This window comes from Sphingomonas sp. DC1600-2 (assembly GCF_049897605.1).
Taxonomy (GTDB): domain Bacteria; phylum Pseudomonadota; class Alphaproteobacteria; order Sphingomonadales; family Sphingomonadaceae; genus Sphingomonas.
This window is the reverse complement of sequence record NZ_JAFCWO010000002.1, coordinates 208,915-433,857: the sequence shown is the minus strand read 5'-3', so window position 1 is coordinate 433,857 and position 224,943 is coordinate 208,915. Positions and strand designations below refer to the sequence as shown.

At 64.7% G+C, this 224,943-nt stretch carries 219 protein-coding genes, 3 tRNA genes, 1 pseudogene and 2 riboswitches (2 of these 225 cut by a window edge); of the genes and pseudogenes, 126 read left to right on the top strand and 97 right to left on the bottom strand.

The window, feature by feature from the left end; translation table 11 throughout:
• Both ACP7BL_RS05565 and ACP7BL_RS05560 read left to right on the top strand, forming a co-directional pair.
• Window positions 1–503: the 3' end of an NAD(P)/FAD-dependent oxidoreductase gene (locus ACP7BL_RS05565; protein WP_426257817.1), read on the top strand. Its footprint begins 592 nt before the window's first position; 503 of the gene's 1,095 nt are visible here — the last part of the coding sequence; its start codon lies off the left edge, out of view; its stop codon occupies window positions 501–503.
• A 50-nt stretch (window positions 504–553) separates the two neighbouring features.
• Window positions 554–727 (top strand): YegP family protein, encoded by a 174-nt coding sequence (locus tag ACP7BL_RS05560; RefSeq protein ID WP_010403777.1) that lies wholly within the window; start codon window positions 554–556, stop codon window positions 725–727.
• Here the strand turns inward: ACP7BL_RS05560 and rnhA are convergent.
• Genes rnhA through ispH form a run of 3 tightly spaced genes read right to left on the bottom strand, consistent with a single transcriptional unit; the run spans window position 724 to window position 3,104 of the window.
• Window positions 724–1,188 carry a ribonuclease HI gene (rnhA, locus tag ACP7BL_RS05555; RefSeq protein WP_341203099.1) on the bottom strand — a complete coding sequence of 155 codons (465 nt, stop codon included), beginning with the start codon at window positions 1,186–1,188 and terminating at the stop codon, window positions 724–726. The genes ACP7BL_RS05560 and rnhA overlap by 4 nt on opposite strands.
• Entirely contained in the window at window positions 1,185–2,144 is a 960-nt protein-coding gene (gene thrB, locus ACP7BL_RS05550) for a homoserine kinase (protein WP_426257816.1), read from the bottom strand. The genes rnhA and thrB overlap by 4 nt, the downstream gene beginning before the upstream one ends.
• 3 nt (window positions 2,145–2,147) lie before the next feature.
• Window positions 2,148–3,104 carry a 4-hydroxy-3-methylbut-2-enyl diphosphate reductase gene (gene ispH, locus ACP7BL_RS05545; protein WP_033964957.1) on the bottom strand — a complete coding sequence of 319 codons (957 nt, stop codon included), beginning with the start codon at window positions 3,102–3,104 and terminating at the stop codon, window positions 2,148–2,150.
• Window positions 3,105–3,224: 120 nt separating this feature from the next.
• On the opposite strand from ispH, the gene ACP7BL_RS05540 reads away from it, so the two are divergent.
• The 7 genes from ACP7BL_RS05540 (at window position 3,225) to ACP7BL_RS05510 (ending at window position 9,952) form a co-directional block, all read left to right on the top strand.
• Window positions 3,225–3,881 carry a hypothetical protein gene (locus ACP7BL_RS05540; RefSeq protein ID WP_081988715.1) on the top strand — a complete coding sequence of 219 codons (657 nt, stop codon included), beginning with the start codon at window positions 3,225–3,227 and terminating at the stop codon, window positions 3,879–3,881.
• 84 nt (window positions 3,882–3,965) lie between these two features.
• Window positions 3,966–4,069: riboswitch (glycine riboswitch) on the top strand.
• Window positions 4,070–4,179, top strand: a riboswitch (glycine riboswitch).
• Window positions 4,180–4,235: 56 nt separating this feature from the next.
• Window positions 4,236–5,396 (top strand): glycine cleavage system aminomethyltransferase GcvT, encoded by a 1,161-nt coding sequence (gene gcvT / locus ACP7BL_RS05535; RefSeq protein WP_426257815.1) that lies wholly within the window; start codon window positions 4,236–4,238, stop codon window positions 5,394–5,396.
• Complete coding sequence (gene gcvH, locus ACP7BL_RS05530; RefSeq protein WP_339472536.1) at window positions 5,396–5,767, top strand: glycine cleavage system protein GcvH; 372 nt, start codon at window positions 5,396–5,398, stop codon at window positions 5,765–5,767. Before gcvT ends, gcvH begins: the two co-directional genes overlap by 1 nt.
• 117 nt (window positions 5,768–5,884) lie before the next feature.
• A complete protein-coding gene (gene gcvPA, locus ACP7BL_RS05525; protein ID WP_426257814.1) occupies window positions 5,885–7,243 on the top strand; it encodes an aminomethyl-transferring glycine dehydrogenase subunit GcvPA in 1,359 nt (452 codons plus the stop codon).
• The gene (gcvPB, locus tag ACP7BL_RS05520) at window positions 7,240–8,811 is read left to right on the top strand and encodes an aminomethyl-transferring glycine dehydrogenase subunit GcvPB (protein ID WP_426257813.1); all 1,572 of its coding nucleotides are present in this window, start codon (window positions 7,240–7,242) and stop codon (window positions 8,809–8,811) included. Before gcvPA ends, gcvPB begins: the two co-directional genes overlap by 4 nt.
• A 14-nt stretch (window positions 8,812–8,825) precedes the next feature.
• Window positions 8,826–9,329: a DUF1453 domain-containing protein gene (locus tag ACP7BL_RS05515; protein WP_426257812.1), complete on the top strand. Its 504-nt coding sequence runs from the start codon at window positions 8,826–8,828 to the stop codon at window positions 9,327–9,329.
• A 17-nt stretch (window positions 9,330–9,346) separates the two neighbouring features.
• A complete protein-coding gene (locus tag ACP7BL_RS05510) occupies window positions 9,347–9,952 on the top strand; it encodes a DUF938 domain-containing protein (protein ID WP_426257941.1) in 606 nt (201 codons plus the stop codon).
• Here the strand turns inward: ACP7BL_RS05510 and ACP7BL_RS05505 are convergent.
• Entirely contained in the window at window positions 9,949–10,914 is a 966-nt protein-coding gene (locus ACP7BL_RS05505) for a DMT family transporter (protein WP_426257811.1), read from the bottom strand. The genes ACP7BL_RS05510 and ACP7BL_RS05505 overlap by 4 nt on opposite strands.
• A 68-nt stretch (window positions 10,915–10,982) precedes the next feature.
• On the opposite strand from ACP7BL_RS05505, the gene ACP7BL_RS05500 reads away from it, so the two are divergent.
• The gene (locus ACP7BL_RS05500; RefSeq protein WP_426257940.1) at window positions 10,983–12,515 is read left to right on the top strand and encodes an aminoacyl--tRNA ligase-related protein; all 1,533 of its coding nucleotides are present in this window, start codon (window positions 10,983–10,985) and stop codon (window positions 12,513–12,515) included.
• Window positions 12,516–12,523: 8 nt separating this feature from the next.
• Window positions 12,524–13,192, top strand: coding sequence for a hypothetical protein (locus ACP7BL_RS05495; protein WP_426257810.1), 669 nt, complete (start codon window positions 12,524–12,526; stop codon window positions 13,190–13,192).
• Here ACP7BL_RS05495 and ACP7BL_RS05490 read toward each other — a convergent pair.
• The 3 genes from ACP7BL_RS05490 to glpD form a co-directional block, all read right to left on the bottom strand.
• Entirely contained in the window at window positions 13,167–14,111 is a 945-nt protein-coding gene (locus ACP7BL_RS05490; protein ID WP_426257809.1) for a rhodanese-related sulfurtransferase, read from the bottom strand. The genes ACP7BL_RS05495 and ACP7BL_RS05490 overlap by 26 nt on opposite strands.
• 39 nt (window positions 14,112–14,150) lie before the next feature.
• Entirely contained in the window at window positions 14,151–15,215 is a 1,065-nt protein-coding gene (locus ACP7BL_RS05485; protein ID WP_126847109.1) for an NAD(P)-dependent alcohol dehydrogenase, read from the bottom strand.
• A 63-nt stretch (window positions 15,216–15,278) separates the two neighbouring features.
• Window positions 15,279–16,781: a glycerol-3-phosphate dehydrogenase gene (glpD, locus tag ACP7BL_RS05480; protein WP_426257808.1), complete on the bottom strand. Its 1,503-nt coding sequence runs from the start codon at window positions 16,779–16,781 to the stop codon at window positions 15,279–15,281.
• Between the two features lie 118 nt (window positions 16,782–16,899).
• Between glpD and ACP7BL_RS05475 the strand changes: the two genes are divergently transcribed.
• Window positions 16,900–17,748, top strand: coding sequence for a hypothetical protein (locus tag ACP7BL_RS05475; protein ID WP_426257807.1), 849 nt, complete (start codon window positions 16,900–16,902; stop codon window positions 17,746–17,748).
• A gap of 92 nt (window positions 17,749–17,840) precedes the next feature.
• On the opposite strand, the gene ACP7BL_RS05470 is transcribed toward ACP7BL_RS05475, so the two are convergent.
• Complete coding sequence (locus tag ACP7BL_RS05470) at window positions 17,841–19,067, bottom strand: erythromycin esterase family protein (protein WP_426257806.1); 1,227 nt, start codon at window positions 19,065–19,067, stop codon at window positions 17,841–17,843.
• A 292-nt stretch (window positions 19,068–19,359) separates the two neighbouring features.
• Here ACP7BL_RS05470 and rpsL point away from each other — a divergent pair, with 292 nt between their 5' ends.
• The 34 genes and pseudogenes from rpsL (at window position 19,360) to ACP7BL_RS05300 (ending at window position 43,575) form a co-directional block, all read left to right on the top strand.
• Window positions 19,360–19,731: a 30S ribosomal protein S12 gene (gene rpsL / locus ACP7BL_RS05465; RefSeq protein WP_010185487.1), complete on the top strand. Its 372-nt coding sequence runs from the start codon at window positions 19,360–19,362 to the stop codon at window positions 19,729–19,731.
• Between the two features lie 55 nt (window positions 19,732–19,786).
• Window positions 19,787–20,257: a 30S ribosomal protein S7 gene (gene rpsG / locus ACP7BL_RS05460; protein WP_426257805.1), complete on the top strand. Its 471-nt coding sequence runs from the start codon at window positions 19,787–19,789 to the stop codon at window positions 20,255–20,257.
• Window positions 20,258–20,435: 178 nt separating this feature from the next.
• Window positions 20,436–22,511, top strand: coding sequence for an elongation factor G (gene fusA, locus ACP7BL_RS05455; RefSeq protein WP_033964941.1), 2,076 nt, complete (start codon window positions 20,436–20,438; stop codon window positions 22,509–22,511).
• 106 nt (window positions 22,512–22,617) lie between these two features.
• Window positions 22,618–23,808, top strand: a complete 1,191-nt coding sequence (gene tuf, locus ACP7BL_RS05450) for an elongation factor Tu (RefSeq protein WP_033964937.1) — start codon at window positions 22,618–22,620, stop codon at window positions 23,806–23,808.
• Window positions 23,809–23,958: 150 nt separating this feature from the next.
• Window positions 23,959–24,267: a 30S ribosomal protein S10 gene (gene rpsJ / locus ACP7BL_RS05445; protein WP_007406109.1), complete on the top strand. Its 309-nt coding sequence runs from the start codon at window positions 23,959–23,961 to the stop codon at window positions 24,265–24,267.
• Between the two features lie 214 nt (window positions 24,268–24,481).
• Window positions 24,482–25,237, top strand: a complete 756-nt coding sequence (rplC, locus tag ACP7BL_RS05440; RefSeq protein ID WP_010403739.1) for a 50S ribosomal protein L3 — start codon at window positions 24,482–24,484, stop codon at window positions 25,235–25,237.
• 2 nt (window positions 25,238–25,239) lie between these two features.
• The gene (gene rplD / locus ACP7BL_RS05435; protein ID WP_033964934.1) at window positions 25,240–25,866 is read left to right on the top strand and encodes a 50S ribosomal protein L4; all 627 of its coding nucleotides are present in this window, start codon (window positions 25,240–25,242) and stop codon (window positions 25,864–25,866) included.
• Entirely contained in the window at window positions 25,859–26,170 is a 312-nt protein-coding gene (locus ACP7BL_RS05430) for a 50S ribosomal protein L23 (protein ID WP_010403734.1), read from the top strand. Before rplD ends, ACP7BL_RS05430 begins: the two co-directional genes overlap by 8 nt.
• A gap of 4 nt (window positions 26,171–26,174) precedes the next feature.
• Window positions 26,175–27,026, top strand: coding sequence for a 50S ribosomal protein L2 (gene rplB, locus ACP7BL_RS05425; RefSeq protein WP_010403733.1), 852 nt, complete (start codon window positions 26,175–26,177; stop codon window positions 27,024–27,026).
• Window positions 27,027–27,029: 3 nt separating this feature from the next.
• The gene (rpsS, locus tag ACP7BL_RS05420) at window positions 27,030–27,305 is read left to right on the top strand and encodes a 30S ribosomal protein S19 (RefSeq protein ID WP_010164582.1); all 276 of its coding nucleotides are present in this window, start codon (window positions 27,030–27,032) and stop codon (window positions 27,303–27,305) included.
• Entirely contained in the window at window positions 27,305–27,682 is a 378-nt protein-coding gene (rplV, locus tag ACP7BL_RS05415) for a 50S ribosomal protein L22 (protein ID WP_010403732.1), read from the top strand. The genes rpsS and rplV overlap by 1 nt, the downstream gene beginning before the upstream one ends.
• Entirely contained in the window at window positions 27,682–28,383 is a 702-nt protein-coding gene (gene rpsC / locus ACP7BL_RS05410; protein WP_010403730.1) for a 30S ribosomal protein S3, read from the top strand. The genes rplV and rpsC overlap by 1 nt, the downstream gene beginning before the upstream one ends.
• Window positions 28,384–28,393: 10 nt before the next feature.
• A complete protein-coding gene (gene rplP / locus ACP7BL_RS05405; protein WP_010164579.1) occupies window positions 28,394–28,828 on the top strand; it encodes a 50S ribosomal protein L16 in 435 nt (144 codons plus the stop codon).
• A gap of 1 nt (window position 28,829) precedes the next feature.
• On the top strand, window positions 28,830–29,048 hold the full coding sequence (gene rpmC / locus ACP7BL_RS05400; RefSeq protein ID WP_010403727.1) for a 50S ribosomal protein L29: 219 nt from the start codon (window positions 28,830–28,832) through the stop codon (window positions 29,046–29,048).
• A 10-nt stretch (window positions 29,049–29,058) separates the two neighbouring features.
• Window positions 29,059–29,331, top strand: coding sequence for a 30S ribosomal protein S17 (gene rpsQ / locus ACP7BL_RS05395; RefSeq protein WP_010403725.1), 273 nt, complete (start codon window positions 29,059–29,061; stop codon window positions 29,329–29,331).
• An 82-nt stretch (window positions 29,332–29,413) separates the two neighbouring features.
• Window positions 29,414–29,782: a 50S ribosomal protein L14 gene (gene rplN, locus ACP7BL_RS05390; protein ID WP_010403723.1), complete on the top strand. Its 369-nt coding sequence runs from the start codon at window positions 29,414–29,416 to the stop codon at window positions 29,780–29,782.
• Window positions 29,782–30,099: a 50S ribosomal protein L24 gene (gene rplX / locus ACP7BL_RS05385; protein WP_033964933.1), complete on the top strand. Its 318-nt coding sequence runs from the start codon at window positions 29,782–29,784 to the stop codon at window positions 30,097–30,099. Before rplN ends, rplX begins: the two co-directional genes overlap by 1 nt.
• Window positions 30,092–30,679 carry a 50S ribosomal protein L5 gene (gene rplE, locus ACP7BL_RS05380; RefSeq protein ID WP_010403719.1) on the top strand — a complete coding sequence of 196 codons (588 nt, stop codon included), beginning with the start codon at window positions 30,092–30,094 and terminating at the stop codon, window positions 30,677–30,679. Before rplX ends, rplE begins: the two co-directional genes overlap by 8 nt.
• A gap of 1 nt (window position 30,680) precedes the next feature.
• Window positions 30,681–30,986, top strand: coding sequence for a 30S ribosomal protein S14 (rpsN, locus tag ACP7BL_RS05375; RefSeq protein WP_033964931.1), 306 nt, complete (start codon window positions 30,681–30,683; stop codon window positions 30,984–30,986).
• 10 nt (window positions 30,987–30,996) lie between these two features.
• Window positions 30,997–31,392 carry a 30S ribosomal protein S8 gene (rpsH, locus tag ACP7BL_RS05370; protein ID WP_033964930.1) on the top strand — a complete coding sequence of 132 codons (396 nt, stop codon included), beginning with the start codon at window positions 30,997–30,999 and terminating at the stop codon, window positions 31,390–31,392.
• Window positions 31,392–31,925, top strand: a complete 534-nt coding sequence (gene rplF, locus ACP7BL_RS05365; RefSeq protein ID WP_010403714.1) for a 50S ribosomal protein L6 — start codon at window positions 31,392–31,394, stop codon at window positions 31,923–31,925. The genes rpsH and rplF overlap by 1 nt, the downstream gene beginning before the upstream one ends.
• Entirely contained in the window at window positions 31,925–32,284 is a 360-nt protein-coding gene (gene rplR / locus ACP7BL_RS05360) for a 50S ribosomal protein L18 (protein WP_033964929.1), read from the top strand. Before rplF ends, rplR begins: the two co-directional genes overlap by 1 nt.
• Before the next feature lie 2 nt (window positions 32,285–32,286).
• Window positions 32,287–33,006, top strand: a complete 720-nt coding sequence (gene rpsE, locus ACP7BL_RS05355; protein ID WP_010403712.1) for a 30S ribosomal protein S5 — start codon at window positions 32,287–32,289, stop codon at window positions 33,004–33,006.
• A gap of 6 nt (window positions 33,007–33,012) precedes the next feature.
• Complete coding sequence (rpmD, locus tag ACP7BL_RS05350; RefSeq protein ID WP_010403711.1) at window positions 33,013–33,189, top strand: 50S ribosomal protein L30; 177 nt, start codon at window positions 33,013–33,015, stop codon at window positions 33,187–33,189.
• Window positions 33,190–33,307: 118 nt separating this feature from the next.
• Window positions 33,308–33,850, top strand: coding sequence for a 50S ribosomal protein L15 (gene rplO / locus ACP7BL_RS05345; RefSeq protein ID WP_033964928.1), 543 nt, complete (start codon window positions 33,308–33,310; stop codon window positions 33,848–33,850).
• A 314-nt stretch (window positions 33,851–34,164) separates the two neighbouring features.
• A complete protein-coding gene (gene secY / locus ACP7BL_RS05340) occupies window positions 34,165–35,517 on the top strand; it encodes a preprotein translocase subunit SecY (RefSeq protein WP_033964927.1) in 1,353 nt (450 codons plus the stop codon).
• A 40-nt stretch (window positions 35,518–35,557) separates the two neighbouring features.
• Window positions 35,558–36,208, top strand: coding sequence for an adenylate kinase (locus ACP7BL_RS05335; protein WP_426257804.1), 651 nt, complete (start codon window positions 35,558–35,560; stop codon window positions 36,206–36,208).
• A 261-nt stretch (window positions 36,209–36,469) separates the two neighbouring features.
• Window positions 36,470–37,162, top strand: a complete 693-nt coding sequence (locus ACP7BL_RS05330; RefSeq protein WP_126847128.1) for a response regulator transcription factor — start codon at window positions 36,470–36,472, stop codon at window positions 37,160–37,162.
• Window positions 37,163–37,257: 95 nt separating this feature from the next.
• Window positions 37,258–38,541, top strand: coding sequence for a HAMP domain-containing sensor histidine kinase (locus tag ACP7BL_RS05325; RefSeq protein WP_260591530.1), 1,284 nt, complete (start codon window positions 37,258–37,260; stop codon window positions 38,539–38,541).
• Window positions 38,542–38,707: 166 nt separating this feature from the next.
• Window positions 38,708–39,076 carry a 30S ribosomal protein S13 gene (gene rpsM / locus ACP7BL_RS05320; protein ID WP_033964976.1) on the top strand — a complete coding sequence of 123 codons (369 nt, stop codon included), beginning with the start codon at window positions 38,708–38,710 and terminating at the stop codon, window positions 39,074–39,076.
• Window positions 39,077–39,131: 55 nt separating this feature from the next.
• Window positions 39,132–39,521, top strand: coding sequence for a 30S ribosomal protein S11 (rpsK, locus tag ACP7BL_RS05315; protein ID WP_010164557.1), 390 nt, complete (start codon window positions 39,132–39,134; stop codon window positions 39,519–39,521).
• A 95-nt stretch (window positions 39,522–39,616) separates the two neighbouring features.
• Complete coding sequence (locus ACP7BL_RS05310) at window positions 39,617–40,684, top strand: DNA-directed RNA polymerase subunit alpha (RefSeq protein ID WP_426257803.1); 1,068 nt, start codon at window positions 39,617–39,619, stop codon at window positions 40,682–40,684.
• A gap of 170 nt (window positions 40,685–40,854) precedes the next feature.
• The gene (gene rplQ / locus ACP7BL_RS05305; protein ID WP_126847133.1) at window positions 40,855–41,277 is read left to right on the top strand and encodes a 50S ribosomal protein L17; all 423 of its coding nucleotides are present in this window, start codon (window positions 40,855–40,857) and stop codon (window positions 41,275–41,277) included.
• A 172-nt stretch (window positions 41,278–41,449) separates the two neighbouring features.
• Window positions 41,450–43,575: pseudogene (locus tag ACP7BL_RS05300) on the top strand (prolyl oligopeptidase family serine peptidase).
• Window positions 43,576–43,600: 25 nt separating this feature from the next.
• Here the strand turns inward: ACP7BL_RS05300 and ACP7BL_RS05295 are convergent.
• A complete protein-coding gene (locus ACP7BL_RS05295; RefSeq protein WP_426257802.1) occupies window positions 43,601–44,680 on the bottom strand; it encodes a 50S ribosomal protein L11 methyltransferase in 1,080 nt (359 codons plus the stop codon).
• A gap of 49 nt (window positions 44,681–44,729) precedes the next feature.
• Here ACP7BL_RS05295 and guaA point away from each other — a divergent pair, with 49 nt between their 5' ends.
• Window positions 44,730–46,286 carry a glutamine-hydrolyzing GMP synthase gene (gene guaA, locus ACP7BL_RS05290; protein ID WP_033964921.1) on the top strand — a complete coding sequence of 519 codons (1,557 nt, stop codon included), beginning with the start codon at window positions 44,730–44,732 and terminating at the stop codon, window positions 46,284–46,286.
• An 85-nt stretch (window positions 46,287–46,371) separates the two neighbouring features.
• Here the strand turns inward: guaA and ACP7BL_RS05285 are convergent, their stop codons facing one another.
• The 14 genes from ACP7BL_RS05285 to ACP7BL_RS05220 all read right to left on the bottom strand — a co-directional run bounded on the left by ACP7BL_RS05285 (window position 46,372) and on the right by ACP7BL_RS05220 (window position 59,822).
• Window positions 46,372–47,643 (bottom strand): MFS transporter, encoded by a 1,272-nt coding sequence (locus ACP7BL_RS05285; RefSeq protein ID WP_426257801.1) that lies wholly within the window; start codon window positions 47,641–47,643, stop codon window positions 46,372–46,374.
• Window positions 47,640–47,969, bottom strand: coding sequence for a hypothetical protein (locus ACP7BL_RS05280; RefSeq protein ID WP_033964664.1), 330 nt, complete (start codon window positions 47,967–47,969; stop codon window positions 47,640–47,642). Before ACP7BL_RS05280 ends, ACP7BL_RS05285 begins: the two co-directional genes overlap by 4 nt.
• Entirely contained in the window at window positions 47,969–48,532 is a 564-nt protein-coding gene (locus ACP7BL_RS05275; protein WP_033964655.1) for an isochorismatase family protein, read from the bottom strand. Before ACP7BL_RS05275 ends, ACP7BL_RS05280 begins: the two co-directional genes overlap by 1 nt.
• A 24-nt stretch (window positions 48,533–48,556) precedes the next feature.
• Entirely contained in the window at window positions 48,557–49,009 is a 453-nt protein-coding gene (locus tag ACP7BL_RS05270; RefSeq protein WP_033964654.1) for a MarR family winged helix-turn-helix transcriptional regulator, read from the bottom strand.
• Window positions 49,010–49,187: 178 nt separating this feature from the next.
• The gene (locus tag ACP7BL_RS05265) at window positions 49,188–49,796 is read right to left on the bottom strand and encodes a helix-turn-helix domain-containing protein (protein ID WP_033964653.1); all 609 of its coding nucleotides are present in this window, start codon (window positions 49,794–49,796) and stop codon (window positions 49,188–49,190) included.
• Window positions 49,797–49,887: 91 nt separating this feature from the next.
• Entirely contained in the window at window positions 49,888–50,550 is a 663-nt protein-coding gene (locus ACP7BL_RS05260) for a response regulator transcription factor (protein WP_171010545.1), read from the bottom strand.
• A gap of 46 nt (window positions 50,551–50,596) precedes the next feature.
• Window positions 50,597–51,199, bottom strand: a complete 603-nt coding sequence (locus tag ACP7BL_RS05255; RefSeq protein WP_052192307.1) for a M17 family peptidase N-terminal domain-containing protein — start codon at window positions 51,197–51,199, stop codon at window positions 50,597–50,599.
• Between the two features lie 214 nt (window positions 51,200–51,413).
• A complete protein-coding gene (locus ACP7BL_RS05250; RefSeq protein ID WP_137902917.1) occupies window positions 51,414–54,464 on the bottom strand; it encodes a sensor histidine kinase in 3,051 nt (1,016 codons plus the stop codon).
• A gap of 151 nt (window positions 54,465–54,615) precedes the next feature.
• Window positions 54,616–55,452 carry an alpha/beta fold hydrolase gene (locus ACP7BL_RS05245; RefSeq protein WP_033964651.1) on the bottom strand — a complete coding sequence of 279 codons (837 nt, stop codon included), beginning with the start codon at window positions 55,450–55,452 and terminating at the stop codon, window positions 54,616–54,618.
• A gap of 96 nt (window positions 55,453–55,548) precedes the next feature.
• A complete protein-coding gene (locus ACP7BL_RS05240; RefSeq protein ID WP_126848711.1) occupies window positions 55,549–56,517 on the bottom strand; it encodes an MBL fold metallo-hydrolase in 969 nt (322 codons plus the stop codon).
• Window positions 56,518–56,620: 103 nt separating this feature from the next.
• Window positions 56,621–56,776 carry a hypothetical protein gene (locus ACP7BL_RS05235; RefSeq protein ID WP_426257800.1) on the bottom strand — a complete coding sequence of 52 codons (156 nt, stop codon included), beginning with the start codon at window positions 56,774–56,776 and terminating at the stop codon, window positions 56,621–56,623.
• Window positions 56,777–56,807: 31 nt separating this feature from the next.
• The gene (locus ACP7BL_RS05230; RefSeq protein ID WP_426257799.1) at window positions 56,808–58,073 is read right to left on the bottom strand and encodes an adenosylmethionine--8-amino-7-oxononanoate transaminase; all 1,266 of its coding nucleotides are present in this window, start codon (window positions 58,071–58,073) and stop codon (window positions 56,808–56,810) included.
• Window positions 58,070–58,699, bottom strand: a complete 630-nt coding sequence (gene bioD, locus ACP7BL_RS05225; protein ID WP_426257798.1) for a dethiobiotin synthase — start codon at window positions 58,697–58,699, stop codon at window positions 58,070–58,072. The genes ACP7BL_RS05230 and bioD overlap by 4 nt, the downstream gene beginning before the upstream one ends.
• Window positions 58,689–59,822 (bottom strand): 8-amino-7-oxononanoate synthase, encoded by a 1,134-nt coding sequence (locus tag ACP7BL_RS05220; protein ID WP_426257797.1) that lies wholly within the window; start codon window positions 59,820–59,822, stop codon window positions 58,689–58,691. Before ACP7BL_RS05220 ends, bioD begins: the two co-directional genes overlap by 11 nt.
• Before the next feature lie 271 nt (window positions 59,823–60,093).
• On the opposite strand from ACP7BL_RS05220, the gene ACP7BL_RS05215 reads away from it, so the two are divergent.
• Both ACP7BL_RS05215 and ACP7BL_RS05210 read left to right on the top strand, forming a co-directional pair.
• On the top strand, window positions 60,094–60,528 hold the full coding sequence (locus tag ACP7BL_RS05215; protein WP_426257796.1) for a hypothetical protein: 435 nt from the start codon (window positions 60,094–60,096) through the stop codon (window positions 60,526–60,528).
• Window positions 60,528–61,355, top strand: coding sequence for a hypothetical protein (locus ACP7BL_RS05210; RefSeq protein WP_426257795.1), 828 nt, complete (start codon window positions 60,528–60,530; stop codon window positions 61,353–61,355). The genes ACP7BL_RS05215 and ACP7BL_RS05210 overlap by 1 nt, the downstream gene beginning before the upstream one ends.
• Before the next feature lie 411 nt (window positions 61,356–61,766).
• Here the strand turns inward: ACP7BL_RS05210 and ACP7BL_RS05205 are convergent, their stop codons facing one another.
• Window positions 61,767–63,083 carry an AAA-associated domain-containing protein gene (locus tag ACP7BL_RS05205; protein WP_137902922.1) on the bottom strand — a complete coding sequence of 439 codons (1,317 nt, stop codon included), beginning with the start codon at window positions 63,081–63,083 and terminating at the stop codon, window positions 61,767–61,769.
• Between the two features lie 31 nt (window positions 63,084–63,114).
• Window positions 63,115–64,854 (bottom strand): ABC transporter permease, encoded by a 1,740-nt coding sequence (locus ACP7BL_RS05200; protein WP_426257939.1) that lies wholly within the window; start codon window positions 64,852–64,854, stop codon window positions 63,115–63,117.
• A gap of 304 nt (window positions 64,855–65,158) precedes the next feature.
• Here ACP7BL_RS05200 and ACP7BL_RS05195 point away from each other — a divergent pair, with 304 nt between their 5' ends.
• From ACP7BL_RS05195 to ACP7BL_RS05170, 6 genes are all read left to right on the top strand, one after another.
• Window positions 65,159–65,653, top strand: a complete 495-nt coding sequence (locus ACP7BL_RS05195; protein WP_426257794.1) for an SAM-dependent methyltransferase — start codon at window positions 65,159–65,161, stop codon at window positions 65,651–65,653.
• Window positions 65,650–65,910 carry a hypothetical protein gene (locus ACP7BL_RS05190; RefSeq protein WP_126848704.1) on the top strand — a complete coding sequence of 87 codons (261 nt, stop codon included), beginning with the start codon at window positions 65,650–65,652 and terminating at the stop codon, window positions 65,908–65,910. The genes ACP7BL_RS05195 and ACP7BL_RS05190 overlap by 4 nt, the downstream gene beginning before the upstream one ends.
• A gap of 86 nt (window positions 65,911–65,996) precedes the next feature.
• A complete protein-coding gene (locus ACP7BL_RS05185; RefSeq protein WP_426257793.1) occupies window positions 65,997–67,478 on the top strand; it encodes a TolC family protein in 1,482 nt (493 codons plus the stop codon).
• Entirely contained in the window at window positions 67,475–68,485 is a 1,011-nt protein-coding gene (locus ACP7BL_RS05180) for an HlyD family secretion protein (protein WP_052192489.1), read from the top strand. The genes ACP7BL_RS05185 and ACP7BL_RS05180 overlap by 4 nt, the downstream gene beginning before the upstream one ends.
• On the top strand, window positions 68,482–69,618 hold the full coding sequence (locus tag ACP7BL_RS05175) for an ABC transporter permease (RefSeq protein ID WP_426257792.1): 1,137 nt from the start codon (window positions 68,482–68,484) through the stop codon (window positions 69,616–69,618). The genes ACP7BL_RS05180 and ACP7BL_RS05175 overlap by 4 nt, the downstream gene beginning before the upstream one ends.
• The gene (locus ACP7BL_RS05170; protein WP_126848700.1) at window positions 69,615–70,730 is read left to right on the top strand and encodes an ABC transporter permease; all 1,116 of its coding nucleotides are present in this window, start codon (window positions 69,615–69,617) and stop codon (window positions 70,728–70,730) included. The genes ACP7BL_RS05175 and ACP7BL_RS05170 overlap by 4 nt, the downstream gene beginning before the upstream one ends.
• A 42-nt stretch (window positions 70,731–70,772) precedes the next feature.
• Here ACP7BL_RS05170 and ACP7BL_RS05165 read toward each other — a convergent pair whose 3' ends face one another.
• Window positions 70,773–71,033, bottom strand: a complete 261-nt coding sequence (locus tag ACP7BL_RS05165; RefSeq protein ID WP_426257791.1) for a hypothetical protein — start codon at window positions 71,031–71,033, stop codon at window positions 70,773–70,775.
• A gap of 530 nt (window positions 71,034–71,563) precedes the next feature.
• On the opposite strand from ACP7BL_RS05165, the gene ACP7BL_RS05160 reads away from it, so the two are divergent.
• The 6 genes from ACP7BL_RS05160 to ACP7BL_RS05135 all read left to right on the top strand — a co-directional run bounded on the left by ACP7BL_RS05160 (window position 71,564) and on the right by ACP7BL_RS05135 (window position 77,900).
• Window positions 71,564–72,382, top strand: coding sequence for a lectin OAA family protein (locus ACP7BL_RS05160; protein ID WP_137902926.1), 819 nt, complete (start codon window positions 71,564–71,566; stop codon window positions 72,380–72,382).
• A 198-nt stretch (window positions 72,383–72,580) separates the two neighbouring features.
• A complete protein-coding gene (locus tag ACP7BL_RS05155) occupies window positions 72,581–73,294 on the top strand; it encodes a response regulator (RefSeq protein WP_033966545.1) in 714 nt (237 codons plus the stop codon).
• Window positions 73,291–74,595 (top strand): ATP-binding protein, encoded by a 1,305-nt coding sequence (locus tag ACP7BL_RS05150; RefSeq protein WP_033966547.1) that lies wholly within the window; start codon window positions 73,291–73,293, stop codon window positions 74,593–74,595. The genes ACP7BL_RS05155 and ACP7BL_RS05150 overlap by 4 nt, the downstream gene beginning before the upstream one ends.
• A gap of 107 nt (window positions 74,596–74,702) precedes the next feature.
• Window positions 74,703–75,398 (top strand): carbonic anhydrase, encoded by a 696-nt coding sequence (locus tag ACP7BL_RS05145; RefSeq protein WP_010403597.1) that lies wholly within the window; start codon window positions 74,703–74,705, stop codon window positions 75,396–75,398.
• A complete protein-coding gene (locus tag ACP7BL_RS05140) occupies window positions 75,395–76,912 on the top strand; it encodes a SulP family inorganic anion transporter (RefSeq protein WP_426257790.1) in 1,518 nt (505 codons plus the stop codon). The genes ACP7BL_RS05145 and ACP7BL_RS05140 overlap by 4 nt, the downstream gene beginning before the upstream one ends.
• A 166-nt stretch (window positions 76,913–77,078) precedes the next feature.
• A complete protein-coding gene (locus ACP7BL_RS05135; protein ID WP_137902927.1) occupies window positions 77,079–77,900 on the top strand; it encodes a TorF family putative porin in 822 nt (273 codons plus the stop codon).
• A 47-nt stretch (window positions 77,901–77,947) separates the two neighbouring features.
• Here the strand turns inward: ACP7BL_RS05135 and ACP7BL_RS05130 are convergent, their stop codons facing one another.
• Window positions 77,948–78,646, bottom strand: a complete 699-nt coding sequence (locus tag ACP7BL_RS05130; protein WP_033966568.1) for a pirin family protein — start codon at window positions 78,644–78,646, stop codon at window positions 77,948–77,950.
• A 127-nt stretch (window positions 78,647–78,773) separates the two neighbouring features.
• Here ACP7BL_RS05130 and ACP7BL_RS05125 point away from each other — a divergent pair, with 127 nt between their 5' ends.
• Window positions 78,774–79,703, top strand: coding sequence for a LysR family transcriptional regulator (locus ACP7BL_RS05125; protein WP_126848695.1), 930 nt, complete (start codon window positions 78,774–78,776; stop codon window positions 79,701–79,703).
• 7 nt (window positions 79,704–79,710) lie between these two features.
• Here ACP7BL_RS05125 and ACP7BL_RS05120 read toward each other — a convergent pair whose 3' ends face one another.
• The 9 genes from ACP7BL_RS05120 to ACP7BL_RS05080 form a co-directional block, all read right to left on the bottom strand.
• On the bottom strand, window positions 79,711–80,412 hold the full coding sequence (locus tag ACP7BL_RS05120; RefSeq protein ID WP_426257789.1) for a YoaK family protein: 702 nt from the start codon (window positions 80,410–80,412) through the stop codon (window positions 79,711–79,713).
• Between the two features lie 12 nt (window positions 80,413–80,424).
• Window positions 80,425–81,825 (bottom strand): alginate export family protein, encoded by a 1,401-nt coding sequence (locus ACP7BL_RS05115; protein ID WP_426257788.1) that lies wholly within the window; start codon window positions 81,823–81,825, stop codon window positions 80,425–80,427.
• 1 nt (window position 81,826) lies between these two features.
• Window positions 81,827–82,243 carry a DoxX family protein gene (locus ACP7BL_RS05110; RefSeq protein ID WP_426257787.1) on the bottom strand — a complete coding sequence of 139 codons (417 nt, stop codon included), beginning with the start codon at window positions 82,241–82,243 and terminating at the stop codon, window positions 81,827–81,829.
• Window positions 82,240–83,136 carry a glyoxalase gene (locus ACP7BL_RS05105; protein ID WP_426257786.1) on the bottom strand — a complete coding sequence of 299 codons (897 nt, stop codon included), beginning with the start codon at window positions 83,134–83,136 and terminating at the stop codon, window positions 82,240–82,242. Before ACP7BL_RS05105 ends, ACP7BL_RS05110 begins: the two co-directional genes overlap by 4 nt.
• 23 nt (window positions 83,137–83,159) lie before the next feature.
• Window positions 83,160–85,094 (bottom strand): amidohydrolase, encoded by a 1,935-nt coding sequence (locus ACP7BL_RS05100; protein ID WP_426257785.1) that lies wholly within the window; start codon window positions 85,092–85,094, stop codon window positions 83,160–83,162.
• The gene (locus ACP7BL_RS05095) at window positions 85,091–85,339 is read right to left on the bottom strand and encodes a XapX domain-containing protein (protein ID WP_033966553.1); all 249 of its coding nucleotides are present in this window, start codon (window positions 85,337–85,339) and stop codon (window positions 85,091–85,093) included. The genes ACP7BL_RS05100 and ACP7BL_RS05095 overlap by 4 nt, the downstream gene beginning before the upstream one ends.
• Window positions 85,340–85,421: 82 nt before the next feature.
• Window positions 85,422–86,084: a hydrolase gene (locus ACP7BL_RS05090; protein ID WP_033966554.1), complete on the bottom strand. Its 663-nt coding sequence runs from the start codon at window positions 86,082–86,084 to the stop codon at window positions 85,422–85,424.
• Window positions 86,085–86,098: 14 nt separating this feature from the next.
• A complete protein-coding gene (locus tag ACP7BL_RS05085) occupies window positions 86,099–86,494 on the bottom strand; it encodes an OsmC family protein (protein WP_033966555.1) in 396 nt (131 codons plus the stop codon).
• A 12-nt stretch (window positions 86,495–86,506) separates the two neighbouring features.
• Window positions 86,507–86,779, bottom strand: coding sequence for a hypothetical protein (locus tag ACP7BL_RS05080; protein WP_033966557.1), 273 nt, complete (start codon window positions 86,777–86,779; stop codon window positions 86,507–86,509).
• Window positions 86,780–87,088: 309 nt separating this feature from the next.
• On the opposite strand from ACP7BL_RS05080, the gene ACP7BL_RS05075 reads away from it, so the two are divergent.
• The 6 genes from ACP7BL_RS05075 to ACP7BL_RS05050 all read left to right on the top strand — a co-directional run bounded on the left by ACP7BL_RS05075 (window position 87,089) and on the right by ACP7BL_RS05050 (window position 91,161).
• A complete protein-coding gene (locus ACP7BL_RS05075; RefSeq protein WP_033966559.1) occupies window positions 87,089–87,508 on the top strand; it encodes a DoxX family protein in 420 nt (139 codons plus the stop codon).
• Between the two features lie 129 nt (window positions 87,509–87,637).
• Window positions 87,638–87,772, top strand: a complete 135-nt coding sequence (locus tag ACP7BL_RS05070; RefSeq protein ID WP_260591593.1) for a hypothetical protein — start codon at window positions 87,638–87,640, stop codon at window positions 87,770–87,772.
• An 8-nt stretch (window positions 87,773–87,780) separates the two neighbouring features.
• Complete coding sequence (locus ACP7BL_RS05065) at window positions 87,781–88,368, top strand: NADPH-dependent FMN reductase (protein ID WP_126848689.1); 588 nt, start codon at window positions 87,781–87,783, stop codon at window positions 88,366–88,368.
• 140 nt (window positions 88,369–88,508) lie between these two features.
• A complete protein-coding gene (locus ACP7BL_RS05060) occupies window positions 88,509–89,411 on the top strand; it encodes an ABC transporter substrate-binding protein (protein WP_426257784.1) in 903 nt (300 codons plus the stop codon).
• Window positions 89,408–90,391 (top strand): FecCD family ABC transporter permease, encoded by a 984-nt coding sequence (locus ACP7BL_RS05055; protein WP_426257783.1) that lies wholly within the window; start codon window positions 89,408–89,410, stop codon window positions 90,389–90,391. Before ACP7BL_RS05060 ends, ACP7BL_RS05055 begins: the two co-directional genes overlap by 4 nt.
• Window positions 90,388–91,161 (top strand): ABC transporter ATP-binding protein, encoded by a 774-nt coding sequence (locus ACP7BL_RS05050; RefSeq protein ID WP_426257782.1) that lies wholly within the window; start codon window positions 90,388–90,390, stop codon window positions 91,159–91,161. Before ACP7BL_RS05055 ends, ACP7BL_RS05050 begins: the two co-directional genes overlap by 4 nt.
• A 73-nt stretch (window positions 91,162–91,234) precedes the next feature.
• Here the strand turns inward: ACP7BL_RS05050 and ACP7BL_RS05045 are convergent, their stop codons facing one another.
• Entirely contained in the window at window positions 91,235–91,777 is a 543-nt protein-coding gene (locus ACP7BL_RS05045; protein ID WP_137902932.1) for a hypothetical protein, read from the bottom strand.
• Window positions 91,778–91,858: 81 nt separating this feature from the next.
• Between ACP7BL_RS05045 and ACP7BL_RS05040 the strand changes: the two genes are divergently transcribed.
• The 4 genes from ACP7BL_RS05040 (at window position 91,859) to ACP7BL_RS05025 (ending at window position 93,964) form a co-directional block, all read left to right on the top strand.
• A complete protein-coding gene (locus ACP7BL_RS05040) occupies window positions 91,859–92,290 on the top strand; it encodes a GNAT family acetyltransferase (protein ID WP_426257781.1) in 432 nt (143 codons plus the stop codon).
• Between the two features lie 125 nt (window positions 92,291–92,415).
• Window positions 92,416–92,772 carry a hypothetical protein gene (locus ACP7BL_RS05035; protein ID WP_426257780.1) on the top strand — a complete coding sequence of 119 codons (357 nt, stop codon included), beginning with the start codon at window positions 92,416–92,418 and terminating at the stop codon, window positions 92,770–92,772.
• A gap of 535 nt (window positions 92,773–93,307) precedes the next feature.
• Window positions 93,308–93,670: an arsenate reductase gene (locus ACP7BL_RS05030; protein ID WP_426257779.1), complete on the top strand. Its 363-nt coding sequence runs from the start codon at window positions 93,308–93,310 to the stop codon at window positions 93,668–93,670.
• A 12-nt stretch (window positions 93,671–93,682) separates the two neighbouring features.
• Complete coding sequence (locus ACP7BL_RS05025; protein ID WP_126848683.1) at window positions 93,683–93,964, top strand: DUF427 domain-containing protein; 282 nt, start codon at window positions 93,683–93,685, stop codon at window positions 93,962–93,964.
• A 6-nt stretch (window positions 93,965–93,970) separates the two neighbouring features.
• On the opposite strand, the gene ACP7BL_RS05020 is transcribed toward ACP7BL_RS05025, so the two are convergent.
• Window positions 93,971–94,183, bottom strand: coding sequence for a helix-turn-helix transcriptional regulator (locus ACP7BL_RS05020; RefSeq protein ID WP_126848682.1), 213 nt, complete (start codon window positions 94,181–94,183; stop codon window positions 93,971–93,973).
• A complete protein-coding gene (locus tag ACP7BL_RS05015; RefSeq protein WP_426257778.1) occupies window positions 94,176–94,604 on the bottom strand; it encodes a DUF2178 domain-containing protein in 429 nt (142 codons plus the stop codon). The genes ACP7BL_RS05020 and ACP7BL_RS05015 overlap by 8 nt, the downstream gene beginning before the upstream one ends.
• A gap of 228 nt (window positions 94,605–94,832) precedes the next feature.
• On the opposite strand from ACP7BL_RS05015, the gene panB reads away from it, so the two are divergent.
• From panB to ACP7BL_RS05000, 3 genes are all read left to right on the top strand, one after another.
• Window positions 94,833–95,693, top strand: a complete 861-nt coding sequence (gene panB / locus ACP7BL_RS05010; RefSeq protein ID WP_426257777.1) for a 3-methyl-2-oxobutanoate hydroxymethyltransferase — start codon at window positions 94,833–94,835, stop codon at window positions 95,691–95,693.
• A 107-nt stretch (window positions 95,694–95,800) separates the two neighbouring features.
• Window positions 95,801–96,496 carry a tetratricopeptide repeat protein gene (locus ACP7BL_RS05005; RefSeq protein WP_426257938.1) on the top strand — a complete coding sequence of 232 codons (696 nt, stop codon included), beginning with the start codon at window positions 95,801–95,803 and terminating at the stop codon, window positions 96,494–96,496.
• Window positions 96,493–97,860 (top strand): PQQ-like beta-propeller repeat protein, encoded by a 1,368-nt coding sequence (locus tag ACP7BL_RS05000; protein ID WP_137902935.1) that lies wholly within the window; start codon window positions 96,493–96,495, stop codon window positions 97,858–97,860. Before ACP7BL_RS05005 ends, ACP7BL_RS05000 begins: the two co-directional genes overlap by 4 nt.
• Before the next feature lie 48 nt (window positions 97,861–97,908).
• On the opposite strand, the gene ACP7BL_RS04995 is transcribed toward ACP7BL_RS05000, so the two are convergent.
• The 4 genes from ACP7BL_RS04995 to ACP7BL_RS04980 form a co-directional block, all read right to left on the bottom strand.
• Window positions 97,909–98,460 (bottom strand): hypothetical protein, encoded by a 552-nt coding sequence (locus ACP7BL_RS04995; protein WP_033965337.1) that lies wholly within the window; start codon window positions 98,458–98,460, stop codon window positions 97,909–97,911.
• 213 nt (window positions 98,461–98,673) lie between these two features.
• The gene (locus ACP7BL_RS04990; protein WP_426257776.1) at window positions 98,674–98,979 is read right to left on the bottom strand and encodes a hypothetical protein; all 306 of its coding nucleotides are present in this window, start codon (window positions 98,977–98,979) and stop codon (window positions 98,674–98,676) included.
• Between the two features lie 56 nt (window positions 98,980–99,035).
• Window positions 99,036–99,815 (bottom strand): transglutaminase-like domain-containing protein, encoded by a 780-nt coding sequence (locus tag ACP7BL_RS04985; RefSeq protein WP_171010549.1) that lies wholly within the window; start codon window positions 99,813–99,815, stop codon window positions 99,036–99,038.
• Between the two features lie 87 nt (window positions 99,816–99,902).
• Window positions 99,903–100,646, bottom strand: a complete 744-nt coding sequence (locus tag ACP7BL_RS04980) for a Bax inhibitor-1/YccA family protein (RefSeq protein WP_033965334.1) — start codon at window positions 100,644–100,646, stop codon at window positions 99,903–99,905.
• A 222-nt stretch (window positions 100,647–100,868) separates the two neighbouring features.
• Here ACP7BL_RS04980 and ACP7BL_RS04975 point away from each other — a divergent pair, with 222 nt between their 5' ends.
• Window positions 100,869–102,431 (top strand): MFS transporter, encoded by a 1,563-nt coding sequence (locus ACP7BL_RS04975; RefSeq protein ID WP_426257775.1) that lies wholly within the window; start codon window positions 100,869–100,871, stop codon window positions 102,429–102,431.
• A gap of 7 nt (window positions 102,432–102,438) precedes the next feature.
• Here the strand turns inward: ACP7BL_RS04975 and ACP7BL_RS04970 are convergent, their stop codons facing one another.
• The 3 genes from ACP7BL_RS04970 to ACP7BL_RS04960 form a co-directional block, all read right to left on the bottom strand.
• A complete protein-coding gene (locus ACP7BL_RS04970) occupies window positions 102,439–102,978 on the bottom strand; it encodes a superoxide dismutase family protein (protein ID WP_033965330.1) in 540 nt (179 codons plus the stop codon).
• Window positions 102,979–103,069: 91 nt separating this feature from the next.
• On the bottom strand, window positions 103,070–104,449 hold the full coding sequence (locus ACP7BL_RS04965; protein ID WP_033965329.1) for a DUF1501 domain-containing protein: 1,380 nt from the start codon (window positions 104,447–104,449) through the stop codon (window positions 103,070–103,072).
• A gap of 10 nt (window positions 104,450–104,459) precedes the next feature.
• The gene (locus ACP7BL_RS04960; RefSeq protein WP_341203190.1) at window positions 104,460–106,199 is read right to left on the bottom strand and encodes a DUF1800 domain-containing protein; all 1,740 of its coding nucleotides are present in this window, start codon (window positions 106,197–106,199) and stop codon (window positions 104,460–104,462) included.
• Between the two features lie 327 nt (window positions 106,200–106,526).
• On the opposite strand from ACP7BL_RS04960, the gene acnA reads away from it, so the two are divergent.
• The 5 genes from acnA to ACP7BL_RS04935 all read left to right on the top strand — a co-directional run bounded on the left by acnA (window position 106,527) and on the right by ACP7BL_RS04935 (window position 113,849).
• Entirely contained in the window at window positions 106,527–109,199 is a 2,673-nt protein-coding gene (acnA, locus tag ACP7BL_RS04955; protein WP_426257774.1) for an aconitate hydratase AcnA, read from the top strand.
• A gap of 13 nt (window positions 109,200–109,212) precedes the next feature.
• The gene (locus ACP7BL_RS04950) at window positions 109,213–109,482 is read left to right on the top strand and encodes a CBU_0592 family membrane protein (RefSeq protein ID WP_033965071.1); all 270 of its coding nucleotides are present in this window, start codon (window positions 109,213–109,215) and stop codon (window positions 109,480–109,482) included.
• Window positions 109,483–109,758: 276 nt separating this feature from the next.
• Window positions 109,759–111,144: a helix-turn-helix domain-containing protein gene (locus tag ACP7BL_RS04945; protein WP_126848672.1), complete on the top strand. Its 1,386-nt coding sequence runs from the start codon at window positions 109,759–109,761 to the stop codon at window positions 111,142–111,144.
• Between the two features lie 9 nt (window positions 111,145–111,153).
• Complete coding sequence (locus tag ACP7BL_RS04940) at window positions 111,154–112,113, top strand: hypothetical protein (protein WP_033965074.1); 960 nt, start codon at window positions 111,154–111,156, stop codon at window positions 112,111–112,113.
• Window positions 112,114–112,253: 140 nt separating this feature from the next.
• Window positions 112,254–113,849, top strand: coding sequence for an isocitrate lyase (locus ACP7BL_RS04935; RefSeq protein WP_033965089.1), 1,596 nt, complete (start codon window positions 112,254–112,256; stop codon window positions 113,847–113,849).
• Between the two features lie 217 nt (window positions 113,850–114,066).
• Here ACP7BL_RS04935 and ACP7BL_RS04930 read toward each other — a convergent pair whose 3' ends face one another.
• Genes ACP7BL_RS04930 through ACP7BL_RS04920 form a run of 3 tightly spaced genes read right to left on the bottom strand, consistent with a single transcriptional unit; the run spans window position 114,067 to window position 115,498 of the window.
• Complete coding sequence (locus ACP7BL_RS04930) at window positions 114,067–115,017, bottom strand: aldo/keto reductase (RefSeq protein ID WP_426257773.1); 951 nt, start codon at window positions 115,015–115,017, stop codon at window positions 114,067–114,069.
• 2 nt (window positions 115,018–115,019) lie between these two features.
• The gene (locus tag ACP7BL_RS04925) at window positions 115,020–115,217 is read right to left on the bottom strand and encodes a hypothetical protein (protein ID WP_033965078.1); all 198 of its coding nucleotides are present in this window, start codon (window positions 115,215–115,217) and stop codon (window positions 115,020–115,022) included.
• Entirely contained in the window at window positions 115,217–115,498 is a 282-nt protein-coding gene (locus ACP7BL_RS04920) for a hypothetical protein (RefSeq protein WP_426257772.1), read from the bottom strand. The genes ACP7BL_RS04925 and ACP7BL_RS04920 overlap by 1 nt, the downstream gene beginning before the upstream one ends.
• Before the next feature lie 200 nt (window positions 115,499–115,698).
• On the opposite strand from ACP7BL_RS04920, the gene ACP7BL_RS04915 reads away from it, so the two are divergent.
• The 4 genes from ACP7BL_RS04915 to ACP7BL_RS04900 all read left to right on the top strand — a co-directional run bounded on the left by ACP7BL_RS04915 (window position 115,699) and on the right by ACP7BL_RS04900 (window position 121,681).
• Entirely contained in the window at window positions 115,699–116,679 is a 981-nt protein-coding gene (locus tag ACP7BL_RS04915; RefSeq protein WP_426257937.1) for an ArsR/SmtB family transcription factor, read from the top strand.
• The gene (gene metF, locus ACP7BL_RS04910) at window positions 116,676–117,614 is read left to right on the top strand and encodes a methylenetetrahydrofolate reductase [NAD(P)H] (RefSeq protein WP_033965083.1); all 939 of its coding nucleotides are present in this window, start codon (window positions 116,676–116,678) and stop codon (window positions 117,612–117,614) included. Before ACP7BL_RS04915 ends, metF begins: the two co-directional genes overlap by 4 nt.
• A gap of 111 nt (window positions 117,615–117,725) precedes the next feature.
• Complete coding sequence (locus tag ACP7BL_RS04905) at window positions 117,726–118,772, top strand: homocysteine S-methyltransferase family protein (RefSeq protein ID WP_426257771.1); 1,047 nt, start codon at window positions 117,726–117,728, stop codon at window positions 118,770–118,772.
• Window positions 118,773–118,921: 149 nt separating this feature from the next.
• Entirely contained in the window at window positions 118,922–121,681 is a 2,760-nt protein-coding gene (locus ACP7BL_RS04900; RefSeq protein ID WP_426257770.1) for a vitamin B12 dependent-methionine synthase activation domain-containing protein, read from the top strand.
• A gap of 1 nt (window position 121,682) precedes the next feature.
• Here the strand turns inward: ACP7BL_RS04900 and ACP7BL_RS04895 are convergent, their stop codons facing one another.
• Window positions 121,683–122,987, bottom strand: coding sequence for a cytochrome P450 (locus ACP7BL_RS04895; protein ID WP_126848667.1), 1,305 nt, complete (start codon window positions 122,985–122,987; stop codon window positions 121,683–121,685).
• 139 nt (window positions 122,988–123,126) lie between these two features.
• Between ACP7BL_RS04895 and ACP7BL_RS04890 the strand changes: the two genes are divergently transcribed.
• Entirely contained in the window at window positions 123,127–124,059 is a 933-nt protein-coding gene (locus ACP7BL_RS04890; protein WP_126848666.1) for a right-handed parallel beta-helix repeat-containing protein, read from the top strand.
• Here ACP7BL_RS04890 and ACP7BL_RS04885 read toward each other — a convergent pair.
• Both ACP7BL_RS04885 and ACP7BL_RS04880 read right to left on the bottom strand, forming a co-directional pair.
• Entirely contained in the window at window positions 124,056–125,039 is a 984-nt protein-coding gene (locus ACP7BL_RS04885; protein WP_426257769.1) for a phytanoyl-CoA dioxygenase family protein, read from the bottom strand. The genes ACP7BL_RS04890 and ACP7BL_RS04885 overlap by 4 nt on opposite strands.
• The gene (locus ACP7BL_RS04880; protein ID WP_426257768.1) at window positions 125,039–126,688 is read right to left on the bottom strand and encodes an alkaline phosphatase family protein; all 1,650 of its coding nucleotides are present in this window, start codon (window positions 126,686–126,688) and stop codon (window positions 125,039–125,041) included. Before ACP7BL_RS04880 ends, ACP7BL_RS04885 begins: the two co-directional genes overlap by 1 nt.
• Window positions 126,689–126,764: 76 nt before the next feature.
• On the opposite strand from ACP7BL_RS04880, the gene ACP7BL_RS04875 reads away from it, so the two are divergent.
• Both ACP7BL_RS04875 and ACP7BL_RS04870 read left to right on the top strand, forming a co-directional pair.
• Window positions 126,765–128,831: a protein-disulfide reductase DsbD family protein gene (locus tag ACP7BL_RS04875; RefSeq protein WP_426257936.1), complete on the top strand. Its 2,067-nt coding sequence runs from the start codon at window positions 126,765–126,767 to the stop codon at window positions 128,829–128,831.
• 202 nt (window positions 128,832–129,033) lie between these two features.
• Window positions 129,034–129,330, top strand: coding sequence for a hypothetical protein (locus ACP7BL_RS04870; RefSeq protein WP_426257767.1), 297 nt, complete (start codon window positions 129,034–129,036; stop codon window positions 129,328–129,330).
• Here ACP7BL_RS04870 and ACP7BL_RS04865 read toward each other — a convergent pair.
• Window positions 129,307–129,819 (bottom strand): hypothetical protein, encoded by a 513-nt coding sequence (locus ACP7BL_RS04865; protein ID WP_137902942.1) that lies wholly within the window; start codon window positions 129,817–129,819, stop codon window positions 129,307–129,309. The genes ACP7BL_RS04870 and ACP7BL_RS04865 overlap by 24 nt on opposite strands.
• A 178-nt stretch (window positions 129,820–129,997) precedes the next feature.
• Between ACP7BL_RS04865 and ACP7BL_RS04860 the strand changes: the two genes are divergently transcribed.
• Genes ACP7BL_RS04860 through ACP7BL_RS04850 form a run of 3 tightly spaced genes read left to right on the top strand, consistent with a single transcriptional unit; the run spans window position 129,998 to window position 133,273 of the window.
• Entirely contained in the window at window positions 129,998–131,476 is a 1,479-nt protein-coding gene (locus ACP7BL_RS04860; RefSeq protein WP_033963966.1) for a circularly permuted type 2 ATP-grasp protein, read from the top strand.
• Window positions 131,477–131,516: 40 nt separating this feature from the next.
• A complete protein-coding gene (locus tag ACP7BL_RS04855; RefSeq protein WP_033963965.1) occupies window positions 131,517–132,467 on the top strand; it encodes an alpha-E domain-containing protein in 951 nt (316 codons plus the stop codon).
• Complete coding sequence (locus ACP7BL_RS04850; protein WP_033963964.1) at window positions 132,467–133,273, top strand: transglutaminase family protein; 807 nt, start codon at window positions 132,467–132,469, stop codon at window positions 133,271–133,273. The genes ACP7BL_RS04855 and ACP7BL_RS04850 overlap by 1 nt, the downstream gene beginning before the upstream one ends.
• Before the next feature lie 23 nt (window positions 133,274–133,296).
• Here the strand turns inward: ACP7BL_RS04850 and ACP7BL_RS04845 are convergent, their stop codons facing one another.
• Together ACP7BL_RS04845 and ACP7BL_RS04840 are read right to left on the bottom strand one after the other, a co-directional pair.
• Window positions 133,297–134,097, bottom strand: a complete 801-nt coding sequence (locus ACP7BL_RS04845) for an arginyltransferase (protein WP_033963963.1) — start codon at window positions 134,095–134,097, stop codon at window positions 133,297–133,299.
• 218 nt (window positions 134,098–134,315) lie between these two features.
• Window positions 134,316–135,554, bottom strand: coding sequence for a threonine ammonia-lyase (locus tag ACP7BL_RS04840; protein ID WP_033963962.1), 1,239 nt, complete (start codon window positions 135,552–135,554; stop codon window positions 134,316–134,318).
• A gap of 155 nt (window positions 135,555–135,709) precedes the next feature.
• Between ACP7BL_RS04840 and ACP7BL_RS04835 the strand changes: the two genes are divergently transcribed.
• Window positions 135,710–137,371 carry an amidohydrolase gene (locus ACP7BL_RS04835; protein ID WP_426257766.1) on the top strand — a complete coding sequence of 554 codons (1,662 nt, stop codon included), beginning with the start codon at window positions 135,710–135,712 and terminating at the stop codon, window positions 137,369–137,371.
• A 1,121-nt stretch (window positions 137,372–138,492) separates the two neighbouring features.
• On the opposite strand, the gene ctrA is transcribed toward ACP7BL_RS04835, so the two are convergent.
• On the bottom strand, window positions 138,493–139,197 hold the full coding sequence (gene ctrA / locus ACP7BL_RS04830; protein ID WP_033963959.1) for a response regulator transcription factor CtrA: 705 nt from the start codon (window positions 139,195–139,197) through the stop codon (window positions 138,493–138,495).
• Between the two features lie 138 nt (window positions 139,198–139,335).
• Window positions 139,336–140,247, bottom strand: a complete 912-nt coding sequence (locus ACP7BL_RS04825; protein WP_033963958.1) for a LysR family transcriptional regulator — start codon at window positions 140,245–140,247, stop codon at window positions 139,336–139,338.
• Between the two features lie 130 nt (window positions 140,248–140,377).
• Between ACP7BL_RS04825 and ACP7BL_RS04820 the strand changes: the two genes are divergently transcribed.
• Window positions 140,378–141,076: a pirin family protein gene (locus ACP7BL_RS04820; protein WP_126849114.1), complete on the top strand. Its 699-nt coding sequence runs from the start codon at window positions 140,378–140,380 to the stop codon at window positions 141,074–141,076.
• 63 nt (window positions 141,077–141,139) lie between these two features.
• Window positions 141,140–141,742: an NAD(P)H:quinone oxidoreductase gene (gene wrbA, locus ACP7BL_RS04815; RefSeq protein ID WP_126849115.1), complete on the top strand. Its 603-nt coding sequence runs from the start codon at window positions 141,140–141,142 to the stop codon at window positions 141,740–141,742.
• Here the strand turns inward: wrbA and ACP7BL_RS04810 are convergent.
• The gene (locus ACP7BL_RS04810) at window positions 141,732–142,511 is read right to left on the bottom strand and encodes a M15 family metallopeptidase (RefSeq protein ID WP_426257765.1); all 780 of its coding nucleotides are present in this window, start codon (window positions 142,509–142,511) and stop codon (window positions 141,732–141,734) included. The two genes, wrbA and ACP7BL_RS04810, sit on opposite strands and share 11 nt — an antisense overlap.
• A gap of 92 nt (window positions 142,512–142,603) precedes the next feature.
• Between ACP7BL_RS04810 and ACP7BL_RS04805 the strand changes: the two genes are divergently transcribed.
• On the top strand, window positions 142,604–143,266 hold the full coding sequence (locus ACP7BL_RS04805; protein WP_426257764.1) for an RluA family pseudouridine synthase: 663 nt from the start codon (window positions 142,604–142,606) through the stop codon (window positions 143,264–143,266).
• Between the two features lie 79 nt (window positions 143,267–143,345).
• Here the strand turns inward: ACP7BL_RS04805 and ACP7BL_RS04800 are convergent, their stop codons facing one another.
• The 8 genes from ACP7BL_RS04800 to ACP7BL_RS04765 all read right to left on the bottom strand — a co-directional run bounded on the left by ACP7BL_RS04800 (window position 143,346) and on the right by ACP7BL_RS04765 (window position 152,092).
• Complete coding sequence (locus ACP7BL_RS04800; RefSeq protein ID WP_426257763.1) at window positions 143,346–144,743, bottom strand: efflux transporter outer membrane subunit; 1,398 nt, start codon at window positions 144,741–144,743, stop codon at window positions 143,346–143,348.
• Between the two features lie 11 nt (window positions 144,744–144,754).
• Entirely contained in the window at window positions 144,755–147,898 is a 3,144-nt protein-coding gene (locus ACP7BL_RS04795; RefSeq protein ID WP_209515309.1) for an efflux RND transporter permease subunit, read from the bottom strand.
• Window positions 147,895–148,947 carry an efflux RND transporter periplasmic adaptor subunit gene (locus tag ACP7BL_RS04790; RefSeq protein WP_171010472.1) on the bottom strand — a complete coding sequence of 351 codons (1,053 nt, stop codon included), beginning with the start codon at window positions 148,945–148,947 and terminating at the stop codon, window positions 147,895–147,897. Before ACP7BL_RS04790 ends, ACP7BL_RS04795 begins: the two co-directional genes overlap by 4 nt.
• 299 nt (window positions 148,948–149,246) lie before the next feature.
• Window positions 149,247–149,322, bottom strand: a tRNA-Thr gene (locus tag ACP7BL_RS04785).
• A 19-nt stretch (window positions 149,323–149,341) separates the two neighbouring features.
• Window positions 149,342–150,202 carry a hypothetical protein gene (locus ACP7BL_RS04780; protein ID WP_426257762.1) on the bottom strand — a complete coding sequence of 287 codons (861 nt, stop codon included), beginning with the start codon at window positions 150,200–150,202 and terminating at the stop codon, window positions 149,342–149,344.
• Window positions 150,199–150,543 carry an MmcQ/YjbR family DNA-binding protein gene (locus ACP7BL_RS04775; protein WP_426257761.1) on the bottom strand — a complete coding sequence of 115 codons (345 nt, stop codon included), beginning with the start codon at window positions 150,541–150,543 and terminating at the stop codon, window positions 150,199–150,201. Before ACP7BL_RS04775 ends, ACP7BL_RS04780 begins: the two co-directional genes overlap by 4 nt.
• The gene (locus ACP7BL_RS04770; RefSeq protein ID WP_426257760.1) at window positions 150,540–151,850 is read right to left on the bottom strand and encodes a replication-associated recombination protein A; all 1,311 of its coding nucleotides are present in this window, start codon (window positions 151,848–151,850) and stop codon (window positions 150,540–150,542) included. Before ACP7BL_RS04770 ends, ACP7BL_RS04775 begins: the two co-directional genes overlap by 4 nt.
• Window positions 151,850–152,092: a hypothetical protein gene (locus tag ACP7BL_RS04765; protein WP_426257948.1), complete on the bottom strand. Its 243-nt coding sequence runs from the start codon at window positions 152,090–152,092 to the stop codon at window positions 151,850–151,852. The genes ACP7BL_RS04770 and ACP7BL_RS04765 overlap by 1 nt, the downstream gene beginning before the upstream one ends.
• Between ACP7BL_RS04765 and ACP7BL_RS04760 the strand changes: the two genes are divergently transcribed.
• Window positions 152,030–152,596, top strand: coding sequence for a PadR family transcriptional regulator (locus tag ACP7BL_RS04760; RefSeq protein WP_426257935.1), 567 nt, complete (start codon window positions 152,030–152,032; stop codon window positions 152,594–152,596). The genes ACP7BL_RS04765 and ACP7BL_RS04760 overlap by 63 nt on opposite strands.
• An 86-nt stretch (window positions 152,597–152,682) precedes the next feature.
• Window positions 152,683–152,997 carry a DUF2218 domain-containing protein gene (locus ACP7BL_RS04755; protein ID WP_426257759.1) on the top strand — a complete coding sequence of 105 codons (315 nt, stop codon included), beginning with the start codon at window positions 152,683–152,685 and terminating at the stop codon, window positions 152,995–152,997.
• Between the two features lie 9 nt (window positions 152,998–153,006).
• Here the strand turns inward: ACP7BL_RS04755 and ACP7BL_RS04750 are convergent, their stop codons facing one another.
• A complete protein-coding gene (locus ACP7BL_RS04750) occupies window positions 153,007–154,155 on the bottom strand; it encodes a glycosyltransferase family 4 protein (RefSeq protein WP_010403467.1) in 1,149 nt (382 codons plus the stop codon).
• Between the two features lie 66 nt (window positions 154,156–154,221).
• Here ACP7BL_RS04750 and ACP7BL_RS04745 point away from each other — a divergent pair, with 66 nt between their 5' ends.
• Window positions 154,222–154,926, top strand: a complete 705-nt coding sequence (locus ACP7BL_RS04745) for a glutathione binding-like protein (protein ID WP_426257758.1) — start codon at window positions 154,222–154,224, stop codon at window positions 154,924–154,926.
• On the opposite strand, the gene ACP7BL_RS04740 is transcribed toward ACP7BL_RS04745, so the two are convergent.
• On the bottom strand, window positions 154,927–155,475 hold the full coding sequence (locus ACP7BL_RS04740) for a hypothetical protein (RefSeq protein WP_209515303.1): 549 nt from the start codon (window positions 155,473–155,475) through the stop codon (window positions 154,927–154,929).
• A gap of 173 nt (window positions 155,476–155,648) precedes the next feature.
• On the opposite strand from ACP7BL_RS04740, the gene radA reads away from it, so the two are divergent.
• The 6 genes from radA (at window position 155,649) to ACP7BL_RS04710 (ending at window position 162,103) form a co-directional block, all read left to right on the top strand.
• The gene (gene radA / locus ACP7BL_RS04735; protein ID WP_209515300.1) at window positions 155,649–157,019 is read left to right on the top strand and encodes a DNA repair protein RadA; all 1,371 of its coding nucleotides are present in this window, start codon (window positions 155,649–155,651) and stop codon (window positions 157,017–157,019) included.
• Between the two features lie 272 nt (window positions 157,020–157,291).
• A complete protein-coding gene (locus ACP7BL_RS04730; RefSeq protein ID WP_033963942.1) occupies window positions 157,292–157,849 on the top strand; it encodes a CvpA family protein in 558 nt (185 codons plus the stop codon).
• Window positions 157,850–157,937: 88 nt separating this feature from the next.
• Window positions 157,938–158,372, top strand: coding sequence for an iron-sulfur cluster assembly scaffold protein (locus ACP7BL_RS04725; protein ID WP_033963975.1), 435 nt, complete (start codon window positions 157,938–157,940; stop codon window positions 158,370–158,372).
• Window positions 158,369–160,126, top strand: coding sequence for a cation:proton antiporter (locus ACP7BL_RS04720; RefSeq protein ID WP_126849128.1), 1,758 nt, complete (start codon window positions 158,369–158,371; stop codon window positions 160,124–160,126). Before ACP7BL_RS04725 ends, ACP7BL_RS04720 begins: the two co-directional genes overlap by 4 nt.
• Complete coding sequence (locus ACP7BL_RS04715) at window positions 160,123–160,458, top strand: DUF423 domain-containing protein (protein WP_426257757.1); 336 nt, start codon at window positions 160,123–160,125, stop codon at window positions 160,456–160,458. Before ACP7BL_RS04720 ends, ACP7BL_RS04715 begins: the two co-directional genes overlap by 4 nt.
• A gap of 394 nt (window positions 160,459–160,852) precedes the next feature.
• Window positions 160,853–162,103, top strand: a complete 1,251-nt coding sequence (locus ACP7BL_RS04710; RefSeq protein ID WP_426257756.1) for an MFS transporter — start codon at window positions 160,853–160,855, stop codon at window positions 162,101–162,103.
• On the opposite strand, the gene ACP7BL_RS04705 is transcribed toward ACP7BL_RS04710, so the two are convergent.
• From ACP7BL_RS04705 to ACP7BL_RS04695, 3 genes are read right to left on the bottom strand one after another with little or no spacing between them, the layout of a single operon-like run.
• Window positions 162,090–162,242, bottom strand: a complete 153-nt coding sequence (locus ACP7BL_RS04705) for a DUF2256 domain-containing protein (RefSeq protein ID WP_426257755.1) — start codon at window positions 162,240–162,242, stop codon at window positions 162,090–162,092. The two genes, ACP7BL_RS04710 and ACP7BL_RS04705, sit on opposite strands and share 14 nt — an antisense overlap.
• Window positions 162,243–163,340 carry a 3-dehydroquinate synthase gene (gene aroB, locus ACP7BL_RS04700; protein WP_426257754.1) on the bottom strand — a complete coding sequence of 366 codons (1,098 nt, stop codon included), beginning with the start codon at window positions 163,338–163,340 and terminating at the stop codon, window positions 162,243–162,245.
• On the bottom strand, window positions 163,337–163,891 hold the full coding sequence (locus ACP7BL_RS04695; RefSeq protein ID WP_052192154.1) for a shikimate kinase: 555 nt from the start codon (window positions 163,889–163,891) through the stop codon (window positions 163,337–163,339). The genes aroB and ACP7BL_RS04695 overlap by 4 nt, the downstream gene beginning before the upstream one ends.
• 87 nt (window positions 163,892–163,978) lie before the next feature.
• Here ACP7BL_RS04695 and ACP7BL_RS04690 point away from each other — a divergent pair, with 87 nt between their 5' ends.
• The 4 genes from ACP7BL_RS04690 to ACP7BL_RS04675 are packed head-to-tail and all read left to right on the top strand — an operon-like array spanning window position 163,979 to window position 167,866.
• On the top strand, window positions 163,979–164,116 hold the full coding sequence (locus ACP7BL_RS04690) for a hypothetical protein (RefSeq protein ID WP_171010473.1): 138 nt from the start codon (window positions 163,979–163,981) through the stop codon (window positions 164,114–164,116).
• 4 nt (window positions 164,117–164,120) lie between these two features.
• Window positions 164,121–165,962 (top strand): hypothetical protein, encoded by a 1,842-nt coding sequence (locus tag ACP7BL_RS04685; RefSeq protein WP_126849134.1) that lies wholly within the window; start codon window positions 164,121–164,123, stop codon window positions 165,960–165,962.
• On the top strand, window positions 165,959–166,906 hold the full coding sequence (locus tag ACP7BL_RS04680; RefSeq protein ID WP_426257753.1) for a tyrosine-type recombinase/integrase: 948 nt from the start codon (window positions 165,959–165,961) through the stop codon (window positions 166,904–166,906). Before ACP7BL_RS04685 ends, ACP7BL_RS04680 begins: the two co-directional genes overlap by 4 nt.
• A 12-nt stretch (window positions 166,907–166,918) precedes the next feature.
• A complete protein-coding gene (locus ACP7BL_RS04675; RefSeq protein WP_033963936.1) occupies window positions 166,919–167,866 on the top strand; it encodes an acetyl-CoA carboxylase carboxyltransferase subunit alpha in 948 nt (315 codons plus the stop codon).
• A 110-nt stretch (window positions 167,867–167,976) separates the two neighbouring features.
• Here the strand turns inward: ACP7BL_RS04675 and ACP7BL_RS04670 are convergent, their stop codons facing one another.
• On the bottom strand, window positions 167,977–168,144 hold the full coding sequence (locus tag ACP7BL_RS04670; protein WP_010403444.1) for a Flp family type IVb pilin: 168 nt from the start codon (window positions 168,142–168,144) through the stop codon (window positions 167,977–167,979).
• 130 nt (window positions 168,145–168,274) lie between these two features.
• Window positions 168,275–168,460, bottom strand: coding sequence for a Flp family type IVb pilin (locus ACP7BL_RS04665; protein WP_033963935.1), 186 nt, complete (start codon window positions 168,458–168,460; stop codon window positions 168,275–168,277).
• 100 nt (window positions 168,461–168,560) lie between these two features.
• On the opposite strand from ACP7BL_RS04665, the gene ACP7BL_RS04660 reads away from it, so the two are divergent.
• Window positions 168,561–168,959, top strand: coding sequence for a (deoxy)nucleoside triphosphate pyrophosphohydrolase (locus tag ACP7BL_RS04660; protein ID WP_126849144.1), 399 nt, complete (start codon window positions 168,561–168,563; stop codon window positions 168,957–168,959).
• Here the strand turns inward: ACP7BL_RS04660 and ACP7BL_RS04655 are convergent.
• The 4 genes from ACP7BL_RS04655 to ACP7BL_RS04640 form a co-directional block, all read right to left on the bottom strand.
• Entirely contained in the window at window positions 168,945–170,294 is a 1,350-nt protein-coding gene (locus tag ACP7BL_RS04655) for a PepSY-associated TM helix domain-containing protein (RefSeq protein WP_426257752.1), read from the bottom strand. The genes ACP7BL_RS04660 and ACP7BL_RS04655 overlap by 15 nt on opposite strands.
• 10 nt (window positions 170,295–170,304) lie before the next feature.
• Window positions 170,305–172,668, bottom strand: a complete 2,364-nt coding sequence (locus tag ACP7BL_RS04650; RefSeq protein ID WP_426257751.1) for a TonB-dependent receptor family protein — start codon at window positions 172,666–172,668, stop codon at window positions 170,305–170,307.
• Between the two features lie 100 nt (window positions 172,669–172,768).
• On the bottom strand, window positions 172,769–173,182 hold the full coding sequence (locus ACP7BL_RS04645) for a DUF2946 family protein (protein ID WP_033963932.1): 414 nt from the start codon (window positions 173,180–173,182) through the stop codon (window positions 172,769–172,771).
• 114 nt (window positions 173,183–173,296) lie between these two features.
• Window positions 173,297–173,370 (bottom strand) — tRNA-Cys (locus ACP7BL_RS04640).
• A 175-nt stretch (window positions 173,371–173,545) separates the two neighbouring features.
• Between ACP7BL_RS04640 and ACP7BL_RS04635 the strand changes: the two genes are divergently transcribed.
• Genes ACP7BL_RS04635 through ACP7BL_RS04620 form a run of 4 tightly spaced genes read left to right on the top strand, consistent with a single transcriptional unit; the run spans window position 173,546 to window position 178,471 of the window.
• Window positions 173,546–174,211: a protein-L-isoaspartate O-methyltransferase family protein gene (locus tag ACP7BL_RS04635; protein WP_426257750.1), complete on the top strand. Its 666-nt coding sequence runs from the start codon at window positions 173,546–173,548 to the stop codon at window positions 174,209–174,211.
• A gap of 20 nt (window positions 174,212–174,231) precedes the next feature.
• Window positions 174,232–175,743 (top strand): TolC family outer membrane protein, encoded by a 1,512-nt coding sequence (locus ACP7BL_RS04630; RefSeq protein ID WP_426257749.1) that lies wholly within the window; start codon window positions 174,232–174,234, stop codon window positions 175,741–175,743.
• A 33-nt stretch (window positions 175,744–175,776) separates the two neighbouring features.
• A complete protein-coding gene (locus ACP7BL_RS04625; RefSeq protein WP_249340817.1) occupies window positions 175,777–176,334 on the top strand; it encodes a DUF2497 domain-containing protein in 558 nt (185 codons plus the stop codon).
• Between the two features lie 52 nt (window positions 176,335–176,386).
• Complete coding sequence (locus ACP7BL_RS04620) at window positions 176,387–178,471, top strand: prolyl oligopeptidase family serine peptidase (RefSeq protein WP_426257748.1); 2,085 nt, start codon at window positions 176,387–176,389, stop codon at window positions 178,469–178,471.
• An 81-nt stretch (window positions 178,472–178,552) separates the two neighbouring features.
• Here ACP7BL_RS04620 and ACP7BL_RS04615 read toward each other — a convergent pair whose 3' ends face one another.
• Complete coding sequence (locus ACP7BL_RS04615) at window positions 178,553–179,155, bottom strand: alpha/beta hydrolase (RefSeq protein ID WP_426257747.1); 603 nt, start codon at window positions 179,153–179,155, stop codon at window positions 178,553–178,555.
• 319 nt (window positions 179,156–179,474) lie between these two features.
• On the opposite strand from ACP7BL_RS04615, the gene ACP7BL_RS04610 reads away from it, so the two are divergent.
• The gene (locus ACP7BL_RS04610) at window positions 179,475–180,824 is read left to right on the top strand and encodes an FAD/NAD(P)-binding protein (protein WP_426257746.1); all 1,350 of its coding nucleotides are present in this window, start codon (window positions 179,475–179,477) and stop codon (window positions 180,822–180,824) included.
• A 22-nt stretch (window positions 180,825–180,846) separates the two neighbouring features.
• Here the strand turns inward: ACP7BL_RS04610 and ACP7BL_RS04605 are convergent, their stop codons facing one another.
• Together ACP7BL_RS04605 and epsC are read right to left on the bottom strand one after the other, a co-directional pair.
• Window positions 180,847–181,596, bottom strand: coding sequence for a gamma-glutamyl-gamma-aminobutyrate hydrolase family protein (locus ACP7BL_RS04605; RefSeq protein ID WP_341203225.1), 750 nt, complete (start codon window positions 181,594–181,596; stop codon window positions 180,847–180,849).
• On the bottom strand, window positions 181,593–182,561 hold the full coding sequence (epsC, locus tag ACP7BL_RS04600; RefSeq protein WP_126849142.1) for a serine O-acetyltransferase EpsC: 969 nt from the start codon (window positions 182,559–182,561) through the stop codon (window positions 181,593–181,595). The genes ACP7BL_RS04605 and epsC overlap by 4 nt, the downstream gene beginning before the upstream one ends.
• 263 nt (window positions 182,562–182,824) lie before the next feature.
• Here epsC and ACP7BL_RS04595 point away from each other — a divergent pair, with 263 nt between their 5' ends.
• The 3 genes from ACP7BL_RS04595 to ACP7BL_RS04585 all read left to right on the top strand — a co-directional run bounded on the left by ACP7BL_RS04595 (window position 182,825) and on the right by ACP7BL_RS04585 (window position 188,946).
• Complete coding sequence (locus tag ACP7BL_RS04595; RefSeq protein ID WP_426257745.1) at window positions 182,825–187,057, top strand: trifunctional serine/threonine-protein kinase/ATP-binding protein/sensor histidine kinase; 4,233 nt, start codon at window positions 182,825–182,827, stop codon at window positions 187,055–187,057.
• Between the two features lie 261 nt (window positions 187,058–187,318).
• Window positions 187,319–188,218 carry a helix-turn-helix domain-containing protein gene (locus ACP7BL_RS04590; RefSeq protein WP_426257744.1) on the top strand — a complete coding sequence of 300 codons (900 nt, stop codon included), beginning with the start codon at window positions 187,319–187,321 and terminating at the stop codon, window positions 188,216–188,218.
• Entirely contained in the window at window positions 188,215–188,946 is a 732-nt protein-coding gene (locus tag ACP7BL_RS04585) for a DUF1223 domain-containing protein (protein ID WP_426257743.1), read from the top strand. The genes ACP7BL_RS04590 and ACP7BL_RS04585 overlap by 4 nt, the downstream gene beginning before the upstream one ends.
• Here the strand turns inward: ACP7BL_RS04585 and ACP7BL_RS04580 are convergent.
• The 3 genes from ACP7BL_RS04580 to ACP7BL_RS04570 form a co-directional block, all read right to left on the bottom strand.
• Window positions 188,941–190,125 carry an endo-1,4-beta-xylanase gene (locus ACP7BL_RS04580; protein ID WP_426257742.1) on the bottom strand — a complete coding sequence of 395 codons (1,185 nt, stop codon included), beginning with the start codon at window positions 190,123–190,125 and terminating at the stop codon, window positions 188,941–188,943. The genes ACP7BL_RS04585 and ACP7BL_RS04580 overlap by 6 nt on opposite strands.
• 78 nt (window positions 190,126–190,203) lie before the next feature.
• Window positions 190,204–191,847, bottom strand: coding sequence for a glycoside hydrolase family 43 protein (locus tag ACP7BL_RS04575; RefSeq protein WP_426257934.1), 1,644 nt, complete (start codon window positions 191,845–191,847; stop codon window positions 190,204–190,206).
• A 166-nt stretch (window positions 191,848–192,013) separates the two neighbouring features.
• Window positions 192,014–192,658, bottom strand: a complete 645-nt coding sequence (locus ACP7BL_RS04570; protein WP_426257741.1) for a DsbA family oxidoreductase — start codon at window positions 192,656–192,658, stop codon at window positions 192,014–192,016.
• A 148-nt stretch (window positions 192,659–192,806) separates the two neighbouring features.
• Between ACP7BL_RS04570 and ACP7BL_RS04565 the strand changes: the two genes are divergently transcribed.
• The 3 genes from ACP7BL_RS04565 to ACP7BL_RS04555 are packed head-to-tail and all read left to right on the top strand — an operon-like array spanning window position 192,807 to window position 193,946.
• Complete coding sequence (locus ACP7BL_RS04565; protein WP_033965139.1) at window positions 192,807–193,232, top strand: Ohr family peroxiredoxin; 426 nt, start codon at window positions 192,807–192,809, stop codon at window positions 193,230–193,232.
• Window positions 193,233–193,249: 17 nt separating this feature from the next.
• Window positions 193,250–193,711, top strand: a complete 462-nt coding sequence (locus tag ACP7BL_RS04560; protein WP_033965141.1) for a MarR family winged helix-turn-helix transcriptional regulator — start codon at window positions 193,250–193,252, stop codon at window positions 193,709–193,711.
• A gap of 37 nt (window positions 193,712–193,748) precedes the next feature.
• The gene (locus ACP7BL_RS04555; protein WP_033965143.1) at window positions 193,749–193,946 is read left to right on the top strand and encodes a hypothetical protein; all 198 of its coding nucleotides are present in this window, start codon (window positions 193,749–193,751) and stop codon (window positions 193,944–193,946) included.
• Between the two features lie 80 nt (window positions 193,947–194,026).
• Here ACP7BL_RS04555 and ACP7BL_RS04550 read toward each other — a convergent pair whose 3' ends face one another.
• The 9 genes from ACP7BL_RS04550 to ACP7BL_RS04510 form a co-directional block, all read right to left on the bottom strand.
• Complete coding sequence (locus ACP7BL_RS04550; RefSeq protein ID WP_341203234.1) at window positions 194,027–196,504, bottom strand: TonB-dependent receptor; 2,478 nt, start codon at window positions 196,502–196,504, stop codon at window positions 194,027–194,029.
• 291 nt (window positions 196,505–196,795) lie between these two features.
• Complete coding sequence (locus ACP7BL_RS04545) at window positions 196,796–198,766, bottom strand: beta-L-arabinofuranosidase domain-containing protein (protein ID WP_426257740.1); 1,971 nt, start codon at window positions 198,764–198,766, stop codon at window positions 196,796–196,798.
• A gap of 170 nt (window positions 198,767–198,936) precedes the next feature.
• Window positions 198,937–199,992 (bottom strand): PLP-dependent cysteine synthase family protein, encoded by a 1,056-nt coding sequence (locus ACP7BL_RS04540; RefSeq protein ID WP_033965145.1) that lies wholly within the window; start codon window positions 199,990–199,992, stop codon window positions 198,937–198,939.
• Complete coding sequence (locus tag ACP7BL_RS04535) at window positions 199,989–202,532, bottom strand: prolyl oligopeptidase family serine peptidase (protein ID WP_426257739.1); 2,544 nt, start codon at window positions 202,530–202,532, stop codon at window positions 199,989–199,991. The genes ACP7BL_RS04540 and ACP7BL_RS04535 overlap by 4 nt, the downstream gene beginning before the upstream one ends.
• Window positions 202,529–202,852, bottom strand: coding sequence for a thioredoxin family protein (locus ACP7BL_RS04530; RefSeq protein ID WP_033965147.1), 324 nt, complete (start codon window positions 202,850–202,852; stop codon window positions 202,529–202,531). The genes ACP7BL_RS04535 and ACP7BL_RS04530 overlap by 4 nt, the downstream gene beginning before the upstream one ends.
• On the bottom strand, window positions 202,849–204,645 hold the full coding sequence (locus ACP7BL_RS04525; protein WP_426257738.1) for an ABC transporter ATP-binding protein/permease: 1,797 nt from the start codon (window positions 204,643–204,645) through the stop codon (window positions 202,849–202,851). Before ACP7BL_RS04525 ends, ACP7BL_RS04530 begins: the two co-directional genes overlap by 4 nt.
• On the bottom strand, window positions 204,645–207,860 hold the full coding sequence (locus ACP7BL_RS04520) for a TonB-dependent receptor (protein WP_426257737.1): 3,216 nt from the start codon (window positions 207,858–207,860) through the stop codon (window positions 204,645–204,647). Before ACP7BL_RS04520 ends, ACP7BL_RS04525 begins: the two co-directional genes overlap by 1 nt.
• Window positions 207,861–207,961: 101 nt before the next feature.
• The gene (locus ACP7BL_RS04515) at window positions 207,962–208,969 is read right to left on the bottom strand and encodes a FecR family protein (RefSeq protein ID WP_426257736.1); all 1,008 of its coding nucleotides are present in this window, start codon (window positions 208,967–208,969) and stop codon (window positions 207,962–207,964) included.
• Complete coding sequence (locus ACP7BL_RS04510; protein ID WP_052192357.1) at window positions 208,962–209,507, bottom strand: RNA polymerase sigma factor; 546 nt, start codon at window positions 209,505–209,507, stop codon at window positions 208,962–208,964. The genes ACP7BL_RS04515 and ACP7BL_RS04510 overlap by 8 nt, the downstream gene beginning before the upstream one ends.
• A 615-nt stretch (window positions 209,508–210,122) precedes the next feature.
• Between ACP7BL_RS04510 and ACP7BL_RS04505 the strand changes: the two genes are divergently transcribed.
• The 5 genes from ACP7BL_RS04505 to ACP7BL_RS04485 are packed head-to-tail and all read left to right on the top strand — an operon-like array spanning window position 210,123 to window position 220,481.
• A complete protein-coding gene (locus ACP7BL_RS04505; protein ID WP_033965154.1) occupies window positions 210,123–211,232 on the top strand; it encodes a hypothetical protein in 1,110 nt (369 codons plus the stop codon).
• A gap of 2 nt (window positions 211,233–211,234) precedes the next feature.
• Window positions 211,235–214,879 (top strand): S8 family serine peptidase, encoded by a 3,645-nt coding sequence (locus tag ACP7BL_RS04500; protein WP_426257735.1) that lies wholly within the window; start codon window positions 211,235–211,237, stop codon window positions 214,877–214,879.
• A gap of 4 nt (window positions 214,880–214,883) precedes the next feature.
• The gene (locus ACP7BL_RS04495; RefSeq protein ID WP_426257734.1) at window positions 214,884–216,266 is read left to right on the top strand and encodes a hypothetical protein; all 1,383 of its coding nucleotides are present in this window, start codon (window positions 214,884–214,886) and stop codon (window positions 216,264–216,266) included.
• The gene (locus ACP7BL_RS04490) at window positions 216,263–216,703 is read left to right on the top strand and encodes a hypothetical protein (RefSeq protein WP_033965170.1); all 441 of its coding nucleotides are present in this window, start codon (window positions 216,263–216,265) and stop codon (window positions 216,701–216,703) included. Before ACP7BL_RS04495 ends, ACP7BL_RS04490 begins: the two co-directional genes overlap by 4 nt.
• A gap of 1 nt (window position 216,704) precedes the next feature.
• Window positions 216,705–220,481 carry an SIR2 family protein gene (locus tag ACP7BL_RS04485; protein WP_426257733.1) on the top strand — a complete coding sequence of 1,259 codons (3,777 nt, stop codon included), beginning with the start codon at window positions 216,705–216,707 and terminating at the stop codon, window positions 220,479–220,481.
• A 103-nt stretch (window positions 220,482–220,584) separates the two neighbouring features.
• On the opposite strand, the gene ACP7BL_RS04480 is transcribed toward ACP7BL_RS04485, so the two are convergent.
• On the bottom strand, window positions 220,585–221,094 hold the full coding sequence (locus tag ACP7BL_RS04480; RefSeq protein ID WP_426257732.1) for a c-type cytochrome: 510 nt from the start codon (window positions 221,092–221,094) through the stop codon (window positions 220,585–220,587).
• A gap of 246 nt (window positions 221,095–221,340) precedes the next feature.
• On the opposite strand from ACP7BL_RS04480, the gene ACP7BL_RS04475 reads away from it, so the two are divergent.
• Entirely contained in the window at window positions 221,341–221,835 is a 495-nt protein-coding gene (locus tag ACP7BL_RS04475; protein WP_426257731.1) for a flavodoxin family protein, read from the top strand.
• A 257-nt stretch (window positions 221,836–222,092) separates the two neighbouring features.
• Here ACP7BL_RS04475 and ACP7BL_RS04470 read toward each other — a convergent pair whose 3' ends face one another.
• From ACP7BL_RS04470 to mrdA, 4 genes are all read right to left on the bottom strand, one after another.
• Window positions 222,093–222,341 (bottom strand): hypothetical protein, encoded by a 249-nt coding sequence (locus ACP7BL_RS04470; RefSeq protein WP_426257730.1) that lies wholly within the window; start codon window positions 222,339–222,341, stop codon window positions 222,093–222,095.
• Between the two features lie 301 nt (window positions 222,342–222,642).
• Window positions 222,643–222,718 (bottom strand) — tRNA-Lys (locus ACP7BL_RS04465).
• A 109-nt stretch (window positions 222,719–222,827) separates the two neighbouring features.
• Complete coding sequence (gene rodA, locus ACP7BL_RS04460; RefSeq protein WP_426257729.1) at window positions 222,828–223,943, bottom strand: rod shape-determining protein RodA; 1,116 nt, start codon at window positions 223,941–223,943, stop codon at window positions 222,828–222,830.
• Window positions 223,940–224,943 carry the final stretch of a penicillin-binding protein 2 gene (gene mrdA, locus ACP7BL_RS04455; RefSeq protein WP_426257728.1) on the bottom strand. The gene runs 1,102 nt beyond the window's last position, so 1,004 of the gene's 2,106 nt are visible here — the last part of the coding sequence; the start codon falls outside the window, past its right edge — the gene reads right to left on this strand; its stop codon occupies window positions 223,940–223,942. The genes rodA and mrdA overlap by 4 nt, the downstream gene beginning before the upstream one ends.

Here is a 224,943-nt window from a genome sequence, read left to right as displayed (position 1 = left end):
TGGCCGGGGTCGCGCCGATCGGTATCGCCGCCTATCGTCGCACCGTTGTGCAACTGGCGACCAGTCCGGCGGCCCCCGATTCGCTGCCGCATATCGCGGATATTTCGGGCCAATTCTATTTCAAGCCCGAGGCCGGGGGGCGGCTGTGGCTCAGCCCGCACGATGAGACTCCGGCGACGCCCGGCGATGTCCAGCCCGAGGAAATCGACGTTGCGATCGCGATCGACCGGTTCGAACACGTCGTCGATTGGCAGATAACGCGCGTTGAACGGCGTTGGGCGGGCCTGCGCACCTTCGCGCCGGATCGCTTGCCGGTTTATGGCTTTGCCCCCGATGCTTCGGGCTTCTTCTGGTGCGCCGGGCAGGGCGGTTTCGGCATTCAGACCGCGCCGGCTGCGGCGGCGTTGGCCGCGTCGCTTCTGCTGGGTCGCGCGCCCGATCCGAGCGTTGCCGCGATCGACCCGACCCGTTATGCGCCGGGCCGCTTCGCGGTGCTGGCGTAACGATATCGCCGTCGCTATCGTTGCCGCACCGACAAACTGGGGAGGTTTCGATGGCACACAAGTTCGTGATCGAGCAGAACAAGGCGGGCGAATATGTCGCCAAGTTCAAATACAACAGCGAACTGATCTGGTGGACCGAGGGCTATTCGAGCAAGGCCGGGGCCAAGAATGCGATTGAATCGGTGCTGAAGAACGGTCCGGGCGCGCCTGTCGAAGAGGCTTAAGCGCGCCTGCCAGCGGCCATCGCGGCATCGCTCGCCAGCCGGTCTGCGCGTTCGTTGTCGGGGTGGCCGGCATGGCCTTTGACCCAGGTCCATTCGACGCGATGCGGTTTCGCCGCGTCGAGCAACGCCTGCCAGAGATCGGCATTCTTCACCGGCTGGCGCGCGGCGGTCTTCCAGCCGTTCTTTTGCCAGCCTTTGATCCACTTGGTCAGCCCGTCCATCACATAGCGACTGTCGGTCGAGAGCATGACATGGCAGGGGCGTTTCAGCGCGTTCAGCCCCTCGATCGCCGCCATCAATTCCATGCGATTGTTGGTGGTCAGCGCTTCACCGCCCGACAGCTCTTTCTCGGTGCCGCCTGCGCGAATCAGCGCGCCCCAGCCACCCGGGCCGGGATTGCCCTTGCAGGCACCATCGGTGGCGATTTCGACTTTGGTAAGCTCTTTTACGGTCGCGGTCATCGCGTCCGCTTAACCAGCTCCGGCGCATAATGCGAGAGTCGCCGGACATAAGCGAGCGGGTCTTTGCGCGTGACCAGCGCATCGGCGGGGGTGTTGAGCCAATCCCACGCGCGCGACAGTGCGAAGCGGATGCAGGCCCCGCTGGCCAGCGTCGGGAACGCCGCTCGCTCGACCGATGACAACGGAAAGCGCTGCGCGTAGCCAGCGATCAGCGCATCGCCGATGGCGGAGTCATACTGCGCGCCGCTGGCATCGAACGCCCAGGCGCTGTGCATGATCGCCAGATCGTACACACGCAGGTCGGTACAGGCGAAATAGAAATCGATCAGCCCGGATACGGCGTCACCGCGCATCAGCACATTGTCGGGGAAGAGGTCGGCATGGATCGTCACCGTGTCGAGCGTCGCCTGCGGCCATGCATCGACGACCCGATCGATCGCAAAGCCGAGATCGTCATACAGGCCGGGCGCGATGGTATCGAGACTGCGCCCGCAGCGCTCGAACAAGGGGGCCCAGGTCTCGACCCCCATCGAATTGGCGCGTGTCTCGGGAAAATCGGCCAAGGCGGCGTGCATATCCGCCATCGCCACACCCGCAGCGCGCGCCTGTGCTGCGGTCGGATGCGATACCGACACGCCGGACAGAAACTTGATGAGGCAGGCGGGACGACCCTCCAGCGTCTGAATCGCGGTGCCGTCGCGGTCCTTGATCGCCGGGGGCACCGGGTTGCCGCGCGCTGCGAGATGATCGAGCAGCGCCATGAAATAAGGCAGGTCGCCGCCCTCGACGCGCTTTTCATACAGCGTCAGGATGAAGCGGCCGGCGGTCGTATCGACCAGGTAGTTGGTGTTCTCGACCCCCTCGGCGATTCCCTTGGCGGACACCAACTCGCCGACGTCGTAGCGCGCGAGGAAACCGGCCAGGACCTCGGCCGATACAGGCGTATACACGGCCATCGCTCAGGCCGTTGCTTCAAGCCCGCGGGGCAGCTTGAACGAGACCGTCTCGCGCTTCGTTTCCACTTCGCGCTCGGTTACCGTAAACCGTTCAGCCAGCCGATCGACCAGTTCGCGCACCAGCACCTCCGGTGCGGATGCTCCGGCCGTAATGCCCAGTCTACTAATGCCGTCGACGAAGCTCCAGTCGAGGTCCGCCGCACGCTGAATCAGGCGAGCAGGGGTACCTTCGCGCTCGGCGACTTCGACCAGACGCACCGAGTTTGAAGAGTTCGGCGCGCCAATCACCAACATCGCATCGCACGCATGGGCAATCGCCTTGACTGCGCCCTGGCGGTTGGCGGTGGCGTAGCAAATGTCCTCGCCGCGCGGCCCCTGAATCGAGGGGAAACGCCGTTGCAGCGTGGCGACCACATCGGCGGTGTCATCCATCGACAAGGTCGTCTGGGTCAGGAAGGCGAGGTTGTCGGGGTCAGCGGGCGTATAGCCTTCGGCATCCGCCACGGTTTCGACCAGCGACATCGCGCCTTCGGGCACCTGGCCGAACGTTCCGATCACTTCGGGATGTCCGGCATGGCCGATGAACACGATGTGCCGCCCGAGCTGGACCATGCGCTCAGCCTGGCGGTGAACCTTGGACACCAGCGGGCAGGTCGCGTCGAAAAAGGCGAGGCCGCGTTCGGCCGCTTTGTTCGGCACGGCCTTGGGGACGCCATGCGCGGAGAAGACGACGGGAACGCCGTCGGGCACCTCATCCAATTCCTCAACAAACACCGCGCCTTTGTCGCGCAGCATGTCGACGACGAAGCGATTGTGGACGATTTCGTGCCGAACATAGACGGGTGCGCCATATTTGGCGATCGCCAGTTCCACGATCTGAATGGCACGGTCGACCCCGGCGCAGAAGCCGCGCGGCGCGGCGATGATGAGCTCGAGTTTTGGCTTTGAAGCGGTGAACATCTCGCAGCAAGCCTACGCGATTGCTTGCGCGGGCGATAGCCGGTTCCTATGGTGCGCTCGCGCCTGCGCGATAAATCCTAAAGCAGGCGATCCCTTTTGCATGATAAGGTGCGTGACCCCGTGACATTCCGGAAATCAGCCATCGCCGCCCTCTCACTTCCCGTGTTCGCGGCGGTTTTGCTCGGCGGATGTCGGCACACGGGCGAGCTGGACGAGACAGGCGGCATCACCGCGGTCCGCACGGCGTGCCCAAGCGTGGCGGTCCCGGCCGGCACCGGCGACATTACGCTGTTCGATCCCGCGACCAGCCATGATGCCACCGCGCTCGACCTTACGGCGGTGTTGACCAACGTTCGCTCGACCTGCACCGATGCGGGCGACGACATTCTCACTACATTGACCTTCTCGGTCGAAGGGCGGCGGCTGCGGACCGATGGTGCCCGCGACGTGACCTTGCCCTATTTCGTCACCGTCGTGCAGGGCGGCAGCGCCGTCGTTGCCAAGCGCCTTGGACATGTCACGCTGCATTTCGAGGCGGGCCAGCCGCGCGCGTCGGTGCAGGGAACCGGCACCGCGACCGTGTCGCGCGCCGCCGCTACGCTGCCTGACGATGTCCGCAAAAAGCTGCTCGAAAAGCGCAAGGCGGGCGGCGAGGATGCCGCGGTCGATCCGTTGACGCGTCCGGAAGTTCGCCAGGCGGTGCTGCGCGCTACCTTCGAGGCATTGGTTGGCTTCCAGCTCACCAGCGACCAGCTGAAATATAACGCCACACGCTGATTGTTGACGCGGTTGTGGCAAAGGGTCGTTGACTCGCTTGCTGCGCCGCGTCAAACCGAAGGCGTCGATCGCGGGCAACCGGGATAGGCACGCGCGGGAGAGCGTCCCGGATGCCGTTTGCGGCATTCTGGACCGCCGAAGGAGCAACCGCCCCGGAATCTCTCAGGCAACCGGACCGCGCGGGCTAGTCGACACTCTGGAAAGCGCACCCGCCTTGGGCGGTGTGCCACCGAAGGGGTAAGCTTGCGGCATCTGCCGCAAGTCAAAGCTCTCAGGTATCCGTGACAGAGGGGGCGGCGGATCATGGACGCTACGGCGTCATGCTGCGCCGTAGACCTCGCACGGAAGGCCTTTATGAGCGACGCTGAAATTCCCGACGAAATCGCGATCGAGACCTTGCCGCTCGACGCCTGGCATCGCGCCCGTGGCGGGCGGATGGTGCCCTTCGCCGGTTACGAGATGCCGGTGCAATATGAAGGCATCATGGCCGAGCATCTGTGGGTGCGCGAATCGGCTGGCCTGTTCGATGTCAGCCATATGGGGCAATTGCTGTTCCGCTCCGATGAAGGGGCCGATTTGGTCGCCGCCCTCGAAGCCGTGCTGCCCGCCGACATTGCTGGCCTCGGCGAGGGCAAGCAGCGCTATTCGCTGCTGCTGGCCGAAGATGGCGGCATCCTCGACGATTTGATGGTCACGCGCCTGCCCGACGCCAATCCGTTCGACATTCAGGGCTTTTACATGGTCGTCAACGGCGCGACCAAGATCGACGATATCGCGCATCTGCTCGAATATCTGCCCGACGACATCGCACTCAACCACATGGAAGATCAGGCACTGCTAGCGTTGCAGGGGCCCAAGGCGGTCGATGCACTGGCGCGGCTGGTGCCGGGTGTCGAAGCGCTGGTGTTCATGACGGCGGGGGCGTTCGAGTGGAATGGCGTTCCTCTGTGGATCAGCCGTTCGGGCTATACCGGCGAGGATGGCTTCGAGATTTCGGTGCCTGCCGAGAATGTCGAGGCACTGGCTGATGCGCTGACCGCCGAGCCTGAGGTAAAGCCGATCGGCCTTGGCGCGCGCGATTCGCTACGGCTTGAGGCCGGCTTGCCGCTTTACGGCCATGATCTCGACCCCGAAACGACGCCAATCCAGGCGGATCTCGGCTTTGCGCTATCGAAGCGCCGCCGCGAGGCGGGCGACTTCATGGGCGCAGCACGCATCCTGGCCGAGCGTGAAAACGGCGCGATCGTCAAGCGCGTCGGGCTGATGGTTGGCGGCCGCCAGCCGGTGCGCGAAGGCGCGGCGGTGCTTGATGCGCAAGGTTCCGAGGTCGGACGCGTCACCTCGGGCGGATTCGCGCCGAGCGTCGGTGCGCCGATCGCAATGGCTTATGTGCCGACCGCGCTTGCGATTTCCGGTACGACCATTCAACTCGCGCAGCGCGGCAAGGTCCATCAGGCGACCGTAACCGCGATGCCGTTTATTCCCCACCGCTACGTCCGCACAGGAGGCAAGTGATGAGCCGTTATTTTACCGAAGATCATGAATGGGTTGATGTCGATGGCGACATCGGCATCGTTGGCATTACCGAATATGCGCAGAGCCAGCTCGGCGACATCGTGTTCGTCGACGTGCCCGAAGAGGGCAAGGAACTGGCCAAGGGCGACGAAGCCGCGGTCGTCGAATCGGTCAAGGCTGCGTCGGACGTCTATTCGCCGGTGTCCGGCACGGTGATCGACGGCAACGCCGCGCTCGCCGACACGCCCGGCCTCGTCAATGAGGATCCCGAAGGCGATGGCTGGTTCTTCAAGCTGACGCTGAGCGACGCCGATGAGCTGAACGAGCTGATGGATGAAGTCGCCTATCAGGCGTTCGTCTCGAAGCTCTGATCTCCTTCTCCCCTCCCGCTGTGCGGGAGGGGCTGGGGGAGGGCGTTTTGCTCACCGCCAAGCTTTGTCATTCCCTCCCCCAACCCCTCCCGCACGCGGGAGGGGGGAGATTTTGAAATGCGTTACCTACCCCTGACCCAGTTCGATCGCGAGGCGATGCTCGGCGTGATCGGTGCCGCTTCGATCGACGATCTGTTCGTCGACGTGCCCGAAGCCGCCCGGCTCGACGGCCCGATCCACGATCTGCCGATGCACGCCAGCGAAATGGCGGTCGAGCGCCATATGAGCGCGCTGGCCCGCAAGAATCTGACGGCGGGGGAAGCGCCCTTTTTCCTTGGCTGCGGTGCCTATCGCCACCATGTGCCCGCCTCGGTCGATCATTTGATCCAGCGCGGCGAGTTCCTGACGGCCTATACCCCGTATCAGCCCGAAATCGCGCAGGGCACGCTGCAGATGCTGTTCGAGTTCCAGACGCAAGTCGCGCGGCTGCTCGGCACCGATGTCGCCAACGCCTCGATGTATGACGGCTCGACCGCCTGCTGGGAAGCAATCGGCATGGCGCGCCGCATCACCAAGCGCGGCAAGGCGATCCTGTCCTCTGGCCTGCACCCGCATTATGTCTCGGTCGCCAAGACGATGGCGAAGTTCACCGGCGACGTGCTCGAAACCGCGACGCCGACCCTGAGCGCAGACACCGATCTGGAAACGCTGATCGCGGCGATCGACAAGGATACGTCGTGCGTCGTCGTGCAATATCCCGACATTCTCGGCCGCATCGCCGACCTCACGCCGCTTGCGGACGCCTGCCACGCCAATAAGGCGCTGCTGATTGCGGTGGTGACCGAGCCGGTTGCGCTGGGTGCGATCAAGTCGCCCGGTGAGATGGACGCAGACATCGTCGTCGGCGAAGGCCAGTCGCTCGGCGTCGGCCTGCAGTTCGGCGGCCCCTATGTCGGCCTGTTCGGCTGCAAGGAAAAATACGTCCGCCAGATGCCGGGCCGCCTCTGCGGTGAGACGCTGGATGCCGATGGCCGCCGCGGTTTCGTGCTGACGCTGTCGACGCGCGAGCAGCATATCCGCCGCGAAAAGGCGACGTCGAACATCTGCACCAATAGCGGCCTGTGTGCGCTGGCTTTCTCGATTCATATGACGCTGCTGGGCGAAAAGGGCCTGCGCACGCTGGCCCAGATCAACCATCACGGCGCGGCTTCGGCGGCGGCACGGCTGGCGCAGGTGCCAGGGGTCGAATTGGTAACGACCACCTTCTTCAACGAATTCACGCTGAAGCTGCCGCAAGAAGCGCGGCCGGTTGTGCGCGCCCTGGCCGAACGCGGTATCCTGGCGGGCGTATCGCTCGGGCGGCTCTATCCGGGTGAGGCGAGCCTCGCCAACGGGCTGGTCGTCGCAGTGACCGAGACGACCTCGGCAGAAGATGTAGAAACGCTGGCCGCCGCGCTTGAGGAGATTCTGGCATGAGCATCAATGCAAGCGGATGGCGCCCCGAAGCGCCCGTCGCCGGTGGCAAAGCCTCACCGACCGTCACCGGAAACAAGGGCCTTATGCTCGAAGAAGCGCTGATCTTCGAGATCGGCGATTCGGAGACGACCGGCGTCGATTTCGCATCTTCGGGTGGCACGGTTGACGGCTTGGGCGCGCTCGCCCGCACCGCGCCGATCGGCCTTCCCGGCCTGTCGGAACCGGAAGCGGTGCGCCACTACACGCGCCTCAGCCGCCAGAATTATGGCATCGACCTCGGCTTCTTCCCGCTCGGATCGTGCACGATGAAGCACAATCCGCGCCTTAACGAGAAGATGGCGCGGCTGCCCGGTTTCGCCGACATCCATCCGCTCCAGCCGGTCGATACCGTGCAGGGCGCGCTCGGCGTCATCAACGAACTGGCAGTGTGGCTGATCAAGCTGACCGGCATGTACGGTGTCGCGATGAGCCCCAAGGCGGGCGCGCATGGCGAATTGTGCGGCATCCTGTGCATCAAGGCGGCGCTGGAAGCGCGCGGCGAGGGCCACCGCAAGGTCGTGCTCGTGCCCGAGAGCGCGCATGGCACCAACCCCGCTACCGCAGCGTTTGCGGGCTTCACCGTCGAGGACATTCCCGCCACCGCTGAGGGCCGCGTCGATACCGCAGCGCTCAAGGCCCGGCTCGGGCCGGACGTGGCGGCGGTGATGATCACCAACCCCAACACCTGCGGCCTGTTCGAGCGCGACATGAAGGCGATCTCGGACGCGGTCCATGCGGTCGGCGCCTATGTCTATTGCGACGGCGCCAATTTCAACGCGATCGTCGGCCGCGTGCGCCCGGGCGACCTCGGCATCGATGCGATGCACATCAATCTGCACAAGACCTTCTCCACCCCGCATGGCGGCGGCGGTCCCGGCTCCGGCCCGGTCGTGCTGTCGGAAGCGCTCGCGCCGTTCGGTCCCTTGCCCTTCACCGCACGCTATGAAGATGGCCATATCGCGCTGATCGAGGAAGAAACGGCGGGGGACGAACACCCGCACACCTTCGGCCGCATGACGGCATTCCACGGCCAGATGGGCATGTTCACCCGCGCGCTGACCTATATCCTCAGCCACGGCGCGGACGGCCTGCGCCAGGTGTCGGAAGACGCCGTGCTCAACGCCAATTACATCCTGCGCAGCCTGGAAAAGACGCTCGACGCGCCGTTCGCCGGGTCGGGGCCGTGCATGCACGAGGCGTTGTTCTCGGATAATGGCCTGGCCGACGGCTTCTCGACGATCGACATCGCCAAGGGGCTGATCGACGAGGGCTTCCACCCGATGACGATGTACTTCCCGCTCGTCGTCCACGGCGCGATGCTGATCGAGCCGACCGAGACCGAATCGAAGGCCGCGCTCGACCAGTTCATCGCCGCTTTGCGCTCGGTCGCCGAACGCGCCAAAGCGGGCGATATCAGCCTCAAGAGCGCACCGCATTTCGCGCCGCGCAGCCGCCTCGATGAAACACTGGCGGCACGCAAGCCAGTGCTGGTATGGAAGGACCCGGGTCTGGCCCAAGCGGCCGAATAACAAGGGGGAAATTCATGCCGGTCCACGCTGCGCCGCCGGGGATTTTGCAATATGCGATCCCGATTGTGATCTTCCTCGTCGTGTTCGCGCTGCGGGCCCGACGGTTGACCAGGCTGAGGCCGCTCAAGATCGAGCAGTTGTGGATTGTACCCGCGATCTACGCGGCTGTCGTTGCCGTCATCTTCTATCGCAGCCCGCCTACGCTGGCGGGCTGGGCGATAGCGGCTGCCGCGTTGGCGATCGGTGCGGCGCTCGGTTGGCAGCGCGGCAAGACGATGCAAATCCACGTCGACCCCGAAACCCATGAACTGCGCCAGCGCGCCTCGCTCTGGGCGCTGGCCTTCATCGTGGTGCTGATCGCGATCAAATCGATCGCGCAGGCGGAAGGGGCGGCGTTGCACTTCAACGTGGACGTGCTGATCGATACGCTGGCGGCGCTGTCGCTGGGGATCTTCGCGGTGCAGCGGTTGGAGATGTATCTGCGGGCCACGCGATTGCTCGCGGCCGCGCGCGCTTGAGCGCCGCGGAGCCCTGGATTCCAGGCGAGGCAGGGAGTGAAGATCGGCGGCACGCACCCGCAACGCTGCGGAACCGCATGGCGATTGCCGACGTGCTGCGCGAAACACTCCCGTCTGCTGGTCTGGTGCTGGAAATCGCGAGCGGATCGGGCGAGCATGCCGCGTATTTCGCCCAGGAATTTCCCGCGCTTGACTGGCAGCCGAGCGACCCGGACCCGGATGCGCGCCGCTCGATCGGTGCGTGGTGCGAGGGGATCGCCAATGTCCTTCCACCGCTCGATCTCGACGCGGCCGCAGGCACTTGGCCGGTCGCCGGTGCCGACGCGGTGCTCTGCGTCAACATGGTCCATATCAGCCCGTGGGACGCGACGCTCGGTTTGCTCGCGGGGGCGGCGAAGCTCCTGCCGCCGGATGCACCGTTGATCCTGTATGGCCCGTTTCTGCAAGCGGGCGTCCCGACTGCACCGAGCAACCTCGCGTTCGACGAATCGCTGCGTGCGCGCGACTCGCGCTGGGGGTTGCGTTCCGTTGAGGCAGTAACGGCTGCGGCGACATCCTTCTCGCTCGACCAATGCCTCGCAATGCCTGCCAACAACCTGCTATTGGTGTTTTGTCGCCGTTAGGGGCTTACGGCTTCGGTCACGGGGCGTTGCCGGACCTGCTCCCGCCAGACAATGTAGAGCCCGCTCGCCACGATGATCGGCGCGCCGAGGACAGTGCCCCAGCCGGGTAACGTGCCGAACAGCAGCCAGCCATAAAGCGTGCCCCAGAACAGGCTCGAATAATCCATCGGGATCACGGTCGAGACCGGCGCGTGGCGCACTGCTGCGGTCAACGCCAGTTGCGCGAGCCCGCCAATCAGGCCGACGCCCACCAGAATTGCCCAGGTCAAGGCATCGTGCTGCTGAAGGTTGAGCGCATAGGCGATGCCGAGCGGCGGGATCGACAGCGCCGAAAACCAGAAGACCGTCGTCAGCGCGCTTTCGGTGCGCCCGATCTGGCGCAGCAGGATCGCGATCAATGCCACGAACATCGCCGCGACAAGGCCGACCGCCGCGCCGCCTAATGGCAACGCGCCGGTCCCCGGTTGGGTGACGATCAACACGCCGATAAAGCCGACAATGACGGCGGCCCAGCGGTGGATGCCGACCTGTTCGCCGAGGATGAGGGCCCCCAGCAGCGTGCCGAAGATCGGTACGGTAAACTGCAAGGTGGTCGCGTCTGCCAACGGCAACAGCAACACCGCGCCGAAAGTGGTCACCATGCCGATCAGGCCAACGGCGGTGCGCCGGACATGTGCGCCGAATCGCTGGGTCCGGAGCGACGAAAGGCCGGGACCGGTCACCACGATTCCCAAAATCAGCATCGCCGCGAAGGCCTGACGGAAGAACATCGTCTCGGCGAGGTTCGCCCCACGATTTTCCGCGAGTTTGATCAGCGCGCTCATCGTCGCCAGGCCAGCGACGGCGAGCAGGCGCAGGGCGAGCCCCAGCATGACGCGGTCGGGGGTATAGTGCGGTGCCGTTTCGACGGAGGGTAGGGCGGGGGCGTCGATCGAGTGTCTCCAGAGTATGCATTGGTCCATGACGCCGCGCGTCGCGCGATACAAGCGCGGGGGTGACGCGCGCGTTGCCAGTCGCTATCCGCACCGGCATGATCAAACGCGCACTCCCCGTCACCCGTGAGGCCGATTTCTCGGCCTGGTATCAATCCGTCATTGCAGAAGCCGATCTTGCCGAGGAATCGGGCGTGCGCGGCTGCATGGTGATCCGGCCCTGGGGATACGGCATTTGGGAGCGGATCCAGCGGCTGCTCGATGACCGGATCAAGGCGACGGGCCATGAGAATTGCTATTTCCCGCTGTTCATCCCGCTCTCCTATTTCGAGAAAGAAGCCGAGCATGTCGAAGGCTTCGCCAAGGAAATGGCGGTCGTCACGCATCATCGGCTGAAGGCGGACGGCAAAGGCGGGCTGATCCCCGATCCCGAGGCCAAGCTCGAAGAACCCCTCGTCGTCCGCCCGACCTCGGAGATGGTGATTGGGGCCGCCTTTGCCCGGTGGGTGCAGTCCTGGCGCGATTTGCCGGTGCTGATCAACCAATGGGCGAACGTCGTCCGCTGGGAAATGCGCACGCGCATGTTCCTGCGCACCAGCGAGTTTCTGTGGCAGGAGGGGCATACCGCGCACGCTTCGGCCGAGGAAGCACGCGAGGAAACGCTCAAGATGCTCGAGGTCTATCGTTCGTTTTCCGAGGATTGCCTCGCGCTGCCGGTGGTCGCGGGCGAGAAGCCCGAGAACGAACGCTTTCCCGGTGCCGTCGCGACCTACAGCATCGAAGCGATGATGCAGGACGGCAAGGCGCTGCAGGCCGGCACCAGCCATTTCCTGGGCACCAATTTCGCGAGCGCGCAGAACATCCGCTTTCAGAACGACCAGGGCGAATTCGTCCTTGCCAATACGACGAGCTGGGGCGTGTCGACGCGGATGATCGGCGGTGTCATCATGGTTCACGGCGATGACGACGGCCTGCGCGTGCCGCCGCGCATTGCGCCGTGGCAGATCGTGATCGTGCCGATGTTGCGCGATCAGCCCGAGGACGCCGCGATCGTCGACTATTGCAAGGCGTTGCAGGCTGAGTTGGCCAATCAATCGGCACTGCGCGAGCCAGTGCGCGCATTGCTCGATCTCAAATTCGGCAAGGCCGCGACCAAGCGCTGGGGCTGGGTGAAGAAGGGCGCGCCGATCGTGATCGAGGTTGGCGGGCGCGATGTCGCGGGCGGCAACGTCTCGGTGATCCGGCGCGATCGGTTGTACCGCGAAGATGGCAAGCTCGACAGCGCGGTGGTGGCGCGGGGCGATTTCGTCGGCCAGGCGACGGGGTTGCTGGAGGAAATCCAGGCCGGACTGCACGCAGAAGCGCGCGCCCGGCTGGAGGCAAATATCGTCGCCGCCGCCGATTTCGCCGCGATTGAAACCCATTTTGCCGATGGCGCGAAGAATCCGGGCTGGCTCGAAGTCCAATGGTCCCGGCCGACCGGAGCCACGCTGGATGCGGTGGTCGAGCGCCTCAAGGCGCTTAAGCTCACCATCCGCAACGCACCGATGCAACAGGCCGCACCGGACGGGGCCTGCGTGTTCACCGGAAATCCGGCGGTTGAACGCGTGCTAATCGGGCGCGCTTACTGAGCGGGGGCATGATGGACGTTCACGGCAGCTATGCGCGCGATGGCTATGCACTGATCAAAGGCCTGCTGCCGCGCGACGTCGCGACGGCGTTCCTGCGGCAAATGAAGGCCGATCTTGCGCAGGGTGGGGCTCCGATCGAGCGCCACACTCGCGCGTCGCCGCTGCTGAAAGGCGATGCGGTCGAGGTTTATGGCTATCATTACCCGCCCATGCTGGGGATGCTGTGGGGGCTCACGCCGACGGTCCGCGCGCTGACGGGTCGCGATTTGCTGCCGACCTATGATTATTTCCGGATCTACCGCGAAGGCGATATCCTGCGCGTGCATAGTGATCGGCAGGCGTGCGAGCACAGCCTGTCGCTGACGCTCGATTATAGCGACGGCGTGCCGTGGGATCTGGAGGTCGGCACCGACCGGCTCGATGGCCCGAGTGCGGCGGTTGGACCCGACTTTGGCGGCAAGCGCTATGTCTCGCTGACGATGGAGCCGGGCGACGCGGTGCTCTATCGCGGCGTCGAGCATCGGCACGGGCGGATGACGCCCAATGCCAATGGCTGGTCGGCGCATCTCTTCCTGCACTGGGTTGAGCGCAACGGCCCCTATGCGAGCTTTGCGTTCGACGGGAACGCCGACACCACAAAGCCGGTGAATTTCAACTTTTCGCAAGATCGGGCGTGAAGCGCGCGCCGACATGTGCCTCGCCGCGCGCCTCGGCGAGTTTTACCTGGCGGTGGCGCTCGGCATAGCTCGCGCGCGCCTGCGCATCGCGGGTGGCGTGGCAAGCGGGGCAGGCGACGCCTTCCTCATACAGCGGTGAGGCGCGGTCGGCGGGGCTGACCGGCATACGGCAGGCGCGGCACAGTTCATGGGTGCCGAGCGCGAGGCCGTGGCCGACCGCAACGCGCTCATCGAACACGAAGCATTCGCCGTGCCAGCGGCTTTCGGTTTCTGGCACCTCTTCGAGATATTTCAGGATGCCGCCTTCGAGATGGAAGACGTCGTCCAGCCCCTCGGCCTTGAGGAAAGCGGTCGATTTCTCACAGCGGATGCCGCCGGTGCAGAACATCGCGACCTTCTTGCCCTCCAACTCCGTGCGGTGGTCGCGCACCCAGGCGGGAAAGTCGCGGAAGCTCTCGGTCGCCGGGTCGATCGCGCGGGCGAAGGTGCCGACCTTCACCTCATAGGCATTGCGCGTGTCGATCACGATTGTGTCGGGATCGTCGATCAGCGCATTCCAGTCGGCGGGTTTCACATAATGACCGACACCTTGCAGCGGATCGATATCGGGCTCCCCCATCGTCACGATCTCGCGCTTGAGACGGACCTTGAGGCGATGGAACGGCATCGTCGCGGCATGGCTGTATTTGACCACGATGCCTGAGCAGTCGGGCAGGGTGCGGATGTGCGCAATGACAGCGGCGATGCCCGCGTCCGACCCGGCGATCGTACCGTTAATGCCCTCGCGCGCGAGCAGCAGAGTGCCCTTGATACCCTGCGCTTCGCAGAGCGCCAGCAGCGGCGCGCGGATGGCGGCGGGATCGGGGAAGCGGGCGAAGCGATAGAGCGCGGCGACTGTGATGGGGGCAGGGTGAACCATAAGGCAAAGCGCTGTAGGCTTCCCCGACCCCCGAGGCAATTACGCCTGCTTCAGCGACTGCATGTCGATGACGAAGCGGTATTTCACGTCGCTCTTCACCATCCGGTCATAAGCGGCGTCGATATCCTGGATGCGGATCATCTCGATATCGGCGGTCAGGCCATGTTCGCGGCAGAAATCGAGCATGTCCTGGGTCTCCTTGATCCCGCCGATCAACGATCCGGCAAGCGCGCGGCGTTTGAACACGAGATGGCCGACATCGGGCGCGGGATGCGGCGATTCGGGCACGCCGACCAGCGTCATCGTCCCGTCGCGCTTGAGCAGCGCGAGGAACGGGTTGAGATCGTGCGCGGCAGCAACGGTGTTGAGGATGAAGTCGAAGCTGTTGACATGGGCGGCCATCGCTTCCGAGTCCTTGGACACGATCAGGTCGGTCGCGCCGAGCCGCTTGGCATCGTCGCGCTTGCTGGGGGAGGTGCTGAACACATAGACCTCGGCCCCCATCGCGGCGGCGATCTTGACGCCCATATGGCCGAGCCCGCCCAGCCCAACCACGCCGACCTTCTGCCCCGGCCCGACTTTCCAGTGGTGCAGCGGCGAATAGGTGGTGATCCCGGCGCACAGCAACGGCGCGACGGCGGCGAGATCGGCCTCGTCATGCGTCACCTTCAGCACGAAATCCTGCTTCACCACGATATGGTCGGAATAGCCGCCCATGGTGTGGCCGCCCATCACCGGATCGGGCCCGTTATAGGTGCCGACAAAGCCGGTCGTCTCGCAATATTGCTCCTCGCCGTCGGTGCAGGACGGGCAGTGGCCGCAGCTGTCGACCATGCAGCCGACCCCGGCGATGTCGCCGACCGCGAATTTGGTGACGTTGCTGCCGACCGCAGTAACGCGACCGACGATCTCATGCCCCGGCACGCATGGGTATAGCGTGCCGCCCCATTCGCCGCGCACGGTGTGCAGGTCGGAATGGCAGACGCCGCAGAACAGGATGTCGATCGCTACGTCGTCGGGCTGAGGATCGCGGCGTTCGAACGAGAAGGGCGCGAGCGGCGCGTCGGCGGCATGCGCGGCAAAGGCGTGGGTGGTGGTGGTCATGCGAAATCCTTTCGCCGCCGCTACGCGCGGGCACGGAGCGGCTGTGCTTGGATGGTGGTGTGACTAGGCTGCGGTAACTCGCCCGTGATCGACATCGTTCCCGCCTGCGGTCGGGAAAGTTTCCGTCCACCAGCGCTCGACCTGCGTGCGCTCGGCCGCGCTCAGATGCAGCCCCAATTTGGTGCGGCGGAGCAGGACGTCGTCGGTGCTGCGCGCCCATTCGCGATCGTGCAGCCAGCGCGCCTCGAGCTCGGTCAAGCCCCCGCCGAGATCTGCTCCGAGCGCGGCTTCATTGTCGATGCCGTCGAGCATTTCTGCGAGGCGCGAGCCGTAAGCATGCGCCATGCGCTCCGACTGCGCATCGCCCAGAAAAGGCCACCGCGCGCGGACCTGGGCCAGGAACTGCGCAAAGTCCGGAATCGCGCCGCCGGGAAACACCCGCGCCCGCGTAACCGGATGCGCGGTGAAGCCCATCGGGCCCGACAGCTTGCCCAACGCCTCTTCGGCGAGATGCCGCGCCGTCGTGATCTTGCCGCCGAAGATGGAGAGCAAGGTCGGGCCGTTGGTGTCGAGCTCCAGCACGTAATCGCGCGTCACCGCCTTGGCTTCGCTCGCACCATCGTCATAGAGCGGGCGCACGCCCGACCAGGTCGAGGTGACGTCGGCGGGGCTGATCTGCCGGACGAAATGGCGGTTCACTGCCTCGCAGAGATAAGCGATTTCGCCCGCGTCGATCTGCGCGTCTTCGGGGGCATCGACCGGAATGTCGGTGGTGCCGATCTCGGTAAAGGCCCCCTGATAGGGGATGGCGAAGACGATGCGGCCATCGGGCTGCTGCAGGATATAGGCGTGGTCGCCCTCGAACAGGCGCGGCACGACGATGTGGCTGCCCTTGACCAGCCGCACGCCCGAGGCGGCGTTGACGCCGAGTCGGCCGAGCAACTGATGCACCCACGGCCCGGCGGCATTGACCAGCGCGCGGGCGGTGACGGTGCGTCCATCGGACAGCGTCGCACGCCAGACATCGCCCTCGCGCCGCGCCGACTCGAGCGCGGTGCCGACCGCAATTTCGGCCCCGTTGGCGGCGGCATCGACCGCGTTGAGCACGGTCAGCCGCGAATCATCGACGAACGCGTCCGAATAGACGAAGCCCTTGCCCGCACCCTTGAGCGGCGCGGTGAAGGCGGTGTCGCTCCGCCGCAGCCCGCGCGAGAGCGCCAGCGTCATCTTGCCGCCCAGAAAATCATAGAGATAGAGGCCGAGCCGTACCATCCACCACGGCCGCAGCGCATTTTCGTGCGGCAGGACGAAGCGCAGCGGATGGATGATGTGCGGCGCGGCCTTCACCAGCCGCTCGCGCTCGCGCAGCGCCTCGGCGACGAGCTTGAACTCATAATATTCGAGATAGCGCAGGCCGCCATGGATCAGCTTGGTCGAGGCCGAGGAGGTGTGCGCAGCGAGATCGTCGCGCTCGACCAGGAGGACCTTGAGGCCAAGCAGGCTGGCCTCGCGCGCGATCGCACAGCCGTTGATACCGCCGCCGACGATGAGGAGATCGTATGTCACCGCTGTCCTGTATCGCACTCGTGCGGCGGATGCGACTGCGGTTTGCGGGAGCCGCGATGCTGACACAATTGCAGGTCTAATTCTGTGGTAACGTTCCAGCTCTTCGAAGGGGCCGACGATGCGAGTAGTGTCTCTTTCGCTTATTTGGCTCGCCGCACTAAGCCCGGTTGCGGCGAGCGCCACGATCGACTCAAGCGCAGCAGCGACCGCACCGGCATCGCACGATATGTGCACGACGCCTGCGGGATGGGCAAAGCCGTTTACCCATGTCTACCACCTGCGAAATGGAGCCAAGCTCGTCTTTGTCGGGGTGGAGCATACCGACGATATCACAGACGAGACGCACCGGCAGATCAAGGCGGCGGTCGAGCACTACAGGCCAGGGTTCGTCTTGGTCGAGGGCGTGTCTTCGGCCAAAAGCGGGTTCGACTGGTATCTGAAGGATATCGCCAACCTTGCACGGCATCGAACGGACGGCGGTGCTGCATCGGAGAATCTGTACGCCGTAAAGCTGGCGCTGGACAGCGGTGCACACTTCTCCGGCTGGGATTTCAGCCCGGATCAGGATTATAAGGTCCTCGTCGAAGATAAGGTCGCCATCGCCGATGCGCTCGGCGCGCATTTGTTACGGTCGAAGGTAAACCCTTTTGACCGCGAGAGCGCCGCAAGCTCGGTGGAGCGGCAAGTGCGCTACGCGGCCACGGTCGCGCCGGTTGCGAGCTTTGATTATGCGGCGTGGTACCGCCAGGCCTATGGCGAGCAATACGATCCGGCAAATGGCACGCCGTGCGGGAAGGGCATCGGCAGTCGGGTGGTAAAGGATCTCAGCTATCGCCGAAACCTCAACCTCACGAGCCTGATCGAGGCGCACGCGCAGCCCGGCCAAACCCTGCTTGTCGAAGCTGGAGCAAACCACTGGCTCGCGCTGAAGGATTGGCTTGCGACCCGATCATTGGCTTCGAGCTGAGTGGTCTCGGTAGCGGGCTCGCATTTGGTCGTTTGAACGGAAGCTAGCGCTCGGAAAATCTATAGATCTTGAACCAGTCCGACCTGCCCACCCTAAGGCGCGGGATAGACGCGGCTACTGTGCGGCGGATGCTCCTCGGCAAAGACAACGAGTCCGTCGTAAATGTCTGCCCAGCGTGCTGATTGATAGGTGTGATAGTCGGGCGCGGCGGGCGCGATGTCTCGGGCGCGCAAGGTTGCGCTGTTGAGATAGGCGGTCTGATGGTCGCCTGGTGCTGCCAGCTCCAGCGCACCTGGCGGCGGTGCCGGGACTGGTCGGTTTTCCTTGCGGCTCCAGCGATACGATCCGCCCCGCGCTGAAAAAGCGAGCGCGAAGGCGCGGCTCGCATACGCTTGATGGAGGAGCGTTCCGAAGGTGGGGGCACCGTTTAGATCGGGGCGGATCGCCGGGCTCTTTGCGGCATGGAAGCTGTGCGTCCAGACGATGATGCGGGTGCGTTTGGGCAGGTTGGCGGAAAAGCGAGCGAACGCGTAATACATCGCCCGATCCCGATCCTTCGCATAGTCCTCGGATGACAGGCGATCGCGCGCGAGTTGACGATCGATGCCGTCGAGCATTTGGATCCGCTCGGCCGTTTCTCCCTCGGCAAGGTTCTGCTTGGAGAGCGCGCTGCGCATATCCATGGCACATGCATCGATGCGGTTCTTAAAGTCTGGAGAATTTGGATGGTCATCATCAAAGGCGAGGTACGTGCGTCGATGGAAAGCCTCGACACAGGCCGTCCTGCGATCCACCGGTAACCCTTGGGTCAGCAGCGCCGCCATCGTCTCGTTCGCGAACGGCTGCTCAAAACCGCCCAATTGGTCGTCCATCCCGCCAAGCGTGATCCGGCCAGCCATCGCCTCGGTGTACAGGAAATGCGTCAGCGGCTTGATCTCGGCCTCGAACTTCCAGAGTCCGCCGACCGCGTTGCCGACCATCGCTTCGGTCGCCCGGCCATCGCGCCTCGCGCGGTTGAAACCCAGGAACTCGTAGAGGCTGCCCTCGAACACGACGGCGCGAAATCCGCATTGTGTGACCAGTCGTTCGACGAGCGCCACCTTGAAGGCTTCGGTATGCCCATCTGCGTGCGTGGCTTCCCCCAGAACCGCGACGTCGCGATGACAGAGATCTCGCATCACCGCATGCATTGCCGGTCGGTCGGTGCGCTCGACCGGCGCAAGTGCGGACGCAAACGCAGCGGGTGTGACAGAGGGGGCGAGCACGAGCAGCGTCACGAACGCCAGCATTGCCAAATGCGTCCGGCGCAGCCACCGCATCGCCATTCTCCCAAAGATGCGGAGAGGCTAGGGTCAGAGCGGGCGATTGTCGACAGTGCGCGCTGGTGCGCCGCTCACCGCGAGCGACTCAGTTGACCCCGCCCCCAAGGCGCTGTATGCGCACCTCCGCTTGACCGGGGCTTGCTCCGGGACAGTGCTTGAACATTGCTGGATGCATTCCAGGGCCCAGGGGGTGGTTTCACGCCCAATGGCCCTTTTTGTATTCCCCATTTTGTTCGGGGGGGCGTGATGGCTCCAGCAAAGTAACCAACAGTCAAGGTGAAGAGATTCAATGCCGACGATCAACCAGTTGGTCCGCAAGGGCCGCGATCCGCAGAAGGCCAAGTCCAAGGTCCCTGCAATGGAGCAGAACCCGCAGAAGCGCGGCGTTTGCACCCGCGTCTACACGACGACCCCGAAGAAGCCGAACTCCGCATTGCGCAAGGTCGCCAAGGTCCGCCTGACCAACAGCCGCGAAGTCATCAGCTACATCCCCGGTGAGGGCCACAACCTGCAGGAGCACTCGGTCGTGCTGATCCGCGGCGGTCGCGTTCGCGATCTTCCCGGTGTGCGCTACCACGTTCTGCGCGGCGTGCTCGATACACAGGGTGTGAAGGATCGTCGCCAGTCGCGTTCCAAGTACGGCGCCAAGCGTCCGAAGTAAGCCGGTCGGCCTATAGCCGATCCCAGATGGCTGAAGTTTAGAAGGAAAAATTGAAATGGCACGTCGTCGTCGCCCAGAAAAGCGTATCATCCTCCCCGATCCTAAGTACGGTGATGAGGTCCTCTCGAAGTTCATGAATTCGGTGATGCTTGACGGCAAGAAGTCCGTCGCGGAACTGATCGTGTACGGCGCGATGGAAACCGTCGAAGCCCGTGCGAAGAAGGATCCCGTCGCGGTTTTCCATGACGCGCTCACCAACGTGAAGCCCGGCATCGAAGTCCGCAGCCGCCGCGTCGGCGGTGCGACCTATCAGGTCCCGGTCGAAGTGCGCCCCGAGCGCGCCCAGGCCCTGGCGATCCGCTGGCTGATCGCCGCTGCGCGTTCGCGCAGCGAAAACACCATGTCGGCACGCCTGTCGGGCGAGCTGATGGATGCCGCGAACAACCGTGGCAATGCCGTGAAGAAGCGCGAAGACACGCACCGGATGGCGGAAGCCAACCGCGCCTTCTCGCATTATCGCTGGTAAAGACTATATGAGGGCGAAGGGATATACCTTCGCCCTCATTACCGTTCGCCCTGAGCTTGTCGAAGGGCTGCACTTCCTCGGAAGATAGGGCAGGGCCTTCGAAGGCTTGGCCCGAACGGTGTTGAGAGTGCACCTTTCAGAATTTTGACTGCCGCACAGGCACCAGGAGTGACGTATCATGGCCCGCAGCCATCCGTTGAACATGTACCGCAATATCGGCATCATGGCGCATATCGACGCCGGTAAGACGACGACGACCGAGCGTATCCTGTATTACACCGGCAAGTCCTACAAGATCGGCGAAGTGCATGAAGGCACCGCGACGATGGATTGGATGGAGCAGGAGCAGGAGCGCGGGATCACGATCACGTCGGCTGCTACGACGTGCTTCTGGAACGACCATCGCATCAACATCATCGACACCCCCGGCCACGTCGACTTCACGATTGAAGTCGAGCGTTCGCTGCGCGTGCTCGATGGCGCGGTTGCGTGCTTCGACGGCGTTGCCGGTGTTGAGCCGCAGTCGGAGACGGTGTGGCGCCAGGCGGACAAGTACAAGGTTCCGCGGATGTGCTTTGTCAACAAGCTCGACCGTACCGGTGCCTCGTTCGACCGTTGCGTGGAGATGATCAAGGATCGTCTCGGCGCGCGTCCGGCGGTGCTGTATCTCCCGATCGGCCTTGAGAGCGATTTCAAGGGTCTGGTCGACCTGGTCGAGAACCGCGCGATCATCTGGCTCGAAGAGTCGCTGGGCGCGAAGTTCGAATATCAGGACATTCCCGCCGACATGGCTGACGCTGCCGCGACCGCGCGCAGCGAGCTGATCGAAATGGCCGTCGAGCAAGACGACGACCTGATGGAAGCGTATCTCGAAGGCACCGAGCCGACGACCGAGCAGCTTAAGGCGCTGATCCGCAAGGGCACGCTCAGCTTCTCGTTCGTGCCCGTGCTGTGCGGCTCGGCGTTCAAGAACAAGGGCGTGCAGCCCTTGCTCGACGCCGTGGTCGATTACCTGCCGAGCCCGCTCGACGTTCCTGCCATCCAGGGCCTCAAGCTCGACGGCGAGACCCCCGATTCGCGTCCGGCCGACGACAATGCGCCGTTCTCGGCGCTGGCGTTCAAGATCATGAACGATCCGTTCGTGGGTACGCTGACCTTCGCCCGCATCTATTCGGGCAAGTTGGAGACCGCGTCGCAGGTCACCAACTCGGTCAAGGACAAGAAGGAAAAGGTTGGCCGCATGCTGCTGATGCATGCGAACGACCGTGAGGACATTCAGGTGGCCTATGCCGGCGACATCGTCGCTCTGGCGGGGCTGAAGGACACGACCACCGGGGACACGCTCTGCGCCTCCAACGCGCCGATCATCCTCGAGCGGATGGAATTCCCCGAGCCCGTGATCGAGCTGTCGGTGGAGCCGAAGACCAAGGCCGACCAGGAAAAGATGGGCATCGCGCTCAATCGCCTGTCGCGCGAGGATCCTTCGTTCCGCGTGTCGTCGGATGCCGAGAGCGGCCAGACCATCATCAAGGGCATGGGCGAGCTCCATCTCGAAATCCTGGTCGACCGCATGAAGCGTGAGTTCAAGGTCGAGGCGAATGTCGGTGCGCCGCAGGTGGCGTATCGCGAGTATCTCGCAAAGCCGGTCGAGCTGACCTACACCCACAAGAAGCAGTCGGGTGGTTCGGGCCAGTTCGCAGAAGTTCGCGTCAAGCTGACGCCGGGCGAGCGTGGTTCGGGTTTCGTGTTCATCGATTCGGTGAAGGGCGGCAACGTCCCGAAGGAATATATTCCTTCGGTCGAAAAGGGCATGCGCGAGACCGCCGAGACCGGATCGCTGATCGGCTTCCCGATCATCGACTTCTCGGTGGAGCTGACCGACGGCAAGTATCACGACGTCGACTCGAGCGCGCTGGCGTTCGAAATCTGCGCCCGTGGTTGCATGCGTGAAGCCGCGCAGAAGGCGGGTATCAAGCTGCTTGAGCCGATCATGAAGGTCGAGGTCGTGACCCCGGAAGATTATCTGGGTGACGTTATCGGCGACATGAACAGCCGTCGTGGCCAGATCCAGGGCACCGACAGCCGCGGCAATGCGCAGACGGTCGAGGCGATGGTGCCGCTGGCCAACATGTTCGGCTACGTCAACCAGCTGCGGTCGTTCACGCAGGGGCGCGCGCAGTACAGCATGCAGTTCTCGCATTATGACGAAGTCCCCGCCAACGTTGCCGACGAAGTTAAGGCGAAGCTGGCGTAAGGCACCCCGCCCGGTGCTAGGGCTGGCGTAACCTGAAAACTCCCGCTATGGGGCCCCCTTCGCGTGGCGCTGTGGCGAACCGAAAACGATCAATAAGGTAGGAAAAATGGCAAAAGCAAAGTTTGAGCGGACCAAGCCGCACCTCAACATCGGCACGATCGGCCACGTCGATCACGGCAAGACCTCGCTCACGGCTGCGATCACCAAGGTGCTCGCGGAAACCGGCGGTGCGACGTTCACCAGCTATGCCAACATCGACAAGGCTCCCGAGGAGCGCGAGCGCGGCATCACCATCTCGACCGCACACGTCGAGTATGAGACGACCGAGCGTCACTATGCGCACGTCGATTGCCCGGGCCACGCCGACTATGTGAAGAACATGATCACCGGTGCGGCGCAGATGGACGGCGCGATCCTCGTCGTTTCGGCGACCGACGGCCCGATGCCGCAGACCCGCGAGCACATCCTGCTCGCCCGCCAGGTCGGCGTGCCGACGATGGTCGTGTTCATGAACAAGGTCGATCTGGTCGACGATCCCGAGATCCTCGAGCTGGTCGAGCTGGAAATCCGCGAACTGCTCTCGTCGTATGATTTCGACGGCGACAACATCCCGGTCATCCAGGGTTCGGCCGTTTGCGCGCTCGAAGACAAGCAGCCCGAGATCGGCCATGACGCCGTCCTCAAGCTGATGCAGGCTGTCGACACGTACCTGCCGCAGCCCGAGCGTCCGCTCGACAAGCCGTTCATGATGCCGATCGAAGACGTGTTCTCGATCTCGGGTCGTGGTACGGTTGTCACCGGCCGCGTCGAGACCGGCGTCGTCAAGGTTGGCGAAGAAGTCGAGATCGTCGGCATCAACGACACCCGCAAGACCACCGTCACGGGCGTCGAAATGTTCCGCAAGCTGCTCGACCAGGGCCAGGCAGGCGACAACATCGGCGCGCTGATCCGCGGCGTTGGCCGTGAAGAAGTCGAGCGTGGTCAGGTGCTCTGCAAGCCCGGCTCGATCAAGCCGCACACCGACTTCCAGTCGGAAGTGTACGTGCTGTCGAAGGACGAAGGTGGCCGTCACACGCCGTTCTTCGCCAACTATCGTCCGCAGTTCTACTTCCGCACCACGGACGTCACCGGCACCGTCGAGCTGCCTGAGGGCACCGAAATGGTTATGCCTGGCGACAACATCGCGCTCGGCGTCAAGCTGATCGCACCGATCGCTATGGACGTTGGCCAGCGCTTCACGATCCGCGAAGGCGGCCGTACCGTTGGTTCGGGCATCGTCTCGGGCATCTCGGCCTAAGCGTTACAAGAAAAGTACAGCCCGCACCTCCAAAGGGAGGTGCGGGCTGTTGCTATTTTATGGAGGCCGCTGTAGTGGCCCGCCTCCAGTTTTGGTTTTGAACAGCAAGAGCCCCGCTACGGGGCCCGCTCTTTCGCATCGGTAGGGACTATGGACAGCAATATCCGCATCCGCCTCAAGGCGTTCGATCATCGCGTGCTCGATCAGGCGACCGGCGACATCGCCGACACCGCGCGCCGCACCGGCGCTCTCATCCGTGGTCCCATTCCGTTGCCGACGCGCATCGAGAAGTTCACCGTGAACCGCGGTCCGCACATCGACAAGAAGTCGCGCGAGCAGTTCGAAGTCCGCACCTACAAGCGCATGCTCGACATCGTGCAGCCGACCCCGCAGACGGTCGACGCGCTTATGAAGCTCGACCTCGCCGCAGGCGTTGACGTCGAGATCAAGCTGGCCTAAAGGCCGCTCTTCCGAGAGATTCGGCCCCGGATTCGGGGCCAAATAGACGGGATACCGCCGGGCTTGCCCGGGTCTGCGTCCCCCGACACGCTCCACCGCCAACGCGGGGAGCACCAGCCCGGGTCGGGGCCGCAGTATAAAATAAAGTTTGGGCTGAGTACGCACCCTTCGGAATGGTCCGAGGGGTGCCTCTGCATTGAATGGAGCATTGATCATGCGCACTGGCGTGATCGCGAAAAAGATGGGGATGACCCGCTGGTTCCAGGACGATGGGCGCCATGTGCCCGTGACCGTTCTGGCGCTGGAAAATCTGCAAGTTGTGGCCGTTCGCGAGGCCGATCGTGATGGGTATGTCGCAGTCCAGTTGGGCGCGGGTACCGCAAAAGCAAAGAACGTTGCCAAGCCGCAGCGTGGCCATTTCGGCAAGGCCGAAGTTGAGCCCAAGGCGAAGCTCGCCGAATTCCGCGTGAGCGAAGATGCGCTGCTCGAAGTCGGCGCGACCATCTCGGCCGACCATTATGTCGCTGGCCAGATCGTCGATATCCAGGGCGTGACCCAGGGTAAGGGCTTCCAGGGCGGTATGAAGCGTTGGGGCTTCGGCGGTCTGCGCGCAACGCACGGCGTTTCGGTCTCGCACCGCTCGCTGGGTTCGACCGGTCAGCGCCAGGATCCGGGCAAGGTCTTCAAGAACAAGAAGATGGCCGGGCACATGGGCGACAAGAACCGCACCCAGCAAAATCTCGAAATCGTTTCGACCGACGTCGAGCGTGGCCTCATCTTCGTCAAGGGCTCGGTCCCTGGCTCGAAGGGTGGCTGGTTGCTCGTCAAGGATTCGGTGAAGGTCGCGCGTCACGCTGATGCGCCGTATCCCGCCGGCCTGAAGCAGGTCGCCAACAACAACGACACCGCTCCCGCCGAGACGCCTGCTGACGTCGCGACCGTGGACGCGACCGACGGCCAGGAGGGCTGAACATGAAGGTCAAGGTTCAATCCTTCGCCGACACCGCAGGCGCGGACATCGAGCTCAACGACGAGGTCTTCGGCCTCGATCCGCGCGCCGACATCCTGCACCGCGTTGTCACCTGGCAGCTCGAAAAGCGTCGCGCGACCGCAAGCGGCACGCGTGAGCGTGCTGACGTTGCTCGCACCGGTAAGAAGTTCGGTCGCCAGAAGGGCGGCGGTACGGCGCGTCACGGCGATCGCCGCGCTCCGATCTTCGTCGGCGGTGGTAAGGCGCACGGTCAGCGGACCCGCGACTTCAACCCCGGCCTGAACAAGAAGGTTCGCGCGCTCGGTCTGAAGATGGCGCTGTCGAGCCACGCTCAGGCAGGCACGCTGGTTGTCATGGACAGCCTGACGGTCGCCGAGAGCAAGACCAAGACGCTGATCGCGGATTGGGCAAAGCTCGGCACGGGCAAGACCGCGCTCGTCATTGACGGCGCAGCGGTCGAGACCAGCTTCGCGCTGGCAGCGGGCAACCTGCACACGATCAACGTGATGCCGGCGGCTGGTGCCAACGTCTATGACATCCTTAAGCACGACACGCTGGTCCTGACCCGCGCTGCCGTCGAAATGCTGGAGGCGCGCTTCAATGGCTAAGCAGAAAGCCGCGATCGACGCGCGTCATTATGACGTGATCGTCGCACCGCACATCACCGAAAAGGCCACTTTGCTCAGCGAGCATAACGCGGTCGTCTTCAAGGTCACCAACGACGCGACCAAGCCGCAGATCAAGGCTGCAGTCGAGGCGCTGTTCGACGTGACCGTCCTGGGCGTGAACACGATCGTCCAGAAGGGCAAGACCAAGAAGTGGAAGGGCGCGCCCTACACCCGCTCCGACATCAAGAAGGCGATCGTGACGTTGAAGGACGGCCAGTCCATCGACGTGACGACGGGGATCTGATCCGATGGCATTGAAGCATTATAATCCGACCAGCCCGGCACGACGCGGACTCATCCTCGTCGACCGTTCCGGCCTGCACAAGGGCGGCCCCGTCAAGGCGCTGACCGAAGGCAAGCGCAAGACCGGTGGGCGCAACAACAAGGGCCATGTGACCTCGCGCGGCATCGCCGGCGGCCACAAGCAGCGCTACCGCATCATCGACTTCAAGCGCCGTAACTGGGGCGTCGATGGCGTGGTCGAGCGGATCGAATATGATCCCAACCGCACCGCCTTCATCGCGCTGATCAATTATGGTCAGACCGCCGATGGCAAGGAAAACGTCGCGTACATCATTGCGCCGCAGCGCCTCGCGGTTGGCGACAAGGTGATCGCGGACAAGAAGACCGACGTGAAGCCGGGCAACGCGATGGAACTGGGCCAGATGCCGGTTGGCACGATCGTCCACAACGTCGAGATGAAGCCGGGCAAGGGCGGTCAGCTCGCACGGTCGGCCGGCACCTATGTGCAGGTCGTCGGTCGCGACAAGGGCATGGTCATGGTCCGCCTCAACTCGGGCGAGCAGCGTTACATCCACGCCAATTGCATGGCGACGGTTGGCGCGGTTTCGAACCCCGACAACGGCAACACCAACCTCGCCAAGGCGGGTCGCAATCGCTGGTTGGGCATCCGCCCGCTGACGCGCGGCGTCGCCAAGAACCCGGTCGACCATCCGCACGGCGGTGGTGAAGGCCGGACCTCGGGCGGCCGTCATCCGGTTACCCCGTGGGGCAAGCCGACCAAGGGTGCGCGCACCCGTCATAACAAGGCGACGGACAAGATGATTATCCGCAGCCGTCACGCCAAGAAGAAGGGCTAAACGATGGCTCGTTCCGTCTGGAAGGGTCCGTTCGTGGACCTTCACCTGCTGAAGAAGGCAGAAACCGCGCAGGAAACCAACGCGCGTGGTGCGATCAAGACATGGTCGCGCCGCTCGACGATCCTGCCGCAGTTCGTTGGCCTGACCTTCAGCGTCTATAACGGCCGCAAGTTCGTGCCGGTTTCTGTCAACGAGGACATGGTGGGCATGAAGCTCGGCGAGTTCGCGCCGACGCGCTATTTCCCCGGCCATGCCGCGGACAAGAAGGGCAAGCGCTAATGGCTAAGGCAAAAGCTCCCCGCCGCGTGGCGGATAACGAGGCGCTGTCGGTCGGCACGCAGATCCGTGGTTCCGCGCAGAAGCTCGGCCTCGTTGCGGCATTGATCCGCGGCAAGAAGGTCGGCGATGCGATGAACATCCTGCAGTTCTCGACCAAGGGCATGGCGGTTGACGCGCGCAAGGTGCTGGCTTCGGCCATCGCCAACGCCGAGAACAACCACAATCTCGACGTCGACTCGCTCGTCGTCGCAGAGGCTTCGGTTGGCAAGTCGATCGTGATGAAGCGCTTCGCGACCCGCGGTCGTGGCAAGTCGACGCGCATCCTCAAGCCGTTCAGCCGTCTGCGCATCGTCGTGCGCGAGCAGGAAGAAGCATAATGGGTCAGAAATCGAACCCGATCGGTCTGCGCCTGCAGATCAACCGCACCTGGGATAGCCGCTGGTATGCCGAGGGCGCCGATTACGGCCGTCTTCTGCTCGAAGATCTCAAGATGCGTGCGTACATCCTGAAGACGCTGCCGCAGGCTGCGATCTCCAAGGTGGTCATCGATCGTCCGGCCAAGCTGTGCCGCGTTTCGATCTTCGCTGCCCGTCCCGGTGTCATCATCGGCAAGAAGGGTGCGGACATCGAAAAGCTGCGCCGTACGCTCGGCAAGATGACGACGTCCGACGTCAGCCTGAACATCGTCGAAATCCGCAAGCCGGAAGTCGACAGCAAGCTGGTTGCACAGGGCATCGCCGATCAGCTCGAGCGTCGTATCGCTTTCCGCCGCGCCATGAAGCGTGCGGTGCAGTCGGCGATGCGTCTGGGCGCCGAGGGCATCCGGATCAACTGCGGTGGCCGTCTTGGCGGCGCCGAGATCGCACGTTCGGAATGGTATCGCGAAGGTCGCGTGCCGCTCCACACGCTGCGCGCGAACGTTGATTACGCTGAAGCGACTGCACACACCGCTTACGGCGTGTGCGGCGTGAAGGTCTGGATCTTCAAGGGCGAAATCCTGGGTCATGACCCGATGGCGACCGACCGGCTGATGATGGAAGCGCAGACTTCCGGCGTCCGGCCTGATCCGCGCCGCTAAGGAATAGATCATGCTGCAACCGAAAAAGACCAAGTTCCGCAAGGCCTTCAAGGGCCGCATCCATGGCGACGCCAAGGGTGGCACCACGCTCAACTTCGGGTCGTACGGCCTGAAGGCGATGGAGCCGGATCGTCTCACCGCACGCCAGATCGAGGCGGCTCGCCGCGCGATCACGCGTCACATCAAGCGCCAGGGCCGTTTGTGGATCCGCGTTTTCCCGGACGTTCCCGTCTCGGGCAAGCCCGCCGAAGTCCGCATGGGTAAGGGCAAGGGTTCGCCGGAATATTGGGCAGCCCGCGTCAAGCCCGGCCGTATCCTGTTCGAACTGGACGGCGTTCCGGGCGACATCGCGGCCATGGCGTTCAGCCGTGCAGCGATGAAGCTGCCGATCAAGGTGAAGGTCGTTGCCCGTCTCGGCGACACCTCGCATCTGGGAGTTGCATAACATGGCGAAGATCGACACGCGTCGCTCCGACCTCAAGGCGAAGACCGAGGACCAGCTGGGCGAAGAGCTCGGCAACCTGAAGCGCGAGGCGTTCAACCTCCGTTTCCAGGCCGCGACCAACCAGCTCGAAAAGCCGAGCCGGGTCAAGGAAGTCCGTCGCGACATCGCTCGCATCAAGACCCTGCAGTCCGCGCGTTCGCGCGACACTGCGGCAAAGTAAGGATTTAGACATGCCAAAGCGCGTGCTGACGGGGCTGATCGTCTCCGACAAGGGCGACAAGACGGTGGTCGTGAACGTGGAGCGTAAGGTTAAGCACGCGCTCTATGGCAAGATCATCCGCCGTACGAAGAAGTATCATGCCCATGACGAGGGCAATGAGTTCAAGCAGGGTGAGACCGTGCGGATCGAAGAGACCGCGCCGATTTCCAAGCTGAAGACCTGGAAGGTGATCGATCGGGTCAACACCCACGCGACGCCGGACCGGGTCGACGTCGACGCATAAGAGCGGTGCCGCGTTCGCGCGGCTCCATTGATCGAGGCGGGGTCCGGTCGGTATCGGCCCCAGATGAGAAGGAAGCGGATCTATGATCCAGATGCAATCCAATCTCGAGGTCGCTGACAATAGCGGCGCGAAGCGGGTTATGTGCATCAAGGTGCTTGGCGGGTCCAAGCGTCGTGTTGCAGGCGTTGGCGACATCATCGTCGTCAGCGTGAAGGAGGCCGCACCGCGCGGCCGCGTGAAGAAGGGCGACGTGCACCGTGCCGTCATCGTGCGTACGGCGAAGGACATTCGCCGCGCCGATGGGTCGGTGATCCGCTTCGATTCGAACGCAGCCGTGCTGGTCAACAAGAACGAGGAGCCGATCGGCACCCGTATCTTTGGCCCAGTGGTTCGCGAACTGCGCGGCAAGAAGCACATGAAGATCATCAGTCTCGCGCCGGAGGTGCTGTAATGGCGACCGCAAAGATCAAGAAGGGCGACCGCGTCATCGTTCTGTCCGGCAAGGACAAGGGCAAGACCGGTGAAGTCACGCTGGCACTTCCGAAGGACGGCAAGGTCGTCGTTTCGGGCGTCAACGTTGCCGTTCGCCACGTAAAGCCGAGCCAGGGTGACCCGCAGGGTGGCCTGAAGCGCGCCGAAGCGCCGCTGCACGTCTCCAAGGTCGCCCACGTGACCGCCGACGGCAAGCCCACGCGCGTTCGTTTCGAGACCCAGGACGGCAAGAAAGTCCGTGTTGCGGTCAAGACCGGAGACAAGATCGATGGCTGATGCAGCTTACAAGCCCCGGATGAAGGGCATCTATGACGACAAGATCGTCAAGGCGATGACCGAAAAGTTCGGCTACAAGAACGCCATGGAAGTTCCGCGCATCGACAAGATCGTGCTGAACATGGGCGTTGGCGAAGCCACGCAGGACAAGAAGAAGGTCGACCAGGCCTTTGGCGAAATGGAATTGATCGCAGGGCAGAAGCCCGTCGTGACCAAGGCCAAGAAGTCGATTGCACAGTTCAAGCTGCGCGAAGGCATGCCGATCGGCGTGAAGGTTACCCTTCGCCGTGAGCGCATGTACGAATTCCTGGACCGTTTCATCACGATCGCGCTTCCCCGCGTTCGCGATTTCCGCGGGCTCAACCCCAAGTCGTTCGACGGACGCGGCAACTATGCCTGCGGCCTGAAGGAACAGCTGGTGTTCCCGGAAATCAGCTATGACCGGATCGACAAGATCCGCGGCCTGGACGTGATCGTGGCGACCACGGCGAAGACCGACGAGGAAGCGCGCGAGCTGCTCCGTCTGTTCGGTTTCCCGTTCCCGATCGAAGACGCTGACACCGAAAAGAAGGCGGCATAAGATGGCGAAGGTAAGTTCTGTCAACAAGAACGAGCGTCGCAAGATGCTGGTCAAGAAGTACGCCCCGAAGTACGCGGCGCTGAAGGCGATTGCCGCCGACACGACGCTCAGCGACGGCGAGCGGATCGAAGCCCGTCTCAAGATGGCTGAGATCCCCCGCAACGGGAACCCGACGCGCATCCGCAACCGCTGCGAGCTGACCGGTCGTCCGCGCGCATATTATCGCAAGTTCCGCCTCTGCCGTATTCAGCTGCGCGATCTGGCCAACAAGGGCCTGATCCCGGGCGTTACGAAGTCGAGCTGGTAAGGATCAACAGATGGCATTGACCGATCCCCTGGGTGATATGCTCACCCGCATCCGCAACGGCCAGCGCGCGCGCAAGGACTCCGTCCTGACGCCGGGCTCCAAGCTGCGGGCCCGCGTGCTCGACGTGCTCCAGCGCGAGGGCTACATTCGTGGCTACACCGAAGAGCAGATGGGCCCTGCGGCCGGCATCCGCATCGAGCTGAAGTATTTCGAGGGCCAGCCCGCGATCAAGCACGTCGCTCGCGTGTCCAAGCCTGGCCGTCGCGTCTATTCGGCTTCGACCGAACTGCCGCGGGTCATGAATGGCCTTGGCATCACGATCGTCTCCACGCCTCGCGGCGTTCTGTCCGACGCCGAAGCGCGCGAACAGAATGTCGGCGGCGAAGTCCTCGCGGAGGTGTTCTGATGAGCCGCATCGGTAAAAAGCCGGTCACGATCCCGAGCGGCGTGACCGCGACGATCGAAGGCCAGCAGCTCAGCGTGAAGGGCCCCAAGGGCACCCTCGCCATGCCGCTGCGCGAAGAGATCAGCTATGTGCTTGAAGATGGCGGCATCGCCGTCAACCCGGCCAATGAGACCAAGCGCGCTCGCGCATTTTGGGGCATGCAGCGCACGCTGGTGCAGAACCTCATCACCGGCGTGTCGGACGGCTTCACCAAGAAGCTGCTGATCAACGGCGTGGGCTACCGCGCTGCGGTTCAGGGCAAGACGCTGAACCTCAAGCTCGGCTACAGCCACGACGTCAACATCGACGTGCCGGAAGGGATCGAAGTCAAGACCCCGGACAACACGACGGTCGAGATTTCGGGTTCCGACAAGCAGAAGGTCGGCCAGCTGGCCGCTGAAATCCGTCGCTGGCGCAAGCCCGAGCCGTATAAGGGCAAGGGCATCAAGTACGACGGCGAGTTCATCTTCCGCAAGGAAGGGAAGAAGAAGTAATGTCGACCAAGGGTATGTCTCTCTTCGAGAAGCGGCGCCGCCGCAACCGCACCGCGCTCCGCGCGCGTGGATCGGGCCGTCCGCGGCTGTCGATCCATCGCTCGGGCCGCCACATCTATGCGCAGATTATCGACGACGCGCAGGGCGTGACGATCGCAGCTGCTTCGACGCTGGAAAAGGACGTGCGCGACACGTCCGGCGCCAACATCGACGCAGCAGTGGCCGTCGGCACCCGCATCGCCGAGGCCAGCAAGGCGGCGGGCGTGACGCAGGTCGTGTTCGATCGCGGTGGCTTCCTGTTCCACGGTCGCGTCAAGGCGTTGGCGACTGCCGCGCGTGAAGCCGGATTGGAGTTCTAATTATGGCTGACGACAACATTCCAACCGAAGCTACGGCAGCTCCCGAAGGCGCAGCCGCTCCCGACGCCCGCGGTCCCCGCGGCGGTCGTGGTCGCGGTGGCCCCGGCGGCGGTGGCCAGAATCGTGGCGGCCGTGACAACCGTGGCGGTCGCGACAATCGCGGTCGTGGCGGCCCCGGTGCCGATGATGGCGGCGAAGAGCTGATCGAGAAGCTGGTTCACATCAACCGCGTCTCGAAGACGGTCAAGGGCGGTAAGCGCTTCGGCTTCGCAGCTTTGGTCGTCGTGGGCGACGGCAAGGGCCGTGTCGGCTTCGGTCATGGCAAGGCACGCGAAGTGCCCGAAGCCATTTCCAAGGCGACGGCTGCTGCCAAGAAGGCAATGGTCCGCGTTCCGCTGAAGGAAGGCCGCACGCTGCATCATGACGGTAACGGTCACTTCGGTGCCGGTCTCGTCACGCTGCGCTCGGCACCGCAGGGAACGGGCATCATCGCCGGTGGCCCGATGCGCGCCGTGTTCGAATCGCTCGGCGTTGCCGACGTGGTGACCAAGTCGGTCGGTACGTCCAACCCGTACAACATGATCCGTGCGACCTTCGAGGCGCTGACCAGCCAGGTGAGCCCGAAGTCGGTTGCGCAGCGTCGTGGCAAGAAGATCGCCGATCTGCTCGGCCGTGGCGGTGCGGAAGCGCCCCAGGCTGAAGCCGAAGCGATCGTGGAGTAAAGACCCATGGCAACCATCAAGATCACGCAGACCGGTTCGCCGATCCGCCGCGAGAAGGACCAGCGCGCAACGCTGATCGGTCTCGGCCTCAACAAGATGCACCGCACGCGCGAGCTGCAGGACACGCCCGAAGTTCGTGGCATGATCCGCAAGGTCGCGCACATGGTGAAGATCGAGGCGTAAACTTCTTCTCCCTCTCCCCACAGGGGAGAGGGAGAAGAAGTAGACAAATCCGGGGCAGGGGGCTAACGGCCCCCTTCCTCATTTATCCAGCGCGTCAAAAGCGAAAGCGAGTGCACACATGAAACTTAATGATATCCGTGACAACGCCGGTGCGCGTAAGTCGAAAATGCGTGTCGGCCGTGGTATCGGTTCCGGCAAGGGCAAGACCGCAGGCCGCGGCCAGAAGGGCCAGAAGAGCCGCGAGGGCGTTTCCATCGCCGGTTTCGAAGGCGGCCAGATGCCGCTGCACATGCGGTTGCCGAAGCGTGGCTTCAACAACATCTTCGCCAAGGATTATGCTGAGGTGAACCTCGGCGCGATCCAGGTCGCGGTTGACGCGGGCAAGATCGAAGCCGGTGCGAGCCTCGACCATGACGCGCTGAAGGCCGCTGGCCTGGCACGCGGTGGCAAGGACGGCGTCCGTCTGCTCGGCAAGGGCGAACTGACCACCAAGCTGTCGTTCACGGTTGCCGGCGCGTCCAAGGGCGCGATCGAAGCGGTCGAGAAGGCCGGTGGTTCGGTCGACGTGATCCACGTCGTTCCTGCCGCTGAAAAGGCTGCCGCCAAGAAGGGCGTCAAGTATCGCGAGCGCAAGGCGCACAAGGAATCGTTTAAGGCGTAAGCCGGACGATCTGATACTCTTTGTCCCGAACAGCGACCCCGCTGTTCGGGACAAATCGTTTAAGGGATCCCGGCTTCTAGACGCGCTCTGTCGCTCCCTCCGTTCGTTTCGAGCGAAGTCGAGAAACAGGTATCAGGCGCTGCGCGGGGTTTCTCGACTAGGCTCGAAACGAACGGATAGGGGTAGGTTAGCGCGATCTCTTCGCGCAACCCATTAGACAAGCCCGCTTGGGCCCCTATATGAGCGGCGGGGCGGTAAAACGTTTCCCGCCCTTTTTGTTTCCGCCGCTACTGCATCCAGGACGATAGACGCACATGGCATCCGCAGCCGACCAGATGGCTTCCAGCATCAGCCTGTCGAAATTCGCACAGGCGACCGACCTCAAGAAGCGGCTGTGGTTTACCATCGGCGCTTTGATCGTTTTCCGCCTGCTCAGCTATGTGCCGCTGCCGGGGATCGATCCGACTGCGCTGACCGAACTGGCCAGCCGTACCAGCGGTGGCGTGCTCGATTTCTTCAACGCGTTCTCGGGCGGTTCGCTCAAGCGCGCCAGCTTGATCGCTTTGGGCGTCACACCCTACATCACCGCCTCGATCGTAGTGCAGCTCGCGACCTCGCTGTCGCCGACGCTCGCCGCGATCAAGAAGGAAGGCGAGAGCGGGCGCAAGCGGCTCAACCAATATACGCGCTACGGCACCGTCGCGCTGACCATCATCCAGGGCTATTTCCTGACGCTCGGCTTTGAGAGCCAGGGCGTCGTCGTGAACCCCGGCCCGATGTTCATCATCGGCTCGATCGTCAGCCTAGTCGGCGGCACCATGTTCCTGATGTGGATCGGTGAGCAGATCACCAGCCGCGGCATCGGCAACGGCATGTCGCTGATCATCATGGCCGGTATCGTCGCGAACTTGCCGACGACGCTCTACACGCTGGCCGAGGGCGGCCGCGCGGGCAACCTCGATGGGTTCAAGATCCTCGGCATCATCGTCGCGGTGGCGGGCCTGATCCTGTTCATCTGCTTCATGGAGCGCGCGCAGCGCCGCATCCTGATCCAATATCCCAAGCGGCAGACGCAGCGCGGCATGCAGGCCGATCGCAGCCATTTGCCGCTCAAGATCAACACGGCAGGCGTGATCCCGCCGATTTTCGCCTCGTCGCTGCTGCTGATGCCGCTGACGGTGATGCAGCTTGCGGGCAAACAGCCGACGGGCGGCAAGGAAACCTGGTGGGGCGATGTCGTCATCGGGCTCAACCAATATCTGCAGCATGGGTCGCTGGTGTACATGCTGCTCTACGGCGCGGGCATCGTCTTCTTCTCGTTCTTCTACACCGCCGTGGTGTTCAACCCGGAAGAGACCGCCGACAATCTCAAGCGCTATGGCGGCTTCATCCCCGGCATCCGCCCGGGCAAGAACACCGAGGCGTATTTCGACTATGTGCTGACGCGTATCACCGTGATCGGTGCCGGGTATCTGGCGATCATCTGCCTGTTGCCGGAATATCTGGTGTCGGCGCTGTCGATTCCCTTCTACCTTGGTGGCACTAGCTTGCTGATCGTGGTCAACGTAACAATGGATACGGTGACGCAGATTCAGAGCCATTTGCTTGCGCATCAATATGGCGATCTGATCAAGAAGGCGAAGCTGAAGGGCGGGCGTCTCCGCTAAAAGCGGGACGCGAGTCGCCACGGCGATTGGGGAGAGCGTATTGAACATCATCCTGTTGGGGCCGCCGGGAGCCGGCAAGGGCACCCAGGCCAGCCATCTCGAGGCGGATCGCGGTATGATCCAGCTTTCGACCGGCGACATGCTGCGCGCCGCGCGCAAGGCCGACACGCCGCTCGGCCATCAGGTTGCGGCGGTGATGGATTCGGGCGCGCTCGTATCCGACGAGATCGTTTCCGCGTTGATCGATGACAAGCTTGGCACGCTCTCGCCCGAGCAAGGCACGATCTTCGACGGATATCCGCGGACCGCGGCCCAGGTCGAATCGCTCGATACGATCCTTGCCCAGCATGGCCGCAAGCTCGACACCGTGATCGAACTCGACGTGAACGAGGACGCGCTCGTCGCGCGCATCGTCGGTCGCTATACCTGCGCCACCTGTGGTGCGGGCTATCACGACAGCTTCAAGCAGCCCAAGGTGGCGGGGATCTGCGACGTATGCGGCGGGCATGAATTCAAGCGCCGACCCGACGATAATGAGGAAACCGTGCGCACGCGCATGGCCGAATATCGCGCCAAGACCGAGCCGATCATCCCGATCTACCAGGCGCGCGGGTTGCTCGCGCGGGTCGATGGCATGGGCGACATTGCCGATGTTACGGGCGCAATCGAGGCGATTCTCGACGCTGGCTGATCGGTTGGCTCAAAAGGCAATGCGGGCTCACGCTGGCGGTTCGTGAGGCGTTTCTCGTTCGAATGACACTTTCGTCACCTCAGCGTCATCGCGGTGGACGCGCGCTCGGCGCATAACCGTGTCAGGCCATGCACGCTGGCCGGAAATGTATTCACGAGATCGACACTCGCACTCCCGGGAGTGTCGTTGGCCGGCGGAAGGCATGCTTTCCGTCGGCCTCATTTCATTCTAGGCACGAGGAAACCGCCCGGAATGCCGCCTGTGACCCGCAAGATTCTGATCGTCGAGGATGATAGCTCCACATCCGCCTATCTCGCCAAGGGCTTGAGCGAGGCGGGTTTTGCGGTCGAATCCTGCTCGGATGGGCGCGACGGATTGTTTCTGGCGAGCGAAGGCATTTTCGATCTCATCATCGCCGATCGCATGTTGCCGGGGCTGAACGGCATTGCGATGCTCGGCGCGATTCGCGCGGCCGGGGTGCGTACGCCGACCTTGATTCTCTCGGCGCTGGGCACCGTCGACGACCGGATCGACGGATTGAACGCCGGGGCGGACGATTATCTGGTCAAGCCGTTCTCCTTTGCCGAACTGACCGCGCGCATCGACGCGATCTTCCGCCGCGTCGATCGCGGCGTAGGGGAGGGGCAGGCGACGCGATTGTCGGTCGGCGATCTGGAGATCGACTTGCTCGCACGCACCGTCGCGCGCGCGGGGCGGCCAATTCAGCTTGGCGCGCGCGAATTCAATCTCCTCGAATATCTCGCGCGCCATGCCGGGCAGGTTGTCACGCGCACGATGATGTTGGAGAAGATCTGGAACTATCATTTCGATCCCGGATCGAACGTGGTCGATGTGCATATCGGGCGGTTGCGTCGCAAGCTCGAGGAGGGCTTCGCCGCGCCGATCCTGCACACCGTGCGTGGGGCCGGGTATCGGCTCTCGGTCGAGCCATAGCCATTTCCCTGTCGTCCCGCCTGTCGGTAACCGCGCGTATTGCGCTGCTGGCGATCCTGCTGGGACTGACGTCCAACGTCGTACTGGTCGCGTTCGTGTGGAAGCTCGTCCGCGACGAGGCGATTGACGAGTTGCGACGCGATACCGTCGAGCAATCGGAGGGGCTGGCGGCGATTTATCGCGCGGGCGGCCTGGCTGCGCTGGCGCGTACCATCGATGAGGGGCGCGCAACCGGGGATCGCTCGCGCATCGTCACGGTAATCGCCGCCGACGGGCGACGCGTCGCCGGCCTCGGCCCGGCGATCGTCGGCAGCGGCGCACTGGCACCGACGGTGTTCCGCATCGGCCGTATGGGGGATTCGAGTCCGTGGCTGGAACGCGAGGCCGGTTATGCGGTGCGCCAGATTGGCCCGTATCGCTTGGTCAGCGGGCGCTTGCTCGATGACTGGGAGCAGGAGCAGCGCGGGATCGAACGCGCGCTCGCCGCAGCGATGCTCCTGTCGCTGGCGCTTGGCATTGGCGGTGGCCTGATCGTCACGCGCTATGTCGGGCGGCGGCTCGACCGGGTTGCCGACGTGATCGAGGGGGTGGCCAGCGGCGACCTGTCGCGGCGCGTGGTGAACAGTGCCGCCGGACACGCGGGTGGCGGGGATGCCTTCGACCGGCTGGCGACGCGGCTCAATGCGATGCTCGACAAGACCGAAAGGCTGATGACCGAATTGCGCATCGTGACCGATGGCCTGGCGCATGACTTGCGCTCTCCGCTCGCCAGGTTGCGGGCAAAAGCCGAGGTCGCCGTGTTGCAGGCCGATCCGGCGCAGCGCGAGGCGGCGATGGGCGGGCTGCTGATCGAGACCGATCTGGTGATGCGGATACTGTCGACGATGATCGAAATCACGCGCGCCGAATCGGTCCCGCGCGATCGCCTTGCGCCGATCGACCCGGCCGCGTTGATGGAAGAGATTGTCGACCTCTACGGGCCGGTGGTCGAGGATGCCGGGATGCGGTTCGAGGTCGCGATCGACGCGCATCCGCCGCACATTGTGCTCCACCGCGAGTTGATGACCCAAGCGATTGCCAATTTGATCGACAATGCGCTGCGCCATGCCGCACAGGGCGAAGAGATTCAGCTCGGGCTGGTGATCGGCCCGGACGAGGCGCGCTTTCAGGTTGCCGATCGCGGCCCAGGCATTGCCGAGGCCGACCGTGCGCAGGCGCTGCGGCGGTTCGGGCGGCTGGATGTCGCGCGCAGCGTGCCGGGGGCGGGGCTCGGCATGGCGCTGGTCGAGGCGGTCGCGCGGCTGCATGGCGGGCGTCTGGAACTGGGCGACCACGCGCCCGGCCTGATCGTGGCGATCGTCATCCCACTGACGGCGTGATCGGGCGCTTGACAGCAGGTGAGTCGGGTCTTAACGCACTTCCATTCCGAAACACCGGTCTCCGGCGGCGCATGTTTGCGCTCGCCGGTGTCGTGCGTTACGGTAGGCAACGCGATGAGATGGGGTCCGCAGCCATGCGCACCCTGTGGAGCAGGAGAACAAGTTCATGGCACGTATCGCCGGGGTCAACATCCCGACCAACAAGCGCGTTGTTATTGCGCTCACCTACATTCACGGCATTGGCGACACCAAGGCCAAGGAAATCGTCACCAAGCTCGGCATCCCGCTGACCGCGCGCGTGCAGGACCTGACCGACCAGGAAGTCCTCCACATCCGCGAGACCATCGACGCCGACTATACCGTCGAGGGTGATCTTCGTCGCCAGGTTGCGATGAACATCAAGCGCCTGATGGATCTGGCCTGCTATCGCGGCCTGCGTCATCGCAAGGGCCTGCCGGTTCGTGGCCAGCGTACGCATACCAATGCGCGCACTCGCAAGGGCAAGGCCAAGCCGATCGCCGGTAAGAAGAAGTGAGCTTGAGCCGCGGGTGACCGCGGCTCGCTCCTCGACGAAGGATTAGGGACAGACAATGGCACGTGAACCACAGCGCATTAAGCGCCGCGAACGCAAGAACATCACCTCGGGCGTTGCCCATGTGAACGCAAGCTTCAACAACACGATGATCACGATCACCGATGCCCAGGGCAACGCGATCAGCTGGTCGTCGGCAGGGGCGATGGGCTTCAAGGGCTCGCGCAAGTCGACGCCGTACGCCGCGCAGGTCGCAGCGGAAGACGCCGGCAAGAAGGCCGCCGAACATGGCGTCCGCACGCTCGAAGTCGAAGTGAAGGGCCCCGGTTCGGGCCGTGAGTCGGCGCTGCGCGCATTGCAGGCCGTCGGCTTCCAGATCACTTCGATCCGCGACGTGACCTCGATCCCGCACAACGGCGTCCGCCCGTCGAAGCGCCGTCGCGTCTGACTTCGTCTCGACCGTGCGCGGTTGATCGCGCTGCACGGTTCGATTCATATATGGCCGGGATTGCCCCATTCCGGCCCAAAACCAAGGGATAGCCTATGTCCGTCAATGCAAAGAACTGGCAGGAATTGAAGAAGCCGTCCGGCCTCGAAAAGAAGCCCGGCGGAGACGGCAAGCGCAAGGCGACCTTCATCGCCGAGCCGCTGGAGCGTGGCTTCGGCCTGACGCTGGGCAACGCGCTGCGTCGCGTGCTGCTGTCCTCGCTGCAGGGTGCGGCCGTCACCTCGATCAAGATCGAGAACGTTCTGCATGAATTCTCCTCGCTCGCGGGCGTTCGCGAGGACGTAACCGACATCGTGCTGAACGTGAAGCAAATCGCGCTGCGCATGCAGGGCGAGGGACCGAAGCGGCTTCAGCTTTCGGCAACGGGCCCTGGCCCGGTCAAGGCGGGCGACATTGCGGTTTCGGGCGACATCGAAGTGATGAACCCGCAGCTGGTGCTGTGCCACCTCGACGATGGCGCGACGCTGAACATGGAACTGACCGCCGATGTCGGTAAGGGCTATGTCGCAGCGGTTGCCAACCGTCCGGCCGATGCGCCGATCGGCCTGATCCCGGTCGATGCGCTGTATTCGCCGGTCAAGCAGGTCAGCTACAAGGTCGAGAACACCCGCGTCGGGCAGGAACTCGATTATGACAAGCTGACGCTGACGGTCGAGACCGACGGCACGATCAGCCCTGAGGACGCGGTTGGCTATGCCGGTCGCATTCTGCAGGACCAGCTGGCTTTGTTCGTGCACTTCGACGATTCGTCGGTCACGCGCGCAGCCCCGATCGGCCATGCTGCCCCGGCGGCGACCGGTGGCGAAGTCGCTGGCGACACGCAGCAGATCAACCGCTACCTGCTCAAGAAGGTCGACGAGCTCGAACTGTCGGTGCGCTCGGCCAACTGCCTCAAGAACGACAACATCATCTATATCGGCGATCTGGTCCAGAAGACCGAAGCCGAGATGCTGCGCACGCCGAACTTCGGCCGCAAGTCGCTCAACGAGATCAAGGAAGTGCTCTCCTCGATGGGGCTGCGCCTCGGCATGGAAATCCCGGGCTGGCCGCCTGAGAACATCGAAGAGATGGCCAAGAAGCTTGAACAAGAGATTATGGGCTAAGGCACGTCGCCCCGGCGCAGGCCGGGGCCGCCTCGCGCAAGTGCGGAGCGAGTGCCCCATAACCAAACGGCCCCGGCCCTAGCCGGGGTGACGGTCATTTCGGTGGGCGAACCGTCCCCACCTGGTCTGGGGTACCTCACACGGCCCCATAACGAACGAAGGAAAATACCATGCGTCATCGCGTAGGCGGTCGTAAACTGCAGCGTACCTCGGCACATCGCATCGCGTTGTTCCGCAACATGTCCGCTGCCCTCATCAAGCACGAGCAGATCACCACCACCGTCGCCAAGGCGAAGGAACTGCGTCCTTACGTCGAGAAGCTGATCACGCTGGCGAAGAAGGGTGGCCTGTCCAACCGTCGCCTTGCGCACGCCCGGCTGCTTGACGATGCGCAGCTGGTCAAGCTGTTCGACGTTCTGGCATCGCGCTATGCCGATCGCAACGGCGGCTACACCCGCATCATCAAGGCCGGCATCCGCTTGTCGGACGCATCGCCGATGGCGATCATCGAATTCGTCGACCGCGACGTCAGCGCCAAGGGCCAGGATTCGGGTCCGGTGCTGAACGACGGCGAGTATGACGAGGCGGCGTGAGCTTAGCGTAGCTAAGCACCGCTTTTCGCCTCGTCCGGCCGACGGCGCATAAAGCGCCGTTCGACGGCGTGGCTTCGCCACGACGCGGATGTAGCGGGTGATGCGATCAAGAGATTGAGAAAGGAGCCCCACTCGGTAGAGTGTGGCTCCTTTTTTCGTTTTGGAGCCCTACATGCGCTTGACCCTGCCGCTGATTGCTCTCGTTCTCGCGGCTCCCGCGCAACTACAGGCTCAAAGCATGCATTATCCCGAAACCCGCCGCGTCACCCAAGTCGACGAACAGTTCGGCGTGAAGGTCGCCGATCCCTATCGCTGGCTTGAAAACGATGTGCGCACCGATGCCGAGGTCGCGAAGTGGGTGGCGGACGAGAATGCCGTCACCAACGCCTATCTGGCGACGCTGCCCGGCCGCGACATCTTTGCGGCGCGGTTGAAGACGTTGCTCGATTATGAGCGTTTTGGTGTGCCGTTCAAAAAGGGCGGCCACTATTTCTACACCCACAATAGCGGCCTGCAGAACCAAGCGGTACTGTATGTGCGCGACAGCGTCGATGGCGCGGGGCGGGTGTTGATCGACCCCAATGGCTGGTCGAAGGACGGCGCGACCGCGCTCGCCGAGTGGAGCCCATCGGAGGACGGCAAGAAGCTCGCTTATGCGGTGCAGGATGGCGGCACCGACTGGCGCACGGTCAAGGTGCTCGACGTGGCCAGCGGCGCGGTTTCGGACACGATCGAGTGGGTGAAGTTTCGGGCCTCGCCTGGGCGAAGGATGGCTCGGGCTTCTATTATTCGCGCTTCGCAGCGCCCGCCGCCGGGGCGAAGTTCCAGGCGCTGAACGAGAACCAGCAAATCTATTTCCACAAGCTCGGCACCGCGCAGGCGGCCGACCCGCTGATCTACGCCACGCCCGAGAGCCCCAAGCTCGGCCACACCGCGCAAGTGACCGATGACGGCAAATGGCTGGTCATCACGACGCATGAAGGCACCGACAACCGCTATCAGATCACTGTGATCGACCTGACCGCGCCCAAGCCCGTGCCGCGCACGATCTTCAAGGGGCTGGACTATGAGTGGAGCCTGGTCGGCAATGTCGGCGGTAACTTTTATTGGGTGACCAACAAGAATGCGCCGCGCGGCCGGATCGTCGCGACCAATCTTTACGCGCGCTCGGCCGAAGTACCCGAGCAGGAACTCGTGGCGCAGGGCAAGGATGTGCTCGCCGGTGCCTCGCTTGTCGGTGGTAAGTTGCTGGTGTCCTACCTCGCCGACGTGAAGAGCGAGATCCGCCGCTACACGCTGGACGGCAAGCCCGATGGCGTAGTGCCGCTGCCCGGCATCGGCGCGGCCGGGGGCTTTGGCGGCGAGGAGGGCGATCCCGAGACCTTCTTTGCCTTCACCAGCTTCGCCACGCCGACGACGATCTATCGCTATGACGTGACCACCGGGCAGGCGACGCCATGGGCCGCGCCGAAGGTGGCGTTCGATCCGGCGCGTTACTCGGTCGAACAGCGTTTCTATGCGTCCAAGGATGGCACGCAGGTGCCGATGTTCGTCGTCCGCCGCAAGGATGTCACCGGACCCGCCCCGACCTTGCTCTATGCCTATGGCGGCTTCAACATTTCGGTGACGCCGACTTTCTCGGCGACGCGGTTGGCGTGGCTGGAGCAGGGCGGGGTGCTGGCGGTCGCCAACATTCGCGGCGGCGGCGAATATGGCAAGGCGTGGCACGATGGCGGTCGCCTGGCCAACAAGCAGAATGTGTTCGACGATTTCATCGCCGCGGGCGAATATCTGAAGGCGCAAGGCATAACCGGCAAGGACCAGCTCGCCATTCAGGGCGGATCGAATGGCGGCTTGCTGGTGGGCGCGGTGACCAATCAGCGCCCCGACCTTTTCGCGGCGGCGTTGCCCGCAGTAGGCGTGATGGACATGCTGCGCTTCGACCGCTTCACCGCCGGGCGCTATTGGGTCGATGACTATGGCTATCCGTCGAAGGAAGCCGATTTCAAGACGCTCTACGCCTATTCGCCCTATCACAATATCCGCGCGGGCAAGGCGTACCCGGCGATCCTGGCCGAGACCGCCGATACCGACGACCGCGTCGTGCCGGGGCATACCTTCAAATATACCGCGATGCTGCAATCGCTCGACCTGGGGCCGAAGCCACGGCTGGTGCGGATCGAGACGCGCGCAGGCCATGGCTCGGGCAAGCCGACCGACAAGGTGATCGCCGAAACCGCCGACGCCTGGGCGTTCGCGGCGAAGTGGACGGGGCTGACGGTCAAGCCGGTCGAGTAAGCCGCGCGGCAGGGTGGGGGGAGGCTTACCCCTCCCGCCACACCAGCAATTGGTTGCCGTCATGCACCCCGGCGATCCGCACCGGGGTGCCCGCTGGAAGATCGAGCGGCGTGTCGAACGGATAGAATTGCGCACCCCAATGCGATTTGGCGGCGGGGCCCGGGCGGTTCTCATAGGTGCCCTCGGCGTCGAGATCGAGCCGGATCCACTGCACGATCCCGCAGACGGGCGTGCCGTCGCTGACCAGCGTCGTTTCGGCACGGTGCGGCTCGCGCGCGGCCTTGCCGGTGAAATCGAACGCCAACAAGGCGGCGGGCGCGCTGTGTAGTGAGAGCGTCGCGTCGCTGACTGCGACGTTGCGCGGCACCTGCGCCAGCGTGTTGAACCCGTCGAGATCGAACCCGGCGACCTCCGCCATGTGGGTTTGAGCCGCTCCGCTCCAATTGGCCAACGCGACCATCACTGCGCCGCCCTGTGGGATCATCTGCCCGCCGGGGGCCAGCAACCGCGATGCCGCATCCGCCAGCGTGTTCAGCACACCTTCGGCGAGCAGGTTGTTCGAGACGATTTCGGACACGATCACATCGGCGCGGCCCTCGAGATCGGATTCGAGATCAAGTTCGGTCGAATTGCCGGTGACGACGCGAATACGGTCGGCATAGCCATTGGCGGCGACGATGCGCGTCGCGGAATCGGCGATTGCGGGGTTTTCCTCGCACGCAACAACGCGCCCCGCGCCGGCGCGCGCGGCCATCATCGACAGCAGGCCGCTGCCTGCGCCGATATCGAGCACATGTGTGCCCGGCGTCACCGCTCGCCGGATTGCGGCATCGAAAGCGGCGTTGCGCGGTTCGTCGCGCAGCATATTGAAATGCCAGCGCGGCACGCTTTGCCCAATCAATTGCTGAGTGCGCGCGGCGACCTCCCCGTCATCGGGGGCGAGCGCGCGCGCTTCGGTCGCCAGCGGAAAAACCCGGCCGCGCAGTCCGATCTTCGACGCGAGCCCGGCGAGCCCCGCCAGTTTGCGGCCATCTCTCCCCGCCGCTTCGACCATTGGCTCGAAGCCAGCGCGGGCGACCGCTTTCATATCCCGCTTGTCGTTCATATGGCCCCCAAAGCTCTTCCCCCACAGCGCGTATCTGCTATCTGGCCGCATGACCCATCAGACCGACTCCATCCTCATCGTCGATTTCGGCAGCCAGGTAACGCAATTGATCGCGCGGCGCGTGCGTGAGGCTGGCGTCTACAGCGAGATCGCTCCCTTCACCACCGCCGATGCGGCCTTCGCCCGGATGAGCCCCAAAGGCGTGATCCTCTCGGGCAGCCCGGCTTCGGTTCTGGAGGAAGGATCGCCGCGTATCCCGCAGGCGATTCTCGATAGCGGCGTGCCGATCATGGGCATTTGCTATGGCCAGCAAGTGCTGATGCACCAGTTGGGCGGCAGCGTGACGCTCGGCGAAAGTGGCGAGTTCGGTCATGCCGTAATCGAAGTGACCGACCATTGCGCGCTGTTCGACGGCGTGTGGCAGCCGGGCGAAAAGCACACTGTGTGGATGAGCCATGGCGACAAGGTGACCGCGCTCGCCCCCGGCTTCCGCCCGGTCGCGGTCAGCCCCGGTTCGCCGATCGCGGTCGTCGCGGACGAAGCGCGCAAATATTACGCCACGCAATTCCACATGGAAGTGGCGCACACGCCCGATGGCGCCAAGCTGATCGCCAATTTCGCGCGGCACGTCTGCGGCCTGACCGGTGACTGGACGATGGCCGAATTCCGCGCCGCCAAGATCGCCGAGATCCGCGCGCAGGTGGGCAAGGGCCGGGTGATTTGCGGCCTGTCCGGCGGGGTCGACAGTGCGGTGGCGGCGGTGCTGATCCATGAAGCGATTGGCGCACAACTCACCTGCGTGTTCGTCGATCACGGCCTGATGCGCAGCGGCGAGGCCGAGCAAGTCGTCTCGCTGTTCCGCAACCATTACAACATCCCGCTGGTGCATGTGGATGCCGAGGCGACCTTCCTCGAAGGGCTGGCGGGCGTCACCGATCCCGAGGCCAAGCGCAAGTTTATCGGCGCGGCGTTCATCGATATCTTCGAGGCCGAGGCGAAAAAGGTGGGCGGGGCCGATTTCCTCGCGCAGGGCACGCTCTACCCCGATGTGATCGAAAGCGTGAGCTTCACCGGCGGCCCATCGGTGACGATCAAGAGCCACCACAATGTCGGCGGCCTGCCCGCGCGGATGAACATGCAACTGGTCGAGCCGCTGCGCGAACTGTTCAAGGACGAAGTTCGTGCGCTGGGGCGTGAGCTTGGGCTGACCGAGGCGTTCGTTGGGCGGCATCCGTTCCCTGGGCCGGGCCTTGCCATCCGCATTCCGGGCGAAGTGACCAAGGAGCGCTGCGACATCCTGCGCAAGGCCGATGCGATCTATCTCGAGGAGATTCGCGCGGCGGGGCTGTACGACACGATTTGGCAGGCGTTCGCGGTGCTGCTGCCGGTGCGCAGCGTCGGCGTGATGGGCGACGGGCGCACCTATGACAATGTGCTGGCGCTGCGCGCCGTCACCTCGACCGACGGCATGACCGCCGAGGCTTTCCAGTTCCCGGGTGACTTCCTGCCGCGCGTGGCGACGCGGATCGTCAACGAGGTCAAGGGCATCAACCGCGTTACCTATGACTATACGAGCAAGCCGCCCGGCACGATCGAGTGGGAATGACGCGCGGAGCCCGGCGGCAGCATCGGGGGTGACCGGTTGCTTGCGCGCTGGACAAGCGCGCCAAAGGCGGCCGTGCCGTTCAGCATTATGCGGCTGATGCTTCCGACGATCCTTCCGGAAGCGACGGTGGAGATCGCCCCGCTGGGGTTCGGCCGTTCGCCAGAAACAGCATTGCAACGATCACGGCGGCGAGGCCGGAGGCCGCGCCGACGCCCAGTGCCCAGCGCGGGCCGAGATGGTCCGCGACCCATCCCACGATCGGCGCACCGATCGGCGTTCCACCCAAGGCGACACCAACCCGCAGCGCCATGACGCGCCCCCGCATGGTTGGCTCGGTCGACAATTGCATCAGGCTGTTGCTGGTGTTGGTGAAGGTCAGGGCGGCGGCACCCGTCACCGCCAAAGCAGCGGCAAAGAGCCAATAGGTCGGCGCGATCGCGGCCAGGGCGCATCCCACCGCGAAGACGGCTGCGCCCGCCAGCAGCGCGGTGAAGCCCGGACGCTGCCGCCCGGCACTGAGCAATGCGCCTGCAACGGTCCCGATCGCCATGATCGAGGACAACAGGCCGTAGGCGCGCGCATCGGCGTGGAACACGCCGACGGCCATGGTGGAGATGAAGATGGGAAAGTTCAGGCCGAACGTCCCGATCAGCAGCAGCATCAACAGCATCGCCCTGAGATCGCGGCGCGCCTGGACATAGCGAAGGCCCTGGACAAAGCTTCCGCTTACTCGTGTTGCCCGAGGTCGCACATGCAGCTCGGCCGTGCGCAGGCCAGCGAGCGAGATCAGCACCGCGACGAAAGACGCGCCGTTTAACAGGAAGGCCCAACCGGTTCCGACGGCTGCGATGACGATGCCCGATATCGCCGGACCGATCATGCGGGCGGCGTTGAACGCGGTCGAGTTCAGCGCAACCGCGTTGGCGAGATGCGTATCCCCCACCAGTTGCGCGACGAAAACCTGTCGCACCGGTGCGTCGAACGCGGCCGCGCAGCCGAACGCGAAGGCAAACACATAGACGTGCCACAGTTGGACGGCACCGCTGACGGTGAGTATGCCGAGCGCCAGGGCCAGACTGCCCATCGTTGCCTGTGTGACGATCAGCAACGTGCGCTGGTCGAGGTGATCGGCAGCCGAGCCGGTCCAGGGGAGCAAAAGGAACTGCGGCGCGAACTGGAGCGCCATCACGATGCCGACTGCGGCGGCGCTGTGATGCGTGAGGATGGTCAGCACCAGCCAGTCCTGTGCAGTGCGTTGCACCCACGTGCCGACATTGGAAACGAAAGACCCGGTGATCCAGACGCGGTAGTTGAAGGTGCCGAGCGATCGGAAGACCTGGGTTCCGGGCGCGCTCATGGCTGCTCCGGCGCGTTGCCTCCGTGGAAGCGGCCGAAGTGCCACGCGCAGAACAAGCCGAGCGCCAGCATTCCGAGGCCAAAGGCGGTCACCTGGAGTGTGTCACGCAGGTCGAAGGTGCCGACCCGGCATACCAGCAGATAGGACAGGACCAGATTGGCAAAGCCCCACAGCAAATTCACAGTAGAGGAGGACAGCCCTTCGCCTCGCGGCGTGGCGAACGGGCTCTGGAACGGCCGCCCGGTGACGCCGCTCACCCAATGCGGGACCGCGTTCGCCAGAAAGGCACCGCCGAAGAAGTAGGACAGGAGGTGAAGCCATGTCATCAGGAGCACCTTTCCAGGTGAGAGAGGATGTCATCGGTGCACCCCGTCTCGCCCAACCGGGGAAACACATTGCGGATGCTGTAATCGTGGGCCTCGGGGCGGGTGTCGCTCATCGCGTCGATGGCGAGCGTGACGTTAAAGCCGTTCTCATACGCTTGGCGCGCCGTGGCCTCGACGCCGGTGGCGGTGGCAATGCCGCAGATGACGACCTGTGTAACGCCCAGCGCCTTCAGTCGCTGGTCCAGATCGGTACCGGCGAAGGCACCCCAGCTCTGTTTGGTGACGAGGATATCGCTCGGCTGGAGACCGAGTTCGGGGACAAGGTCGGCGAAATCGGCCGGCAATGCGCTCATGTCGCGCTGCGGCCGCTCGGTTCGTCCCGGTGCCCCGCCGGTGACGTTGACCAGCACCACCGGCAATCCGCGCGCGCGGAATGCCTCGATCAACGCACGGCTGCGGTCGATGACCTGCTCGATCGAATGGACGACAGGGTAGGTGACGATGCCCTTCTGCAAATCGACGACGATCAAAGCAGTCTTCGGGTCGAGCGTGGTCAGTGCCATGGGTATCCCTTTGCGAATGCCTGTTCAGTCATCGACGAGGCGCTGGAGCAGGGCGATGGCTGCCGCCAGTTGGCCCTGTTCTTGCGGGGAAAGCCGCGCCTCGATGGTGTGGAACAACCAGTCCTGCCGTGCCGCGCGACCCGCAGCGACCCATTGCCGACAGGCGTCGGTCAGCGACAGCAGCGTTTGCCGTCCATCGCGTGGGTCCTGCGCGCCTTGTACCAGACCAGCCTCTTCCAGCGCGGCAATGACCGCCCCCATTGACTGCGGTCGCATCCCTTCCGCTCGTGCAAGGTGCGATGTCGTGGCGGGCCCATCCTTCTCGATACGAAGCAGCACGGCGGTTTGCGATGGGGTCAGGTCGCCGACATTCGATTGTTCGCGCAGCCGACGTTTGAGCTTTCCCATCAACCCGCGAATATCGTGCGCCAGTTGCGTTGCCTGGGCGATGTCGGAATCGGGTATCGGTGCTGACATATCGGTGCCCGTAGATATCTGAAGTTAAACTGTAAAGATAAACTTCAAAGATCGGGATTTCGTCACATCTGACGGGGCGCGGGCGGGTAAAGGCCCGGGAACCATCTGCTTTTAAAATCCTTGCGCGCGGAGCCGGTCTCGCGACGGGGCTGTGGCGGCTTTTAGGCCTTATCCTGAATCAGGCAGCAGCGGCGTTGAGCTCACCCCGTTCGAACATGTGGGCCCAGGTGCGCCGCCACGAAAGCGGCGTGTCGCCGACCATGCGCCGGAACAGGCGGGTAAGATGCGCCTGGTCGGTGAGCCCGCAGGTGCAGGCGATGTGACTCAAGGATTCCTTGGTGGTGAGCATGAGCGTTTGGGCGCGCCGAATGCGGCGGCGTATCAGAAAGGCGTGTGGGGTCTCGCCCACGGTGACCTTGAAGGCGCGGCAAAAGTGGCCGGTGCTGAGGCGCACGACCGCAGCCAAGCCGTCCAGCACGATGGTGTCGCCAAGGCGCTCCTCGACATAGTCGCTTACGCGCTGCAACTGCCAGGGGGCGAGACCGCCCCGCGTGATGGAGCTGGCATTGGCTTCGACGGGAAGCGCGGGGACGAGAAGATCCTCGATCGGCCGCGGTTCGCCGTTGCCAAGCACCAGCGCCAGTCGATCCAGATAGCGGCGCGCTGCGTGCGGATCATGTTCGATGGTACGGCGCGCGTAATCGATCAGTTCGGCGGGGTTGGAAGACCAAAGTCCGCCTGTGCAAGCACCGGAAGGCTCATGGCTTCGAGGGTCGCTAAGCAGCATGGGGGCAGCGTAAGCCGCTGGCGCGAGAGTGATAATCCCTAAGGGGTAGCCAGAATGCCCCCCTTTCGGGTGGGGCCGGGTTACGCTTGCGCTACAGGTCGATCAGGCCACGTTTGGCGGCGATCGTTACGGCGTGGGTGCGATCAGATGCGCCCAGTTTCGCGAAGATCGCCTTCATATGCGCTTTGATGGTGTCTTCGGATACGCCGAGTTTGGCCGCGATCTGCTTGTTGGAATTGCCCTGGGCGGCAAGCGAAAGAACGCTGATTTCGCGTTCGCTTGGGGCGTCCGCGACCAGGTGGAGCGCGATGTCGGTGGCGACATCGGCGTCGAGATGCTTGCCGCCGGCATGAACCGACCGGATTGCCTGCAGCAATTCCTTGCGCAAGCTGTTCTTCAGCAGATACCCCGCCGCCCCGGCGCGCAGGGCGCGCAGCGCATGGGCGTCGCCGGAATAGGTGGTCAGTACGATGATGCGCGCCTTGGGTGAGCGTTCCCGGATCGCGGCGATCGCCTGGTCGCCGCTCAGACCCGGTAGTTGCAAGTCCATCAAGACGATGTCCGGCAGCAATTCGCGATATCGAACAACCGCGTCGGCACCGCTATCGGCCTCGCCCACCACCCGCATGTCGGCTTGCGTCTCGACGACCGCACGCACGCCTTCGCGCAGGAACGGGTGGTCGTCGACGACGAGAATACGGATCGGCGAGGAGAGCGGCAGACAAACGGTTCCGGGGTGAGGAGGCGAGCGCATGATCGGCGCTCTTGTCCCGTTGTTCAAGGGGCTTGCCGAAGCGGCATCAGGCCCGGGCAAGGTCGGCATAAGCGCGCACGAATGCAGCATGGGTGGCGGTCAGGTGCGCGGCCCCGGTGCAGAAGATCCACAGCTTGAGATCGAAACGGACCGGATAGGCGTTCAGCGCGGCCAGCAGGCCTCTGAGCATCGCCATCGCCACTCCGGCGGAGTCGACGACCGCAATACCGCTATCGAGCAAGCTCGGTGCAAACGATGCGGATACGGCACCCCGTCGCAGCGCTTCACTCGTCGCTGCGCTCATCGCCGTTTCCAGAACGGCGGGCGACCATGATTCGGGATCGCCCATGCCGACAAGCAGAATGGTGGAGGCGGCTACGGGCAAGCGCGGCGTCGAAAGCGCCAGGATCTCGCCAGGGGCGGCGCTGAACACGCCATCGCCGCGCAACCGCATCACCGCACCGCCGACAGCCTTGTCGAGGTGGCGCAGGCCGCCGACCGCGCCATCTGGCGACAACTCGTGCGTGAACACCCCAGCTGCGGCCAAATCGACTGCGGCGGTGACGGCATCGGTCGGCGCGACGGCAATGCCAACCCCCGCCCATTCGCCGATCGGCATCGCGTCGTTCGAGGATGTCGGGTCGTCCATATAGGAAACTCACGCGATCGGGAAAGGTTCTGGAGGTGGGGCTACCGGTAAGCGAACAAGGCCCGGTGCGGCGGAGAATGGGTGCGCAACAGCCGAATAGCTTGTACAAAAATGCGGTGTTTTGGCGTTATCGTGCGTAGTGCCGTGCGGCGAAGGTCAAGGAAATAGTCTGTTTCTTCCGTGCGATGGCGTGATGGCGCCCGGCAGCGATGCTTTACGAATGGCGTTCCCGGCGGAAGGACCCGCGCAGGCGCAGGATCCAGGCAACCACCGCATTGGTCGCCCTTTGGATGACCGAGCGGGGCCGGGCATAAGCGATCCGCCCCGGAACGGTGACGACCACCTCGGCCCCGCCACTTTCGAGATTGGACAGGGTCAGCACGGCGGCCAGCTTGTCGGCGCGCTCGCGCATGCCAGGCAGGCCGAAATGGCCCGGTTTCGCGCCCTGGGCGAGGATCCTGTCGCTAAAGCCACAGCCATTGTCGCGAATGGACAGGCGCAATACCCACCGCGCGAAGTCGAGCGAAACGATCGCCTGGGTTGCTTGCGAATGCCACAGCGTGTTGGTGAGGGCTTCGCGCGCGATCGCCGCCAGCTCATCGATGATCGGGTCGCAGAGTTTGCGGGGCAGGCCATGCTCGATAATTTCGATCGAAAGACCATCGCCGATCTGACAGGCCATTGCGTGCAGCGCCGCCTGCAGCGTAGCGCTGCTCTCCGTCCGTAAGTTGAGCACGCGATCGCGCCCTTCCAGCAAGACGTCGTCGCCCCGTTCCAGGGCCGACTCAAGCATGCGGTGCGCGCGACTACCCGGTGCCATTATGTTGCCGACGGCCTGGAACCGCAGCATCATCGCTTGCATGCCTTGCAGCAGCGTGTCGTGCAACTCGCGCGCGATCCGTTCGCGCTCGGTGACCTGCGCCGCGATCAGTCTGCGCGTGCGATCCTCGATCGCCCGTTTGCGGATGCGGTACAGCGCGGCAAGCAGCAGCAACGCGGTGGCTGCTACCGCCAGTCGGAAGAGCCACGTCTGGTAAAAGGTGGGCGCTACCGTCAGCTCGATCGAGGCTCCGCGCTGGTTCCAGACTCCGTCGGCATTGGCGGCGATCACTTGAAAGGTCCAATGCCCCGGCGCGACATTGGTGTACGTTGCCTGGCGCCGCGAGCCGGGATCGACCCAATCCTCATCGACGCCCGTCAAGCGGTAGCGAAATTGCACGCGATCCGGATCGAGCAGGCTGAGCGCGGCATAATCGATTTGCACGCGCCGCGTGCCGGCTGGGATCGCAATCTGTGCCGCGGGCGCAACCTCCTTGCCATCGGCAGTGACCGAGCGGATCAGCACTGGCGGGGGGGCAGCATTGGGTTCCAGGCGACCGGGGTCGATCCAGGCAATGCCGTGGCTGGCAGCAAGCCAGATCCGTCCATCTCCGCTGCGAATTGCGGTCGAGTAGCTTGCATCCTGCTGCGCGGCCCCCGGTACGCCGTCCGCCATTGTAAACAGGCGGTAGGCCAATGGACGTCCGTTGGACAGCGCGCTGGTGAGCGCCGCTTGCGTCGTTTGCAGAACGCCGCGCAGCCCGCTGATCCACACGATATCCCGCGCGCCGCGCGCTATGCCGGTGATGCCGACGAGCACGGGAAAGCGATCCGATGTCAAACTGCGAAACCGGTCGCCACTCCCGATGGCGAGGCCGCTGTCGCCCCCGACGAGCACCGGCCCCTGGCCCGTATCGCTTGGCACGACGATGTTGACCCTGCCGATATTGACGTCTGCTGCAATCGGTTTGCACACCGCGCCTACGCACCCGATCAGGCGGTCATCGGCGTAGAACCAACGGCCGACCGGTCCGATGAACGGGATTTCGAGCCTGCGGTCGACCGTCGGAACACCTGTGATGGGGAGCATCCGCCATCCACCCCGGTAGGGTTGCAGCACGCCTTGCCCGCGCACGGCGATCGTCGGGGTCCCGTGGCCGTCACGCGACCACGTCAACACCTTGCCGGGGAGCGCAGGCAAACCCAGCGTGACCAATCGATTGCGTTGCAAGCCGAAAAGCCTGCCGCGTTGTTCGACGATCAGCCGATTGCCATCGGCAGCGATCATTGCCGGGCCGAAGGCCAGGTGCAACACGGGATGGAGCGAGCCATCGCTTGCGGCGCGCGACAGCGTTTGCGTGCGGGTGACGACATAGATCGTCCCATCGGCCAGCGCGGTCTGCAGATAGGCTTTGTAAGGGGAGGGGCCAAAGGCATCGGCTCGCACCACGCGCGCGCGCCGAAAGCGGTCCAGTCCGAGATTGGTGCCGACCCAGATCGCGCCCTCGCGATCCTCAAACAGCGGGACCGCGGCATTGGCGCTCAGGCCCTGCCGATCTTCCCAATGTTCGACGCGGGCGGATGTGCCGACGGCAGGGGGCAGCAGGCGGCTGACACCGCCATTCCCGCCCGTCCACCAGATCGCGCCTTGGTGATCGATCAGGGCGCGTTTGATGCCGGGCGTGCCTTGCGGCAGCGAGAGCGGTTCCAGCCCGGGCAGCGGCTCTCGATCGAATGGCTTGCCAAGGCGCGACACGCCAGCCCGGGCGAGGGCGACACCGCCATTGTGCGTTCCGACCAGACTGTCGCCCGGTCGGGCCCATGCTACGGGGGTAAGGGCACGCTCACCGGGTTGGAGACGCAGGATTTGTCGGTCGGTGGTCGCCCAGATCGTGCCGTCTTGCGCCGCGACCACGCTGCCAAGCTTGCCGGGGACAATCCGGCGGTCGGCGGGAATCCAGTGCCACCGCGCACCGTCGAAGCGCGCAAGGTGCCGGGGGCCGCGCCAGAAGGCCGCCCAAATCGTCCCATCGGGACCGCGTATCAAACGGTCGACCGAGTCATTGGCCGCACCGAAGCGGGTTAGCGTTCCGTCCCGTAGACGAGCGATTTGGCCATTGTAGAAACCAAGCCACAGGTCGCCGTCTGGAGTAGCCAGCAAGGCGGTGATGTTGCGGCTGGGCAGCTTGCCGACGCGCGGACGGATTTCCTCGAAGCGGATCCCGTCGAATCGATAGAGGCCGCCGCCGGTGCCTAGCCACAGGAAACCGTCCGCCGTCTGTGCGATCGCCCAGATATCGGGCGGTGCGCCATCCTCGATTGTCCAGCTGCTGTGATGGAATTGTTCGGGCGCTCGACTTGGCCCCTGCGCGGCGACCGGCGGGAACCATGGTAGCACCAACGCCATGAGCGCCGCGAGCAACAGGACGCGGACGCGGCCGCTCATGGGCAAGGGGATGCTGTTCGGGTCACGGTGTCTGTCACGGCCGTCGCGATGCCCGATCCGTTACGCTCCCGCAATAGCGCGGCCGGAGCGCGGGTGGACGATCGTCGATCGCTGGTCGTCGATCGTCCACCCGTGTGATCAACCCAGGAGCTCAGGCGCGCACGAAGGCGAGCAGATCGGGGTTGATGACATCGGCATGGGTGGTCAGCATCCCATGCGGATAGCCCTCATAGATCTTCAGCGTGCCGTTTTGCAGCAGCTTCACCTGCAGCAGCGCGGCATCGGTATAGGGCACGACCTGATCGTCATCGCCCTGCAGCACCAGCGTGGGGACGGTGATCGCCTTCAGGTCTTCGGTCTGGTCGGTTTCGGAAAAGGCCTTGATGCCTTCATAATGGGCTTGCGCGCTGCCCATCATGCCCTGCCGCCACCAATTGTCGATCACGGCCTGGATCGTCGTTTCGTGATCGCGATTGAAGCCGTAAAATGGCCCCGCCGCGACATCGTGGAAGAAGGCTGCGCGATTGGCGGCAAGCGCGCTGCGGAAGCTGTCGAACACCTCGATCGGCGTGCCGCCGGGATTGGCGTCGGTCTTCAGCATCAGCGGAGGGACTGCGCTGACCAGCACGGCCTTGGCGACGCGGCCCTGCGGCTGGCCGAACTTCGCGACATAGCGCGCGACTTCGCCGCCGCCGGTCGAATGGCCGATATGCACCGCATTTTTCAGATCGAGATGCTCGACGACGGCGGAGGCGTCGGCGGCATAATGGTCCATGTCATGACCACCGACCGACTGCTCGGATCGGCCATGCCCGCGACGGTCATGCGCGACCACCCGGTAGCCATTGGCCAGGAAGAACAGCATTTGCGCGTCCCAATCGTCCGACGACAGCGGCCAGCCGTGGTGGAAAACGATCGGCTGGGCATCCTTGGGGCCCCAGTCCTTATAATAGATCTGGGTGCCGTCTGCGCTGGTTACATAGGCCATGATAGTCTCCGTTGGTGGGGCGAGATGGTGGCTCTCCGGAGGTTGCCACCATGCTGCGCCGGGAAAATGCGATCGGCCGGTGCCGCGGCGTTCCGACTATTGCGCGCTGGCGGGGGGCGTGGCCGGAACGGGCGTCCATTGCCAGTCCTGCGCCGACTTGCTGAGCGTCCCGATGCCAGGGAATTGCAGGTGTGCCGCCGCGATCAGATAGTGGCGCTTCGCTGCGTCGGCCATGATCGTGGCGCGCGAGCGGGAGGCGTCGGCCTGCGACAGGTCGAACTTGATGGTCACCGCAGGGTCCTTCAACTGCACTACCGCCACGTGCATCACGTCGCCCCAGATGAGCAGCGTCTTGCCGTCGCTCTCGACGCGGTAACCGGTGTGTCCCGCCGTGTGCCCGGGCAGCGACACCGCCGTCACACCGGTATCGATCGTCTCGCCCGCCCGGAACGGCTTGACGCGGCCTGCTGCGCTATAGGGCGCGAGCGAAGCGGCTGCCGCGTCGAAGGACGATTGGACCGAACCGTCGACCTTGGTCAGGTTACCCTTGTCGAGCCAGAAGTCGTATTCCGATTGCGCCATGCGGATCGTCGCATTGGGGAAGACGCGCGCGCCGCCGACCGCGAGGCCGCCGACATGGTCGGGATGCAAGTGCGTGATCAGCACTTCGTCAATATCCTCGGGCTTGTAGCCGGCCGCCTTCAGCGCGGTGATCGCGCGCCCCAGCGAAGGGCCGAAATAGCTGCCGCTGCCGCTATCGACGAGAATACGGCGCGACCCCGTGTCGATCAGATAGGCGTTGACCGAGGTCGTCTGGAGGGTGGGCGCGTTGGCGGCTGCCAGGATCGTCTTCACTTCGCCCGGCGTCCGCTCGACCAGCAATTGATCGGTGGGCAGGGCGATCGTGCCGTCGGACAGCGCGACAATGGTGAAATGGCCGAGCTTCATCTTGTAGAAATCGGCCGGAGTGGAGGCCGCCGTGGGGGCTGCGCTCTGGGCGTAAGCGACCGGTGCGACGGCCAGGCTGGCGATCACTGCGGCAGACTTCAAAAAGCGAACGGTCATGGCGTTTCATCCGATTTGCTTGATCCGGCAGGTGGATCACCGGTCGAGATTAGAAGATCGGCTTTGGCATGCCCAGCATCAAGGCGCGGACCGGCGGGATGGATCAGCTCGCGGCTGCGGTTGCCGCAACGGCGTCGGCCAGCAGCGGCGGCATCGGGCTTTGCGGAATTGCGGCGTTCATCGCGCGGGCTCCTGACAGAAACGGTCTGCGCCTGATGCGCGCGATGTCCGCGCGCATATTGGCGATTCCCAACGTCATTTGACGCTTCCTGCCCTAACGGATCGAGGGCCTATCTGGGGTGAGCCGTCGCTTTCGCCGCGTCCGCTATCCCCGCATATATCCGGTCGAGATCGGCGTCTTCGATGCAATAAGGCGGCATCACATAGACCGTATTGCCGAGTGGGCGCAGCAACAGGTCGCGCTCGCGAAAATGCGCAAGCAGGGCGGGGGCGCGGTGCGAGAGATAGCCTGCATCCTCACGATCTTCGATATCCACCGCCGCGATCGTGCCGAGCGCGCGCGGGTTGGCAAAGCCGGGGTGTGTGGCGAGGGCGTCAAGCCGCTGGCGTTGCCGCGTGGCGAGTGCGGCGATGCGGTCGCGCACGGGTTCCTCGCGCCAGATGGCGAGGTTGGCGTTGGCGGCGGCGCAGGCGATCGGGTTGGCGGTGTAGCTGGACGAATGGAAGAACATGCGCGCGCGGTCCTGCGAGAGATGCGCTTCGTAGACGCCCTCGCTCGCCATCGTCACCGCCAGCGGCACCGCGCCGCCGGTCAGGCCCTTGGACAGGCAGAGGATGTCGGGGACGACACCCGCTTGCTCGCACGCCAGCAGCGTGCCGGTGCGGCCCCAGCCGGTCATCACTTCATCGGCGATGAACAAAACGCCGTGGCGCGTGCAGATCGCGCGCATCTCGGCCAGCACCCAGGCGGGGTAGAACAGCATCCCGCCTGCGCCCAGCACCAGCGGCTCGACAATGAACGCGGCGGGGGCGGCGCGGCACGCGGCCTCCAGCGCATCGAGCGTGGCTTGTTCATGCCCGGCGGCGGGGTAGGGGATGGGGCCGACATCGAACAGCAAAGGCGTATAGGGCGCGTTGAACACGCCGCGCGCGCCGACCGACATCGCGCCGATCGTGTCGCCGTGATAGCTATGTTCCATCACCAGGATGCGGTGGCGGGCTTCGCCACGATTGGCCCAGAAGCCGAGCGCCATCTTCAGCGCGACCTCTACACTGGTCGAGCCCGAATCCGAGAAGAAGATGCGGGTGAGCGCGGGCGGCATGATTTCCAGCAGCCCGCGCGCGAGCGTTTCGGCGGGTTGGTGGGTCCAGCCGGCAAAGATGATCTGGTCGAGCTTGCCCGCTTGCTCGGCGATCGCGGCCATGATGCGCGGGTGGCAATGGCCGTGCGTCGTCACCCACCAGGAGGAAATGCCGTCGATGATGCGGCGGCCGTCCTGGGTGAACAGCGCCGCGCCTTCGCCGTGCGTGACGAGCGGGATCGGCTCGCCCAGACCGTGCTGGGTGAAGGGGTGCCAGATCGGGGAGGTGGTCATTGGAAATCGGCCACGTTGAAATGCGCGGCAAAGGCAGCGGCCAGCGTGGTCGCATTGAGCGGATCGAGCCGGGGCAATCGGCCCAGCCGCTTCACCCCGCCCAGTTGCACGATGGTCGCTTCGCTATCGGCATTCTCGTCGCCGATGAAGGCGATGCCGAGGATGGGCACGCCGCGCTGGCGCAGCGCTTCGATCGACAACAGGCTGTGGTTGATCGTGCCGAGCGTGGTGCGCGCGACCAGCACCACCGGGCAGCCCCAGCGCGCGAATAAATCGGCAAAGACCAGATCGCGCGTCACCGGCACCATCACGCCGCCGGCACCCTCCACCACCAACGGGCCGTTGACCTCGGGCGGGGTCAGAAGCAGCGGGTCGATCGTCACGCCGTCAATCTCGGCGGCGCGGTGGGGGGAGCAGGGGGTGGCGAGGCGATAGGCCTCGGGCAGGATGTGCGACGCGGGCACGCCCGACAGCGTGGCGACGCTGTCGCGGTCAGCGCTGGGGTCGAGCCCGGCCTGCACTGGCTTCCAATAGTGGGCGTTCAGCGCGGCCGTCAGCGCGGCGGCGAACACGGTCTTGCCGACATCGGTGTCGGTGCCGGTGATGACGAGGGTTTCAGGGTTCACGTGCGCGCAACTCCAACAGCGTCTCCGCCAGCGCGGCAATCTCCGCTTCGCCGACGTTGAGGGTGAGCGACACGCGCAGCCGCGCGGTGCCGGGCGGCACTGTCGGCGGGCGGATGCCGCGAATATCGAAACCGGCGGCCTGCAGCGCCGCCGCCAGCCGCATGGTGGGGGCGTCCTCGCCGATGATGAGCGGCAGGATCTGCGATCCGGTCGGGGTGACGCCGCAGGGCGCGAGCGTGCGCTCGGCAAAGGCGGTGAGCGCGCTCAGCCGGTCGCGGCGTTCGGGTTCGTCGGCGAGGATGCGCAGGCTTTCGCGCACTGCGCTTGCCATCAGCGGGGAGGGCGCGGTCGAGAAGATGAAGGCGCGCCCGCGATTGACCAGAAAATCGCGCATCGTGCGCGGGCCGCACAGCAAGGCGCCCTCACAGCCCAAAGCCTTGCCGCAGGTGCGCAAGGTGATGACGTTCTCGGCCCCCTCCAGATCGGCGGCGAGGCCGCGCCCGTCGGGGCCGAACACGCCGGTCGCGTGCGCTTCGTCGATCAGCAGCATCGCCGCGTGCCGCGCCGCCACCGCTGCGAGATCGGCGAGCGGGGCACGGTCGCCATCCATGCTGTAGAGGCTTTCGACCGCGATCCATGCGCGACCCGTGCCGCCGCGCCGCCGCCAGTCGGCAATCGCCTGATCGACCGCGGTCGCGTCATTATGCGGCGTCGCCACGCTTTCGGCGCGGGCGAGGCGCATGCCTTCATGCGCGCTGGCATGGATCAGCGCATCATGGACGATCAGGTCGCCGCGCTGCGGCAGTGTGGACAGCAAGGCGGCATTGGCGGCATAGCCGCTGGAGAAGAACAGCGCCGCTTCGCTGCCGAAAAAGGCGGCGGCTTCGGCTTCGAGCGCTTCATGCTCGGGATCGTTGCCGCGCAGCAGCCGCGACCCGCCCGACCCGATCGCAACGCCGCGCGCCAGCGCCGCCGCCACCGCGTTGCGTAAGCGCTGCGCACGGGCGAGGCCGAGATAGTCGTTGGACGAGAAATCCAGCCCGGTGCGCGGTTGCAGGCGGCGGAGCCGCGCGGCGGAGTCGAGCGCCTTCAGGTCGTTCAGATGCGGTTCGAGGAGGGTCATGGGGGGCGCTATAGCGAAGCTGCGGGCGGACGCACGAGCTTGCGTGGGGGATTTTGTTGGTGGGGTGGGGCGTAGCTTCCCTCGCTGACGGCGGCGGTGCGACTATTAAATCTACCGCGAGTTGAACATTCCTGCAGGTGCCAGTCCCCGATCAATGATAGCTCCGGAAGGGGCCGGACGTTTTGGTGATCGCCAAAACGCTGCTCGCCCTTGGCATTTACCGGCCACCGAGTAGTATGTGCGCTTTCCGACAAGGAACACCTGATCCAAGATGGCCGGCGACATACACGATCTCGACAGTTTTAAGGCGTTCCTGCGCGATCGCGCCCGAGAAACTTGGGATGAACGCCAGATTCCCTATTACCTCAGCATGGTAGCGACCGATCTAAAGCGACTGGGGAAAGGCTATCACGAGTTCACTGGACCGCTCAGACTTGCGCAATGGGCCGCGAGGGAAGAGATTCCCGGTACGAAACTGGCGACGCATCCGACCATCAAGGCGAAGGTCGGGTTTTTGCCTGAGCATATTGAGTTCGACTTCGGGAATCCTCCTGCGCCTTCTCAGTCGATCACGAAAGCGCGAGCGGTCTCGAAGCGGGGCGAGGCACTGGTCAAGTTCGTGGAAACGCTCGCCGGGATGCCTGAGACGGCGATGGCCGAGTTCACCATCCCAGCCAAGGTGTTAGTCAGTCTCCTTAACGACTGATGCCCCTCATCATCGCCTTCGTCACGGGCGCCGCGGCGGTCCTCAAGACGGTTTCCGAGAAGAGAGCGGCGCTCCTGCCAAATGAGGTTCGCGCTAACGGTTTTGCTGGTCTGGACGGAGTTGAGCCGGTTGTCACCGCCTTCGATACGAATCGAAGCAAGAGCGTTAGCGATCTGCTCGATTGGCTGGATTGGGATGAGGCGTCCGGCGTTGTACTGCTGACCGACGACAGCCTGCCGGATTTGGTCGCAATCCTCGGCGACCAATTCAGCGTTCACCGATTCACGCCGCCCGCCTATCACGCGAAGACGGCCAACCAACTCACCGCGACGATCGCGAGATGCTTGCGGGCCTATAAATATCTTGCCACGCGCTTCGCCGACGGCAAATATCAGCAGATTTTTCGCCTACCGCTACGCAACTTCGACGCACCTGAAATCGCGCGGATGCAGGAGCAGTGCCGTGACATGACTCAGCGAAACTATGGGCGCGAGATTGATGCCCTCCTGCGCGATATGCGAAAACGGCAGTTACCTAAACGGGCCTCCGACTATGAAGATCTGTATTATATCGACGATAGCGGGAAGCATTTCCAGTTCGGGCCGGAGCATCATGCGCAGGCCGATACGGCAATGCCGCCGCACAACGTGTTATGCATCATAGCCAACTGTCTACGCTTTGGCCGAAAGTTCGACGGTACCACTCACTACAATGTGAGCAAAGCGAATAAGGCTTCTATGAAGGGTGACTACCCTGACTGTCATGGAGCGATGAAACGGCACAAGAAGCATACGCACATCAATATGTTCACTAACGACTTCTTCTAAGATATGCATCGGGAAGTACCGTGTAGCTTCCCTAGATGCTCCTTAGAGACACTCTCACCGAAAGCGGTCTGGGTGGATCAAGGACTAACCTGCTATTTCGACCCATCCGTACGATCGCGCGGTGCTTTCAGGCTCTAGGCTCTCAAAGCACATGTAGGCTCGTCAGGTGCCATGTAGATAGGCGGACAGCCAGACAGAGTCAATCGATAGCGGGTCGACCTAGTAGGCGAGGTAGCCGCCGCTTGGCTCGATCCAGTTTTGCGCGAATGGCGGGTTTTGGCAGGGGTCGCCGTTCACAGCTTCACTGGCGAACGGCACATCTTGGTCGCTAGCCGTAAGTGCGATCCGCCTGACCGGGCAGTCCCGGACACGCACCTCTGACGAGCCCCACCCGCACCCCACTCCACACCCCTACACCGCGTCATCCAGCGAGAAGCGGTCGTCATCCTCGTCATAGGCGAAGACTTCGGCATAGCGGCCCCACAGGGTGACCGTGCGCAGCGTTTCCTCGGCATAATCGGGCGACATATGGTCTTCGAGTTCGTCGCGGAAGCGGCGGGCGGGGGCGGCGTGGCCGGCGCGTTCGTCGAGGATGCGCTTGATGTGCTGCGCGAGCGGAACGTGCGCGAGCAGGGCTTGGGCGAACAGCGCTTTGCGCGTGTCGACATCGGCCTCGGCATAGCGGCGGGCCGAGGGGGTGAGCTGGATGTTCGCGCCCTGCAATTCGGCGAAGCGCAGCAATTGCAGCGTTTCCGCCATCGGGAACAGATCGTCGATTTCGAGCTGAAGCTGGTCGGCGAGATCGGCCATCGCCGCGCGGCCGTTGAACGGGCTGGCATCGACTTCCTCGATCAGACCGGCGAGCGAGTTGGTCGAGACGCGCGGCAGCACCATCTGGATGCCGGTGCCGGGGAACACGCCGTCGCGCGCCGGTTCGGGCGCGGCGCGCGCGGTCATGCGCGCATAAATGTCGTCGACCAGCGCGCGGAACGGCGGGTCGAGCCGGTCGCGCGGTTGCGGCAGATCGACCTTGATCTCGGCGGCGACGCGGCCGGGGTTGGACGAGAATACGAGGATGCGGTCGCACATCAGCACGGCTTCCTCGATATTGTGCGTCACGATCAGGATCGACTTGATCGGCATCCGCCCTTCCGCCCACAGATCGAGCAGATCGGTGCGCAGCGTCTCGGCGGTGAGCACGTCGAGCGCGGAGAAGGGCTCGTCCATCAGCAGCAGCGAGGGGTTGACGACGATCGCGCGGGCGAGGCCGACGCGCTGGCGCATGCCGCCCGACAATTCCTTGGGGTAGGCGTTTTCGAAGCCGTCCAGCCCGATCAAATCGATCGCGGCGAGTGCGCGGGTGCGGCGTTCCTCGGCGGGGACGCGCTGTGCCTCCAGCCCCAGCTCCACATTCTGCAGCACCGTCAGCCAGGGGAAGAGCGCGAAGGTCTGGAACACCATGCTGACGCTGGGCGCGGCGCCGTTTTCGTCGGGCACGAAATCGATCGCGCCTTCGTCGGGTTCGATCAGCCCGGCGATCGAGCGCAGCAGCGTCGATTTGCCCGAGCCCGAGCGGCCGAGCAGCCCGACCACTTCATTTTCGCGCAGCGTCAGGTCGACATCGTCGAGCACGAGCAGCCCGCCGCTGCCGGCCTTACCGTAGCGGTGCGTGAGGTGTTCGACTTTCAGCAGCGTGTTTGCGGTGGCGGTGCGGGCGAGGGTGGCCATGGTCCGGGTCCAGTCTCTTGAAGGTCGAAGGTCAGGCGAGGCGCAGGCGGCGGTCGGCATAAGCGTAAAGCGGCCGCCACAGGAAGCGGTTGAAGCCGATCACGAAGATCGACATCACCGCGATGCCGAGCGTCACGCGCGGGAAATCCCCGGCGGTGGTGGCCTTGGCGATATAGCTGCCAAGGCCATGCGCCTCGAGCCGCTCGCTGCCCCAGGACACCGCCTCGGCGACGATGCTGGCGTTCCACGATCCGCCCGATGCGGTGAGCGCGCCGGTGACATAATAAGGGAAGATGCCGGGGATGGCGAGCGTGCGCCACCATTGCCAGCTGCGCACGCGGAACATGCCCGCCGCCTCGCGCAGATCGTTGGGGATGGCGCTCGCGCCCGCGATGACGTTGAACAATATGTACCACTGCGTGCCCAGCACCATCAGCGGCGACAGCCAGATGTCGATGTTCAGATGCCAATGCACGATCGCGATGACGGCGAAGGGGAACAGCACGTTGGCGGGGAAGGCGGCGAGGAATTGCGCGACCGGCTGCAACCGCTCGGCCCAGCGCGGGCGCAGGCCGATCCACACGCCGATCGGCACCCACACCAGGCTGGCGAGCGCGATCAGCACCAGCACGCGCGCCATGGTGATGAGGCCGAGGCCGAAGGCGGTGAACGCATCGTGCCAGGCGAGGTGACCGGCGACATAGCCGATCACCAGCCAGGCGGCGGCGAGCAAGGCCGCGGTGACCAGCGCCAGCCACAGGATCTGGCCGAGCGGGCTGCGCGTTTCGCGGCGCTGCGCGTGCTCGGCGCGGGCCGGGCGGCGGTCGATCGCCATCAGCAAGCGGCCGAGCGCGGTGAAGGGGGCGAACAGCACCGGCAGCAGCTTGGTGCGGCGGAACAGGTCATAGGCCCAGCTTTGCGGGCCATCCTGCGAGGCGGTCTGTTCGAAGCGGAAGCGATCGGCCCAGGCGACGACGGGGCGGAAGACGAGCTGATCGTAGAGCAGGATCACCACCGCCATCGCCGCGACCGCCCAGCCAACCGCGCGGAAATCCTGCCGGTCGATTGCGAGCGCCAGCCACGATCCGATGCCGGGCAGCATGATCCGGGTATTGCCGACGCTGATCGCCTCGGACGCGACGACGAAGAACCAGCCGCCCGACATCGACATCATCGCGTTCCACACCAAGGACGGCGTGGCGAAGGGCAGTTCGAGGCGGATGAAGCGCCGCCACGGCGACAGCGCGAAACCGCGCGAGACTTCCTCCAGGTCGCTCGGCACCGAGCGCAGCGACTGGTAGAAGCTGAACGCCATGTTCCACGCCTGGCTGGTGAAGATGGCGAAGATTGCCGCCAGTTCGACGCCCAATTGCTGGCCGGGGAAGAGGCCCATGAAGAAGGTGACGGTGAAGGTCAGGAAGCCGAGGATCGGCACCGATTGCAGGATGTCGAGCGCAGGCACGATGACCATCTCGGCGCGCTTGCTCTTGGCGGCGAGGGTGGCGACGACGAAGGTGAAGACGAGCGATGCCGCAAGCGCTGCAAACATGCGCAGCGTGGTGCGGAGAGCATAAGCGGGCAGGTTCCACGGATCGAGCGCGACCGGATCGAGCCGGAGTTGCGACAGCGGTTGCGCCACGCCCTCCGCGCCGCGCACGATGAGCACGCCGAGCCCGGCGAGCAGCAGGAAAGCGATGGCGTCGGCCCAGCTCGGCGTCGTGACGCGCCAGAAGCGCGAAAAGGGCCGCACACCCCGGGCAATCTGGGGCATCTCACGCATTGTCTCACCTCACACGGGCGGCCGTCGACGGCCACCCGGGGCGAGACTGATCGGATCAGGCTCGGCCGAGCGCCCCCGACGGCGCATATTGTCGACTACTGTCGCTTGGCATTTGCTTGTTTGATCCTGAGTGTCGGCGATTCGGCCGACGTCGGGCGATTGCTCCCGCACTGCAGCATTGTCAATCGCGGGCGGCGCGGGGGCTTTCGATCGCTGCGCTTTATGGATTCTTCACGGAAATGGGGCGCGATCGCCGGGGACTTTTTACGGCGTGGGGGCGCATTCCGCTGCCACCATGACCCACCTTCCCGAACATAGCATTGGCGGCCCCCGGCGGCGTTTGCGGACCCAGCCGCGTCGCGCGGCCGCAGCCCCCCGCTTGCGCTGCCGCGATGCGCGCTGGCCCGCAGTTGCTGCGGCCTTGTCGGCCTTGCGGGCGACCAAACGCTGCAGTGTGCGCATCATCGATACCGATTGCGGCACGGGTACGCTGCTGCTGTGCGCGGCGCGGCATGCGCGGATGCTGGGCTTCACGGCGATCGAGGTGCTGGGCATCGATGACGCCGAGGCGCTGGTCGAGCGCGCGCGCGTCGCGGCAAACGGGGTGCGCGATCCGGCGATCGGGCTGACCTTCGAGACGCGCGATCTGGCGAGCGCGCTTGGCGACGAGGCCGATTTCCCCGCCGACATCGTGCTTTGGCACGGCGCGGCGGGGTGCAGTTGCGATGCCGTGCATGCGGTGGAATGCGCCGGGCGCACGCTGATCGCCGAACCGGCGGTAGCGGCATGACGCAGCGGGATCTGGCGTGGCGCGGGGTCGGGGCGGTCGCCTTCCTGTTCGCCGCTGGCATTGGGCTCGCCGATCGGTTGGATGGCGGCAGTCTGCTCGCTTTGCCGGCCTTTGGGCTGGCGCTGATCGGGCTGGTGCTGATCGTGCAGGGCAAGCGCGTCGCTGCCTCCGTGCGGGTGGAGCGCAGCCGCCACCGCGCGCTGGTCGCGGCGATCCGCGCGCAGCGGGCGCGACGGTCGGGCGGGGCGAGGCGCTGACATAAGGCCTTGGCTTTTAGACATGGCGTCGCCTTTGGCGCGTTGGTATGCGCTACCCTCGACCAATGGCTTCGGGGGCAGGGCGCATGGCAGGAATCGGGCGATGGCCGATCGCGGTTGCGCTGATATCGGCTGGTGCGTCGGGTGCTTCCGCGCAGACCGCGCTCAGCTTCGATGCGGCGCAGGCGCGCTATGATCGCAGCTCGCACACCATCAGCGCCGCCGATCACGGTGTCGAGGCGGCGCGCGCGGCGGCGGATGCGGTGCGCACGCTGCACCGGCCGATCGTCACCGCATCGGTGCAATATCTCGAATATCAAAAGAGCCTGTCGGTCGATGTGAGCGGCCCCAAGGCGACGACGCTGGGCAACACGCAGACGTTCCTGGCGGCGCTGCCCGCGAGCGTGCCGCCCGCTTACCAGCAGATCGCCGCCGACATTAGCGGGCGGCTGTCGCAGGCGCTGCCGGGGCTGTTCAACGCGATCCCCGACCAGCTCAGCTATCGCTTCCGCGACGATGTGCTGCGCCCGACGGTGCAGGGGGCGTTGCCGCTCTATACCGGCGGCGCGATCCCGGCGATCCAGCGCGCGGCGCAAGGCGGGGTGGCGATGGCGGAGGGGCGGCGCGCGCAGGCGCTCAACCTCGCGCGGATCGACCTGATCCGCGCCTATTTCGGGCAACAGGCGGCCGCCGGGCTGCTCGAGTCCGCGCGGCGCAGCCGTGATGCGCTCGACGCGGTGCTGTCGGATTCACGCAAGCTGGAGGCGGCGGGGGTGATCCCGCACGCGCGCACGCTGGAAGTGGAGGTGGCGCGCGACACCGCCGAGCGCGTCTATCAGCGCGCCGATCTGTCCTATGCCAGCGCGCGCGACGATCTGGCGCGGCTGCTCGATCTGGAGACGGGCGTCGCGCCGACCACGGCGCTGTTCGTGCAGACGCGTCCGCTTGCGCCGGCACAGGCGTTCCTGGGCAATGAAGGCAATGTGCCGGAGGCGCGCACCGCCGATGGCGGGCGGCAAGTCGCCGATGCGGGGGTCGCGCTGGCGCGCTCGCAGCGGTTGCCGCAGGCTTATGCCTTTGGCGAATATAATTTCAACCAATCCAACGCCTTGCCGATCGAACCCGATTGGACGGTCGGGGTTGGCGTGCGCTATACGATCCTCTCCAATATCGGGCGCAAGCATAGCGAGGACGCCGCGCGCGCCACCGCCGCCGCCGCCGCCGACACTGCGGCTGAAGCGCGCAAGACTGCCACCGGCGCGACGATGCGCGCCTACAATCTGGTCGAGGCGGCGCGGCGGTCGTTCGTGCTGCTCGACAGCAGCATCACCGCCGCGCGCGAGAATCTGCGGGTGCAGACGGTCGCGTTTCGCGAGGGCGAGGGGACGGCGACGCCGGTGATCGCGGCGCAGGCGGCGCTGGATGCGGCCGAGGCGCAGCGCATTTCGGTGGCGTATGAATATGATCTGGCGCTGGCCGGGCTGCTGGCATCGTCCGGGCGGCTGGATGAATTTAGCGGCTATCTCGCGCGCGCCGACCAGCGCCTTGTCTATGGAGCCGGGCAATGACCGATACCGCATCCGAAACCCCCGCCCCAAGCCGCCGCGCGCGCATCCTGCTCTATGTCGGGCTGGCGCTGGTCGCGGTGATCGTCGCGGTCGGGCTGTTCCTTGCCAGCCGCCCGGCACCGGAACAGATTCAGGGCATGGTCGAGGCGGACAGCGTGAATGTCGCGACCAAGACGCTGGCGCGGGTCGACCGGCTGTTGGTCGACGAGGGCGCGCGCGTTGCGGCGGGGCAAGTGCTGGCGACGCTGTCGAGCCCCGAACTCGGCAATGCCGAACGCCAGGCGCAAGGCGCGCTCGATACGGCGCGGGCGTTGCAAGCGGTGGCGCAAGCGGGCGCAAGGAGCGAGGATGTCGGGTCGCTGCGCGCGATCTGGCAATCGGCTCAGGCTGCCGCGAACCTTGCCGCCACTTCCAGCAAGCGCGCCGATACGCTCTATGCCGAGGGCGTGATCGCCGCGCAGCGCCGTGACGAGGCGCATGCCGCGCGCGACAGCAGCATGCGCTCGGCCGAGGCGGCGCGGCTGCAATATGAGAAGGCGCTGGCGGGCACGCGCAGCGAGGACAAGCAAGCCGCCGCCGCGCAAGTGCGCATCGCCGAGGCGGGCCTTTCGACCGCGCAGACGCTGGTGGCGGAGACGAAGCTGGTATCGCCGATCGGGGGCGAAGTGGCGCGCAAGCTGTTGCAACCGGGCGAGATCGTCAGCCCGATCCTGCCGGCCTATCAGGTCACCGATATCGACCATCCCTGGGTCGCGATTACGGTGCGCGAGAGCCAATATGGTGGGCTGGCCGTGGGGCGGGTGCTGACGGGGCATGTCCCCGCGCTCAACCGCGATGTACGTTTCCGCGTCGCCTATATCGCGCCCGAGGCCGAATTCGCCACGATCCGCGCGACGCGCCAGTCGAGCGGCTATGACGTGCGCTCCTTTTCGGTGAAGCTGCGCCCGGCCGAGCGCGTGCCGGGGCTGCGGCCGGGGATGAGCGTGCTGTTCGACTGGCCGCGATGAGCGGGCTGCGCCGCGCGCTAGGGGCCGAGCTGGCGCATTTGGCGCGCGATCGCTTCGATCTGGCGCTGCTAACGCTGCTGCCGTTGCTGTTCCTGCTCGTCATGGGCGGGATGCTGTTTGCGGGCGTGCCGCAGGGGCTGGGCGTGCGCATCGTCGACCAGGACCACAGCGCCGTGTCGCGCGCGGTGATCCGCGCGATCGCGGCGTCGGATACGGTGCGTGTGGCCGGTGTCGGCAGCGATCTGGCCGAGGCGTTCGCGGCGGTGCGGCGCGAACAGGCGGTGGCGGTGGTGGTGCTGCCCGCCGGGCTGGGTGATGGCCGCGCCCGCGCCGCGCCGCGCTCGGTCGAGATCTTCTACCAGACGGCGTTTCTGTCGACCGGCGCGCTCGCCTCCACGCGGTTGCAATTGGCGGTCACCGCCGAACTGGCGCGTCATGCGCTTGCGCAGTCCGGTTTGAGTGGGGCCGCCTTGCTCCACGCGCCGCCGCCGGGGGTTGAGGTGACCGTGCTCGGCAATCCCGGCGCGAGCCTGGAATGGTATCTCGGGCTGCTGATCGGCCCGGCGCTGCTGCATCTGCTGATCGCGGTGACGACGGCGGCATCGCTGGGGCGGGAATTGGAGGACGGATCGCTGGCCGTGTGGGCGCGGCGGGTCGGCAGTCCTGCGGCGGCGCTGGTCGGGCGTTTCCTGCCGCATGTCGTGATCGGCACGCTGTGGCTGTGCCTGTGGCTGTTGTGGCTGACGCTGGGGCAGGGGTATCGCTTCGGCGGCGAGATCGTCTTGGTGGCGGTTGGCGGAGTGCTGCTGTTCACCGCCACCGCCGCGATGTCGGCGCTATTGATCGCGCTGACGGGCGAAGTCGCGACGAGCCTGTCGGCGAGTGTGATCTATGCTGGATCGGCGCTGGCCTATTCGGGCGCGTCGTTGCCGCTCAACGGCGGTATTCTGTTCGCGCGGGTGTGGAGCAGCGTGCTGCCGCTGACGCACTATGTGGCGCTGGAGATGGATCAGACGATCGGGGTTAGCCTCGCGACCTGGGGTCGGCAGGCGGCGGTGCTGGCGCTGGTGCCGCTGGTCGCGGGCGGCGCGGCGCTGCTGGTGATCCGCCGGCAAATGCGGCGCGCGGCATGAGCTTTCGCCAGGCTTTCGAAGGCGCACTGCTGGAGATCCTGCGCACGCGCGATCTGGTCGCGGTCGCCGTGATCTCGGTGCTGTTCTACGCCTTTTACTATCCTGCGCCTTATGCCCATCAGGTGGTCGAGCGGTTGCCGATCGTGGTGGTCGATGCCGATCATAGCGCGCTGTCGCGCGCGATCGTGCGTCAGCTCGACGCCGCGCCCGAGGTAACGATTGCCGAGGAAGCGCCCGACATGGCGACCGCCACGGCGCTGGTGCGGGCGCGTAAGGTGGAGGGCGTGTTGCTGCTGCCGCGCGGGCTGGCGAGCGGGCTGATGCAGGCGCGGCCCGGCACCGGCATCGCCTTGTGGCTGAACGGCGCGTATTTGCTGCGCGCCGAGGCGGTGGGCAAGAGTATCGCCGGTGCGATCACCGCGACTGTGCAGCAGCGCCTTGCCGGGGTGCCGCAAATCCAGGCCTTGTCGAACGTGTCGGTCGTCACCCGGCCGTTGTTCAACACCACCGAAGGCTATCGCGACTATGTCTTTCCAGCGGTCGCCAATGTCATCCTCGAACAGACGCTGCTGTTCGCGGTGGCGCGGCTGATTGCCGAGCGGCGGCGCAAGGGACTTTGGGTGCCGGGCGCGCGCGCTTTCGCCGGGGTGTGGGCGGGCTGCGCCACCATCGGGACGCTGGCGGGCGGGCTGTATTTCGGGCTGGTATTCTGGCTGCAGGATATCCCCCATGGCGGGAATATCCCGGCGCTGGTGTTGGTGGTGCCGCTGTTTGCGGCCACGGTGGCGGCGCTCGGGATGCTGGTCGGCAGCCTGGTGCGCAACGGCGACGATGCGCTGAAGTTGCTGATCCCGACCTCGATCCCGTTTGTGTTCCTGTCGGGCTTCGCCTGGCCGCTGGTGGCGATGCCGTTATGGGTGCAGGCGCTGGCGTGGACGATCCCGGTGACGCCCGCGACCCATCTGTTCGTGCCGCTCAACCAGATGGGTGCGACGCTTGGCGAAGTGTCGGGTGCGCTGGCGGTGCTGGCGGCGCAACTGGCGTGCTTCGGTGCGCTGGCGGCGCTGCGGCTGGCGAGACACGCAAAGGTTGGGGGCGGTGCGGCGGTTTGATCTTGCGAGGCGAACCAGCCGCACCGTCGTTCCGGCACAGTCTCAAAGGGGCGCGGCGGTGCGTTGCGGATCCGCGATGTGAACGCCGTCCTTCGCCCAGTTGGCGCGGGTGCGGCACGGGTCGGGCGGCGTGCCCGGGCGTGGATCGGCGGGCGACGCATCGGCGAAGAAGCGAATGCAATAGACATCTCGGTCCGCTTTATAGGTTACCCGGTAGGTTTCGGTGATGGTGCTTCGGCGTGGCGCAGAGTGCGGTGACGCGGCGACGGCGGCGAGTGCGATCAGGTGGGCGGTCAGGCTCATGGCGGATCTCCAAGCGGCCGGGGCATGGATTTGCCGCCGCCCGCTTCGGAGTCCATGCGAGAAGTGTGCCATATGACCAACACACTAGATTGCGTGACGGCCGTGGCCGTTTGCGAGGGTGTGGCGTGGTCCACTTTCCCGATCTTTGGTTCGGGACGCCAATGTGTAGAGGGAGCGTACCCCGAGAGGATCGCGCAGTCGGGGGTGTCGGCGCGGATGCGGGGCCGACCATTTAATGGACAATCAGCGGCGGCGAGACTGGTCGCGGCCCGGCGTCGTCGCATCGCTCTGACGCAATAGCCCGTCAATAAGATCGCCTATAGATCGGACAATATACTTGAGCGAAATACGAATATGCTGTAATTAATACGTGCTTGATCGACTCGTGATATCGGCAGGCCAGTCCGCTTCAAATAGAGTATATTTGATATCCCACGGCTATCGCATAGCCCGTGGCGTTAACGCGTGACCTTTTTAAAAAAGCGATAAAAATCGGTTTTAATCCGTAACCCTAGGAAAGGATGTCGACTATGACCGTCTACAATATCCAAAATCAGTGGGGCGGTTCGTCCGCACCGTGGCACGACGGTGGGGTGCTCAACATCGGAAACCGCGCAGACCAATTGCCCACCGCACTCCATATTCAATCCGGCGATGGCGGACTGAGCTTCACCGGTACGATGACGTATCAGGGTGAGGGGCCGATCGGCCTGCGCGCAACGCGCGTGACCGAAAATTGCTACCAGGCCGAAAACCAATGGGGTGGCAACGACGCCCCGTGGCACGATGCGGGCCTGTTCCTGCTCGGCGCGCGCGATGGCCAGAATGCGGTGGCGTTCGACCTGACGTCCAAGGACGGTCAGACGGTGACGGGCACGATGACCTATGCGGGTGAAGGCCCGATCGGCGTCAAGGGCACCAAATCTCCCGGTCTCGCCTTCAACGCCACCAATCAATGGGGCGGCAGCGGGGCTCCGTGGCATCAGGGCGGCCAGTGGGTGATCGGGTGTCGGCCGGACCAGCCAGTGGTTGGCCTCGAAGTGTCGAGCCACGACAATGGCAAGACGCTGACGGGTACGATGACCTATAAGGGCGAAGGTCCGATCGGCTTCCGCGGCACGCGCACGATGGCCAACACCTACAGCGTGGTGAACCAATGGGGCGGCAACGACGCACCCTGGCATCCGGGTGGTGAATGGGTGCTCGGCTGCCGCGGCAAGCAGGGCGTCGTCGCGATCAGCGCCAAGGGCGACGGTGCGAACCTGAACGGCACGATGATGTATGCCGGGGAAGGTCCGATCGGTCTCGCGCTGGTGCCGAGCGTCGCCAAGGTCCACGCCACGGCGTGAAGGTGACGGCCGCTCCCCGGCACAACCGGGGGGCGGCATGTCGTGGGTGCGATCGCAATCGTGCCGGGTCTTGGCTGTTGTGTGACGAAATGTTGCTGGGGATCGGGGTAGGATCGCTCGGGCCGCTGTGTGCGTTGACGCTGCTGAAGCGCGTCCCTACCGAAACGGACACATGAAACCTTGCCTGACCCCACGCCGATGACGACTGCCCCCACTATCGTCCTGGTCGAGGACGACCCCGCGCTACGCACGCTGACCACGCGGGCGTTGCAGGAGCATGGCTATACCGTCCGCCCTGCCGCCTCCGCGCCCGAAATGTGGCTGGCGATGGACGCCGGGCCGGTCGATCTGGTGCTGCTCGACATCATGTTGCCGGGCACTGACGGTATCGAGCTGTGCCGGCGCTTGCGGCAGAAGAGCAATGTGCCGATCATCTTTATCAGTGCCCGCGCGAGCGAAACCGATCGTGTCGTCGGACTGGAACTGGGGGCGGACGATTATCTCGCCAAGCCGTTCGGCACGCGCGAACTGACCGCGCGCATCCGCGCCGTGCTGCGCCGGACCGAGGCCCCGCGCGACACGCAGGATCGCGAGGAAGGCGTGCGCCGCTTCGACGGCTGGACGGTCAGCTTGCCGCGCCGCGAATTGCAGGCACCGAGCGGCGCGGTGGTCGATCTGACCGGGGCGGAGTTCGATCTGCTGGTCAGCCTGCTCGACCATGCCGGCCGCGTGATCGCGCGCGAACGGCTGATCGAACTGTCGCGCACGCGCATGGGGGACAGCACCGATCGCAGCGTCGACGTGCTGGTCAGCCGCTTGCGCCGCAAGCTGACGACCGAGGGCAGCGCGCCGCCGATCGTGACGGTGCGCGGGGTCGGCTATATGTTCAACACCACGGTCGAGCGTTCTTGAGGCGTTTCGTGCATCCCTCGCTCGGGCTGATCGGGCGGGTCGTGGCGATCCTGCTGCTCGCGATGCTCGTCGAATTTACCATGAATGCCGTGCTGTACGAGCGCGCCAGCCAGTTTTCGGTGCGCGACGATGTCGGGCGGCGGCTGGCCGAACATCTGGTGATCGCGCGGCGGCTTACGATGGATACGCCAGTGGCCGAGCGCCCGGCGATGGCGCGGCGCCTGTCGACCCCGCATTACACCATGGCATGGAGCGCCACCGCGCCCGCGCCGACCGACCCCGCGCTTACCCAGATGCGCGCGCGCGTGCTCAGCTGGGAACCGGTGCTGCGCTCGGGCGATTTGCGGCTCCACCTCGATACGATCGGTGAGGATGCCTATGTCGCGGGGGCGAGTGCGCTGCCCGATGGGAGCTGGCTGCACTTCCGCACGGTTGAGCCGATCGACAGCCTGGACGAATCGTATAGTCGCATCCTGATCGCCTTCGCCATCGCGGGCGGCGTGATGGTGCTTGGCGGTGCGCTGATCGGGCGGACGCTGCGCCCGATGCGGCAATTGGCGGATGCGGCGGACCGCTTCGGCACCGCCGAGCCGCGGCCCTTGGTCGAGGAGGGGCCGGGCGAGGTGCGCCGCGTCATCACCGCGTTCAACCGAATGCAGGCGCGCATCCAGCAACTGATCGCCGATCGGACCCAGGCGCTGGCGGCGGTGGGGCATGATATCCGCACCCCGCTGGCGCGGCTGCGGTTGCGCGCGGAGGGCGTCTCGGTCGAGCCGCTCCGCGACGAAATTTTGGGCGACGTGGCCGAGATGGATGCCATGGTCGCATCGCTGCTTGCCTTTCTCGGTGGCGAGGATGACCCCGAAAAACCCGTGCTGGCCGATCTCGCCGTATTGTGCGCGACGCTGGCCGACGATGCTGCGGATCACGGGCGCGAGGTGCATTATGTCGGCCCATCGCATCTCGAGCATCGCTTCCGCCCGCTCGGTATGAAGCGCGCGCTGACCAATCTGGTCGAGAACGGCCTGCACCACGGATCGGTGGTGACGATCGCGCTCTCCGCCACTGCGCGTGACGTAATTTTGCGGGTCGAGGATGACGGGCCGGGTATTCCGGAAGACGCCTTGCAGAGCGTGCTGGAGCCGTTCGTCCGGCTCGATACCGCGCGTCGGCGCGATACGCTGGGGCTGGGGCTGGGGCTGGCGATCGTGGTGCGACTGGTCGACCTGGAAGGCGGCGCGCTACGCCTCACCAATCTGCCCGAAGGCGGCCTGCGTGCGGAAATCCGCCTGCCACGTTGATCGGAAACGCTTCCTTACAAAAGTGCCGCGTTGCAGCAAAACGCAGTTCGTATCTGATCCTGTGAAGCCCGCGCAGCCCCCGCGCGGTGCAAGCAGGAGCCAGGTTCATGAACGAGCTGATCGGTCGCGTCTTCGACTTTCAGAAGTCGGTGTTCCCCAATCAGAGCGCGCTCTACGCGAACCTCGCCGTCAACGGCCAGCGGCCAAAAGCGCTGATCGTGTCGTGCGCGGATTCGCGCGTGGTGCCCGAGGAAATTCTGCAGGCCGCCCCCGGCGATCTGTTCGTCTGCCGTAATGCCGGCAATATCGTTCCCCCGTTCAGCAACGCCAATGGCGGTGTGACCTCGACGGTTGAATATGCCGTCATGGCGCTGGGGGTGCGCGACATCATCGTCTGCGGTCATTCCGACTGCGGCGCGATGAAGGCGTTGATGAACCCGTCGTCGCTGGAAACCATGCCCAATGTGGCGGCGTGGTTGCGCCATAGCCATGCGGCGCATTCGGTGGTGAGCGATGCCTATCCCGATCTTGACGGCCACGATCAGGTGCGCGCGGCGGCGCTGGAAAACGTCGTGGTGCAGATCGCGCATCTGCGCACGCATCCGGCGGTCGCCTCGGGCATCGCGCGCGGCGAGCTGGCGCTGCACGGCTGGTTCTTCGACATTCATCAGGGTGCGGTGTTCGCGCTCGATGGCGGCACGGGCCGCTTCGAGCAGATCCGCGACGATCGCCCGATGCCGGTCGCCTTGCCCGCGCAGCAGCGCCTTGCTTCGGGCGTATCCTATCTGGAGGCGGCTGAATGAGCTTCGCCGGTTTCAAATTGCCGATGCTGGCAGTAGCTTCGCGGGATTTTACCGCGTCGATCGTCGTGTTTCTGGTGGCGATGCCCTTGTGCATGGGCATCGCCATCGCGTCTGGTGTGCCGCCTGAAAAAGGCCTGATCACCGGCATCATCGGCGGCATCGTCGTGGGGGCGCTCGCCGGTTCCCCCTTGCAGGTCAGCGGCCCCGCCGCTGGCCTTGCCGTCGTCGTGTTCGAGCTGGTGCGCGACAAGGGCCTGTCGGCGCTGGGACCGATCCTGATTCTCGCCGGGCTGATCCAGCTGATCGCCGGCATCCTTAAGGTCGGCGGCTGGTTCCGTGCGATCTCGCCCGCCGTCGTCCACGGTATGCTCGCCGGGATCGGCGTGCTGATCGTCGTCGGCCAGTTCCACGTGCTGTTCGATGCGCGGCCCTTGCCGAGCGGCATCCAGAATCTGCTCGCCATTCCCGGCCGTTTGTTCGGGTTGTCGGCGACCAACGTCTCGGGCGTCGAACAGGCGTTCATGATCGGCCTGTTGACGATCGCGGCGATGCTGGGCTGGGAACGCTTCCGCCCGGCTGCGCTGAAGCAAGTGCCAGCAGCGCTCGTCGGCGTTATGGTCGGCACGCTGACCGCGTTCAGCCTCGGCCTCACGATCGACCGCGTCGATGTGCCGCAATCGATCGTCGCCGCCGTCGCGCTCCCCGCGCCGGACTTCCTGGCCCAGTGGATCGACCCGTCGATCATCGTCGCAGCGCTTGCCATCGCCTTCATCGCCAGCGCGGAGACGCTGCTGTCGGCGGCGGCGGTCGACCGGATGCACAATGGCGTGCGCACCGATTACAATAAGGAACTGCGCGCGCAGGGCATCGGCAATTTGCTGTGCGGCGTGGCGGGCGCCTTGCCGATGACCGGCGTGATCGTGCGCAGCTCGGCCAACGTGCAGGCGGGCGCGACGACGCGGCTCTCGACGATGCTGCACGGAATCTGGATTCTGGGCTTCGTCGCGTTGCTGCCGTGGCTGCTGCGCGAAATCCCGATGGCGGCGCTGGGCGCGATCCTGGTGGTGACCGGGGTTCGGTTGGTCAGTCTCGCGCACGTCCGTCACCTGTTCCACAGCTATGGCGTGTTGCCAGCGCTGATCTGGGCGGTGACGCTCGTGGTGGTGGTGGCGGAAGATTTGTTGACCGGCGTGCTGGTCGGCATCGCGCTCTCGCTGCTCGAACTGGTGCCGCATGTGCGTCGCCTGGGCCTGAAGGTCGAAATGCCCGATGAGACGCAAGGGCGCTGCATGGCGCTGGCGGGCAGCGCGACCTTCGTGACCTTGCCCAAATTGTCGGACACGCTGGATGCACTGCCGATGGATGGGCCGACGTGCCTCGACGTGTCGCGGCTGACCAAGGTCGATCATACCTGCGCCGAATTGCTCAAGGAATGGCTCGCGCGGCGGCGTGCGGCCGGGCATCCGGTCGAATTGACCGGTGCGTCCTACAAGCTCGCCACGATGACCGCGTAGCAAGCAACGCTTCGTTACAAAGCGGCAAGATCGCGGCACCACCGCGACGCTACACCAGAACTCCCGAGGTCGACCGCTCCCCATCGCATCCCCCAATCCGGCGATGAGAGGAGCGGCGGCACCGGACCGCAGGCGGGAACCCACCACCACTTCAAAGGGGGATCCCATGTATCGATTCACGTTCGCCGCCGCGCTCGCGCTGATCGCCAGCCCCGCCGTCGCGCAGGACACGGGCGGAGACACCGCACCGCCACCGCCGTTCAAGGTATCGGGCAGCGTCGCGCTCGTCTCCGACTATCGCTTCCGGGGCGTGTCCCAATCCGACAAACAGATCGCGCTGCAGGGCGGCATCACCGTCACCCACGAAAGTGGCCTCTACGCCAGCACCTGGGCCTCGAACCTTGCCGGCTGGGGCACCTTTGGCGGTGCCAATCTCGAGCTCGATCTGGTCGGCGGCTATAAGCGCCCGCTCGCTGGCGGCACGATCGATGTCGGGCTGACCTGGTACATGTATCCCGGAGGTGCCGCTCTCACCGATTTCGCCGAACCCTATGTCAAAGTGAGCGGCACGCTTGGTCCGGCGACCTTGCTGGCGGGTGTCGCCTATGCGCCAAAGCAAAAGGCGCTGGGCAATTTCTCCAACACGGCCGAAAGCCGCGGGCAGTCCCAGGACAATCTCTATCTGTGGGGCGATGGCAGCGCGGGCATTCCCGGCACGCCCGTCACCGCCAAGGCACATATCGGTTATTCCAAGGGCAATCCCGGGCTGGGGCCGAACGGCACCAGCGTGGCACCGACGGGGAGCTATTGGGACTGGCTGCTGGGGGTCGATTATGTTGTCGGCCCGGTGACGCTGGGCGTCGCTTATGTCGACACCGACATCAGCCGCGCGAAATCGGCCTATCTCCTGCCGAACTTCTCCTCGACCAAGAACGGATCGTCGATCGCGGGCAGCAAGGTGGTGTTCAGCGTTTCCGCCGCCTTCTAACGACGGATTATGGCCGCCGGGGCAGGAACCCCGGCGGCCAATATGGTTCAGGCAGCGTCGACCAGCACGATCTCGCTATCCTCGATCGCGGTTACCCGCAGCACCGCTTCATCGCGGATCGCCGCACCGTCGCGGGCGTTGACGCGCACGCCGTCAATCTCGATCGCGCCCGTCGCGGGGACGAGATAGCCGCGCCGATCCTTGCCGAGCGGATATTCGGCGGTCTCGCCCGCCTTGAGCGTGGCACCGACAACGCGGGCGTCGGTGCGGATCGGCAGCGCATCGCCATCCTCGGCAAAGCCGCTCGCCAGCACCACGAACTGTCCGGCGCGATCGCCCTTGGGGAAGGGGCGGGCACCCCAGCTTGGCTTCTCGCCACCGCGCGTCGGCTGGATCCAGATCTGGAAGATCCTGGTGGTGATATCCTCCTTATTATATTCGGAATGGGTGATGCCCGTGCCGGCACTCATCACCTGGACATCGCCCGCCTCGGTGCGGCCGAGATTGCCGAGATTGTCCTGGTGCGTGATCGCGCCTTCGCGGACATAGGTGATGATCTCCATGTCGCGATGCGGATGCGGCGGGAAGCCGGTCTGCGGGGCGATCGTGTCGTCATTCCACACCCGCAAATTGCCCCAATTGGTGCGCGCCGGGTCGTAGTAATTGGCGAAGGAGAAATGGTGCTTGGCATCGAGCCAACCGTGATTGGCACCGCCGAGGCTGGCATAAGGGCGAAGGTCGATCATGGCGCAAACTCCTGTGCTGCGGTGGACTGGCAGGGTGCCGGTCCGTCCGTCGATGACAGGGATATAGAGCGGCTCGACTTCGCTGCTCAGTCGGATAAAGTGCATCGAAACGTTCGAGAAAGTTGATATGCACAATCCCGGTACGCCAACCCTGGACCAGCTCCGCGTGTTTCTGGCCGTGGTCGATACCGGCAGTTTTGCCGCTGCCGGGCGCAAGCTCAACCGCGCGGTGTCGGTCATCAGCTACGGCATCGCCAATCTCGAGGCGCAATTGGGCGTGCTGCTGTTCGACCGGGAAGGCACGCGCAAGCCGAAGTTGACCGAGGCCGGGCGCGCGGTGCTGGCCGAGGTGCGCAGCGTGGCGCAGGGCATCGACGGTCTTCGCGCCAAGGTGAAGGGGCTGCTCGACGGGCTGGAGGCCGAGGTGCATCTGGCGGTGGACGTGATGCTGCCCGCGCAGCGGCTGGGCAAGGTGTTGCGCGCCTTCGCTGCCGCTTACCCCACGGTCACGCTGCGCTTGCATGTCGAGGCATTGGGAGCAGTGGTCGCTTTGGTGCAAGATGGGGAAGCGGTGGTCGGCATCTCCGGGCCGCTGGCGGCGGGGCGTGTGGGGATCGAAGCGGTGACGGCGGGATCGGTGCAGATGGTGCCGGTCGCCGCGCCCGACCATCCGCTCGCGCGGATGACGCCGATTCTGCCCGGCGCAGGGCGCGATTTCGTGCAACTCGTGCTCACCGATCGCTCGCCCTTGACCGAGGGGCGCGACTTTGCGGTGATGAGCCCGCGCACCTGGCGGCTGGCCGATCTCGGCGCGAAACATGAATTGCTGCGCGAGGGGATCGGCTGGGGCAACATGCCGCTGCCGCTGATCGCGGGCGATCTGGTCGCGGGGACGCTGGTGCGGCTGGCCATGCCCGAACAGCCGGGCGGGATCTATCGCTTTTCCGGCATCTGGCGGCGTGACGTGCCGCCCGGCCCGGCGGCATCCTGGCTGCTCGACCAGTTCGTCGCGCAGGGCCGCGAGGATGCCGAGCTTCCGGGCGTTCCCGACGTGTGAGCGTGGCTCACGCTCCCAGCGGCTTGCCCGCATCGGGATGCAGCGTGCAGGCGATCGTCCCGCCCAGGATCAGCGCCCCGGCCACTGCGAGCGGCACAGCCAGCCCGTATCGCACCAGCACCGCACCGAGCGCAGCGCCCAGCAAGATCGCCACCACCGCCGCGATTCGCCGCGCCCAATTGGGGTTGCTGCCGCCCGCCAGCGTCGAATCGGCGGCGAGGCCGGTGATCGTGAGCGTCAGCACCGTGGTCGTCAGGTCGGGCACCTTCAATTGGCGGATCGTGGCGTTGCGGTAGCCCATTGCGACCGCCGTCAGCGCGATGATCGCAAACAACTGCCATTCGGGCGTCAGCGTCGCCGGATCGAAGCCGAGGGCGATGATCGCCGCAGCCCACAGCAAAACCGCCTCGATGAGCGCCGACCAGAGCAACCAGTGACGCAGCGGGCGGTTGGTGTGGAAGCGCCCGGTGCGCCCGGCGAGGAACGCGCCGAGCATGAAGGTGGCGATCGCGATCAGATAGGGCGCGACGGTGAAACCGGGCGTGCCCACAGCGGCGAAGCCGAGAAAGACGATGTTCCCGGTCATGTTCGCGGTGAACACCTTGCCCAGCCCGAGCACGCTGGTCGCATCGACCAGGCCGGTGGTGAAGGAGAGCAACAGCAGCAGCGGCGGCAACAGAGCGGGTTGGGGAGGCGTGGGGGTGGCCATTGTCATCATCCTTCAGAAACGGAAGTCGCTTTCAAGACCCAGCATCGTGATCGTCCGCGCGGGGCCTGTCTCGCGGATGAAGGTGCCGGGCGCGAAGGCGGAGAGCGAGGCGGAAAAGCTCAGCTCGCGCGTCGCCTGCCATGCAACCGTCGCTTCGATCTCCTTGCCGATGAAGCGCGCGCGCGACGTGCCCGGCGCGCGGATCAGCCGACCGGGAATATCATACACCCCATCCGCCAGCGAGGCACGCCAATAGGCCATGCCGGCTAGGCTCGCCGTGACACCGTTGCCAAATGTGCCGGACACTTGCGGGTTGAGGTTGATCAGATTGTACGGTCCGACCGGGGACAGCTCGCCGAAATATTTGCCCTTGGGGAAGAGCGCGTTGAAGGTGCCCAGGTGGTGGTCATTGGGGTTGCCGTCGCCGCTTGCATAATCGAGGCGCACTTGCAGATCGGGGGCGAAGCGGATCTTGGGGAAGTGCCGCCCGACCTCGCTGCCAAGCGTCCACGCGCCGATCGAGCCATCGGCGAAGCGGCCGAATTGCGCCACGCCCTCGACATTCCAATGCCAGGTGGTGACATCGCCGAACCAGCGCGCACCGATGCTGTGACGCAGCTCGCGCGCCGTCTGCCCGGCGAAGCTCGCCTGCGTGTTGCGATAGCCCAAATAGTAGAGATCGACCCCGCTGCGTGGGCGTTTGACCGAGCCATAGGCCCCCCACAGCGCGCGAGTGCGGGAACGACGATCGTCGAAGCTGCCGAGTCCCGGCTCGACCGGGCGCACCGCGATCAGGCTGAGCGTCGCGCCGCCAAGCGAGGCAAGTCCGCGAAATCCATCAAAGGCGAGCGGGACATTGGGGCCGTAGCGCGTGCCGACCATCCGCTCGGTGCCGAGCGAGAGCATCTGTCGCCCCGCGCGCAGTGTGAGACCGGTCGCATCCGGGTCGCCGGTATGCGCCTCGCCCAGCCGCACGTCGACAAAGCCCTGCAGCAGATCGGTGCGGGTCTGGTCGATCGGCGAATTGCTCGGGCGTACGCCAATCGCATAGGCAGCGATCGGCTCGAGGAAAGCGCGAACCCGCCCGACATGCAGATCGGCATAAGGCATGGCGCGCAACCACAGATAACTGTCATTCGGGGCCGGGGCACCGCCCCAGAGGTTGTTGTGATAAGTCTCGTTGCGCAACCGCAACTCGAGCCCGGTCGAGGCGTAGCTGTCGGTGCCGAGCGGGATATAGTTGAACTGTTCGGTCCAATGCCCTGTCCGTTGGGCGGGGTCGGCGAGCGTGGACCAATCCTCGTCATAGCGTGTCGTGGTCAGCGTCGGCGGTTTCCAGGCGTCGCTCGATTGCGCCGCCGCCGGGCTGACGGTGACGAGCGCGAACGTGGCCAGGAAACCGGCGCGGCGCACCTCAGCGCCGCCGCGCCGCGACCATCGCCACCATAACGAACGCGGCGACCAGGCCGAGATGCTCAAAAAAGTCGTTGGTCGCGATGAAGCGCGCTTGCCCCTGCATCGCCCAGAACGGGCTGGCGATGAAGGCGGTGAGCAAGGTGAACACGCCCAGCGCCCCGGCCGCGAGCCAGACGAAGCGCCCCCACAGGATCAGCACCGATCCGACCAGTTCGACCAGCAGCGTCAGCGCCGCGGTCAGTTCGGGCGGATGCACGCCGAAATGCACCTGCTCCGCCACCGCCGACGGCCAATCCCCCAGCTTGGCGACGCCGCCGATGAGATAGGCGCTGAGCAACGCCAGCCGGACGAAGAACCAGGTCGGTGGCCAATCGAGGATTGCGGTGACGAAGCGTGGGGTGTCGTGCCCGGTCATCGCGCGGTCTGGCTGTGGATTTCGGCGATATAGCCGCCGGGGAAGCGCACGATCGCCGACTGGCGATCGGCTTCGGCATGCGCCGGGACCAGCGTCTCGACGCCCGCCGCCTGCGCCCTGGCGAGCGTGGCGGAAAGATCGGCGACGGCATAGCCAGTCATGTCGCGGCCATAGGGCCAGGGCAATTGGCCGTTCGAGACCATCACCGTCATGTCGCCATAGCCCGAGGTCAGGCGAATGCGGCGATAGGCAGCGCCCGGCTGGCCGATCTCGACGCCGGGCGCGGCCTTCTCGTCGGACACCGTCCGCGCGTGGGCGAAGCGGGTCCAGCTTTTGACGAAGGCATCGGCACGGTCGGCGGTGAGATAGACGCGGTTTTCGGGCAGGGTCGCGAGCGTGGGGTAATTGGGCTTGGTGGTGTGCCAATAGAGCTGCATGTTCACGCCGCCCGGCCATTGCACGACGGCATCGCGCCCGATCGGATCGGGGAAGGTGGTGATCAGCCGCGCCGCACCCGATGCCACGGCCGCATTGACCGCCGCATCCATGTCGCTGACCAGATAGCCGTTGCGCTCGACCCCGAACGGGTAAGGGATGGGGGTGGTGAAGCCGAACACCGACACCGACCCCGCCTTGGTCAGCACCAGTTGCGACCAGGTCATGCTCGTCGTCGGGGTGACTTGAAACGCGCCTTTCTTGGTCGCCGTGCCGCCGAAGGTCGCGATCAGGCTGGTGACGAAGCGGTCGAAATCCTCGGGCGCGACATAGACGTGCGTGGTGTCATATTGCGGGCCGACGGCATAATCGGCGGTGACGGCTTCGCGGGCCAGCGCAGGGGCGATCGGCGCGGTGCCGAGCATCAGCGCGGCGAGGAAGAGCGGCAGGCGTTTCATGGCGTGTCTCCGTGAGGAAAGCATCAGACGGCCCAGCAGCCGCAGCCGAACGCGCCCCAGAAGGTCTGGACGTCGGCGGTGGGGGCGCTGGTGGCGAGGGCTGCGGCATGGTCATGGCCGTGGACCGCGCAGCCGCTTGCGCAGCCGCAGGCGCTGGCTAGCTTGGCGGCGGTGTCGGGGGTGCGGTGATAGCCGCCAAAGGTCGCGACCGGGGACCAATCGGGCATCGGTCGCGGCAGCGCGGGCGCGAGCGGCGCATAGTCGCCCTCGCCATAGACCACCGCGCCGCCGAGCACGGTGAGCACCGAGCGCAGATGCGGGATTTCGCTTTCGGCGACGCTGAAATAATCGGCCGACAGCACCGCGAGATCGGCAAGCTGGCCGACCTTGATCTGCCCCTTTTTGCCGACTTCGTTCGAGAACCAGGTGTTCTCATGCGTCCACAGCCGCAGCGCCTTTTCGCGGCTCAGGCGGTTGACGCCGGGATAGAGGCCGAGGCCGCCGACGGTCTTGCCCGTCACCAGCCAGTTGAGCGACACCCACGGATTGTAGCTGGCGACGCGCGTCGCATCGGTGCCCGCGCCGACCGGCAATCCGGCGGCCATCATCTTGGCGATTGGCGGGGTGCGCTCGGCGGCCTTTGCGCCATAGCGTTCGACGAAATATTCGCCCTGATAGGCCATGCGATGCTGGATCGCGATGCCACCGCCGAGGGCTGCGATGCGGTCGATATTGCGGTCGCTGATCGTCTCGCAATGGTCGAAGAACCAGTTGATCCCGGTGAAGGGAATGTCGCGCGCGACCTTCTCATACACATCGAGCGCACGGCCGATCGTCTGGTCATAAGTGGCGTGCAGCCGCCACGGCCATTTATGTTCGGCGAGCAAGCGGATGACGGGTTCGAGGTCGCCCTCCATGTTTGCCGGCATGTCGGGGCGTTCGACCCGGAAATCCTCGAAATCGGCGGCGGAATAGACGAGCATTTCGCCCGCGCCATTGTGGCGATAGCTGTCGTCGCCCTGGCCGGGCGTCACTTGCTTCACCCAGCCGCTGAAATCGGCCAGCTCTTCCTTGGGCTTTTGCGTGAACAGATTGTAGCTGATGCGCACGGTCAATTGGTTGTCGGCGTGGAGCTGCTCGATGATCGCATAATCATCGGGATAATTCTGGAAGCCGCCGCCCGCGTCGATCACACCGGTGACGCCGAGGCTGTTCATCTCGCGCATGAAGTGGCGCGTCGAATTGAGCTGATATTCGGGGGGCAGCTTGGGGCCCTTGGCGAGCGTGGAATAGAGGATCGTCGCATTGGGCTGTGCCAGCAACAGGCCGGTCGGGTTGCCCGCCGCATCGCGCACGATCTCGCCGCCGGGCGGGTTGGGCGTGTCCTTGGTATAGCCGACGACGCGCAGTGCAGCGGCGTTGAGCAGTGCGCGGTCGTACAGATGCAGGATGAACACCGGCGTATCGGGCGCGATCGCGTTCAACTCGGCGATAGTCGGCAAGCGTTTTTCGGCGAATTGATGCTCGGTAAAGCCACCGACCACGCGCACCCATTGCGGGGCGGGGGTGATGTCGACCTGGCGCTTGAGCATGGCGAGCGCGTCGGCAAGGCTCGGCACGCCATCCCAGCGGAGCTCCATATTATAGTTCAGCCCGCCGCGGATGATGTGCATGTGGCTGTCGATCAGGCCGGGGATGATGCGGCGGCCCTTGGCATCGATCACGCTTGCTTGCGGGGCGGCGGCGCGCACCTCGGCCTCGCTGCCGACCGCGAGGAAGCGCCCGTCGCGGATCGCGATCGCCTGCGCTTGCGGGTTTTCGCGGTCGAGCGTGGTGACCTTGGCATTGACGAGGATGAGATCGGTGGCCGGCATTGTGGAAGTCCTTGCGAGAAGCGGGGCGGCGAACGTGCCGATCGCCGCCCCGGCGATCGTCTGGCGGCGGGTGAGGTCGTTCATGCGTCCTGGTCGGGGTGGTCGCCGGGCAGGCGGCCAAAGACATGTTCGGCCGCTTCGGCGCGCAGGAAGGCAACCGCTTCGCCCGAGCTGACGCGCTTGACGAGCGGAATGACTTGTTCGCCGACGAGAATGCCGAGCAACCCGACCAGGGCGATGGCGGGCGGTGCGGGCGAACGCACGCCAAGCAGGCTGTAAATCAGCCCAACCAGCAAGCCGACGGCGAGCGAGATGAGATATGGCTTCATTTAGGTCACTTCCTGCTGGAGCGGTAAAGCCTGCAGCATCGGGGCGGGCGGGGGGCTTGGGACCCGCCCCGACGCGCCATCCTCAGCCGTGCTGGCCTTCGGAAGCCCCGAACATCGTCTTGGCGTAAGTGATGCCCAGCCCATAGGCTCCGCCCCATTTACGGGCGATAGCGGTGGTCGACTCATAGCTATCCACCCGTGCCCAATCGCGCTGCAGTTCGAGCAGATACTGCACCGACGTCATCGGCGTCGCGCCAAGCTGGATCATTCGCTGAACCGCGCGCTCATGCGCTTCGGGCGAAACGTCGCCGCAGGCATCGGCGATGAAATAGACATCGAAGCCCTGGTCGATCGCCGAGGCCACGGGACCGACGATGCAAACGCTGGTCCACAGCCCGGCGAACACGATGCGGGTCTTGCCGATGCGGTTGACCTCGTCGATCACGGCGGCATCTTCCCACGTGTTCATGCTGGTGCGGTCGAGCATTGCCTGGCCGGGAAAAGCGTCCTTGATCTCGTCGAACATCGGGCCCGAAAAGCTCTTTTCGGCAACCGTCGTCAGGATCGTCGATACGTTGAAGGATTTGGCGGCATTGCTGATGAGTGCTGCATTGTTGCGCAGCAATTCGGCACCGATCGATTTGGTGGCGAACGCCATTTGCGACTGGAAATCGATCAGTACGAGCGTGTGGTCGGTAGGCGAAATCAGCGATTTGCCGGGCGTTGCGGTCGCGGTGATGGTCATGGGAGGAACCTTTCTTACAATGTCGGAGTGGAAAGCGTGGTGTGGATCGCGATGCCGCTTTTCAGCGTCAGCGTGACGGGGGTGCGCTCGGCAATCTCGGCCAGGCGGGTCTGTGCGGCGGTGTCGGGCCCGACGATCGTCAGCAGCCGTTCGACACGGTTGCCATCTGGGCCGCCGACCAGGCGCAGCGCCACGTCGAGCGTTTCGATCGGCCAGCCCTTGCGATCGGCATACATGCGCAGCGTGATCGCGGTGCAGGCCCCCAAAGCGGACAGCAGCAGGTCGTACGGCGCGGGGCCGGCGTCTGCGCCGCCACGGCTGGCGGGTTCATCGGCGGTCAGCATATGGTGCCCGGTCGTGATCGCGGTGCGGTAGAATTCTGTGCCGATCCGGGCGGTGGCAGTGGCCATGCTACGATCCCTTCAAAGCGACAGCAGCGCGATCGCGTCGATCTGCGCTGGGTTGAAACCATGGGTCGACAGGCCATCCGCGAGGTCGCGGGCCGGGGTGCGGCGGCGGCGGGTCGTGCAGACGAACCGGCGGACCGCCTCGCGGCGCGGATCGGCGGCCACATCGGCGTTGCGCTTGCGGAAGAAGTGCGGCGCGCATCCGCAGGCATCGGCTTCGCGCAGCGCTTCGGCGACGGCTGACCATTCGCGATTGTTGAGGACGGGCGGTGGGAGCAAAGACGACATCGGAACCTCCTGTGGCGACCCGGCAAGAGATGGCGAATTCGCGACGTCAGCGGCAGACGTATAAAATCGGTCAGAACGTTCCAAATTGTTGAATAGCGTTCCCATGAGCTCTGTTTAGCCACATTGGCGAGAACGGTCTTGGATCGCCGTGATGCGACCAGCATCTATCTGCGACACCCGTTCGTGCGCGCAGCCGACATTTCTAATAATTCGAACGAAAGATACAATTTTATTCCACTGGTTGAGGGGGAGGGGCAGTGCCATCTTTGCGGCAACGGCGGGATTGGTCCGCCCCAAAGGAGATTTCCCATGGCTACCCTACCACTCGGTGCAACTGCCCGCCCCTCGACCAGCGCCGCTGCGCTTCCGCTCGTCGGCCGTACCGCGATTGCCGCGATCTTCGTCCTCAGCGGCCTGTCCAAGCTCGCCGCGCCCGCCGCCACGATTGGTTATATCCAGTCGGTCGGCCTGCCCTTGCCGCAAGTCGGCTTGGCGATCGCGCTGGTCGTGGAATTGCTCGGTGGTGTGGCGCTCATCCTTGGGTATCGCACGCGTCTGGTGGCGTCGGTGCTGGCGGTGTTCGCGATCGCGACCGCGCTCGCCTTCCACAGCGCGCTTGGCGACCAGAACCAGTTCATCCACTTCTTCAAGAACGTCGCTATCGCCGGTGGCCTGCTCAACGTCATCGCGCTGGGTGGCGGAGCGTGGAGCCTCGACGCCCGTCGCTGAACCACGGTCCTGCGCAGGAGAAAAAAAAGCCGGACGGGGTACCCCGTCCGGCTTTTTCGTGCGCGGATGTTGCGTCTATCCAAGATCGCGCCGCGTTGTGCGGTTATGTTCGCCGTGAAAGGAACTTCGATGTCCGACCCTGACCCCAACCCCGACTCGACGCCCGATGTGCCGGCCGAGGACCATGAGGAAGAGCTGATCGACGAAGGTCTCGAGGAAAGTTTCCCCGCCAGCGATCCGCCCGCTGCTCCGCGTTTCGATTGAGCGGGGCGATGCAGAAGCTGCTCGTCCTTTATGGCTCGTACCGCTCCGACCGTATGGGCATTCGCCTTGCGGATTATCTCGTCCGACGCTTTCAGGCGCGCGGGGTCGACGCCGAATTGATCGACGCAAAGGCGGTCGGGCTGCCGATGCTCGATCGCATGTATAAGGAATATACCCCCGCTGAGGCACCGTCGGCGATGGCTGCGCTGGCAGCCAAGATCCGTGAAGCCGACGCCTTTTTGTTCGTCACAGGCGAATATAATTGGGGCGTGCAGCCGGGCCTCAAGAACCTGACCGACCATTTCCTTGAGGAATGGTTCTGGCGTCCCGCCGCGATCGCCAGCTATTCGGCGGGGCGGTTGTCCGGGGTGCGCGCCGCGCAGGCTTGGCACCCGACATTGGCGGAAATGGGCATGGTCGTGGTATCGAGCACTCTCTCTATTGGGCCTATCAGTGCAACGCTCGACCCCGCGGCGCAGCCGATCGGGGGCGGCGGTGCGGCGCTGGAAGCGGGGTTCGACCGGTTCGCCGATGATCTGACCTGGTGGGCGGATGCGGCGGCGCGGCAACGCGCGGTGGTGGCACCGCCTTATTGACCACGAGCGTTCTGCTGCGTTCGCGGCAGAACGATTTCGTTTGATAAAGGTGGGGGCTAAAGCGCAGGTGCACTGGTATCGTGCGCTTCCCGTCCTTCGCCGGACAGCGCGATCGTTGCGCGCGGAGGAGCGGGGGGTCGATGAGTAGGGATGTAGTGATTGCCCATGCGCGCCCCGGTTCCTCGCGGGCAGCACCGATCGCGCCGTCGCGCCGCGCCGTCGTCACCGGCCTGTGCGCCGCAACCCTGTGCGCCGCCGCGCCCACGCCCGCCCGTCCGCAACGGATCGTCTCGCTCAACCCCTGCCTCGATGTCATCCTCGTGCAACTGGTCGACCGCCGCCGGATCGCGGCGCTCAGCCATTGGGCGAGCGAGGCCAATGGCTCGACCATCGCAGCCCTCGCGCGCACGCTGCCCAAAACCTATGAGAGCGCGGAGGAAGTGATCGCGCTCGCGCCCGATCTGGTGTTGGGCGCAAAGCTGATGCCGCTGGCGACGCGGCAGGCGCTGGCGCGCAGCGGCTTGAACACCGCTTTGTTCGATGTGCCCGAAACCATCGCCACCAGCATCGCCCAAGTCCGCGATGTCGCGCGCGCCGTGGGGGAAAGCGCGCGCGGCGAGCGCATCGTCGCGCGGATCGAGGCCGCGCTGCGCGCCGCCGCGCCGCCGCCGGGCATGGCGCCCGTCTCGGCGCTGGTGTTCATGGCCGGTGGTTTTGCTTCGGGGCCGGGGACGCTGATGGACGAACTGATGCGCCGCGCAGGGCTCAGCAACGCGATCACGCGCTATGGGTTCACCCAGTCGCGCAACGTGCCGCTCGAACTGCTGGTCGCCGATCCGCCGCAATTGCTGCTGTCAGGCGAAACCAGCGCGGGCGCGCCGGGATGGGCGCAGCGGGTGATGCAGCATCCAGCGCTGGCGCATGTCGCCGGCGGGATGCGGCGCGCGGTGTTCCCCGAGCGGCTGCTCTATTGCGGAGGGCCGGTGATGATCCCGGCGCTCGCCACGCTGGTGCGCGCGCGGCAAAGCGTGGTTGGGGCATGATGCTGCGGCGGATCGCGCTCTATGCCGGGCTGCTGGTGCTGCTCGCTGTGCTGGCGGGGCTCAGTTTGATTGCGGGGCGGGTGTGGGTGCCGCTGTCGGCCTGGAATGTCGCGAGCAGCGATCCGCGCTGGGCGATCATCGCCGATCTTCGGGTGCCGCGCACCATCCTTGGCATGTTGATCGGTGCGGCGCTTGGCCTGTCGGGCGCAGCGCTGCAGGGTTATACGCGCAATCCGCTGGCCGATCCCGGCGTGCTCGGCGTGTCGGCGATGGCGGCGCTGGGCGCGGTGCTGACGCTGTATTATGGCGCGACACTCGCCAGCATCTGGGTGCTGCCCGGCGCGGCGATGCTTGGCGCGCTGATCGGCGTGGCGCTGTTGTTGCTGCTCTCGGGCAGCCGGTCGAGCCTCGTCACCTTCGTGCTGGCAGGCGCGATCCTCAATATCGTGGCGAGTGCTGGCATCTCGCTCGCTTTGAGCCTCGCGCCGAGCCCGTGGGCGGTGGGCGAGATCGTCGACTGGCTGATGGGATCGCTGCAGGATCGCAGCGTCGATGAAGTGTGGCTGGCAGCACCCTTCATCCTCGCCGGCACCGCGCTGCTGCTGACGACGGGCCGCGCGCTCGATGCGTTGACGCTGGGCGAGGCGGGCGCGCGTTCGCTCGGCATTTCGCTGCGCCGGACACGCTGGACGCTGGCGCTGGGCGTCGGTCTCGCGACGGGCGCGGCGGTGGCGGTGAGCGGGGTGATCGGCTTTGTCGGGCTGGTCGTGCCGCATATCCTGCGCCCGCTGGTCGGCGCGCGGCCCGGCGCGTTGCTTGCCCCCAGCGCGCTCGGCGGCGCGGTGCTGGTGTTGGCGGCGGACATTCTCGTGCGGGTGACCCCGGCGGCGGGCGAAGTGAAGCTCGGCGTGGCGATGGCGGCTTTGGGCGGGCCGTTCTTCCTGGCGCTGCTGCTGACGCTCCGGCGGAGGATCGCATGAGCGTGCTGTCGTGCCGCGATGTGCGCGTAACGCTGGGCGGGCGCGGCGTGCTGGCGGGCGTGGACCTGACGCTCGCGGCGGGACAGGTGACGGCGATCGTCGGGCCGAATGGCGCGGGCAAATCGACTTTGCTGGCCTGCCTCGCCGGGCTGCGCACGCCTGATAGCGGGGCGGTTCATCTCGACGGCCAGCCGGTCACCGCCATGCCGCCGCGCGCGCTCGCCCAGCGGCTCGCCTTTCTGCCGCAGACGCCGGAAATCGCCTGGGCGGTCGATGCGCGGACGTTGGTTGGCCTCGGTCGCATTCCGTTCCTCGGCGCGCGCGGCGGCGGCAGTGCTGATGCGGCAGCGGTGACGCAGGCGATGGAACTGGCCGGGGTCAGCGACTTCGCTGGCCGCGTGGTGACGAGCCTGTCGGGCGGCGAACGCGCCCGCGTCCTCATCGCCCGCGCGCTCGCCGGGGAGCCCGAATGGCTGCTGGCCGATGAGCCGCTGTCGGGGCTCGACCCGGCGCATCAGCTCGACGTGGCGGGGCTGTTCCGCGTCATGGCGCTGGCCGGGGCCGGGGTGGTGGTGACGCTGCACGACCTGACGATGGCGCTGCGCCTCGCCGACCGCGTGGTGGTGCTGGCGGCGGGCGCGGTGCTGGCCGATGGCGCGCCCGTCGACGCGCTGAGGCCGGACGTGCTGCGCGCGGCTTACGGGATCGAGGCGCGCGTGCTGGCGGGGGCGCAAAGGCCGATCATCGATGTGGTGCGCCGCGCGGGGTGAGGGGCGTCGCCTGTGCTTCTCCCTCCGTTCGTGCTGAGCGTGTCGAAGCACCTCTCTCAGCACGCGCAGAACGTCACAACCGAATAAGAGCATCGGGTGGCAACTTCCCATCGAATCCTGAAGCATCGCCAACGGCCTCCCCACACAGCACGAAGGTCGGCACTTCGATAAAGGAATTCGGAGCCGGAACTGCAAACGGTACATTCGGGGCGGGAACAGAATCGATATTTGCCCCTTCGACTATGCCAACATGGCAGATGTTGTGCGCTCGCAGGCTCCGTATCGACTGAATCAGGCGCTCGTAATTTGGGGCAGGTCCTAAACGGATCACCACGACCTTCAAAGACTGTCCGCTTTGGGTCATGGCGGGAAGTCGCACGCTTTCATCAGTGCGAGGGTCGGGGTTCCATCGACCCTTAGTCAATACGGTTGTCTTCTGGCTCGGGGACACGGACAGGACCAAAGAGTCGATCCCTACATAGGTGATCGCCGCATTGGGCCTGGTTGAATCGTAGGCGCGCCAACCGAAGAGCGCGATATTGCCGATCAGAAGAGCGGCGGCGCTGATTATGAGAAGAGTCCGTCGCCGGGGCATGGCGCACGATACCATCCCCATGCTTTCCCTTCTATAGGTTGAGGGGGAACAGCAGGGGCGCGCCGACTTGACGCAGCGCCAGCGCCGCGCATGACAGGCGTCATGATACCCGAGATCGAACCCGCCACCGCCGCCGATGCCGCCGCCGTCATCGCCTTGTGGCACGCGTGCGGCCTCACCCGTCCGTGGAACGACCCCGCCACCGACTTTGCGCTCGCGCTGCGGGAGGCGCAGTCGAGCGTGCTGGTCGTACGCGGGGAGGGCGGCATCACCGGCAGCGTGATGGTCGGTTTCGACGGCCATCGCGGCTGGGTCTATTATCTCGCGGTCGCCCCCGCAGCGCGCCGTTCCGGCCTCGGTCGCGCGCTGATGACGGCGGCGGAAGCCTGGCTGCACGCGCGCGGCGCGCCCAAGCTGCAATTGATGGTCCGCGGCGACAACACCGCCGCGCTCGGCTTTTACGAAGCGCTCGGGCTGGCGCGGCAGGATGTCGTGGTGCTGGGGCGGTTTCTGGCGGATGGGGGAGTGGGGTGAGGGGCGCTGTTTGCGAAGTTGCTGCAGGTGACCTTGCTGGCGAAAACGCTAAGCGGCCTTAACATAGAATGGTGGAAACCTGCCGTTGGCTCGGTGCACGAATCTGCCTACTATTGGGCATGGTAATGGCTGAAAATCACCCTCCGCGTAGCCTCGGCCTTGGTGGAGACGGGGACGAGATAGCCGCGATCAAAGAAGTTGAGCGATGCTTCGGCGTTCGGCTCGACTACTCCGACTCGCAAAGCTGGGAAACGGCTGGCGACGTGTTCGCTGCGCTCCAGAGGACGCTTCCTGCCGAGCGAGCAACAGCGCGCGACACATGGGCGCGCTTCGCCAAAGCCATCTCCTCCGAAACAGGCGTCGACCCTTCGCGAGTGACGCCCGAGACCCTGTTGCTCGGCCAGCATCGGTTCGACCGCCGAGTCCTACTGGCCGTTGCGATCCTTTTCGGTTTGACGCTGGCTGTCATCCGCTACTGGTAAATGGCAGCAAGTGGGGCGCGAGCCGCCACGCTGCTTTGACCTCCGCCGATCGCCAGCGGGAAAGGGGGAAAGTGGTGGGAAGCGGACATAAAATCGAGGTCAAAAGAGGTTCCAAGCTCGCCCGCCCCACCAAACCCCGAGGCCGACATAAAACGCAAATACAAACCAAAATTGGACTGGACGCTCATTTCGCCTCGGACTGAAATTTGGACTTCCAGCGGGCATTCCGGTGCGAACCGTGCGCCATGCGAGCCAAAAGCTTGCTAAGGCTGCCAACGTGCCCAGCATCTCACTTAGCGTTGGTGGCACTGGCGGGACTGCCTTTCGACTACGGACGATTAAACACACCGCTGATTTGCCTCGTTTTTTGAATGTCCGCAACTGGGCGAAACCTCCCAGCATCCTGTCCTGCAAACACAGTCCCTGCTATGTCAAATCCGCTCTTTGAAAGTCCCCCCCCCACCGAAACGGGCTGCACTCCGCGCCGTCCCCCGCTAAGAACGCACCCTTCCTCGCAACAAGCCACGAGACCATCATGCCCGCCACCGTCTATGGAATCCCCAGTTGCGACACGGTCAAGAAGGCGCGCACCTGGCTCGCCGAGCATGGCGTCGACTATGCCTTTCACGATTATAAGAAGCAGGGTGTCGATGAGGTGGCCCTGCGCCGCTGGGTCGATCGGCTTGGGTGGGAGGTGGTGCTCAACCGAGGCGGCCAGACCTTCCGCGCGCTGCCCGAGGGTGACAAGACCGATCTTGATGCCGAGAAGGCGATTGCGATCATGCTCGCCAAGCCCTCGGCGATCAAACGCCCGATTCTCGAATCTGGCCTCGAATCCGACGCTGTGCTGCTGGCGGGGTTCAAGCCCGATACCTATCTAATGACTCTCAAGCCTTAAGGAGAGACCGCCATGCCGACTGCACGCTGGAACGGGGCCGTGATCGCCCAGTCCGAGGATACCGTTGTGGTCGAGGGCAACCATTATTTCCCCGCCGACAGCATCGTCGCCGATTATTTCGAAGCCAGCGACACGCACTCCTTCTGCCCATGGAAGGGCGAGGCGAGCTACAAGTCGCTGGTGGTCGACGGCAAACGCAACGCCGATGCGGCGTGGTTCTATCCCGACCCCAAGCCGAAGGCCGCCGAGATCAAGGACCGCTTCGCTTTCTGGAAGGGCGTCACGGTCGAATAGCGCCCGTCACCCCTCCCATTGGAACACCTCGTCCAGGGGCTTGCCGAACACCTGCGCAATGCGAAACGCGGCCTCGAGCGTCGGTGAGTATTTGCCGGCCTCGATTGCCGCAACCGTCTGCCGCGTCAGGCCGATCTTCTCGCCCAGCTCGGCTTGCGTCATTTCCCCGGCCATGAAGCGCAACAGCCGGATGTGATTGGTAATCAGCGGTTTAGCCATGCCAGCCTCGGCGATAGCTGGCGACGATGATGCCATATCGCACAGTCTCCGCGATCACCAAGGCGAGCAAGGCCGTATTGATGATCTTCCAGCGCGAATCGGTGAAAGGCATCACCACGCCGACCAGGATCATCCCGACCATCAGCACATAATAGCCCATGCTCGCGCCACGGCGGGCGATGGCACGGTCGCGCTCATCGGGACGGGCCTGCGCCTCCCGCCTCGCCTGAACCGCGAGCAGGATACTGCCGATGATGACGACGACGACCTGTACGCCGGTTATGCCGCCGAACCACCACACGATCGTGATCGGGCGGGGATCGGGGCCGTGGGGTGCCAGCAGAACCCAGCCGAAATAGACGCTGTACGCGACAAGCATACAGGCAAGCGTCAGCCACGCCGTTTTTTCGCGAAATGCCATGTCAGTTCCCCCGGCGACGATCGGGCATCGCGATCGATTGTGATCCGCAGGGTGCCTTGCCAACCAGCGTCGCAGACTTTGCGGCAATTCTCATGAAAAGCACTGTGAACCTCCTGTCCGACTCGACAAACTTGAGGTAAATGATATTTTACATAGAGTCAATTTTGTCGAACGTTCGAAATATCGAAAGCTGGCGCGGCGTCGCGCGATCGGCTACCCGGTTGGGCCATGTCCACGACCTTCACCATCGACACCGCGACCAGTCGCGCCAACCCGACCCCCGCGCCGATGAAGCGCCTTACCGTGCCGTCGATCCGCGCGCGCAAGGGGGCGGAGCCGCTGGTGATGTTGACCGCCTACACCGTGCGCACCGCGCAATTGCTCGATCCGCATTGCGACATGCTGCTGGTGGGCGATAGTCTGGGGCAGGTGGTGTACGGCCTGCCCTCCACCGTGCCGGTCACGCTGGAGATGATGGCGGCGCATGGCGCGGCGGTGGTACGCGGCAGCTATCATGCGGTGGTGGTGATCGACATGCCGTTCGGCAGCTACGAAGCCTCGCCCGAAAAGGCGTTTGAAAGTGCTGCGTATCTGCTCAAGCAGACCGGTGCGGCGGCGGTGAAGCTCGAAGGCGGCCGGGCGATGGCCCCCACGGTCAAATTCCTGTCCGAACGCGGCATTCCCGTTATGGGGCATGTCGGGCTCACCCCGCAGGCGGTCAACACGCTCGGCGGCTATGGCGCGCGCGGGCGAACTCAGGCGGAAGCCGCCAAGATCATCGACGATGGCCAGGCGATTGCCGCGGCGGGAGCCTTCGCGCTGGTGATCGAGGGCGTGGTCGAACCGATCGCAATCGAGCTGACGCGCACGATCGATTGTCCGACCATCGGCATCGGTGCCTCGGCGCAGTGCGACGGGCAAGTGCTGGTGGCGGAGGATATGCTCGGCCTGTTCGATCGCACTGCCCGCTTCGTGAAGAAATTCGATGATCTTGCAGGCCGTATTTCCGCCGCGGTTGAAACCTATGCGGCGGATGTCCGGTCGCGCGCCTTCCCCGGTGCCGAGCAAATCTATGCCCCAAAGGACTGACGCCGCTTAGGAGTTCCGCCCGATTTTTTGAGCGCTTTTGTTTGTCTTCCGGCGCGGCTAAGGTCCGCGCCTCCCCGCCCTGATCCGATGGAGTTTCCCCCTTGGCTGTGCCGCCGAATACCGATGCCGCATTCCTGCGTGAAGTCGACGAGGAACTGCGTCGCGATCAACTGGCCAAGGCCGCGCGGCGCTACGGCATCGCCGCCATTGCCGTCATATTGCTCGCGCTTGTTGGCTTTGGCGGGTGGTTGCTGTGGCAATCGCATGAGCAATCGGTCGCGGGCGAGCAGGGCGAAGCACTGTCGAAGGCCTATGAAGACATGGGCAGCAACCGCATCGATTCGGCCAATGCCAAGCTGACCACGCTGGCGACCTCCAATATCGGCGGCTACCGCGCGCTGGCGTTGATGAGCCAGGCCGATTTGCTGTTGCAGAAGCAGGATTTGCGCGGGGCCGCCGCGAAGTTCGCGCAGGTCGCGGGCGATACCTCGATCGGCCAGCCGCTCCGCGACGTCGCGTTGATCCGCCAGACCACTGCCGAATTTGACTCGCTGAAGCCCGACGTCGTCATCGCGCGGCTGCGCGGGATCGCGGTCAAGGGCAATCCCTGGTTCGGCAACGCCGGAGAGCTTGTCGCGATTTCCTATCTCCGCCAGAATCGGCGGGATCTCGCGGGTGTGCTGTACGGTCAGATCGCGCGCGATCCGACCACGGAGGAGACGCTGCGGCAACGCGCGGTTCAGATGGCGGGCGTATTGGGTGTGGATGCCGTCACCGAGGCTAAGGAACAGAAATCGCAATGAAGATGACCAACCGCTTTCTCGTCGTGGCCGTGACTGCTGTCGCGCTCAGCGGCTGCGCTTCGATGAAGGGCAAGAAGAAAACGCCGGTGCTGGGGCAGCGCATCGCGATCTTGGCCGGGGAGCATGACGTGCTCGCCGACAAGACCATTGCGGGTGTCGATGTGCTCGTGCCGCCTGCGGCACCCAATGACAGTTGGGCCCAGCCCGGTGGCAGCGCGTCCAAGTCGCTTGGTCAATTGAGCCTCGGCTCGTCTTTGTCGCGGGCATGGAGCGCCTCGATCGACGGGGGCAGCAATCGCCAACGCCTGGGAGCCGCGCCGGTTATCGCTGACGGTCGACTGTATGCGATCGACGTCGATGCGACGATCCACGCCTTTTCGTCGACGACGGGGGCGGCTGTTTGGTCCACCAACGTGGCCGAAACGCACAAGGGCAAGATCGACAAGAAGACCCGCGGCGCGCGCTTTGGCGGCGGCGTGAGCTTCGATGATGGCAAGATCTTTGCCACTGACGGCCTGGGCGATGTCGTCGCGCTCGAGGCAGCGACTGGCAAGGTGCTGTGGCGCGTCAAGCCGGGTGCTCCGCTGCGCGGCGCGCCGACCGTGGCCAATGGGCAGATCTATATCCTGAGCCAGGACAATCAGCTTTACGCGTTGTCGCAGGCCGATGGCGCTGTCGTGTGGACGCAGTCGGGCTCGATCGAGACGCAAGGCGTGTTTGGCGTGGCCGCTCCGGCCGTCAGCCAGGGGACCGTGGTCGCGGGCTTCTCGTCGGGCGAACTCAACGCCTATCGCTATGAAAACGGCCGCACGCTGTGGCAGGACGCGCTGTCGCGTTCGACCATCTCGACCTCGGTTTCCTCGCTGGCCGACATCGACGCCGATCCAGTCATCGATCGCGGGGTCGTGTTCGCGGTCGGGCAGGGTGGCCGCATGGTCGCGCTCGAAATCGTCTCGGGCCAGCGCATGTGGGAACAGAATTTCGCTGGCATCTCCACCCCGTGGGTGGCCGGCGAATGGGTGTTCCTGGTGACGGACGATGCTCGTCTGGTTTGCCTCGCCCGCGCGACCGGAAAGGTCCGCTGGATCAGTCAGTTGCAGCATTTCAAGAGCGAGAAGCGCAAGAAGGACGGCACGATCAAGGACAGCAAGAAGGCCAATCCGGTCACCTGGTTCGGTCCGGTGCTGGCGGGCGGGCGGCTGGTGCTGACCAATTCGCTCGGTCAGATCGTCTCGGCGTCGGTCGAAAATGGCAAGGTCGGCACGGTGATTGAGTCCAAGGCCCCGTTCACGCTGCCGCCGGTCGTGTCCAACAATACGCTGTACGTGCTCGACCAGAAGGGCCGTGTCACCGCTTACAAATGAGGTGCGGCGCGGTCCGGTTGGACCGCGCCGATGATCCATTGGGCAGGATCAGTTGGGCAGGGCGGTAATATCGACCTTTTCCACCCATTTCGGGAAAAAGGCTGGCTGGCGGTTCGACCAGCCCGACGCGGTCGCCGCCGCCTCGCTGATCGACTGCAGCAATTTGCGGCGCAGGTCGGGATGCAGATGCGGTAGCGCTGCGGCAGCACAGAAGGCTGCGGGTAGCCACGGACGAATTTCCGCACCCACCAGGCGCTCGTACAGAAAGCGATAGGCGGAAAAGGTCGTCAGCCGCCCCTGGCCCAGATCGAAGGCCGTAATGGTCAGCAGCGGCGCGAAAAGCGGCTCCACCGAATCCAGGCCACTGTCGTCCGGGATCATTGCGCGGATGTCGGGCAGGCGTGTGTAGACGCGAACTTGGGCGCGGATGCTCGCCGCTTCGACAACGTCCCTCGACCAGCGTGCCATCGCGTCATCTCGGTCGAGACCGATGTCCAGAGAGCGCCGGACATAACGCTGCGTCGCCGACGAAAAGCCAGCAAACTCCTTCATTTCCGCCAATGTCATGGCACCATTCGCCGGCTTCATTCGAGAACCCATTACATCACCCCGCGCCCAAAAAGTGCAGTTGGGCGATCATGCGCTTCGTGGCTTACTCCATGGTTAACGCGCGATCGTCCAATAGTAGTAAGCGACCATAGATTTTGTTGCAGCGCAACACGCGAGGTGGCGAATCTGGCCCAATGATGGAAAATTCTGAAAGGTGCGGCGATCGCGCAACATTTTTAGGCGAAGCGGGACCGCCGCTAAGGATCATCGGCGATCCGCGATAATCGCGGCCTCCGCGTCCTGATCATAGCCGGACGATTTGGGGGCCGCGCCGTTATCGCCCGGTTTGGTCGTCGCAGGAGGATCCGAAGCGTCCATCGATTCGTCGAGCGCGTTATCGAGCACCGCGTCCGGGCTGGTCGGATCGCGCTCGAGGCGCTTGGCAATCGACTCGTCCTGGCCCGCATTTTGGCGCGGATGATGGATCTGTGCGTTCTCCTCGGGGCTTCCCGGGGCGATCGACAAGCTGTCGAGCGCTTTCTCGTCGATCATTTTGGTATCGTGCGGCATCGTCGCTCTCCTGACTGCAATGGCTCTGAAACGAGCGGAGCGCGGACAGTGTTCCGTCAGGGCAGGCGGGTGACGGTCACGCGCTGCTGGTTCATCGTGGCGCGGCCAAACACCGTCATGAAAGCGATGTCGGTGGCATCGCGGCCAACCGCAACGCGGGCCAGTTCGGCGCTGGATGCCATGCGCGTGGCATCGACCAGATGCCAGTCGCCATCGATCCACAATTCGGCGACGGCATGGAAGTCGGGCGGGTCGACGCCTGGGGCATAGGCGGATACGCACCGGGCCGGAATGCCGCCAGCGCGCGCGAGTGCCACCAGCAGGTGCGCGTAGTCGCGGCAGACGCCGCGGCGTTCGGCAAAGGTCATCAGCGCGGTGGTCGTGCCGCTGGAGGTGCCACTGGCATATGTGAGGTGGCCTGCCACCCAATCGACCAGCGCGCTCGCCAATGGGCCTGCCGATAGCCCGCCAAATTCCTGTTCGACAAAGCCTTCCAAACGATCGGATTCGCAGTACCGACTAGGCAGCAAATAGGGGATGGTTTCGGGCGGCATCAAGCGGATCGGCGTGTCGCCCAACTCGGCGAAATCGCGCGGTTGGCGCAGGATCTCCACGGTCGCGCGATATTCGGCGTGAAACGATCCTTCCGCGTGAAGCCAGCACCGTTGTCCAATACCCTCTTCGCCGGGCACCGCGCGTAACGGCGTGTTGCTCCACACCGTGAAATCCTGCGTCAAAAGGCGCTGATCGGGGCCTTTTGCAGCTTCGATCAGCAACAGCACGTCGGCGGCACCGTCGATCGCATAATTCAACGTCACATCGATCGAGAGGCGCATCACGGACCCTTCGGCAAAAGAAAGGGCCCGATAGACATTCTATCGGGCCCAGACCGGACAGATCCGGTGCGTCGCGTATCGCGTCGATCAGTTGCGGTTGCCGAACATCCGCAGGATGAAGAGGAACATGTTGATGAAGTCGAGATAGAGGGTCAGCGCCGACATGATCACCGTGCGCTGCTCGTCTTCGGTTCCGGCGACATAGGCATAGACGCTCTTCGTGCGCTGGGTATCATAAGCGGTCAAACCAGCGAACAGCAGAACGCCGACGATGCTGATAACCAGCGCGAGCGGGCCTGACTGGAAGAACACGTTCAGCAGCATTGCGACAATCAGGCCGACCAACCCCATGACCAGGAAGGTGCCGAACGCCGAAAGGTCACGCTTCGTGGTGTAGCCGTAAAGGCTAAGCCCCGCAAAAGCGGCCGACGTCGCGAAGAAGGCCTGTGCAACCGACGTGCCGGTGTAGCGCAGGAACACCGTCGACAATGACAGGCCCATCGCTACCGCAAAGCCCCAGAACATCGCCTGCAGCGTGCCGGGTGCCATGCGGGCGGCCCCATAGCTCATGGCGAAAACGAAGCCCAAGGGTGCCAGCATGATGATCCAGGCGAGCGGACCGCCACCGATCAAAATGTGCGCCGCAGGCGAATCCAGGCCGCCCCATGAGAAGAACATGGCGACCAACCCGGTCAACAGGATGCCCGACAGCATGTAGTTGTAAACCGAAAGCATATAGCTGCGCAGGCCGGCATCGAATGCCGCCGTGCCGACGGTCCCAGCCGCCGGGAACGCCGAAGCATTCGGACGGGGATCAGACCAGTTTGCCATTGCGAGAAGCTCCTAAACACCGACCATATGTCAGATGACGGCAATATCGGCCTTTACAGCGCGGTTTTCAAGCCAATCCCGCAACCGTGCGATCCCGCCGTCGCGCAGATCGCCGACGACCGATCGACAGGAATGCGGCCCCGACGTGAAAGCACTTTCGTAATCTCGGTATGCTCTGCTAGGCTGCCGAGCAGAGCAGAAACTGCCGAGAGGATTGATCGAATGGCGACCCCACCGGGCATCGCGCCGCCGCGCGCGTCAGCCTATGCATATTACGTTCTCGGCATTCTTTTCCTGGTCTACGTGCTTAATTTTGTCGATCGGCAGATCATCTCGATCCTCGCCGAAGACATCAAGCGCGACCTGCATTTGAAAGATGAGGATCTTGGTTTCCTCTATGGCACGGCGTTCGGGGTGTTCTATTCCTTGTTCGGCATCCCGCTCGGCCGGTTAGCGGATAACTGGCACCGGGTTCGGTTGATGACCGCAGGCCTGGTGCTGTGGTCGAGCATGACCGCGCTGTCCGGCTTTGCGCGCTCGGGAGGAATGCTGGTTGCGGCGCGAATCGGCGTGGGCATTGGCGAGGCGACGGCAAGCCCGTCGGCTTATTCCCTGATTTCCGACTATTTTCCCAAGAAGTTGCGTGCCACCGCGCTCGCGATCTACTCGTCCGGCCTCTATGTCGGAGGCGGGGTTTCGCTCAGCATCGCAGGGCTCGTCGTGCATCGCTGGAACGCAGTCTATCCGGCCGGCGGACCGCTGGGGTTGCACGGGTGGCAAGCCGCGTTCATCGCCGTGGGGCTGCCGGGCTTACTGTTAGCGCTGCTGGTCGCGACACTGCGCGAGCCAGTGCGCGGTGCGGTGGAGGGACTGCCGCCGCCCGAACGGCATCCGGCCCCGTTCCGCGCCTTGCTGGCCGATCTGCTCACCATCGTGCCTCCGTTCACGCTGATTGGCGCGGCGCGTGGCGGGGGGCGGTCGTTGGCGATCAACGTGCTTGCGCTTGGCGTGGTGGCGGGCGCGATCGCGGTGTTGCGCCACTTTGGCGAACCGTGGCCGCAATGGACTGCCGTCGGGCTAGGGGCATATGCGGTCTTTTCCTGGGCCAGCGCGCTGAAGCGCCGCGATTTGCCGACCTATACGCTGGTGATCGCCAATCCGGCATTTCTCTGTGTCGTCATTGCCTATGGCTTGAACGCTTTTGTCAGCTACGGCGTCAGCCTGTGGGCGGCACCCTATGCGATGCGCACCTTGGGTGTGACGATCCAACAAGCGGGCGGGTGGATCGGCGGAACGCTGGCCTTTGGGGGTTTTGTCGGGGTGACGGTGGGCGGCATTGTCGCTGACCGACTACGGCGGCGCTTTCCGGCGGGACGGATCATGGTCATCCTGTTCGGCGCGATCGTGCCGCTGCCCTTCATCGTCATCGCGTTTCGCAGCGGGGACGTTTCGATCTTCGTCTCCGCGTTACTGGTGGCGGCAACGTGTTCGAGTACGGCGCTGGGTGCCGCAGGGGCGACGATGCAGGATCTGGTATTGCCGCGCATGCGTGGCACCGCAACGGGCGCGTTCTTCATCGGCACGACGCTGCTTGGCCTGGCGATGGGCCCCTATATTGCCGGGCGCGTTTCGACCCTGTCGGGCAGTCTTACCACCGGCGTGCTTTCGCTGCTGCTGACCGCACCGATCACGATCGGCGCGGCCATCGCAGCGTATCGATTGGTGCCACGGGCAGAAGCCAATCGTGAGGCGCGGGCGCGCGCTGCGGGAGAGGTGATCGCCTAGGCGCGCGTCAGCCCGCGCTGAAGACCCCGCAGGCAATCCGCGCCCCGCTATTGCCCGACGGGTCGGTCATCAAATCGTCCGGCTTGGCATGGACGACGATGGCCGAGCCATCGGTGTCGAGCAGCCCAGCCATCGTTGCGCCGGGCAGCAAGATGCCGATCGTCCCGCGCCCACCAGCGCCGACGATGAGATTGGGCAGATCGCCTTCATGCGGCCCCTGGGGGTTCATCGAGCCGTGCTTGGTGCCCGCCGGGTTCCAATGGCCACCTGCACTGGCGAAGTCGGGGGCGTCGCAGCGCCCGACGGTATGCACATGTGCCCCATGCGTGCCGGGCGTGAGATCGTGCACATCGAGCGTCAGTCGCAGGCCACCCGTCACTTCGGTCGCGGTCGCGCGACCGACATCGGCACCGTCCGGCGTGCGGATTTGCGCCACCGCATGCGCGCCCTCCGCGACTGGCGCGCCGACGGCGACAGTCTTTTGCGTATCGCAGCCGGTGAGGCCGAATGTCGTCAATGCAGTTGCCGCGATCACGAATTTGCGCATGCGAATCTCCTGTTGCCGCCGCGACCGTTGCTGGGCGTTAATCGCCAAACGCGCAACTGCCGCCTTAGGTTCGCTCCTTTGATTGCGTCCGTCAGACGAACCCTAGGTTCCACGACGAGCTGTTGTAATTGCCGATATTGGGCAGGACCGTGCGCATGTCGGTCGCGGAAACGCCAAACCAATTGGCGAGCGTCGAGGCATATTGGTCGACCGCGATCGTCGGCAGCAGCCGGCCCTGGCCGACGTCGTCGACCGTGCCATTGCCGATTGCGGGCGGCGTTCCATAGAAGCGCTGCCCGCGTACAGCATCGCCCATTACGAAATGCATGCTGCCCCAGCCGTGATCGGATCCGTCGTTGTTCGACACCAGCGTCCGCCCGAAATCGGAGGCGGTGAAAGTGGTTACCTTGTCGGCCACGCCCATCGCGACGGTTGTGTCGTAAAAGGCCCGCATCGCGTTTGCGAGCAGCGTGGTCTGAGTGGGATGATTGGCGACCAGCGCATCATGCATATCCCACCCGCCAAGCGACACGAAGAACACTTGCCGCCGCGCGCCCAGTTGCGACGAGACCGAGATGAGCCGCGCGACGATCTTGAGCTGATCGGCAAGGCTGTTGGACGTGGGGAAAAGCGGGAAATTGGCGGCAGGCGCGCTAGCGAGCGCAGCATTGACCTGGGCATAGGTATCGAGTGCGCGCTTGCTGATCTTGGCGTGCTCGTCCTGAAAGATGTTGGTTTGCGACGCGGCCATCAGCGTGCGCAGCGTGCTTGCGCCCGTGCTCGACCCGAACAGGGTTGAGCCATTGTTCAACAATGCGATCGGCCCACCGGTGCCAACCGCATATTGGATCGCGGTCTTGCCGGTCAGGAATACAGCGTTGCCGGTGGCGTTGATGCAGGTCAGCGTCGCCGAGCCATTGCCGCTTTGGAGCAGATCCCCGATGCGACCGCCCCAGCCCGAGGTCGCGCCCTCGGGGTTGGAGGCTTGCCAATAGCTTTGCTGGTCGTTGTGGCTGAACAGCTTCGGCGGCAGTGGCACCGAATTGGCGCTATATTGCGCCTTGGTCGTCGGCTGGACCAACGTGCCGACATTGAGCGCGACCGCCATTTTTCCCGCGTTGAACAGCGGCAGCAGCGGTGACAGCGTCGGAGCCAACGCATATTGTCTGCCGCCGGCAAGCGCGGTCGCGGGATTCAGCACGGTGGCGGCCAGCGCCGCGCGATCGAGCGCAATGTTGCTGCGGGCAGCCTGATAGAGCGCGTAGCTCGCCTGATCATAGGGCGGCAACGTGTTGGCGTAGTCGTTCCCGCCATAGAGGAACACGCAGACCAGCGCCTTGTAATCGCTGGTAACGGCCGCGGCAGCTTCGCCGATCGCGGCGAGGCTGGTGACGAACGGCATGGCGCTGCCTGCCAGTCCGAGCGCGGCGGAGCGTTTGAGGAAGGCGCGGCGGGATTGGTCGCTGGTCATGGCGCGATCCTTACTTGAAGGTCAGATAATCGGGCGAGGCCATCGTCAGCAAAATGGCGGTCATCACGCGGTTGCTGGGGCCGGTCGCACCGGTATTGGCGATGCTGTCGACCGCGGCTTTGATTGCCGCAACCGTCGCGCTGCTCAATTGCCCATTGGCGAGCACGAGGTTGACCTCGTCGATCAACGCCTGACTGTCCGCCGCGAGCGTCAGGATCGTGGTGTAGTCCGCCTTGAAGTCGCCGGTGCCATTGGCGATCAGCGCCTGCATGTAATTGATATAGGCGACGACACTCAGCTCGTTGGTGATCTGAAATTCCGGCGCGACCAGCCCCGCGCTGGCGATGGCGGTATTGGGCGGTGCATAGCCGGGACGAAAGAAATTGAAGACCGTCGCGCTGTGTCCGATCGATTGGGCGAGCCGCGAATTGGGGTTCGACGTGTCGCCGATCGCCCAGGCATTGGACGGCGACGTCGCGGAATAGGCGCGTGCCCAACCGACCAGCCGCAGCACGGGTTCGCGTAACTTGCCAGCGGTCGCGCTGGTCAAGGCCGCAGAATCGCGGGCTTCGGTATCGAGCAGGATCGCGCGGATCACGGCCTTCAAATCGCCGCGAACGCCCTTTCCATTGTCGGCGAACACGGCGGATACCCGTCCGATATAAGCGGGCGAGGGGTTGGAAGTGACGAGCCGCTGGATCAATTGCTTGGAGACGAAGGGCGGGACGTTTGGATGCGCAAAGATCGCGTCGAGCGCGAGGTTGACGGCGGCCATTCCCTCGGTTCCCGCCGGGATCGTCGTGCCGAGAAACGTCGATGCACCGGTTTCGTGCTGCGACGCCGTCATGACCAGCGGCACGCGGTAACGCTCCGGCGTCGTGCTGTCGGACGATGCCAAATTGAGTCCGGTAAATACCCGCGCCAACCCCGATACATCGGCTGGGCCATAGGTTTCGAGCGGCTTTCCCGCGTTTGTTTTGACCGATCCGTCGGGATTGAGCTGATACAGGCCGAGCGTGAACAACTGCATCAGTTCGCGCGCATAATTTTCGTCGGGCTGAGAGCCCGTGGTAGGGTTTGCCTTCCGGTTGCCGAGAAAGGTCAGGAAAGTCGCCATTGCCGCATTGGTGGTGATCGCGCCCATCAGCGTGCGGAAATTGCCAAAGGCATTGTCGAGCAGCACGTCGAAATAGGCCGCGCCGGCAAACTGCTTCCAGTTGAGGTTGAGCGCGTCGACGCCGATCACCAACATTTCCGACAGCGCGATGCCGACGCGTTGGCGCAACTGATCGGGTTCGACGATCATTTGCCGCCAGATCGTCTGGTCGAACCCCGCCAGCGAATTGATGAAGGTTGCGGCCGAATAGCCATTGGCCACGAGCCAGTCCCAGTGGCGTGTCGACCGAGACAGCGCGAATTGCGCGGTCAGCCAGCCATCGTAGCTGGCCGACTGCACGTTTGCGATCTCCGCCTTGGTCGCACCGAGCGTCGCCTGGCCCAGAAAGCGGCTGGCGGCGGCCGCTCCGATCGGGGTCGGTGTGGGCGTCGATGGCGTGGGGGTGGGGGAGCCTCCGGTGGCGCCGCCGCCGCTTCCGCCGTCTCCGCACGCGGCAAGCGCCAGCGTCGCCGCCAGCGCGGCCATGGAAGCGCCGGACAGCGCGGTGGGGTTCGCGATTTCGAGTGGAGCCGTTTCAACAGGAGCATCGGCTGCAACTACGCGATCGTCCAGGACGAGTGCTTGCTCTGTCACGCTTTTACCCCACTTCGGACCAAAGCGCGCCGGCGCGCTCGTGTCGTCCGGCGCTCCTACCAGCAAAGCAGCCCCCCCGCCATGATCTATCATAAGGCAATGCAGCGTTAAGGACGGCGTTGAGGACGGCGGGGCGAGCGGGGGATCGATCGCTCAGCGCGCAACCTTTTAGACGCTGGGCGTGGCCTCGTGCCCTTCCCCAAGCTTCCCCTCGCTGCTATCGCCCCTCGCGACTCTTGCATTCGCCCATACTGGGCGCGCCCGCGCGGCTTTTCGCCGCCTCCCCGCCGCGCCCCGTTAGGCCCCATAGGGAAGGACCCGCTGCATATGACCGCCATTGGCCAGGATACCCTCGGCACTCGCACCACGCTCGACGTGAACGGCGCGCAGTACGATTATTTCAGCCTCGCCGCTGCAGCGGAGAAGCTCGGCGATATCAGCCGTCTGCCCTTCTCGATGAAGGTGCTGCTGGAGAACCTGCTGCGCTTCGAGGATGGCGTCACCGTCACCACCGAGGACCTGCAGGCGATCATCGACTGGCAGCAGGAGCGCAAGTCCGACCGCGAAGTCCAGTATCGCCCCGCGCGCGTGCTGATGCAGGATTTCACCGGCGTTCCCTGCGTCGTCGATCTCGCGGCGATGCGCGATTCGATCACCAAGCTTGGTGGCGATGCCGCCAAGATCAACCCGCTCGTTCCCGTTCATCTCGTGATCGATCACTCGGTGATGGTTGACGAATTTGGCACGCCCAAGGCGTTCGAGGATAACGTCGAGCTCGAATATCAGCGCAACAATGAGCGCTACGAATTCCTCAAGTGGGGCTCAAAGGCGCTTGATAACTTCAAGGTCGTGCCCCCCGGCACCGGCATCTGCCACCAGGTCAACCTCGAGAACCTCGCCCAGACGGTATGGTCCTCGGTTGCGCCCGACGGCAAGAATATCGCGTACCCCGACACCTGCGTCGGGACCGACAGCCACACGACGATGGTCAACGGCCTCGGCGTGCTCGGCTGGGGCGTCGGCGGGATCGAGGCGGAAGCCGCGATGCTCGGTCAGCCCGTCTCCATGCTGATCCCCGAAGTCGTCGGCTTCAAGCTGCATGGCTCGCTCGCCGAAGGCATCACCGCGACCGATCTCGTGCTCACCGTCACGCAGATGCTGCGCGCAAAGGGCGTTGTCGGCCGCTTCGTCGAGTTCTACGGTCCGGGCCTCGATGCGCTGTCGCTCGCCGATCGCGCCACGATCGCCAACATGGCCCCCGAATATGGCGCGACCTGCGGCTTCTTCCCGATCGACGACGCCACGCTCACCTATCTGCGCCTGACCGGGCGCAGCGAGGAAAATATCGCGCTGGTCGAGGCTTATGCCAAGGCGCAGGGCATGTGGCGTCTGGCGGATGCGCCGGACCCCGTCTTCACCGACACGCTCGAGCTCGACATGTCGAACGTCGTGCCGTCGCTTGCTGGCCCCAAGCGCCCGCAGGACAAGGTCATCCTCACCGAGGTCGACGATACCTTCAACGCCGATCTCGCCAAGGTCTATAGCCGCGCCAGCGCCAAGCGCGTCCCGGTCGAAGGCCGCGACCACGACATCGGCGATGGCGACGTGGTGATCGCGGCGATCACGAGCTGCACCAACACCTCCAACCCGTCGGTGCTGGTCGCCGCCGGTCTGGTCGCGCGCAAGGCCAATGCTTTCGGCCTCAAGCCCAAGCCTTGGGTGAAGACCTCGCTGGCACCCGGCTCGCAGGTCGTGACCGATTATCTCGACAAGGCTGGCCTGACGGAGGACCTCAACGCGGTCGGCTTCAACCTGGTCGGCTATGGCTGCACCACCTGCATCGGCAATTCGGGCCCGCTCGCCGCGCCGATTTCGGCGGCGATCAACGGAAACGACATCGTCGCTGCCTCGGTGCTGTCGGGCAATCGCAACTTCGAGGGCCGCGTTTCGCCTGACGTGCGCGCCAACTTCCTCGCCTCGCCGCCGCTGGTCGTCGCTTATGCGCTCAAGGGCACGGTGACCGAGGACTTCACCACCACCCCGATCGGCCAGGCGACCGACGGCACCGACGTTTACCTCAAGGACATCTGGCCGACCAACGCCGAAGTCCGCGAAGTGATGGACGCGAACATCGATCGCGGCATGTTCCAGTCGCGCTATGCCAGCGTGTTCCTGGGCGACAAGAAGTGGCAGGCGATCGATGTGGTCGGTTCGGACACCTATGCGTGGCCGCCCGCTTCGACCTACATCGCCAATCCGCCCTATTTCGAGGGCATGTCGATGACCCCGGCACCGGTGCAGGACATTGTTGAGGCGCGCCCGCTCGCCATCCTGGGCGATTCGATCACCACCGACCACATCTCGCCGGCGGGTTCGATCAAGGCCGACAGCCCGGCAGGGGCCTGGCTGATGGAGCGCCAGGTTGCGCGCGCCGACTTCAACTCCTACGGCGCACGTCGCGGCAACGACAATGTCATGGTCCGCGGCACCTTCGCCAACATCCGAATCAAGAACGAGATGGTCCCCGGCGTCGAGGGTGGCATGTCCTCGTACAAGGGCGAGACGATGCCTATCTACGACGCGGCGATGCGCTTCAAGGCGGACGGAGTTCCGCTGATCGTGGTCGCGGGCAAGGAATATGGCACCGGCTCGTCGCGTGACTGGGCGGCGAAGGGCACCAATCTGCTCGGCGTGCGCGTCGTCATCACCGAGAGCTTCGAGCGCATTCACCGCTCGAACCTGGTCGGCATGGGCGTGCTGCCGCTGCAGTTCGCCGAGGGTGTCGACCGCAAGACCTTGAAGCTCGACGGTTCGGAAAGCTTCACGATTATGAAGGTCGCCGACATCCGTCCGCGTCAGGATGTCGAGGTCACGCTGACCCGCGCCGATGGCACGGTCGAAACCTTCCTGACGCGTTGCCGGATCGATACCGTCAACGAGCTGGAATATTTCCTCAACGGCGGCATCCTGCAGTACGTGCTGCGCAAGCTGGCGGCGTAATGCCGATGCTGTCGTGACGACGGCGATCGAGGCGATTGGATGGGCAGCGGCGCTGCTCATCCTTGCTTCCTATCTGCTGGTTTCGACCGGCAAACTGTCCGGCCAGTCGGCAGCGTTCCAATGGATGAACGTCGTCGGTGCGGCCGGATTTGTTTTGAATAGCGGCTGGCACGGGGCGTGGCCCTCGACCACGCTCAACATTGCATGGGCAACGATTGGTATCGTCACGCTGATTCGGCTGCTGCAAAAGCGTCTTCGTCGCAGCAATGAGGAAGTAGAATAGGAAATGCCCGCCACGCATGTGCATGGCGGGCATCCTTTCCTCCCCAGGAAACTCTCAAGCCTCTGCGAACGGTCGAGCTTTTGACAAGCTGCCGATCCGTTGACGGCGCAATAGAGAGGAAAGACCCGCGCCGAACAGGGGGGATGCGCCCGCCATTCGGTAAAGGCGTTACTTATCTGCGTGAATTCGGAGTCCCCTTGTAAATATATGACAGGTTGCGGCATGATGATCGGGGGGCTCCCTTGGGGCGCGCCGCATCGTGAGGGACGCAGAAGCATGGCCGATCGCAAATTGTTCGCTGGGCACGCTATCCGTCGTTTGCGACGGCAGGCCGGACTGACGCAGGCGGCCATGGCCGAAATGCTGACGATCAGCCCGAGCTACCTCAATCTGGTCGAAAAGAACCAGCGGCCTTTATCGGCATCGTTGATCGTCAAGCTGGCGGAGAGTTTCGATTTCGACCCGCGCGCGCTGGCGGCGGGGGAACCCGGCGGGGGGGAGGCAGCACTCCGGCGACGGCTCGCCGACCCGATGTTCGCCGACCTGGAAATCGACCGTAATGAAATCGAGGAATGGCTGGCGGGCGCACCGGGCGGGGCGGAAGCGTTTGCGCGCGCGTTCGACCGGATCGGGGCGGCGGGCTCGGCCGAGGCAGGGGCGGCGGATCCGATTGCCGAGGTGCGCCGCGAAATTGAACGATGGCGTGGCCATTTCGCCGATCTGGATGCGCTGGCGGAAGGGCTTGCCGATGAATTGCGCCTCGGCGCGGGCGATCTCTATGGAGCGATTGCCGAGCGGTTGCGGGTGAAGCATCAGCTCACCATTCGCGTATTGCCGGTGGACGTCATGCCCGATCTGCTGCGCCGCACCGATCTCCACGCGCGGCAATTGCAGCTCTCCGAAATGCTCGACCCGGCGTCGCGCGTGTTCGGGGCGGCCTATCAACTCGCCCAGATCGAGGCGCGTGGCGAAATCGACGGGCTGGCCAAGGGGGCAGGCTTTACTGACCGCGACGCGGAGCGCCTGTATCGCCGCCACCTTGCCAGCTATTTCGCGGCGGCGTTGATGATGCCGTATGCGCGCTTCCTGCGCGCGTGCGAGGCGACGGGATACGATATTGAACTTCTGCAACGCCGCTTCGGCGCTGGATTCGAGCAGGTCGCGCATCGGCTGACCACTTTGCAGCGCATTGGTGCGCGCGGGCTGCCGTTTTTCCTGGTGCGGATCGATCGCGCCGGGCAGGTGTCGAAGCGCTTTTCAGGGGCGAGCGGATCGCCGCTGGCGGAGTCGGAGGGGCGTTGCCCGCTATGGCGGTTGCACGCCGCGTTCGATCGACCGGGAGTGCTGGCGGTGCAATTGATCGAGCTGGAGGGTGGTGCACGCTGGTTGACGATGGCGCGGACCGTTACGCCGCAGGGGCGGCGCTACGGCGCGGTGCCGGCGGAATTCGCGGTCGGGCTGGGCGTGGCGGCGGAGCATGCCGGTACGTTGGTGGTGGCGCGGGGACTCGACTTGAAGGGGGAGGCCACGCCGATCGGGCTTGGCTGCCGCGCATGTGGGCGCGGCGGTTGTCCGCAGCGATCGCTGCCGCCGGTCGGTCGAGCATTGGCGATCAACGAGCGCGAGCGCGGCGTGAGCGCGTTTACCTTTGGCGGGGACTGAGGCACGATCATGGGAGAGGCGGAAAGCGATTTCGGGGCGGTTCCGCCGATACGGCTGGTTACCCGCTTTCTGGCCGAGATGCAGACGACCATTGTCCAGGCGGGGCTGCGCGGCTTTGACGGGGATCTGGATCGGTTCGTGATCTTCACCTTGATCGCGCGCCAGAGTGCGGCAACCCCGATCGACGGCATGGACTCCGCCGCCGATCCGCCCGATTCCCGCGCGATCTCGATCAATTCCTTGGCGGCATCGCTTTCACGTCCGTTCGAGACCGTGCGTCGCCACGTCAATGCGCTGATCGCGCAAGAGGTGGTGGCGCGCACGCCAAGCGGGGTGGTGGCGCTTGCCAGTGGCTTGCAACGCCCCGAAATGGTCGAAATGTCGATGACGGCGCACGATGCCTTTGTCAGGCTGGTCGAGGATTTGCAGGCATTCGACCTGCCGATGCCGTCGCAGCGCGTGACGAGCCTGTATCATCCGGCGGTCGGGGTGCGGGCTGCCGCCGACATCATGCTCGCCGTTGCCGATAACAATCGGGGGTTGCACCAGGAATGGATCAATCTTGTTCTGTATTCGACCATCCTGTGCGCAAACGCCCGCGCCTATACCTACGATCCCGAATTGGCCCGGCGTTACGCGGATCAATTCCGCGTCCCGCCCGATTCGCTGCGTCGTCCGCTCAGGGTGAGTGCGCTGGCTCGTACCCTGCGCCTTCCATACGCGACGGTGCAGCGTCGGGTGGAGCGGCTGGTGGCCGACGGTCGGGTCAAAAAGGCGCGCGGTGGTTTGCTGGTTTCGGAGGAGTGGCTCAATTTGCCGAGTAGCGTCGCGGTGAGTGTCGGCAGTTATCAAAATATCCGGCGCATTTTAGCGGCGGCGACGGCGGCGGGCTTTCCCATCGCAAGCCCGGCCCAGGCCTATGTACGGGGGCGCCCGACGCCGAGCGTGATCCAAGATCGCCCTGACTGACGGTTTGTAAATATATATCATAATTACAAAAATGTGCCGCGCTAATTAACAGCGAAACGCCAATTTATGACGATTCTTGGTCAAATAGTTCTGTAAACTTGCCTACATCATCCACATCGCAGCCGATGAGGATGTTCGCCGTGACCTACCAGACCGCTATCGCCCACACCGCCAAACTCATCCAGAGCCAGAACGGCACCTGGGACGGCATCGACGCCGAAAGCGTCGCGCGGATGCGGGTGCAGAACCGTTTCCAGACCGGGCTCGACATTGCGCGCTACACCGCCGCGATCATGCGCCGCGACATGGCGGCGTATGACGCCGATCCGGCCAAATACACGCAGTCGCTGGGCTGCTGGCACGGCTTCATCGGCCAACAGAAGATGATCAGCATCAAGAAGCATTTCGGATCGACCGAGCGTCGCTATCTGTACCTCTCGGGCTGGATGGTTGCCGCGTTGCGCAGCGAATTCGGGCCGCTGCCCGACCAGTCGATGCACGAAAAGACCAGTGTTCCGGCGCTGATCGAGGAACTCTACACCTTTCTGCGCCAGGCCGATGCGCGCGAACTCGGCATGATGTTCCGCGAGCTCGATGCCGCCCGCGCTGCTGGCGACGAAGTCAACGAGCATCGTCTGCTCAACGCGATCGACGGCTATCAGACGCATGTCGTGCCGATCATCGCCGACATCGACGCGGGCTTCGGCAATGCCGAGGCGACCTACCTGCTCGCCAAGAAGATGATCGAGGCGGGGGCCTGCGCGCTGCAGATTGAAAATCAGGTTTCGGACGAAAAGCAGTGCGGGCATCAGGACGGCAAGGTCACGGTGCCGCACGAGGACTTCCTCGCCAAGGTCCGCGCCTGTCGCTACGCCTTCCTCGAACTCGGCGTCGAGGATGGGATCATCGTAACGCGCACCGACTCGCTCGGGGCGGGGCTGACCAAGCAGATCGCGGTGTCGAAGGAACCGGGTGACCTTGGCGACCTGTATAACAGCTTCCTCGATTGTGAGGAGATCGACCCCGCCACTGCGCGCAATGGCGACGTCATCCTCAACCGCGATGGCAAGCTGCTGCGGCCCAAGCGCTTGCCGTCCAACCTGTTCCAGTTCCGCACCGGAACCGGCGAGGATCGCTGCGTGCTCGACTGCATCACTTCGCTCCAGCATGGTGCGGACTTGCTGTGGATTGAGACCGAGAAGCCGCACATCGCGCAGATTGCGGGCATGGTCGACCGCATCCGCGAGGTCGTGCCCAACGCCAAGCTGGTCTATAATAATTCGCCGTCGTTCAACTGGACGCTCAACTTCCGCCAGCAAGTGTTTGATGCCTGGGCGGGAGAGGGCAAGGATGTGTCGGCTTACGATCGCGCGAAGCTGATGTCGGTCGATTATGACGGCACGCCGCTGGCCGATGAAGCCGATGAGCGTATCCGCACCTTCCAGAAGGACGCCGCAGCGCGCGCCGGGATCTTCCATCACCTGATCACGCTGCCGACCTATCACACCGCAGCGCTGTCGACCGACAATCTCGCCAAGGAGTATTTCGGCGAGGCGGGGATGCTCGGCTATGTGAAGGGCGTGCAGCGCAAGGAAATCCGCGAAGGCATCGCCTGTGTGAAGCACCAGAACATGTCGGGCAGCGACATTGGGGATGACCACAAGGAGTATTTCGCGGGCGAAGCGGCGCTGAAGGCCGGTGGCGCGCACAATACGATGAACCAGTTCGCGGCCTGACGCAGCAGGCGGAGCAAAGCTCCGCCGCGCCCGCGGCCGGCCCGGCCGGCGGGGCCTGCAGCCCCGTCCGACGACGCGGCTTTGCCGCGGCGGGCCTTCGACTCTTCCGTCATGCCGGGCTCGTCCCGGCACCCACCCTGGCACGGATTTCTGAACCGTTATCCGCGCGCAGCGGTGGACCCCGGCACAAGGCCGGGGTGACGGCAACGGGTTGGGCTTACACCCCCGCGTTGGTCAGCCGGTCGATCTGGTCGGTGCTGAGCGTCAGGTCCATCGCCCCGATCAACTCCTCGACTTGCGCAACGCTGGTGGCACTGGCGATCGGTGCGGTGACGCCGGGCTGGGCGGCAAGCCAGGCCAGCGCGATCTGCGCCAGTGAAGCACCGGTTTCCTCGGCAATCGCGTCCATCGCATCAAGCACGGCAGGGCCGGTCCCATCCATGAACGCCTGCATCCGCCCGCCGCGCACGCTTTTGCCGAAATCGGCGGCGCTGCGATATTTGCCGGTCAGATAGCCCGAGGCGAGGCCGTAATAAGGCACCACGCCGATATTATGTTCGACGCAATAATCCTGAAGCTGGCCTTCGAACTTGTGACGGCTGACCAGATTATATTCGGGCTGCAGCACATGATAATGCGGCAGGCCGTGGGCGGTGGCGGCGTCATTGGCCGATTTCAGCCGCGCTGCGTGGAAGTTGGACGCACCAAGCGCGCGTACCTTGCCGGCGTCGATCAGCTTGGCGAAGGCCGCGAGCGCGTCCTCCTGCGCCACCGCATCGTCATCCTGATGTGCGAAATAGAGATCGATCGTCTCCACCCCCAGCCGCTGGAGCGACGCGTCGCATGCCGCTGCGATGCGCGCAGGGGCCAGTTTCTCGCCGCCTTCGCCCGGCAGCATGCCGACCTTGGTGGCGATCTGCACTTGCTCGCGCTTGCCGCTCGCTTTGAGCCAGGCACCGATCACGCTTTCCGATTCCCCGCCTTTATGGCCGGGTGCCCAGGCCGAATAGACATCGGCGGTATCGATCATCGTGCCGCCCCCCGCGACGAACGCGTCGAGCACCGCGAAACTGGTGTCCTGGTCCGCGGTCCAGCCGAAGACGTTTCCGCCCAATATGAGCGGCGCGATATGGAGTTCGGTCGCGCCAAGGCGGCGTAAGGTCGTCATGATCAATGGTCCCCGGAGTCGGTTTCGTTGCCGCCTTCATCGTCATCGACGATAATCGCGGCATTGGCGTCGGCGCTATTGGCGTCAAGCGAGGCGGCGGCCGTGTCGAGCGCCTTGTCTTCCCCTGCGGTTGCGCCGGAGGGAGATTTGCCCGAGCAAGCCGCCAGCAACAGCAGCGCGAAAAGCAAGGGCGTCCGCATCAATCCTGGATCTCGTTGCCGACATCCTTCAATGCTGCGCCGGTTTTGTCGGCGACCCGGTCGGCCTTATTGCCGAGCACCGCGCCCGCATTGTCGATCCGCGATTCGGCGGCACCGAGCGCGGCGTCGGTATCGTCGACAGCCTGCGCTGCGGTCGCATTGGCGTCGGCAGCAACGGCATTTGCTGCCTCGGAAACTTCATTCTGTGCTTTTGGGCTGCAGCCGGACACGCCGAATGCGAGGAGAGCAGCCATTGGCAGAATGGCGAGCGACTTGGTCATCATGAGTACCCTTGGCTTTCGGAAGATGTGCCGCGACGGTAAAGGATGGGCGGTGTCCCTTCAACTCCAACCGCCCGATCTTGTTGCACGCAAGCCGCTCTAAGAGGGCGGGGCGATGTAGGGGCGCGGCTCTGACGGAAAGGCGGAACGGTCCGAAGCGCGTTGACCTCATATAAAGATATCTTTATATGTCATCGCCGATGACCATCGCCCTCGACATCTTTCGCGCGCTTGCCGACGCGACCCGGCTGCGCATCGTGGCCCTGCTGCGCTCTATGGAGCTATCGGTTGGTGAATTGGCGCAGGTGCTCGGGCAAAGCCAGCCGCGCGTCAGCCGCCATGTCAAAATCCTGTGCGATGCCGGTCTGGCCGAGCGCCGCAAGGAGGGCAGCTGGGTGTTCGTAGCGTTGGGCGGCGGCACCACCGTCGGCCCGGTGCTGGAGGCGCTGGATTCGTGGGCGGCGCTTCAGCCCGATCATTGGGCGGTGGCCGATTCCGCGCGACTGGCGGCGGTGCGTGCGGATCGCGCTGCCTCGGCGGCTTTGTGGTTCGAGGCCAATGCAGGACAGTGGGACGCGATCCGCTCGCTCCATATCGCCGAAAGCGAGGTCGAGGCGGCGATTTCGGCGGTGCTGGGCGATGCGCCGATCGGCCAGTTGATCGACATCGGCACCGGCACCGGGCGGATGCTGGAATTGTTTGCGGGACGCGCCGAGCAGGCGCTGGGGATCGATCGCTCGTCCGAAATGCTGCGGCTGGCGCGCGCGAAACTGTCCGAGCGGGGGCTGGACAATACGGAATTGCGGCAGGCCGATCTCTATGCGCTTCCTTTGGCCGATGGCGCGGCGGACGTCGCGATCGTCCACCACGTGCTGCACTTCGCGCAGCAGCCGGGTGCGGCGATCGCCGAGGCGGCGCGGGTGCTGAAGGCGGGCGGGCGGTTGCTGATCGCCGATTTCGCGGCGCACGACCGCGAGGAGTTGCGGACGAAGGACGGGCATACCCGCCTGGGCTTTGCCGATGAACAGATGGCGACATGGTTCGCCGCCGCCGATCTCGTGCCCGAGCGGACCGAGCGGCTGGAAGGCGGGGAACTGACGGTGAAATTATGGCTCGCGCGCAAACGCGATGCCCAGCGTTCCGGGATACACTCCGGGGTACATAAGGCGATGGCTGCATGACGATTTCGGTGAACCAGCTCGAGGAGGCGCGGCGCGCGCTCGAGGCCCCGCTGTTCGCGGATCTGGCAGGCGATGCGGCGGTGTCGTTCGAATTCTTCCCGCCCAAGACCGAGAAGATGGAAGAGGCGCTGTGGGAGACGGTGCGCACGCTGGAGCCGTTCGGCCCGAGCTTCGTCTCGGTGACCTATGGCGCAGGCGGCACCACGCGCGACCGCACCCACGCCACGGTCGCGCGGATCGAGCGCGAGACGAGCATGGCGGCGGCAGCGCACCTGACCTGCGTCGAGGCGTCGCGCGCGGAAATCGACGAGATTGCCGAGCAGTATTGGGCAGCGGGCGTGCGCCATATCGTCGCGTTGCGCGGCGATGCGCCGGGGGCAGGGGGCTTTGTCCCGCATCCCGAGGGTTATACCAATGCCGCCGATCTGGTGGCTGGCCTGAAGCGGCTGCACCCGTTCGAGATTTCGGTCGCGGCTTACCCCGAATGCCACCCGGACTCGCGCGACCAGGCGGACGATCTCGACAATCTCAAGCGCAAGCTGGATGCAGGCGCAACGCGCGGGATCACGCAATTCTTCTTCGAGCCCGAAACCTTCTTCCGCTTTCGCGATCGCGCGGCGGCCGCCGGGATCACGGCGGAGATGGTGCCCGGCATCATGCCCGTCACCAATTTCCAGAGCATCGTGCGCATGTCGGCGATGTGCGGCACGGTGGTGCCGCCGTGGATGGGGCGCCTGTTCGAAGGGCTGGACGATCATCCCGCCAGCCGCCAGTTGATCGCCGCGACGCTCGCCGCCGAACTGTGCCGCAAGCTGTATGCGGGCGATGTGCGCAATTTCCATTTCTACACGCTCAACCGCGCCGAGCTGAGCTTTGCTATATGTCACCTATTGGGCCTGCGCGCGAAGCCCGTGGCGGCGGCTGCGGCGGCGTAACACATTCCCCTCCCGCTTGCGGGAGGGGTTAGGGGAGGGCCTGTCAGGTCCCTCCCGAGACATTCCCTCCCCCCGCCCCTCCCGCAAGCGGGAGGGGAGAAGGATTAGACGATGACGGCACGAGAAACCCTGTTGGCCGAAGCGGCCAAGCGCATCCTGATCACCGATGGCGCGTTCGGCACCGAGATCCAGAATTGGAAGCTGTCCGAGGCGGATTATGCTGGCGACCTGGGCCTGACCAAGGACCAGAAGGGCAATAACGACATTCTCGCGCTGACCAAGCCGGCGGTGCCCGAGGCGATCCACCGCGCCTATTTCGAGGCGGGCGCGGACATTGCCGAGACCAACACCTTCTCGGCCAACCGCATCAGCCAGGCCGATTATGCCGCCGAGCATCTGGTGCGCGAGATCAATGTCGAGAGCGCGCGGCTCGCGCGGCGGCTGGCGGATGAATATCAGGCCAAGGATGGCCGCCCGCGCTTTGTTGCAGGGGCCGTTGGCCCGACCAACAAGACGCTGTCGCTCAGCCCCGACGTCAACGATCCGGGCTTTCGCGAGATCGACTTCGATTATCTCAAAGGCGTGTACCGCGAACAGACCGACGCGCTGATCGAGGGCGGGGCGGACTTCATCCTGGTCGAGACGGTGTTCGACACCTTGAACGCCAAGGCCGCGATCATGGCGGCGCTGGAAGCGGGCGAAGCGCTCGGGCGCGACGTGCCGATCATGTTGTCGATGACGCTGACCGACCTTTCTGGCCGCAATTTGTCTGGCCATACGGTCGAGGCGTTCTGGCATGCGGTGCGCCACGCGCGGCCGGTGACAATCGGGCTCAATTGCTCGTTCGGCGCGGAGCAGTTGCGCCCGCATGTGCGCACGTTGGCGGGCATCGCCGATACGCTGATCATGGTCTATCCCAATGCCGGGCTGCCCAATGAACTGGGCGAATATGACGAGGCCCCGGCGACGACCGCCGGGCTGGTTGGCGAATGGGCGAGCGCCGGGCAGGTCAACATCCTCGGCGGCTGCTGCGGATCGACGCCGGCGCACATCAAGGCGATTGCCGAGGGTGTACGTGGCCTTGCGCCGCGCGCCCTGCCGGTGCCGCCGGTGGTGACCCGGCTGGCCGGGCTGGAGCCGATGACGATGGCGGCATAACAATTCTCCCTCTCCCCGCGTGCGGGGAGAGGGTGCCGAGCGAAGCGAAGGCGGGAGAGGGGCAGTGATCGACGGCCCGTTCCCGATACTGCCCCTCTCCCCGACCCTCTCCCCGCCAGCGGGGAGAGGGAGAAGAAGAAAAAACACCCATGACCACCACCTCCACCGCCCAGTTCGTCAACATCGGCGAGCGCACCAACGTTACCGGCTCCGCCCGCTTCAAGAAGCTCATCATGGCGGGGGATTATCCGGCGGCGGTGGAAGTCGCGCGGCAGCAGGTCGAGAGTGGCGCGCAGGTGCTCGACATCAACATGGATGAGGGCCTGCTCGACGCCGAATATGCGATGGTCACCTTCCTCAAGCTGATCGCCGCCGAGCCTGATATCGCGCGCATCCCGTTCATGGTCGACAGCTCGAAATGGTCGGTGATCGAGGCCGGGCTGAAGTGTGTCAGCGGCAAGCCGATCGTCAATTCGATCAGCATGAAGGAAGGGGAAGAGCAGTTCCTCGCCCAGGCCAAGAAGGTCATGCAATATGGCGCCGCGGTCGTGGTCATGGCGTTCGACACCGTCGGCCAGGCCGATACGCGCGCGCGCAAGCTCGAGATTTGCGCGCGGGCCTATGATTTGCTGATGGGCATCGGCTTCCCGCCGGAAGACATCATCTTCGATCCCAACATCTTCGCGGTGGCGACGGGGATTGAGGAGCATAACAATTACGCGGTCGACTTCATTGAAGCCTGCCGCGACATCAAGGCGCGCTGCCCGCACGCGCATATTTCGGGTGGCCTCTCCAACCTGTCGTTCAGCTTCCGCGGCAATGAGCCGGTGCGCCGCGCGATGCACTCGGTGTTCCTCTATTACGCCATCCCCGCCGGGCTCGACATGGCGATCGTCAATGCCGGGCAGCTCGACATTTACGACGCGATCGACCCCAAGCTGCGCACCGCGTGCGAGGACGTCATCCTAAACCGCGACGAGGGCGCGACCGAGCGGCTGATCGCGATGGCGGAAAGCTTCAAGGGCACCGATGCGGTGGCCGAGAAAGCGGCGGCCGAGTGGCGCGGTCTGCCGGTGAACAAGCGGCTCGAATATGCGCTGGTCAAGGGCATCGACTTGCATGTGGTCGAGGATACCGAGGAAGCCCGCCAGGGTTTCGCGCGCCCGATCGAGGTGATCGAAGGGCCGCTGATGGACGGGATGAACCTCGTCGGCGACTTGTTCGGTTCGGGCAAGATGTTCCTGCCGCAAGTGGTGAAATCGGCCCGCGTGATGAAGAAGGCGGTGGCGCATCTGCTGCCCTTCATCGAGGCGGCGAAGGAGCCCGGCGCGCGCGGCAAGGGCAAGATCATCATGGCGACCGTGAAGGGCGACGTGCATGACATTGGCAAGAACATCGTCGGCGTGGTGTTGCAGTGTAACGGTTTCGACGTGGTCGACATGGGGGTGATGGTGCCCTGGTCGGACATTCTCAAGGCCGCGAACGAGAATGATGCCGATATGATCGGCCTGTCGGGGCTGATCACGCCGTCGCTCGACGAGATGGTGACGGTGGCCGAGGAAATGCAGCGGGCTGGCATGACGATGCCGCTGCTGATCGGCGGGGCGACCACTTCCAAGGTGCACACAGCGCTGCGCATTGCGCCTGCCTATAAGGGGCCGGTGGTGCATGTGCTCGACGCGAGCCGTGCGGTCGGCGTGGCTTCGACCTTGGTCAGCGACACGATCCGCGACGAATTCGTGCAGAAGACCTCGGACGAATATGAAGCCGTCCGCATCGCGCGCGCCAATAAGGGGCAGAGCGAGCTGATTCCGATCGAGACCGCGCGCGCCAATGGCTTTGTCGCGGACATGACGTTGAAGCCGGGCGCACCCAAGCAGCCCGGCGTGCATGTGTTCGAGGATTGGGACCTCGCCGACCTGCGCGAGCTGATCGACTGGACGCCGTTCTTCCGCGCCTGGGAATTGGCGGGGAATTACCCGGCGATCCTTGATGACGAAATCGTCGGGGAAAGCGCGCGCAACCTGTTCGAGGATGCGCAGAAGATGCTCGACCAGATCATTGCGGAGAAGTGGCTGACGGCGAAGGGCGTGGCGGGGCTGTGGCCGTGCCGGCGGGAAGGGGATGATGTGGTCATCTCTCCCTCTCCCCTCCGGGGAGCATCAGGTCGGTCATCCCCCCAGGATGACCTGAACCGTGCGGGGCACGGTTCACCTGATGCTGGCCGGGGAGAGGGGGCGTCTGCAACGGGCGTGCCGTCTAGTGATCCAGCTCAGCCCCTCTCCCCGACCCTCTCCCCTGAAGGGGAGAGGGAGGTTAGAATGCCCTTCCTCCGCCAGCAGATCGCCAAGCGCGAGGGCCGGGCCAATATGTGCCTGGCCGATTTCATCGATTCCGATGGCGATTGGATCGGCGGTTTCGCGGTGACCGCCGGGCACGGCATCGAGGCGCATCTCGCGCGCTTCAAGGCCGACAATGACGATTATTCGGACATCCTGCTGAAGGCGCTGGCCGACCGTTTGGCCGAGGCCTTTGCCGAGCGGATGCACCAGCATGTCCGCACCACCTTGTGGGGCTATGCCGAGGGCGAGCAGCTCACCAATGAAGCGCTGATCCGCGAGCACTATCGCGGCATCCGTCCGGCGCCGGGCTATCCGGCTTGCCCCGATCATAGCGAAAAGCCGATGCTGTTCGAGCTGCTTGGCGCGACCGAGGCCACGGGGATCACGCTGACCGACAGCTTCGCGATGCTGCCGACGGCGGCGGTGTCGGGCTTCTATTTCGGGCACCCTCAGGCCGAATATTTCGGCGTGGCGCGCGTCGGGCCCGACCAGTTGGAGGAATATGCCGAGCGGCGCGGGGTTGACCTCGCCACCGCAACGCGCTGGCTGCGGCCGAATCTGGATTGATCTAGCCGCGCCGTGGCGTTGCGATCACATGCAGGCCCGTCAGCGAATGGGTGGTCGTCTTCAGGCTGATCACTGGCTCGGGCGCGGCGGGCGTGAAGCGGAAGTGGCGCAGCAACACCGCCATCATCACGGCGATCTCGGTCTGCGCGAAGGCGGCCGCGATGCACAGGCGTGGCCCGGCGCCGAAGGGCAGGAACGCGCCGCGATCATAAGCGGCACCGGGTGCGAAGCGGTCGGGGTCAAACGCATCGGGGCGATCCCAGAGCTGGCGATGGCGATGGATCGCGAACACCGGCAGGATTACGACTTGCCCGGGATGGAGCCGGTGGCCCTGTAATTCGCTGGGCCGTAGCGCCGCGCGCACCAGAATGGGGCCGGGCGGATAGAGACGCAGCGTTTCCTGCACGACCTGGCGGCCGATCGGCAGGGTCGGGTCCGTCGCATCGGCCGCGAGCGCTTCGCGATACACCGCTTCCTGCCACTCCGGGTAGAGCGCCAGCAGATACAGGCCCCAAGCCGCTGCCTGCGCGGTCGTCTCCAGCCCGGCGGGGAGGAAGCCTAGCAGATTGTCGGCGAGCGGCCCGGCACCGCGCATCAGCGCTGCAATATCCTGCACGCGATCGGGCGGCGTGGCGCGCGCAGCGGCGAGGCGCGCGGCCACCGCACGCAAGCGTTGCTCAGGGCCCCCGCGTCCCATGCCGCGGAGCCGGTCAATCCACGCATCCGGGACCGGCAGCAGATCGAGCAAGCCGAAATGCGCCGCGGCACGGATGAAGGGCGGGACATCCGCTGCGATCGCATCCAGATCGGCATCGTCCAGCCCGGTTAGCAAGGTGCTCATCACGATTTCCGTGACGATCCGCGCCAAGGCGACCGACACGTCGATCGGCGCTTCGGTCGACCAGGACCTCGCAGCTCGTTCGGCCGCTGCGGCCATTGCGGGGACGGCGGACTGCACCGCCGCCGGTTTGAACGCGGGCGCTGCGGCCTGGCGTTGGCGCGCCCAGGATTCCCCCTCGGCGGCGGCGAGACCCTTTCCCCAGGCGCGGCGCATCAGCAGACGCAACTGTCGATTGCGCCCGAATGCGCCGTCCTTGTCGAGCAACACCTGCCGCACCGCATCCGGGTGCGACACCACCACGGGCGAGCGCGGCCCCGGCAGCTTCAGCGACCAGTCGGAATAGATTGCGTCGGAGATGACCGAGGCCGGATCGGACAGCGCGCGGGTGAGCATCGCATAAGCCGAGGGCGGCCCGGCGGGCGAGACATAGCGTGGTGGCAACGCTTGGGTGGTCTCGGTCAGCATGCTGTTCCCCCCGAATCGCAGTCTCCATAGGCGTCGAGGTGGTCTTTGAAAAGCGCGCCGCGCTCGCTGGTTAACCCTCAATATACCTTCCCCTGCGGCGGGCGGGCGGGCATCCCACCCCGCAAAGGAGCCCTGACTCATGCGCCGCATTCTTCCGCTGCTCGCCTTTGCCTTCGTCACCCCCGCCGCCGCGCAGCAAGCGCGGGCGCCGTTTACCATTGCCGAGACGGGGCAGGGCTTCCAGACGATCGACGAGGCGGTGCAATCGGTGCGGATGGGGACGGCGACGATCCTGATCGCGCCGGGGGTCTATCACCAATGCACCGTGCAGGCGGGCGGGCATATCACCTTCAAGGCGGTGACGCCGGGCACCGCGATCTTCGAGGGCACGACCTGCGAGGGCAAGGCAGCGTTCGTGCTGCGCGGGCAGGGTTCGACCGTCGATGGCATCGTGTTCCGCAAGATGCGTGTCGCCGATGGCAATGGGGCTGGCATCCGCACCGAAATGGGCGATCTGGTGGTGCGCAACGCGATGTTTCTCGACAGCCAGGAAGGCATTCTCGGCGGGGAGCCGGTCGCGCAGAAGATCTCGATCGACCATTCGACCTTTGCCGGGCTTGGCCAGTGCGATGAGAGCCCGAGCTGTTCGCACAGCATCTATCTGGCCAATCGCGGATCGGTGGTGGTGACGAATTCGCGCTTCGAGCGCGGCACCGGCGGGCATTACGTCAAATTGCGCGTGCCCAAGGTGACCATCGCTGACAACAGTTTCGACGATACGCAGGGGCGCAAGACCAATTACATGATCGACCTGCCCGAAGGTGCGACCGGGCTGATCACCCGCAACACCTTCGTCCAGGGGCCGAATAAGGAAAACCATTCGGGGATGATCGTGGTGTCGGCCGAGGCCAAGACCTACCCCTCGGCGGGGCTGCGCGTGGAGGGCAATGATGCGAGCCTTGCGCCCAACGCCCCGACCAACCCCGCCTTCGTCGCCAATATGAGCGGCGAGCAACTGGCAGTGGGGGCGAACCGGCTGGGCGCGGGGATCCGCCTGTACGAGGTGCGCTAACGCCAGACTGGGTGCGACGTGAGGGTTGGCGCGTACATATTGACGTAGTGCGCCATGCGCGGGCGGTCGCTCGCATTGGGGCTGGCACCGTGCGGCAAATCCTGTCGCCAGATGATCAGATCGCCCGCAGCAGCGGGGATGGTGATTGCTTCCGCGCTAAGATCTACCAGACGCGGATCGGCGTCGCCCAGTGCATCGAGCCAGTCGGGCAAGCGGTGGTGGAAGCCGGGGACGAGCTGTAGCGCGCCCTGATCGGCGCGCGTGTCGGTCAAATAGAGAATGCCCTGCGTCGCGAACGGGATCGGCTGGGCGAGGCTGACGTCCCAGTGCAGATGCGGGCCGGGAAAGGTGTAGCCGGGGCGCTCGGGTGGGTTGAAGCTCATCCGGTCGACCGTCATCCACAGATCGGCCGTGCCCCAGAGTTGGGCGAAGGCCTTATGCACGCGCGGCGCGGTGCGCGCGACGTCGAGGGCGGGATGCTGGAAATATTGCACCATGATGCCGTTCGTGCGGGGAGCATACCAGCTCGTCGGATCATCGGGCGTTCCCCCGACTTGCTGCCATAACAGCGCTTCGCACGCCTTGGCCTCGTCCGGGGACAGCGCGCCGCGCAAAATCACGAAGCCGAGTGCGTCCCACTGCGCAAGGTCGTCCGCATCCAGCACATCCGGAGCTGCCTCGACTCTGGCGAGGCGCTCCGCCGTCGCGTGGGGCGGCGGAGCGTTATCGAGCCAGGCGTGATAACGCTCCACCCGATCGGCATCGGGCGGCCCCGCGGTTGCGAGGACCCATGCCTGAAAGGTCGCGAAATCGGGCTGGCGGCCAAGGTAGACCGAGGTCTGTTCGACGCCAAGGCCAAGCACGTCGAGCAAGATCCGCGCTTGTATCCGGGAAAGGCTCCTGGGCGCACGAAAGGTTGCCTCCGCCCAATAGCGATCCAGGTCGCGGATCGTCGCCAGCTCGGCCCCGCTCCTGTCCATCAGCGGCAGGGCACTCCGCCTGCCGCCAGATCGAGGCATTTGCCGTCGATTTTCGGGCCCGTCAGCGCGAGGCCGATCTGGTGCGCGAGCGTCGGCAGGATGTCGACCGTCTCGACGCCTGTCGGCTGTTCGAAACCGGTCATGCCCTTCCGCCAGAACAGGATCGGTACGCGCCGATCATAATCATAGGGGCTGCCATGGGTCGCGACATAGCCTTTGGTCGGATCGGGGATCGGGGTGATACGCGGTTTGAGGAAGACGATCAATTCGCCCGACCGGCCAACCTTGTACGATGCCCGGGCACGTTCCAGCAGCGTCCATTTTTCGGGCGGTCCCTTGGGGCTTGGCGTGGCGAGGATCTGCGCTTGCGTGAAGACCTCGGCGACCTGCTGGTTGGCCTTGTAATAGGCGATCGCGGCGTCCTGCACGGCTTTGCGCTGGGCGGGGGTAATGTCCTGGGCGATATAGACGTCGCCATTGGGTATATCGCCGAACAGCACCGGCTTGGCGATGCCGAGCTTTGCCCCGATTTCCTTGCCAACGACGGCGGGCGCGAGCGCGACGGTGGCGCGGGCCGCGTTGGGCAGTCCGGCGTCGATTTCGCGTTCGGGGATGTCGTTGCCGCCGTGGTCGGCGGTCAGCACGACTTCGTAATCGACGCCGGTCGCATCGAGCACGCTGAAAAACGAGCCGAGGGTGGCGTCAAGCTGCTGGAGCTGGATACACATCTCGGCACCCTCAGTGCCATAAGTGTGGCCGATATAGTCGGTGGCGGACGCTCCGACATCAATGATGTCGGTGGTCGGGCCCTGGCCGAGCTTCATATCCTGCACCAGGCCCGCTGCGAGCGCGACGATCGCACCGTCAAAGGCGGGGGACGCACGGAAGGCACCGGCGCTGCCTGCGGCCCGCTCGAAATGCCCCGCTCCTACGGTTTTGCCTGCACCAACGGGCACTGCGCGGTCGTGTGCCTTGCACACCTCCGGGACCTCCAGCGCGGCCTGTGGCTGGGCGATATTGGCAGCGGTCGCTTCATTGGCGCGGACGACAACTGCGGGAGTGGCGCGACCGGCATAGCTGACAAAAGCCTTTCCGTTCCACCACCACAGCTCATCGACAGTATGGCCGCCCATCATCACTGCCGCGCGATCCTTGCCCGCGACCGACACGACACGCACCGCAGGATTGGCCGCCTTCATCCGCTCGCCAAGCGTGGGGACGAGCAAATGCTTGTCGGACACGGTATAATTGGCCGAGGTCGAACCGGGCACCGTCTCGTCTTCGGCGCAATACACTTGCTTGTCGGCGCGGGCGACCGAAAGGTCGGTCCAGTTATTGGCGATGATGCCGGTATGTTCGGGGCGGAAACCGGTGAGGATCGTCGAATGGCCGGGACAGGTTTCGGTTGCGGCGTGGCTTTGATACCCGCTCGGGAACACGCCACCCTGCTGCAGCCGGGCGAAGCCGCCGGTGAAGGATTTGCGATATTCCCCGAACAGGTCGGCGGAAAATTGGTCGACCGAGATCACGACGATCAGCTTGGGCGGGGCAGCATTGGCGGTCCGTGGTGCTGGCGGTGCGTCCTTGGCCGCGACTGGTGCGCTAAGCAGCGCTATCGACAGGGCAAGACTTGATACGAACCGTTTCATGATAATCTCCGCTATCGACAGGCTTGACCGCGCGCGCTGCTATGGCCTTGGTGCGCGCGAGCTACAAGGATGGTCGATGCGCTGGTTTCATTACGCGATGGTGACGGTGGTGGCGGTGTTGGGGTTGAGCGCGGCGCAAGCCGAGCCCGCAGCCCCCGATGCGGGCTTGGGAGGGCGGCATCTCACGATGACGCTGGTGGCTGAGACCGAGCATCCGGCCGCCGGGTCCAACGTGACGCTCGCTTTGGCCACGGTCCCGCAACCAGGCTGGCACGGCTATTGGGAAAATCCCGGCGACGCGGGCTTCCCTGCCAAATTGGACTGGTCGTTGCCCAAGGGCGTGACCGTCAGCGACCCGAGCTATCCCGTGCCCGGACGGCTCGTGGTGGCCGATTTGATGAACTACGTGTTCGACAAACCCTATGCACCGCTGGTCACGCTCAGCGTGCCTGCAGGACTGGCGCAGGGGACGGCCCTGCCGGTCAAGCTGCATGTCAATTATCTGGTGTGCTCGGCGACGGTGTGCGTCCCCGAGACGGCGGATTTGGCGATTGCACTGACCGTTGGCGACGGGGTGATCTCCGCGCAAGCGCAGGCGCAGTTCGATGCGTGGCACCGCGCCGTTCCGCGGCCGCTCGATGCGAAAAGTGTTTTTCAGATTGCCGGGGGCACCATTCGCATCGCCATCCCGTATCCGGCGGGAGCGGCGGTAGCGAAGGACGCCTATTTTTACCCGATTACGCCCGGGATGATCGACTATGCCAAGCCGCAGAGCGTGGTGCGGGATGGCGACCGGCTGGTGGTGGAAACCAAGGCGGCCGCTGGCGCGGGCGCAGCGTCGCTAAAGGGCGTGTTGCAGATCGGTGCGCAACAGGGGCTCTTGGTCACGGCAGCGGCGGGCAACGTTGCATCGGTTGCCTCGACGGCGTCCGCGTCGAGGGACAATGTGTGGCTGGCGACGGCGATTGCCTTTGCCGGGGCAATGTTGGGCGGCTTGATCCTCAACATCATGCCGTGCGTCTTTCCGATCCTGAGCCTCAAGGCGCTGAGCCTGGCGCGGGGTCATCTCGACGAGCGCGCGGCACGGCATGAAGCCTTGGCCTATACCGGCGGCGTGGTTGCAGTCTGCGTTGGTTTGGGCGCGGCGATTCTGGCCTTGCGCGCAGGCGGTACGGCGGTGGGCTGGGCGTTCCAGTTGCAGGATCCGCGCGCGATCGTGCTGCTCCTGCTGCTGACCGTGGCGTTGTCGCTCAACTTGGGCGGTTTGTTCGAAATTCCCACCCCAGCGTTCGTCAACCGCAGCGGTGGGGCAGGCGGTGCCTTCGCCACTGGCGCGCTGGCTGCCTTCATTGCGACGCCCTGTACCGGACCCTTTATGGGCGCAGCATTGGGCGCGGCGCTGGTTCTGCCATGGCCGGCCGCTTTGGCGGTGTTCGCCGGGCTTGGGCTCGGGCTGGCCTTGCCGTTTCTCGCGCTCGGTTTCGTGCCTGCGCTGCGCAAGCGCTTGCCCAAGCCGGGGATGTGGATGGAGACCTTCCGGCGCATCCTGTCGGTGCCGATGTGGCTCACCGCCATCGCACTGGCTTGGGTATTGGGCAAAGAGGCCGGGGTCGATGCCCTTGCTCTGGGACTCGTGTTGACGCTCGCTCTCGCGATCGTGTTGTGGGTGGCGGGGCAACGGCAGCGCGCGGGGCTGGGCTTTGGTGTCGTGATGACACTGCTCCTGCTCGGCGTCGCTATCGTGGGTGCCTGGTCTGTCAACGGACGCCATCCGGACCGGGCCGCCACCACTGCGGCGCAGCCGGGGGGTGCGGAGCCGTTTAGCGAGGCCCGGCTGGAGAGCTTGCGCAAGGCCGGGCGGCCTGTTTTCGTTTACTTCACCGCTGACTGGTGCCTCACGTGCAAGGTCAATGAAAAAGCGGCAATCGAAACCGACACTACCCGTGCCGCTTTCGCTGCGCACAATGTTGCGGTGCTCATTGGAGATTGGACCAACGGTGATCCGGTGATGGGGCGCTTTATCGAAGCGCATAACCGGGCGGGCGTGCCGCTATATCTTTATTATGGTCCTGGAACGGGCCAGCCACAGGTGCTGCCGCAAGTTTTATCCTCTGCTCTGCTTGCCAGTCTACCGACGAAATAGTGCGATATAAAGTACGGCGACCATGGTCGTTTTTTGCCTATCATCCAGCACGATGATTTGCATTACTATATCGTATTTATTGTTTTGTGGATGTGGGGTTGCAGGTGTCGTGCTCAGTTAACTCTTTTTTAACCTTTCCCGCGCATTTTCACCCAACCTTAACGTTCGTTAATGCGGGCGAACGGGGCTTAGGGTTCGTGGTATGACCGAAGGCCTGACATCGATCCATGATGCTGCCCCCCTTGCGCGCGAGGTGCTGAGTGCGCTGACCGACCGTTGGCCGAATTCTGCGATGCTGCTGCCGGGCGCACTTCCTCTTGCGTCAGGAGGCGTTACGGATCGCGACTTCGTGCATACCGTTCAATATCTGAACGACCACGGATTTATTTCTTACGATGCCATGGTACTTGGTGCCGATCCAGAGCCGCGGGTGATCGGTGCATTGATCACGCGGCGGGTCCAGCACCTGTTGGGTCTAATCGACAAGGTCAGCTGTTAACGCACCGCCGACGCTTTCCAAAAGTGCAGCGGCAATACGCGAAAGCCGCAGCATCATGTCGAGCTCCATCTGCCCAACCTTGCGGTGTTCGACATCGTATACGCCAAGGTGGCCGATATTGTCGCCCGCCGCGGTCCGGAGCGGGAAGCCGCAATAAAAGAGAAGGCCGACCCGCTCGGCGTCTACCGGGTCGAGCCACCGCTGCGGCGCGTCATTGATCGCAAATGAATTCTCGCCGTCGCCCCGCACGGCACATGCGAGTACGCGCTTGTTTTCGCTGGCGTCGGTGATCATCGCCAAGCTGCAGTCAAGTAACGACACCGCCATGAATACGATGTCATCAAGTCTCCGTTCGTGGGAAGCGCGCATAGTTTTAATGGGGGGATCTTCCAAAATATTGCACGGATCACGTGTTCCGCAGTGTTCATGAAGCAACATGAATTTTGGCACGGTATCGCTAATCCCGAAGACGGGCTTTCCCTCGTCCATGTCGTTGGTAAGCGAGTAACACGAAAAACGGGATTTGGCATCAGAGTCGTTCTACTCAATTTGAACGAACGCTTCGCTGTCAGAAACCAATCGGTATTGCTGACGCTTTGCCCCCTTGTGCGGCGCAGCAATCCGTCGCAGCATGGAACCCGCGGCGTTTTGGGGGCTTTACCGTTAGATGGGGATGCGGTCAGCGTTTGATGAAATCATGGGGCAGGCTGGGTCGGCCACGCCCCGCGCAGAATTGGCCGCGCTTGGGAACTGGATCGAGAGCACGCCCGATGCGGAATTGCGCAGGCGGCAACAGTCGGCCGAAGCAACCTTTCGACAACTCGGCATCACTTTTGCGGTCTATGGGGATAGCGATGCAAGCGAACGCATCATCCCGTTCGACATCGTGCCGCGAATCTTCCTCGCCAGCGAATGGGCGCGGCTTTCGGATGGGTTGGTGCAGCGCGTTGAGGCGATCAACGCATTCCTGCACGACATTTATGGTGAGCGTCGGATCCTGGCCGAAGGCGTGCTGCCGCCGGATTTGATCTTCGGCAATCCGCAGTTCCGGCCCGAAATTGCCGGTATCCGACCACCGCACGACGTATGGGCGCATATTTGCGGGATCGATCTGGTGCGAACCGGGCCCGACGATTTCTTCGTGCTGGAGGACAATGCGCGCACGCCCTCGGGCGTCAGCTACATGCTGGAAAATCGCGAGGCGATGCTGCGACTGTGTCCCGAATTGTTTCGCGATTTTCGCGTCGCCGCCGTAGATTCCTATCCCGATCGCCTCCTCGAGACGATGAAATCGGTCGCGCCGCAGGGCGTCGCCGCGCCGGTGTGCGTGGTGTTGACGCCGGGACATTATAATTCGGCCTATTACGAACACAGCTTCCTGGCGGACTCGATGGGGGTTGAACTGGTCGAGGCGGCCGATCTCGTGGTCGATGACGATATCGTCTGGATGCGCACGATCGCGGGGCGCGTGAAGGTAGATGTCATCTATCGTCGCATTGACGATGACTATCTCGATCCGTTGGTGTTCCGGCCGGATTCGATGCTGGGGGTGCCGGGGCTGATCGCGGCTTATGCGGCGGGCAATGTCGCGATCTTGAACGCGCCGGGCAATGGCATTGCCGATGATAAGGCGATCTATTCCTACATGCCCGAGATCGTGAAATTCTATTCGGGAGCGGATCCGAAACTCCCCAATGTCGAAACCTGGCGGTGCCGCGAGCCGCAGGCGCTTCGATACGTGCTCGATAATCTGGCGGATGTGGTGGTGAAACTGGTCGATGGTTCGGGAGGCTACGGTATGCTCGTCGGGCCGACGGCCACCAAGGCCGAGATCGAGGCGTTTCGTGCCGCCCTGATGGCAGAGCCGCACCGCTATATCGCGCAGCCAACGCTGGCGCTGTCGACGGTGCCGACGATGACGGAAATCGGCCTTGCGCCGCGCCATGTCGATTTCCGGCCATTCGTGTTGACCGGATCGAAGGGCGTTCAAGTGGTGCCTGGCGGCCTGACCCGGGTTGCGCTGAAGGAAGGATCGTTAGTGGTCAATTCCTCGCAGGGCGGGGGCACGAAAGACAGCTTCGTATTGATGGATGACGGCGTGCAGCCTGCCGAGTTCCTGACCCAATCGCAGGGGCAGGCCGCGTGAGCCCGGCGCGGACGCGCACGTCGGCGAAGGCGGGTGGCCGATGCTGAGCCGTACCGCCTCATCGCTTTATTGGCTGGGTCGCTATGTCGAGCGGACCGATTTCATCGCGCGTCTGGTGGAGGCGACGGTCCGCCTGGACGTCCTGTCTCCGCGTCCGGCGGGGGAGGCGGCCTGGGCGTCGGCGCTGGCAGTGACCGAAACGGACGCCGCCTTTGCCGAAACCGGGCGGTCGATTACCCAAGCGCATGTCGCGCGGTTTCTTACGCTCGATTCCAGCCACCCGGGGTCGATGGTCCGATCGATCGACATGGCCCGCAACAATGCACGCGCGGTCCGCACCGCCCTCACCAAGGAAGCCTGGACCGGGATCAACCGTGCCTGGTTGATTTTCGACCACCGCACCAGTCCGGGTGCGCAGGGGCAGGGCGGGGCGATGGCGACGCTCAACCTCGTCGAGGCGATCAAGGCGGAAACGCGCGGCTTCGAAGGCGCGGTCCATCGTATGTTGCGCAACCAGACGACGTGGTTCATCCGCCTTGGTCAGGCAATTGAGCGCGCGGACAATACTGCCCGCCTGCTCGACGTGAAATATCACATCCTGCTGCCCGAGGGCGAACGCGTCGGTGGCGTGGTTGATCGCGACCAATGGACAACCATCCTGCAGACGGTGTCGGCTGTCACGGCGTATCGCTGGCTCTATTCCGAAGGCCTGCGACCGGCGAACGTCATCGATTTGTTGATCGCCCGGCCCGAACTCCCCCGCAGTCTCGCCGCGTCGGTCGAGGAAGCGGTCGAGATCCTCAATCTGCTCGCCAAGCGCACCGGGCTCCACGGCGAGGCCGACCGCATGGCACGGGCGCGGCAGCAGCGCCTGCAACGGCTGCGCTCGGGCGACGTGATCGCGCAGGGGCTGCACCAGTTTCTGCAAGGCTTCATTGCCGAAAACGACCAATTGCACATGGCGGTCGGCCGCCAGTTCAAGTTCACCTGATGCGGCTGTCGGTCGATCATCGCACGACCTATCGCTTTTCCAGCCCGCAGGCGCGCTTGACGCAGTTGCTCCGCCTGATTCCCGATGGCACGCATGACCAATCCGTCGCGAGCTGGAACCTGCATGTCGATTGCGATGCCCGCCTGCGGCACGGCCGCGACGGCTTCGGCAATCGCACGACGATGCTCTATGTCGAAGGGCCGATCGAAAGCATCGAAATTGCAGTGTCCGGCGAAGTGCTGACCAACCCCTCCAACGGGGTCGTCCATGGCGCGCATGAGCCGTTACCGCCCGCAGTGTTTCTCCGGACCACGCCCCTGACGACGCCTGATGCAGAGATTGTCGCCTTCGCGCGAGCAATTCGGGAGCCAGATCCGGTTGCCCGGCTTCATGCGTTGAACCTTGCCGTCCATCGCCGCTTCGCGCTCGATCGCGGGCGCGCGGTGGCCGGGCGGAGTGCGATTGCTGCCTTTTCGCAAGGGGAGGCCAGTGCTCGCGATATGGCGCAGGTCTTCATCACGGCGGCGCGCACGCTCGACGTCCCGGCCCGCTATGTCTCAGGGTATAGCCCGGCTTGTGTGGTTGGAGCCGGGCGTCCGGCTCCCCACGGCTGGGCGGAGGCGCATGTGGCGGGATTGGGCTGGGTCGCGTTTGACCCATGTACCGGCCTCAGCGCGGACGAAGCCTATGCCCGAGTGGCAGTAGCGCTCGATTCGGCCGGAGCCGCCCCGGTGGCCGGGTCTCGGCTTGGCGAGGGTGAGGAGATGCTGGACGTCGATCTCCACGTCGATCGCAGCGGCCAATAGGATAGCGTCAGCGACCGCCAGGATCAGCGGGCGCTGGCGAGGTGATCCGAGACTGCATGGCGTTCGGCCGGTGGCCGGTAAGTCGCCTCTTCGTCGACCAACAGGGACCAACCACTCGGGCCGAGCGCTTCGATCGGCTGATAGCGGACCTTGTACGCCATGCGCTGCGACCCCTTAACCCAATAGCCAAGGTAGACATAGGGCAAGCCCGCCGCGCGTGCGCGCAGGATGTGGTCCATGATGATGATGGTGCCGAGTCCCGGGCGCTCGGCATGCTCGGGATCGAAGAAGCTGTAGATCATCGAAAGCCCGTCGGCCTGCTGGTCGGTCAGGCACGCGCCGATCAGCTTGCCGCGTTCACCATGTATCGATGGCTCGCGATATTCGACGATGAAACTGTTAACGGGCGAATGCTCGACCATGTCGGCATAATCGCCCTCGTCCATATCCGCCATGCCGCCGCCAGGATGCCGGGCGGCGAGATAACGTCGCAGCAACTGATACTGTTCGTCGGTTGCCCATGGGCGGCAGGCGGCGACTTCCAGATCGGCGTTCCGGCGCAGGTGCTTGCGCTGGGTGGCGTTGGGGGCAAAACCGGCGGCCACCACCCGAACCGATACGCAGGCGGAACAGCCCGCGCAGCTCGGTCGATAGGCAACCGATTGACTGCGGCGGAAACCGATGCGGCTCAGCGCATCGTTCAAGTCGCCAGCTTGTTCCCCACGAAGCTCCGTAAAGACCTTCCGTTCCTGCCGGTCGGGCAAATACGGGCACGGCGAAGGGCTGGTGACGAAAAACCTTGGAAAGCGAAATGGCGCTGTCACCGCGTATCGTTCCTTGAACCAGGGAGCGCGCCGTCGCTGTGGCGGCTCGTGGCCCCGTTATGAATCGGATGGAACGTGATGAAAAGCGGCTTTACCAACAATGGTGGTTAACGCGACGCCGAAAACGACGGACCGTGCGCGATCCACCTATAATGCAGTGTTGAGGTCCATTGCGGAAGGCCGGGGCGTGCGGTTGGTCGCACGCCCGATTCCACTCGTCACGCCAGTTCGACGGTGCTCACTTCATAGCCGCCGACGCGGAGCGCGGCGATCAACCGATCGAGATGCGCACGGTCGCGGGTTTCGCATTCCACATCGGTGATCAACCCCTTGGCCGGCAGGGTGGTGAACACGCGCTGGTGATAGATTTCGATGATATTGACGCGCTCGGCATCGAAAATCCGCGCGACGTTGAACAGTGCGCCGGGCTGGTCCTGCAAGCGGATGCGCAGTCGCGCCAGTCGCCCCGACCGCGCTAGGTCGCGGAGCAGGACGTTGGCCAGCAAACGCGTGTCGATATTGCCGCCGCACAGGACGACGCCGACAGTCTTGCCCGCGAAACGTTCGGGGTGCTGCAGCAAGGCGGCAAGGCCTGCGGCTCCGGCACCCTCGACCACGGTCTTTTCGATTTGCAGCAGCAGGCTGACCGCTTGCTCCAGGCTGCGTTCGCTGACCAATACGATGTCATCGACCAAAGCGCGGACCATGTTCGACGTGATCGCGCCCGGTTCCTTGACGGCAATGCCTTCGGCGAGCGTGTCGCCGGCGCACGGCATGTCGGTGCCGTTGATGCGATTATACATGGAGGGGAACAATTCCGCTTCGACCCCGATGACTTCGATGGGATGGTCGGCCGCAGCCGCGACCACCGCCATGCCCGAAATCAGCCCGCCACCGCCGATTGGCGTAAGGAAGGTATCGATGCTGGGCACGTCCTGCAGCATTTCGATCGCGACGGTGCCTTGGCCTGCGATAACGCGCGCATCGTCGAAGGGGTGGACGAAGGTCAGTCCGCGCTCCACCTCCAGCTCACGGGCATGGGCATAAGCGGCATCGAAGGTGTCGCCAAATAGCACGACGGTCGCACCGTGGCCTTCGGTCTGCGTCACCTTCACAGTCGGCGTGTTGGTCGGCATCACGATCGTCGCGGGGATACCGAGCCGGTTGGCATGATAAGCCAGGCCCTGCGCGTGGTTGCCAGCCGACGCGGCGATGACGCCGCTGGTTCCCGCCGGCAGTTGCAACAGCGTGTTGAGTGCGCCGCGCTCCTTATAGGCGGCGGTAAACTGGAGGTTCTCGAACTTCAGATACACCGTTGCGCCGGTCAGCTCCGACAGCGTCTTGCTGATGAAGGTCGGGGTTCGCACGATCTGGTCGGCAATGCGCGCGTGAGCCGCCTGAACATCGGGCAGTGTGACGGGGAGGGTTTCGGGCGCGGGGCGGGTGTGCGTGGCCATTCTGTCTTCCGTTATCCCTGGACGTATCCAAGGGCTGATCTGCTGTGCTCCACGTCACGCGAATGACAGCGCCGCACTATGCGCGACACCAACGGAGCTGGCAGCGCGCCTAGACCATCTGGCGCGGCGAAGGAACATTGCTTATCGCCTTGTCCATGCAAAGCCCATCCTTCGCTCGCCGTGCAGCGCTTCTTCTCGCGGCACTTTCGCTGCCGACCTCGGCGTTTGCCGATGCATTGGTCGACAATGTCAACGGCATCACGCTCGACCAAAATGGCAAAGTGGTGCGCTTCACCGGCGTTTTGATTTCGCCCGATGGCAAGGTGGTGAAGCTGCTCGCCGATAATGAGAAGCGCCCGGTCAAGCTGGACTGGCGCGCCGACGAACATGGCAAAGTCCTGCTGCCCGGTTTCATCGACGCGCACGGCCATGTGATGGAGCTGGGTTTTCGCGCGCTCGAGCTCGATCTGTCGGCGGCCAAGTCGCTTGAGGAGGCAAAGGCGCGGATTGCGGCTTATGCTGCGGCCAATCCCGACAAAAAGTGGATCATTGGCGGCGGCTGGAACCAGGAAGTGTGGGGTCTCGGTCGCTTCCCGACTGCGGCCGATCTGGATGCCGTGGTCAGCGATCGCCCGGTATGGCTGTCGCGCGCCGATGGTCATGCCAGTTGGGGCAATAGCGCGGCGCTGAAGGCGGCCGGGATTTCCGCCAAATCGGTCTCGCCCCCCGGCGGCCGCATCGAAAAGACCGGCTTGCAGCCCAATGGCGTGTTCGTCGATGCGGCGCAGGCGCTGGTCGAAAAGGTCGTGCCGCAGCCACTGCCCAAGGATCGCGATTTCGCTTTCCTGAAGGCGCAGGACATTTTGCTGAGCTATGGCATCACCGCGACCGCCGATATGGGGACCGGCATGGACGACTGGCTTGCCTATCGTCGTGTGGGCGATGCCGGCAATTTGCGCGTGCGCATCATGAGCTACGCCATGGGCGTGGACACCGCCATCCGCATCGGCGGGGCAGGGCCGACGCCGTGGCTCTATGGCGACAAGCTGCGCATGGGCGGCGTGAAGCTCTATGCCGATGGCGCGCTCGGGTCGCGTGGGGCATGGCTGAAAAAGCCGTATAGCGACGCCCCCGGGCAATCGGGCGCTGGCTTCCTCTCGGACGACGTGCTGCGCAATTACATGAGTCGCGCCGCGCTCGACCATTATCAGGTCGCGGTCCACGCCATTGGTGATCGCGCCAATGCCGAAGTGCTCGATGCGATCGACGACATGGTCGACACCTATAAGGGCGATCGGCGCTGGCGGATCGAACATGCGCAAATCGTCGACCCAGCCGATCTGCCGCGCTTCGGCAAGAACGGCATCGTCGCCTCGATGCAGCCGACGCACCAGACCAGCGATCGCACGATGGCCGAGGCGCGGCTGGGGCCGGATCGGTTGAGCGGAGCCTATGCCTGGGCATCGATGCTGAAGAACGGGGCGACGCTGGCGTTCGGATCGGATTATCCGGTCGAAAAGCCCGATCCGTTCGCGGGCTGGGCGGCGGCGTTCACGCGCCAGGATGCCGACGGGCAACCCTATGGCGGATGGCACCCCGAAGAGCGCATCACGCGCGAACAGGCATGGTGGGCCTATACTGGCGCTGCGGCCTATGCCGGTTTTGCCGAGGATAAGTTCGGGCGGCTGGGCGTGGGGCAGGGGGCCGATTTCATCATCGTAGACCGCGACCCGTTGCTGGCGTCGCCAACCGAGCTGCGCGCGACCAAGGTCGAGCAGACCTGGGTCGGGGGGCGCAAGGTCTGGGTGCGGCCGTAGCGTAGCGCGACCCGCCTGTCGCGCCGTCCCCGTCCCCGCCACCGTCACCGCCACCGCCACCGTCATGCCGGGCCCGTCCCGGCATCCACCGCGCCACGCTCTCGCCGGCGATCGTAGCGGACACCGGTGGACCCCGGCACAAGGCCGGGGTGACGGGTGGGGCGGAGTGTACGAAGTCGAGCGTGCAGCGCAGCTTCCCGCTCGCCAGCATCGCGCCGGTCCTGCTCCGCCGCAGGCGAGTCGGGTGCGGAAGTCCACAAAGTCCACGCTACGTCCCCGCTCTTTTGCCCCTCGCGCAAGGGTCCGACCGGTACGGCGGCGCTGTGGCGCGAGCGACGGATGGTGCGCGGCATGCAGCGAGCGTGGCACAATGCGGGGATGTAGGACAGGCTGGGTTGCCGGTGGACGGGGGATCGCGGCTTCGGCTCTCGAACGGCTGGGTTTGGTGGTTTGCCGACCGTCCGCTTTTTATTAGTCAGTGTCGGAATCAGGAATATCGCCCAAAAAACGAGCGAAAAGAACAACCAATCCCGCGAAGCAAAAATACTCTATCCAGATCAAGCTTATATAAATCCTCGCCTCGGCAGGACGAATGTAAAATATGAATATTAATAGCGCGAATATGTGAATTAACGACCATCCAACCACGAGCGGATAATACCAGCTTTTTACCTTGTACTCCCAAAAAGATCTAACCGATGCGACTGTAGAAGCGCACATCACCCCTGATATCTCACCACACCCTTCCCCAGTCCATTTTCCAATCAGAATGGCTGTGCCTACCCCAGCTAAGAGAGCTATGCATGCCCAAATAATATTAAGGCCTCCTGATTTACTGGTGGGCTGATTTAGTCCTCGGTCGCTTCTACGCAAAGTCATCTCAATCGGGCGCTTTCGATAAGCATTCAGGAGCATGGCTTTATTCGGCCCGACAAGTTTCGAGGATGAGAACCGGAGAAAGTCCATCAGAGCAGCGATTAGCACTACCCCGAGTATCGACGCGTTATCGAATGGCTGCAACTGGGCGATGCCCGACAAAAGAAAGGCCGCGACATCCCCCCAGATGGCGCGGCCCGGATCCGCCGGAGCGGAACGCTGTTCGGTTTGACGGAGTGACGCGATCAGGCGACTTCGGCGGAGGCCATCATCTCGTCGGGCTCGCGCAGAACGTAGCCGCGACCCCACACCGTCTCGATATAATTCTCGCCCTCGCAGGCCATCGACAGCTTCTTGCGCAGCTTGCAGATGAACACGTCGATGATCTTGAGTTCGGGCTCGTCCATGCCGCCATACAGGTGGTTGAGGAACATTTCCTTGGTCAGCGTGGTGCCCTTGCGCAGCGACAGCAGCTCGAGCATCGCATATTCCTTGCCGGTCAGATGCACGCGCGCGCCATCGACTTCGACCGTCTTGGCATCGAGGTTGACCGCGAGCTTGCCGGTGCGGATGACCGATTGGCTGTGGCCCTTCGAGCGGCGGACGACGGCGTGGATGCGCGCGGTTAGTTCTTCGCGGTGGAACGGCTTGGTGACGTAATCGTCGGCACCGAAGCCGAAGCTGCGCACCTTCGAGTCCATCTCATTGATGCCCGACAGGATCAGCACCGGCGTCTGCACGCGCGCGACGCGGAGCCGCTTGAGCACGTCATAGCCGTGCATGTCCGGCAAATTGAGGTCGAGCAGGATGATATCGTAATCATACAGCTTGCCGAGATCGAGGCCTTCTTCGCCCAGATCCGTCTTGTAGACATTGAAACCTTCGGTGGTCAGCATGAGCTCGATCGCCAAGGCGGTCGTCGGCTCGTCCTCGATCAGCAATACGCGCATCTGGGCGTTCCCCGTTTCTCGTCAGGCGTTCCGGGCCCCCTGCGGTCCGACTTGCCTCACACTCCATTAACCTCATCAGTGATGAAGGCAAAAGGTTAATTTCACATTAAGCGGCCTGAATCCACGAGTCGCGGGCATTCACTTAGGGATTTTTACGGAACACAGCGTCTTGAGGTGCTCGCTCAGATAGGCGATCAGCACCTCCACCCGCGCTGGCCGCAGCGTGCCGGGCGGGGTCATCAAGTGCAAGGCTCCCCCATAGGGAGTCCAATCCTCGAGGATGGTTTCGAGCCGACCGGTGGCCAAGTCGTCGCCGACGATAAAGTCCGGCAGCATCGCGATGCCCAGGCCCCGGCGGAGCGCCGGCAGCATCGCCTCGCCGCTATTGGTCGCGAGCGGGCCCTGCAGACGCACCGAGACCTCGGTCCCATCCGGCCCGACGAATCGCCACGGCGCGGTAATGTTGGTGTAGGCGAAACAGCGATGTTCGCCGAGTTGGCCCGGATGGGTCGGTCGGCCGTGCCGCGCGAGATATTCGGGTGCCGCCACAAGGTTGATGCGGATGTCGGCGAGCTTGCGCGCACGCAGCGAACTGTCGGGCAGCGAGGCGATGCGCAATGCGATGTCGAACCCTTCTGCGACGATATCGACGCGCGCATCGGACAGGTGGAGGTCGATCGTGATGCCTGGATGCAGCGCGAGAAAATCTGCGATGACCGGCGCGATGGCGATCAGCCCGAGCGACATCGGCGCGGCGACGCGCACCAGGCCGGTTGGTGCAGTTGCCGCGGCATGGGCAGCCTCTTCGGCGGCATTGGCTTCGGCCAGAATGCGCGCCGCATGTTCTGCCAAGGCCTTGCCATTCTCCGTGAGCGAGAGGCGGCGGGAGGTACGGTGGAACAGCGACTGTCCCAGATGCGTCTCGAGCCGCGTCACCGCTTTCGAAACCGTCGCTTTTGAAACGCCGATCGCATCCGCCGCGCCGCTGAAGGAGCGATGCTCGACCACGCTGGCGAAAATCGCCCAAGCTTCAAGATCGGGCAAGCGCATGGAAAAATCCTCGATAGAAACGTCTCCTCATTTGTAGATGGGGAAACGATAGGTTTCCAGCGTTTCCATTTACCGTGTGATCCAAAGCTCTATCTTGGCGGCAACAGAATTCCTCCGCTGGAGAAACACCGTGATCGAGAAACGCTCGTTCGAGAGCCTGGGCCATGCCGACCATGGCTGGCTCAATGCCCGTCATCATTTTTCCTTTGCCGATTATTATGAGCCCGCCCGGATGGGATGGGGCGCGATCCGGGTATGGAATGATGACGAGATCGCCGCCAATAGCGGCTTTCCGCCGCATCCCCACCGCGACATGGAAATCATCACCTATGTCCGTAAGGGGGCGATCACCCATCAGGATTCGATGGGAAATCAGGGCCGCACCGGCGCAGGCGATGTGCAGGTGATGAGTGCCGGCACCGGCGTGCGCCACGCCGAATACAATCTGGAGCAGGAGCCGACGACGCTGTTCCAGATCTGGATCGAGCCGACGCGGACCGGTGGATCGCCCAGTTGGGGTGCCAAGCCGTTTCCCAAGGACGATCGTTCGGGCAAGTTCGTGACGCTCGCCAGCGGCTTCGCGGAAGATGCCGAAGCTCTGCCGATCCGCGCCGATGCGCGCGTGCTCGCCGCGATGGTGCGGGCGGGCGAGAGCATCACGCATGACGTCCTGCCCGGACGCCACGCTTATCTGGTGCCCGCGACCGGATCGATCGAGATCAATGGCGAAACGTTCAAGGCGCGCGACGGTGCCGCGATGGATGGCGGCCAGACCGTGACGATCACCGCGCTGGAAGATGCCGAACTGGTGCTCGTCGATTCAGAATAACCCGTTTTCCTACCCCAACCCCCGCCCGCTCTCGGGAGGGGAGCAATGAAGAAGGACTGTACAATGACCAAGGTTCTCGTTCTCTATTATTCGTCCTATGGCCATATCGAGCAGATGGCGGATGCGGTTGCCGAAGGTGCCCGCTCGGCCGGGGCCGAGGTCGATATCCGCCGCGTGCCGGAAACCGCCCCGCAGGCGGTCATCGAAGCGGCCGGTTTCAAGACCGACACCGCCCATCCGGTGATCGAGGGCCCAGACGCCCTTGCCGATTATGACGCGATCATCGTTGGCGCGCCGACTCGCTTCGGCCGTATGCCAAGCCAGATGGCGTCGTTCTGGGATACCACCGGCGGTGTATGGTTTCAGGGCAAGCTCGTCGGCAAGGTCGGCGGCGCGTTCACCTCGACCGCCAGCCAGCATGGCGGCCAGGAAACGACCCTGTTCTCGATCATCACCAACCTGCTGCATCACGGCATGACGATCGTCGGTCTCGATTACGGCTTCCAGGACCAGATGGGCGTCGACAAGCTGCGCGGCGGTTCGCCTTATGGCGCGACCACGATCGCAGGCGGCGACGGCAGCCGTCAGCCCGAAGCGGAGGAACTGGCCGGTGCGCGCTATCAGGGCAAGCGCATCGCCGAAACGGCGGCCAAGCTTAGCGCCTGAGCTCCTGACTCCAGGGCGCTGCCATCGCTCCCAACAGGGGCGGTGGCGGCGTCGTGGCTGCCTTGCTGATCAGCAAGAGCGGCGGTTGCGGTGCAGTGGCGATCAGCCAGGCGTCGCGGTCGCTGGCAACACCCGGCTTTCCGGGGTAGGTCGTGCGCGCGCGGGCGAAGGTCAGGCGCGCGCGTGCCGCGCCCAACACGTTGACGCTCGCGCCGACCCAGCGCCAGTGCCACGGTTCCCACGTCACCCCTTGCGGGTTGCCATTGGGAAAGGACAGTTCGAAGCCATAGTCCGGCGCATGGGCAAGAAGCCAGCGCCCGGCGTTGGTGGCGGCGATACAGGCATCCACGTCCCGGCAATCGGCGGCGGGGCGCACCGCAAAGTCGATCGCATAGCCCGTGGCATGTTCGCTATAGCCGGGTGGCCCGACGAAGCGGGCGCGATTGAAGGGATCGGGGCAAATTCCGGGCCGGGCGTTACGGCAAAAGACCGCACGCTGATGCGCGATCGCGCGAAAGCAGGATACCGCATGGAGGACCCGGCCGACCCCCGGGGTCAGCGCTGCTGCAGTCAGCAGCCGGGCCAGATCCGGTGCCGCGTCGCGGTGGATAAAGCATGGTTGCCCAACCCCGAATCCCGCTGGCGCTTCGACCAGGTCGCCGCGCAGGGCCTCGGCATAGGGCAGATGGCCGAGCATGCGGCCGTCCGGCATAGGGGCGGGAAGATCGCTTTGCGGGGCAGCCGCAGTCAGGGCGAGAACGATGCCCATCGCCCCAAAAACGACCTGCGTTATCGATCTTCCGCATCTGCTCACAGGCACAATCTCTGGCATGTCGGCGCTAGCGGTGGCAAGAGGCCGAAATGCTCGCAAACCATGTTCTTTTTCTCGATGGCGAGGCACTCGTCATCGACAAGCCCGCCGGCCTCCCGGTCGACCGCCCGCGCGATGGCTCGCTTAGCCTCGAAAACCACCTCGACGGGCTGACCTTCGGGTTCAAACGCTGGCCGGTGCCGGTGCATCGGCTCGATCGCGATACGTCTGGTTGTCTCCTGCTGTCGCGCAATCCCAAGGCGCATGCCAGGCTGCAGCAGGCGTTCGAGCAAGGGCTTGTGCGCAAGCGCTATCTCGCCGTGCTCGATGGCGTGGTCGAAGGCGAAAGCGGATTGATCGACCTGGCGTTGGCCAAGGTCAGCACGATCGAGACGGGGTGGCGCATGGTTGGCGATCCCCTTGGCACCAAAGGCAGCAAGCCCTCGCGCACGGCATGGCGCGTGCTCGAGATCAAGGACGGGCGCAGCTTTGTGGAATTCATTCCCGAAACTGGCCGTACGCATCAGATTCGTGTCCATGCTGCCGAAGCGTTGGGCGCGGCGGTGATGGGCGACCCGATCTATGGCAAGGGCGAGGGTGCGACCCTGCTCCACGCCGCCGAATTGACCGTGCCGCGTGCGGGCAAGGAGCCGATTATCGCCAAAGCACCGTTGCCGGAGCGGTTTGTGGTGGCGGGGTTCAGCGAGGGCTGAGCGCTCGCCGATCGCACTCGGAAGAGTGGGCGAAGTTAAGAGATATTGTTCGCGCATCGGCCGGTCGTCGCGCGGGATATCAGGGCTTCTGCCAACCGCCGCCCAAGGCTTTGTACAAGGCTACCGCCCCGAGGACCCGGTTGAGGCGCGCGTCGATATAGCTGCTATGCGCACTTGCGAGGCTTTGCTGGGCCAGCAGGAGCGGGAGAGTGTCGGTGAGGCCGCCTTCGAGACCCTTGCGCGCCATCTCCGCTGCATTGCGCGAAGCGGCCAGCGCTTGGGTGCGTCTGGCCATCTCGATGTCCTCGCCGGAGACTGTCGCCAAGGCATCCTCGGTGTCTCCAAGCGCCTGCTGTACGGCGCGCGCATAGCCGGCAGCGAGCTCGGCGTAACGGCCATTGGCATAGTCGAGCGAACCTCGCAGTCGCCCGCCCGAAAAAATCGGCTGCAGCGTCGACAAACCGAAATTGAAGATCGCGGCAGGTGCACCCACCGCACTTGCCAGCGCGACGCTTTGCGCTCCACCTGTTCCGGTCAAGGCAATGGAGGGAAGGAAGTTCTTGCGGGCCACCGAAATATTGGCATTCGCAGCGGCGAGCAGGCGTTCGGCTTCCTGAACGTCCGGGCGACGCAGGAGCAAGTCGGCAGGAAGACCGCTTGCCACATGCGGGATCTTCACGGTTTCGAGCGAACCTCCCGTGATCGCAATCTCTTCGGGTGTGTGGCCGCTCAGGATCGCCAGCGCGTCGGCAAGATGCGTCCTTTGGATCTCGAGCGGGGCAATCGCCGCTTCGAACTGGGCGACGAGGGCGGTCTGCTGGGCCAGTTGCATACCCGTGACGAGCCCATGCTGTTGCTGGATACGCAGACCCTCCAATATGCGGGTCGCGCTTAGGACGTTATTCTTGGCGTCCGCGATCTTGTCTTGCACCGCGCAGAGCTGAAAATAGGTCGCCGCCACGCTGCTCGTCACGCCGAGACGCACCACCGCAATCGAAAAGCGCGCCGCCTGGCCGTTGGCGATGGCACTGCGTCGCGCGTCGTGAAGCTTGCCCCATAAATCTATTTCGTAGGAAGCGCTCGCGACGCCGAGCAACGGACTGTAGCGCCGCAGCGTGCCGGTGGGGCTGAGGCTGCGGATGGTCGATGCGCCCGGCTGGAGCGCGACCGTCGGCAGCAAGGCCGCACCCGCGATCCGCGCCTGCGCATCGGCTTGAACCAACCGCGCTTGAGCCTGGGCTATGTCCGTATTGAGCGACTGCGCGTCTGTGATCAGGCGTTCCAGTTCGGGGGCGTCAAATGCGCTCCACCAGTCGTCGCTCGGCCACTCTCCCTGGTTGGCGACCGGGTTGTTCCATTGCGCGGGGACGGTCGGGGCGGGCGGGACCGGGCGGGGGCCGAGCGCGCATCCCGCCAGCGTTGCGCTCGCGAGCAGAATACCGATGATCCGGTGCGGGTATGAGCAAGGAGACGACATTGCGGGACCCATCATGGCTGCGGCACCGGCTGAAGCGGCCCTGGTGAGGCCTTGCGGCGGCGGGACAGGCGATTGATTGCGAGAAAGACGGCCGGCGTGGTGAACAGCGTCAGTACCTGCGACAACATCAGTCCGCCGACGATGGCATAGCCGAGCGGCTGGCGGATTTCCGCACCCGCGCCCGTCCCGATCATCAACGGGATGCCGCCAAGCATTGCGCACAGGGTCGTCATCAGGATTGGCCGAAAGCGAGTGAGGCAAGCTTCGCGGATGGCTGCCTCGGGTGCCAAGCCTGCGGCTTCCTGCTCGACCGCGAAATCGACGAGCATGATGCCGTTCTTCTGCACAAGCCCGATCAGCAACACGATGCCGATAATTCCGATAACGTCCAGCGGGCGCCCTACCAGCCATAGCGTGAGCAACGCCCCCAGGCTGGCCGAAGGCAAGGTCGACAGGATCGTCAGGGGCAGGATCCAGCTTTCGTAGAGCATCCCCAAAATGAGATACACGACCACAAGAGCCAGCAGGATCAGGATCCCCTGGCCCGCAAGCGCGGACTGGAACGCCTGTGCATTGCCCGCGAACGATGTCTGCAAGGTGGGCGGCAGATGAAGCTGCGCCTGGACCTTCTGAACTGCGCTTACCGCAGTGCCGATGGACACGCCTGGCGCGAGATTGAAGGAAATGGTCGTCGAGGGGAAGCCACTCTGATGGTTCACCACCAGCGGGGCTGAGTCGGGCTGGATCGTGGCGACCTGCGACAGTGGGATTCGGTCGCCGTTCGACGCGCTGAGATAGATTTGCTGTAGCGAATCCGGTGTCGCCCGTTGTGCCGCAGCGAATTCGAGCACGACGAAATATTGGTTCACCGGAGTGTAGATCTTCGTCGCCGGGCGTTCGCCATAGGCGTCGTACAGCGCGGTATCGATGGTTTCCGGTGTGATGCCGAGGCGTGCAGCGGCGTCGCGGTCGATGGTGATCGCAAGTTGTGGCCCGTTGCTGCCCGCGTCGCTGGTCACATCGGTGACACCGGCGATCTTCTTGAAGGCCGACGCCACGCGCTGCGACCACTCGCTGAGTTCGGCGCTGTCGGCGTCGACCAGCGTGAACTGATATTGGCTCTTGGAGACTCGCGCGCCGATCGTAATGTCCTGCGACGCCTGGAGGTAGAGCTTGATCCCGGCGAGCCCTGCGACGGCCTTGTTCAACCGAGCGATGACCTGCTGTGCGCCGCCATCGGGTCCTCGATGTCCGAACGGCTTGAGCGCGATGAACATACGGCCCTGATTGGGGGCCGGGCTGCTTCCGCCCGGGCCGATATAGCTCGCGACGGTCTGGATTGCGGGGTCTTTTAGCAGGATGTCGACGAGCGCCGTCTGGCGGGCGGCCAGCCCCGTTGTCGAGATGTCGCCGCTGGCTTCGGTAATCCCGGCGATCATGCCGGTATCCTGCTCAGGAAAGAAACCCTTTGGGATCGTTACGAACAAGAGGCCGGTCAATGCGACCGTGCCGCCCATCGCGACGAGCGCGAGCCGCTGGTGGCGCAGTACGACGTCCAGCCCTTTGCCGTAACCCGCAGTCAGCCGCGCGAAGCCGCGCTCGAGCAAGGTATAGAGTCGGCCATGCCGGGCGTCGGCACGGCTTGGCTTGAGCAGAATGCTGCACAACATTGGTGTCAGGGTTAGGGAGACGATCACCGACAGGACGATCGCCGAAGCCACCGTCAGCGCGAACTCCTGGAACATCCGGCCGACCAGACCGCTCATCAGCAACAAGGGGATGAACACTGCAAGCAGCGATGTCGAAATCGCGAGGATGGTGAAACCGATCTCGCCCGCACCCTTCAGTGCCGCCTGGAACGGCGTCAGGCCTTGTTCGACGTAGCGGGTGATGTTCTCGATCATCACAACCGCATCGTCGACGACGAAGCCGACTGCGATCGACAGCGCCATCAGCGACAGATTGTCGAGGCTGAATCCGCACAGGCGCATCACGACGAACGTGCCAATGATCGACAGCACGACGGCTATCCCCGGGATCAGGGTGGCGCGTGGCTCGCGGAGGAAAAGAAAGATCGTGCCGATTACGAGCAGGACCGTCAGCAGAAGCGTGGACCGGACGTCGCTTACGGAGGCCTGGATCGTCGTGGTCCGGTCGGACACAATGCGGATCTGCACCGCCTTCGGAAGCGATGCCTGCAGCTTGGGCAGCGCCGCCCGGATTTGCGCGACCGTCTGGATCACGTTCGCTCCGGCTGCCGGAAAGACGTTGAGGATGATGGCCGGCTTCCGGTTGAACCAGCCGGCAAGCTGGGTGTTTGCGGGCCCGATCCGCGCGCTGCCAATGTCAGAGATGCGGATCGGTGCGCCGTTGCGATAGGCGATCACCACATCTGAAAAGCCCTTTTCGGTATCGAGCTGGTCGTTGGTCGACAGGCCCCAGGTCTGGCGGTCGCCGCGGATCGTTCCTTTGGCGGCTTTGAGCGTGCTTTGCTGAAGCGCCGTACGCACGGTGGCCATTGTCAGTCCGTGGCTCGTTAGGGCAGCCGGGTCGACTTCGACCCGCATGGCAGCCTGCTGCTGTCCACCGATCGTGACCAGGCCGACGCCGGGCATCTGCGATAGGCGACCGAACAGGACACTCTCGGTATAATCGTCGACCGTGGTCAACGGCAGCGCGTCGGACGTGATTCCCAGGATGAGGGCGGGCGGGTCGGCCGGGTTGACGAGGCGAAAGCTTGGCGGCGCGACCAGCGTCGGCGGCAAACTCGCCTGTGCCGCGATCAGCGCTTGCTGCACGCCAAGCGCCGCCTGCTGGGCCGAAACGTTTGGCGCGAACTGCAATGAAATCTGCACAAAGCTGAGTGCGCTCGAAGATGTCATCTGGGTCAGGCCCGGGATCTGCCCAAGCTGACGCTCCAGCGGGGTTGCGACCGCAGCGGCGTTGGTGGTCGCGTCCGCGCCTGGTAGCTGTGCGGTGACCTGGATTGTCGCGACGCTGACGTTCGGCAACGATTCAACCGGCAGCTGCAGATAGGACAGAATGCCGGCGAGCAGCAGCGCTATCGCAAGCATCATCGTCGCCACCGGGCGCCGGATGAAGGGGCCCGACAGCCCGCCCGATGGAGTCAGCTCCGATGCCTCGGGCGCGCTCATTGAACGATGCCCAGCCGGTGAGGGTCATCCGATCGCACCGGGGCGGAGGCGGGATTGGCCTGGGCCGTCACCACCGCCCCGGGAGTCAGCGCGAACTGGCCGTCGGTAACCACGGTTTCGCCGCCGACCAGGCCGGCGGTTACGATCGTTCGATCACCCGTCGATGCTCCGGCCTTGATCGGCTGCATGCGCGCGTGACCGTTGGACACCAGCCAGACGAACGTCGCTTGCGGGTTCCGCTGAACCGCGCTGGACGGGATTGTTATGACACCGGGCCGGATGCCCAGTTCGAGCTGTGCATGTACCAATTGTCCGGGCCAGAGCTTGCGGTCGGCATTCGGCAGGACCGCTTTGAGAAGCACGGTGCCGGTTGCCGGATCGATCTGGTTGTTGAGAACGACCAATTCGCCGGATTCGAGAACGGGTCGTCCATCGCCTTGCGTCGTGACGGCGACTTTCAGGTTCGTCCGCGAGCCAACCACTGCGCGCTGGATTGCATCGAGATCCTTTTGCGAAACCGAAAACAGCATGGCAATCGGCTGCACCTGCGCGACCGTCACGATTCCGGCGGCGTCCGACGGGCCGACCAACGCTCCGGGATCGGCTTTGCGCAGACCTGCCACGCCCGAAATGGGCGAACGGATTGTGGTGTAGGCGAGCGACAGGCGGTCGCGCGTTAGGACCGCGCGATCACCTGCCACGGTTGCGGCAAGTTGGGCGACCTGGGTTCGGTAGGCAGCGACTTGTTGCGCGGATGCAAGCCCTTGCGAGACGAGCGGCGCGTTACGCTCGAGCAGATCACGCGCCCCGTCCAGCGCCGCGCTGTCGCGCGCGAGTTGCGCCCGATCGGCCTCCAGCGCCGCCTGCAAAGGGCGCGGATCGATCTGTGCAAGCGGCTGACCGGCCTTGACCGTCTGTCCCTCGGCATAGAATAAACGGGTGATCCTGCCACTGGTCTGCGCGCGTGCATCGACAGTGTAATAGCCTTGCAGCTGGCCCGGGGCACCAAGCGTTACGGGCTGATTGCCGCGCTGAACGACGGCGGTCACGACCGGGACGGCGGGCACCCGTTCCGCGGCGGGAGACGCGCTACAGGCTGCCAAACTCGACGCTATGCCGACGAGCGCCAAATGCGTTAGCTCGCGCCGCTTTCCCCGATGCATCACAGGCCTCCGATGCGCGGCCGGGGCCATGACGTTCGTGACCCCTCAACCGACGACGGTGTTCTTTTTAGGCAGCGATGTGGATTTGTAATTTATACGAAGGTTGGGCGCGGTTTTGGGTTCCTGTCACCGAGACCGCCGGGCCAATGCAGCGGACGTGTTACCCGAATCGCCCACGTTGGAGATGGTGCCGGCTGCAGGGATCGAACCCGCGACATCCAGTTTACAAAACTGGCGCTCTACCAACTGAGCTAAGCCGGCACGTCGCACGCTCAATGCGTCAGGATATGCCGAAGGTCCAGCCCTCCGTGCGTGCGATTTGTGCGGTGAGGGCAGGCGGATGCCAAAATTCCGGGTGTGCGCGATTGGCGCGCAGCCACGCCGCAGTCAAAATCGCGTCGGTGGCATGATCGGTATAGCGCGGGAGAGGAAGGTGCGGTGCGCTGCCGAGCACGCCAAGCGCGACGTCGAGTGCGGCAGGATCGCGCAGTTTGCTGAGGCCCTTGCGCACACCTGCGGCGCGGGCCGCGATGGTGGTGTAGATCTCCACCACGCACGCGCCGGCGGTTGGAGCGGGATCGAACGGCCATATGGGCACCTCCGTGCCGAGATGATAGAGCAGACGCATCCCGGCGAAGCTCGCTTTGGCGACCTGCGCGGCACCGATCGCATCATAGACCGTCGAGGGTTTGCCGAAGCCTGCGGCATTGTGATGCGCTTCACAGCGGCGGAAGTGGAGGAAGTCGGCCTTGGTCCCGTCGCGCGCACCGAGATAGAAATGCGTGCCGCGCCGTGCTTCGAGGAAGGAGGCTGCCCCGAGATCGGCGTCGGGCGCATGCGCGTCGACATAAGCCCAGAAAGCGCGGGCGGTGGTTGGCGTGTCCTCGCCGGGTAGATACGCCCCGCGCATCACATAAGGCGGCGCGAAGCTGAAATCGAAGCCGACCAGCAAGGGCGTATCCGCCTGATCGCGCAACCAGTGCAGGATGTCGGCGCGCGACCAGATGCCGCGCGGCGGGGAGACGAGGGTAGGGGCGGCGGTGCCGGTTTCGCACAGCGCCAGCGCGATGCCGGGGTGGCGCGCGCCTTTGGCACCGGACCAGTCGATCGCGGCGAAGCGTGAGAAATACGCCGGTGTCACGCTTTCTTGCGGGGCTTGGCGGCCTTGCGCGCAGCGGCCTGGTCGCGCGCACGGGAGATCATGTCCTGTACGCGGGTAGGATCGGCGCTGTCGTACCGGACCAGCACGGCGGGCCAGCCTTCATAATGCGGCGTCTGCCAGAAGGTCGCTGGGTCGGTTTCGAGCAGCATTTCCTTGGTATCCGAGTCGATCGAGAGGACGAACGAACCTGCCTCGCTGCCGATCGAGACGAACGCCCGCCCGTTCGACGCGACCTTGATCGCCGGGCCGCCATAATGCGTCCCGGCCACGGTGTCGGGCAGCGTCAGCGCAAAGGCGGCGAGCGACTCCCAGTCCTTCATTCCTCCCCCTTCAGGCTGGCCCACCACGCCATGCGTTCGGCGATGCGCTTTTCCATGCCGCGTTCGGTCGGCACATAGAAGGTCTGCGGTGCCATCTCGGTCGGCCAGTAATTCGCGCCCGAAAAGCCCTCGGCGGTATCGTGATCATAGGCATAGCCCTTGCCATAGCCGATATCCTTCATCAGCTTGGTCGGCGCGTTGAGGATATTCTCGGGCGGCATCAGCGACCCCGTCTCGCGTGCCGATTTCCAGGCCGCCTTTTGCGCCTTGTAGGCGGCGTTCGATTTGGGCGCGGTGGCGAGATACAGGCACGCTTGCGCGATCGCCAGTTCGCCCTCGGGGCTGCCGAGGAAATCATAGGCGTCCTTGGCGGCGAGGCATTGGGTCAGCGCATTGGAATCGGCGAGGCCGATATCCTCGACCGCCATCCGCACCATGCGGCGCAGCAGGTAAAGCGGCTCCTCGCCCGCAGTCAGCATCCGCGCCAGATAATAAAGCGCGGCTTGCGGGTCGGATCCGCGCACCGCTTTGTGCAGCGCGGAAATGAGGTTGTAATGCCCCTCGCGGTCTTTGTCGTACACCGCGACGCGGCGCTGCAGAAAGGCCGAGAGCCCGGCGGGATCGAGCGGTTCGGGCAGGTGGACCGCGAACAGTGTCTCGGCCTGGTTGAGCAGGAAGCGCCCGTCGCCATCGGCGCTGGCGATCATCGCGTCGCGCGCTTGCGGGGTGAGCGGCAGCGGGCGTTCCTCCACCTGCTCGGCGCGGTCGAGCAATTTGCCGAGCGCGGCATGGCCGAGCCGGTGCAGGATCAGCACTTGCGCGCGGCTCAGCACGGCGGCGTTCAATTCGAAGGACGGGTTCTCAGTGGTCGCGCCGACCAGCGTGACCGTGCCATCCTCGACATAAGGCAGGAAGCCGTCCTGCTGCGCGCGGTTGAAGCGGTGGATTTCGTCGACGAACAGCAACGTGCGCTTGCCGATTTTCGCGTGATCGCGGGCTTCGGCAAAGGCTTTCTTGAGATCGGCAACGCCCGAGAACACCGCCGAGATCGCCATGAAGCGCAAGCCAACGGCATCGGCGAGCAACCGGGCGATCGTCGTCTTGCCCGTGCCGGGTGGGCCCCACAAAATCATCGAGGACAGGCGTCCCGCCGCGACCATCCGCCCGATTGCGCCTTCGGGGCCGGTGATGTGATCCTGCCCCACCACCTCGGCCAGCGTCGTCGGGCGCAGCCGGTCGGCGAGCGGGGCGGTGTCGCTCGGCTGGTCGGCGGCGGGGGGATCGAAGGTCGCGAACAGGTCGGGCATCATTTTCCTCGGGCGGGTAAGGCCAAGATAGGGTTTCCCCAAAAAAATGCACGAACCCCTTGCGTCGATGCAATCAAGATATATCTTAGTGCCATCGTGTTATAGAAAGGAACGATATGTTTGTATTTGTAGAACGCGGCGGTCGCGGAGACCGTGGCTGTCATCCAGGTCGTAAAGGCATGGCGATGGGCGGGCGCTTTGGTGGCGGCTTCGGCGGCGGGTTCGGGCGTGGCCATGGTCATGGGCACGGCCGGGGCGACGGTGAGGGGCGTGGTGGCCCGCGCGGTCGGCGTATGTTTGACAGCGGCGAATTGCGGCTGGTGCTGCTCAAGCTGATCGCCGATGAGCCTCGCCACGGCTATGACCTGATCCGCTCGATCGAGGAGTTGACCGGCGGTGCCTATGCGCCGAGCCCGGGGGTCGTCTATCCCACGCTCACGTTGCTCGACGACATGGACCTGATCGAGGCGCGGCAGGCCGAAGGGGCCAAGAAGCTGTTCGCGGTCACCGAAGCCGGCACCGCGCATCTCGCCGAGAATGCGGAACAGGTCGAGGCGCTGTTTGCGCGTCTTGCCGAGGTCGGCGCAGAACGCGCGCGGACCGACAGCGCCTCGGTGCGCCGGGCGATGGGCAATTTGCGCGAGGTGTTGATCCACAAGCTGCGCAGCGAAGATGTGGCGCAGGAAACCCTGCACGAAGTCGTCGCGCTGATCGACGAAGCCGCGCAGAAGATCGAGCGGCTGTAAGCATGACCCGGCTTCAGCTCCTCCGCCGTCGCCTCGCAAATGCCGCGGCTGCGGCAGGGGCTGAGCCTCCCCTTCGGAGACGTGATATGACCCTGAGCACAACCGCACGCGTGCCGACCGCGCATGCGAGCAAGTACCTTCAGCAAACCTGCAAGCATTGGGAGCACAATCTGGCGGTGGTCTTCACCCCGGAGCACGGCACGATCGTGTTCCCAAAGGATGCGCGCGGGGCCAATTTCCCGGGCGATGCCACCGTCACCTTCGATGCCGAACCCGATGCTCTTTTGGTTCGGATCGAGGCTAGCGCCGTCGAACAGCTCGAAGCGTTGCAAGGCGCGGTCGCGCGCCATGTCGATCGCTTCGCCTTTCGCGAGGCACCGCTCGCTTATGAGTGGCGCTGAACGCGCGCGTCATGCGGCGCGGCGGGCGAGCACCTTCAAATAGGTGTCGAGCACCGTCTGGTTGATGCGTTCCCACTGATAGGTCGCGGCTTCGGCATGACCGGCGGCTCCGGCGGTGCTGCGAAAGCCATGGTCTTCGCAGAAGCGCTGCAGGGCGTCGGCATAGCCTTCGATGTCTGTCGGCGGCACGATCAACCCGGTCACGCCGTCGGCGATCAGGCCGACGGCGCCACTGGCGCGCGCGGCCACGACGGGTACGCCCGCAGCCATGGCCTCAAGCGTCACATTGCCGAAGGTCTCGGTCACGCTGGGATTGAAAAACACGTCCATCGACGCGACCGCCTTGCCCAGATCATCGCCGGTCAGATAGCCCGCGAACACCGCATCGGGCACTTCCTGCGCGAACCAGTCGCGTGCCGGGCCTTCGCCAATCACCAGCGTCTTGTGCTTGACGCCGCGCGCCTTGAGCGTGCGGAGGGCTGCGGCGAAGACATCCAGTCCCTTTTCTTTGACCAGGCGCCCCAGAAAGCCGACCGCAACTTCGTCATCGCCGATGCCGAGGCCCCGCCGCCAGGCGAGGTCGCGCTGCGCGGGGTTGAAGCGATCGTGGTTCACCCCGCGCGACCAGCGCGTCACCGGGGTGGGCACCCCCCATTCGCGCAAAATCTCGCCCATCACCTGGCTGGGTGCGAGCACTTCATCGACGCGGCTGTAGAAGCGCTTTTGAATGCCGATCATCGGCGGCACCAGAAACCCCAGGCCGTAATAGCTCATATAGGTCTCGAACCGCGTATGGTACGAAGCGACCCGGGCGATGTTATGCTTTTCGGCATAATTGAGCGCCTTGTGCCCCAGGCGGTCCGGTGCCGAAACGTGGATCATGTTGGGGGCGAACGCATCGAGATCGCGCCGCACGCGATTGCCCATGCCGCGCGTGAGCTTGTATTCGCCGCGCAGCGGGATCTTGATCGATGGCGCGCTGACCAGGTCGCCGGTCGGCGGGAATGCTGGGGTGCGGCTTGTCGGTGCATAGATTCGCACCTTCACGCCGCGACTAAGCAGATAGCCGACCAAGAGGTTGAGGGTCTGGTTGGCACCATCACGGGTATAGTTATAATTGCCGCTGAACAGGGCTACGCGGAGATCGGACGCTTCCATCGTGCCGGGCCATAGCGAAGCTATCGCCGGATGACTATCTCTCGCGTCAAAGGAGTTTTTGCGCCGATGACCGACCTTTCCGCCTTTCCGATCACACAACGCTGGCCCGCCGCTCATCCTGACCGGCTGCAACTCTATTCGCTCCCCACGCCCAATGGTGTGAAAGTGTCGATCATGCTGGAAGAGACGGGGCTGGCGTATGACCCGCATCTGGTCGATTTCGCCAAGGACGACCAGCACAGCCCCGCCTTCGAATCGCTCAACCCCAATGGCAAGATCCCCGCGATCCTCGACCCCGATGGGCCCGGCGGCAAGCCGCTCGCTTTGTTCGAATCCGGCGCGATCCTGCTCTATCTGGCGGAAAAGACCGGCAAGTTCCTCCCCAGCGATCCCGCTGCGCGCTGGCAGGCGATCCAGTGGGTGATGTTCCAAATGGGTGGGGTTGGCCCGATGTTCGGCCAGGTCGGCTTCTTCGTGAAGTTCGCGGGCAAGGACTTTGAGGATAAGCGCCCGCGCGATCGTTACGTGGCCGAGGCCAAGCGCATTCTGGGCGTGATGGACCGCGTATTGGCGGACAAGACCTGGTTCCTGGGCGATGACTATACGATCGCCGATATCTCGATGCTCGGCTGGGTGAACGGCCTGGTCGACTTTTACGGCGCGGGCGAGCTGGTCGGCTTCGACCAGTTCACGCACGTAAAGGCGTGGCTCGAACGCGGCCTCGCGCGCCCGGCGGTGCAGCGCGGTCTGGCGATCCCGGCGCGGGGGTAGTCAGGCCGACGGCGCGTCCGAAAAGCCTTCATACCACACAGCAATTGCGTTGTTGTGGGCGAGCCACGGCGCGGGTGCGGTCTCCTGGACCGCGTCCCCGTGCTGGTGCCATCCGCCGAGCGAGCAGTGAATGATCGCCTTCACCCGCGCGATGCCATGCTGGGTCGTATCCAGCGCGGTGACGATGCCGATATGGCCATCATGCGTCCGGCCATCGGTGCCGGTATAATCTGGGTAGACCAGGAAGCTGCCGACAACCGGCTCCGGCAAGGCGCGAAAATAGCCGGTTGAGGATAGACCATCGGCGTGGATCGCGGTGGTCTCGAACCAGCCGCCATTGATCTTCTTGTACAACGGGTGGTTGACGATGCGCGATTGCGGCGGAACCGACGGGAAGCGGATGCTCCAATAGACAAAGCCGCTGCAATCGAGCTTGCCATTGGAAGGGATGGTCGCGGCGGCGAAGGATGGCATGGTGCCGGGGCTCTTATATTCGGTCTTCTTGCCAAGCCCGCTGCGCGCGCGCGTAATCGCCGTTGCCGAATCCATTGTGCTTCCCCTGTTCCCGGCGCGGGGTCGTGCTCGACGGTCAGCCCCGCGACTCGCGCGCTAACAAGGCGGCGTCCCGATTCCGTGAAAAACGCGTGCGCCGGGCGGGTGGACGACACGACCCACAACGAAATTTGTTCCCCTCTCGTTCCGGTGTTGCTACATCGCCGCTCATGGCAAAACTCCAAAAGCGCTACGTCTGTCAGGCCTGCGGATCGGTGTCGCACCGCTGGCAGGGGCAATGCGCCGATTGCGGGGAATGGAACACGCTGGTCGAGGAAGCCCCCGCCACCGTCACCCCGTTCCAGGCCAAGCATAATCTGCAGGGCGGCGGGCGCGCGTTTCAGCTCGTCAGCCTTGATGCCGAAATCTCGCTACCCGATCGGCTCGCCACCGGCATTGCCGAGCTTGATCGCGCGCTCGGCGGCGGGTTCGTCGAAGGGTCCGCTACCCTGATCGGCGGCGATCCCGGCATCGGCAAATCGACGCTGCTCCTGCAAGCGGCCGCGAAGATGGCGCTGGCCGGGCTGCCAGTCGCCTATGTCTCGGGCGAGGAAGCGGCCGATCAGGTGCGTTTGCGCGCGCGGCGGCTCGGGCTCGGCCATGCGCCGGTGATGCTGGCGGCGGCGTCCTCGACGCGCGACATTCTCACCACGCTCGGCCAGGCGACGCCGCCTGCCTTGCTGGTGATCGATTCGATCCAGACGATGCATAGCGATTTGATCGAGGGGGCGCCGGGCACCGTCAGCCAGGTGCGCGCCTCGGCGCAGGAATTGATCCGCTTCGCCAAGGAACGCGGCACTGCGGTGGTGCTGGTCGGCCATGTCACCAAGGACGGCAGCATCGCCGGCCCGCGCGTGCTCGAACATATGGTCGATACCGTGCTGAGCTTCGAAGGCGAGCGCAGCCACCAATATCGCATCCTGCGCGCGATCAAGAACCGCTTTGGCGGCACCGACGAGATCGGCGTGTTCGCGATGGTGGCGGAAGGGCTGGCCGAAGTCTCCAACCCCAGCGCCTTGTTCCTCACCCAGCGCGAGGAAGGCATGACCGGCACGACGGTGTTCCCCGCGCTGGAAGGCACGCGGCCGGTATTGGTCGAGATTCAGGCGCTGGTCGTGCGCTTGGCGAGCGGCGCGACGCCCAGGCGGGCGGTGGTCGGCTGGGACAGCGGGCGTCTCGCCATGGTGCTGGCGGTGCTGGAGGCGCGCTGCGGGCTCAGTTTCTCCTCGAGCGAAGTCTATCTCAACATTGCGGGTGGCTACCGCGTGCAGGACCCGGCTGCCGATCTGGCGGTGGCGGCGGCACTCATCTCGGCGCTGTCGGAACGCCCGGTGCCCGCCGATGCGGTGGTGTTCGGCGAACTGGCCTTGTCCGGAGAAATCCGCCCGGTCGCGCACGGTCCGCTGCGCTTGAAGGAGGCGGGCAAGCTCGGCTTCGAACGCGCGCTGCTGCCCGCGGCGGTGACGGACGACAAGAGCGGGTTGAAGTTGAGCGGATTCGGCACGCTGGCCAGCTTTGTGGAGCATATGCTGGGGCGGTGAGGGGGCGTTGCGCCCTCCCACAAGCCTTCCACTGGTGGAGCGTAATGACTCTTGGTCGCATCCTCTCCCTGCCCTGTCCGTAGCTCCCTGTCCGTAGCTCTCCGTCCGTTCGTTTCGAGCGTAGTCGAGAAACCTGGCACAGCGCTTGTGGCTCTTTCTCGACTACGCTCGAAACGAGCGGGTTGAGGAAAGCACTCCCCCAAACCCCGTAACCCCCAACACGCCCGCACCCCACTCGACTTCCACCGTCCCACGCTTGTAAGACGCGCGCCATGCATCTTACCGCCCTCGACATATTGGTCCTGCTCGCCGTTGGCGGTGCCGCCACGCTCGGCATCACGCGCGGCTTCGTCACCGAAGTGCTTTCGCTGTTCGCCTGGGTCGGAATCGTGTTTGCGATCAAGCTGTTCCATGTCCCGCTGACTCATGCGTTGACCGGCGTGGTCGGCACGACGACGGGCGCGGCGGTGCTCGCCTTCGCGATTCTGGCGGGCGGCACGTATTATGGCGGGCGCATGGTTGCGCGGGCGATCGGTGCCCGTACCCGCGATTCGGTGCTGGGGCCGGTCGATCGCGCGCTCGGCTTCGGCTTTGGCGCGCTCAAGGGCTTGATCCTCGCGAGCCTGGCTTTCCTGCTGGTGGTGCTGATGACCGACACCGTCAGCGGCGGCCCGGCGCATCGCCCCGAATGGTTGACCTCGGCCAAGGTCTATCCTTTGCTCAACAGCACCAGCGCCAGCATCGCCGATTTCGTCGATCGCCGCCGCAAGGGCGAGCCGGTGTTCGGGCATGGCGCGAACGTCGCCGACTCCGATCGCGCGGGCGAGTAGCGATTTCTCGGTCCCTGGCCGCGCAAAGCGGCGCAGAACATCCCATCGCCGGGGTGACGAATCCCCCGGCATGCCCTACATCCGCTGCATGAACGCGCCGCTCTACAACACCGAAATCCTGCGGCTCGCCGCCACCATTCCGCATCATCAGCGCTTGCCAAGTCCAATGGCGACCTCAGAAAAACGTTCGCCGATCTGCGGCAGCCGCGTGACGGTGGATATCAATGTCGATGCTGAGGGGCGCGTATCCGACCTCGGTCTGCTGGTGCGCGCCTGTGCGCTGGGTCAGGCCTCGTCGTCGCTGATGGGCGCGGCGGTGATCGGCAAATCCGCCGCTGAGATCGCCGCTGCGCGCGATGCGCTGGCCGCCTGGCTCGCGGGGCAGGGGCCGTTGCCCGACTGGCCCGGCTTCGAATTGTTCACGCCTGCACTGCCGCACAGCGCGCGGCACGCGTCGATCCGACTGGCCTTCGAAGCGGCCGCCGAAGCCGCCGCCGCTGCCGCCGCAAAGGCACCGGCATGAACGAATCGCTGCTGCTCGATGGCGTCATCCTCGGTGGCTTTGCGCTCGTTTTCGTCCTGATCTTCCGCCGTTTCGGCCTCGGCGCGACGCTCGGCTATCTCGTCGCGGGCGCGGTCGTCGGGCCGCAAGTGCTGCATCTGGTCGGCAATGCCGAATCCAAGATCGGCGTGGCCGAACTCGGCATCACGCTGCTGTTGTTCATCGTCGGGCTGGAACTCAATCCGTCGCGGCTATGGGCGCTCAAGAAGGAAATCTTCGGGCTCGGGCTATTGCAGGTGGTGCTGTGCGGGCTGGCGGTCACCGGCCTCGTCGCGGCGGTGCATTTCTCCTGGTCGGCGGCGTTGGTGCTAGGGTTGCCGCTCGCACTTTCCTCGACCGCGCAGGTGTTGCCGATGCTGCAATCGGCGGGGCGCCTGCGCACGCCCTTTGGCGAGCGCGCCTTTTCGATCCTGCTGTTCCAGGATTTGTCGATCGTGCCGCTGATCACGCTGGTGACGGTGCTGTCGCGCAATCCGGCGGACGCGCATGGCCCGCCGGGCTGGCAATTGTTCCTGTCGACCGTGCTCGCCGTGGCCGGGCTGGTGCTCGCCGGGCGCTTCCTGCTGCGCCCGCTGTTCCGCATCATCGGCAATCTGGGGGAGCGCGAGATGTTCGTGTTCGCCGCGTTGTTCACGGTGGTGGCCGCGGCGGCGATCATGGAGGCGCTTGGTCTGTCGACAGCACTGGGCGCATTCGTCGCGGGCGTGATGCTGGCGGACAGCCCGTATCGGCATGAGCTGGAGGCCGATGTCGAGCCGTTCCGCTCCATCCTGCTCGGCCTGTTTTTCCTCGCGGTCGGCATGATGCTCGATTTGCACGCGATCGCCGAGCGGCCGTTCTTCGTGATCGGCATGGCGCTGGCGCTGATCGCGACCAAGGCGGTGATCATCTTCGGCATCGGTATGGCCTTTCGCATGAAGTGGCGCGCCGCGCTCGCGCTCGGGCTGCTGCTCAGCCAGGGTGGCGAGTTCGGCTTCGTGCTGTTCGCCCAGGCGCAGCGTGCCTTCCTGATCGCGCCCGAGGCGGCGAGCCTGTTCGGCGCGATCGTCACGCTGTCGATGGCGACGACGCCGTTCCTGATGATGATTACCAAGCGCATCCGCGAAGAGCCGGTCGTCGCGGGCGAGCGTGACGGCCCAAAGGCCGACGGGGCCAATGCGCTGATCGTCGGCTATGGTCGCTTCGGCCAGACGGTGGCGCAAATGCTGATCGCGCAAGGCGTGCCGGTGACGCTGATCGACACCGATATCGAGATGATCGATGTCGCCAGCGATTTCGGGGCCAAGGTCTATTATGGTGACGGAACGCGGCTGGATTTGCTGCGTCAGGCGGGTGCGGGCGAGGCGGAGCTGATCCTGTTCTGCATGGATGGCGACCAGATTTCGCCTGATCTCGTTACCGGGGTCCACAACGCCTTTCCCAAAGCGTCAATCTACGTGCGCGCGTTCGATCGTCGCGCGGTGATCAAGCTGAAGGGTGCCCCGGTCGATGGCGTCGTGCGCGAAGTGCTCGAATCGGCGGTGAAAATGGGGCGCATGGCGCTTGAGAGCATCGGCGTGGACCATGCCGAGATCGATCGTACCGAGGACATTTATCGCCGCAACGACAAGGAACGTCTGCGCGTGCAGTCCGAGGCGGGCGACATTCGCGCGGCGCGTGGCATCATGATTACGCAAGATCAACGCGCCGGGCTGAGCGAGGAGCAGGCAGGATGAACTGGATCGCCCTTCTGGCGGCGCTGTCGGGCGCGATTGCGGTCGGCGCGGGCGCGTTCGGCGCGCATGGGGCAAGCGGTCAGGCGGCCGAGTGGCTGAAGACCGGCGCGCACTATCAACTGATCCACGCAGTTGTGGCGTTGGTGGCGTGGCGGATGGACGTGCGCGGCCCGGCGTGGTTGTTCATCGGTGGCGGCGCGATATTCGCCGGAACGCTGTATGTGATGGCGCTGGGCGCACCCCGCTGGCTGGGTGCGGTGACGCCGATCGGGGGTGCGTTGCTGATTGCCGGGTGGCTGTGGCTGGCCTGGTCGGCGGCGCGGACGGTGTGACGCCGACGCGAGGAGCCCTTTAAGTGGCGCGCACCAAGCTCAGCGTTTGCGCAAGAAAAAGGCGATTCGGGTCCGAGCAAGAGGCGCGGTCGCTGGCACAGGCGAGTGATCTTGTGCTCAGGCCCTATCGGTGCGATCGCTGCGGGGCGTTTCATTTGACCAGCCGGACCAAGGGTAAGCGTGTGCCGCGTCCGGCGGTGTGACGGACGGTTCGACGGGACGGCAACGACGGCAACCTTCCCACGTCATGCCGGGCTTGTCCCGGCATCCACCATACAGGGTCTCTGCGATCGATTGTCTCGTATCGCGGTGGACCCCGGCGCGAGGCCGGGGTGACGGTGCGCTATTCATTCGCCCCTTCGACACGAACAGACAAGCGCGATAGGGAGCGTGGATGACCAGCGCCTCGACCCGCCGCATCCTGCTCGCCAGCCTGATCGGCACCTCGGTCGAATTCTACGATTTTTATATTTACGCGACCGCCGCCGCCTTGGTGTTCGGCCCGCTCTTCTTCCCGGCGGGCGATCCGGCGGTGCAGTTGCTGGCCTCTTACGCGAGCTTCGGCCTCGCCTTCTTCGCCCGGCCGTTGGGGGCGGCGGTGTTTGGGCATTTCGGCGACCGTTTGGGGCGCAAGTCGACGCTGGTCGCCTCGCTGATGCTGATGGGCGGCTCGACCGTCGCGATCGCCTTCCTTCCGACTTATGCGCAAATCGGCTGGGTCGCCCCGTCGCTCTTGTGCCTGTTGCGCTTTGGGCAGGGGCTCGGGCTCGGCGGCGAATGGGGCGGGGCGTCGCTGCTTGCGGTCGAGAATGCGCCCAAGGGCCAGGAAAATCGCTGGGGGATGTTTCCGCCGCTCGGCGCGCCGGTTGGGTTCATCGCCGCCAATGGTTTCTTCCTGCTGCTGGGGGCGACGCTGACCGACCAACAGTTCCGTGATTGGGGCTGGCGGGTGCCGTTTCTGGCGAGCGCGGTGCTGGTGCTGCTTGGTCTGTGGGTGCGCTTGAAGCTGACCGAGACGCCTGCCTTCCGCGAAGCCGCTGCGCACGATGCCTTGCCCAAAGTCCCGATCGCCGAGTTGTTCCGCCTGCATCTGCGCGCGACGGTGGCGGGCACGGTCGGCGTGGTTGCCTGTTTTGCGCTCTTCTATCTGACGACGGCGTTTGCGCTCAGCTACGGCACTACGACGCTTGGCCATGGGCGGCAGGCGTTTCTGGGGCTGGAACTCGGTGCGATCCTGTTCCTAGCTGCGGGCGTGATCGTCTCCTGCACCTTGGCCGACCGGTTCGGTGCGACCGCAATGCTGCGCTGGGGGTTTGTCGGCTGCGTCGCCTCGGGCTTGCTGATGGGAACGATGCTGGGGTCTGCGTCCTTGTGGGTGGTGTTCGCGTGGCTGGCGCTGTCGCTGTTCGCGATGGGCTTTGCCTATGGCCCGCTCGGCGGCTGGCTGCCGTCGTTGTTCGACGCCGGGGTACGCTATACCGGCGTGTCGATCACCTTCAATCTCGGCGGAATCCTGGGTGGCGCGCTTGCCCCGATCGCGGCGCAGGCCCTGGCCGCGCGGGGTGGGCTGGGGCTGGTCGGGGCTTATCTGGTGGCGGCGGGCGTGCTGAGCCTTGGCGGCCTGGCCTTGCTCAAGCGACGCTGATCCGCGCGCGCTTGCAACGTTCGGAGCAGTAAACGACGCTGTCCCAATCGCGCGCCCACTTTTTCCGCCATGCAAACGGGCGCTGACAGACCGGGCAAGTCTTTTCGGGCAGATTGGCCTTGGCGACGCCGTTCGGCACTTAGGCCGCTCGATTCAGAAATGCGCGCACGTCCGCCAGATCGACCGATTTGTCGAGGAAAGTGCCGCCAATCCCGCGTGCGAGCAGGAAGGGCAGCGTCCCCGCATCCATCTTCTTGTCGTGCAGCATGTGCGCGACCAGCGTTTCGCCATTGGCGGTGATCCCCGCCGCCGCCGTGCCATCGGGCAGCCCGATCGCGCGGAGGTGCGCTGCGACGCGATCGGCATCGATTTGTGGAGCAAGCCCGCGCGCCGCCGAATAGCCGAAGGCGAGCGCCATTCCGGCCGCGACGCCTTCGCCGTGGAGCAGCCGGTCGGAAAAGCCCGCTTCGGCTTCCAGCGCATGCCCAAAGGTGTGGCCGAGGTTGAGCAGGGCGCGCGCGCCGGTCGTCTCGCGTTCGTCCTCGGCGACGATCCGCGCCTTGGCCGCGACCGAATGCGCAATGGCATAAAGCCGCGCGTCGGCATCGCCTGCGATCAGCGCGGCGGCATGGGTTTCGCACCAGGCGAAGAAGTCGGGATCATCGATCAGGCCGTATTTCACGACCTCGGCATAGCCCGCGCGGACATGGCGCTCGGACAGCGTGTCGAGCACATTGGGGTCGATCAACACCAGAGCGGGCTGATGGAACGCGCCGATCAGGTTCTTGCCGGCCCTGGAATTGATCGCGGTTTTGCCACCCACCGACGAATCGACTTGTGCGAGCAGGGTCGTCGGGATCTGCACGAAGCCGCAACCGCGCTTGAGGATGCTGCACGCAAAACCGACGAGATCGCCAATCACCCCGCCGCCCAGCGCCACGACATGGTCGCCGCGTTCCACGCCAAGATCGAGCAAGCGGTCGGTCAGCTGCTCCAGCATCGCCCAGCTCTTGGTCGATTCGCCCGGCGGCAGCACGATCGCCTCGCTGGCTACGCCTGCCGCAGTCAGCGCGGCCTGCACGGTCGCCAAATGCGGCAGGACGTTCTCATCGGTGACGATCGCCATCCGCCGCCCGCGCGACAGCGGCGCGAGCCAGTCGACAGCGCGGCCGAGCAGCCCGGCCTCGATGATGATATCGTAACTGCGCGCGCCCAGCGCAACGGGAATGGTCGTCATGGTTGGTTGAGCGCTTTCAGGATGGCGTTGACGGTTGCGTCGTGCGGCGCGCGGTGGCTGGAGACGCGGAGATGCGCGGTCGCGTAGAACGGGTTGCGGACGCGCGCCAGTTCTTCGAGCACGGCAAGCGGATCGCGCCCGCGCAGCAGCGGGCGCGTGTCGCGGCGCGAGACGCGCTCGACCAGCACTGAGGGCTTGGCATCGAGCCACACCGCAAAACCCCGGTCGAGGATCGCGGCGCGCGTCTGCGGGTCCACGAACGCGCCGCCGCCGGTGGCGATCACTCGTCGTTCGCCTTCCATCAGCCGCGCGATCACCCGGCGTTCGCCATCGCGAAAATAGGCTTCGCCGAAGCGATCGAAAATATCGGGGATCGACATGCCGGCGGCCGTTTCGATCTCGGTATCGGCGTCGACGAAGGGCAGGCCGAGGCGCATCGCCAGGCGGCGGCCAACGGTGGATTTGCCAGCCCCCATCAGCCCAACCAGCACGATCGGCTGGCCGGTCCATTTCGGCGATTGGGGTGGGGTGGGGGCTGGGCTTTGCAACATCGAAGCGAGGGCTATACAGCGCACGGGCGTCTCGGGCAAAAGGCCTTGCGGGCGCAGCCCAAATTGTTCTGTTACAGGTCTTGGCCCATGTCCCGCTCGCTCGTAATCCTCCTCGTCATCGTGGTCGTATTGGTGGGTGTCCTGTTCGGACTCTCCTCGATCGCGCGCGAAAAGCCGCTGAAGCATGTCGAAAAGGCCGTCCCGCTTGCGAATCTCCAAAAGTAGCGGTGTGTCCGGCGCGACCGCGCGCAAGCTGACCATCGCGCTGCGCGTCGGCACCGCTCTCGCGGCGGTGCTGGCAATACCGGCGCTGGGGCAGCAACGCCCCGAATCGATCCTGCCGCCCGGCTTTGGCGATCCTACGCCCGCGCCTTCTCCGGCGGCGGCGCGGCCCAAGCCGGTCCAGCAGGCCCCCGCGCAACCGAGCCAAGCGGCTACACCGCCGCTCGCACAGACTCCAGCGGCCGCGTCGGCAGGGTTTTCAGCGCCCGACGCGACCCCGACGACTGTGCCGAGCCCCGCCGCCACGCCTCCCGCGCCGACCGACTTTGCCGCCTTCGTGCGCGCCGACATGCCATCGTTCGCGCGCCGGTCGCTGGCGCGCGTCGGTGTCGCGGGTCCGCCTGAGGGCGCGATGGGGCCGAACGCCTTTGGCCGCGCCGACGGCCGCTTCCTTGAAGTGCTGATGCAACGGTTGAACACCCCGGTCGCGTCGCGCTGGGTGTCGATTGCGCTGCGCCGCGCGCTGATGGCGCGGGTCGATACCCCGCGCGGCGTGAACGGTGCGGATTTCGCGGCGGAACGATCGTGGTTGCTGACGCGTATGGGCGAATCCGTGGCCGCGCGGGCGATGGCACAAGCCGTCGATACCGAGGATTATACGCCCAAGATGTTCGAGGCGGCGATGCAGGCCGCGCTGGCGACGGGAGACGCGGCAGCGTTATGCCCGGCGGCCGAGGCCGGGGCGGAGCTTGGCCAGGAACGCGGCTGGATCATGGCGCGGGCGATTTGCGCGGGGCTGTCTGGCACGCCCGCGCGGGCGCAACCGTTGCTGGCGCAGGCGCGAAAGGCCGGAATTGCCGGTGGCGTCGACTTTTTGCTGGCGCAAAAGGTCGCGGGTGCCGGTCAAAGCGGACGCCAGGCGGTGACGATCGAGTGGGACAGCGTCGATCACCTGACCGCCTGGCGATACGGCATGGCCACTGCCACCGGGGTCGAGATCCCCGAGTCGCTGCTGGCAACCGCATCGCCTGCCGTGCAGGGCTGGCGGGCTTTGTCCCCGACGCTGGACCCGCGGGTGCGCGCCGCCGTGGCCGAGCTGGCCGCAGCGCGTGGCATTCTGTCGAGCGCGGCGCTGGTCGATCTCTATAGCGCGATCGATGCGGGAGACGATCAGACGGGTGCCGAGGTCGGGATCGCGCGCGATCTGCGCGCGGCCTATGAGGGGCCGGACGCCAAGGCGCGCGCCGATGCGCTGGTGCGGTTGTGGGATGAACCCAAGACCGCCGAAGGCCGCTATGCCCGGCTGGTGCTGACTGCCGGGGCTGCCGCGCGCATTCCGACGACACTGGAGCAGCCCGATATCGATCGACTGGTCGCCGCGATGCTGAGCGCCGGGCTGGATGTTCCGGCACTGCGCTGGCGTGATAAAGCGGGACGCGGCAGCAATGCCTGGGCGATGCTGACGCTGGTCGATCCGGCAATGCCCTCGCTGAATTATGGCGACGTCAGCGCCTATTCCGGGGCGAACGATGCCGAGGGGTTGAAGCGCCGGATGTTCTTTGCCGCAATGGCGGGGCTAGGGCGGATGTCGGGTGCCGAAGTCGAGCGTGGCGCGCAAGGGCTGGGGTTGCGAATAACGCAGGAGAATAGCTGGACGCGCTCGATCGCCAAGGCGGCGCGCGATCATGAGCCCGGCACGGTGGTGCTGCTCGCGGCGATCGGTATGCAGACGCGGCAGTGGCATGGCGTCTCGCCCGAGGCGATCTATCACATCACGGCCGCACTGCACGCGGTCGGCATGTCGGGCGAGGCGCGGATGATCGCCGTCGAGGCGATCTCGCGGCTTTGACCGAGCGCCCCAGCGCGCCCGATTCGCCGCGCGAGGATCGCGCGTTGATCGATCGCTTTCTCGAGATGCTGGCGGCGGAAGCCGGGGCGGCAAAGAACACGATCGCCGCCTATCGCAGCGATCTGGCGCTCGCATCGGATGTGCTTGGCGGGCGGCTGAGCAGCGCCACGCCTGACGACCTTGCCCGGCTGGGTGGCGAATGGCTCGCCCTGTCCAAGGCGAGCGTAGCGCGCAAATCGGCGGCGCTGCGGCGTTTTTTCGCGTTTCTGGCGGATGAGGGGTTGCGGGCGGACGATCCCGGCGCTGCCTTGCCGCGCCCGGGTGCATCGCGCGGTTTGCCCAAGGTGCTCGACCATGCCGATATCGACCGTCTGTTCGCCACGATCGCCGAGCGGATCGCGCGCGTCCCCGCCGACCCCAACGACCTGCGCATGGCGGCGTTGGTCGAGCTATTGTACGGATCGGGGCTGCGCGCGACCGAATTGGTATCGCTCCCGCGCCGCGCTATTGCGCCCGACCGGCCCTATCTGATCCTGCGCGGCAAGGGCGACAAGGAGCGGCTGGTGCCGCTGTCGGATCGCGCGCGCGCAGCCGTTGCGGTCTGGCGGCTGCAGGTGCCCGAGGACAGCGTGTGGCTGTTCCCCTCGGGCAAGGGGCACTTGAGCCGCATTCGCCTCTACCAGATCCTGAAAGCGCTGGCGGCGGAGGCCGGGATTCCCCCCGATCGCGTCAGCCCGCACGTGCTGCGCCATGCCTTTGCCACGCATTTGCTGGCGGGCGGAGCCGATCTCCGCGCGCTGCAGGCGATGCTCGGCCATGCCGATATTGTGACCACCGAAATCTATACGCATGTCGATGCCAGCCGCCTGGTCGAGCTGGTCAATGCGCGTCATCCGCTCGCCGAAGCTACGGCACGCGTTGACGCAAGGAAGCGCGGGGCTTAACCGGCCCGACTTATGGCAACTTTCCTCGATTTCGAAAAACCGATCGCCGAGCTGCAAGCGCGGATCGACGAATTGCGCGAGACCGCAGCCGAAGGCACGGTCGACATCGACGCGGAGGTCGCGCGGCTGCAGGCGAAGTCCGACAAGTTGCTGCGCGACACCTATGCCAAATTGACGCCCTGGCAGAAGACCCAGGTCGCGCGCCACGGCGAACGTCCGCACTTCAAACATTATGTAGCGGGGCTATTTCAGGATTTCCTGCCGCTGGCGGGCGACCGTGCGTTTGGCGACGACCAGGCGATCCTCGGCGGTTTTGCTACCCTGCGCGGGCGGCGCGTACTGGTGATCGGCCATGAAAAGGGCGACGATACCGCCAGTCGGCTGCGCCACAATTTCGGCATGGGCAAGCCCGAGGGCTATCGCAAGGCGATTCGCCTGATGCAATTGGCCGATCGTTTCGGCCTGCCGGTGGTAACTTTGGTCGATACCTCGGGCGCGTTTCCGGGTGTGCAGGCCGAGGAACGTGGCCAGGCCGAAGCGATCGCGCGGTCGACCGAAATGTGCCTGTCGCTTGGCGTGCCGATGGTGGCGGCGGTGGTGGGCGAGGGTGGCTCGGGCGGCGCAATCGCGCTGGCGGCTGGCAATACGGTGTTGATGTTCGAACACGCCGTCTATTCGGTAATTTCGCCCGAAGGCTGTGCGTCGATCCTGTGGCGCACGGCGGACAAAGCCGCCGATGCCGCCGAGGCGATGAAAGTCACTGCGCAGGACCTGAAGGGTCTCGGGGTCATCGATACGATCGTGCCCGAGCCGTTGGGCGGTGCGCAACGCAACCCGGGCGCGGCCATCGCGGCGCTGGGCAATGCGATCGACGCGGCCTTGTCGAACCTTGATGGCCAGAGCCCCGCCGAGCTGCGCCGGTCCCGACGTGCAAAATTTCTGGCGATGGGCCGACTTTAACGCGGGCGCGATCGCGGCCGCCAGGGTTGATATTCGGTCGTGAGGCAAATGAAAGGGCGACGGAACCGTAGTTCCGCCGCCCTGGCATATTAGAGGAGTTCGTAAGAGTCTTACGAAGCCTTCATGTTGGTCGTGACGTTGGTGAAGGTCTTGTTCAGTTGCGTGCCCAGACCCTGCATCGCGGCGATCGCGGCGACGGCAATGAGTGCTGCGATCAGGCCGTATTCGATGGCGGTCGCGCCCTTGGAATTCTTGATGAAATTGCGGATGGTCTTCATGATTGCGGTCTCCGTTGGTGAAAGCTTCAGTACCCGGTCGGGCCGGAAAAACCGGACCAACGCTGCCGAGTCTAGGGAGGCAGAGTTGAAAAAGGTTTAAGCCCGACGGAACTTTGTCGGGCGGGCGACTCTAAACGCCAGCGGTGGCCGCCGAGACCTTGGTGCTGACGTTGCCCCACATGGTGGTGGTGGAATTGGCGAGCTGGGTTAGCGCGGTGACCATCGCAATCACGATCAGCGCGACAATAAGACCATATTCGACTGCTGTGGCACCGCGGCGATCTCCCAGGAGCTTTTTCAGCGTGTCGAGGATCATAGGAGTTCGAGGCCACCGAAACAGCTGCTGGTTCCCGATCTCTAAAACAGGTGGGTTACGATATGCCTAACAATCTCATTACATCGGAGCGGCGCTCGTGATGCTGGTCGTGGCCGCCGCCCTGGTGGACGGTGCGGGGCGGGTGCTTGTGCAGCGCCGACCACCGGGAAAAGCATTGGCGGGCTTGTGGGAGTTTCCCGGCGGCAAGGTGGAAGCCGGTGAAACGCCCGAGGCGGCGTTGGTGCGCGAGCTGGAGGAGGAACTGGGCGTCGTGGTCGCGCCGACCGCGCTCGCGCCGCTCACCTTCGCCAGCGCACCGCTTGCCGACCGGCATTTGCTGCTCTTGCTCTACGTGTGTCGGGTTTGGACAGGCGAGCCGCAGGCGCTCGACGCGACGGCGATCGCGTGGCACGCCCCCGCCGACCTGCGGGGGCTGGAGATGCCCCCGGCCGATTTGCCATTTATCCCGGCCCTGGAGACTGCGTTAGCGCGGGGCTAGGCTTGCCCGCAGTCCAAGCCAGATGGCGGGGCCGGGCATCCATCGCCCCACAACCCTTTCGGCAACCAGCACGGCTATAAGGGTCAGGCCGAACAAGGGCAGGTATAAGGCCAGGGCGAGGATGGCGATGGCCAGTCCCGCCCCAAGGCGCGGGCGGGACAGCGCGATCGGCGCGCCCAGGCCAACATGCCGTCGTCGCCACCACATCACCACGCCCGACCCCGCCAGCACCACCAGCAACAGCGCGGTAACGGTGCCAAGTAGTTGATTTGCTAGGCCGAACAGCGCGCCCTCGTGCCCTGCAACACCGTAGCCGATCGTTTGATCGATCCAGTGGCGCTGCGCAAAGCCTTCGCGACTGATGACGGTGCCCGTGCGACCGTCAATCTTCACCGTGCTACGTAATGGTCGGTTCGCCGCGTCGGACGCTGCCGTCCAGGGGTCGCCCGGCCGCATCGGCGGCGCGATCAGCACCGGTGGTGCCACCGCGAGCGGTCGCACCACTCCGATGACGCGCGCGAGTTCGCCCGACACGATTGGCGCGCGCGGCATCGCCATGCCGCCATGTCCGGCATGGTCTCCCGACATCGCTTCGGCCTGCGGTGGCTTGCCGCCGATCGTCCAGTCGACCGGCCCGCGCGCGGTGCCGGTAAGTTGTCGGATTTCGGTGAGATAGCTGCCCCATCCCTTGGCCCAGGGCAGCCCGGTCACGATCAGCGCGAGCGCGAACAGAGACACCCAAATACCTGAAACGGCGTGAAGATCACGCCAGAACACCCGACGTCCGCCCAGCAGGCGGGGATACAGCACCCCCGCCAAACCCGATCGCCCGCGCGGCCACCACAGATACAGGCCGGTCAGCAACATCACGATCGTCCAGCAGGCGGCGATCTCCACCAGATAACTGCCGAACGCACCCGCCAGCAATTCGCCGTGCAGATGGAAGATCAGCCGCATCGGCCGCTGCTCCTCGCTGACGACGCTGAGGACAGCGAGTGAACGCGGATCGACATAGGCGCGTTGATCCTGATGGTCCTTGGTGACGAGGATATTCACGGCCTCGTCCGGTTGCTCGGGCAGCACATATTTGTGCAGCGTCGATCCCGGCACCGCGCGGAGGGCTGCGGCGACCTGCGCATCGGGCGACGCCGTCCGCCCGGTGGTCGGCAGGTGCGAATAGGGCTGGTCCAGCCACGCCTCGATCTGCGGTTTCCACAGATAGATCGTGCCGGTCAGCGCCAGCCAGATCACAAAGGGAACGCAAAACACACCGGCATAGAAATGCCAGCGCCAGACGGCGTTATAGCTGAGTTGCGGGCGGGCGGGAGTGGCCATCACATCCTCCTCAGAACCGGCCCTTCAGGCCGACATAGACGGTGCGCGGCTGGCCCGCATACACCGATCCGGTGGTGCCCATCAGCACCGAGGCGGGGTTTTGTGCCCCCGTAGGGCTCAGGCTGTCCGAGATGATCGACGCCGATCCGACATAGGTCTTGTCGGCCAGATTTTGCACCGATGCGTAGAAGGACAGACGCGACCACCAGCCCGACGCTGCGGGGGGATCGTAATGCAGGTTGAGATTGATCAGCGTGTAGCCCGGAATGCGCAACAGATTGGCATTGTCGATGAAATAGCGCGAGCGGTAGGTCACCTCGGCAAAGCCGCCCAACCCGGCAAAGACACCGTGCGGCTGGTCATAGCCCAGTCGCCCATTGGCGAAGGTCGGGATCACCCCCGGAATGCGGTTGTCGGCGCGGTCGAACGCGGCGGACACCGCCCCCGAGGTCAGCCGCTCGACATAGCTGGTATAGCGTTGGTCGTTATAGCTGTAGGTCGCCTGGACGTAGCCGCCGGGCAGGAGCGCGGGCAGGGGCTTCCAGTTGACGCCGACCTCCACCCCGCGATGGATCGAACGCGGGACGTTGGTGGTGTAGGACAACAGATTGACGCCCGCCGACTGGCTGACCTGTTCGTTGCGGAACCACTCATAATAACCCGCTACTTCGGCCTTGAGAGTGTCGCCGAGCGACAGCTCCGCGCCAACGTCGACGCCGGTGCTGGTCTGCGTCTTGAGGTCGATATTGTTGCCGGCGACGCCTGCCGTCGTCACGAACAGCTGGCCCGACTGCGGAATGCCGTAGGCCGTGCCGACACGGGTGTGGAGCCGCAGGGCGGGAAGTGCCTGCCACACCAGCGACGCCTCAGGCGCGACATTGTCGAAATCGCGAATCGCCGGGATGTTGTTGAGCGTCGGATTGGCACCGACGGGATAGGTGTAGTTGGTCTGGCGCATGTCGATCTTCGAATGCTCATAACCAATGCCAAGGATGAGCTGCAGATCCTTGGCCAGCGCCAATTCCTCGCGGGCGCGAACCCCCATATTGCGCACACCACCGAACACCGTTTGCGTCGTCGCGCCAATGCCGTTGCGGCCTGCAGGCGTCTTGTTGAAGGAGTAATTCTGCCCGTCGAGATAGTTGTAGAAGATCCCGATAAAGCTCAGCGCATCCATGCCCAATATCTGGCTGTGCGCGGTGACGTCGGAGCTCAGATTGTAGCTGTTGAGCGTGCCGCGAAACGGCGTGGCGCTGGTCGGCTGAAACACCACACGGCTGTCGAAAGTCGCTTGCGTGCGCCAGGTCGTGCCAGCGGAAAAGTCATGCTCATAGCGCGCACCGACAATGGTCCGGCGGTCGTTGCGCGCGAGATCGCCCTCGCTCGCCGTCTGGGCGATGCGGGTGCCGTTGATGCCATTTGCCAGCACCGAGATCGTGCCGCAGCCTGCGGCGGCGGTCGCCGCCTGATCGCATCCTTGCTGGTACGGATTGGCGAGATATTGGTTGAAGGACAGCCGCGTGGACAGGCGGAACTCGCCTTCATTGTAAATCACCTTGCCGGTGACGCGGTCGCGATCCGACAGGGCAAAGGTCGCCAGCGCGTTGATCGTGCCGGTCTGGTAGCCGGTATGGCCGGTCGCACCATCCGCGCGGGCAAAGCTGCCGAACACCGCATATTCATAGCCGGGTCCAGCATGGCCCAGCGTGGCGTACGTGTTGAGATAGCCATAGCTGCCGCCATCGACTCCGGCCTCGACGCCTTGCAGGTCGCGTCCACGCCGCGTGCGGAAGTTGATCGCCCCTTCGACGGCATAATTGCCATAGCGCGCCGAGGACGGGCCGCGCACGACGTCGACCGCGCCATAAGCATGCGGGTCGGTCAGATCGAACCGGGCGAGGCCGTCGGGCTGGGTGACGGGAAAATCATCCTCGAACACCTGGATGTTACGCGCGCCAAAGCTGTTGCGGGCGTTCGAACCGCGGATCGAGACGCCAACGTCGCGTGGGCCATTGCCGCCAATGACGGTGACGCCGGGGGAGAGTTTGACGATGTCGGCGATGGTCGTCGCGGGCGTGTTGCGGAACGCGGCGTTGGTGATGGTGGTGTCGGTCTGGCCCGCGACCTTGGTCGTCAGCGTCAACGCGCGCCCGGTGACGATGATGTCGTCGGGGGATGTCGATGCGGTGCCCGCTCGATTCGGCTGGCTTTCCGGGGTCTTTGCGGGCGTGTCGAGGCGCTGCAGTTCGGCGTCGATCGCCGCGCGTTGGCGCAGCAATTCCTGGCGTCGCGTGTCGGTGCCGGTCTGAGCGGACGCCGACGCAGCGGCAAGCGCGGCGATCGACGCCGCGAGAAACGTTGATGGAAGGCGCACGAAAAAATCCCCTGTAAACGCTGGTAGCGGGCGCGCGGCGGTGGGCCATGCACGTCCGTCGCGACGGCGCTTGCTCAGCGCGTCGCGGCTCTATCGATCGTCACAGGGTGGCAGGTGGTCCGCGCAGCGGGGGACGGAGATGCAGGCGCAGGCCGACCAGCGGCGGCGCGATCCGGCGCGAGACGAGCGCCATCACAAAAGCGATGGCGAGTGCGAGCAGGATCGGGTCGGTCGCCGCAACCGAATGCGCGTTCAGGCCGGCAAAGGCGCAGGGCTGATCGGCTTTCTCGCCGTCCTTTTGATGCTTTTGCGATACTGAGTGGTCCATGCCGGGCATTGCCATCGCCATCGTCTTCATCGGGCCCATGCCCGAGCAGATCGCAATGCGAATCGTACCCTGCGACGTGTCCAGCATGTACCCGCTGGGCACGACGACTTTCAGCAGCAGCGCAAACGCCAGCAGCCAGGCCGCAAGGACGCGATGTTGCTGGATATGATCGCGGAACGGTTGCACGATCGACGCTTTATGGCGCGCTGTTCGCTATGTCACGCGGGCAAAATGTCTCTATCGCGGCCTGTTGGAAATCCGCTGCACCAGGACCGCTGCGTGCGTCGCTGGAAGCTGTTGTGGAGGCCCGACCGGGAATCGAACCCGGGTGCAAGGATTTGCAGTCCTCTGCGTCACCACTCCGCCATCGGGCCGAAGAGCGGCGCAGATGCAAGCGTCCGCGCCCGCTGTCAACCACGCGCTTGCAAAAATGCCGATACGCGTCGCTTGGCGAACCCGGTTCGCCACGATAGAGGTGAGCACTCTCAACTAGTGTATTGCACAGCTACAACAGTTGTGCAAAACCGGGTGTCCGACAAGGGTGGCACGATGAATTTGAATACGCACGATTCGGATATGCTCGCGATGCGCCATGCAATGGTGGCAAGCCAGCTTCGTACCAATGCCGTCAGCGATGCGCGCGTCGTCGCGGCGATGGACTCGGTCCCGCGCGAGGCATTCCTGCCGAGCGAGGTGGCGGCGCTCGCGTATCGCGATACCGCCGTACCGCTGGGGCACGGCCGCGCGCAGAACGTGCCGATCGCCACCGGGCGCTTGCTGACCCAGGCGGAATTGCTCCCCACCGACCGCGTGCTGCTGATCGGTGCGGCGGGCGGCTATACCGCTGCGGTGCTTGCAGAATTGGTGGCGTCGGTCGTCGCGGTCGAATGCGATCCGGCGCTCGCCACCCATGCCCGCGCCGCGCTGGCCGGGATTGCGAATGTCACGCTGGTCGAAGGGCCGCTGGAAAACGGCCATGCCGCTGGCGCGCCCTATGACGTGCTGGTGATCGATGGCGCGGTCGAAGGCGTGTCCGATGCCCTGGTCGAGCAAGTCGCGATTGGCGGGCGTGCGGTGGCCGGGATCGTCGATCGCGGCGTAACCCGCCTCGCCGCCGGTCGGCGCAGCTCGGGCGGCTTCGGCCTGCTCGCCTTTGCCGACATTGAATGCGTGCCGCTTCCCGGCTTTGCGCAGCCGCGCACTTTCACGTTCTAAGCAGAAAAGACCCGCGACCCATGCGATCGATACACCTACTGGCTGGCGTTGCGCTGCTCGGGCTTGCGGCAACCCCGCTTTCTGCGGAGACGCTGCGCGAGGCGCTGGTCAAGGCGTATAACACCAACCCGACGCTCGCCGCGCAGCGCGCCAATGTGCGCTCAAACGACGAAAATGTGCCGATCGCGCGGTCGCAGGCGCTTCCTGCCGTCACCTTGCAAAGCGCCTATACCGAAAACGTCGTCAAATCCTCGAACAGCTTCGTGTCGCCGGACCGTAGCGGCACGGCGAGCGCGACTTTGTCGGTGCCGCTCTATGCGGGTGGCGCGGTGCGCAACAGCGTGCGGGCTGCGCAAACCAGGGTCGAAGGCGGCCAGTTGAGCTTGCGCGGGACCGAGTCCGATTTGTTCACCACGGTCGTGGGGGCCTATATGGACGTGATCCGCGATGAAGCGATCGTCGGCCTCAATACCCAGAATGTGAAGGTGCTTGAGGTCAATCTGCAGGCCAGCCGTGACCGGTTTCAGGTGGGGGATCTTACCCGGACCGACGTCGCGCAGTCTGAAGCCCGTCTCGCCATCGCTCGCGGGCAGCTTGAAACGGCGCAGGCGCGGCTGATTTCCAGCCGGGAAAGTTATATCCGCTTCGTCGGCACTGCGCCCGACGCGCTTGAGCCGCCACCGGCGCTTCCCAATCTTCCCGCCGATCCCGATACTGCGGTGGACGTGGCGTTGAAGGACAATCCGACGCTGTTGGCGGCCGCCAAAGCGAGCGAAGCCGCAGGGTATGACATTGGCGTAGCGCGCTCGAATCGCTTGCCCAAGGTCAGCGTCAACGTCGGTGGCAATTATTACAATTATCTCGGATCGCTCGGGTCAGGCACCGGCGTAGCGATTGGCCAGACGGGCACATCCTCGACCGTCGGTCTGGGGCTGACGTTGCCGCTGTACCAGGGCGGACGCCCTGCCGCGCAGATCCGGCAGGCGCAGGATGCGCGCTTGCAGGCGATCGAGCGCGTTACCGAGACCGAGCGTGGCGTCATCTCGCAAGCGCGGTCGGCTTATGCTGTCTGGAAGTCCTCGCTCGAGGTGATTACGTCGAGCGAAGTGGCGGTCAACGCCAACAAATTGTCGCTGGAAGGTGTGCGCGCCGAAAACAGCGTCGGCAACCGCACCATTCTGGATATTCTGAATGCCGAGCAGGAATTGCTCAACTCGCAGGTCACCTTGGTGACGGCGCGGCGTGATGCCTATGTCGCGGGCTTTGCACTGCTGGCGGCGATGGGGCGGGCCGAGGCGCGCAGTCTTGGCCTTGACGGCGGCCCGCTCTACGATCCGGTGGCGCATTATAAGAGCGTGCGCGGCCGGATTTCGGACTTTTCGTCGGATCCCGATCCCGCAGTTACCGGCACGCGGACCAACGCGACTCGCCCGCAAGACGCCAAGGTCACCCGCCCGCTCGATCCGATTCTGGACGCGCCAGTTGACAGAAGTGCTCCAATTACCGCAGGTGAAGCAACGAAGAACCGCTAACCGGCGGATCGACGCACTTTTCAGGGGTTGTCGATGGGGGATTTGAGCGCGGAGCCATCGATGGAGGACATCCTCTCATCGATCAAGCGGATCATCGCGGAAGAGAATGACGCGGCCCCGGCGCGTGCCAAGCGACCGGCGCGTGCTTTGCCCGCGCGATCCGAGCCAACCCCTTTTAGTGACGACGAAATTCTCGAGTTGAGCCAACCGGCCCCCGAGCTCGACCGCCGTCCTCAGCCCGAGAATTACCCACAATCGGCGCGGATCGCCCGGGCCGTGACCAGGGAGGAACTCGTGCCGGAGCCAGCCCCCGAACCCGTTCGCGCGCCGCCGCCCGTCGCGGCAAAGCCGGTGCCTGAAACGCCCGCGCCCGAGTCGATTGTTTCACCGCGCACCGCCGAAGCCTCGCGCGGGCCGCTGGATGTGCTGTCGCGGCTGGTGGTCAAGCCCGAGGTCAGCGGATCGGACACGTTGGAAGGCATGGTTCGCGATATGCTGCGCCCGATGTTGCGCGACTGGCTCGATGCCAATCTGCCCGCGATCGTCGAGACGATGGTGGCCAAGGAAATCGACCGCATTACCGGCAAATAAGCCGTCCGGCGGTGATTGCAGCGGCCGCGCGGTTCTGCTGTAACCTGCGTTCATGAAAACACTGCTTGCTGCGACCGCTTTGACGGCCGCTTTCGTTGCCGCGCCTGCGGTCGCCCGCCAACTGACGATCGACGATGTGTCCACGCTGTCGCGCGTCTCCGCTCCAGCCGTTTCGCCCGATGGGCATTGGCTGGTGTGGCAGCAGCGCGAGACCGACCTGACCATCGATGGCGGTCGCTTCGATCTGTGGCGGCTCGATTTGACGCGCAAAGGTGCCGCCCCGGAAAAACTGATCGCCGAGGCCGACGTCAACGAGACTGCGCCGCAATTCTCGCATGACGGCAAGACCGTGTATTTCCAGTCCGACAAGGGCGGCGAGGATGCGGTCTGGTCGATCGGCATCGCGGGTGGCGCGCCGCTGCAGCTGACCCATTTCAAGGGCGGGATGGGCGGCTTCAAGGTCTCGCCGCAGGACGACAAATTGCTGATATGGGCCGATCGCTTGCCGGGCGCGCCCAGCCTCGAACCGGCGATGATCAAGCGGGATGCCAATGCCGGCAATGGTCGCACTTATGACCAGATGTTCGTGCGGCATTGGGCGAGCTGGGCCGATGGCACGCGCTCGCAACTGTTCGTCCTGCCGCTGACGGCAGCGGGCGCGACGGGCAACGGCTTACCGATCGAAGGCAAGCTGGTTGGGGACGCCCCGTCCAAGCCGTTTGGCGGCGGCGAGGAAGTGTCGTGGAGCGCGGATGGCAAGATCGTGTATTTCGCGTTGCGCGAGGCCGGTCGGATCGAGCCGCTGTCGACCAATCTCGATATTTTCGCGGCACCTGCGGATGGGTCGGCTGCGCCGGTCAATCTTACCGATGCCAATGACGGGATGGACAATCTCCCGACCACGTCACCCGACGGCAAGTATCTCGCGTGGTTCGCGATGAAGCGGCCGGGCTATGAGGCTGATCGGCAAGTGCTGATGCTGCGGGACCTGAAGAGCGGCGCAGTGCGCGCGCTGACCGAAGGCTGGGATCGCTCGGTGGCCTCGATCGCGTGGAGCCCCGACAGCAAGACGATTTTCGTCACCGCCGAGGATACGCAGGAAACGCCGATCTGGTCGGTCTCGCCCGTAACCGGCGCGGTCGCGCGGCTGACCGGGGCGGGCAGTGTCTCGGCCGTGGTGCCGACGCCAACCGGCGTGGTGTATGCGATGAATTCGCTGACCGCGCCCGACGATTTCTACCGCCTGACCGGCAAGAGTTCGGTACGGCTGACCTCGGTCAATGCCGCCAAGCTGGCCGATGTCGAGATGCCGAGCGTCACCAAGTTCAGCTTCGCCGGGGCCAATAACGATACGGTCTGGGGCTATGCGGTGAAGCCTGCGGGCAGCACCGGCAAGGTGCCGATCGCGTTCATGGTGCATGGCGGGCCCCAAGGGTCGAGCAACAATAGCTGGTCGTATCGTTGGAATCCGGCGGTGTTTGCGGGCGCTGGCTATGGCCTGGTCGCGGTCGATTTCCATGGCTCGACCGGCTACGGGCAGGGCTTCACCGATGCGATCCGCAACAATTGGGGCGGCTGGCCGCTGGAGGATCTGAAAGCCGGGCTGAAGGCCGCGACCGACAAGTTTGCGTGGCTCGACGCGGACAATGCCTGTGCGCTGGGGGCCTCTTATGGCGGCTATATGATGAACTGGATCGAGGGCAACTGGCCCGATCGCTTCAAGTGCATCGTGCAGCATGACGGCGTGTTCGATGCCCGCGCCATGGCGTACGAAACCGAAGAACTGTGGTTCGACGAATGGGAACATGGCGGCCATCCATATTATGAGGATCCTGCCGCGTTCGAGAAGTGGAACCCGGTGAACCATGTGACCGCATGGAAAACGCCGCAGCTCGTCATCACCAGCGAAGGCGATTACCGCATTCCCTATACGCAGGGCATCGCCGCGTTCACGGCGCTCCAGCGGCGCGACATTCCCTCGCGGCTGGTGGTGTTCCCGGGCGGCAGCCATTGGGTGCTGAAGCCGCGCGAGAGCCGCCAATGGTATAAGCAGGTGCTCGGGTGGATGAACACATGGACCGCCCCTGCCGCCGTGCAACCGCCGCTGGTAGGGAAATCTGGCAAGACCGGCGGCTGACACGCTCGCTTGAGAATCCGGTCCCCGGGTGGCGTCCCGGGGCCGGAAACAGGCTCAGCCGAAAGGCGTCGGCAACGCCCGTTAGTCTTGCGGGGCGAGGACCGGCACGTCGGCGTGCTGCGCAGCGTGCGATTGCGGCGCGAGCCTGTTTCGGTCGAGTACGTCCAGATAGGCCAGCAGGCCGTCTTCGGCCTCGGTAAAGCGGCCATTGCGATTGCTGGGTTGGCCAGCCGACGCCCCGCCTTTTTCGACGAACCGGCTGCCCCATTTGTCGGCAAGATGCAGAACGTCCTCGATCCGAAACGACCCGTCGTTCACCACAATGGAGGGGAAGGGGAGGCGATAGGCGGGCCCGCTGCGGATTGCTGCAGCCACGGCCACTTGGCTCATATCCGCTGCGAGCGGCGAATCGAACACGGCACCGCGCACCGACCGCAGATAGCTGCGCGGCGAAAGCTGCGCCCACCACGCGATGGCGAGACATGCGACCCCGCGCGCGAGGATGACGACAGGCGCATCGCCGCGCGAAAAGGTCGCGTCGAGCTGCACCGCCCAGCGGCCATTGTGGAATTTCGAAAGGTCGAGCTCGACCCGGGCGACCGGGCTCGAGGTCGGCGAATCCCCGCGTACCGATACCAGGATCGGCAGCGGAGTGTCGGTCAGCACGTCGGTAACAAAGACCATGACTGCTCTCCCATCAACTTTTGGTGGTCGCTTGCGACTCGTCAGAGATCGAGTCGGATTTCGCTTCCACGCATCAAAAGCTATTCCTACTACGGTACTAGGCAATAGAGCTGCGCCAGACCGTATGCCGGTCGCGCCAGATCGATAGTCTGTCCTGAAGTCCGGGCAATTGGACGCAGGGAAATCTATCGGGGCGCTAAGCTCTGCTATATCGCCGCAGCGGATGCAGCCTTTCAGGACATTGCACGACACGGGAGATGGATGTGAACCGCGCAGGCTCGAGGAGTGACAGAAATGGCATCGGCCCCCGGGGGCGGGCGTGATTGCGCATGTCGCGATCGTCGGCGGCGGCTTCTCGGGGTCGCTCGCCGCAATCAACGTGCTGCGCCATGATGGACCGCGTGCGACCCTGATCGACCAGCAAGCGGATGCAGGCGTTGGCCTTGCTTATGGCGCGGCGCACCCATCGCATCTGCTCAACGTGCGAGCGTCCAACATGAGCGCGTTTCCCGACGATCCGGGCCATTTCGTGCGTTGGCTGGCGAGTCGTGGACACGCGGCGGCGGGGCAAAGCTTTGTGCCGCGCTTGGTTTACGGCACCTATCTGCGCGAACTGCTCGATCGCGTCGCCGCGGATTTTCCCGGCCGCTTGCGGATCGTGCGCGGCGAGGCGGTCGACGTGACAGAGCATCGCGGCGTGCGCGTCCTGCTGGCCGATGGTGCCTCGGTCGAGGCCGATGCCGCTGTGCTGGCGGTGGGCAATTTGCCACCGCATACGCCGGTCGAGCTGGTGGCGGAATCGCTTGGACCCGGCTGCTATGTCGGCGATTGCTGGAGTGCGGAGGCGACCGAGGGCTTGCACGACGATGATACGGTGCTGATCCTCGGCACCGGGCTGACGATGGTCGATGTCGTGTTGCTGCTGGAGGCAAAGGGGTTTGCGGGGCGGATTATCGCGCTGTCGCGGCGAGGATTGTTACCGCACGCCCATGCTGCACCGGCTGGCGCGTGGACTGCGATTGCGGAGCGGCCGTCGACGGTTCTCTCCCATCTGGTGCGAGCCCTCCGCAGGCGCAGCGCGGCCATCGGCTGGCGCAGCGCGATCGACGAGTTGCGCCCATTCACCCAGGATATGTGGCGCGCCGCCACCGCTGCGGAGCGCGCACGGTTCATTCGCCACGCGCGCCCGTGGTGGGACATTCACCGCCACCGTTTGGCCCCCGAAGTGGCCGACCGCATCGCCGCCTTGCGGTCAAGCGGGCGGCTTGAAATCGTCGCTGGCAAGATCGGTCTCGCCGCGACATGCGCCGACGGTGTTGCGGTCGAGTGGCGACCTCGCGGAGAGGACGCGCGACGGACCCGCATCGTTCAACGGATCATCAATTGCACAGGCCCGCAAGGCGATCTCGGTCGGACCAGCGCGCCGATGCTCGGCGCTTTGGTGGCGCGGGGCGTCATTCGCCCCGATACCGCGCGGCTCGGGATCGATGTGGATGAGCAGATGCGGGTGATCGGTCGTGATGGCATGGCCAACCGTCGCCTGTTCGCGCTCGGGCCGATGACGCGCGGCGCGTTCTGGGAAATCGTCGCGGTGCCCGACATTCGCGGGCAGGCGTGGACCTTGGCCCGCCGCCTCTCCAACGCGCATTGGGTGGCGGAAGGGCTGTAGCGGTGGAGCGCCGGGGCCGTAGCTATCGTGCGTCTGAGGCGGCGCGCAGCGAATTGCCGACCACGGAGAAGAAGGCGCGGCTTTCTGGGGAGTGATCGACATCCCATTCGGGATGCCATTGCACCGCCAGCACCTCGGCCCCGCACGGTTGCGCGCGGATCGCCTCGATCAGGCCATCATCGGCGGCGACCGCCTCCACCGTCAGTCCGCTGCCAAGCCGATCGATGCCCTGTTCGTGGACCGAGTTAACCGACATCCGCTGACGCCCGGTCGCGAAAGCGAGCAGACCGCCGTCGTTCAGCTCGACATCGTGGCGGTGGCCGAACAGCGTGTCGAAGCACCCGTCCCAGGACCCGCGATGATGCCGTCCCCTGCACGAATCGGTCGACAGCGTGCCGCCGAACAGAACGTTGATCTCCTGCAAACCACGACAAATGCCGAACACGGGCTTGCCGGCTTCGATCATCCGTCCGGCCAAGGCGAGCGCGACCTCGTCGCGTTCGCGGTCGATGTGCTGGCCTTCGGGAAGTGCGGCACCGCCATAGCGTTCCGGCGCGACGTTGGAGCGCGATCCCGTCAACAATACGCCGTCGAGCAGGCTGGTGAGCACGGCGATATCGACGGCATCGCGCACCGCCGGCACCAGCATCACCGTGCTGTCCGAAAAGCGCGCAAGGGGGGCGACAAAGCGGGTGGCGACGGTCTGCACCGGCCGCCCCAGTGTTTCGTTGCAGCACAGCACGCCGATGACGGGGCGTTTCGCCACCGTCATGCCGATTGCCCGAGCAACGTCTCGCGCAAGTCCAGCCCCGCTTTGCGATCCAGCCGGAGCGCCTCCGGCTGAACGAGCACGCTGTCCTCGGGCACATCCGAAAGTAGCCAGACATTGCCGCCAATGGTCGATCGCGCGCCGATCGTCACCCGGCCCAAAATGGTGGCACCGGCGTAGATGACGACATCGTCCCCGATGATCGGGTGGCGGGCATGGCGGTGGCGCACGTCGTCGCGGGTCGCCCCGACCGGGCTGCGCGCGCCGAGCGTGACATGCTGATACAGCCGCACCCGCGCGCCGATGATCGCCGTCTCGCCGATCACGACGCCGGTGCCGTGATCGATGAAGAAGCGCGGGCCGATCTGCGCACCAGGGTGGATATCGATGCCGGTGCGTTCGTTGGCGATTTCCGAAATGAGCCGCGCAACGATGGGGGCACCCAGATTGTTCAGTTCGTGTGCGATGCGGTGGTGCAGGCTGGCGATCGCGCCGGGATAGCAGACCAGGATCTCGTCCACGCTGCGCGCTGCCGGATCGCCGAGAAACGCCGCTTCGACATCGCTGTCGATCAAGCGCCGGATGTCGCCGAGCGTGGCCGTGAACAGCCGCACGATGGTGGTGGCATGGTCGGCCTCGAAGACCCCGGCCTCGCACTGCCAATAGCCGAGTTCATGGCCGATCTCACGCTCGAGATCGGTTATCGCGGCCAGCAGCTTGGCGACAACGAAAGTGTCCTCCTCCGCTACGGGGCCGCGGAAATGGCCGAGGCGACGCGGATACAACGCTGCGGCAAGCAGGGACAGCACCCGCTCCAGCGCCGCGCGCGACGGGAAACTTTCCACATCGCGTGCCTCGTCCTGCCGTGACCGCCATTCCTCGCGCGCCTCGCGCAGATCGGCGATTGCGTCGCCAACGGTGCGCGGGGGAATCGGTGCGATATCGTTGTCGGTGCGTAAATCGGTCACGGGGCCTCCTTTGTGGAGGATATCCTATCGATCCAGTCGGAAATAATAGAAATGCTTCTGCCCGCGCAAGCGCGGGTTTGCGCGCGACATTGCCGTCCGTGTTGAGATTGTACAATCCGCCGATGACTAACCGTATTACGCCATATATCCAGCGCGACCTTCGCCTCCCCAGGGACGGAGCCGCGCTCGACTTTATTGCATGGCCGAAAGGCCATGCCGATCAGATGCATGCGAGTCTCCTTTCTGAACGGTATTGGATTGATATGACCTCAGCCGATCCCTGGAGCCCGTCCAGCTTTACGCCGCCAAACCGCGATATTGCGGAGCCCGCCAGCGACGGTCCGTCGGATACCACGTTCACACGCCGTTTGTTCGGCCGTATCGCCGAGAGCGCTGCCCTCGCAGACGCGCTGGCGCGGGTTTGCGGCAGCGGCGCAGCAGAAGGGATTTTGCTTTCGGGGGTGTCCGGCGTCGGAAAGTCGGCGTTGGTACGCCGCTTCCGGATGCTCATGGCGGCATCGCCACATCGTTTCACCACCGGAAAATGTGACCAGTTACATCACAACGCGCCGTTTGCGCCGATTGCCCAGGCTTTGCATGGCCTGACGCATGCGTTGCTCGGCGAAAGCGACGCGACGTTGCAGAACCTACGCGCGCGCCTCCTTCCGCAATTGGGGAACGACACGCGATTGGTGGTCGATCTTGTTCCGGATATGGAGATCGTTCTCGGGACGGCGGGTGCGAGAACAGATATGTCGCCCGCGCTTGCGAAAATTCGGCTGCATCAGGCGCTGCTGGCAACCATCGGTGCGCTCGCCACGCGAGAGGCACCGTTGATTCTGTTCCTGGACGATATTCAGTGGGCGGACCCGTTCTCGCTGGAAATGTTGGTCAGCCTCGCCAGGACGCCACCGCAAAACACCCTCGTCATTCTAGCCTATCGCGAAGACGAAGCGCATTTGCATCTGAAGCCGTCCGGGTTTCTGGACGCCATCAAATCGCATGCGCTCCCCGTTACTGAAATCGCGTTGGCACCGCTGCACGCCGCAGCCATCGTGGAAATGCTCGAATCCACCTTTGGCGGAATCACGCGCGATGTCGACGCGCTCGGGCGCGCCGTCCATGCGCGAACCGGAGGCAATCCGTTCTTCGTCCAGCAAGTGTTAAGTGCCCTGCGCGATGCGGGCGTCATCCGATACGATGCTGCCCGACGCTGTTGGACCTGGACGGGGGAAGGCCTCGAATCCTCGGTGCAGACAGGCAATGTCGTCGACTTTACCGGAAGCCGCGTCGAGCGCTTGCCCGAGGAACAGCGCGCGGTGCTCCAGGCGCTTGCTTTGATCGGCACTCGCGCCGATGGCAGCTTGCTTGCCGCGTTTCTCCGCGTGGATCTTGACCGCCTTACGCACCGGGCGCAGCCGCTCGTCGAAGGCGGTTTTCTCCATCGGGATGCGACACGATATGCGTTCGCGCATGACCGCATCATGGAGGTCGCGATTGCGTTGACGCCGGAAGCCGAGCGACCGGTACGTCATGTCGAGCTCGCCCGGCTGCTGCTGCGTTTGCGTGGCACCGCCTCAGTCAGCGACTTTGACATTGCCGACCATGTGGTTGCGGCGATGGCAAGCGAGATTCCGTCCACCGACAGACCGCTCTTCGCGCGGACCCTGCTCGACGCGGCGGCGCGCGCTCTCCAAACGGCAGCCGTGGACCAGGTCACACGGTATATTGAAGGGGCAAATGCCCTATTTTCCGAAGCGTGGTGGGAAAGCCATTATCGGTTGGCGTTCGAAATCAACTTTCGCAGAGCCGAGAACCTTTTGCAGATTGGTGCTGTAGAGCGGGCCGAGCACGGGATCGACGCGTTACTGATCCATGCGGCAGAACCTATCGACAGGGCCCAGGCCTACCGCCTGAAGGCCGTTACCCGGACGCTGCATTCCGATTATGACGGTGCGATCGCAGCGGGGCTGGCAGGGCTCGCTCTGCTCGGCGTCGATCTCCATCGTTTTCCCTCACGCGAGGAGTGCGACGCCGCCTATGAGCGAGTCCGCGCGGCTTTGGGCGATACCCCGATCGCGAGCCTGGCGGATCTGCCCAAAACCGATGACCCCGCGATCGAGGCGATCATGGGGCTGTTGTCGACGATGGTGGCGGCAATTTTTTCAGATGACGGCCTGCGCTTCATCCACCTTGCCAAGATTGCCGAACTGACGCTGGCGCATGGCGCGACTGCGGGATCGTCCTATGGACTCGCCTGGTTCGGGGTGTTCGTTTGCGATTTCTATGGGCAATATGCCGATGGCCTGGAATATGCCCTGGCCGCGCTCGCGCTGGTCGATCGGCATGGCTTCGAGACGCAGCGGACGGGTACTCTCGTCGCGCTGGATCAGCTCAGCCCGTGGACGCAACCCTTCTCTTGCGCGATCCTCCGCATTCGCGAAGCGATTGCGGCTGGGTATGCCGCGGGCGATCTTGGCATGACATGTTACGCGCGCAACCACCTTGTGTCGGACCTGTTGATGATGGGGGCACCGCTTTCCCTGGTCGACGAGGAGGCGGAGCGCGGCCTGGATTTGACTCGCCGTATCGCATTTCGCGACATCGAGCTGCTGATCGGCGCGCAACAGGGGCTGGTGCGTGAGCTTAGCAACGGTCACGCGATGGTACCTTTCGAATCCGCGGGCGAGATCACTTCGGCGTCGACTCGCTTCTGGGTTCGCCTGTACGCCGGGATCGCCGCCTATCTTTTCGAAGATTACGCGCGTGCCGAATGGGTGCTCAAGGACGCAGAGCCGCTGGCTTGGGCGCTGCCGGCCAATATCGACCTGACCTATTTCGCGTTATTCTCGGCCCTGAGCATCGCACAGCGCGCCGAAGATGGAGCCGAAGATGGAGATGCGTTGGGTCAGATGGCGATCCACCGCGCCAAGCTGGAGACATGGACCCGGCTCAACCCGCAGAATTTCGAGAACAAGCTCCTCATGGTCGACGCGGAGATGGCGCGATTGCGCGGCGAGGATCTTCAGGCGCTGCAGCTTTATGATCGCGCGGTCAAAGCGAGCGATGGCTTTGGTCATGAAAGAGCGATGGCGCATGAACTGGCGGCGCGACACTGCACGGCGATCGGGCTTGGCGTGACCGCTGCGTATCATGGCCGGGCGGCACGCACCGGCTATCTCGATTGGGGCGCTACCGCGAAAGCGGCACGCCTCGAAACCGATCACCCGGAATGGTTTGATCGGCAGCGGGTCGATCAGGACCGCGATCTGGATACGATCCTGGATCTCGCCGAGGCCTTTGCCCAGGAGCTTGCTACCGATCGATTGAACGCGATGGTCACGCGGATAATGATGGAACGCGCAGGCGCGCAGCGCGGCCTGCTGATGATCCTGCGGGATGGCGAACCCGTCATTGAATCGATGGGCGTTGCCACGCGCAATGGCATCGAGCTTGGCAGCGCCGTCGCGATTCCGACTGCCGAGCGCGTGGATCCGGCCGTCCTGCAGGCCGTGATGCGCACGCAAAAGCCCGCGATGACGGGGGATCGGGAAAAGGGGTATATTCTGTCGATCCCGTTGCTGCAGCGCAATCGGCTCTTGGGAATCGTGCATCTAGAGACATGCGCGGCGGAGATCTGCGCGCCGTCGGGCGTCGCGCTGATCGAGCGCATCGGCGCGGTGGCCAGTATCGCGCTCGACACCGCACACCGGCACGCGGAACTGATGGAGGAGGATGCGCGCCGATCGCAGACCGAAAATGCGTTGCGGGCCGCGCGGGCCGAATTGGCGCAGACGTCGCATCTTTCGCTGATGGGTGGGCTTGCCGCATCGATTGCTCATGAGATTGGCCAACCGCTTGCTTCGATCGTTTCGCATGCGGGCGCGAGCATCCGATGGTTGCGGCGGTCGGAGCCCAATATTCCGGAAGCGGTATCCGGGCTGGAGCAGATCAAGGACGGCGGGCTGCGCGCGGCCGACATCGTTCGCGGGCTTCGCGCGCTCGCCAAACAGGAGCCGGCTTCGCGCGAACCTGTAATCCTGAACGCCGTCGTGCGCGATGTCCTTGAGCTGACGGCGGCCGAAATAGACCAGCGCGGTGTCGCGCTCATCGCGCACCTGGACGGAATGGAAACGGTTGTGACCGGCGATTATGTCCAGTTGCAGCAAGTCGTGCTCAACCTGGTCATGAACGCGATCGACGCGATGGTTTCGATCCCCGAGGCCGACCGGATCCTGACGGTAACGACCGAGCGGAGCGAGGGCAAAGCGGTCGTTCGGATTGAGGATTCAGGCACCGGGATCTCCGCTGAGCATCTGACCCGGATTTTCACGCCGCTGTTCACCACCAAGGAGAAGGGGATGGGCATGGGGCTGGCGATTTGCAAATCCATTGTCGACGCCCATGGCGGTGGACTGGTGGCGACCCCTGCCGAAGAGCGCGGCACGGTCTTCACCTTCGGCTTGCCGATCGCCGAGACCGGCAGCGGGAGGTAGTCCCCGATTTTCTGGCAGAGGTGATTACGGTGCGGTCGCCTCGGGCTGCGGCCGACTTTACCTTACCGGCGTAGCGCACGAGGGTCGACGAGTGCGCCGACGAATGACCCTTGGGAGACCACGGGCGAGCGAGTGAAGAGCAACTGCGTGCGAGGTTTTCTTGTGGCGGCGAGCGCGCCGCCCCGTCATTCTGCGCCGACCATCGAACCGCTTCTGTAACCATTGTCGATGGAGCGGCGAAATAGCGGTTCGGAGGATGTGATGAACGAACCCGAATTCCATACAATGCTAACGACACTCAGCGTCGCGGTGCAGAGCTTTCGTGAATTGTCGTTGAGGTGCGGCCATGCGCTGGCGGGCAATCGCAGCGATGGCATCGAGGTGTATTACATACTTGCCGGGACGATGCGGCTGAAGATTCCCCGTCAGTCCGATCGGCTGTGCGGCGAGGGGACGCTGATCTTGCTGCCGCCCGGGCTGGAGCGCACGATCATACCCGCCGAAGGGGTGGACGCCGATTGCGTCGCCAGCGAGCTCCGGATCGCGATGGGGGTGGTGACCGCACGCGTCAGTGGCACGTTCGAGTTGCTGGCTTCGGCGAGCGATCCCATCGTCTCGGTACTGGCTGAACCGCAATTGATCCAGCAGATGTGTGGCCTGATGACTCGTCAGGCAGCCGCACCGGGGCAGGGATCCCGTGCGCTGGTCGATGCTTTGATGAAAGTGTGCATCGTGATGGCGTTGCGGGACGCGGTTGCGCGGTCTGAAGGCGATGCCGGCCTGTTCGGCGCGCTGCGTGACCCGCGTCTGGGCAAGGCGATCGTGGCGGTCATCGAAAATCCGGCGGCCCCGCATACGGTATCCAGCCTGGCGTTCGCGGCGTCGATGAGTCGCTCCGCCTTCGCGCGCGAATTTGCCGCAAAGCTCGCAATGACACCGATGGCGTTTGTTGCTCGAACGCGGCTTCGGCAGGGTGCCGATCTGCTCAACGGGACGCGACTGCCGGTCAAGATGATCGCGTCGAATATCGGCTTTGCCAGTCGCAGCCATTTCAGTCGGGCGTTTTCGGCAGCCTATGGTGCCGACCCCAGCAGCTTTCGCCGCATGGCCGCGTCCGAATCGTCCTTTCCCACTTATTCCAACGCCGGAGATCGATCATGACGGGAGTATCTGCTCGAATTGTTCTGGGGGCGGGGCTTGCAAGCGGACTCGCCGCGACGCTGGCCTTGGCATCGCTCCTTCCCGCAACGGCGAACGCGGCGGGTGCTGCAGGCCCAACGGTCGTCGAACTGTTCGAGAGCCAGGGCTGTTCGAGCTGCCCTCCGGCAAACGCCAACCTCAATGCGATTGCCGACCGGCCCGACATCCTCGCGTTGAATTTCGCGGTGACCTACTGGGATAACCTTGGCTGGAAGGATACGTTCGCGCAACCGACGTTCACTGCGCGGCAATGGGATTACGCGCACGCTGCCGGGCGCGGGCAAGTGGCGACACCGCAAGTGATTATCGATGGGCACGACACCGTCGTCGGCAATGATGCGCACCAGCTCGCCGCGGCAATCCGGGCCAGCCACCGCGCCGCATCGGCACCTGCCATCGTGCGCAACGCGGGGGGCTTGACGGTGGCCGAAGGCAGCGTCGCGACCCCAGCAACGGTGTGGCTGGTGCGCTACGACCCCCGCACGCAATTGGTGCCGATCCGCGCCGGCGAGAATGGCGGGCGCACCTTGCCACACCGAAATGTTGTCAGGTCGCTCGTCGCGATCGGCACCTGGACCGGGCGCGCGCAATCCTATCGCATTGCGCAGCCCGCCGGGCCCGGCTTGCGCGAGGCCATTTTGGTTCAAGCGGGCAAGGGCGGCCGCATTCTGGCCGCGCAGCGGCTATAGCGAGGTGCCGTTGCCAGATCGGCGAGCGTGCGGGACGCCTGAAAGCGCATCGACGATCGCCGTCCGCATCGGCTTGGCGGTGAAGTCGCGGTCATAGGGGCAGGGTCGCCGGAGGGCCTTATCCGGGCGGGGCTCGAACCCCTCGATCCAGCTGTACCGGTCGGTCATGCCCCACACCAAAATATCGCGAAGTTGCGGATAATCGAGCATGACGTCGAGATAGGCGTGCGTGAAATCCGCAACAGCGCGGTCGCGGGGTGCCGGGTCGGCGGGCAGGGCGTTGTCGCGTACGTCGAGTTCGGTGATGACGAGGCGATAGCCCATTACGGTCACCGCATCGAGGAACCGTGACCAATCCGGCTGCAACTGCCCGACGATGCGCGCGGTGTCCGGGCCCTGCGTTATGATGTGGGATTGGACGCCCAGCGCATCGACCGGCACGCCGCGCGCCCGGAATCCTTCGAGCAGCCGCAGCACCCCTGCGCGATGGGCGGCATTGCCGGGCTCCCAGCTCATATAGTCGTTATAGACCAGTTGGGCGTGCGGCGCGCTGGCGCGCGCGGTGTGAAAGGCGTGGTCGAGCGTCGCCGTCGCACCGCCCAGCGCGCGGGACAAAGCGGTCTCATAGAGGGTGCCGTCCGCGGGGTTTACCGCTTCGTTGACCACATCGTAGCTTTCGATGCGGCTGCCGTATCGCGTGCAGACCGTATCGATATGCTGCGAGAGAAGGCGCGCAGCCTCAGATGCAGGACGGGCCCCGAAATCGTGGCTTTCTTCCCAGCGCGGCATCCATTTCGGTTGATGCCACAACAGATTGTGCCCGCGCACGGCAAAGCCCTTGGCCTGCGCATAGGCCATCATCGCGTCGAACCGACCAAAGTCGAACCCGTCCGGCGTCGGGCGCAGCGCCTGCCATTTCATTTCATTTTCGGGAACGAGGATGGTGCATTGGGATTCGAGCAACGCAGCATAAGGCGGGTTGGCGAACGTCCCGCCGTCGTGCCCCGGCGGGCCCCAGGCGAACGCCGATCCGAACCGCCGTCCGGTGCGCGCCGCCGCTGCCGCGAGCGATCCGACTGCTGCGGTTCGCGCGGCAGAGGCGGGGGCTGGCAGCGCCAGTCCGATAACACCGAGTCCGGCGAGCGCGAGTGTTTCGCGGCGGGTAAAGGGCTGGGTCATGGGTGCGTGACCGATCGAATCATTGCCGCTCTCCTGACGTTTCGTGGCGCGCCGCGCGACGCAGCACCGGTCGCATGATCAATGGTTCCAAGCATAAGGGCCGATCACGGTGCCGACGAAGCCCCCCGCGCGCTTGGTGCTGAGGAAGCTGTCGTCGAGTCCGGCCTTGAGCGTTTGCTGCTGGCCGCCCACACGATAGTCGAACGCCATTGTCCCGCCGTCAGCGCGGATGGTCAGCGTCACCGGGTCGGCTGCGGTGACGGGGGCCGAGGCGACGAGCGTGTCGGTATCGGCGTTGTCGCGCGTGTAGAGCGCGATCATCGCCTTGCCTGCGATTCGGGTGATGCCGAACACGAGGTACGACCGATCATTTTGCACCGCGGCGAGCCCAGCCCCGTCGCCATCGGCGTCGGGGGAATAGCGCAGGGTGGTCGAGACGGTTGCAATTGGGTGCTGCTGCCGTCGCCCGATAAAGGCGGGCGCGCCCGAAGCGTCTCCCAGCGCGGCACCGCGTTCAAGGACAAGTGCACCGCGCTCCAGCCGATAGACCGGATGTTTTGGCGTGCGTATGCCGATCCATTGCGGGCCGAGGCGCGGACCCTGGAAGGTGTCGACATAGCCAAAGTCGCCGCTGATTGGCAGCGCCGGGGCGGGTTGCCTGGGCAGCTTCGGGCGCTGCGCGGCGAACGGGATCGCGGTTCCGGCGGGCAAGATCTGTGGCCAGCCGTCGCGCCAGGTGACGGGGAGGAGAAAGGTCTCGCGCCCGATATTGTAGAGTCCGTCTTTATAGGGACGCGTCGCGAGGAAGGTCGCCCACCACTCTCCGTTCTGCGTCTGGACGAACTTTGCATGGCCCGCCGATGTCACCGGATTGGCGCGGCTGGGGTCGAGCGTACGCTGGGTGAGAATCGGATTGCCCGGAAAGGGCACATAGGGGCCGTCAACGGAATCGGCGCGGAAGACGACCTCCGAATGGTTGTCGCTCGTCCCGCCCTCGGCGGCGATCAGATAATAGCGACCGTCGCGTTTCAGGAGGTGCGGACCTTCGATCCAAATGGGCTTTTTGGACAGGTCGACCCCGCCATTGACGATCTGTGTTCGCGGCCCGACGAGCTTCAGCGTCCGCCAGTCGAACGCCTGCATCCAGATCGCGCGATGGCCTTCGTAGCGTGGCGTTTCGTCGGGGGCACCGTTGTTGACGATATACGCCGTGTCGCCGTCCCAGAAGATGGACGGATCGATCCCTTCGAAGGGCAGCCACACCGGGTTCGACCACGGACCCGCCGGGTTTTTCGCGGTGATGACGAAATTGCCGCCACACTGCACGCACGTATTGACGATGTAGAAGATGCCGTCGTGGTAGGAGATGTCGGGCGCGAACACGCTTTGCGAAACCGTGCGCCCGGTAAAATCGAGTTGCTCGGGCCGATCGATCGCATTGCCGATCTGCGTCCAGCTGACGAGATCCTTTGACCGGAAGATCGGCAGCCCCGGAAAGTGCGAGAAGGATGAGTTGACCAGAAAATACTCGTCGCCGACGCGGATTACCGAAGGATCGGGATAATAGCCGGACAAGATGGGGTTGATATACTGGCCCACGCCTTTCGCGACCTGCTCCTGTGAGCGCCCCTGATAGCTAAAGTCCTCGAACCGCGCGGGGTCGGCATGGGCTGCACCAGCCCATGTCATCAGCAGGACAGCGATCGGCCCTCGGCACCGCATGGACGATCGCTGCTTCATTCGACTCTCCCGCCTCAGGTGGCCGATGCTTGACCATCGCTACCAGACCTGCCCGTGAGCCGGACCATACATCAAAGAACAACTCAGACAATTAGCGGGATGTCGTTTTTCCGGTCAGCATCGATACGCCCATGCGAGGAGGGCAGGTTCACGCGGCGGCGATCTCGCGCAACGCCTGCTCGAACGCTTCGGGGGGCTGCCCCCCCGAAATCAGGTACTGATCGTTGATGACGATTGCGGGCACCGAATGGATTCCGCGCGAGAGCCAGAGTTGCTCGGCGGCGCGAACCTCTGGGGCATACAGGTCGCTGGCGAGAATTTCAGCGGCGCGCGTAGGATCTAACCCCACCTTCTCGGCGACGGCGACCAGCACGGCGTGGTCGGACGGGTCCTGCTGATCGGTGAAATAGGCGTCGAAGAGCGCGCGTTTCAAGGCCGCCTGCTTCCCTTCGAGCTCTGCCCAGTGGAGCAGCCGGTGCGCATCGAACGTGTTGTAGATCCGGCTGGTGTCGCTCATCTGCATCGTGAAGCCCAGATCGGCGGCACGCTTGCGGATCATCGCGCGGTTGGCGGCGGACTGTTCGGGCGTTGAGCCATATTTCTCGGCGATATGCTCGCCGATATTCTGGCCGTCCTTGCCCATTTGCGGATTGAGTTCAAATGGCTGGAACGTGATGTCGGCGTCGATCAGATCGCCCGTCCGCGCAAGAGCCTCCTCAAGCCCGCGCAGCCCGATGATGCACCACGGGCACGAAACGTCGGAAACGAAATCGATCTTCATCGGCTTTGGCATGCGGCACCATCTGCGGCTGGAGGAGTGTCGAAACGCGATGTGGGAACTCCGCCGGAAAAATACACCATCAGAATATCGCTTGCATTCAATTAAATTGCACACAATATAAAACGCGTTCGACATTCCACAGTTTAGCAAGGAGACGACGATGAGCACGCTCTACAGCACGAAGGTAACCGCTATTGGCGGCCGCAGCGGCACCATTCGTAGCGAGGATGGCCTGCTTGACCTCCAACTCGCACTGCCGACGTCGCTCGGTGGCAAGGGCGGGGCGACCAATCCCGAGCAATTGTTCGCCGCCGGCTACGCCGCCTGCTTTGAAAATGCCGTGATCCACGTCACGCGGGGCAAGGCCGAGAAGGTCAAGGATGACGACATTGTCGTGGTCGCCGACGTTGGTCTGTCGCCCAACGCGTCGGGTGGCTTCGTGCTGTCGGTCGCGCTCGATGTGACGATCACCGGGCTTGACCAGGCCAGCGCCGAGGCGATCGTCGCGGCCGCGCATGCCGTCTGCCCCTATTCCAACGCGGTAAAGGGCAATATCGACGTCAAGATCACCGTCGCGACCAAGTGACGGAGGAGGAGGCGGCAATGGGCGAAGACGACGATTTCCTGCGGCTCGACCGGCAGGTGTGCTTCCCGCTTTATGCCGCCTCCAACCTGTTCGGCCGACTGTACCGCCCGGTGTTGGCCAAGCTCGGGCTGACCTATCCGCAATATCTGGTGATGCTGGTCTTGTGGGAGCAGGCCCCGCAAAGCGTCGGCGCGCTCGGTGAGCAACTGCATCTCGACAGCGGGACGCTGACACCGTTGCTCAAGCGGATGGAGGCGGCCGGGTTGGTGACCCGGAAGCGCGACACGGCCGATGAACGACGCGTTCTGGTCGCCCTCACCGAGCAAGGCCGGGCTCTCCGCCAGCAAGCACGCGATGTGCCGCAAACCTTGGCGAGCGGTCTTTCTTTGTCGCCCGACGAACTGATCGATTTGCGCGCCAGCGTACAGCATCTGGTCGCGGTGCTTGCGACGGCTGAGGCGACCGTGTCGCCGAGTTGATATTGCGTAACGCGACGCGCCGTCGCAGGACACCGCGATGCGCACGACTTCCTCCACCGCCACCGTGCGGCTCTATTATCTCGACGAGAACGACGCGGTTGCGCAGACCTTGTTCTATGGTCCGCTAGCCGAGGCGATGCTGCTCGCCAGCCAACAGCCCGAAGAGGTGCAGGCGGGTCTGTGGTGTGCGACCGAAAATGACGTGGTGGCGTTCCTCGACCTCCACGATGGCTGAGGGCGACGACACGCCGCTGCTGCGCACGCCGGATCGGGGAGCCGGCCACCAAGCGACCGCCCCCCGAATCCTGCACGATGTTACCAGCTCAGGCCGATACGCGCGTAGACGTAGCGGCCGTTGAAGCCGAACGGCGAGTAATACGGGAATGCCACCAACCCGGTGCTGTTCAACGTGGTGCCGACCGATGAGGTGAGCTTCACATAATCGGGATAGGTGTCGAGCAGGTTGTTCGCGCCGACCGCGACGTTGACGTTCCTCACCAGTTGATAGCGTGCCTCGAGATCGAAAATCGTGTGGCGGCCGCTGTGAATGTCATTCGCCGCCAACCCGTTGCCGCTGCTCGGTTGGGTCACGTCACCGTAATAAGACGCGCGGCCGGTGATACCGATTTTCTCGAGCGACCAGTCGATCGTGCCGACCACCTTTTCGCGCGGCGTGCCCTGTTCGAACGAAATGATGCGTTGGCGGGTGAACAGCGCCTGGGTCGAACTTGTCGAAACGCCGTTGACGAGCGCGGTGATCGTGGTGTTGCCCGGGAAGCTGGTCACCTTGATATCGTTGAAATTGGCAGCAGCCGTCAGGTCGAAGGTGCCGGCTGCCGGAGTCGCCTTGCGATAATGCGCGACGATATCGATGCCCTTGGTGGTCGAGCGAATGCCGTTGAGCAGGAAACGCCCGGCGGAAACATTATACGGCGCGAGCAGCGCCGCAACGACAGTGCCGCTCAGATTTTCCGACAGGGCAATCTGGTCGCGCTGCTTGATCTGATAGGCATCGACCGAGAGATCGAACCCGCCCGAACGCAGCACAAAACCCGCTGACAGGTTGCGCGATTTCTCGGCGCGCAGCGGTTGTCCGCCAAGTGCCACGCCGACCGCGCTGGTCGAGGGGAACAGGCCGGTTTCCACCACCGCGCCACCGGTGCCCAGCACCGATGCGGTCGAGGTGAAATATTGCTGTTGCAGCGAGGGCGCGCGGAATCCGGTCGAGGCGGTGCCGCGAATGGCGAACCAGGGCGCGAAGTCATAGCGTGCGCTGAGCTTGCCCGTCGCGGTCTCGCCAAAGTCCGAATAGCTCTCGCCGCGCACCGCGGCACCGAGCGTCAATTTGTCGGTCGGCTTGGCTTCGAGGTCGAGATAGCCCGAGACGTTGTCGCGATGCTTGTCGATCACGTTCGACGGCTGGAAGCCGGGAAAGCCCTGCGCACCGCCGGCCAATGTGGATGCAGCACCAGGCGCGCGATTGTAGGACGTCGGCTCGCCAGCGCCGATCTGGAAGCTCTCGCGGCGATATTCCACGCCCCAGGCGATGTTGATCGTGCCTTGTCCGAGCGGTTGCTCACGCGAGACGTCGATCCCGCCGACCAGTTGGTCATAGGTCAGCTTGCCGTCGTAGAAGTTCTTCTGCGAATTCGCGCCATAGGTGGCGTTGCCTGAATTGCGCGTGTTGAAGTTGAGCTGGTTCCGTCCATAGGACACGTTGAAATCGACCTTCCAGCCCGACAATTCCCCGCGAATGCCCGCCGTCTCGGTCAGATCGTTCGATTCGACCGCGATCAGCGGCGTGAAGCCATCGGGATAGAGCGTGGCGAGCGCCGCGGCATTGGCATTGGCGTCGGTGCCGCCATTGATGCGCGGGGTCGCCGCGCTGGTGCTGTCGCGATGCTGGTATCCGCCAAAGCCATAGAGCGTCCAGCCGGTGTCGCCGAGCGGTGCCGCAGCATTCACATAGCCGGTAAATTGCTCGACCGCCGGGTCGCCGAAGCGCGACCGCACGGTCAGCGGGGTCTTGCGCGGATCGAAGTCGCCACGGCTGGTGGCACCGCGGTTGAGATATTCGCCCGAAATGGTGAGGAAACCGTCCTCGCCGAGTGCAATGCCCTGCCATCCCGACGCGGTCACCGTCTTGCCGTCATGCTCGCTGCGCGCGCCGCGCGCGGTGGTCACGTCGGTGATATATTGCCCGTAGGTGACGGACGCTCCGCCACCCGTGCGCGCTTCGCGCAACCGCAGGTTGACGACGCCCGCGATCGCATCCGAGCCATATTGGGCAGCGGCCCCGTCGCGGAGCACTTCGATGCGGTCCAGCGCCACCGACGGGATCGTGTTCAGATCGACTGACGCTGAGCCGCGCCCGACCGAGCCGTTGGTGTTGAGCAGCGCCGAAGTGTGCGCCCTTACGCCGTTGATGAGAACGAGCGTCTGATCCGGCGACAGCCCGCGCAGCGTTGCCGGACGGATCGAATCGGTCCCGTCAACGGCGGAGGACCGAGGAAAGTCGATCGACGGAACGATCGCCGCGAGCGAGGCGGCGAGTTCGGTCGTGCCCTGATGCTGCAGGTTGGCGGCGCTCAACACGTCGATCGGCGCGATGCTGTTCAACCGCGAGCGGCCCGTCGTGCGCGTGCCCGTCACCACGATGTCCTGGTTGGCGGCGGGTTCCGGGGCGGTTGCTTCGCCGGCATTGGCGGGAACGCTCTGCGCGCTGGCGGCACCGGCATAGCTCAGCGCCAGCGCGGACACGGCGACGGCGAGGCTCGGGCGGAGGTTGATCATGTACAAAGTCCCTTTGCGAAATCACGTTTCTTGTTTTGTTGGCCAGAAAGGCCGGGGCGGCGCGCGGCTGGCAGCGCGGGTACCTTGGAAATCCTCCGCATCGCCTGGGATTACAATGCTGCGAAACCCTTAGCGCGGCCAAGAATTGCTTCTGCGGCGGCAGGGGCGGGGGCGGCGCGACCGCAACGGCGCGGCGACCGGATCTCGGGCACTGCACCCGGAGGCCTCGATCGTCGCGCCTCGAACGAAGGGGCCTGCGTTAGCCGGCAGCCCGGCGCACGACTCCGCCTTCTACACAGGTTGGTTGTCGTTTGACCCCAGCTTCCAATAGGTCGCGTACCGCTCGTGCGCGATCCGGTAATAGGGGACCAGTCGTAGCGGTTGCTGGTCGGCAGCGGGGATCGTGAACTCAAGAGGCTTGGCGGTGGCACGGATCGTTTGTGGCAGCGTCTCCGGATTCCCCGCGAGCGTCGGCGGTGCGAAAGCCGCGTCGTTATAGTCGCCATATTTGCGTTCGTTGACGACGAGGTCCGATCCGGGCTCGAGGTGCTCGCGGCCCAGTGCCCCGGCCAGCACCAGCGGGCCATAGGTGAGGGCAACGATGTCGGGCGCGGCCGGGGCCCGGTCGATCCCGAGATGCATGGCCAGGCGCAACTCGACCCGATCACCGTCGCGCCAGACGCGCGCGAGCTCGATATAGTGCCCGGCGGTATTGGAGCGCAGAACCTCGTTTCCGTTGACGAGGACCACCGCCGTCGGGCTCCAGCGCGGGTGGCGCAATTTCAACGTCAGCGCCGTCGGCTGCTTCAAAGTCCAGCTGAGCGTGGTCGACGGTGTTTCCGGAAAGGCCGTTGTCTGCGTCAGCACCGCGCCTTGTTCGATCCAGTGCACGGTCGAGGGGATGAACAAGTTTACATAGATCGAGCGATCGTCGTGAAAGTAGATCGAATCCCGGTATTTGACGTGATTTTCCATGCCGGTGCCGGTGCAGCACCAGAAGGAGTTTTCGGGCGTGTGATACAGTTTCATATAGCCCGGACGCCCACCCTGAAAGTAGGTGGCCATGCCGGTGTCGGGATCCTGTGACGCGAGAATGCCGTTATAGAGGGTGCGCTCGTAATAGTCGGCATAGGCCACTTGCGGATCCTGCAGGAAGAGCGCCCGCGTCAGTTTGAGCATGTTGTGCTGGCCGCAGGTTTCCGAACCCTTGGCGGAAAAAACGTGCTTGTCGAACTCCGCCATCGGGAAGAAATGTTCGTTGTCGCCGTGGCCGCCAGTGGCAAAGGACCGAGTCAGCGCCACCGCTTTCCAGAAGAACACCGCGGCATCGTGATAACGGGAGTCTCCGGTCGCCTCATAGACGCGCTCGAAGCCGACGATCTTTGGAATCTGCGTGTTCGCATGAAGGCCATCAAGCTGATCGTGCCCCGCCGCAAGCGGGGTCAGGATCGCTTTGTGCGAGAAGCGCTGCGATAGGGTGCGATACTCCGCGTTGCCGGTCATGAGGTACAGATCGGCGAGCACCTCGTTCATGCCGCCATGCTCGGTGTCGAGCATTGCCTCGAACTGCGCGTCCGACAAGGGCCGCGTCGCGATCACCGCCCAATCTGCAAGGCCGATCAGCACCGTCCGCGCCGTGTCGCTCTCCGCCAGCAGCGCACCGTCGCGCAGGCCCGCAAAGACCTTGTGCAGAGTGTACCACGGCACGCCAGTGATCTGCTCGCCGCGCAAATGGGCGGCCAGTAGCGCGGGCCCTTTTGGAAAGGCGCAGACCAGGCCGGTACCCGATGCCTTCTGACATGCGGCCAGTTCGTCGGCGATATAGGCAACGCGCTGTTTGTATCGCGGGTCGCGCGTCGATCGCCATGCCAGCGCGCAGGCGGACAGATAGTGACCAAGCGTATGACCATGGCAATTGATGTCCGCCCAGATCGGCTCGGATTCCCATCCGCCATAAACGGGTGCCTTGGGGGGCAGCCCGGCATTGACGCGGAAATTGTGCAGCATCCGATCGGGTTGAAGGCGCAGGAGATACGCTTCGGTCATTTTCTGGGCATGCAGAAAGGGGCCGTCGCCAAGTTCGACTTGGGCGATATCGAATGGCTGCACCGTGCCCGCAGCCTCAGGGACCGGCTGCGTCGCGGCGGCGGCACCGGCCGACGCAACGCTCATCGGCACGATGCCGGCGGCGATCGCGGTCTTTGCCGCGGATGTAAGGACGTCGCGCCGCGAATGGCCGGTACAGTAAGCCGATTTCGTCAATGCCTTTTCCTCGGTCTATGCTTCGCTGGGCAAGCTGTTGTGCTACAAACAAAGATGGGATGTCCCATCAATCGGGCCGGAACACAACTCGGCATGGCAGGCCGACATCCTGCGGATGTTGCGCGATCGAACTGCGGCTTGATCGCGCGTCGAAGGACGTATCTTCTCGGTCAACTTTCGAAAATGTCGTCGAGTTGTCGCTGAAGCGCCGCCACTTCAAGCCCTTGCGCCGTCCGCCAGGCGGCGTCGAAACAGGTCGACGCATAGCGCCGCCCGTCGTCGCAGAGCAGGGTGACGATCGCGCCGGTACGGCGCTGGGCGCGCATCTCGCGGATCAGCGTGGCGCAAGCCCAAATGTTGGTGCCGGTGGAGACGCCGCAGGACTTGCCGATCACGCGGCTGATGCTGAGCGCGCCCGCCATGCTGGCGTCATCGGGCACCGCGATCATGCGGTCGATCACATCGGGCAGGAAGGAGGGCTCGAGTTGCAGCCGGCCGATCCCTTCGACACAGGACGGTACCCCGCTGACGGTGGTCACCGCGCGGTCGGCATAATGGCGATGGAAGACCGAGTGCTCGGGGTCGGCGACGCACAATTGCGTCGGCAACCGACGATAGCGCAGGAAGCGGCCGATCGTCGCGGAAGTGCCGCCAGTCCCCGCGCCGCAGACGATATAGTCGGGGGCCGGATGCGGCTCCTGCGCCATCTGCTCGAAGATCGACTGGGCGATATTGTTGTTGCCGCGCCAATCGGTCGCGCGTTCGGCATAGGTGAACTGGTCCATAAAGTGCCCGCCGCTTTCGCGTGCGAGTCGTTGGGCGGTCGCGCGCACCGAACGCGGATCGTCGACTTCATGGCAGTGGCCGCCATGAAGCGCGATGGCGGCGAGTTTTTCGGGCGAAGTGCCGCGTGGCAGTACCGCGATGAACGGAAGGCCGATCATCCGCGCGAAATAGGCCTCGGACACGGCGGTCGACCCGCTCGACGCCTCGACGATCGTGGTATCCGGCCCGATCCAGCCGTTGCACAGCGCGTAGAGGAACAGCGAGCGCGCCAGCCGGTGTTTCAGGCTGCCGGTCGGATGGGTCGATTCGTCCTTAAGGTACAGGAAAATGCCCGGCGCGCCCTTCGGTTCGAGGCGGATCAGGTGGGTGTCGGCGGAACGGTTAAGCTCGGTTTCGATCGTTCGCACCGCCGTCCCGCACCAGTCGCGTGCTCTCGTCATGCGACCGGCATCGTCGCGACGCCGCCACTGTCCTCGCGGACCTCCATGGTCGTGCCGTCGAACTCACCCGGTGAAACCGGCTGAAAACGACCGCCGAGATGGCGTGCGAGAAATGCCTCGACCACCGCGTTGAACGACAGACGGTTGGCAGGGCGCACGAAGCCATGGCCTTCGTCGGGATACAGGACATAGGTGACGGGAACGGCGTTGGCGTGCAGCGCAGCAACCATCTGATCGGCTTCCGACTGGAGCACGCGCGGATCGTTGGCACCCTGGCCGATCAGCAGCGGGCGCGCGATGCGATCGGCGCGATAGAGCGGCGACCGCTCGCGGAGCAGCGCTGCGCCCGCTTCGGTTCGGGGGTCGCCGACCGCGTGATACAGCATGACGCGTTGCGCCTCCCAATAAGGCGGGATCGATGCCATCAGCGTTTCCAGGCTGGACGGGCCGACAACGTCGACGCCACACGCATAGACGTGGGGCGAGCGAGTCATGCCGGACAGCACGGCATAGCCACCATAGCTTCCGCCCATGATGGCGATGCGCGCTGGATCGGCGACGCCGCTTGCGACGGCCCATTCGACTGCATCGATAAGATCGTCGTCCATCTTCGCGCCCCATTCCCCTCGTGCCGCCGCGAGGAACGCCTTGCCGAAACCGGTCGAGCCGCGGAAGTTGACGGCGAGCACCGCATAGCCGCGGTTCGCAAGCCACTGGCGCTCATTGTCGTAACCGAACCGGTCGCGCGCCCAGGGGCCTCCGTGGACCAGCAGGACGAGCGGAAGGCGCATGTCGGGTTGCCGGTCCACCGGCAGCGTGAGGTAGCTGATCAGATCGAGGCCATCGCGCGCGCGAATGGTCACCGCAGTGGTGCGGGCGAGCGGGACATGCTCGATCCATGGCCGGGCCGAGAACAGGCGAGTCAGTGTGCCGTCGTCGCGATCGAACAACCACGAGGCGGAGGGAACATCGTCGCGATCGGCCTGGATCGTCCACCGGCGATCGTCCAGACTGCGGCTGGTAATCACGAATTCGCCGAGATCGGCGGCGACGAGCCGTTCGAGGTCGATGCGGACCGTTTCACCGATCGGCGCGAGCGTGTTGCGCGCCCGGGTATAGCCCACGGCAATCGGCCAATCGGTTTCACTGTCGGAAAGATAGCCTTCGATGTCGGCATCGGGTTGTTCCGCGAGCATCCGTGCCGGTCCACCCGCGAGCGGCAGCGCGACAAGTGCGGCGGTGTCGCGGTCGCGACTGTCGATCACGAACACCGTTGCGCCATCGCGCGAAAGGCCTGCGATGCGGGAGGCGCGGGCATCGTCCGGATCGAAGCCGAACCATAGCTCCCAGTCCGCAGTGCCGCGGCGCAAAACGTCCTGGCCGCCATCGGCGCGAGGTGCGATCGCGAGTTGCGGCAGCAAGCGGGAGTCGAGAACGAAGCCGCCGAAGCCCGGATTTTGTTCGATCAGGGTTGCCGCGCCGCTGGCGAGATCGATGTGGTAAATGTCGTGGAAGCGCGGGTCGCGCGCGTTGATCTGCACGGCGATGATCGTGGGAACATCGCGACTGAGGCCTGCGATCGACGCTTGCGCGCCGGGGAACGGAGTCAGGTCCCGGGTTGCGCGATCGAGATTGACGGCGTGGACATGCCAGTTCTCGTCGCCATCGGCGTCTTGCACATACAGGATCGTTGCGCCGTCATAGGCCCAGACAAACGAATGGATGCCGCGCTTGTCGTCGCGCGTGAGGCAATAGGCGGCCGCGAGATCGTCGCGTGGGGCCGCCCAAATATTGTTCACATTGCCCGCTGGCGCGATCCAGGCAAGCATGGTGCCGGTGGGATCGATCTGCGCGCCGTAACGATCGGGGTTGCCGAACAGGTCGACGCGCGGAATCAACGGCACGTCGGCCGGGAGCGAAAGCGTTGCGTCCAACAGCGCGGCGAGGGTCGCCTCAGCGACGCGGCGGATTTCGCGGGCGTCTGCGGCACCGGCCGCTTCCATCCGGGCGAAGAGCTCGGGGGCTTCGGCCCGGACGAGGCGATACGGATCCGCCTCGGCATCCTCTTCCAGTGCGCGCGCGACAAAGGGGCCGATGGCGTCGCTGTCGGCACCGGTCCAGCCGCAGGCTGCCATCGCGTTGGTGGAGACGTGGATCAGCCACGGCAGCAAGGTATCGCTCAGCACGGTTGATGCGCCTGAGGGATCCCAGGCGGCGGCTTCAGCCATTTCATATACGACACGTTCGCCGCGCGGAGCTCGGTCGGTCGCTGCGAGCGCCGCGCGCCGCACTCTGGACCATTCGGCGCGGGGTGGCGGATCGCCAGCCAGCAGCCGCTGATGAAGTGTGGCGACCGCGAGCCCGGTTTCGCACGTGCCGTCGGGATCGACTTGTTGAAGTGCCCACAGCACCATCATCGACGCCAGCCGGTGTCGGTCGCGCCGTCCCTCGGCGGCCGCCTGCCATTCGGCCTGTGCATCTTCACGCTTGGCGAAGCGTGCCAGCAGCGTGATGGCGGGGGTGATCGCGTGGTCGGTCATGCTGCGTCGCCTTCGAACAAGGCGGCCAGCCGGGTTCGGGTGGTGAGGCCCGTCAGCCGGGCGGTTTCGCTACCGTTTTCCAATCGTAGGAAGGTCGGCACGCCGCGCACGCCAAAGCGAGCGGCAAGCTCGGGTGCGGCATCGATATCGACCTTCACGAAGTGCGTGCTTTCAGCGAAGTCGGCGGCGAGCGCTTCGGCCAGCGGCGTCATCGTCTTGCAGGGCACGCACCATGGTGCCCAAAAATCGATGACCACCGGCACGTCCCCCGCCGCCGCGAGCAAAGCGGCAAAGTCCTCATCGTCGCGCAAGTCTGTCATAATTCGTCCTGTGTTGAAGGGGAGGTGCCGAGCGGCGCGAGCTGGAGACGCACAACGCCATCTTCGCCCGGCGTGAAATCGAGCACAAAATCGTGATAGCGCGCGACCGCTTCGCGGTGCGCGACGCTGACGATCGCCGCGCCAGGCAGACGATCGGAGATCAGTTCGTAGAGCAGCCGCTCCAGCGAAGGGTCGAGGGCGCTGGTCGCCTCATCCAGAAAGAGGAAATCGGGTGCTTGGAGCAGCGCACGCGCGACCGCCAGACGCTGCTGTTCACCCGGCGACAGCGATCGCGCCCAATCGCGAACTTCATCGAGACGATCGACAAGGTCGCCAAGCTGCGTGTCGCGAAGCACGCGCTGCATCGATGCACGCAGCACGTCCGAAGGCTGCGCTGGATAAACGAGCGCCGCCGCAAGCGACCCTTCCGGCAGGTAGCCGCGCTGCGGTAGAAACAGGACGCGTGCATCCCCCGGCACCACGATCTCCCCCGTCGACCACGGCCACAGTCCGGCGAGGCTGCGCAACAACGTGCTCTTGCCCAGTCCGGAGCGGCCGCGCACCAGCACGCGCGCGCCGGGCGCGATGCGCAAATCGGGCACTATCGCAAGCGGCTCGCCGTCGGGTCGCATCAGGCGCAGGTCGCGCGCCACGAAATCCGCCCCGCCGGAGCGCCGTTCGGCACCATGCGGCAGCGGCGCTGCCAGCATGTCCTCCAGCCGATGCAGACGCTCGATATAGGAACGCCATTCGGCGATTTCGGCATAGCTGTTGGTGAACCAGGAGAGCTGCATGACGAATTGCGCGAACGTCATGCCGATCTGCATCAGTCCGCCGAAACTCATCCGACCGGCGAAGTAACGCGGCGCGCTGAGGAAGGTCGGCAGCACGCCGATCGCCTGAATATAGAGCCCGCTGACGAGATTGACCCGCAGCGTAAAGCCCATGATGCGGTGCCAATTGTGCCGTACCCGGTCAAATGCGGTGCCGAGCCGCACGCGCTCGGCGCTGCCGCCGTTGTACAATGCGATTGCCTCGGAATGGTCGCGCACGCGGATCAGTGCGTGGCGAAAATCGGCCTCGAAACGCTGTTGCCGGACGTTGGTACGCGTAAGCGCACGGCCGCTGAGATGCGTCACGCACGCGCCGACGAGTGCATAAGCAAGACCGAGCCACACGAACGGGGCGACGACTGTGAAGTGCGCCGCACCAAGATCGACATGCCATGGTTCGCTTTGCCGCCACAGCAACAGACCGAAGCTGACCAGCATCGCTGCGCTGGTCGTGCCCTCAATGACGAGCTTGATGGTGGCGCGGACCGCCAGCGTCACATCTTCCTGAATACGCTGATCGGGGTTCTCGATCGCGCCGCACAACTCCAGCCGGTGGTAATCGTCGTCGCGCAGCCAGCGATCAAGGTAGCGCTCGACCAGGCTGCTGCGCCAGCGGATTTCCAGCAATTGCCGCAGGAAATCACGGAGAATGGCGACCGCCGTCACCAGCGCCAGGACACCTGCCAGGACAAAGGACTGGATCAGAAAGGCATCGGGGTTGCGGTTGGTCAGCGCGTCGTAAAAGGTGCGGTTGGCGCTGTTGAGCAGCACCGCCGCATAGACCGCGCCGCCGACCAGCGCGGCAAGCGACCCGCCGACGCCCCATGCCCAGATCCGGTCGCTGCCCGACCAATATCGCGCGATCAGCCGGGCGGCGAACCGGATGTCGTTCCACAGGCCATAGCTGGCCGCTTCCGGCAGCACGCCCGGCTGCCGGCCCCTCCGCATCGACATGGCCATCAGAAATTCTGTCGGATGGTAAGGTAATAAGAGGGCCCGCGCGGATCGGCGAAATAGCTATAGCCTGACGGATTGAAGCCAGTGCCGATCACGTCGACGCGGGGGGATGCGTTGAAGATGTTGCGCGCGCCCCCCTCGATTCGGGTCGACTTGTTGGTGCCGAACAGCGCGAAGCGATACGACGCGAACAGATCGTTGAAGATCTGGCTGCCGATATGGTCGCTGCCCTGATTGGCCTGAACGTCGTGGGTCTCGTCGAAGAAGTAGGGGCCGAAATACCGCGCCGTCCAGCTTGCCGTCAGATCCGGGTTGATTTGCCAGCCGAGCGTGGCCGTGCCTTTCCACTTGAGCGCGCCGCCATCGTTCGCGCCGCCGACATTTGCGGCGCTGCCGGTTCCGACATATTCGATCCACGGTGACCCGGGCGTGACCTGCGCCGCCAGCGACAGGACGCGGGTGGCGTTGGCGGTGAGGTTGAAGGTGCCGATCCGCTTGGTGACCAGGCTGTAATCGAGCGCGAAGTCGAGCGCCTCGACCTTGAGCCGCGATACGTTGAACAGGCCAAGGTCGATCCCCGTCACCGGCCCGACGCCGTAAGGGTCCCCCGGTGCCACCGGCCCCCGCTTGATAAGGCCTGGCACGGTTCCCTCGAAAGTAAAGTCGCGCGAGGACAAGGTCGCGAGCGAGGCGATATTGTCGCGCTTGCTGATCCGGCTCCAATCGACCGAGAGGCGTAGATTGGGCACGAACCGCGGGGTAAGGATCGCGCCTGCCGACCAACTGGTCGATCGTTCGGGTCGCAATGTGCCCGAGCCGGTATAGCTCAAGGTGAAATCGGTGCCGGTCGCGCCGACCGGCTCGCCGCCGCGGCGCGGATCGCGCAGGAAGCTCAGGAAATAGCCGGGTAGCGTAAGCGGCGACTGACTCGGTACGATCTGGGTGACGGTCGGCGGCAGGAAGCCCGTCGCGTAGCTGCCGCGCAAGGTCAGGTCCTGGGTCGGCTGGTAGCGTAGCGCCACGGTCGGGTTGGTCGATCCAAAGCTGCTGGAGGTCCGCTCGCCGTCTTCGAGCGGAGTGCCGTCGTCGGCGATCGCGATCTGGCGGGATCCGCGCGTCCGATATTCATCATGGCGCGCGGCGATTTGCACTTCGAGCAAATGGATGCCGGGTACGTGGTTGCCGGGCGAAACCACCGGCAATACCAGCTCGGCATAGCCGCTGCTGACGATCTGGCGCTGCGGTTGGTACGCGATCGCCGAACGGACGCCGTTGCTACCGGTGCCGCTGAAGCGCGAGCCGCCATAGCTTTCGACGCGGTGTTCCAGCGAGCCCGAAATCCGCACCGCGCCGCCCCAAAGGGTCACCGGCAAGGGCCCGGAGGCCCGCACGACCGCATCCTGCAACGTCGTCGCGGCAGGAGTCAGCGTCGCGCGACCATAGAGAAATTGGCTGAAATCGAGATTGCTCTTAGCGGGATCGGCAAAAATCGAGAGCGCACCGCTACTGATCGCCGCCTGCGCGGCATCGGTGTCCATGTAGCTCGGCAAGGTCGCCTGATAGCGCGAGCGATTCCACGTATAGTCCGCACCGAGCGACCAATCCGTGCCGAGCTTCCACGTGAAGCCGCCCGCGACCCGGTAATTCTGGATCTCGGTACGCAGTTCCTGATCGGCCCCGACAGCGGGCACCGCCACCTGGATCGCCTGCAGGAAAGGATTGCCGGGATCGCTCGCGGCAAGCTGGAACACCGAATTGGCCTGCGTGGTGAGGAATTGGCTGCGGTTGCGCGAGGCGGCGAACTCGACGAAGCCCGAAAGCCTGGCGGTAAACTCGCGGCGTGCGCTGACCATGCCGGATAGCACTTGCGACGCGTTGAGCAGCGAATGGCGATTGCCATCCGCGACCGCAGTATCGGGCGTCGCGAGCGAATAGCTGCCCGCGACCAGCCCCGAGCCAACCGCTCCGGTCGCCCCGGTAGCAACATGCGCATAGGCCGAATTAAGCGCCTGTCCCGATTTGAGCACGAGGTTGGCGGGCAATCCCGTGTCGGGATCGTAGCCGACGATGTTGGTGGTGGCACCCACGGGTATCACGTCCGGGCTGCCATAATAGAAAGCGGGGTTGCGCGCGGCGGTGAGTGCGCGGCCCTTGCTCGCATAGTCGCGTTGGCCGTTGAGCAAGGGATCGCTCTGCGACCATGCGCCCGACAGCATCACCCGCGTCTTGCCGCCTTCGAGCGGGAAGCCGCCGCTCAGATCGATGCGCTTGCGCGCGCCGCCGCCATCGAACGTGCCGTCATAGGTGGCCTTGGCTTCCAGCCCCTGATAATCGCGCCGCAGAATGATGTTGATGACGCCGCCCGTCGCGCCGCCGCCGTAAATGCCCGATGCGCTCGTCGGCAAGACCTCGATCCGTTCGACCGAACTGAGTGGGATGCCGTTGATGTCGGGCTGGGCGAGCGACCCGGCGACGGAGAAGCCGGCAAGGCGCCGACCATCGACGAGGATCAGGGTTTCGTCGGCACCGAGGCCGCGCAGGTTGATCGAGCTGGCATTGCCCGTGCGTCCGCCGAGTTGCGACGCGCTTGCCCCGCTGGTTGCGGCCGTAAGGCGCTGACGCAAGAAGTCGTCGAGGTTCTGCGCGCCCGACTGCTCGATCGTTTGCCGACTGAACACCACATAGGGCCGGGCACCGTTTTCGCTGCGACGAATATCGGTGTTGAGCGAGCCGCCGACGACAACGATGTCGGGGGCTGCCGCCGAGGGCAGATCGGCGCGGGTCAGCGGTGGCGCTGGATCTCCGGGCGCGCCGTTGTCGGGTGCGCGCTGGCTGGACGTGGTGTGGGTGCGTCCGCCCCGGTCGCGCGGTGCGATCAACAGGAACGCGCCCGAAGGGGTTTGCCGAAAGGTCAGCCCCGACGATCGCAGCAGCCGCGAGAGCGCGAGCTCGGGCGGCAGGGTTTCGTGCAGCGCGGGGGCGCGGCGGCCCTGCGTCAGATCGGGCGTGTAGAGCAATTGGCGGCCACTCTGCCGTGCGAACACGCTCAGCGCCGAGGAGAGCGACTGCGCGTCGATGTCGAACCGAGCCGTGGCCTGTTGCGCGTGGCCGGGAGCGGGCAGGGCAATCAGCAGCATCGGAGCGGCACTGCCGGCAAGCGCCATCGCCATCCGGTGCGCCCGCGTGTTCACTCGCTTTACCCGATTCCCGTTCGTCATCACATTGTCCCCTGAACGGCTTCGCAGAAGCCCATGCAGCGTGAGACGCCAGATCCGAACGAACCCGAATCAGAAATCGTAAGAAAATTGCAAAAAGTTGGTCACGGCTTTGTCTTAAGTATGATCCGCGCCGGATCGCGCTCGTCGGCCTGGACGGGGAAGTAGAGCTGCATCGCCTCGACGAACGCCTTGGTGTCGCCCGACTGAAAGGCCCCGCTGATGCGCAGCGACGATAGCCCGGCGTCCCCGATGACGAGCGGGCGGCGCACGTAGCGGTTGATCTCGGCCACGGCCACGGAGAGCGGCTCGTCATCGAACACGATCATGCCGTTTTGCCAGCTTGTCAGTTGCTCGGTCGAGCGGATCGGCGTCACGCGCGTGCCCGCTGCCGACGCGGTGAGCATTTGGTTGGGAAGCAGGGCGTTCTCCCTGCCGCCGGGGCCCCCGCTCACGCTCACTTTGCCCTCGAACAGAGCGACGGCAACCGCGTCCCTGTCGAGCCGGACATCGAAAACCGTGCCGTGCGCGGTTATCGTCCGGCCCCCGGCGACGACTTCAAACGGGAGCGGCTGGCCTTTGGCGACATGGAACACGGCCTGCCCGCGCTCCAGGACCAGGCGGCGCGCGTGCGCGTCATACGCGACCTGCAGCCGCGTATTGGTGTTGAGGGTAGCGGTTGATCCGTCCGGCATCGTGACGGACAGCCGCTGGCCGATACCGGTCCCGTATCGCGGCGGCGCGGCGGTGGCGACCTGGGCGGGTCGGGCGACGGGCGCGACGTGCGGCGGGAAGGAGAACCATATCGCGATGGCGATGCCAGCGGCAATCGTCGCCCCGGCCGCCCCGACCGCTACTGGCCAGCGCCTGCGGGTCGGCGGTGACACGACAAGACCAGCGATCGTCTCCTGCCGCAAAGCCAGCAGCTCGGGGCTTTTCGCCGCGCTCCGCACCAGCCGCATCGACTCCGCGATCTCGGCATAGGCTTGTGCATTGTGGGCGTCGGTGCGCCACTGCTCGAAGGCCGCGAGGGTGGCGCGGTCGGCAGCACCTTCGATACGGGCATACCACAGCGCAGCCTGCTCGATCCGGGCATCCTCCATATCAGTCATCGCGGTGCGCCCGAACCGCCAGCGCGACCGCTGCCATCGCCTTTGCCTGATGCGCCTCGATCGCGCGGGTGGAGATGCCCAGCAGACGCGCAACATCGGCCGTCTTCTGATCTTCCAGCACCCGCAATACGAACACCGTCCTCGTCCTCTCCGGCAGCGCTCTCAGCGCCGCTTCTACCGCTGCTACCGCCTGCCTACCTGCCAAGACGCGTTCCGGCGAGAAATCCGTATCGCCGTGCGCCTCGGAATCGAGCGGAATGTGATGCGCGCTATGCCGCCGCTGCTCGCGTCGGGCGTGATCGGTCAGCGTGGTGGCGGCGGCGCGGAAGAGATAATGTTCCGGCTTTTCGATCACGGTCATGTCGGACACTTGCGACACGCGCACCAACACTTCCTGCACGAGATCGGGAATGTCGTTGCGGTGCTGCGTGCGACGCGCGAAATAGCGGGCAAGGGGTGCCGAATAGCGCCGCGCAAGCGCTTCCAGAAGCGTGGAACGCTCCTGCTGCGATATGTTCGACTTTCGCTCGACCGGCATTGCAATCCTAACTGGTTGCCCACCAGACTTGCAGATCACGTCCTGCAAGTCACCTCTTGCCGGAAATTTGGTCTGCGAGGCAGGCCGCTCCCGGCGCGCCCGATATCTGTCGGAACGGCGCTTTTTACGGTGCCTGCGTCTAGACCGCTGGCCGCGTGGTGGCTCGGGTCGCTGCAAGGTCTCGGCGACTGATTGGTTGCGACGACGGGTACTACGCTTCGGACGTCCTGATCCACGGGACAACGAAGCCCAAGCGAACGAGCGTGCGCGGTCCCCGTGTGTCCGATCGTCGACCCTATCGTCAGGTGAGCGGCAAGAGTGGACATCTACCGGACTCACTGCAGTTGGACGGAAACTTACATATCCGAAACGATATGGATTCGGCGCATTATGGATGATGGAAAGTCCATCTTATTTTTAGAATCGAACAGTTTATTATAATATATTCTGAAATATTTTACAGTCTGGAATCCCGCATTCCAGGTCAATTCTGAATTATCTCTCTTGTCCGTCAATTTCGGATATGTATATTTTCCGAAAAATCGTCCGATTCGTGAAAATGCGAAATATCAAATACTGATACAGTATAGATTAGCACGTTTGCGGGAGGAAATCATGGCAGTCTATCGAATTTTCGGTGAGCATTTGATTTCCGAAGGCGAATTTGCGGTGAAGGGCGCTGAGGTGACGCGGCTGGTGGCAGCCGGTTCGGGCGCACAACCTTCCATCACTCTCGACAATGGCGGGGTGCTGTCTTTTGCCGCGGTCGACGTAGGGCAGGGCGATGCCGTGGCGTTTCCCGCAGTCGCCTATGGCAAGCCGATGACGATCGATATTCGGAGCGTCTATACCGGAAACGTCGGATCGAAATCGCTGTTCGACGGAACGGGGGACATCGCGGTGGTGTCTGGCGTGAAGGACTGGAGTTCCGTCAAGGCGAGCGCGCGCGGGTTGAATTTCGTGGCAAGCAAGACCGGGCGTCACGCGTTGCTCGCGGGACCAGACGCATTGTCGGATGGTACGCGACTGGTGGCCTATCAAAAAGCGGTCGCTACGGCACAGGTGGTCGCCAGTTTTGAGATCGTCGCGGCCCCGCCGGATCCCGTCTTGCTGACAAAGCTTGGAGGCGCATTTACCGCCGCAGCCGGTGTCCCGCTTTTTTTGCCTTATGCTGGCGCTTTGCTGGCGGCAGGCCAGCTCGTTCCCCTCGCGGGCAGCTTGATCGATGCGATCGGCGCGCGTTCGCCCGGCTGGCACCAAAGTGCAGAACTCAGCTTCGATTTGCCGGGCTATGCGCCGGTTGCGGCCGATTTTCGACTCGTTGCTCCCGCCACATCGGATCTTCAGAAGCTTCGCTACCGCGCCAATGTGGGCCTGATCGATCGCGATGACCGGCTTTATACGGGCGACGAACCCTATGTTGTAATTGCCGTCTATGGCGGCGAGCGGCCCGAGCTCGAAGGCTTCACTCCCGGGGTGGTCGCCGCCGACATGGCGCGGCGTTTCTACCCATCCAAGACCGGCGTCGCCACGGGACTCGACGATGTGCTGGAGATCGCCAAAGTTGCATCCGACTGGCGCTTCAATCGCCAGGCAACCGACCTACAGGCCCGTATCGCCAAAACGACGGATGCGGCCGCGTTGGAGCAGCTCAAGCGTCAGCTGTCCGCCGTGCTGGCCAATATCGTCGAGCCCGCGCTCGTGCCTGCCGCTGGAAAGGCTTGATCATGCCGGTTGATCGGGACATTCGCCTGCTGGTCAAGGCACGTGCGCCGAGCGCGACCGGGTTTGCGCTGTCCGACGCGCACCTATCGATGCTGGGTGCCATGCGCGCTGCGGTTGTACCGCTTATGCCGGCGATCAATGCCGGATTGGCGTCTGAACTTGGCATTGCGGGCGGGGCTGGCGTTGCCGCGCAATGGTATGAGGTGCAGCTCGGCGACACGACGCTATCGCCGTGGGACGCCGCGCATCGGCTGCGGGCGCAAGATCTCGGCCTTGCCGCGCAGGTGGACTTTGTCGAACCCGATATCCGGCAGAACTGGTTGTGGCAGCGCGATGAGGTCCCGCCGGCATTGGCGTTGTCGCAAAACGATCCGGTCTCCGTGCCGCAGGACTCGCGTTTTCCACGCGAGACCGACGACGATTGGTACCGCGATGCGGCGCATAGCGGGTTCCTTGACGCGCTTGCGCGGCTTGACGGCGTGCCGACCGCGCGGCGGCGTCGCGTGCGCGTGGCGCAGCTCGATACAGGGTACGATCCTGGGCATCAGGCGCTGCCCGTCGGGATCGACCGAACGCTGGCGCGCAATTTCGTGGCGGGCGAGGATCTGCACGATGCCAGCGATCAGGTCGACGGCCCGCTGACCAATCGCGGGCACGGCACGGGCACGCTCGGGATTCTCGCCGGACGCGACCCGGCCGATCCGACGCGCACGATCGGTGGTGCCCCGTTCGTCGAGATTGTGCCGATCCGCGTCGCCGATCGTGTCGTGCTGTTCAGCAACAGTGCGATTGCTCGCGCGCTCGATTATGTCTTTAGCCTCAAGGACGATCCCGAGAAGCGGATCGACATCGTGACGATGAGCATGGGCGGGCTCCCCTCGCAAGCGTGGGCGGATGCTGTCAACGCACTCTATGACGCGGGCATTTTCGTCGTGACCGCAGCGGGCAACAATTACGGCAATGCGCCGACGCGCAACATCGTGTTTCCCGCCCGGTTCAATCGCGTGGTCGCGGCGTGCGGGGTCATGGCGGACGGATCGCCCTATGCCGATTTGCCCGGGACGCTGATGGCGGGGAATTACGGCCCTGCGTCGAAGATGCGCACCGCGATCGCCGCCGCCACCCCCAACCTTCCGTGGGCGCGGATCGGCGCGCCGACGGTCGTTGATCATGACGGTTCCGGAACATCCTCGGCGACCCCGCAAGTCGCTGCCGCTGCGGCGATCTGGCTGGCCGATAGCGCGCATAGCGCGGAGCTTCCCGAGGATTGGCGGAGGGTCGAAGCGATCCGCTACGCCCTGTTCGCGAGCGCGCGGGGCGGTGCCAATCCCAAACTTGGTCGCGGCACGCTCGACGCGGTCGGAATGGCGGCGCAGTCGGTCCCTCTCGCCGAGCTCGAGCAGGAGAAGCCCGATACCGCCTCGTTCGCGTTCCTGCGGGCCTTGCTCGGAGTCGGGCTGACTGATCCCAGCGATGATCCGACCTATGCGATGCTGTCGCTCGAGGCACTGCAATTGTCGCTGCATCCGGTGATCGAGGCGATCCTGCCCGATCTCGACGCCGACCCCGATCAGCTTGCCGCGGCCACCCGCCAACGGCTGGCGGCTACCCTGGCGACCGACGCGCGCGCCTCGATGACACTGCGCCAATGGCTTGCAAAGGCTGCCGGTGCCAGTAACACCGGCGCTCCGCCTCCGACCGATGGTGGCGCAGCGCCACAAGCCTTGGAATCGCCACCGAGCCCCTCGGCACAGGCGCTGAACGCGTCGGCAAAGCTGGCCAATGCCCGCCAGCCCGTGATTTCGGCACCGTTGCGTCGGCACGTGCGGATCTTCGCGTCGGATCCGACGCTCGGGACCGGGCTCGACACGGTCGCGCGCAGTGTCACGACCGTCAGTGTCGCTTGGGAGCGGCTCGCACCGGGGCCTGTCGGCGAATATCTCGAAGTCGTTGACGTCGATCCCGCGAGTTCGGCGGCGTATGCGCCAGTCGCGCTCGACGACCCGTATCTGCTGCACGAACACGGCCTGTTTCCGAGCGAGACCGATCCGCAATTTCACCAGCAAATGGTCTATGCCGTCGCGATGCGCACGATTGAGGCGTTCGAGCACGCGCTCGGGCGGCGCGCGTTGTGGTCGCCATATCGGGACCCGAACGGCACCGACATCAGCGGGCGCTATGTCCAGCGGCTGCGTATCTATCCGCACGCACTGCGCGCCGCCAACGCGTTTTACAGTCCGGCCAAGAAAGCGTTGCTGCTCGGCTATTTCCAGTCGCCGGCGATTTGCGACCATGCCGACATTGCGCGTCCGACGGTCTTCGCCGCGCTGTCGCACGACATCGTTGCGCACGAAACCGCGCACGCCTTGCTCGACGGGCTGCACCGGCGCTTCATCGAACCGACCAACCCCGACGTCCTCGCCTTTCACGAGGGCTTTGCAGACATTGTCGCGATGTTCCTGCACTTCACTCTCCCCGACGCCGTGCGGCCCGAGATCGCGGCGACGCGCGGTGACCTGTTCACGCGAAACCGTCTGGGGCAACTCGCCTATCAATTCGGCCAGGCAACGGGGCAGCGCGGCGCGCTGCGCGATTATATCGGCACGATCGATGCCAAGGGGCATTGGAAATCGCGCCCGGTCAGCATCGACGATTATCACGCCGCGACCGAAGCGCATGATCGCGGCGCAGTGCTCGTTGCGGCGGTGTTCGATGCGTTCTTGCGGATTTACGAATGCAAGGCGAAGGAGTTGATCGCGCTCGCAACCGGGGCATCGGGTGTCCTGCCCCCGGGGGAATTGTCCGCCCCGTTGGTCGACGCGCTGACCATTGCGGTCTGCAAGATTGCCGGGCGCTTCCTCGACATCATGATCCGGGCGCTCGATTATTGTCCGCCGTTCGACATCACTTTTGGCGAGTATCTGCGCGCGGTGATCACCGCCGACCGAGACCTCGTGCCCGACGACCGGCGCGCCTATCGCGTTGCGATCACCGCTGCATTTCGCGCGCGCGGAATTTCCCCGCGCGATGTGCGGAGCGTATCGCCCGATACGCTCGCCTGGGAAACGCCCGATCTCCACGTCTCCTTCAAGGAAGTGGTCGACGCGATGGCGCTCGATTTTCCGCTGGATACCACACGGGAAGAAATTTCCCGTCGCTCGGCGCACAATGCGCGGGTGTTCCACGATTGGCTGGTGCAGCGGGCACCCGATGACTGGCTAACGCTGTTCGGCATCGCGCGCGTCGCTGGACCAATGAACAAGCAAGCGACCGCCGCCGACGGAACCGTTACGACGATTGTCGGGAATGTGCGCGGGCCCGAAGTGCACTCGGTCCGCACGCTGCGGCGGGTCGGCCCCGATGGCACGATCCGCAGCGATTTGATCGTCGAGCTGACGCAAAGCTGGTATCCGGCTGATCCCAAGGACGGCCAGCGTTTTCGCGGCGGATGCACGCTGATCATCGCGCGTGACAGTGGTGCGCTCAATTATGTCGTGCGCAAGCGGATCGACAGCAGCGCGCGATACAGTAGCCAGGCGACCTATGTACAGCGCCCGCTAACAGGGCTGCGCGCCGCCTATTTCAACGCCGATTCAACCGTGAAAAGCGAGCCCTTTGCCATGCTTCACACACAGGATTTCGAGTAAAGTCATGGCGAAAGCAAAGTCCGCCGCTGCGCCGACGTCCGACGCCAAAGCGTCGCCGCCCACCGCCAAGACCGAGCCGCGCGCGCGCGTGCGAATGTATCGGCAAGGGTTGGGGGACTGCCTTTATGTGGAACTGCTGCGCGGCCAGCAGGCACCGTTTCGGATCATGATCGATTGCGGGCTCGTGCTGGGTGCGAAGGGCGCAACCACGACGATGCAAGCGGTGATGGCCGATCTGGTCGACACATTGGGCTCGGCCTCGCTCGACCTGCTTGTCGTCACCCATCCGCATTGGGACCATGTTTCGGGATTTTTGCAGGCGAAGGACGATTTCGCCAAGATCAACGCCGATGCGGTCTGGCTTGGCTGGCCCGAAGACCCCGCCGACCCGCTCGCCGTCAAGCTCAGCTCGATCCATGCCGGTGCCGAGACCGCTTTGCGCGCCAGCATCGATAAACTTACGGCGCTTGGCCTCAATGAGAATGCGCGCCAGACGCAAAGCCTGATCGACTTTCTCGGTGCCGCTCCCTCCGCCGGAGGCGGCACGACGCGCGACGCGGTGAAGGCAGCCGCAGCGAAGGTTCGCGTGCCGCGTTATTGTCGACCGGCCGACCCGCCGGTGCTCATTCCCGGCACCGAGGCGCGGATTTTCGTCCTGGGGCCACCGCGCGACGTGGCCGAGTTGCGCCAGATGGATCCCACGTCGCGCAATCCCGAAACCTATTCGCTTACCGCACTCGACGGGTTGTACGGCCTCGCTGGCGTGTTCGGCGAGGGCGAGGAAGACGATCAACGTCCGTTTAACGCCAGTGTCACGATTCCGCTCGCGGATGCGCGCCAACTCGCGTTTTTCCGCAACAGCTATGCCGCAGCCGACGTCGCCTGGCGCAGGATCGATACCGATTGGCTGGAGGACACGCAGAATTTCGCACTGCTGCTCGATCGCGCGGTGAACAATTCGAGCCTGGTTCTGGCCATTGAACTCGAGCCGGGCGGGCCCGTGCTCCTGTTCGCAGCCGATGCGCAAGTCGGCAATTGGCTTTCCTGGCTCAAATTGCGCTGGACGATCGGCGATCGGGTGGTGACCGGCCCCGACCTGATTGCGCGAACGATCGTCTACAAGGTCGGGCATCACGCCAGTTTGAATGCAAGCCTGCGGGCCGAGGGCGTCGAGCGGATGAACGATTTGCAATATGCGTTCGTGCCGGTCGATGCGGTCGAAGCCAAGGCGAAGGGGTGGGGCGGGAATATCCCGTTCGCGGCGTTGCTCGAGGCTCTTAAGCGACAGACCGCGCCGGCGGGGGCGGTGTTGCGCTCGGACGAGATATGGAGCGGCACCGACCCGGCGATCACCCCGAGCAAGCTGGCGTATGAAGTGCTGCTATGACAGGCGCGCGGGTGTTGCACATCGTCCAGTTCGCCGATGCGGTCGACCCTGCGCCGGTTCAGGCGATGCTCGTTGACCTGCATGCCGCGCGGGCTGCAGGTAGGGTCGCTTTCGTCACCGCGCGCCTCGGGCGAACCGTCGAGCGTGCGGTGACGGACGGGCTGCTCGGCGGTCCGATCCAGATCGCAACCCCGGCCGCGCGGCTGGTGCTGACGGTCGAATTTGAGACGGTCGCGGCGCTTGATGCTTATTACGCCGCGCCCGCCCATGCAGAGATTCGCCGCACGGTGTTCAGTGCCCTGTCGCCGCGCGCGCGCGCGCTCTACGCGGCCGCCGACGACGACCCAAGCGACGCGCCGCATCTCTACGGAGCGATCGAGACGGCGCTTCGCCCGCTGTTGACGCGGATGGACATCGAGATTGCCCACGGAGACTGAGATGGCCGAATCGGATGCAGAAACGATCCAGCGAGAATGGTTCGAAGATCCGACCTTCAGCTATCTCAAGCGGCACTATTTCGACGCGGCAAAGCTCGAGCAGCGCACGATGGTGGAATTTGCGCGGGCGTTGCGCACCGGGCGGGTCATAGCGTTCACCGGATCGTTGACGACGATCGATCGCGGCTATCCCAAATGGCGGGATTTTGCCGCGCATTGCTTCGATTTTGCCTTTGGTGACCTGGACAAGTTCGAGGAGGCCAATGCCCGGGCCGATGTGCTGACGAAAAACAAGGAAATCCTGGCGACTTTCAAGGAAACACTAAAACGTGAAGATTTCGACGTACGTGTTGCGTTCAGCGTGATCGGAGAGATCATGGATATTGTCGGGCGTTATTCATCAAGGGCGCTCAGCAATTTGAACGAAAAGATCGCGAACGAGATTTTTTTAAAACGCGAACGGCCGGTTAAACCGAATTCCGTGCTCGACTGCTTGTTGACCAAGCTGGATATCGATCGCATCCTCACGTTGAACTATGATTTTGAGGTAGAGCTTGCGATCGCGCAGGATCGCGGCGCTAAAGGATCGACGGTCGCCAAGCTCAATCACGCGGGAATCCGCCAGGACGATCCCGCCACGCACAAGATTGTGCTGCGCATGCCGGGCGGACGGAGTCTCGTCAGCGATGTGTTTTTGCGCGAACGGACAGACCGTTTGATAGAGTTTGCGGTCGGCTCGGCCGAGCATGAATATCATGTGATGCATCTCCACGGGCGTGCCGATCGTCACGAAACGATGGTGGTCAGTTATCGCGATTATGATCGCCTTTACCGGCGCAGCGGCACATCGAAGGTGCCGTTCGAACATGCGCTGGGCCTGCTCTACTCAGGCAATCCCGTCCTGTTCGTCGGCATCGGGATGTCGGAAAGCGAGATCAACCAGAGCTTGCAGGATGTGGTCGGCGACCATCCGTATCGCCGCGTGATGCCGACGTTCCTGCTGTGGAACGCCGACATGACGTTGTCCGAAGAGGCGCGAAAGGCGGACAAGGCGATCAAGCGCATCGATATGCTGCACCGGCTCGGCGTGCTGACGCTGTTCGACGATGACCTGGCGCGGCATGCTGGCGTGGACCTTCTCGAGGGAGAGACAACCGAGCGCCTTGCCCGCTCAATCGAAAATCTCGCCGCGGCGATGGCACGGCGCGGTGACGAGCACGCAAAACCGATCAGCCATTGGCGGTCTCTTTCACTGCGCGTTCCACAGCATGCCGACGGCAAAATCATCGCAGCCTGGGCGCTGATTGCCGCGCCGAGCTTGCCGGCTCCGGCGGCGCTGATCACGCCGTTCCGCGAGGAAAATGCGCTGCTGACCGTCGTCGCGGCCACCTCGGGCCTGCGCAAGGGGGCCGCGGCGCGCTGTTTCGCAAATCGCTTTCAGGAAGACCATCCCTTGGCGACGGTCGTCCACATCAACGCCGATTTCTGCTTCGACACCGATACGATGCTCAATCTCATCGCCGAGGTGCTCTGGCGGCGTCGTGGCCAGAGGGGGCCGCGCCATATGAGCCGGTCGCGACAGTTCGCTGAGGATCTTGCCTTTTGCTTGCCCGATAACAGCGATTTGGTGGTCGTGATTAGCGGTACCGAGCGGATGTTCGGCAATGGCGGCGAGCCGCTAAGCGCCGAATTCGACGAAGCGATGCGTTGCTTTGCCGCGTCGTGTTGTCGACATGCCCGCTCCAGGCATGCGCATGCCCGGTTCGTCATTCTGGGGACGCTCCGGGTTAAACAATATTTCTGCGGCCTTTTCGGCGAGGTTGGAACGATCGCGAGCGATGGACGTCCCCCGGTGGTCATCATCGATTACGGGCCATTGGTCGCGTCGTCGGGGCAATCGAACGCTGGCGACGCGGCCAGGCGTTTTCGCAAGCACCATTATCTGGAAGTGGAAATGGGGGTTCGCGCAACCGAGGCAATGACCCCGATCGCGATCCGCCGCGTCGACTTGAAGGCCGGGCCGGATGTTGCGATCGCCGATTATCGGCGCGCGCACTTCGCCGCCAACCTCACCCCCACGGCTTTGCGGAGCTTGGGGCTTGACCCCGACCTCGCGCTCGACATTCTGATGGTCATGGCGTTCGTCGGCCAGCCGGTCGAGGCCGAGGTGTTACTCCACGTTCCCCGTCTTCGAACGCGGCTGGCCGATCCGATTTTCGGGGTCACCAAGGAAGTCGAGCGCCTCGAGCGGATCGGCAAGGAGCTTAGGCTCCTGTCGGGGTGCGGGCTGGTGCTGCCGGTCGCGCCGTCGATCGACCCGACGCACATGCCACGGTTCGGCATTCATGCGACGCTGCTCGCAGAATTGCGCGATCGTTCGGGTGTGCCGCTGTCAGAGGCGGCTTTGTCCGCCGCCTTCAACATGTCGCTCTATGCTGCCCAGCCAACCGACGGACCGGTTCCCGAGCCGCATTTGCACGACGAACTGGGGCATATGATCGACTGGTTAATCGGGGCCTATAACGATCCCTCTCCGATTTCGGACGAGCGGCCCAGCGAACCCGAACACCACCGTCCCGATGCGCTGGCAGCGCTACGCGCTGCGCTCGCGGTTATTCGCGGCTTCTATTCGACCAGCGCGCTGCTTTCGATCGAAAGCGACCGGTCGACCTGGCTTGGCGAGCGTGATGGGGCGTTGACCGAACATGGCGAGCGGCTCGATCGCCTGCTCGAAGCGTTCCTGCGGTCGCAACGGGCCGTGGAGCGGCGTGGCGACACGACAGGCTTTGGAGCTTTCTATCCCGACGAGATTGTCTGGCTCTATAATGAGCGCGGCGTCGTTAAGCTCGCGCAGGGCGATCTCTATGAGGCACGCGCCGCCTTTGACGAAGCCGATCGTTTCAACCGAACCTATGTCGAGTTCGGCGACCGAGCGTTGAACTGGCGTCGCATCACGCTGAACCAGATCGTGGTTGATATCGAACGCGGACGTTTTTCCTCGGCGCGCGACAGGATCGACATGATCGAACGCGAAATCTCGCCGAAAAAGTGGGAGCGCGCGCAATCTCTCGCCGATCAAGCGCGGCCGGGATCTGTGCAGGCGGACCCCGTCATCTCCTATGAAGAGATGCTCACGCTTGGACTGACTACGGGATATCGTGGGCTTTGCGATCTCTTCCGCGGCGACATGCTCGGCGCGCGTCGCGGTTTCGAACAGGCGATGGCTCTTCTGCACCGGCTGGGCGAGTTGCGAGCCCTGGCGATCTTCCAGCGTTATTACGCTTCGCTCGGCCAAGCCATCCTGGAGGGTGGCGTCGCGGACGACATGCTCGAACGCGCCATCTGCAGCGCCCAGGCGGCGCATCAGATGGATGTGGTGCATCAGGGCCGGATCAGGCGCGCCGACCGGCGGATATCGCCCGGCCGCCTCGACGAACTCGCGCGGTCGAACCGAGATCTGATCGACGCGCTGCGATACGCCGATTCGACCGATACGTACCGGGTTCGTGTCGAGGCGCGGCGCGGCCTGGCGCGTTTGCGCATCGCCAGTGGTGATTATGAGGTTGCGCTCGAACATGCGATCGACGCGATGACGACGGCGACACGCTATGGCCTTAGTCTCCGCAAAATCGATCTCCGGATTCTGATCGGAGAAATCTTGATTCTACGCGGAGACCCCCTGTCAGGCCGCGCGCTCATCCATGCCGCGATCGAGGCGGCGACGCGGATTGGCTACCAACGGGCATTGGCCCATGCTCATACCGCGCTGGGTGGCTAAAGGGTGGAGTGGAGAACCTCATCGGTTGGCCAAATAGGCGTCCGGCCCGCGTAACAGCCGACGAGCGCGACGCCGCCCAGACCGCCGAGGGCGGACCGACAAGTTAGCGTGCGCACCGGCCGCTTTCCGCGCGCGATGCGCCTTGCGCGCAGGGTAGTCCTGCCTGAATGAAGCGAGTCACCGCCCAAATCTCGTCCTTGGTCAGAGACGTATCGAAGGCTGGCATCGCGCTGGAAAAAGGCCGGCCGCCCTCGGCGATGCTCCAATACATGAAGCCGTCGATGCGGGAAATTTTCATCTCTGACAGCCAGGCGATGTCGAAGGGGGATGGCGTGGACCCGCGCCCGGCCGCCCCATCGCCCTTGCCAGCCTGGCCGTGACAGGAAAGGCAGTTGGCGGCATAGACCACGGCTCCCCGCGTGATTGTCGTATCGGTCGCGGGGAGGGGGTTCCGCAGTGCTCGGTACGGCTCCGGCACACCCTTGGTCGCTACGAAATGGTGGCGGGGGATGCGATCGATCTCCGCCCAGCGCTGGATGCCGGGGATGAGCCTGGGAGATTGCGCAGCAATCGCGGTCCCTGCGGACAGGGCCAGCGCACCAACGCCCAGCAAGGTTCCAGATGACCGTAATGTCATGGCGCTGCGCCTTTTCCGCCTGTTGATGATGTGGGCATGCGCCGCATCGGCATTGGCATGGTATTCGGCAAGCTACGTACTTGGTGTGCGACACCAGTCCGACGGCAGGCGCGCCGAACCCGTGGCGCACGGCTACGGTGTATTGCTTATGGTTTGCCGGGCTGCCGCTCGGCATTTTCACAAGAACTCGACTCAAGAACTCGACTCTTGCCGGAGGCCGCCATGTCGCGCATCCTTGTCGTTGCATATTCGCGCAGTGGAAATACGCGCACCGTTGCCCAAGCCATCGCCACGCACTGCCATGCCGATTTCGAGGAAATCCGCGAGTTGCGTTTGCGCCGCGGCCCGGGCGGCTATGTCCGCTCCGCCGTCGAAGCGTGGCGACGCGCCCCGTCGACGATCCTGGCCCCACGCAATGACCCGGCAGACTATGATCTGGTGGTGCTCGGCTCGCCGGTGTGGGTTCAGCATGTGTCTTCGCCGATGCGGCGCTACCTGCTCGATCATGGCAGCGCGCTGACGCGAACCGCGCACTTCGTCACCGAAGGTGGCAGCGGCGGCCAAACTGCGCTTGCCGATATGGCCAGCCTGACGCCGCGCGCGCCGATCGCGACGCTGATCCTGACCGACGCCGAACTGCGCGCATCGCTACAGGCCAAGATCGCCGATTTCGTCGCCCAGATCGTGCGCGCAGCGTCGACGGATGCCTCCACCTGAATCCTGAACCTGCCTATCTGTGTAAGGGAGTGGGCCGTTGGCACCTGCTCCCCTCCTCCGTTCGGGGCTGGTCTGGCAGGCGCGCGACCTGTCGGATCAGCCGGGCTAGATGACGTTGCCGGGGCTCGCATACTTCGCGATGGTGGGGCAGTGGGGTAAGCCGGGCATTGATCTGCCGATCGGGTCGATGACCGCGTATGCCACTCGGAGGCTTCGGAGCGTCGGGAAAGCGCGCGGAATCAGCCGGTCCGGGCGGACTATCGCGCGGTAAGGTTCGCTTGCGACCATTCCGCCAGCTTGCCGACGACTTCATCGGACGCAGTGCTGAACGCTTCGATGATCGGCCCGGCACGATTGTCACTGGCGACAACCGCCGCCGCCAAGCGCTGCTCGCCGATGATCGAGCGGTCACGCGCGATCAGACGTGCATCGGATTCGATGCGTAGAGCGCGTTGCAGACCGACTGGTCGGACCGAAACCGACCTGCGGTTCCGGCCGTGACCCACTGACTGGTTTCAGGTCATCCCCAAGCCAAGGGGCATTCATCCAGATCAAGCGACTTGGTCAGAAGACATGCAGTCGGCGGGCCCGACCGCAGGATTCAGGACGGGAGGCTGGCCGGAAGCATCAACGCCCGCGCGTTGCGTCGTCAATTCTCCGCCAATCGGAATTAAAGCCGACGATTGATGGTGGGTGCGCATTCCGATTGGCGCTAAATCGTCTCACAGCGTCCCATTTTGAACGCTACCTAAAACGCTACCTTGAGCGATGCCCGCTTCTCGCGATGAGGGCTAAGTCATTGAAAAATGGTGGACGCACTTGGGCTCGAACCAAGGACCCGCTGATTAAGAGTCAGCTGCTCTACCAACTGAGCTATGCGTCCATTCGCGAGGTCTGGCGAGGCGCTTGGTGGCGCGACCGCTGCGGGAGGTGGCCGGTTAGCAGCGTCGCCGCGGGTTGCAAACCCTTTTTTGCGAAAAAGCCCATAAAAATTACCAGCGCGTGGTCTGGCGATTGGTGCGGTCGATCGACATCAGGATGCCCAGACACAGCATAAAGGTCATTTGCGACGACCCGCCATTGCTGATCAAGGGCAGCGGGACGCCAACGACCGGGGCGAGGCCCATCACCATCGCCATGTTGATCGACACATAATAAAAGATCGTCGCGGCGATCCCGGCGGCGGTCAGCCGGGCGAAGCGCGATTGTGCCTGTAGCGCGGCCGCCAAGCCCCATTGCACGATGCCGACAAAGGCGATGATCAGCAACACGCCGCCGACCAGCCCCCATTCCTCCATCATCGTCGCCAGCGCAAAATCGGTATGGCCTTCGGGGAGGTAGTCGAGGTGGCTCTGGGTGCCGTTGAGGAAGCCCTTGCCGAAGATGCCGCCCGAGCCGATCGCAATCTTCGACTGGCTAATGTGATAGCCGATGCCGAGCGGATCGCTTTCGGGATCGAGGAACACCATGATGCGGTTGCGCTGATAACCGCGCAGCACGAAATTCACGGTGAGCGGCACCGCTGCGCCCAAAGCCAGCGCGCCCCCAATGAACAGACGCAGCGGCACGCCCGCGAGGAACATCACCGTCACCCCGCCGATAGTGATCATCAGCGCGGTGCCGAGATCGGGCTGTTTCATCACCAAGGCGGCTGGCACCAGGATCAGCAAGGCGGCGGGCCAGATCGCGCCGAAACGCCGCGTCTCGTTGGGCGGCAGCATGTCGTAGAATTTCGCGCAGGCCAGCACGATGCACGGCTTCATCAGCTCTGACGGCTGCAACCGGAAGCCGATGCCGAGATCGAGCCAACGCTGCCCACCGCCGCGCACCGCGCCGATCAGCTCCACCAGCACCAGCAGCACGCACAGCACGCCATAAGCCGGCAAAGCGAGGCTGCTCCACGTTGTCTCGCGCACCCGCGACAGCGCGATCGCCCCCGCCAGGAACACGACGAAGCGAATGCCCTGCGAAAGCGCCCAGGGCCGGATGCTGCCGCCCGCCGCCGAATAGAGCACAAACAGATCGAAACCGCCGATCGCGATGACCAGCAGCAGGATCCGCCATGGCAATTGCGCCAAGGGGGCCGGGACGAAGTTGAGGCTGCTCATGGCACGTCGCGCTCGGTGGTGCCGTCCTCGGCGACGGTGTTGCCGGGGGCGGCGGTGTTGGCGAGTTCCTCGGCCGCTGCGACATCGGCGGCGGAGGCGGCGCGGACGGCAGGGGCGTCGGTGGGCGCGGTGGCGTTCAGCTCGGTCCGCGCGCCGACCGCTAGCGGTGGTGCCCCCGCCGCCGCACGATAGGCGGCAGTCTCTGCGGCCATGCGGGTTTTGATATCGCCGCCCCAGGTCGGCTCGGCCTCCGCCAGCGAGGCGAGCGCGCGGTCGCGGTCGAACAGATAGGTCATGATGTCGCGTGCGATCGCTGGCGTATCGAGATTGCGGACGGTGTGGCCGCCATGTTCGAGCACCACTGCAATTGCGTAACGCGGCTTGTCGTGCGGCGCAAAACCCTGGAACAGCGCGTGGTCGCGCATCTTGAACGGGAGCGCGCCGTTCTTGAGCACGCCACCGGCGCGTTCGGCCATGGTGATGCGGCGGACCTGCGCCGTGCCGGTCTTGCCCGCGAGCGCCACGCCCGGAACCAGCATTCGCGCCGCGCCACCGGTGCCGCCGCCATTGACCACGCCCCACATCGCTTCGTGGACCGTCTGGAGGTGATCGGGCTCGAATGGCAGAAGCGGGGCGTCCCGGCGAACGTCCGCCGCGAGGATGCTCGGCTGCAGCGCGCGGCCCGAAGCCAGCCGCGAGGCCATGACCGCAAGCTGGAGCGGATTGGACAGCACATAGCCCTGGCCGATCGACGCGTTGAGCGAATCGGCCACGGTCCATGGGTGTTTGTAGCGGCGCAGTTTCCAGGCGGGGTCGGGCACGGTGCCGTAACGCTGGCTGTTGAACGGCAAGGCGAACTTCTGCCCGAGCCCGAGCGTGCGCGCGACCGGGGCGACATGCTCATAGCCGAGCCGCCGAACCATCTCGTAAAAATAGATGTCGCAGCTCTGCATGATCGCATTTTTGAGGTCGAGCGCGCCGTGCCCGCTCTTTTTATGGC

Coding starts and splice junctions, on each gene's coding strand:
- ACP7BL_RS05560 (WP_010403777.1), top strand. CDS start 554: ATGGCACACAAGTTCGTGATCGAGCAGAACAAGGCGGGCGAATATGTC.
- rnhA (WP_341203099.1), bottom strand. CDS start 1,188: ATGACCGCGACCGTAAAAGAGCTTACCAAAGTCGAAATCGCCACCGAT.
- thrB (WP_426257816.1), bottom strand. CDS start 2,144: ATGGCCGTGTATACGCCTGTATCGGCCGAGGTCCTGGCCGGTTTCCTC.
- ispH (WP_033964957.1), bottom strand. CDS start 3,104: ATGTTCACCGCTTCAAAGCCAAAACTCGAGCTCATCATCGCCGCGCCG.
- gcvT (WP_426257815.1), top strand. CDS start 4,236: ATGAGCGACGCTGAAATTCCCGACGAAATCGCGATCGAGACCTTGCCG.
- gcvH (WP_339472536.1), top strand. CDS start 5,396: ATGAGCCGTTATTTTACCGAAGATCATGAATGGGTTGATGTCGATGGC.
- gcvPA (WP_426257814.1), top strand. CDS start 5,885: ATGCGTTACCTACCCCTGACCCAGTTCGATCGCGAGGCGATGCTCGGC.
- gcvPB (WP_426257813.1), top strand. CDS start 7,240: ATGAGCATCAATGCAAGCGGATGGCGCCCCGAAGCGCCCGTCGCCGGT.
- ACP7BL_RS05515 (WP_426257812.1), top strand. CDS start 8,826: ATGCCGGTCCACGCTGCGCCGCCGGGGATTTTGCAATATGCGATCCCG.
- ACP7BL_RS05505 (WP_426257811.1), bottom strand. CDS start 10,914: ATGGACCAATGCATACTCTGGAGACACTCGATCGACGCCCCCGCCCTA.
- ACP7BL_RS05500 (WP_426257940.1), top strand. CDS start 10,983: ATGATCAAACGCGCACTCCCCGTCACCCGTGAGGCCGATTTCTCGGCC.
- ACP7BL_RS05495 (WP_426257810.1), top strand. CDS start 12,524: ATGATGGACGTTCACGGCAGCTATGCGCGCGATGGCTATGCACTGATC.
- ACP7BL_RS05490 (WP_426257809.1), bottom strand. CDS start 14,111: ATGGTTCACCCTGCCCCCATCACAGTCGCCGCGCTCTATCGCTTCGCC.
- ACP7BL_RS05485 (WP_126847109.1), bottom strand. CDS start 15,215: ATGACCACCACCACCCACGCCTTTGCCGCGCATGCCGCCGACGCGCCG.
- ACP7BL_RS05475 (WP_426257807.1), top strand. CDS start 16,900: ATGCGAGTAGTGTCTCTTTCGCTTATTTGGCTCGCCGCACTAAGCCCG.
- ACP7BL_RS05470 (WP_426257806.1), bottom strand. CDS start 19,067: ATGCGGTGGCTGCGCCGGACGCATTTGGCAATGCTGGCGTTCGTGACG.
- rpsL (WP_010185487.1), top strand. CDS start 19,360: ATGCCGACGATCAACCAGTTGGTCCGCAAGGGCCGCGATCCGCAGAAG.
- rpsG (WP_426257805.1), top strand. CDS start 19,787: ATGGCACGTCGTCGTCGCCCAGAAAAGCGTATCATCCTCCCCGATCCT.
- fusA (WP_033964941.1), top strand. CDS start 20,436: ATGGCCCGCAGCCATCCGTTGAACATGTACCGCAATATCGGCATCATG.
- tuf (WP_033964937.1), top strand. CDS start 22,618: ATGGCAAAAGCAAAGTTTGAGCGGACCAAGCCGCACCTCAACATCGGC.
- rpsJ (WP_007406109.1), top strand. CDS start 23,959: ATGGACAGCAATATCCGCATCCGCCTCAAGGCGTTCGATCATCGCGTG.
- rplC (WP_010403739.1), top strand. CDS start 24,482: ATGCGCACTGGCGTGATCGCGAAAAAGATGGGGATGACCCGCTGGTTC.
- rplD (WP_033964934.1), top strand. CDS start 25,240: ATGAAGGTCAAGGTTCAATCCTTCGCCGACACCGCAGGCGCGGACATC.
- ACP7BL_RS05430 (WP_010403734.1), top strand. CDS start 25,859: ATGGCTAAGCAGAAAGCCGCGATCGACGCGCGTCATTATGACGTGATC.
- rplB (WP_010403733.1), top strand. CDS start 26,175: ATGGCATTGAAGCATTATAATCCGACCAGCCCGGCACGACGCGGACTC.
- rpsS (WP_010164582.1), top strand. CDS start 27,030: ATGGCTCGTTCCGTCTGGAAGGGTCCGTTCGTGGACCTTCACCTGCTG.
- rplV (WP_010403732.1), top strand. CDS start 27,305: ATGGCTAAGGCAAAAGCTCCCCGCCGCGTGGCGGATAACGAGGCGCTG.
- rpsC (WP_010403730.1), top strand. CDS start 27,682: ATGGGTCAGAAATCGAACCCGATCGGTCTGCGCCTGCAGATCAACCGC.
- rplP (WP_010164579.1), top strand. CDS start 28,394: ATGCTGCAACCGAAAAAGACCAAGTTCCGCAAGGCCTTCAAGGGCCGC.
- rpmC (WP_010403727.1), top strand. CDS start 28,830: ATGGCGAAGATCGACACGCGTCGCTCCGACCTCAAGGCGAAGACCGAG.
- rpsQ (WP_010403725.1), top strand. CDS start 29,059: ATGCCAAAGCGCGTGCTGACGGGGCTGATCGTCTCCGACAAGGGCGAC.
- rplN (WP_010403723.1), top strand. CDS start 29,414: ATGATCCAGATGCAATCCAATCTCGAGGTCGCTGACAATAGCGGCGCG.
- rplX (WP_033964933.1), top strand. CDS start 29,782: ATGGCGACCGCAAAGATCAAGAAGGGCGACCGCGTCATCGTTCTGTCC.
- rplE (WP_010403719.1), top strand. CDS start 30,092: ATGGCTGATGCAGCTTACAAGCCCCGGATGAAGGGCATCTATGACGAC.
- rpsN (WP_033964931.1), top strand. CDS start 30,681: ATGGCGAAGGTAAGTTCTGTCAACAAGAACGAGCGTCGCAAGATGCTG.
- rpsH (WP_033964930.1), top strand. CDS start 30,997: ATGGCATTGACCGATCCCCTGGGTGATATGCTCACCCGCATCCGCAAC.
- rplF (WP_010403714.1), top strand. CDS start 31,392: ATGAGCCGCATCGGTAAAAAGCCGGTCACGATCCCGAGCGGCGTGACC.
- rplR (WP_033964929.1), top strand. CDS start 31,925: ATGTCGACCAAGGGTATGTCTCTCTTCGAGAAGCGGCGCCGCCGCAAC.
- rpsE (WP_010403712.1), top strand. CDS start 32,287: ATGGCTGACGACAACATTCCAACCGAAGCTACGGCAGCTCCCGAAGGC.
- rpmD (WP_010403711.1), top strand. CDS start 33,013: ATGGCAACCATCAAGATCACGCAGACCGGTTCGCCGATCCGCCGCGAG.
- rplO (WP_033964928.1), top strand. CDS start 33,308: ATGAAACTTAATGATATCCGTGACAACGCCGGTGCGCGTAAGTCGAAA.
- secY (WP_033964927.1), top strand. CDS start 34,165: ATGGCATCCGCAGCCGACCAGATGGCTTCCAGCATCAGCCTGTCGAAA.
- rpsM (WP_033964976.1), top strand. CDS start 38,708: ATGGCACGTATCGCCGGGGTCAACATCCCGACCAACAAGCGCGTTGTT.
- rpsK (WP_010164557.1), top strand. CDS start 39,132: ATGGCACGTGAACCACAGCGCATTAAGCGCCGCGAACGCAAGAACATC.
- ACP7BL_RS05310 (WP_426257803.1), top strand. CDS start 39,617: ATGTCCGTCAATGCAAAGAACTGGCAGGAATTGAAGAAGCCGTCCGGC.
- rplQ (WP_126847133.1), top strand. CDS start 40,855: ATGCGTCATCGCGTAGGCGGTCGTAAACTGCAGCGTACCTCGGCACAT.
- ACP7BL_RS05295 (WP_426257802.1), bottom strand. CDS start 44,680: ATGAACGACAAGCGGGATATGAAAGCGGTCGCCCGCGCTGGCTTCGAG.
- guaA (WP_033964921.1), top strand. CDS start 44,730: ATGACCCATCAGACCGACTCCATCCTCATCGTCGATTTCGGCAGCCAG.
- ACP7BL_RS05285 (WP_426257801.1), bottom strand. CDS start 47,643: ATGAGCGCGCCCGGAACCCAGGTCTTCCGATCGCTCGGCACCTTCAAC.
- ACP7BL_RS05280 (WP_033964664.1), bottom strand. CDS start 47,969: ATGACATGGCTTCACCTCCTGTCCTACTTCTTCGGCGGTGCCTTTCTG.
- ACP7BL_RS05275 (WP_033964655.1), bottom strand. CDS start 48,532: ATGGCACTGACCACGCTCGACCCGAAGACTGCTTTGATCGTCGTCGAT.
- ACP7BL_RS05270 (WP_033964654.1), bottom strand. CDS start 49,009: ATGTCAGCACCGATACCCGATTCCGACATCGCCCAGGCAACGCAACTG.
- ACP7BL_RS05265 (WP_033964653.1), bottom strand. CDS start 49,796: ATGCTGCTTAGCGACCCTCGAAGCCATGAGCCTTCCGGTGCTTGCACA.
- ACP7BL_RS05260 (WP_171010545.1), bottom strand. CDS start 50,550: ATGCGCTCGCCTCCTCACCCCGGAACCGTTTGTCTGCCGCTCTCCTCG.
- ACP7BL_RS05255 (WP_052192307.1), bottom strand. CDS start 51,199: ATGGACGACCCGACATCCTCGAACGACGCGATGCCGATCGGCGAATGG.
- ACP7BL_RS05250 (WP_137902917.1), bottom strand. CDS start 54,464: ATGAGCGGCCGCGTCCGCGTCCTGTTGCTCGCGGCGCTCATGGCGTTG.
- ACP7BL_RS05245 (WP_033964651.1), bottom strand. CDS start 55,452: ATGGCCTATGTAACCAGCGCAGACGGCACCCAGATCTATTATAAGGAC.
- ACP7BL_RS05240 (WP_126848711.1), bottom strand. CDS start 56,517: ATGACCGTTCGCTTTTTGAAGTCTGCCGCAGTGATCGCCAGCCTGGCC.
- ACP7BL_RS05235 (WP_426257800.1), bottom strand. CDS start 56,776: ATGACGTTGGGAATCGCCAATATGCGCGCGGACATCGCGCGCATCAGG.
- ACP7BL_RS05230 (WP_426257799.1), bottom strand. CDS start 58,073: ATGACCACCTCCCCGATCTGGCACCCCTTCACCCAGCACGGTCTGGGC.
- ACP7BL_RS05220 (WP_426257797.1), bottom strand. CDS start 59,822: ATGACCCTCCTCGAACCGCATCTGAACGACCTGAAGGCGCTCGACTCC.
- ACP7BL_RS05215 (WP_426257796.1), top strand. CDS start 60,094: ATGGCCGGCGACATACACGATCTCGACAGTTTTAAGGCGTTCCTGCGC.
- ACP7BL_RS05210 (WP_426257795.1), top strand. CDS start 60,528: ATGCCCCTCATCATCGCCTTCGTCACGGGCGCCGCGGCGGTCCTCAAG.
- ACP7BL_RS05205 (WP_137902922.1), bottom strand. CDS start 63,083: ATGGCCACCCTCGCCCGCACCGCCACCGCAAACACGCTGCTGAAAGTC.
- ACP7BL_RS05200 (WP_426257939.1), bottom strand. CDS start 64,854: ATGCCCCAGATTGCCCGGGGTGTGCGGCCCTTTTCGCGCTTCTGGCGC.
- ACP7BL_RS05195 (WP_426257794.1), top strand. CDS start 65,159: ATGACCCACCTTCCCGAACATAGCATTGGCGGCCCCCGGCGGCGTTTG.
- ACP7BL_RS05190 (WP_126848704.1), top strand. CDS start 65,650: ATGACGCAGCGGGATCTGGCGTGGCGCGGGGTCGGGGCGGTCGCCTTC.
- ACP7BL_RS05185 (WP_426257793.1), top strand. CDS start 65,997: ATGGCAGGAATCGGGCGATGGCCGATCGCGGTTGCGCTGATATCGGCT.
- ACP7BL_RS05180 (WP_052192489.1), top strand. CDS start 67,475: ATGACCGATACCGCATCCGAAACCCCCGCCCCAAGCCGCCGCGCGCGC.
- ACP7BL_RS05175 (WP_426257792.1), top strand. CDS start 68,482: ATGAGCGGGCTGCGCCGCGCGCTAGGGGCCGAGCTGGCGCATTTGGCG.
- ACP7BL_RS05170 (WP_126848700.1), top strand. CDS start 69,615: ATGAGCTTTCGCCAGGCTTTCGAAGGCGCACTGCTGGAGATCCTGCGC.
- ACP7BL_RS05165 (WP_426257791.1), bottom strand. CDS start 71,033: ATGAGCCTGACCGCCCACCTGATCGCACTCGCCGCCGTCGCCGCGTCA.
- ACP7BL_RS05160 (WP_137902926.1), top strand. CDS start 71,564: ATGACCGTCTACAATATCCAAAATCAGTGGGGCGGTTCGTCCGCACCG.
- ACP7BL_RS05155 (WP_033966545.1), top strand. CDS start 72,581: ATGACGACTGCCCCCACTATCGTCCTGGTCGAGGACGACCCCGCGCTA.
- ACP7BL_RS05145 (WP_010403597.1), top strand. CDS start 74,703: ATGAACGAGCTGATCGGTCGCGTCTTCGACTTTCAGAAGTCGGTGTTC.
- ACP7BL_RS05140 (WP_426257790.1), top strand. CDS start 75,395: ATGAGCTTCGCCGGTTTCAAATTGCCGATGCTGGCAGTAGCTTCGCGG.
- ACP7BL_RS05135 (WP_137902927.1), top strand. CDS start 77,079: ATGTATCGATTCACGTTCGCCGCCGCGCTCGCGCTGATCGCCAGCCCC.
- ACP7BL_RS05130 (WP_033966568.1), bottom strand. CDS start 78,646: ATGATCGACCTTCGCCCTTATGCCAGCCTCGGCGGTGCCAATCACGGT.
- ACP7BL_RS05125 (WP_126848695.1), top strand. CDS start 78,774: ATGCACAATCCCGGTACGCCAACCCTGGACCAGCTCCGCGTGTTTCTG.
- ACP7BL_RS05120 (WP_426257789.1), bottom strand. CDS start 80,412: ATGGCCACCCCCACGCCTCCCCAACCCGCTCTGTTGCCGCCGCTGCTG.
- ACP7BL_RS05110 (WP_426257787.1), bottom strand. CDS start 82,243: ATGACCGGGCACGACACCCCACGCTTCGTCACCGCAATCCTCGATTGG.
- ACP7BL_RS05105 (WP_426257786.1), bottom strand. CDS start 83,136: ATGAAACGCCTGCCGCTCTTCCTCGCCGCGCTGATGCTCGGCACCGCG.
- ACP7BL_RS05100 (WP_426257785.1), bottom strand. CDS start 85,094: ATGAACGACCTCACCCGCCGCCAGACGATCGCCGGGGCGGCGATCGGC.
- ACP7BL_RS05095 (WP_033966553.1), bottom strand. CDS start 85,339: ATGAAGCCATATCTCATCTCGCTCGCCGTCGGCTTGCTGGTTGGGCTG.
- ACP7BL_RS05090 (WP_033966554.1), bottom strand. CDS start 86,084: ATGACCATCACCGCGACCGCAACGCCCGGCAAATCGCTGATTTCGCCT.
- ACP7BL_RS05085 (WP_033966555.1), bottom strand. CDS start 86,494: ATGGCCACTGCCACCGCCCGGATCGGCACAGAATTCTACCGCACCGCG.
- ACP7BL_RS05080 (WP_033966557.1), bottom strand. CDS start 86,779: ATGTCGTCTTTGCTCCCACCGCCCGTCCTCAACAATCGCGAATGGTCA.
- ACP7BL_RS05075 (WP_033966559.1), top strand. CDS start 87,089: ATGGCTACCCTACCACTCGGTGCAACTGCCCGCCCCTCGACCAGCGCC.
- ACP7BL_RS05070 (WP_260591593.1), top strand. CDS start 87,638: ATGTCCGACCCTGACCCCAACCCCGACTCGACGCCCGATGTGCCGGCC.
- ACP7BL_RS05065 (WP_126848689.1), top strand. CDS start 87,781: ATGCAGAAGCTGCTCGTCCTTTATGGCTCGTACCGCTCCGACCGTATG.
- ACP7BL_RS05060 (WP_426257784.1), top strand. CDS start 88,509: ATGAGTAGGGATGTAGTGATTGCCCATGCGCGCCCCGGTTCCTCGCGG.
- ACP7BL_RS05055 (WP_426257783.1), top strand. CDS start 89,408: ATGATGCTGCGGCGGATCGCGCTCTATGCCGGGCTGCTGGTGCTGCTC.
- ACP7BL_RS05050 (WP_426257782.1), top strand. CDS start 90,388: ATGAGCGTGCTGTCGTGCCGCGATGTGCGCGTAACGCTGGGCGGGCGC.
- ACP7BL_RS05045 (WP_137902932.1), bottom strand. CDS start 91,777: ATGGGGATGGTATCGTGCGCCATGCCCCGGCGACGGACTCTTCTCATA.
- ACP7BL_RS05040 (WP_426257781.1), top strand. CDS start 91,859: ATGATACCCGAGATCGAACCCGCCACCGCCGCCGATGCCGCCGCCGTC.
- ACP7BL_RS05035 (WP_426257780.1), top strand. CDS start 92,416: ATGGCTGAAAATCACCCTCCGCGTAGCCTCGGCCTTGGTGGAGACGGG.
- ACP7BL_RS05030 (WP_426257779.1), top strand. CDS start 93,308: ATGCCCGCCACCGTCTATGGAATCCCCAGTTGCGACACGGTCAAGAAG.
- ACP7BL_RS05025 (WP_126848683.1), top strand. CDS start 93,683: ATGCCGACTGCACGCTGGAACGGGGCCGTGATCGCCCAGTCCGAGGAT.
- ACP7BL_RS05020 (WP_126848682.1), bottom strand. CDS start 94,183: ATGGCTAAACCGCTGATTACCAATCACATCCGGCTGTTGCGCTTCATG.
- ACP7BL_RS05015 (WP_426257778.1), bottom strand. CDS start 94,604: ATGGCATTTCGCGAAAAAACGGCGTGGCTGACGCTTGCCTGTATGCTT.
- panB (WP_426257777.1), top strand. CDS start 94,833: ATGTCCACGACCTTCACCATCGACACCGCGACCAGTCGCGCCAACCCG.
- ACP7BL_RS05000 (WP_137902935.1), top strand. CDS start 96,493: ATGAAGATGACCAACCGCTTTCTCGTCGTGGCCGTGACTGCTGTCGCG.
- ACP7BL_RS04995 (WP_033965337.1), bottom strand. CDS start 98,460: ATGGGTTCTCGAATGAAGCCGGCGAATGGTGCCATGACATTGGCGGAA.
- ACP7BL_RS04990 (WP_426257776.1), bottom strand. CDS start 98,979: ATGCCGCACGATACCAAAATGATCGACGAGAAAGCGCTCGACAGCTTG.
- ACP7BL_RS04985 (WP_171010549.1), bottom strand. CDS start 99,815: ATGCGCCTCTCGATCGATGTGACGTTGAATTATGCGATCGACGGTGCC.
- ACP7BL_RS04980 (WP_033965334.1), bottom strand. CDS start 100,646: ATGGCAAACTGGTCTGATCCCCGTCCGAATGCTTCGGCGTTCCCGGCG.
- ACP7BL_RS04975 (WP_426257775.1), top strand. CDS start 100,869: ATGGCGACCCCACCGGGCATCGCGCCGCCGCGCGCGTCAGCCTATGCA.
- ACP7BL_RS04970 (WP_033965330.1), bottom strand. CDS start 102,978: ATGCGCAAATTCGTGATCGCGGCAACTGCATTGACGACATTCGGCCTC.
- ACP7BL_RS04965 (WP_033965329.1), bottom strand. CDS start 104,449: ATGACCAGCGACCAATCCCGCCGCGCCTTCCTCAAACGCTCCGCCGCG.
- acnA (WP_426257774.1), top strand. CDS start 106,527: ATGACCGCCATTGGCCAGGATACCCTCGGCACTCGCACCACGCTCGAC.
- ACP7BL_RS04945 (WP_126848672.1), top strand. CDS start 109,759: ATGGCCGATCGCAAATTGTTCGCTGGGCACGCTATCCGTCGTTTGCGA.
- ACP7BL_RS04940 (WP_033965074.1), top strand. CDS start 111,154: ATGGGAGAGGCGGAAAGCGATTTCGGGGCGGTTCCGCCGATACGGCTG.
- ACP7BL_RS04930 (WP_426257773.1), bottom strand. CDS start 115,017: ATGACGACCTTACGCCGCCTTGGCGCGACCGAACTCCATATCGCGCCG.
- ACP7BL_RS04925 (WP_033965078.1), bottom strand. CDS start 115,217: ATGCGGACGCCCTTGCTTTTCGCGCTGCTGTTGCTGGCGGCTTGCTCG.
- ACP7BL_RS04920 (WP_426257772.1), bottom strand. CDS start 115,498: ATGACCAAGTCGCTCGCCATTCTGCCAATGGCTGCTCTCCTCGCATTC.
- ACP7BL_RS04915 (WP_426257937.1), top strand. CDS start 115,699: ATGACCATCGCCCTCGACATCTTTCGCGCGCTTGCCGACGCGACCCGG.
- metF (WP_033965083.1), top strand. CDS start 116,676: ATGACGATTTCGGTGAACCAGCTCGAGGAGGCGCGGCGCGCGCTCGAG.
- ACP7BL_RS04905 (WP_426257771.1), top strand. CDS start 117,726: ATGACGGCACGAGAAACCCTGTTGGCCGAAGCGGCCAAGCGCATCCTG.
- ACP7BL_RS04900 (WP_426257770.1), top strand. CDS start 118,922: ATGACCACCACCTCCACCGCCCAGTTCGTCAACATCGGCGAGCGCACC.
- ACP7BL_RS04895 (WP_126848667.1), bottom strand. CDS start 122,987: ATGCTGACCGAGACCACCCAAGCGTTGCCACCACGCTATGTCTCGCCC.
- ACP7BL_RS04890 (WP_126848666.1), top strand. CDS start 123,127: ATGCGCCGCATTCTTCCGCTGCTCGCCTTTGCCTTCGTCACCCCCGCC.
- ACP7BL_RS04885 (WP_426257769.1), bottom strand. CDS start 125,039: ATGGACAGGAGCGGGGCCGAGCTGGCGACGATCCGCGACCTGGATCGC.
- ACP7BL_RS04880 (WP_426257768.1), bottom strand. CDS start 126,688: ATGAAACGGTTCGTATCAAGTCTTGCCCTGTCGATAGCGCTGCTTAGC.
- ACP7BL_RS04875 (WP_426257936.1), top strand. CDS start 126,765: ATGCGCTGGTTTCATTACGCGATGGTGACGGTGGTGGCGGTGTTGGGG.
- ACP7BL_RS04870 (WP_426257767.1), top strand. CDS start 129,034: ATGACCGAAGGCCTGACATCGATCCATGATGCTGCCCCCCTTGCGCGC.
- ACP7BL_RS04865 (WP_137902942.1), bottom strand. CDS start 129,819: ATGGACGAGGGAAAGCCCGTCTTCGGGATTAGCGATACCGTGCCAAAA.
- ACP7BL_RS04860 (WP_033963966.1), top strand. CDS start 129,998: ATGGGGATGCGGTCAGCGTTTGATGAAATCATGGGGCAGGCTGGGTCG.
- ACP7BL_RS04855 (WP_033963965.1), top strand. CDS start 131,517: ATGCTGAGCCGTACCGCCTCATCGCTTTATTGGCTGGGTCGCTATGTC.
- ACP7BL_RS04850 (WP_033963964.1), top strand. CDS start 132,467: ATGCGGCTGTCGGTCGATCATCGCACGACCTATCGCTTTTCCAGCCCG.
- ACP7BL_RS04840 (WP_033963962.1), bottom strand. CDS start 135,554: ATGGCCACGCACACCCGCCCCGCGCCCGAAACCCTCCCCGTCACACTG.
- ACP7BL_RS04835 (WP_426257766.1), top strand. CDS start 135,710: ATGCAAAGCCCATCCTTCGCTCGCCGTGCAGCGCTTCTTCTCGCGGCA.
- ctrA (WP_033963959.1), bottom strand. CDS start 139,197: ATGCGCGTATTGCTGATCGAGGACGAGCCGACGACCGCCTTGGCGATC.
- ACP7BL_RS04825 (WP_033963958.1), bottom strand. CDS start 140,247: ATGCGCTTGCCCGATCTTGAAGCTTGGGCGATTTTCGCCAGCGTGGTC.
- wrbA (WP_126849115.1), top strand. CDS start 141,140: ATGACCAAGGTTCTCGTTCTCTATTATTCGTCCTATGGCCATATCGAG.
- ACP7BL_RS04810 (WP_426257765.1), bottom strand. CDS start 142,511: ATGGGCATCGTTCTCGCCCTGACTGCGGCTGCCCCGCAAAGCGATCTT.
- ACP7BL_RS04805 (WP_426257764.1), top strand. CDS start 142,604: ATGCTCGCAAACCATGTTCTTTTTCTCGATGGCGAGGCACTCGTCATC.
- ACP7BL_RS04800 (WP_426257763.1), bottom strand. CDS start 144,743: ATGTCGTCTCCTTGCTCATACCCGCACCGGATCATCGGTATTCTGCTC.
- ACP7BL_RS04795 (WP_209515309.1), bottom strand. CDS start 147,898: ATGAGCGCGCCCGAGGCATCGGAGCTGACTCCATCGGGCGGGCTGTCG.
- ACP7BL_RS04775 (WP_426257761.1), bottom strand. CDS start 150,543: ATGAAGGACTGGGAGTCGCTCGCCGCCTTTGCGCTGACGCTGCCCGAC.
- ACP7BL_RS04770 (WP_426257760.1), bottom strand. CDS start 151,850: ATGCCCGACCTGTTCGCGACCTTCGATCCCCCCGCCGCCGACCAGCCG.
- ACP7BL_RS04760 (WP_426257935.1), top strand. CDS start 152,030: ATGGCGATGGGCGGGCGCTTTGGTGGCGGCTTCGGCGGCGGGTTCGGG.
- ACP7BL_RS04765 (WP_426257948.1), bottom strand. CDS start 152,092: ATGACCATGGCCACGCCCGAACCCGCCGCCGAAGCCGCCACCAAAGCG.
- ACP7BL_RS04755 (WP_426257759.1), top strand. CDS start 152,683: ATGACCCTGAGCACAACCGCACGCGTGCCGACCGCGCATGCGAGCAAG.
- ACP7BL_RS04750 (WP_010403467.1), bottom strand. CDS start 154,155: ATGGAAGCGTCCGATCTCCGCGTAGCCCTGTTCAGCGGCAATTATAAC.
- ACP7BL_RS04745 (WP_426257758.1), top strand. CDS start 154,222: ATGACCGACCTTTCCGCCTTTCCGATCACACAACGCTGGCCCGCCGCT.
- ACP7BL_RS04740 (WP_209515303.1), bottom strand. CDS start 155,475: ATGGATTCGGCAACGGCGATTACGCGCGCGCGCAGCGGGCTTGGCAAG.
- radA (WP_209515300.1), top strand. CDS start 155,649: ATGGCAAAACTCCAAAAGCGCTACGTCTGTCAGGCCTGCGGATCGGTG.
- ACP7BL_RS04730 (WP_033963942.1), top strand. CDS start 157,292: ATGCATCTTACCGCCCTCGACATATTGGTCCTGCTCGCCGTTGGCGGT.
- ACP7BL_RS04725 (WP_033963975.1), top strand. CDS start 157,938: ATGAACGCGCCGCTCTACAACACCGAAATCCTGCGGCTCGCCGCCACC.
- ACP7BL_RS04720 (WP_126849128.1), top strand. CDS start 158,369: ATGAACGAATCGCTGCTGCTCGATGGCGTCATCCTCGGTGGCTTTGCG.
- ACP7BL_RS04715 (WP_426257757.1), top strand. CDS start 160,123: ATGAACTGGATCGCCCTTCTGGCGGCGCTGTCGGGCGCGATTGCGGTC.
- ACP7BL_RS04710 (WP_426257756.1), top strand. CDS start 160,853: ATGACCAGCGCCTCGACCCGCCGCATCCTGCTCGCCAGCCTGATCGGC.
- aroB (WP_426257754.1), bottom strand. CDS start 163,340: ATGACGACCATTCCCGTTGCGCTGGGCGCGCGCAGTTACGATATCATC.
- ACP7BL_RS04695 (WP_052192154.1), bottom strand. CDS start 163,891: ATGTTGCAAAGCCCAGCCCCCACCCCACCCCAATCGCCGAAATGGACC.
- ACP7BL_RS04690 (WP_171010473.1), top strand. CDS start 163,979: ATGTCCCGCTCGCTCGTAATCCTCCTCGTCATCGTGGTCGTATTGGTG.
- ACP7BL_RS04675 (WP_033963936.1), top strand. CDS start 166,919: ATGGCAACTTTCCTCGATTTCGAAAAACCGATCGCCGAGCTGCAAGCG.
- ACP7BL_RS04670 (WP_010403444.1), bottom strand. CDS start 168,144: ATGAAGACCATCCGCAATTTCATCAAGAATTCCAAGGGCGCGACCGCC.
- ACP7BL_RS04665 (WP_033963935.1), bottom strand. CDS start 168,460: ATGATCCTCGACACGCTGAAAAAGCTCCTGGGAGATCGCCGCGGTGCC.
- ACP7BL_RS04660 (WP_126849144.1), top strand. CDS start 168,561: ATGCTGGTCGTGGCCGCCGCCCTGGTGGACGGTGCGGGGCGGGTGCTT.
- ACP7BL_RS04655 (WP_426257752.1), bottom strand. CDS start 170,294: ATGGCCACTCCCGCCCGCCCGCAACTCAGCTATAACGCCGTCTGGCGC.
- ACP7BL_RS04635 (WP_426257750.1), top strand. CDS start 173,546: ATGAATTTGAATACGCACGATTCGGATATGCTCGCGATGCGCCATGCA.
- ACP7BL_RS04630 (WP_426257749.1), top strand. CDS start 174,232: ATGCGATCGATACACCTACTGGCTGGCGTTGCGCTGCTCGGGCTTGCG.
- ACP7BL_RS04625 (WP_249340817.1), top strand. CDS start 175,777: ATGGGGGATTTGAGCGCGGAGCCATCGATGGAGGACATCCTCTCATCG.
- ACP7BL_RS04620 (WP_426257748.1), top strand. CDS start 176,387: ATGAAAACACTGCTTGCTGCGACCGCTTTGACGGCCGCTTTCGTTGCC.
- ACP7BL_RS04615 (WP_426257747.1), bottom strand. CDS start 179,155: ATGGTCTTTGTTACCGACGTGCTGACCGACACTCCGCTGCCGATCCTG.
- ACP7BL_RS04605 (WP_341203225.1), bottom strand. CDS start 181,596: ATGACGGTGGCGAAACGCCCCGTCATCGGCGTGCTGTGCTGCAACGAA.
- ACP7BL_RS04595 (WP_426257745.1), top strand. CDS start 182,825: ATGACCTCAGCCGATCCCTGGAGCCCGTCCAGCTTTACGCCGCCAAAC.
- ACP7BL_RS04590 (WP_426257744.1), top strand. CDS start 187,319: ATGAACGAACCCGAATTCCATACAATGCTAACGACACTCAGCGTCGCG.
- ACP7BL_RS04585 (WP_426257743.1), top strand. CDS start 188,215: ATGACGGGAGTATCTGCTCGAATTGTTCTGGGGGCGGGGCTTGCAAGC.
- ACP7BL_RS04580 (WP_426257742.1), bottom strand. CDS start 190,125: ATGACCCAGCCCTTTACCCGCCGCGAAACACTCGCGCTCGCCGGACTC.
- ACP7BL_RS04575 (WP_426257934.1), bottom strand. CDS start 191,847: ATGCGGTGCCGAGGGCCGATCGCTGTCCTGCTGATGACATGGGCTGGT.
- ACP7BL_RS04570 (WP_426257741.1), bottom strand. CDS start 192,658: ATGCCAAAGCCGATGAAGATCGATTTCGTTTCCGACGTTTCGTGCCCG.
- ACP7BL_RS04565 (WP_033965139.1), top strand. CDS start 192,807: ATGAGCACGCTCTACAGCACGAAGGTAACCGCTATTGGCGGCCGCAGC.
- ACP7BL_RS04560 (WP_033965141.1), top strand. CDS start 193,250: ATGGGCGAAGACGACGATTTCCTGCGGCTCGACCGGCAGGTGTGCTTC.
- ACP7BL_RS04555 (WP_033965143.1), top strand. CDS start 193,749: ATGCGCACGACTTCCTCCACCGCCACCGTGCGGCTCTATTATCTCGAC.
- ACP7BL_RS04550 (WP_341203234.1), bottom strand. CDS start 196,504: ATGATCAACCTCCGCCCGAGCCTCGCCGTCGCCGTGTCCGCGCTGGCG.
- ACP7BL_RS04540 (WP_033965145.1), bottom strand. CDS start 199,992: ATGACGAGAGCACGCGACTGGTGCGGGACGGCGGTGCGAACGATCGAA.
- ACP7BL_RS04535 (WP_426257739.1), bottom strand. CDS start 202,532: ATGACCGACCACGCGATCACCCCCGCCATCACGCTGCTGGCACGCTTC.
- ACP7BL_RS04530 (WP_033965147.1), bottom strand. CDS start 202,852: ATGACAGACTTGCGCGACGATGAGGACTTTGCCGCTTTGCTCGCGGCG.
- ACP7BL_RS04525 (WP_426257738.1), bottom strand. CDS start 204,645: ATGGCCATGTCGATGCGGAGGGGCCGGCAGCCGGGCGTGCTGCCGGAA.
- ACP7BL_RS04520 (WP_426257737.1), bottom strand. CDS start 207,860: ATGACGAACGGGAATCGGGTAAAGCGAGTGAACACGCGGGCGCACCGG.
- ACP7BL_RS04515 (WP_426257736.1), bottom strand. CDS start 208,969: ATGACTGATATGGAGGATGCCCGGATCGAGCAGGCTGCGCTGTGGTAT.
- ACP7BL_RS04510 (WP_052192357.1), bottom strand. CDS start 209,507: ATGCCGGTCGAGCGAAAGTCGAACATATCGCAGCAGGAGCGTTCCACG.
- ACP7BL_RS04505 (WP_033965154.1), top strand. CDS start 210,123: ATGGCAGTCTATCGAATTTTCGGTGAGCATTTGATTTCCGAAGGCGAA.
- ACP7BL_RS04500 (WP_426257735.1), top strand. CDS start 211,235: ATGCCGGTTGATCGGGACATTCGCCTGCTGGTCAAGGCACGTGCGCCG.
- ACP7BL_RS04495 (WP_426257734.1), top strand. CDS start 214,884: ATGGCGAAAGCAAAGTCCGCCGCTGCGCCGACGTCCGACGCCAAAGCG.
- ACP7BL_RS04490 (WP_033965170.1), top strand. CDS start 216,263: ATGACAGGCGCGCGGGTGTTGCACATCGTCCAGTTCGCCGATGCGGTC.
- ACP7BL_RS04485 (WP_426257733.1), top strand. CDS start 216,705: ATGGCCGAATCGGATGCAGAAACGATCCAGCGAGAATGGTTCGAAGAT.
- ACP7BL_RS04475 (WP_426257731.1), top strand. CDS start 221,341: ATGTCGCGCATCCTTGTCGTTGCATATTCGCGCAGTGGAAATACGCGC.
- rodA (WP_426257729.1), bottom strand. CDS start 223,943: ATGAGCAGCCTCAACTTCGTCCCGGCCCCCTTGGCGCAATTGCCATGG.